The sequence below is a fragment of the Caballeronia sp. KNU42 genome (assembly GCF_053760385.1).
In genome coordinates, this window is sequence record NZ_CM132388.1 from 1,951,912 (window position 1) to 2,182,597 (window position 230,686).

Genomic DNA, 230,686 nt, shown 5'->3' on the forward strand with positions numbered 1-230,686 from the left:
ATCGACCTCGCACCGTATGTAGGCGCAAATCTCGACATCATGGCCTCCGATGCCAGGAAGATGCGCGGAGATCGGCCATTTGTCATGTGCAACCTGAAGGCCCTGGAAGGGCTCGACGTGGTGGTTCGGTTCATCGAAAAGAAGGGTCTGCTGGCGGTCTGAAACAAGGTTTCGGCGCGGGGAAGAAACTGTTCCCGGCCGATCGAGTGCGTTAACATATCGCCTTGCCCTTTTTTACCGCCATAGGGCCCGTTTTCGGAGACCTCTGATCGACAGTCCTGACACGCTCCTGACTCGTGACGCCGCCGTGCGGCTGAAATTGTCGCCCGCAGCGTCCTCGACATCCATGGCACAACCCTCGAAGCGCATTGCCGTGCTGTTTCACATCGCGGACTTCAACGACGGCGGCATCGAGTCGTCGCTGATGCAATGGCTGCGGATCTACGACCGCGCGCGCTTCACGGTGACGCTGTCCGTGATGTTTTCGTCGCCCGCGTTCGAAGAGCGCTTCCGCGCGCTGGTTCCGGCGGACGTCGGCGTGGAAATCCTCACCGATAAACCCTGGCTCAACCTGTTCCAGGCACGTCGCTACGAGCATCGGCTGAGCAAGCTCGGCCGTGTCGGCCGTGACGTCTTCAACACGCTCGCCGTGCGCCCCTATGTGAAAACGCGGGTGGCCGCGCTCGCGCAGCGTCATGACCTCATCATCGACTTCGACATGTCGCTGCGACGTCTGGCCGGCCGCTTCGGCGTGGCGTGGCTCGGCGTGAACCACTTCAGCTTCGACGCACGGCTTGGCGGCCGGCGCCGGAAGATGAGACGGCTACTCGCGCAATACGGCCGCTACGACGGCATTGCCGCGCTGAACCGCCAGATGGCCGACGAAGCGAGCGAGCTGTTCAATGGCCATCTGCGCAATGTGTTCGTGCTGCCGAATGCGATCGATATCGACCGGATTCGTGAGAACGGCGCGACTGTGGAAGCGCCGCCGTGCACCGGGCCGTATATCGTTTCCGTGGCGCGGCTCGACGAAATCCAGAAGGATCACCGGACCTTGCTGCGGGCTTACGCGCAGCTTGTCGGGACGCATGGCGAAGGTGAATTGCAGGAAGACCTGGTGATTGTCGGCGACGGCGGTTTTCGCGGTGAACTGGAAGCGTTGGCGGTGGAACTGGGGATCGGGAAACGCGTGCATTTCACGGGGTATCGGAACAATCCGCACGCGGTTGTGGCGCATGCAAGTGCACTGGTGCTCAGCTCGCGATACGAAGGCATGCCGATGGTCCTGCTCGAGGCGCTGGCGCTTGGCAAGCCGGTGATTTCAACCGATTGCCCGACCGGGCCACGGGAGATTCTCGACGATGGCCGGTTCGGGCTGCTGGTTCCTATCGGCGATGTGGACGCCATGGCAGGGGCAATGTCGCGGCTGTTATCGGACCATGCGTTGCGCGATGGCTTTACGCGCGAAGCGCTGGAACGGGCGCGGGCGTATGGCGTGGAAGCAAGCAACGAGCGGTTCGTGGCTTGCGTGACGCGGATTTTGGAAGAACGGGGTTAATCCAGCAGGCCCGTACCGCCGGGATTAATGCTCTTCTGGCTGCGTGCGAAGCAACGCCCCCAGCACCGCCACCGTCCTCGCCGTCGCCCCGCGATGCTTCGCCGCAAACGCCGATGCCGCCGTGCTCATGGCGAGCCGGCGGGGTTTATCGGTGAAAAGTTCTCTCAAGCCGCGCGCCAACGCCGCCGGATCGCTCACGCGCAGCGCCCCACCTTCCGCGATCGCATCATTCGTCGCCTGCGTGAAGTTGAAGGTGTGCGGGCCGATCAGCACCGGCACACCCGCCGCACATGCCTCAATCAGGTTCTGCCCGCCCAGCGGCAACAAACTCCCGCCGATAAACGCCAGGTCCGACGCCGCGTAATACGCGCTCAGCTCGCCCATCGAATCGCCGAGCAGCACGTTGACGCTGGACGGCAAGACCGGCGCGGCATCGACTCCCGATCCCGCTGCCGCCGCCCGTCCGGCCCAGGCGGAACGCCGCACATAGGATTGCGCGGCGGCATCGATCAGATTGGCTACCTCGTCGAAACGCTGCGGATGGCGCGGCACGAGGATCAGCAACGCATCGGGTATGCGCGTGCGCAAGGTCGTGAACGCCTGCAGCACCAGCGCTTCCTCACCCTCGCGCGTACTCGCCGCCACCCAGACCGGGCGCTCGCCGATCGCCGCGCGCCACGCGTGACCGCGCGCGTAGAGTTCGGGCGGCGCGGCCATATCGAACTTCAGGTTGCCGAGCACCGCGATGTTGCGTGCGCCGAGCGCGCTCAGGCGGTCCGCGTCGGACTGCGTCTGCGCGAGCACGCGCGTGAAACCGCCGAACACTTCGCGCGTTGCATTGCCGAACTTCGCCGCGCGCTTGAACGAGCGCGCCGACATCCGCGCGTTGGTCAGCACCAGCGGGATACCGGCCCGTTTGCATTCATCGATGAGCGTCGGCCACACTTCCGTTTCCATCACGATGCCCAGTGATGGCCGCCAAGCGCGCAAGAACCGCCGCACGAGCGACGGTGAATCGTAGGGAAGAAAGCTGCGCGAAACACGGTCGCCGTATAGCTCCACGCCGGTCGCGCGGCCGCTCGGTGTCATGTGCGTCAACAGGATGCGGGCATCGGGATGGGCTTGGCTCAGCGCTTCGATCAGCGGCTGCGCCGCACGCGTCTCCCCGACGGACACCGCATGCACCCAGATCAACGGCGCGAGGTCGTCGGCACGGCGCACGGGACCAAACCCAAACCGCTCACCGATATGTTCCCGATACCCCCGCTCGCGCCGCGACCGGATCAAGAGCCGCAGCACCGCGAGCGGCGCCACGAGCCACCATAACGCGCGATAAACGAGCCTCAGCATCGGCCGCCCTCGCGGCAGGTCCGCGGCAATTGCTCACCGACGCTACGCAAACCCGCGCACTCTCCCCACCACTCGGCGGCGCTCAAACCAGCGCCCTGCCTTTCAGGCGTTGCAGGATGCCGAGCGGCGCGCAGTCGGGCTGGTCCATGGCGCTGACGGGGAGGAAGAACGTTTGTTCGAGCATGTACTGGCCGGACATGACGGCGTGCGAGGTTTGATCGGAGAAACACACCCACACGCAACCGGGCGGAAACGGCATCTCTTGCTGCGGCGATTTCGCTTGATAGTCGATATCGGCCTTCATTGCATCGTGCAAATGGAGCATCAGGTGGTCGTATTCGCTGCGCGGCGTCTTGGTGATATGCAGGAGGTTCAAGAGCCACGCGGAGCCGGGAACCGGGGCCTTGATAGCAGGCAGGAAGCGTTTTGCCATGTCTTCGAATGGTTCGCCGACACGCCAGACACGCGGCGCGCCATCCGGATTGACGTTGGTGAACACGCGCAGGATGCGCTCGCCATAATTCGGCCGTGACGGGAAAGCATCGACGTGCAGGCGGCTGTCGTCCTTGCGCCACGACGTCTCGCGCGTTTCCACGCGATGCAGCCGCAGGCTGGTAGGCGCAACCCGCAACTTGCCGCGATATTCGGGGAACAGCCCGTCGACCAGCGAGCGCGCGTTCGCCTGATAGCGCGCGATCAACGCGCGGACGGCGGATTGCGTGACGGCGTCGCCGAGTACGCCCACGAGCGCGCCGCCATTGGGCGCGAGACTGATGTTCTTGCGCTCCGGATCGGCCACCTTGGGGTCGAGCAGCGCCCGTTCGCCGCCTTCTATGGCAAACGCCAGGCGCGGAAAATACAGCACCTTGCCGCGCTCTACGCCGGACAGCAATGCTTCGCGCGGCACGGAAAGCTGCTGGCCGTGCCAGTCGGCGGTGGCAACTTCAATAATTTGAGATTCGGTCATGTGCCTTCGATTTGTTTGGATGAGCGAGTGAGCGGCCCGATTATCGTCAACTGGCTTCAATCGGCTTCAATCAACCTCGATTGGCTTCGATTTGCTGCAATTGACGCCTCGGGGAAGCGTCGCGCCCGGTGAGCGCGGTGCATTTTCGCTCAAACCGGCTGCAAAATTCGCCGCGTGAAACGCTGGCAGTTGATGGACCTCAAACCACCGGGTTTCGCTTGAATTCGCCCAGATTCGTCAAACGCGCCGCCGGTTTATCGCGGCGATTGTGCCAGTCCTTCGAACCGAAGCCGCTTCCTCACCACACCCACTGCCCCGCTACCCTATCCGATACCGCTGCCCTTCTTCATGCATCAAAGCAGCCCGAAGCCGGCGAGGATCGCTTTGACCTGCTGCAACGTCGGATGCTGGTTTGCGCTGCCCAGGTTCACTACGCGCGGCGACCAGTAACCGCCGGTGCGCCAGGCGGTCGAGAAATTGTACAACTCGACGGTCGGCCGCTTCAGGGCTGCCGCGATGTGTACGAGTCCCGTATCCACGCCTACCGTTGCTGCTGCGCCGTCGATCAGGCCAACCACGGCCGGCAGCGAGAGTTTCGGCGGCACGACCGCTGCTGCGCCGAACTCTTTGGCGAGCTTCTCGCTGGTTTCGCGTTCGGTCTCGCTGCCCCACGGGAGCACGATTGACACCCCGCGCCGGATCAGCGTCTGGCCGAGTTCGATCCAAGCGGTGTCGGGCCATTGTTTATCGGCGCGGGACGTGGCGTGGACGAACACCACGTACGGCACGGGCAGGTTAAGCCCTGCCTCCGATAACGCCAGCGCGGCGCGGCGGGTATCGATGCCGAATTCGATCGCATCCGTTGCTTCCGGGCGCGGATCGCCGAGCGCGGCGGCGACCAGTTGCCGGGTGCGCTCGACCACGTGCGTGCGTGCTTCGATGGGCACGCGTTTATCGTAGAAGAAGCGCACGGGCCATTCGTAGCCGGCGCCGTCGGTGCGGTTGCCCAGGCCGACCAGGGTACCGTGCGCCCAGCTTGCGACCCATGCGGTTTTGATGAGCCCTTGGCAGTCGATGACGAGATCGTATTTTTCTGCGGCCAGTGCGCGGCGGAAGCGTTGGATTTCGCGCCAGTTATCGAGTGAGAAAAGGCGTTTGCGCCAGCGCCGCAGGGAGAATGGGATGGCGCGGCGTACGCCGTCGACGAGTTCGACGAGATCCGTGAAGCTCTCTTCGACTAGCCAGTCGATCTGGGCATCGGGGTGGAGACGACGGATATCGGCGATGGCCGGCATGTTATGGACGACGTCGCCTAGGGACGACACCCGGACAATCAGGATTTTTTGCACGCTGGACACGGTGGGCGCCGTCGGATTGGACGGCGCGTGGACAATTTTTTGAGATGGGGCGGAGTTTACCGCTGGCGCTCGAGGTTCGGTTTAGTTTTTCGCTCGCGCTTGGGGGGTGGGTTTAGTTTTTCGCTCGCGCTCGGGGGTTGGGTTTTGCTCGTGGTTGGGGTTTGGTTTTGGGTTTTGCTCACGCTTGGGGTTTTTGGCGGTTCTGGGGTTCACGGTTGGGGTTGATGCCGGGTTGCCAGGTTCCTGCGTTAGCGGTCGGAGTCATTGCCGGGTTGCCAGGTTCTTGCGTTAGCGGTCGGAGTCAGTGCCGGGTTGCCAGGTTCTTGCGTTAGCGGTCGGAGTCAGTGCCGGGTTGCTGCTTTCGGGGTTAGTGGTCTGCTTGAGTGAGCTATTTTCTTTATCACTATTAGCCACTGCGCGTGGCGGCGCGTCATTTCTTTGTCCAAAGCGACAAAGAAACGAAGCAAAGAAAGCGCTTTCAAAACGAGGGCCCATAAGTTGACCTAGCGTGCAGTTTCCACGTTTTTGGCACCCCAAAAGCACGGTGCTCGCAAGAGCGACGGATGTGTGAAACCCTCCTTCTCCGAACACCGATACCCACACGCTTCGCCACCAGTGACTGAACCTGCCCAAGGGGCACCCCGCGCTATCCGCGAAAAACCATCCTTCGAATTTGTACGCATCCCGAACCACGTCGCCAACCCGCCTCGAAACAAGGCGCTCGGATAGATGAGGCCCGAACGTCAAAAAATAATCGCACCGATCATGCCGATCATGCTGGCCAAGCAGCTAACCCGCGAAGACCTGAAGCGGTAAATACGCGTGGGGCCGTGCGGGTTTCTTGGCACGCGTGCTTGCCCGAGAGCGTACGGGGCGAAGCGTGTGCGTGTAAGAATTCGCGAGAAGGAGGGGTTCAAACATCCGTCGTTCTGGCGAGCACCGTGCTTTTGGGGTGCCAAAAACGCAGGAACTGCACGCTAGGTCAACTTATGAGCCCGCGTTTTGAAAGCGCTTTCTTTGCTTCGTTTCTTTGTCGCTTTGGACAAAGAAATGACGCGCCGCCACGCGCAGTGGCTAATAGTGATAAAGAAAATAGCTCACTCACGCAGACCGCCAAGCCAAGCAGCAGCAACCCGGCATAGACCCCGACCGCTAACGCAGGAACCTGGCAACCCGGCATAGACCCCGACCGCTAACCTCGAAATCCCCACAACAACCCAACACCACCCCCGACCGCTAACCCCGAAAACCGACCAACCCCACCCGGTCCCCGGCCACTCCGCACCGGCAAACCCCTTCGGTCCACCGGCGCGAGCAAAAATCAGAACGGTAATTTGGCGTCAGCCTTCTCCGCCAAAATCACCCGCCGAAAATCTTCCTGAATACGTTTCAGCGCGTCCTCGCTGTCAGCCTCAAACCGCATAACCACCACCGGCGTAGTATTCGATGACCGCGCGAGTCCAAACCCATCCGGATACTCCACCCGCAGCCCATCGATAGTCAGCACATCGTCCGCACCAGTGAACTTCGCATTCTTCTGCATCTTCGCGATCAACTCAAAATTCTCACCCTCATTCAGCTTCAGCTGCAACTCAGGCGTCGACAACGAATTCGGCAAATCATTAAGCAACTTGCTCGGATCAGCCACCCGCGACAGGATCTCAAGCAACCGCGCGCCGGTATAAAGGCCATCATCAAAGCCATACCAGCGATCCTTGAAAAACACGTGACCGCTCATCTCACCCGCCAACGGCGCACCGGTTTCCCGCAGCTTAGCCTTCACCAGCGAGTGACCCGTCTTCCACATCACCGGCTCACCGCCCTGGTCACGAACCCACTTGGCCAAGTTACGCGTGCACTTGACGTCGTAAATAATCTGCCCACCCTTGTTGCGCGACAACACTTCCTGCGCAAACAACATCAACTGACGATCCGGATAAATGATCTGGCCATCCTTCGTCACAACGCCCAGACGGTCGCCATCGCCATCGAAGGCAAAACCGATTTCCGCATCCGTCTCCTTCAACGCCTTGATCACATCCTGCAGGTTTTCCGCATGCGCCGGATCGGGATGGTGATTCGGGAACGTCCCGTCAATGTCGGTGAACAACTCGACAATCTCGCAACCCAATGCCTTGAACAAGCGCGGCGCAAGTTCGCCAGCCACGCCGTTACCCGCATCGACCACGATCTTGATCGGACGCGCAGGCTTGATGTCACTGACAATCCGGTCAAGATAAACCTGCTGGATATCGTATTCGGTGTACGTGCCCGCGCCGCTCGTGAAGTCGTCATTCACAATGCGCTGATACAACGCCTGGATCTGGTCACCATAGATCGCGGCGCCGCGCAGCACCATCTTGAAGCCGTTGTAATCGGGCGGGTTGTGGCTCCCCGTCACCACAATGCACGAATCCACCCGGCGCTCGCCCTCAGGCAACGCGAGCGGCACACTGGCGCCGAAATAACCCACGGGCGTCGGCACCATGCCAAGGTCGACAACGTCCACGCCGGCTTCACGCAAGCCGTCAGCAAGCGCGCCAACAAGCTCCGGACCCGACAAACGGCCGTCACGGGCCACGACGACCGAATCGCCGCCCTGATTGCGGATCTCGCTGCCGAATGCACGGCCGATGGCGCGCGCGACGCCGGCATCGACGGTCTTACCCACGATGCCGCGAATGTCGTAAGCCTTGAAAATGGACTGGGTAACTGGTACTTGCGGTGACTGGCTCATGGAATGGCTACCTGACTAATAATTTAAATGGTTCCGGGGCATCCCGAAGCGTCCCGGGTCACGAAGACCCCTTGATACAGACCTGCGGCCAACGATAAAAAGACCCGACTCGGCCAACGCACGAACGGCCAGAAACAATACCGGACGACACGTGAAAAAATAACGAAAGAAATTCGACCCGCGTGGCCTCAAACCCGCCGGCCCCTCCTCAAAGTGCGCTCGGCGAGTGTCAACCACGCGTCAACCACGCGGTTGCGCACACTGTTCGCACCTATAATCGCAGTCTTTCCGCGCGGACCAGCGCAAATATTCTAATCCAATGCCCGGACGCTTTTTCACCGCGAAGCACAAACGTCACACCGAATGGCGGGAAACCGCGCCCAGGTTGACGGCTCCCGACAGGATCGCCGAACGGATCACCGTCAGGATGGCTGCCGGCCGGGTCGGCTGTTTTATTACCGCAAGCGCCATGCCCATCGTGGCCACGACAGCCGCCGCAACGTCAGGCGCCGCCCGCGGATGCTGAACCGGATCAAGAACCCCGACGTGACCAAGGCGCTGGCGAACATCGTCTGGCTCGGTCTCGAACGCCTCACGCAGATCGCAGTCGCCATCGCCATCAGCGGACTGCTCGCGCGCTACTTCGGCCCCGATGTCTTCGGCAAATGGCAATACGCCAACACGCTGCTGCTCGTGCTCTCGCCCATCACCTGGGTGTGCGGCGCCGAAATCCTCGTGCCGACCATCGTGAATCGCCCGCCAGGCCAGCTCGGCACGGTGCTCGGCAGCGCGTTCGTGTTGCGCATGGGCGTTTCCGCGGCGGCGCTCGTCCTCACCTGGATCGGCATTGCAGCGGGTTTCACCGATCCGCTCGTCGGCGCCATGCTCGCCGGCCTCGCCGTGACCATGCTGTTCCGCGAGCCGTTCGTCGGCGTGATCAACGCGTGGCTGCAAAGCATGACGTACAGCAAGCCGCAATTGCTGACCAGCATGCTGACAGCCGTGGCCAAGGCCGCGCTCGTATTCGTGCTCGTGCGCGCAGCGGCAAGCCCGGCGCGCTTCGGCTGGCTGTGGGCGCTGGAAGCCGGTGTGATCGGCGGGGTGTTGATGCTGTATTACATGCATCGACACGGCGGCAAGCTCGGCTGGCACATCGACCGCTCGCTGTTCCGCCACTTCGCCAGCGCGGGCACGGTGTTCTGGCTCGGCCTCATTTGTATGTACCTGTTCCTGAAGCTCGACCGGCTCATGCTCGAGCGCCATATTTCGTTCGCCGATCTCGGTCGATATTCCGCCGCACAGCAACTCAACGAAAACTGGATCACGCTCGCGCTGATGCTCGCGCAGACGATCGCCCCGGCGTTCGTGTACCGCGTGCACGATGCAGCGCAACTGAAGCGCAACGTCGGCCGCCTGATCGCGATGACCGGCGTGCTGATGATCGGCGGGGCAATCGTGCTCGATCTGCTCGCCGGTTTCATCATCTCGCGCGTGTTCGGGCCGGCTTACACCGAATCCATCAGCATTTTCCGCTGGGCGGTGTGGCTTTCGGTGCCGGCTGGCATCGAAGCGATCGGGAATCTCGTCGTGCTTAAATACCAGGCGAAATTCGTGTTGCTCGCGAAGTGGCTGCTCGCGCTGGGGGTGGCTTTCGTGGTGAACCTGATCGCGATTCCGCGCATGGGCAGTTACGGCGCACTGATCGGGCTGGCGGCGGGCTACCTCGCCGCGGCATCGGTCAATTTCTACTATATCCGCTTCAGGCTGCGGGTATGACGGCCACCTCATCCACCACGTCACTCGACGACGTCGCCGTGCTGATCCCGGTGTTCAACGCCCAGCACGACCTGGATCGCACGCTCGCATCGTTCTCCGAGCGTGCACCGGTGCGCGTGCTGATCGTCGATGACGGCAGCCTGCCGCCCATCGTCGCGCCATCCTCCGGGGCGAACCCCGCGAACCTCACGATCGAGGTGCTGCGCATGCCGCGCAATGGCGGTATCGAGCAAGCGTTGCAAACGGGCGTGGCCGCGCTGGCGGAGCGCGGCGTCAAATACGCGGCGCGCATCGATGCCGGCGATCTGGCGACGCCATATCGGCTGGAAAAGCAGCGCGCCTATATGGAAGCGCATCCGGAAACGGCGGCGCTCGGCATGTGGACGCACGTGGTGAGCACGGCGGGCGCGCCGCTGTTCGACCTTCGCCCGCCCACGGAACCGGCTGCAATCCGCCGCGTCATGCTGCTGCGCTCCTGCTTCTCCCATCCGACGATCATGCTGCGCGTCACCGCCGTGATCGAAGCCGGCAACTATCGCGCGGAATATCGCGCGGCCGAGGACCTCGACCTGTTCCTGCGTCTGATGCAGCGCCACGATTGCGCGAACCTGCCAGAGTTCGGCGTGTATTACGAACTCAACGAGCACGGCATCAGCGCGACGAAACGTCGGACACAAATCCTGTCTACACTGCGGCTGCAATTGAAATACATGCGTTTGACGAACCCGCCCGACTGGCTCGGCGTGGCGAAAAATATCGCGCATCTGATGCTGCCTTACGGCCTCCTGCGCGCGCTGAAAACGCGCTTGTTCCGCGCATGACTCGTTCAGCGCCCCCTTCAATAACCATCGAATGAACGCAGAGAAAACCCGCCTTCGCATAACTCTCGTCTGCAACACCGCCTGGGCGATCTACACCTACCGGCGCGGCTTGCTGCGGATGCTGATCGAACGCGGCGTCGAAGTCGCTGTGATCGCGCCGCGCGACCGGACTTTCGAGCCGCTGGAAGAAATGGGCTGCCGCTGCGTGGAGCTGCCGGTAGCGTCGAAAGGCACCAATCCCCGCGATGACCTGAAGACCCTGGCCGCGCTATATCGCGAGTACCGCGCCACCCGGCCGCACATGGTGTTTCACTACACGATCAAGCCGAACATCTTCGGTTCGATAGCGGCAAAACTCGCGGGCGTGCCGTCCATTGCGGTCACCACCGGCCTGGGTTATGTGTTCATCCAGAAGAGCCGGACGGCGAGCGTCGCAAAGCGGCTTTATCGTTTTGCGTTCCGCTTTCCGCGCGAAGTGTGGTTCCTGAACCAGGACGACCGGCAAGCGTTCATCGACCAGAAGCTGCTGGTTCATCCGGAGCGCGCGCGTTTGCTGCACGGCGAAGGCGTCGATCTCGGAGATTACGCATTCCAGCCGCTACCGCGCGCCAACCCGCAGACGGAAGGCTTTTTTTTCGTTTTAATTGGCCGTCTGCTGTGGGATAAAGGCGTCGCGGAATACGTCGATGCAGCCCGCCGGCTGCGCGAAAAATATCCGTATGCGCACTTTCAGTTGCTCGGACCCGTGGGCGTCGACAACCCCAGCGCCATCACGCTCGATGAAGTGCAGGCCTGGCAGCGCGAAGGGGTCATCGATTATCTCGGCGAGGCGCAAGATGTTCGCGCGTATATAGGCAATGCGGATTGCGTGGTGCTGCCGTCGTATCGTGAAGGCGTGCCGCGGACCTTGATGGAGGCGTCGGCAATGGGACGCCCGATTGTCGCCACCGATGTCCCCGGCTGCCGCGAAGTCGTCGAAAACGGCGTCACCGGCCTGCTGTGCGAAGTAAAAAGCGCCGGTAGCCTCGCGCAGCAACTCGAACGCTTGCTGCTTTCGAGCTACGCGGCGCGCGCTGAAATGGGCGTGGCGGGCCGCGTCAAGGTCACGCGCGAATTCGACGAAAAAACGGTCGTCGAGCGTTATAAAGGCACAATACGCGCGGTTACCGGCGTTTCACTCTAAATCACCCTCCGGGAGCGTTATTCATGGCTGGTCAAACAAACGCAAAGGGCACGATCCTTGTGACAGGCGGCGCCGGTTTTATCGGCTCGCATACCTGCGTCGAATTGCTCAATGCCGGTTACGGCGTCGTCGTGATCGACAACCTCGTGAACAGCAACGCTCAGGCGCTCAAACGCGTGGAGCAGATCACGGGCAAGACGCTGGCATTCTACGAAGCCGATGTCCGCGATGAAACCGCCCTCGCCCGCATTTTCGATGAACACGCAATCACCGGCGCGATCCATTTCGCCGCGTTGAAATCAGTGGGCGAATCGGTGGCGAAGCCGATCGAGTATTACCGCAACAACATGGACAGCCTGCTCGTCCTGCTCGACACCATGCGCGCGCGCAACGTGAAGAAGATCGTCTTCAGCTCGTCGGCCACGGTGTATGGCGTGCCGAAGAGCGTGCCGATCGACGAATCCTTTCCGCTGTCGGCAACGAACCCCTACGGGCAATCGAAGCTGATCGCGGAGCAGGTATTGCGCGACCTGGAAATCTCCGATGCCGCATGGCGCATCGCCACGCTGCGTTACTTCAATCCGGTCGGCGCGCATGAAAGTGGCTTGATCGGCGAAGATCCGGCGGGCGTGCCGAACAACCTGATGCCGTATGTCGCGCAAGTGGCCGTGGGCAAGCTGGAACGCCTGCGTATTTTCGGCAGCGATTACGCGACTCACGACGGCACCGGCGTGCGCGATTACATTCATGTGGTCGATCTCGCGCGCGGTCACATCAAAGCGCTCGATGCGCTGGAATCGCTCGACAGCAGCTTTGTCGTGAACCTGGGCACTGGAACGGGTTATAGCGTGCTGGATGTGGTGAAGGCGTTCGAAGCGGCGTCGGGCAAGCCCGTGCCGTATGAACTCGTCGGCCGCCGTCCGGGCGATATCGCCGAATGTTTTGCCGATCCGGCCGCCGCTGCGAAGCTGCTCGGCTGGCAAGCGGAACACGGCATCGAGCGGATGTGCGCCGATCACTGGCGCTGGCAGTCGCAGAACCCGAAGGGTTTTGCCTGAGGTTTTGGTTCAGGTTGGGCCTGGTTTCGGTTAAGGCCCGGCCTGACGCGTTCTTTCTAGTGGTTATTTTTCATGCTCAGTTTTGCGCTCGGTTTTCTCGTTTCGCTATTCATCACGCTGTTGATCGTGCGGTTTGCCCATTTGCACGAAGGCCTCTCCGGCGATAGCGATTTTGCCGGCGTACAGAAGTTTCACGCGCGGTCCGTGCCGCGCATCGGCGGGGTCGGAATCCTGATTGGACTCGCCGTCTCGGCGGTGCAGCTTCGATGGACCTATCCCGTCGTCTCAAGCGGAATCCTCGCCATTGTTGCGTGCGGAATGCCGGCTTTTTTCTCCGGCCTCGTCGAGGACCTGACCAAGCGCGTCACGCCGGTTGTACGCCTCGTTTGCACGATGGCCGCAGCCGCGCTTGCTTACTTCCTGCTCGGGATTGCGGTCACGCGTATCAGCGTTCCGCCGCTGGACTTCCTGCTGACTTACGGCGTTATCTCGTGTCTCGTGACCGTGGTGGCGGTGGCGGCATTGGCCAACGCGATCAATATCATCGATGGCTTCAATGGGCTCGCGTCCATGGTCGCGTTCATGATGTTTGCGTCGCTCGCGTACGTGGCGTTCCAGGTTCACGACCCGGTGGTGTTGTCCGCCTCGCTGATCATGATGGGCGCGGTGATGGGCTTTTTCATCTGGAACTTCCCCGCCGGGCTGATCTTTCTCGGCGATGGCGGCGCGTACTTCATCGGCTTCATGCTGGCCGAGCTGTCCATCATGCTCGTGATGCGCAATCGCGATGTGTCAGCGTGGTTTCCGGTGTTGCTGTTCATGTACCCGATCTTCGAGACGTGTTTCTCGATCTATCGGAAGAAGTTTGTTCGCGGGATCTCGCCCGGGATTCCCGATGGCGTTCATCTGCATATGCTGGTGTACAAGCGCCTCATGCGCTGGGCGGTCGGTGCGCAGAATGCACGCGAAATCACGCGGCGCAATTCGCTCACGTCGCCGTACCTGTGGCTGCTGTGCCTGGTTGCCGTGATTCCCGCCACGCTGTTCTGGCGGCACACATTGCATCTGTTCTGCTTCGTCGTGGTGTTTGCGATGACCTACGTATGGCTTTACGTGAGCATCGTCCGGTTCAAATCGCCCCGATGGATGGTGTTCCGGCGGGCTCATCCGGTGAAGAAGTAGCCGTTGCCGCGCCGGCGGTTTCATAGGCCGGCGCGTCCCTTCTTTTAGCTCGACAAGAACTCGAGCAAGTCCGCGTTCACCTTGTCAGCCTCGACCACGCACATGCCGTGCGCGCCGCCCGGGTACACCTTGAGCGTCGCGTTCTTGACGATCTTCGCCGACAGTTTTCCGGCTGCATCGATGGGCACGATCTGGTCGTCATCGCCGTGCAGGATGAGGGTCGGCACATCGAATTTCTTCAGGTCTTCCGTGTAATCGACCTCTGAAAATTCCTTGATGCACAAGTAGTGCCCCAGTATCCCGCCCAGCATTCCCTGCGCCCAGAATGTATCGATGACGCCCTGGGATTTCTTGGCGTTATCGCGGTTGTAGCCGAAGAACGGCAGCGCCAGATCCTTGTAGAACTGCGAGCGATCGCCTACAACGCCTGCGCGGATTCCGTCGAATACGTCCTTCGGCAGGCCGCCCGGGTTGGCTTCCGTCTTCAACATTATCGGCGGTACGGCCCCGATCAACACGGCCTTCGATACCCGCTGCGTCCCATGCCGCCCGATATAACGCGCGACCTCGCCGCCGCCCGTGGAATGGCCCACCAGCATGGCGTCTTTCACGTCCAGTGCGTCGAGCACCGCGGCCAGGTCGTCGGCGTAGGTGTCCATGTCGTTGCCCTGGCCAGGCTGGCCTGAACGCCCATGTCCCCGCCGGTCGTGCGCGATGACCCGGTAACCCTTCTGGACCAGGAACAACATCTGCGCGTCCCACGCGTCCGCATCCAGCGGCCATCCATGCGAAAACACTACCGTTTTGCCGGTACCCCAGTCCTTGTAGAAAATTTCCGTGCCGTCCTTCGTCTTGATCGTACTCATCGAACGTGCTCCTTAAGGTGAGATAACGCGCCACGTCCACGGTCCATTGCCCTCGGCGTGGGTGCAACGCGTGGGGGTTGGCGAAGGTTTGCCGTACCTCCGCCATGCAAATCCTGCGCCTTTCATGCGACGTCCCGATGTTTTCTTCAAGCTTCGATTGATCGTATGAAACGGCGAGAAAATTGATCCGAATCCGGTCCAGAACGCGGATGCTCGTACAGGTTAGGCGACGAAAGCCGCACCGCAAAGGCTTGCTGAAATCATCCGATCGTCGGTGATCGGCATGCCGCCCCCCACATCTTGGTCCTCGACGCTTTACTGATTTTTCCCAATGGTTTTGGGAATGTTTTATGCGCGCAGCAGTGGGTGAAATTCCCGGGGGAAACGCGAATTAATCGGTCGGATAGACGGGTTCGGTTTATTCCGGCGGAAAGCCAATGCTATAGAGCTTATTACCCGTGTAGGCCTGAAGACTATTGAAAATTCCTGTTTTTACTCATTCAGAACGACCGGGAGAAGCAGAAGAAAGGATTTCCTTACGTGAAAACAAGGATTGCCCTATCAGTACAATTACTTATGTCTGATGATATCCTATTGCAACTATGCAACGCCTTAACTATGGTGGTGGACATGCGTCGTCAGGTTAACATTATGAAAAAGAACTGCATATATTCTCCTCCGTTTTATCCCTTACTCGTACAAACCACGCCATGACGATTGAGCGGCTTCTCGGCAGCGCTGCCAAGAGCCTATTGAAGTTCGTCTATAAAAAAAGCAAACGATAAACAGCGCAAATAAACCAGCCTGGAGACCCAGAATGAGCTCGCAAACCGGCAGCCCAATTACCGGTACACCCGGATTTTTTTCTAAAGAAGCAACCATCGCAAAGCCTGGATTTTCGCGTTGGATGGTGCCACCCGCCGCGTTGGCGGTGCATCTGTGCATAGGCCAGGCTTACGCGTTTTCCGTTTTCAACGCGCCGCTCACGCGGGTAATCGGCATCACGGAATCGGCCCCGGACGACTGGTCGCTGACCACGCTCGGCTGGATCTTTTCTCTCGCCATCGTGTTTCTCGGGTTGTCGGCGGCATTCGCCGGCAAATGGCTGGAGAAGGTCGGGCCGCGGCGCACCATGTTCACGGCAGCGTGCTGCTTCGGCGGCGGTTTCCTGGTGGCGGCGCTCGGTGTGCATCTGCATCAGATCGTGCTCGTCTACCTCGGCTACGGTGTGATTGGCGGGATTGGGCTCGGGCTAGGTTATGTCTCGCCAGTGTCCACGCTGATCCGCTGGTTTCCTGACCGGCGCGGCATGGCGACCGGCATGGCGATCATGGGCTTTGGCGGCGGTGCAATGATCGCGGCGCCTGCCTCGGTGGCGCTGATGAACCACTTCAAGAGCGCGACCGGCAACGGCGTGACCGAGACCTTCGTGGTGCTCGGCGTTGTCTATTTCATCTCGATGACAATCGGTGCGCTCGCTATCCGTGTCCCGCGTCCGAACTGGACGCCGGCAGGCTGGACGCCGCCGGTAGCCAACGGCAACAAGATGATCACGCGCAATCACGTGCATATCGACCAAGCGTTGAAGACACCGCAGTTCTACCTCATCTGGCTGGTGCTGTTCCTCAACGTGACGGCCGGGATCGGCGTGCTCAGCCAGGCGTCGGTGATGATCCAGGAAAGCTTCAAGGCATCGATCACGGCAGGCGCCGCGGCCGGTTTCGTCGGACTGCTTTCGCTCTTCAATATGGGCGGCCGTTTCGTGTGGGCATCAGCGTCGGACTGGCTCGGGCGCAAGAGCACCTACTTCGTGTTCTTCGTGCTCGGCGCGGCGTTGTATCTGCTGGTGCCGCAATTTGCGCAGAGCGGCAACGTCGCGCTCTTCGTGCTCTCGTATTGCGTGATCCTGTCCATGTACGGCGGTGGCTTTGCGACCGTTCCGGCGTATCTCGCCGATATGTTCGGCACGAAATTCGTGGGCGGCATTCATGGACGGTTGCTGACCGCGTGGGCTGCGGCCGGTGTCGCAGGTCCGGTGCTGGTGAACTACATTCGCGCGTATGAAGTGGCGCACGGCGTGGTCAAGGCGGAGGCTTACACCACGACGCTGCACATCATGGCAGGACTGCTGGTGATCGGTTTCATCTGCAATTTGCTGGTGAAGCGCGTGCACGAGAAACATCACATGAGCGCGTCCGCACTCGCGGCAGACTGAATCCACTGAACCTACTCTAACGCGGAGAATGCGATGAACACCCATACCAACCTGAACCGCGAGCCGGATGCGCATCCGACCAACAAGCTGCTGCTCGGCGTGTTCTGGATCTATGCAATCGTGCCGCTTGGATGGGGCGTGATCAACACCCTGGTCCAGGCGACCAAGCTGTTTCATTGAAGCTGAAGGCATCGGCGCGATTGCATTGCGTCGATTAAACAAAAAAACGCCGGCTCTGCTAAAGCCGGCGTTTTTCATTCAGTCTTATGTTCCTGGATGCGCTTACAAACTCTTGGAAACCGAAGCCGCATTGCGACCTCTGCGGTGTCTCGCGTGTTGGAGAGTGCACGGCGTGTGCACCGTGTTGGGCGCCGACGTCACCCCGGAATGCTTTCGTAGTTGTAGTAGCTGGTATATGCGCTGCCCGACATCAGTTTCGATTGCGGTACGTCAGTCAGCAAGATGCCCTTCATGTTCACGCCGCCGAGATTCAGGCGCTTCACCGTTTCGTTTATCTCTTCCACCTGGTTGAATCCGTGCCGCACCACCAGCAAGCTCGTGCCGGCGTGCCTGCCGATCAGCGTGGAATCCGTGACAGCGAGAACTGGCGGGGTGTCGATGATGACGAGGTCATACCGGCACTTGAGGAAATCCAGCACCTCCTGCATACGGTCGCTCATCAGGAGCTCCGACGGATGGACCGGCAACGAACCCTTTGTCAGCAGGTCCACGCCGGGCGACACGTCGTGCAGCACCGCCGCTTCAATATCCGAGCCCATCAGAACGTCAGACAGACCAGGTGCGTGACGCACGCCGAAATGCGAGTGCACATCGCCGCGACGCATATCGCCGTCGATTAGCAGGACGCGTTTTCTCGTCGATGCAACGAGTGTCGCCAGGTTCACCGAGACGAACGACTTGCCGGCATTCGGACGCGAGCCCGTCAGCATCAGCACGTTGTTGCGAGAATCGGCCATCTGCAGTTGCAGCGAGGTCCGCAAGCCGCGCATCCCTTCGACTGCAACGTCTTCGGGCGACGTCGAGGCAAGCACGTGAAGCCCCAGAGTGCGCGTACTGACCTTTTGTTGCAGGCGAAGCTGCTGAGTGCTGCGCGGCACGATGGCGAACACCCGCACACCGACTGCGTCCTCGATTTCTTCCGGACGTTCGACACCGCGATACACCGACTTGCGGGCAAAGGCCACGAGCAGGCCAAGCAGCAATCCGCCGGCGGTGCTCATGAGTATTGCTGTCAGGCGCTTCGGGCGGACCGGGCTGTCAGGCGCTTCGGCGTAATCGACCACGCGCACGTTGCCCACCTGGCCGGCCTTCGCCATACGCAGTTCCTGAGTCTTGTTCTGCAGATTGGCGACGAGCTCCGTGTTGGCACGGACATCACGCAACAGGCGCGCCGCGTCTTGCTCCGTGTCCGGCAATACCGCAAAACTTTTTGTCAGTGCTGCTTGCGCTTTCGTCACCTCGGCGATCTGCGCGTCGAGTGCGGCCACCGCCGGATAGCTCGACGTGAAGCGCGCCGAGAGTTCCGCGCGTTGCTGCTGCAGCCCAAGCAGTTTCGACTTGTTGTCGACCGCCTGCTGCAGCAATAGCTTGCTGCCTTCGTTCACATCGACGGCGCCTGACGTGCTGCGGAACGCCTTGTAGCTTGCCTCGGCCGCATGCAGTTGTGCACGCGCCTGCGGCAGTTGCTGCTCAAGGAACGCAAGTGTCTTACCGACTTCGACGGACCGCGTATCGAGATCCTGCTGCACGAAACGGCTGACGATATCGTTCACCGTCTTCGCGGTCAGCTCGCTATCCTGACCCTCCAGGCTCATCGCGACAACCCCGGAGTGCAACGCAGTTTCAACGACTGACAAGCGGCGTTGAAGTGCGGCCACCGTATCCAGCGTGGAAGCCCGCGACAGATCGAACTTCGAACCGGCCTTGCCCGTCATCCTGTCGACCAGCAGCGTCACCTCACCGGCCGTGCTCGCACCGCTTGCTTCGTGGCCTACCCTGCCGCGAAGGACCTCGACGCCGTCCGGGTCAACCAGCACATAGTTGCCATCGCCGGTGGCGGTAAGCGTCAAATTCTTGTTGTAGAGCCCTTTTGGCGTGTCGAACTTCGACACGGAGATGTCTTCGGCGCCCGAGGCGAAGCCCGACAACCAGGTAGCGAGCGGCTGGCCGTTGCGTGCGTGGATAAAGCCGCTGATTGCTGCACCGACGAGCGGGAAGTCATGCGGGCGCGCCGCGATATCAAGATGCAGCTTCTTTACCGTGTCCTCGATGCTGGCCCGGGAGCGCAGCAACTCGATCTCGGCCGCCGTCGTCGAGCGCGAATTGGACATCTGCGACCCCGCCGGCGCCGCATTGGCGTTGCCACCGTCATTGTTTTGCGAATTCGGTTCCGTGACCTGGATGATCGCGTCGGCTTTGTAGACGGGCGACGAGAAAAAGGCATAGCCCGCGCCCGCCAACCCGCCAATGAGCGCGGCCATGACAATGATCCGCCAGCTTCTCACGATGGCCGCGAGATAGTCGGATAACCGGAATCTCTTTCTCGTCGACACTACGTCCGTGTAGCGGCTTTCAAAGTTCATGGCCATTTTTTTATCGCTCACTCAAACGAACAATCGCGAACAATTGCAGGTCCGGCGCGGGTCGCGCGCCGGACCTGACTCACAGGATTACTTCGTGATGACTGCCGTGGTCAAGCCAGCGTTGATGGCCGGCAACAACAGGTCCAGAACGCGGCTGGCACGCACGAGCCCGCTGTTGTCGACATAGACAACGTCCTTCGCCTCGAGCGGAAACTGGTTCGCAAGAATCATCGACACGGGTGATTTTGCGTCGAGGTGGTAAATCACCGGCTCGTTGCCGGGCACCTGGCGGATCACGAAGAGCTGCCTGGCGTTGGAGCTGGTCGGACTCAGGTTTCCCGCCTGCGAGATCGCTTCGGCAAGCGTGAGCGTGCCGTCGCGCAGCGGCGTCACGGCCGTGGGCTTGACCACTTCGCCCATCACGTAGACCGTGTTTTCGTCGCGCGAGCTCACGTGCAGCATGTCGCCCGGTTGCAGCACGATTTCGGAGGGGTTCTTGCCGGCCTTGAGCATCTGCGCGACATTCACCGGGTAGCTCGTGCCGTTACGGGTGATTACCACGCGGCTCTGGTCGGCAGTCGGCATGAAGCCGCCTGACCGGCCGACGGCCTCGGTCAGCGTCATCGGAATGTCGTTGATCGACTGCGCTCCCGGGGTTTTCACATCGCCGTCTACGTACACTTGCGACGCCCGATACGACTCCACGCGAACGGTAACCTGCGGCTTCACGAACACCTTGCTGAGTTCCGTGTAGATCTCGCGCTGGAGCTGATCGGGCGTCTTGCCGGTTGCATGGATCGGCTTGGAAATATAGGGAAACTGAATGTTGCCGCCGCCATCGACGACAAAGCCCGGCGCCGCATCCGCGACCCGCGTGTTCACCGCCGTCTGGCCGACTGCTGCGGCGAGCTCCGGGTGATCCCAGACCGTGATTTGCAGCACGTCGCCCGGCCCGACCTTGTAGGCGGTCGGCTTGGCGAACAGGTTGAGATCGGCCGTCGCCTGCGTGCCGCTCTTCTCGGCAGCATGGATCTGGCGGATCAGCGTCAGGTCGATCTGCTTGACCGGAACCTGCACGTCGCTCGTCACATCGCCGTTATCCGCGGTGGTGACCGGCAGCGAAGGCGGCATCGCCATATGCTGGCCGGGTACCCACGCGCAGGCTGAAACCATGGCGGCGAGCAGCAGGGAAAGGCCCACACGCGTTACAGGCACGCCATGGCTGTTCTTGTTCGACGTGAAAACGCCGGATTGTTTTTCGCTGTTCATGATGGTCGTCCTCCTACTTTCAATAAGCATTGGTGTGGCATAAGCCTTTAAGGATCGTTGCGAAGATGATTTTCATATCAAGTCCGAAAGACCAGTTCCTGACTACTACAAATCGTGCGCAACGCGTCCCCTCCATTTTTCGATCGGATCAGTCTTGCCCGGTGAGCCGTCGGCCTGGGCCTGGCCGCCATGCCTGCTTCAATGCAACAGCGGCTGATGACCTTGGCCAGGACCTTCTGGCCGCGCTCAACCGCAACGGCCGTACTTGTCGTCGAAGCGAACGATGTCGTCCTCGCCAAGGTAACTGCCGGACTGCACTTCAATGATCTCGAGCGGTACGCAGCCCGGATTCTCCAAACGATGCAACATGCCAAGCGGGATATAAGTCGATTCGTTTTCGCTCAGCAGGAATTCTTCTTCACCGCGCGTCACTCGCGCCGTACCGCACACGACGGTCCAGTGTTCGGCCCGGTGGTGATGCATTTGCAACGAGAGCCGGCCGCCCGGATTCACCACGATGCGCTTCACCTGGAAACGCTCGCCACGATCGATCGAGTCGTAAAAACCCCACGGACGCCTAACCTTTCTGTGGTTATCGGCTTCCGGCGACTTCTGTTGCTTGATGCGCGCAACCAGCCCCTTGATGTCCTGGACCCGCGAGCGGTCGCAAATCAGCACGGCGTCGTCGGTCTCCACCACGATCAGGTTCTGCGTGCCAACGCAGGCCACCAGCCGTCCGCCTTCCGAGCGCGCATAGGTCGCTGTTGCGCCTTCGAACACCACTCGCCCGTTCGCCACGTTGCCCGATTCATCCTTGTCCGATGCGTCCCACACAGCGTCCCACGAGCCGAGATCCGACCAGCCGGCTTCCAGCGGAACAACTACACCCTTGAAGGGCGAATCGGGGGCCCCGAGATGCTCCATCACGGCGTAGTCGATGGAGTCCGATGGAGACTGGCCGAATTGGACTGCATCTGGCCGCAAGTATCCACCAGACAAATCAGCTTGTTCGTGCGACGCGACACATGCCGCGTACATATTTGGCTGCAGTTGCTCGAGCACGGCAAGCCACACTGATGCACGCACGACGAAAATGCCGCTGTTCCACCAGTAGGTGCCGGCTGCGACGTATTGCGCCGCAAGCTCGGCTACCGGCTTTTCGACGAACCGGTCAATCCCATAGGCTCCGTCGGCAAGCGGCTCGCCGAGAGCGATATAGCCGAAGCCGGTATCGGGACGCGTGGGGGGCACGCCAAGCGTGGCGATATGGCCCGCTTGCGCATGACGCGCCGCAATCGCAATTGAGCGGTGCAACGCCGGGACATCCGCTATGGCGTGATCCGCCGGCATGGCGATCAGGATGGCGTCCTGGCCGTCCGCGCAGGCGGTCAACGCTGCAAGCGTCAGCGCGGGCGCCGTGTCGCGGCGTGCCGGTTCCACCACGATGCGCGCTTTCACGCCGCTTTCGCGAACCTGATCGTCCGTCGCAACGCGATGCTCCTCGCCACACACGATCACCGACTCCGCCACCACGTCCCACTCTTGCGGAAAGCCTTTCATGCGCTGCACGGTGGACTGCAGCAACGACTCTGCGCCCATCACGCCGATAAGCTGTTTCGGGAACTGCTCGCGCGACATGGGCCAGAGCCGAGTGCCCGAGCCGCCCGCGAGGATCACCTGGACGAGGCGCCGGCAAGTCGTTGCGATCCCGGAGGGGTTCGTCACGCCGGTTACGTCGCCGAGGCTTTGCGTTACATGGGTATCCATATTAGTTATCCTATGTTCTGGTTGGCCCGGATGCCGGGCGCTACTGTTGGCGTTGGTTGTCGAGCGCGGGCCTTTCAATCCGCATGGTTCGCTCGTCGCACGTGATCAAGACAATCAATATTTGCAGTGGCCTCAGCCACCGTTGCCGCGGCTTTGCATCCGGTATTCGGTCGGCGAAATCAGGAGGCGCCTGCGGAAGATCTTGGCAAGCCGGTCGCCGTTGCCCATGCCGCTGCGGCGAGCGATCTTGTCCACGGGCAATTCGGAATCGGTGAGCAGGGTGCAGGCGACGGCCAGGCGCGCCTGCAACAGGTAATCTGAAGGCGTAGTGCCCGTCTCGATCTTGAAACAGCGCAGGAAGTTGCGCTCGCTCATGGCGGCCGCTTGTGCCGCATTCACTACCGAGATGGGCCGTTCGCAGTTGTCCTGCAGCCAGCGCGCCGCCGTGCGGATCTTGTCACCTGCAGAAGCCGTGCCGTTGTCGCATAACAGCGGCGCCAGTTTGGTGGTCCAACCCGGCATCAGGCGTTCCGCGACACCGCGAGCGATCTCGACGCCAAGATCACGCTTGATCAGCAGAAGCGCGCCCTTCATCGATTCATAGCGATCGCTGGATTCGCTCCAGAGCTCGTCGCGCATCGGGCTCGTCATCGAATGGCCGAATTTCATCTGCGACACCCGGGCGTGGCCAATACCGGCTGCGTCCAGCACCTTGCGGCCCTCGGCAATCGACATGACCGAGGTCGTGTTGGAACGCACGCGCTTTAGCCACTCCACGATGCGCTCGTCGCCTGCGGCGCTATCGGCGCCCTTGCCACCGGCCACGAAGAGCGCGTCAAAGCCGCCGTAGTGGCGCGCGTCGAGTCCATCGGTCCAGACGCTTACCGAGGAGGAGCAGGCTACGTTGCCCCCGTCCGCGGAAAGAAACCGCACGTCGTAGGTCCAGTCGTGTCGAGCCTTGGATCCCGCCAGTTCATTGGCTATATGAAAGACCTCTGCCACGAAGCCTGCGCTGAGCAACGAAAAGCCGTCGAACAGGACAATTGCTATCCGGTGCACCTGAGCGTTGAAGATGGTAGTCACAGGTTGCAGCCTCCCCACGACAGCGGGTTCTGCATTGGCGTATGGCATGGCGTTTCCCTGCAAGTTTAACGAACCCATTGAGGCCGGACACGAATTTTCATTGCGGTGCATCATGGACGTCCTCATAAGCGTTTAGGCTGTCGTGACGGAATGTAGCGAGAATGTTGCCGGAAAAATCTCGACGCCGCCATTTCAAATCTACTCAATGCGTGTCCTTCCCATCATTCAAACGAAGATTGCTGCCGAGCATTGCGCTTGCATCGATGGGATTTACGATCTTTTAGATTAAATGGTTCACTGGCAGAGTATGTCGAGGCGAACCGGCAGTGCTTATCGAGCGTACTTGACGGAGGTGTCGAGCGTCACGCGAAACCCTGCCCGAACGGCTTAAAGTCCCGCCCGACAAGGCTTTGGCGATGTACCCGAATCATGGGAGGAGCAGAGAAGGCTCGTTGGATGCGCAATATCACATTTCCGAAACATCAACGACCTGTCAGAAACGCGTGGTCGATAAACTATCGGGGCACTATCTGTTATGGGTGCAGCAGCGAGGTTAAAATGGCAAACGCAGGCAATTGATGCTTCGGTTTGGCGTGCAGATTAACAAAAGTATTCAGGTAATGTTGGCGAGCGCACATACACGCCTCTGATTATGCTGTTTAATAATGCGTTCGATTATTCGATTTAATCAGTTGAAGCGAATGTATTTAGATTGGACAGGGGCCTTCCCCAAGCTGTCGCGCATGCTCGGCGCATCCAAAATAGCCCCGCCCAAGGCGGGCAAAAAATCATAGCGCCACCGGGGCGTGAGATCCGTTTTGCCTGACCTGGGAAGCACAGGTTGCGCGCCCTGGTTTGGACTGACGCCTCGCGATTTCCTCCAGCTTATTACTCGAATACCGAAGACATCTGCCAACATCTCGCGCTTTTCAGCCGGGTGCACTCTCTCTTTACCCCCGCCGCGTATAGTGCGACGCATGCGACACAGATTCCCGCCGCGCGGAATCGACAACGGAGAAGAGTCGATGGAACACGCAAACCAGCCGGGCCGACTCCACATCGCGGGTTCGGCCGACGTCAGCATGGCCCCGCCGGTCGCCTCGACCCAGGCAGGCGAATTCAATAGAGCGTCGGATACGAGATCGACGCCCAGGCGCATCGGTGTCCTGATCTTTGAAGATTTTTCCCTCATCGAAGTGAGTTCGATCTCCGAGGTGTTTGCGCTCGCGAATGAACTTCAGCCGCCGACGGAGAAAGATCCTGGCAATCTCAACTACTCGCTGCTGTTCTTATCGAGCGATGGCGGCAGCGTCGCAAGCAGTTGCTCCATGCGCATCTGGACCGAAAGTCTCGATACGAAATGGATGAGCGATTGCGACGCACTGTTCATCGCGGGTGGTGAAGGCGCGCAGCACGCCAAGCTCGATCAGCAGTTGCTGAAACGCCTGTCCCGTGTCGCGTCGAACATCTCGTTCGTGAAGGCCATCGGCGAAGGATCGCAGATTCTGTCCGCAGCTAATCTTTCACCACACAATCGCGCGACTGACTTCGAGGGTCCGACCGTTGCGTCCGCGCTGGCGAGTTCGTTCTTTTTCGCGGGACAAACGCTCGCGCTCAACGATCCCAAGGGTCCGATCGCGGCTGCGCTATCGATCATCCAGAGCGATCACGGGCCGGCGATTGCACGAGAAGTATCGGACCGGTTCGTTCCGGGTGCATGGCCGAAGCTCTCGTCGATGCTCGACGACACCGAAGCCGGCGGGGTTCGTCAAAAGATCGACGCGGCCGCGCGCTGGATGCGCGAAAATTACGTCCACCGGATTTCGATCGCCGATGCGGCAAATGTCGCCACCATGAGCGAACGAAATTTCCTGCGCTGCTTCAAAGCCCAGATCGGACTGACACCGTCGGAATATTTGTTGCGCGCGCGGCTGGATGCGAGCTGTATGCTGCTCGCGGCGACCGACCTTCCGGTCGACAAGATCGCGCGCCGGTGCGGTGCCGGTAGCGGCGATGGATTGGCTAAAATATTCCGCAAGCGGCTCGCCATTTCGCCGTCCGAATATCGGTTGGCCGGGCGCAGGAAAGCCGCCGAGCAGTAACGTAACAGGCCAATAATTTCAGCAGTATTCACAGCGCGACAAGCACAGCCGCGGCGCTTTGCGCCGCGGCTGTGCTTGTCGCGCTTTTCGGGGGATGGATGACGGGCATTACAGATTTAAGCTGGATCACCAATTTTGGCGACGCGGGCTTGACGCTGCCTATCGCGGCTGGTTGCGCGGTATGGCTGGGCACAAGCGACAAGCGCGAAGCGCTGATCTGGGTGGCATCACTTGCAGCCGCCCTCGCCCTGGTGGGCGCGACCAAGATCCTTTACGCCGGCTGTGGTATCGAAGTGCGTTCAATCGATTTCCGGATGATCAGCGGGCACACCATGCTGACGTCGTCCGTATGGGGCGTCGCGTTCGGTTTGCTCGCCGGCAGCAGGAACGTGAAGTGGTATCGGCTGGGTGCGGTGTCGGGGCTGGCGCTGGGCGCGCTGATCGGGGTGTGCCGCGTGGCCGATGGAGCGCACACGCCGAGCGAAGTGGTAGCGGGATGGATTCTCGGCAGCGGCATCGCCCTGTTCTTTCTGCGACGCTTTTTCAAGCAGCCACGCAGGATGCCGGGCTCGATCTTTGCCGGACTCGGCCTGCTCGCGATGTCGACCATTGCATACGGCCATCACGCGCCGATCCAGCAGATGCTCGTGATGTACTCGCCGTGGCTGTGCAGCTGGTTTGAATTCTAGTCTGGCCGGATGTCGCCGAGCTTGAAACCTGCAGAACTCAAGCTCGGCGTTGTTGGACGCTGGCTTTACAAGAGCCCTTTCGCGCTAGAGGGGCTCGATCAGTTCGGGCTGTTCTGCGATAGGCTCGGCAAGCAATGCCGGAAGCAGCGCAGGCATGCACTCACGCAGATACGCTTCGAACCCTTCGCCCACCTCCGGGTGCTGCAAGGCGAGTTGCACCGTCGCCTTCAAATAGCCGAGCTTGCTGCCGCAATCGAAACGCGTGCCGTAGTACCGGTACGCCAGCACCTGCTCCACCGCCAACAGCGACGCAATAGCATCGGTTAGCTGAATCTCGCCACCACTGCCCGGCCGCATATTTCGAAGATGAGAGAAAATGCCGGGCATGAAGACGTAGCGCCCCACAACACCCAGATTCGATGGCGCCAAAGCCGGCTGCGGCTTCTCCACGATCCCCGAGAGCTTGATGATGTCCTCTTCCCACTCGCGCCCTTCAATCACGCCATACGAGGCGCTATCGACACGGTTGATGCGCTCCACGCCAATCACCGAGCTGTGGTAATGATTGAAGACATCGACTAATTGCTTCATGACCGGCTCTTTGCTATGGAGCAAATCGTCGGCAAGGATCACGGCAAACGGGTTGTCGCCGATCAACTTCTCCGCGCACAGTACCGCGTGACCCAGCCCGAGCGCAGTCGGCTGGCGCACGTAAAAGCAGTCCACGTTCGCCGGCTTGATGTTGCGCACGACTTCAAGCAACGCCTCCTTACCGCGCGCTTCGAGTTCCGCCTCGATCTCGTACGATTTGTCGAAGTGATCTTCAATGGCCCGCTTACTTCGGCCCGTCACGAAAATCATTTCCGTGATTCCGGCGGCTATGGCTTCTTCGACCGCATACTGAATCAGCGGCTTATCGACGACAGGCAGCATCTCCTTCGGACTCGCCTTGGTGGCGGGCAGAAAACGAGTGCCAAGTCCGGCGACGGGAAATACGGCTTTGGTGACTTTCAGCATCGCGCGCGCTATCCAAAAATGCTTTCAAATTAATACACGAACGCCCGTTCGTGCAGTGTCCAATACGGCTACTTCGCGGCTACTTCGCGTCTGCCCGAATTTTTTCGATGAACGCATCCATCGCGGCGTGATAGCTTGTTTTGAGCCCGCATTGAAAGCTCACCGCGTGCGCTGCGACGCGAAACGCTGACCTGCTGCGCCGCTGCGCGGGAACCTTCCGTGGTCGTGGCTGAACAATCCGTGGCCCGAAAAAATATTCAATGCGTCTGCCGCACGTTCGCTTGCTTGAACGTTTATTCCAGGTCGTCCGAATGAGGAAACCGAACGCCCGATGCGCTCAGTCTCGACATTGGATCGTTACGTAGCGCGTCCCGATAAGCGGAAACCGCGGCGAGTACCAGCAATACAGCAATACCGGCGAGTGCGTGCATGTCCATGGCGTGTCCTCGTTTTCGAATGGTTTGAACTGAAGTTAGCAGAAAAAAAACGACAAATAATTGCTGATTAAATTCGTTACCTTTTCGAACAGAGAGTGGACGTTTTTTTCCCGTCATCCGCATGACGCGTTATTCGCCAAGCATATTTTTCCATTATTTGCGGGACTAATATGACACTTGCCTAATGCCACTTGGTTAGCTGGAAGTACGCCCGGGAAGTACGCCCGCGAAGTACGCCCGATAAGGCGCTACGAGGCCGGGTGTCTGTCTCCGGCCTTAATTCAACCTGGACACGAGGTCTTCAATGAGCGATTCGTCCCTACTCGATCCGGGCGGCTCTTCCCTGCAGTTACCACTCGAACGCGCAGCCGCTGTCAGCATTGACGACCGCGACGTCGCCATCAACGCATGGCGCGGTTTCGCGGCGTTATTGGTCGCTTATTTTCACTGCCGCCAAATCACGTGGATTGGCATACAGCAATTCCACAAAAGCGGGGCCGGATTCGACCTCAACACTATTTTCAGCTATCTCACCTTTCCGATTGCGTGGGGCTCGGCCGGTGTACCGATCTTTTTCGTGATCAGTGGCTACTGCATTCATCGCGCGACGGCACGCAAGCTGCTAGCCAATCCCGCCGCGCCCTTCGATACCGGCAACTTCCTGATGCGCCGCTTTGCACGGATCTATCCGGTGTTGCTGGCGGCCCTGGTGCTGACGTATGTGCTGGACACGTTCAGCCTCGGCTTCACGCCGGTCAGCCCCAAGATTGGCACAGCGAATCTGCATTTGTTCATCGTCAACCTGCTCTCGCTGCAAGGCGTGGCCGGCGGCACGTTCGGATCGAACGGAGCGTTGTGGACGCTGTCGCTCGAAGTTCAGTTCTATCTTGTGTATCCGTTGCTGATTGCATTGCGCCGGCGGATCGGCATGAAGGCGGTGCTGGCTTGCGTGGGTATCGTCAACGTGATTTCGGCGTTCGTATTCGAGCGCCACGAGATCGTGTTGTTCACCTCGTACTGGTTCTCATGGACGCTCGGCGCGTGGATCGCCGAAGCGAAAGCCGCGCCCGATGCACGGAAGATGCCGAACGGGTCGATGACGTTGAAGATCGCGGCCGTAGTGATTGCATTGACCGGCTGCGGCGCATTCAAGTTCGGGCAATACCTGGCGTTCCAGTTCTGGGCGCTCGCGTTCGCGGTGTATCTGTTCCAGGCACTCGATAAACCCATGCGCAACTCGTTGCCGGTAAGAGGTTTTTCGTGGCTCGGCGAGTTCAGCTTCTCACTGTATATCGTGCATATTCCGATCCTTATCCTGCTCGGATCGGTGCTGTTCCACTCGGCGTTGCAAACCACCATCTGGGCGTCGTTCGCGTTCATGCTTGTGCCGGTCACCGTGGCTTACGTGTTCTATATGCTGGTTGAGCGTCCGGCGATGAACTGGTCGGCAAGCCTCAGGCGGCGTCAGTCGGCGAACGCTTAGGGTCATTGCCGGCTTACAACGGAACGAACAAGCCCCGCGTCGCAGCAAGATCGTTCGGTCAGGCTTCCTGTGAAAAACCGCGCTCAGTCATGAGGGCGGTTTTTTTCTGCCTGAGTGCCTGCCTGAGTGCCTGCCGCATGCGGCACGAGTTTGAGCAGGTTTCCAGAGCAGCTCTTAACCACGATAAACTGAGCGACGGCAAATCCGCTTGGAGGATAATTGCCGTCCACCAGGAAATCGATCATGTTGCAGCTCAGTGAGCGAGACGCGGCAATGCTGAACGCAGACATGGGCAGCGGCGTTGCGCTTGCCATGAGGATCGTTACGCGCACGGCGAACGTCATGGGCGCTGACAGGTTGATCGATATCACATCGGCGCATATAGACGGTTGTCTTTATCACGGAGCGGCAAGCCTCGATTTCGTCGAACGATTCGTCCTGAGTGAAACGCGGGTAGCCGTGCCCACGACGCTGAATGTCGGCTCTCTCGACTTGATCCATCCCGAGCTGTATCACGGAGAGCAAAGCACCCGGCGCGCCGCCGAACGGCTCATGAAAGCCCACATCGAACTGGGATGCGAGTCGAGTTTCACCTGCGCGCCTTATCAGCTCAAACATCGTCCCAAGCTTGGAGACCAGATAGCCTGGGCGGAATCCAACGCCATCGTATTCGCGAATTCGGTCCTGGGCGCCCGCACCAGCCGATACGGCGACTTCCTCGATCTCGCCGCCGCGATCACGGGCCGAGCGCCCTACGCCGGCTTGCATGTCACTGAAAATCGGGCGGCCCGGATCCTGATCCGGGTTGCCGATTTCAGCGCCCTTCCCGGCCGCGATGTGTTCTTCGCTGCGCTTGGCTTCGTGCTTGGCAAAGTCGCGGGCGCGAGCGTTGCGGCCATCGATGGTCTGCCGCCCGATACTACCGAGGACGAGCTGAAGGCGCTCGGAGCAGCGGCGGCTTCGAGCGGCGCGGTGGCGCTTTTTCATGGCATCGGCATCACACCGGAAGCGCCGACGCTCGACGCAGCGTTTCAGGGCAAGCCGCCCGCTCAGGTGATCGATGTTTCGCTGAATGAGCTTCGCGACGTTCGCCGGCATCTTAATCATGCGAAGCCCGGTGATGCACTGGTCGCCGTCAGCCTTGGAACGCCGCATTTTTCCGTCGCAGAATTCGAGCAGCTCTCTGCGCTGTTCGCAGCGTGCTCCGCTCCGCTCGCATGCGACTTCTATGTGAACACCAGCCGGTTCGTGTTGTGGCAACTCGAGTCGTCGGGCATAGCGGATGCCCTTGCGTCACGAGGCGTACAAATCGTCCTCGATACCTGCACCTACATCACGCCCGTCATGAAAAAGATGAGCGGTCTGGTCATGACGAACTCGGGCAAGTGGGCCCATTACGCGCCCGCGAATATCGGCGTCCAGGTGGCGTTTGGAAGCATGAACGAATGTGTGCGCTCCGCTTTCGCGGGAAAGGTTTGCTTCGATGAATCCACAAGCCAGCTTTAAAGCCGAGGCCCTTACGAGCGGATTCGCGCGGGGGCCTGGCGTCTTGATTGAACCGCTGAGTTTCTGGGGCGGGTACGACGCCGAAGCCGGAACCATTGTCGAACAATCGCATCCGGCCTTCGGTCAGAGCCTTGCCGGCGTGATCCTGCTGATGGCGCGAGCAAAGGGGTCGAGTTCGAGCAGCAGTGTGCTTGCCGAAGCCATACGCAACAAAACCGGACCTGCGGGCATTGTGTTATGCGAGCGCGACCTGATCATTGCCATTGGCGTGATCGTCGCGAACGAACTCTATGCGTCACAGGTCCCGCTCGTTCTCGCCAGCAGCGAAGATTTCGAACGGCTGTCCAAGACCGGCGGCGTCATCCAGATAGACGCGCGGGCCGGCGAAGAGACAGCGCGGGTTGAGATCGAACGTTTTCGCGCGCTTTAGCTACGCCCGTTTCAACCGCGACTTCCCGGCGACATCGGAAAGAATCTTCTGGACACTTTCCACGTACCGTTTGGTCCCGAAGCGGCTGACCGCATTCGCGTAACCCCGCTCGACCAGCCGGTCGCGCAAACCCGCATCGGCTGACAACTCGCCAAGCGCCCCCGCGAGCGCACGGACATCGCCGGGCGTGCACATGATGCCGTTCTCGCGGTCCTCGATAATGTCCGTCACACCGCCCGCACGCGCCGCCACGACCGGCCGCTTCGCCAGCATGCCTTCAATGATCACGCGCCCGAACGGCTCCGGGCTGATGGAGGTGTGCGTGACCACGTCAACGGCTTTCATGCACGCCGCGATGTCATGCTGGAAGCCGAGGAAATGCACGCGATCGGTGAGACCATGTTCCTGCACGTAGGCACGCAATTCCGCCTCGTAGGCGTCCTCGCCGAAGAGCGCTGCCCCTACCAGCACGGCGTGCATCTCCGGGGCCTCCAGGAGCGCCTCAAGCAGGATATGCTGCCCTTTCCAGCGTGCGAGCCGGCTGAACGAGCCGACGAGAAACGCGTCCCGGGGCAGACCGAAGCGCGCTCGCAACTCGTGCTGCGCAACGGACTCCAGTTCAGTGAACGGCTCGGCGGAAATGCCGTTGAACACCACGTCCAGCCGTTCCTCTTTCAACCGCGTCAACGCGGTGAGCGCGGCGGCGGACGCCGTCGAATTCGCGATCACGCGTTCCAGCATCAGCTTCGTGCACCACTTGATGATGGTGAGCTGCGTCTTGCCGAAATGCTCCGGGCTGACGATATCGCGCAGATGCCACACGACCGGCCGCCGCGAGATCAGTCCGGCGATTGCGCCGACCACCATCGCGCGCTGCGTGTTCACGTAGATCACATCCGCGTTGCGCGATCTTTCCAGCGTGCCGCGCACGAGGCCCATCACGCCGCCAATCATGCCCTTGCCCGGCCCCTTCAGCCCGCCGTCCTTGCTCAAGCCACCGAGCGCGGCGCCGTCGAGCACATCGACTTTGATGCCGACTGCTTCGAGTGCGATGCGAAACGGGCCGTCGTCGAACAGCACGGTCTCGTTGGTGCCGCGCATGTTCTTCATCACCTCGAGCAACGATAATTCCGCGCCGCCCAGCACACCGCTTTGATCGACAGCGAGCACGCGCATTGCATCGGCCTCTTCGTGATCGCGGTCCAGTTGCGAAGCCGCGGCCGCGATTGCGGGGTCGGCCACGGGCACGGGCGGCATGGCAGGCGGTGCAAGCGTGAATTGAGGCGCGACGCTTTGCACATAAGCGCGCAGGCCATCGCGGAAATGCTTGATCGAAAAACGCTCGGCATTCGCACGGCAATCCGCAGGATTGATCTTCACCGCACCGCGTTCGAAACCTTCCACGGCATCGATGATCGAGGCGGTCGTCTGTGCGTCAAAGAACAGGCCCGTCGGGCGCGCGTGCGAACCATCCAGCACGGTCTCCAGCGCGCCGCCCTTGCTGTACGCGATCACCGGCGTACCGCACGCTTGCGCCTCGACCACCGAGATGCCGAAGTCCTCTTCCGCCGCGAAGACGAACGCCTTCGCGCGCCGCATCTTGTCCTGCAACACCGAGAACGGCTGATAGCCCATGATCTCGATGTTCGGCGTCGCCTTGTCGCGGATCTTGCGCATGTCAGGGCCGTCGCCGATCACGATCAGCTTGCGCTCAGGCATCTTCGCGAACGCTTCCACGATCAAATCGATCTTCTTGTACGGCACCATCCGCGACGCCGTCAGATAGAAGTCCTCTTTCACTTCGCAAAGCTGGAACGCTTCGACATCGACGGGCGGAAAGATCACATGCGAATCGCGGTGATAGACCTTCTTGACCCGTCGCGCGATGAACGCCGAGTTCGCGATGAAATGGTCCACTGAATTCGACGTACGGTTGTCCCAGTTGCGCATGTAGTGCAGCACCAGACGCGCGAGCAGCGACTTCACGCCAGCGGTGAGATTCGATTGCTGCAAGTACTGATGCTGCAGATCCCATGCATAGCGAATGGGTGAATGCACGTAGCTGATATGAATCTGATCAGGACCTGTCAGCACGCCCTTCGCTACCGCGTGACTGCTTGAAATCACGAGGTCATAGCCGGACACGTCGAGCTGTTCGATCGCGAGCGGCATCAGCGGCAGATACGAGCGATAGCGTTTTTTTGCTTGCGGCAGTTTCTGGATGAACGAAGTGGTGACCTTCTTGCCACGCATCCACGACCGCTCTTCCATGAAGTCGACGACGCTGAAAAGATCGGCATCGGGAAAGCACATGATGATCTGTTCAAGCACCTTCTCCGCGCCGGCGAAAGCGACGAGCCAGTCATGCACGATCGCGACCCGCGGCACGCGTTTCGCGACTCTTGCACGATGTCGCAGTGGCGTGTCCTGCACGGCAGGCGGCAGCAGGCCGACTGGGTTGAGCGGCACTCGCACCGTGTCGATTACCGCTTCATCGAGATCATGTCTCATGTGTCTCTCCTCACCTTAAACCGTGGATTTCACGCGCCGTTTCAGGCGCACATTCAACTCGTGGACGAAGCTGCGCGCCATGGAGCGCAACGCGGGCCGCGTGAGAAGGGAGCAGCAGCAATTGAGGCCTGCGATGACGAACGCCGCTGCGATTGATTGCAGCGGGTACTGGATTGGATCGATGACAAACGCCACGCCGAGGCCCGCGACAAGAAACGCGAGGTGCATGAGCATGTCGACGGCGATGGGCCGGGCGTTGATACGTGAGATCCACAGCAGCAACCCATAGTCGGCGAGCGAGCGCAGCACGACCACGCTGGCCGCGCCGATAGGCCCGAAGTGCGCGATGCCGAACCACAGTGCGGTGACGAAGAACGGCAGTTGCACCACGCCGATACGCGCTGCCGTGGCGGGATTGATTTGCGACTGGATCATGATGCGCGTGACGCTGGCCTGTCCGACGAGCCACACGCCGATGATCAGGATCCGGCCTACAGGTGCACTCGCAATGGCGATTTCCTGTCCGACCCAGAGATGCAGGAAGGGCGCGAGCACGAGCATGACGAAGAGCGCGATGGGGGTGAAGACACCGTTGAGGAATTCGAGCGACTGCTGGACCATGGCGTCGGCGTGTTCGCGTTTGACGGCGGACAAGCGCGGGAACAGGGTGCGAACGAGTGAGTTCGGCAGCATGTTCAGGCGGGTGACGAGATTCTGCGGAACGGTGTAGTACGTGACGAAACGCGCGCCGAGATTTGCCCCCAGGAGGATGCGGTCGAGCGAGTCCGTGATCATGCTGGAGATGGTCGCGACCAGCATCCAGCCGCCGAATTTGAACAGGCCACCGGCCACGCCTAGTTGCGGCCATTCGATGCGTTTGAGGTCGAGCACCTTGATGCTCGCTCGCGCTAGCAGGATGACGGCGAGCACGCGTGCGACGACGGCGGCGGCGAGTACGGTTTGGAGGTTCGGTGCGATTTTCCAGGCCGCGGCGAGCGGCAGCAACTGGAACAGGAACGTGCCGATGGTTTGATTGGTGTTGTAGATGCCGAAGCGTTCGACGCCGTTGATGGCGCCGGCGCAGACCCATGACACGTTGGCGATGGGGATGGCTAGCGCTAGCCATGGGAGGGCGTGATAGACCTCGCGTTGCATGGCGGGGGATGAGTGTGCGACGTAGGCGGTGTAGGCGAATGCGCCGAAGTAGATGAGGATGCCGCCGATGATGCCGGTGCCGAGGTTGAGCCAGATGGCGCTCCAGAACACGCGCGAACGGGCTTCGGGGTCGTTGGCGGCGTGGGCCTTTGAGATGGCGTGTTGAGCAGCCATGCCCATGCCGAGATCGAGAATGCCGAAGTAGCCGATGAGGGTCCAGACGAGGCTGATCACGCCGTAGCGCTCGACGCCGACGAGATGGATGTATGCGGGCACAGTGATCAACGAGACGAAGGTAGGAAGTACCAGTCCCGAGAAGTTGATCGCCATGTTCTTCACCATCGATTTTTCCATCGTTCGCACTCGTTCTTCAGGGGTTTGGGTGGGAGGGGGTTTGGGGGCGGTGGGTGGGGTGGCGGGTTCTGGGGTTAGTGGTCGGGGTTAGTGGTCGGGGTCAGTGCCGGGTTGCCAGGTTCATGCGTTAGCGGTCGGAGTCAGTGCCGGGTTGCTGCTTTCCAGGTTAGTGGTCTGCATGAGTTGGCTAATTTCTTCATCACTTTTAGCCACTGCGCGTGGCGGCGCGTCATTTCTTTGTCCAAAGCGACAAAGAAACGAAGCAAAGAAAACGCTTTCAAAACGCGGGCTCATAAGTTGACCCAGCGTGCAGTTTTCGCGTTTTTGGCACCCCAAAAGCACGGCGCTCGCAAGAGCGACGGATGTTTGAAACCCTCCTTCTCCGAACACCGATACCCACACGCTTCACCACCAGTGACTGAACCTGCCACAGGTGCACCCCGCGCTATCCGCGGACAACCATCCAAAAAATTTGTACGGACCACGAACCACACAGCCAACCCACCAAGAAACAAAGCCTCGAAAATATGCGAGGCTTAACCAACGAAATGACCACCCTGCCCGCGCAATCAATCCATAAAAATGAAGCAGCAATACACGTGATGCCGTGAGCGTGACCAACGTAAGTAACCATCCGGATCACGCAACCGACACATCACGACATGAGGCAAAAAATGCGTGTGAGGCGGTGCGAGTTCTTTGGCAAGCGTGCTTGCCCGAGAGCGTACGGGGCGAAGCGTGTGCGTGTAAGAATTCGCGAGAAGGAGGGGTTCAAACATCCGTGGTTCTGGCGAGCACCGTGCTTTTGGGGTGCCAAAAACGTGGAAACTGCACGCTAGGTCAACTTACGAGCCCTCGTTTTGAAAGCGCTTTCTTTGCTTCGTTTCTTTGTCGCTTTGGACAAAGAAATGACGCGCCGCCACGCGCAGTGGCTAATAGTGATAAAGAAATGAGCTCACTCACGCAGACCACTAACCCCGAAAGCAGCAACCCGGCAATGACTCAGACCGCTAACGCACGAACCTGGCATCAACCCTCAACCGACCACTCCCCGTCCAGTCACCCAAAACCCAAAAAGTGCGAACGAACAGGCTTATGGCCGCCACCTGTACATCATCACTTTCCCCCGCGCATCTTCCTCAACAAACACCAAATACTCACCATTCGCCTGCCGGCTCGCACTAATGCCATTCGGCACATCCACCCACCCCGACGCACCACCCACCTCCGGACCCGGCTTGATCACCCCAACCTCACGGCCCGACTCCTTCTCATACACATGCACCATCCCAACCGGTTCCACCGTGAACACATACTTGCCCTCAACCGTCACACCAATCGTCGTAGCCAAAGGCTTGCTCTTCGTGTCCCAAGGCAACTCAATCGAATATCGCTGCACCGGCTCCTTCGACCAATGGTCATATCGCACCAACCGTCGCCCCACTTCCTTCCAATACCCACGATCAAACGGGTCATCTGCCGTGTACCCAGTCAAATACATCGTGTCCGTATCCGCCTCATACACCGCACGCTTCACCATGTTGAACGGCGCAGGCATCGCATAGTTCTGCGCATTGGCATACGCATAAACCGGATTGCCCACACGGTCCACACCACCGTATCGAAAGCGATTGATCCCCTTCGTGTCACTCGTGTGCCAGATGTCACCCTTCGTATCAACCCACCATCCCCATCCACCAGGATTAGGTAGTACTCCATTGTTCACATCGAATTCGTTCGTCTCAAAGCGGCCATTGCCGTTGGCGTCACGCCAGATCCAATCACCACGCGGCGGATGATTCGGAATGTTCTGCACACCACGCTCACGCCCCGCAAAGTAACCCGAAGGAATCGCCAGCTCTCCATCACGCTTCGCATCAAAGCGATAAATCTTCAGGTGATCCGAATACATGTCCGTCAAATACAAGAAAGTGCGGCCATCCACCTTGCGAGCAATCGGCTCCCCCGGCCAGTCATCGACACTAAAGGTGGGATCCTCGGGATACTTGAACCGCCCCGACAAAAAACCCACGTACTTCCACTCCTGCCCCACAGGTTTCGACAAGTCCAGTTCAAAGCGCTTGTTGCCGGTGTACACACTGTTCGGACGCGCCGGATCCATCCACGCACCATCCACGAACAACAATCCTTGCACCTGCCACAACTGCCGGCCGTCCGGCGCGTAACTCTCAAGCGTCGCGCCGAGTCCGGCGCCGGTCGCGCCCTGCCGCACGCCAATCCCGTTCGTCGATACATACACGTTCCCGGCCGCGTCCACTCCCACGCCGGTCAGCCCGTTGAAACGCTGCGGACCAGGCTGCCCCGCGACACCCGCAAAAATGCCGCCGCGCTCGCCGAGCGTACCGGTCTCGCGGTACTTGCCGGCGCCGCCATCGCGCGTGAAGATCAACACTTGCTGACGCGGTCCGTTGTCAGCAATCAGCAAACGTCCCTGTGCATCAATCGTCAAATCCACGGCGTCGGTGCCCGCCGCGAGCGCGGGGGCATCGTCGATCACCGTGCCTGCCGGCGTGTAATGCGCGAGCCGTGCCTGGCCGCCTCGCGTATTGACCAGCGCCCACAACGTGCCGTCCTTCGCGAGCGCCAGGCGCCCCGGCTGCGTCGCGTTCCATTTGCTCTTTTGCTGCATCGACTCGGCGTCGTACACCTCGATGCGGTCCATCGCGGTATTCGCCACGTACAACACCGCATCCGATGCCGCCAGGCCACCCACGTCCTGCTTCACATCGTCCGTCTTCGGTGCGCCGCGCTTGTCTTCCGGCGCCTCGTTGATCATCAGGAAAGCAGCGGCGAGCTGCGCGTGGCCGTCTTTATCGGCGGCCAGGTTCGCCTGGAACGCCACGCTGCGCTTCATGTCGCCGATGTCGCGGCGCGACACGCCAAACCACTGCGTGCCCTTGGGCGGCCACACACCCGCCTTCGACAACTTGCCGCGCTCGTTGCCCACCCCGACCGCGACAAACGCATAGCGCCCGTTAAGCGCGATCGCGTTGCCGCCGTAGTTGCCCCAGCCATGCGTGCCACCGGCCGTGCCAAGCACCTTGCCGTCCTTGTAGACGCTCACTTCCGCGCCGCTTTCGTCCCAAGGCGCATTGGTGTACACGCGGCCGTCGGGCCTGACGGCAATCGCAGTAATGTTGATCTGCGTCCACGTGCCATCGCCGAAACCAAAGGTGTTGCCAATCCACGATGTGCGCGCCTGCAGCACCGTGGGCGACGCCGGATACGCGGAACCCACCGCAGCCAGACCGAGCGCTCCAACGGCTCCAACAACCAGAAAACGTGATGCCAGAAACGAAAAGCACGAAAAACACGAAATGCGCGAAAAACGATGCAAGAGGTTTTCTCCGTCTGAGAGCGGCCCGCTCTGCTCTCCATCGGTCGACGGCGCAGTAGAGGCGTCATGGCCGTTACTCGGTTGAGCCAAGAGTACCGTTCAAATATTGCAAAAAAATCTGAAATAAATGCGGTGCGACGCCGGACTGCCAGTGGTGAACAAGCCACAAAATACGATCAGTTACCGTTAGAAACGACTTTTAAATGCCTTGCCCGCGCTGCATGACCAGCCGATAAGAAGCCGGAGCCTTTGTCAGCGCGCGGCCAGAGCGACGATTGACTTTCACACTGACTTATTTCATTCAAAAAAATGTTTCGAAAAGTAATAAATCCAACGCCTTGCCGGCCTCTCCGTGGGCATTTCCGGAAATACTTTTTAACGTGTGACCTTCGACAATCGAATATTTTCCGGTTTGTTCTTTCTTAGAATAAGGAAAGCGTAATGTTCGGCTGTCGGACCAAATCCACGCGCAGTCCGCGCAATACGCTTCGCCACGCCACGCTCGGGGTCGAGACCTGAATTCCCAATGTCCGACAATCGCGCATGGACATTCATCGATTAATTGACGATACGTCACGTCCAGCGCCGGTCACGCCGGGTGTTCCGCACCCTTGGAGGAAGGGCTACGTGATAAAATTGTCGAACAAATCAACGCGCAAAAGGCTGGCGCAAAACGCTCAAAAGCGCCGTAGTACGGGCACAGGGCGGAACTGCACGTTCTCATGCTGAATGCCGTTTGGTGATGGATTCCATCAATTGGCGGCTATGCTGTTGGAAATCGGCAAGTAACTGGCGTCACCGGACAAGGCATGCAGAATCATTCCCTTAATGCGGCAACCCTTTGTGCGGCAACCCTTTGCGAAACGGCCGCCGCAGACATCAAGCGCAATGAACGACAAAAAACATCCTGACGGCGGCGTACGCCGTCGCGCTCTCATCACGGGTCTTTCGGGCTTTACCGGACGCCACTTGGCCGCACGTCTGCTGGACGAAGGGTACGACGTGTGGGGCACGACTTCGCCCGCGTTCGAGCCCGCCGTGCCCGGCACGACTGGCGTGCCGGTCAACCTGCTTGATCTCGACGCGGTGCGTGCGTGCGTGAGCGACGCCCAGCCCGATGTCGTCGTTCATCTTGCCGGTCTCGCGCACGTCACGGGCAACCCGCCCACGCAAAGTTATCTGGTCAACATCATGGGCTCGCGCAATCTGCTCGAGGCGTTGTCGCAGCTCGACAAGAAACCGCGCGCCGTGCTGATGGCGAGTACATCGAATGTGTATGGCAATGCGGACGTGGAAGTCATCGACGAAAACGTGCCGCTGAATCCCGGCAACGACTATGCGGTGAGCAAGCTCGCCATGGAGAACATGGCGCGCTTGTGGCTCGACCGCCTGCCCGTCTTTTTTACGCGCCCGTTCAATTACACCGGCGTTGGCCAGAGCGAAGACTTCCTGTTGCCGAAGATCGTCAATCATCACGCGCGTCATGAAGCACGCATGTCGCTTGGCAACATGGCCGTGAGCCGCGATTTCTCCGATGTCCGCGATATCGTCGAAATCTATACACGGCTGCTGGAAATCGCGCCCGCGGGCGAGGCCTTCAATACGTGTTCGGGCACCGGCCATTCGCTTGGCGAAATCCTGACCATGATGGAGCGTATCGCGGAGTACAAGATCGATATCTTCGTCGACCCACGCTTCATGCGGCGCAATGAAATTGCGAAGCTGGTCGGGTCAAACGCCAAGCTGCGGCGCGCGATTGGCAGCGTGCCCACGACCCCTATCTACGACACGCTCGAGTGGATGTTCAAACATGCACGCGCGCAGGTCGAGAGTAAAGCCGTGCAGGGCGCCGCAGTTGTCAGGACGTGACGTGGTTCGCGTGATCGGCGTGTACGGTATGGCCGGAGACCAGATCATCTGCGGCTACTTGCAGTGACGACTGCCGTTTATAGATCTCCGCGATCCATTCTATGAACACCTTCACTCGCCGTGGCTGATGCCGGTTCGCTGCATACAGGATCGACACCACGCGCGGATACGACGGATACGCCCGCAGCACTTCCCTCAGTGCGCCGCTTTCCAGATATGACGACAGCGTATAGCTCGACGCCTGAATCAGCCCGAGGCCGGCGAGGCCGCATTCCACATACGAATCCGCGTCATTGACCGCCAGTAGCGCCTTGAGCGGAATGGTCCTGGTTTCGCCGCCCACGACGAACTCCCAGCTTCTGACGCGGCCGGTCTTGCTCACCAGATAATCGACGCACATGTGGTGCTCGAGATCCTCGAGCGTTTTGGGTTCGCCATATTTCTCGATATACGACGGTGCTGCCGCAGTGACTTGGGAATAGCGGCCGATCTGCTTTGCCACCAGGCCGATATCGCCGACTGCGCCTACGCGGATTACGCAATCCACGCCGGCTTCGATGATGTCGACTTGCTTGTCGGTCAAGCTCATTTCCACGCGGATATCCGGGTAGGCTGCGAAGAACTCGGGGAGTGCGGAAATGATCGTGCTCTTTGCCATGAGCGCGGGCAGGCTGACGCGCACGGTGCCTTTGGGGCTCAGCTTGGAGCGTGACAGGGCGGACTCCATGTCGTCGACTTCGCCGAGTACTCGCACGCATCGCTCGAAGTAGATCTCGCCGTCTTCGGTGATGCTGATGCTGCGTGTGGTGCGGTTCAGGAGGCGTGCGCCGAGGTGCGCTTCGAGTGCCTGGACGGTGCGGGAGACGCTTGCGGCGGGCAGGCGTAATGCATCGGCGGCCTTGGAAAAGCTGCCGCTCTCGACCACGCGAACGAAGACTTTCATTGCTAGAAAACGGTCCATGCCAGGAGTCCTTCTGGCCCGCAGATGTCAGGTATCTGGCTTTTTTGCTGCTGCGCGGGCCTAAAGGGGGATAGTACGACGGTTTGGGGAGGTTCTGCTTGGACGGGGCATGGGGGGGTTTGGGGGGCGGGGTTGATGCCGCGGTGGTGGGTTTCAGGGTTAGCGGTCGGGGTCAGTGCCGGGGGGGTGGGTTCCGGGGTTAGCGGTCGGAGTCAATGCCGGGTTGCTGCTTCCCAGGTTAGTGGTCTGCATGAGTTGGCTAATTTCTTCATCACTTTTAGCCACTGCGCGTGGCGGCGCGTCATTTCTTTGTCCAAAGCGACAAAGAAACGAAGCAAAGAAAGCGCTTTCAAAACGCGGGCCCATAAGTTGACCCAGCGTGCAGTTTCCACGTTTTTGGCACCCCAAAAGCACGGTGCTCGCCAGAGCCACGGATGTGTGAAACCCTCCTTCTCCGAACACCGATACCCACACGCTTCGCCACCAGTGACTGAACCTGCAAAAGGGGCACCCCGCGCTATCCGCGAAAAACCATCCACCGAATTTGTACGCACGCCGAACCACGTCGCCAACCCGCCTCGAAACAAGGTGCTCGGATAGATGAGGCCCTAACGTCAAAAAATAACCGGGCCGATCATGCCAACCAAGCAGCTAACCCATGAAGAGTCGTAGCGCCAAATACGCGTGATGCCGTGCGAGTTTCTTGGCAAGCGTGCTTGCCCGAGAGCGTACGGGGCGAAGCGTGTGCGTGTAAGAATTCGCGAGAAGGAGGGTTTCACACATCGGTGGTTCTGGCGAGCACCGTGCTTTTGGGGTGCCAAAAACGCACAAAGTGCACGCTAGGTCAACTTATGAGCCCGCGTTTTGAAAGCGCTTTCTTTGCTTCGTTTCTTTGTCGCTTTGGACAAAGAAATGACGCGCCGCCACGCGCAGTGGCTAATAGTGATAAATAAATTAGGTAACCTAAGCAGACCACTAACCTTGGAAGCAGCAACCCGGCAATGACTCCGACCGCTAACGCAAGAACCTGGCAACCTGAGCACTAACCCCGACCGCCAACGCAAGAACCTGGCAACCTGAGCACCAACCCCACCCCCGAGTGCAAACGAAAATCAACGCCCTAAATCAATCGCTTCGCTATAAACCGCCGCCACGCGCTTGGCGATCACCGGCGTATCGAAATTCTCCCGCGCATAGATCCGGCACTCCTGCTCCGTCGGCAATTTCAACGAACCATCCAGCGCACCGATCAAGCCATCGGCAATAGCATCCACCCCCGTCGACGGCAAAACCAAATTCGCCGATAACGGCGCAACCGCCTCCGGCAACCCCCCCACCGGCGTCACCAGCACCGGCGTCCCCGAAGCCAGCGACTCCACCGTAATCAACCCAAATCCCTCCAGCGCAACCGTCGGCACAATACTCACATCCGCCGCACGATACAGCGCCGCCAAATGCCGGTCAGGCACAAAACCAAGCAGCCGGACATTGTCATCAAGACCCGCATCCGTAATGCGCCCCTGCAACTCTTCCGCAAGACGCCCCTTCCCCGCGATCAACAGCAACACATCCGGTTGCTTAGCCTTCACACGCTTCATCGCTTCAATCAGATCTTCAAGCCCCATCCGCCTGACCAGCCGACGCACCGCAAGCACCACCGGCCGGTCCAGCGGCAACTGAAGCCGGCGACGCGCATCGGAACGGCTCAGCGGCACATTGAACTGCGAGACATCGACACACCCCGGCACCACCCGAATCCGCTCCGCAGGAATCGCATAACGCGTCCGCAATATCTCCCCAAACGCCTCCGACAATACGATCAACCGCGACGAACGCGCATACACCCGCTGCTCAAGCATCCGCTTGGTCCGCTGACCGAGCGAATCGGCGCCCTCAACATGGCTCTCGTCCGCCCACGGCCCCTGGAAATGCGAGACCTGCGGAATGCCGCGCGTGACATCGAGACCCGGGAAGGTATAAAGCGCAAAGTGCGACGACACCACATCGGGCCGCTCACGGCTCAACGACGCCCGCAACGCCCGGCGCGCCGCCATCAAGCGGCGCGGCAACGACTGCGCCGCCGGACCGAAGCCGTGAATCGCGCCCTCCGTGTCGGCCGCCACCCGCGCCGATCCCGCGACCACGCCACGCACCGTGACGCCCGCACCCGGCAACGCGCCGACCAACGTGTGATACATGCGGTCCAAACCGCCCGCGCGCTCCGGAAACCAGTGCATTCCAATTTGCAGCGACTTGATGGCTTGCGTGCTCATATCCACGACCCCGATCGAAATTGTTGATGAATAACGACAACCGCCATCTTGCTCATACTGGCGATGCGTTTGATTCGTTTGAAATGTCAGTCAGCACCGCATGGCGGGCACTGATCGTCGCGCTGTTCGTCAGCGCCGCCGCTTTAGCGGCTCCGCCCTCCGCCTGCGCTTCACCGGAAGCCGCTGCGCCGGCCTGATTCGCAAAACCGCGATACAGATCCAGATACCGCCGCGCCATGCGCGCCCAGCCAAAATGATCCGCTAACAGCCTCGACGCTTCACCCATTTCGCGACGCCGCTCAGGTGCATCAGCAAGCCGGGTAATCGCACCCGCGAGCGCGGCAGCATCGTCAGGATCCTCAAGCACAATGCCGCAGTCAGTACCGATAATCTCCGCCCCGCCCGCCGTCTTCGCGGTAATGATCGGCAGACCCGCCGCGAGCGCTTCCAGCAGCGAGAGGCTCATCGCTTCGTAACGCGATGGGAACACGAAGGCGTCGACGGAATGCATCAGCGTGGGCATGTTCTTCACCAGCCCCAGGAAATGCACGCGATCCGCAATGCCCAGCGCCTTCGCTTCCTCGGGGTAAGGACTGCCCGGGAGATAACCCGCCACCACCAGCTGGACATGGGCAGGAAGTTGAACCAGCGCCTTAAGCACTGTGTCCAGATTCTTGCGCGGCGTGCGCAGGTCGCCAACGAACAGCAGCAGGCAGGCATCGTCTTGCAGTCCGAACGATTTTCTATCGGCACCCGTCACCCGGGCCGCGCTGAACGCGCTCGTATCCACGCCGTTATAGACGACCTCGATACGCTCTCCCGCCACACCATTCGCGCGAATCTCGATAGCCACTTTCTCGGACACCGCGGCAATGATCTTCGAGCGCTGATACGCCCAGTGTTCGAGCTTCGCATTCACGTGGCTATACACCACCTGATACGCGGACCACAAGCCGCCGGTCAACTTAAACGGATAGTACGGACTGCGCAGCCACCCGCCATGCACGAAGTGCGCGGTATTCACATCGGCTTTGGCCCACGATATAAACCCGTTCACATGCAGGACGTCGTATTCGTTCTTGTGAGCCTTTAGCCACAAGCCCGTCTTCAACGCGAAGATCTGCTGCTTGAAAAGCTTGGTCGGCCAGAATCGTCCGACCTTGATCGCGACCCATCGCAAGCGCGCTTCGGAAGCAAGTTCAGGCGCGACGTGCGATGCCAGCAGCGTGACCTGATGGCCTTCCGCCAATGCAGCGCGCGCGATCTCGTAGTTCACGCGGCCTTGCCCATCGTTGTGACGCACGACATGAGTGACGATGGCGATTCTCATCGGAGTGCCTTTTCAGGGAGGGAGTGTGCAAAGAGCGCTTGCTCCCGCCGGCGCGCGAGCCGCTGATGATGGCGCGCCGCGAGGACCGAGCAAAGGCCCATGTAAAGGATCATTCCGCCGATAGACGTGAACGTGTTCGTGAAAACCAGCATGCCGACGATCGCAAACGCAACGCTCAAGGAAGCCTGTGCATATTTGTCGTCGCGCAGCGAAAAAGAAGCCCGGAACGCACGTGCGAGCAATAAGCCCAGGCCGGCCATATACATCAGCGAACCGGGCCATCCGAGCACGAACGGCACGTTCATCACGCCGCTGTCGAAGCTGCCGTATTTACCGAGATCGCCATTGGACGTGGAGAGTTTCGTCGATGAACCGGTGGCGCCGAAACCTTCGCCGGAGACATCGGTGAAGGCCGTCTTCGCGAACGACGCGTAGAACTCGTTGCGCGCGGCATAGCTGTTGTCATCGCTGAGATTGGTGATGGACTGCAAGCGCGTGGCCATCTTGTCAGCTATCGGCCCGAAGGTGAGCAGCGGTACGGAAAGTCCCGCCAGCACCACCGCGCCGACCAGGATCCGCACCCGCACCTTGTTACTTGCCTTGAGTAGTTGCAAGACCATCGCGATGACCCAGCCGCCCCATGTCGAGCGGACCATGCACAGGCCGAACGAGATGAATCCAAGACCGCCCGCGACCCAGCGCACGCTCTGCGTGCCGGCCATGGTGAAGGTGAGCGCGGCCATCATCGCAAGCGCAAACGGGCCCGATGAATTCATGGTGCTGAACACGCGTACGCCGAGCCGGACCGGGTCGCCTTGCGAGGCCATCTGCGAACCGATCATCCACATGGCGTCCCAGGCGGGCATCAGGAAGAACTGCACGAGACCGTAGCCGCCCATGAACAGCATGCCCCAGATGAACGTGTCGAGGATCGCCTGGCGGTACTTCGGATACTCGCGGGCATGGACCATGATGTGAAAGCCGATCAGCACGGGATACAGCCACGCAGCGAGGTCATAGGTGGCCGCCATCGGGCCGTTGGCCATCACGCCGATCAGGTACGCGTAGGCCAGCCCCATGAAGATCAGGAGGAACGGCAGGCCACGCCGCTCAGCCAGCACCTTGTAGTGCCGAACCACCGTCAACGCGCAGATCATGGTCACGACCACGGGCGCGACCTGGATCAGGCTCGTGGCCGTGAAACCGCCCTTCGCGAAATCCGCCAGCCTGCGCACTTCGGGACTGAGAAACCACTGCCACCAGACGAAGCCGATGTAACGCGCGGGACTCTTGAAGTACAGCCATAAGCCGACAGCCGTCGCCATGGCCGGGAACCCGTACGTCAGCGCCGTTCCCTGATGCGCGAGGATGAGCAACAGCGTGAACATCCAGAAGCCGGTCTGCGGCACCCAATGTTTCGGGTCGTCGCGGAACAGGCCAAGGAAACCGGCGCGCAGGGGCTTGCCACCGTTCTCGATCAGATCGGCCAGATACTTCGGCGTGCGGGGAACGGCTGGGGTGCTCATGGATCAGTTCACCCGGCGTTGAGGCGCGACATGCAGCGCGGTTTCTGAAGCGCGTGCCGGTACGTCCATGTGCCGCGTCTTCAAGAACTCCTGCGTGAGGCGCACATGCTGCATCGCGAACTGGCGCGTCGTGTAATCGCGTGCAGCGAAGTGACGGCTCGCCGCCTGTGCACGTTCGAGTGCGAGTGCGGGATTGGCGACTATGCTGGCGAGCGCGCGCTGCAACGCGGGCACGTCGTGCGGCGGTACATAGGACACATGCTCCGGTCCAAAGTAATCGCGCAAGGACCCGACATCGGAGACGATCACGGGCTTGCCCAGCGCCACCGCTTCGAGCACGACCGTTATCCCGGACACATGCGAGTTTGGGTGCAGCGGCACCACGATCACATCGGCCCAGTCATAGAGTTCACGCGCCGCTTTCAAGCCGACTGCCGGCGCGATCTTCACATTGCTTGCATGCAGCGCTTTCGATACCCGTCGACGCGTCGCAATCCGCACTTCATGCACCGGATTCTGCCGGAACGCCTGGACAAGCGACTCCCAGTCGCGATCGCGATCGTTGCCGATTGCCGCGATCCGCACCGGCGCATGCGGTTGCCAGGCCGTCGGCTCCTGCAATGGAAAGTCGATCGGATTGATGCCGTAGAACACCTGCTCCACGTCGCGCTTGAAATATTCACGCGCCATTTGCGCATTCTCGCTCGCGTGCGTAGTCAGGACATCGGCACGTGCGAGCAGCTTCTTGTAGACCCACTTCCGGAGCGCACCGTAACCCGCCCACTTGTCGACGAGCCACACGCTTTGCGCGAGCAACATCGGATTGCCGCGAGCGCGGCCCTTCAAGAGCAGCAGCAGCGCCGCCGATAAATGCTCGGCCTCGGTATGCGTCCAGACGACATCGGCGTTGAGAATTTCCTCACGATTGCGCCACGTATGAATGAAGTCGAAGCCGAGCGCCTCCTTCAATCCACGCCGTGCGAGCCGCACGAATTTATTCTCAGGCTTGTCGCGCGAATACGTCAGCGTGAGTTCAGGAGACTCTGCGTGGTGGTAACCGTACAGGCAGCCGATGTTCTCCCCTTTGCGATAAAACCGCGGGTCCGCGCCATAGAACAAATGCACATTGACCTTGGTCGCTTGCATACGGGAAACCTCCGCGTCGCCGTGATGTTGCGGGTTCCTGACCCGCGCTACGCGGCTCATGCGGCTTTCGCGCCATCGGTGCGCTCGCGCATGGCGAGCGCATAGGCTGCGGGCTCGTGCTGCGCGTCGCGGCGAGCGTCGCGAGCGCCCCGGCGCATCGCACGGTAACGCGTCCAGCAGGCTGCATCGCGAGTGCGTGCAAGCGCGAGCAGGACATGCGCGAAGCCGGGCATCGCGCGAGTACCGATGGCGGCGTACCAGTACCACGCCACATGCCGCGCTACCGGACCCAGATGCTCGCGCAGCACCAGATGCACGTTGTACGCGGTGTCCGAAAGCGCGCCCAGCGTTTGGACATCGCGGCCGTTGTCGTCGAAACGTTCAGCGGGGAAATGATCGACCGCGACGCGCGGATCGTAGACCATCTTCCAGCCGGTGCGCTGCACGCTCAGGCTGAACGAAAGGTCGTTGCCGTGTTGGGCGCCCTTGCCGCGCAGACGGGTATCGAAGCGCAATCCGCCTACTGCCGAGCGTCGATAAATCATGTTCGCGCCCTTGAGCATCAAGACCGTTCGCGGCGCGCCCACACCCAGATGATGGTTGCCGCAGATCTTGCCGGTGCGGCGGATCACGCCGACTTCCGAGCGCTCGCCATCGAGCAGCGCGCCGCGTTCGAACACCCAGTCACGGCCGCCGAGCGCACCCAGCGTTTGATCATTGCTGAAGGCTTGATCAATTCGCGCCAGCCAGTCGACGCGCGGCGCGGCGTCGTCGTCAGTGATCGCGATGATGTCGCAGCGCGCCGCATCGAGCCCGCGGTTCAGCGCCGCGACCTGTCCGCCCAGCCCCGTCTCGATCACGCGCAGCAGGAACGGATTGTTCGCGGCCAGCTCTGTTTCGAGCGCGCGATGCGTCGCGTCGTCTTCGGGACGCGCGACGACCAGCACTTCATCCGCCGGACGCGCCTGAGCGCGCAACGCGTCGAGGCAACGCTTCAGGTCGGCGGGACGACGATATGTCGGCACCATCACGGAAATGGTAAGGGTCGATGTCATGCAGCGCTCCGCTCGGGTTCAAACATTCAAGTAGTCTTCAACCGCTGCATAGTGTCCGCGGCTATAGCCACGCGAACGTGCCGGCATGCCGTTCATGATTGCGCCATGCAGCGGAATACCCGCTGAACGCAAGCGCCGGATGGCATCGGAGATCTCCATTTCGTTGTGCGCACCCGAGCGCATCACGAGGAAGTTCGTCCCCGAAAGCTTGCCGATAATCGATGCATCCGTGACAGCAAGCACCGGCGGGGTATCGATGAAAACCACGTCATACACGCGGCCCAGGCCATCAAGATATTGCTGCAGGCGCGGCGACATCAGCAGCTCCGACGGATTCTCCGGACGCTTGCCCGCAGGCATGAAACTCAGGAACGGCGTGCGCGTGGTGCGGATGGCCTGCTCGAGTCCGATCGTGCCGGCCAGCAATTCAGCCAGGCCGTTCGCACGCTCCAGACCAAACGAACGTTCCAGCTTGCCGCGCCGCATATCGCCGTCGATCAGCAGCACCTTCTTGCCCGACGCCGCAAGCAACACAGCGAGGTTCACCGCGAGAAAGCTCTTGCCGACACCCGACGCCGGGCCCGTCAGCATCACCGTATGATTGCGCGCTTCCATCAGCGTGAACTGCAGCGACGTACGCAGGCTGCGCATGATTTCCACGCAGACATCGTTCGGACGCATGGTCGCGAGAATGGGTGAGACACGGTCTCGATCACGCTCTGTGCGCTTCGCTTCCGCATCGAGCTTCACCTGCTCCGTGCTCATGGGAATGAGGCCGACCAGCGGCAACCCTGCCAGGCGCTCGACCTTGTCCGGATCCACGATGCCGTTGAACATGGCGCGGCGCAGGAACACGAGGCCAGTCCCGAGGATCAGCCCGAGAATCACGGCCGCCGACATGATGAGGAATTTCTTCGGCTTGACCGGCGCACCCGGGCGCAGCGCGGCATCGACGATATGCACGTTGCCGCCCGTCCCCGCCTTCTGCACCGACAGTTCCTGTACGCGATTGAGCAGCAGCACGTAGATGTCTTCGGCCACCTTCGCATCGCGTTGCAGCGATACGGCTTTTACTTCGGATGCCGGAAGATTCTTGAAGCGCTCGCTGAAGCGCGCACGTTCGGCTTCGAGTTGGCTGAGCTGCTGCTGCGCGACGATAAGCGCAGGATGGCTGCTTTCGAAGCGCTGGTCCAATGTCGCGATCTGAAGCTTCAATGCGGAAATCTGTGCCTCGTAGGTGATACTGCCTTCGAGGTAGACCTTCGCTTCGTCGCTTGCGTTGATCGAACCGGACTTGCTTTGATATTCCGTCAGCGCGGCTTCCGCATGCTCGAGGTCACCCTTGAGCCGCGGTTGTTCGCTCTTCAGGAACGCGAGCATTTTTTCCGCATCGGCCTGCTTGCTTTCAATGTGCTGAAGCAAATACGAATTGGCTAGCGCATTGGCAATTTCAGCAGCACGCGCCGGGTCGCCGTTCTCGAGCGAGATCTGGATCACGCCTGTCGACTTGCCTTGCTCGACGACCGTAATGCCCGACTGAAATGCGGCGATGGCATCGAGGTCATTGGCCCGTAGCACCTCGAAGCGCGTACCGGGACGCGCCACCAGTTTCGTGACATTGATGGATACGCCATTGCCCTTCGCCATCTCACCCACACGGCCTTCGAGCAACGGCACACCTTCAGGCGTCGCCAGCGAGTAGCGGTTGTTGCCAAGCGCCGTCATGGTCATCTTCACGCCTTCCAGCGCCTGGACCACTTCAATTGAATCGACCGTGGCCTCTTCACCGCCCCACGCATACGACGTCATGCCGAGCCAGGGCTTACCCGGTACTCCCGGCGTGGCGAGCCGTGCCGCAATGCTGCCGAGCACCGGTATGGTCACCGGGCTCACCGAGAAGTTGAGCTTGCACTGCTCGATGACCGGCGCGACCACACCCCGGCTCTTGATCATCTCGATCTCGGCGTCGGTCGGCAGCGCGCCCGACGAATTGCCGATGGTTGCGCCCGTCTGCGTCTGCGTGAGCGCTTGCGACGTGTTGTCGGACTGCTCCACGCGAACGTGCGCATCGGCGGAATAGACTGGCTTTGCGACGTAGCAGTACGCGGCCGCGGCGAGAATGATGAACACCGCGGTACCGATCATCCACCAGATGTCGTCGAGGACCACCTGCAGCAACTGGCCGAGGACGACGTCCTCTTCTTCGGTCTTGCCCTGATAGGAATGTGCTGGCGTGCTCACGATTCAACCCCGGTTGGTTTGAGGCATTCGACGATCTGAAAAGCGTTCATCGCGTCAGTTCCTTCAGGTAGAAGAGTGTCTGCAAGGTCGGCAGAACCTGGTTGACCATACGGTTGAACTGGACGGCGCCGGCCGTGCCCACATACACCACGTCGAGCGGGTGAAGCTGGAATTGCGCGGACAGCAGCAGTGAATCCGGTTGCGTCAGATCGAGCCGGTAGATCTCGGGCGTTGCCGGCTTGTCACGCGCGCCGCGCACCACGTAGATTGCCCGTGCGTTCGCGTCGGTATCCAGGATGCCGCCGGCTTGCGTCAGCGCATCGGCAATCGTCAGGCGGCCCTTCAACATGGAAACCGGCAGCGGCGTCTTGACTTCGCCCATCACGAACACGCGGCTGTCGGTACGATCCGGCACGTTCACGATGTCACCCGACTGCAGCATCACGTTCTGCGAAATCTCGCCACGATCAAGCACGCCGTCGGCGTCGAGCACGTAGAGCTTGCCGTTGCGCGTGAGACGCACGCGCTGCAGATCAGCGTCGGCGTTCGTGCCACCCGAGCGTGCGATTGCATCGACCAGCGTGAGCGGCACATCGCTCATCGCGAGCGGTCCGGGGGTCTTCACCTCGCCGGTCACTGAAACCTTCTGGCTGCGATACGCAAGCACGCGAACATCGACTTGCGGCTTCTTCAGGTACGGCGACAAACCCGCTGCGAGCTGATCGCGCATCTCGCCGGCCGTCTTGCCCGCAACGTGGATCTTGCCGACGAACGGGAAGTAGATCGTGCCGTCAGGCGCGACCGTCTGCCCGAACGGATCGGCCTGTCCGGGCAACGCCGTGGTGTACGGCTGCGCGAGCGCACCGGCGATCGTTTGCGTGGTGTTGCCGCCCGCCGACATGGTCTGCCCCTGCTGCGTGGTCAGCTCCGGGTGATCCCAGATCGTGATGCCGACCACGTCCTGCGGCGCCAGGCGATACACGTATTGCGCCGGATCCGCAAAACGCGTGGGCGGCAGCGCCGCTGCCGGACCCGGGCGGTTCTGCTGCATGATCACGTCCGCCGTGATCAGGTGCACGGGGTAGGTCGCGGTCGGCGCGGGGTCGGAATCCTTAAGGCGCGACGTGTCCAGGTTGTAACCTGGCAAGGCGCCACAAGCCGACAAAAAAGTCGTCAGCGAAAAGACCACGGAAACAGATAAAGCTAGAGACCGGTTCACCATATTTTATTCAGCCATCCCTGGACCAGACGTTCAATTAGCCCGAAGCTCTCGCGATAGGCAACTTCGTGGCCGCCGTACGGATCGGCCACTTCAGAGTCTTCCCACTTGCCGAGCAGATGGACCTTGCCGCGTGTGTGCGGCGCCATCTGTTCAATCGCGGCAATTTGCTGCCTTTCGGGCACGAGAATCAACTCGGCTGCGCGCGCCATGGACTCGTCGAGCCGGCGCGCGGAGTGTCCCGATGGATCGACATCGCGCTCCGCCAGCAAGCGGTACATCGTTGGATCGATGTCGCGGCCTTCTTTCGCAAAAAGGCCGGCAGAGCGGAATTCGATCGGGCATCTCGTATCCTGCCCCGCCAGCTTGCCGGCATGCGCGCGGAACAGCATTTCCGCGGCAGGGCTTCGGCAGACGTTCGCATGGCAGACAATCAAGACGCGTCGAAACATAGGTTGTATCCGTTAAAACGACGCGGTCGCGGCATCGGGTCCCTCAACCGAAGCCGCGCTTGCCGCGCCTGGTGTGTCGATATCGTTTTAATGACCAGCTAATCGTGCTGGCCTTTTACTCTCTGAAGCCTGCTTATTGGAGCCTGCTTATTGAAGCCGGTCAGGCCGTGACAGGCGCCTTGACCGGTTGCCGTACACCGCGTCCGATCGCGTGATACTCCACGCCGATCTCGTTCATGGTTTCGGGCTCATAGAGATTGCGGCCATCGAATATGAGCGGAGTCTTCAGGCGGCGTTTCATGCCGTCGAAGTCCGGGCTCTTGAACACCTTCCACTCGGTCACGATGATCAATGCGTCGGCGTCATCGAGCGCTTCGGTGTGATCGTTTGCGTAGCTCAGGCGACCAAGCAGCGCAGGCGTCTCGCGCAGATCGAGCGCAATCACGCGGCGCGCTTCGTCTGTGGCAACCGGATCGTAGGCGCTGATCGACGCGCCGCGTTCCAGCAGCGCCGCGATCAGCACTCGGCTCGGGGCATCGCGCATGTCGTCGGTATTCGGCTTGAACGCAAGGCCCCACAGCGCGAACTTCTTGCCGCGCAGATCATTACCCAAGCGGGCCACGATCTTGTTGGCGAGGGTTTGTTTTTGCGCCTCGTTCACCGACGTCACCGCCTTCAGGATTTCCATCTGCTCGTCATACTCGCCCGCTGTCTGGATCAGCGAACGCACGTCCTTCGGAAAACACGATCCGCCATAACCGCAACCCGCATACAGGAAGTCGTAGCCAATGCGCGGATCGGAGCCAATGCCGCGACGCACCGCCTCGATATCCGCACCCACGCGATCCGCGAAGTTCGCGAGCTCGTTCATGAACGAGATACGCGTGGCGAGCATGGCGTTGGCCGCGTACTTGGTGAATTCCGCCGAGCGTACGTCCATGTAAAGCGTGCGTTCGTGATTGCGGTTGAACGGCGAATACAGTCTCTTCATGCGTTCGCGGGCACGTTCGCCGGGGACGTCGTCATCGCAGCCCAGCACAATCCGGTCGGGCCGCGTGAAGTCGTCAATCGCCGCGCCTTCCTTCAGGAACTCCGGGTTCGATACAACCGAGAACATATGCTGCACGCCACGCGTGGTGAGTTCCTGATCGATCGCCGCCTTCACGCGACGCGCGGTGCCGACGGGCACCGTCGACTTGTCGACGATCACCTTGAAGTTGTTCATGTAACGGCCAATGTCGCGCGCCGCTGCAAGCACGTACTGCAGGTCGGCCGAACCGTCTTCGTCCGACGGTGTGCCCACCGCAATGAACAGCACTTCGCCGTGTTCAACGGCAGCCTGGACATCGGTGGAAAAGCTTAGGCGTCCGGCAGCGCGATTACGCGCGATGACTTCCTGCAGACCCGGCTCGTGGATCGGCACGCCACCGCCGTTCAGGATCGCGATCTTGCGTTCGTCGAGATCGAGGCACAGCACGTCGTTACCGATGTCGGCCAGACACGCGCCCGTCACGAGGCCTACGTAGCCGCTTCCGATGATGGTGAGTTTCATAGCACGCGCTCCAGGGTTGGCAAATTATTCAAGGCATTCTTAGTAAGCATTGGCACCGGCGAAGCCCTTCCACAAAGTCATTGCAACAATCTTCATGTCGAGGCCGAAGGTCCAGTGCTGCATGTAGTACAGATCGAGCTTCACGCGCCCCATCATTTTTTCGATACGATCCGTCTCGCCGCGAAAACCATTCACTTGCGCCCAGCCGGTGATGCCGGGTTTGATGCGATACCGGTACATGTACCCCTTCACGAGGTCCTTGTAGATGTCGTCGTGTTCGAGCGCATGGGGACGCGGACCGACCACCGACATCTCCCCTCGCAGCACATTGATGAACTGCGGCAACTCGTCCAGGCTGGTCCTGCGCAGGAACGCACCCACGCGTGTCACGCGCTTGTCGCCCTTCTTCGCCTGCGTGACATGACCGCTCGTTTCCTTGTGCACCTTCATCGAACGAAACTTGTAGATCTCGAACTCGTAACCGTCGATGCCCTTCCTCTTCTGCTTGAAGAACACCGGTCCCGGCGAGGACATCTTCACGGCCACCGCCAGCACGATCAGCAACGGCGCGAGGCACAGCAGCACGCCTGCGGCGAACAGCCGGTCGAACACGCGCTTGGGCAGCACCTTGAGGTCCGTGATCGGCGACGCCGCCAGGTTGATGGCCGGCACACCGAGCAGGTCGACGACCGCATGGTTGAAGAACGACAGGCTGCGCACATCCGGTATGAAGCGGATATTCACGAAGTCGTCGCGGAACTCCGTGACGAGCTTGTGGATGGTCCGCTCCTGCGAGATCGGCAGGGCAAGCCACAACTCGCGAATCGCACGTCTGCGCACCAGCTGCGTGAGGTCCCCCAGATCGCGGCTTACCGGCACACCGGCAAGGGTGATTTCCGGGAAGCTTTCATCGAACACATAGACCGGGCTGAAACCCGCCTCGGGACGGCTGCGCATCTGTTCGATCAGGAACTCCCCATAAGGCGCCGCGCCCACGATGGCGACCGCCTTCTGGTTAAAACCCTCGCGACGGATCAACTTGAGCGTCGCGTGCACAACGGCCTTCGAGAGCATCAGCAAGGCCGCCGCGGCGACGCCCCAATACAGCAGCCACAAACGCGACAACAAATCTGCACGATGCACGCTGAAGGTGAGCAGCACGCCGGCGCCTTCCACCATCAGCCATGCCAGCGTCACGCGCCACAGCAGGTCATACACGGGCTTGCCGCGCCACGACTTGTATATGCCGAACGACGGGAACGTCATGATCACCAGCACGCAATTAAACGCGAGCAGCGTGCTTTGCATGTCGTCGAGCCAGACGGCATTTCCCGCGTGCAACGACGCGGCCAGCAGCGCACCCAGCGCTACCATCGCAATGTCGATCATTCTCGAAAGCACGCTCAACATGTAAGACACCTCGGGTGGGAAGACACGGTCTGCTCGGGTCTCGCTTCAACTTCACGCATTCGCCTGGAGCAAACAGAAAGCAAAGGCGGAGAAACGAGAGCTCCCGGAGCCTTGGTACATACCCGTATGAGGCTGGAATTAAATTCATGCTGCAACCGCAAAATAATGTGCGGTTTAATTCGCGTTTTTGCGTGTATTTATTTTTGTCACGAAGCGGTTTGAAAGCCACTGCATGCCCACGATCAGGCCACGACACCAGTCTACAGGCGATGCTTTGTTGAATTTTTTTCAGATTGTTACTGATCGCTAAACACCATGCTGGCAAAGGCATTCCGCCGAATTTTAGGCAATTAATTTTCGAGAAAAAATTCCAGAAAAGTAAGAAAAAAATTCAGTCGCCTATTCTCGTTACTTTTTAAGCACCAAATTACCGACTTGAGTATATCGAGTGATTATTTTTCTGTTTTTTGATTTATCAGCCATTTAGTACGTGATAAAAATTGTAATACCCGATCAAGCTCAAGGAGCTCCCCTCGTCATGACCGCTCTCGACACGACATTCAACACCACCCCACTCACGCCTGCCTCAACTGAAATCAAGCTCAGGATCCAGCCGGTCATCCTGGCCGGCGGCGCGGGCACACGCCTGTGGCCCATGTCGCGGGAGCACTTCCCCAAGCAGTTGATCGGTTTGATCGGTGACCAGTCGCTGCTGCAATCCACCGCACAGCGGCTGGACGGCCTCACCTATGGCACGGCCCGTATTGACGACGCAATCATCGTGTGCGGCGAAGATCATCGCTTTACGACCGCCGACCAATTGCGGGCCGGCGGCAAGCGCGCGCGTCTCGTCCTCGAGCCGCTTGCGCGCAATACGGCGCCCGCGCTGACCGTTGCCGCCATGCACGCGATGGCGGATGGCGAGGACGCCATCCTCGTCGTCATGCCCGCAGATCATGTTGTTACGGATACCGAATCGTTTCACAAGGCGATCGGTGCAGGCGCCAAATGCGCGCAGGACGGTGCGATCGTCACCATGTGTATCGTGCCGACGCATGCGGAAACCGGCTACGGGTACATCAAGGTTGGCCAGCAGATGCTTAGCTCAGGCGCATGGCAACTCGAAAAATTCGTGGAGAAACCGCATCTCGAACTCGCGCGCCAGTACGTCAGCTCCGGCGAATACTGGTGGAACGCGGGTATTTTCATTGTGCGCGCTTCGGTGTGGCTCAAGGCCATCGAGCACTTCCAGCCTGCCATCCACGCTGCCTGCCGCGCCGCCTGCGATGCCGGCACGCACGACGGCGAGTTTTTCCGCCTGGACAAGCAGGCGTTCGCGGCCTCGCCGTCAGACTCCATCGACTACGCCGTGATGGAGCAGCTGGCCAACGACCAGAGCGTCTGCTCGGGCGCCGTCGTACCGTTGAACGCGGGCTGGTCGGATGTGGGCTCGTGGGACGCGATCTGGAAGATCCTGCCTAAGGATAGCGAAGAAAACGTCGCGCGTGGCCGCGTGATGTTTCAGGGAGCGTCATCGACGTACGCGCATTCCGAGGGCCGACTGATCGCGTGCGTGGGCACGCATAACCTCGTGATCGTGGAAACGGCGGATGCCATTCTCGTGGCGGCCAAGGAGTGCGTGCAGGACGTCAAGGCGATCGTCGGGCGCATCAAGGCAGAGCAAGGCAAGGAGGCCGCCGATCATCGCAAGGTGCATCGGCCGTGGGGTCACTACGATTCCATCGATAACGGCGAGCGTTTCCAGGTCAAGCGGATCGTGGTGAAACCGGGTGCGCGGCTGTCATTGCAAATGCATCATCACCGCGCCGAGCACTGGGTCGTGGTGCGGGGTACGGCGCTTGTCACGCGTGGCACCGAGACGTTTATTCTTGCGGAGAACGAGTCCACCTACATCCCGATCGGCGTGCAGCACCGGCTCGAGAACCCGGGCAAGATGCCGCTTGAAATGATCGAGGTGCAATCGGGCACCTATCTGGGCGAAGACGATATTGTCCGTTTCGACGACAAGTACGGCCGGCAATAAAAAACGCTGTGCGGGGCGTGATTCACATGCCCCGCACAGCGTTTCGAGTCAACACCATTCAAACCGGAAGAGACGTAGTCCTGTGCACTATCCAGCGTCAGCCTTGCACGTCCGCATAGCGCCGAACTTCAGCGCGTTCCGGCGCTGCGGCACGTTCATGCTTCGGATCTTTCTGCGCGTGGCTGGCGGCATTCTCGACGGAAGCCGCACGATGCGGCGCGTCCGTGGCGTTTTGCACGGGATGGGTGATGCGGGTGGATTGCGCCGCGATCCATCTGCGGGACCATTCGAGCGCGTACTCTGCCGCATCCGCCGGGTCCTCGTAGCGCGGACCGATCAGGCCGGAACGCTCCACCCGACGGCCGTCCTTCACGATTTCGGCCCAGCCGCGGAACATGCTGCCCGCTACCGGCCGCGCGATGGCGTAGATGGCGTAACCGTGGCCGTCATGCACGGGGGCGCAGTCGGGTTCGAAGGCCATTGGCATGGGATCGACGGAATGCGGTCGTGCGCCCGAAGTTTCGCGCTGCAGCGAACGCATGGCCGAGGAGGCCATGGCCGCCCGGGCCGGCGACAACGGCGTTGGCGCATTGGCGCGCGCAACGTCGTGCGCTTCAGCGATCCGGCGCGGGACAGTAGCAAACAGCGCGTCCACCGCGTTTGCGCCATTTCCTTCAGAACCACCCCACGACTCCGGGTTCTGCCAGAACACGCCGCGCAGCCGATCGCATTCGTAGGCGGCCTGCGTCTGGCGCGGCGGCGCTTCAACTGGCGCGGACGGCACGATGGCGAAGGAGCGGCCACGCGATGCGAGCCGCGTCACCATTTCGATCAGCGTGCCGTTCATTTGCCAGTCGTTGAAACGGCGGCGGCAGGTGGGCACGGTCGGATAGTGACTGGGCAGCTTCGACCAGGTTTCGCCGGTGGTGAGAATCCACAGCACGGCATTCACGATCGTGCGCGGATGCGCACGCGGACGGCCACGGCGGTGTTCACGGACTTCACCTTCCGTCACGAGCGGCGCAACTTGTGCCCACTCTTCATTACTGAGTTCATCAAAAAACATTGCGTTGCTCCGTGCAGCCGGACTGTGCTGCGAATGTTGAACCAAGCGTAGCAGGCGTTTTTTCTGCCCGCAAAACGGATGAATCAAGAAATTCCTGGTGTTCGCAAACGTTTGCCAAAAACAACAAGATGGTGCATGTAATCTGCATCAAATCCGCTAGCTGGTGCACAACAGGTTCCAAAGCGGCGCACAATCTACTCTGATACTTGCGTATGAAGATTGTTGCAGGAAGCATACCACCCTAATGGTTTGCCCGAATATGACAAAGCAGTAGATTTTCGGGGAATCTTATTAGAAATAATTCTTACATATACAAGTAATTTGTTCCGATCAATCGGTGAAGAATTAAGTAAAGCTGTTAAGTAAATCCATAAAAGCCAGCATCCAGCTTTAGCGCCCGATAAGCGCGTTCGACCCGCTCCACATCTGATGCCTGGTTACTGGCTTGTATGCCTTCCAATTCAGGAACAGGCAAGGAGACAGGCTTGCAGCGCAAATAGTCCCGCACCCGCAAATCTGGTGCGATGGTAGTGAAGAACGCCGTCGTCGGGATATCAAAGCCGGCAGCTATATGAACGGCGGCTGTGTCTGGCGTCACCAGATAAGCGGCATGCTTGATCCATGCGAGAAAATCCGCCGTGTCGGGCGCTCGCGAGGCGACGTCATTGTAAAGCATATGGCCGATGTCCCCAAAACCCACTATGGGGAGGCCGAAACGCTGCCATAGGGCTTCGACGAGATCGCTACGCACGGACTCCGGAATGCTGCGCACGGGGGTACTTGCAGCCGGGCACAGCAATACGTAATCGCCGTTTAGTCCCTTAGGCCGCGGCAGCTCCAGTTTCTGCAGCCAGTGATTGCGCTTGTCCGTGGACGGGACGTCGTCAGCCTTTATCCCCATTGCATCGATAAAAAAATCGATCATGGGCAGCGTCGCAAACTTGGGCCAGAATAAATGATTACCTAAGTCGATGCGTAACTCTGTGTAAGGGAGTGTGTCGAGATTCACGGGTAAATCGATCACGGAACCCAATAGCGGTGCGGCCAGCTCGTAAAGACGCTTTACATAGCCGGGCGTGTGAGCCGGTCGATAAATCGTGAAGGAAATGTGCGGAAATCGCGCCTTGATGGCAGTAAGCGCGGTAATTCCAATGACTGAATCGCCGAGTGTCACACCCATGCCATTAATCACGTGTATGCGTGATACCGAGGCATAGTCAGGACTGAATGGGTTCAATGCGGCATTGTTGATGCCATTGGACAGCCCGAGAGCGCGATATCCGAGCGCGGGTGTATTGGTCACTTCCAGATCGTACGACGCTACGATCTCGCCGCCCGGCGAGAGCAGCGAACCCGCATTCGTCAGCGCTGATACTTCGTCTAGCACCATCCGCGGCGCTCCTGGCGCGTCGCCTGCGTCAACACACCAATTTTTCATTGACGCAAGCATACATGCCGAACATTAACCGGCGCAAACGCTTTGCCACGCCGGCATGACCATCATTCAATCACCGCCGGTCGAAACACCTCATCGTGCTTGGGGTCGGGACGGACCTACCTTAAGCCGTCCCGATACCCCCGAGCACACACATCCGCCCTCCTCCCTCTATTTCGACTAATGCTTGCTGGCGGCAAGATACAGGCCGTACTCGTCGCGCTCTCCGTAGCGCCCCGGCAAGAAGCCGTTGAAGATATGCCCGCCCACCCGCGCCCCGACGTTCTCCAGCCGCCGAATCGTTTCTTCTAGCTGGCGTGCACCCGTGTGATCGGCTCGCGATACCAGCAGCACCAGATCACAGTCTTGCGCGGCGATCGACAACGCATCGCTCACCGGAAGAACGGGCGGCGAATCGATCACCACGTAATCGTACGTTTCACGCAGCGTCGAGAGCATCTGCTGGAACGCAGGCCGTCCCAGAAGCTCCGACGGGTTCGAGGGCACAGCCAGCCCCGCATTCAACACCGAGAGGTTGCCCTCATCAAGCTTCACGATCGCTTCTTCCACCCGCGCCGTGCCCTCCAGCACTTCTGCCAGCCCTGCCCCGCTGCGCTCCTTCAGCAAATGCCTCAGCCGGCCCTGGCGCATGTCCGCATCGATAAGCACCACCGATGCGTTCGTTTCCGCCAGCAGGTACGCAAAATTGGATGACACAAAACTCTTGCCCACTCCCTGGGTCGGACCGGTGAACAGAATCACCTTGCCCGCGCTCAGGTCGCCCGTTTCCAGCAACGCCCTCATACTGCTGCGCAACGAGCGCAATGCTTCGATGCCCGGGTCCGTCGGGCTATTCGCCGCCAGCAGCTTCGCTGGCGTACCCAGGCGGCGGCGCGCGTCGCTGCTGTGCTGCAGTTGCGCCGACGATTGCGCGACCACGGCCAGGCGCGGCACATGCGAAATGTAGTCAATTTCTTCCGGTGTCCGAAGTTCCTTACGATTGAGCGAGATAAGATGCACCGTCACCGTGCTCACGAACAACCCGCCAAGAATCGAGCCCAGCAGCACAATCGCATTGCGCGGCCACGACTGCTTCTCCGGCGTAATCGCCCAGTCAACCACGCTGACTCCGGGCGCCGTGCTCGCGGCCGCCACTTCCAGTTGCTGTGCATTGGTCAGCACGCTGGTATATAACTGCGTGCTCACGGCCACATCGCGCGCAAGCCTGACATATTCGCGCTGAATGCTCGGCAACTTTGTCGCCGTGTCGCTCAGCTGCTGGATCTGCCGATTCACCTGATCAAGCTGCGATGCCGCCGCCTGATATGTCGGGCTATCGGGGCGGAACTTTTGCTTCTGCTCGTCCAACTGCAGTTGCAAGCGAGTCTGCGTATCGGCGAGGGTGCTCAAGCGCGTGATCAGCGCCGTACCTTGCTGACCCATGTCGACCATGCTCGTCTTCGTGCGGTAATCATTGAGGCGGTTCTCCGCGCTCTCCAGATCCGATTTCAGTCCCGGCAGACGCCCGCGCAGGAAGTTCAGGCTCAGTTGCGCCTGCTCGGCACGGTATTCCTCGTCACGCTTCAAATACGTCCTCACGATGGTGTTGACCATCATTTGTGCGCTCAGGGGCGAATCGGACTGATAGCTCAGGCTCATGATCGACGGGTCACGGATTGTCGAACCCTGGCTCGCAACCGTTGCTTTCAGCGCCTTGCTCACGTTCTCGTAGACCGCCTGCTCGGACTCGCTACGCAGCGTGAACTCCACACCAGGGCGTGCGCGCAACGTATCGATGCGCAACTCGCCGGGTGCATCGCCCTCGGGCGTTGTCACAGTAAAGGGGACCAGCTGCCCAACGTGGCCCTGTGCAATCTGCGTGCCCTTCTTGTCAAACAGGGTCCATTGCCCAGCCTCGCCTGTCACCACGCGGAACTTCTGTCCCAAGGCTTCCACCGGCACGGTAAAGATGCCAGCCTTGAGCAGTTCGCCCCCCCACGCGTAGCCGCTCAACCCCAGAAACGGCGGCACCAGTTGCGTGGCGTTGACATGGCGCGAAGCTATGAAGCTGCCAATCAAGGGGAAACGACTGTCCGTTTGCACGCTCGTTTCAGCACCGGTTTGAACGATCGCGTCGCTCACAATGCTGCGCGATGTCAGAACAGCGCTTTCGTCGCTTGCCGACACCGTCGCGCTCATCGTGCCCGACACATCCGAGAGCGCGCTGATCGACGACCCGGGTTTTGTTTCGACACGCAGCACGGCCTCGGCGCGATATCGCGGCGTCGCCGTCAAAATGTACAGAGCGCCCAGGACACAAAACGTGCACATGATCGCCACAAATAACCGCTTGTGACGAACCACGCTGCGCCACAAGTCAATCAGCCCGTCGCTCTTCTTCGGCGCCGCACTAAACGACGAATGCCCGATGTATGAACTCATGTCAAACCCCTGCAATAAAAGATAAAGGCCGAGCCCGTAGGTAACAAAAGCTTCCGGCTATCGCGATAACGCCGCGAGCCTGCGATGCTTACAGCTCGAACACCATGTGTGGCATCTATGAAGAAACACTGACGAGCCGGCCGGCACTGCACACGTATGACGGTCAGCAACGCAGCTGACCCTGGCGCCCATGCGCGACTACCCGACTCTATTTTTCCACCCGTGATGTCACGCGAGCCGCGCCGCCGAGACGGTCCGAGGTAGAGCTCTTACGATCAGCAAACCGCGTTCGGCAACGGGCAATGCTTGACGCTGCCAGCGTGCCGTCCATCAACTTCATTCATTTGCAGGAGGGATCGTATATGTGCGGGTAAGCCCGGAATGTACGCCGACGCACGCTGTGCAGTAGGCTTGGGCTGCGCGCCGTTGCTGCGCGCCGCGAGGCTCCCGGCCGCGCCCGGCGGACCGCTACCGGCGCCGAGGTGACGTACTTTTCAGCCTTATATTTTCGACTGCAGTAATACGGCGGTCATAGAGACGAGCGGTTCTTTCCAGCGACGGCCGCCGCTGTGGCACTGGACGAACCAAAGGTGACTGGGTGCTCGAAAGCCCCGCTTCCGAGCGGAAGCTCGCCAACCGAACTTCCACGAACGTGCTGAGCGCCGCCTTGAAATTCCCGGCGGAGAAGCGCTCGGCGTTTTCGCGACAATTTGTCGAATTGAAGCGTCCCGAATGCTGCTCGAACGTGTCGACGGCGCTGATCAGGGACTCGATTGTTTGTTCCCCGAAAAATACACCTGTGGGCCGCTCTTCCGGCAAGCCGATGACCGACTCCAGCGCGCCGCCCTTGCCGAGTGCGATGACCGGTGTGCCGCACGCCTGCGCTTCGACGATTGAAATGTCGAAATCCTCCTCGGCCGCAAAAATAAACGCACGAGCGCGCTGCAAATGATCGTGCAGCACATCGAATGGTTGGTACCCCAGGATCTCTACGTTAGGCCCCGCGCCAGCCTTGATCCTGGCCATATCAGGGCCGTCGCCAATCACGACAAGGCGTCGCTCCGGCGTCCGTGAGAACGCCTTGACGATCAGATCTATACGCTTGTGCGGGACCATGCTCGACGCCGTTACGTAGAAGTCCTCCTTATCCATGCCGACCGATAACCCGCTGACATCGACCGGGGGATGGATCACCGTCGCGTCTCGTTGGTAAGCCTGCTGAATCCGGCGCGAACTGTAACGCGAATTGGCAATCAGATGATCGACGCCATTGGCCGAACGCGCGTCCCACGCACGAATATAGTGCAGCAGCATGCGCGCAAGGACCGATTTCGGGCGTGACGCGAACCCGGATTTCTTCAGGTTTGGGTGCTGAAACGCCCGGGCTTGGCGCAGGGACGAATGCACGTAGCTGACATGCAACTGGTCCGGGCCGACCAGTACCCCCTTCGCGAATGCATGCGAATTAGAGAGGACGAGATCGTAGTCCAATAGATCGAATTGTTCTATTGCAAGAGGCATCAACGCCAGATAGTTCATGTATCGCGTGCGCGCGAACGGGAGCTTCTGGATGAACGAGGTGTACACCTGCCGGTTTTTGAGGAACGAGCGATCTTCCAGAAAATCAACGATGGCAAAGAGGTCTGCTTGTGGAAAACATTCCAGCATGGACTGCAGAACCCTTTCGGCGCTTCCTGCGCTTCCGGCGGTCACCAGCCAGTCATGGACAATTGCTACTTTCACGATTTCTCACTTTCGCGCGCGGTGAATCCATCGTGCGCGTTCGCCCCATCGCAAATAGCACTTGAAGCGGATGCAAAGCGCGAGCACAAACATTGCTTACCGTATCGATTAAACCGCGGCGCCCCGGGCGGCACTGTTCGATGGCACACATGCGAACCCTGCCGCAAGCGGGACAATGCTCGGACCTTGCAAATTTCGTTTCGTCCACACAATGTTGTGCACCGCACCGAGCCCGTCGACAACGGGCGCCTACAATCAGGCTCACAATTCGAGGGTAGATCCAGGCATTTGTACGAAGAAAACGGACGTGCGGCGGTGCTAAGCCAAGACGAGCGCGGATTCGACACTTGTGCCGGTTCCGCACCATTGCCACGAGCTCCCCGCTTGCATCTCATAGACGACGCGACAGTTGACAGGTCGATGCTAGCTTTGTGATGGCAGTCGCAACCGCGGCTCCCCGACGCAACCGTGGCACGTCACTTCGCGCCGTTTCCATTTTTCTTTTCGCTCGGCTAGGCGTCGCAACGCGGCGCCATGCTTAGGCACTATTCAAGTCAGGATGCGCAGTCGATGGCTTCTTTTCGAAAGAATTTTGCGGTATTGATGATGCTGCAAGTTTCGACTTACGCGGCGCCGCTGCTTACCTTGCCGCTGCTTACGCGGGTGCTCATGCCAAGCGGTTATGGCCGCCTCGCGTTTGCCATGGCCTTCATTAATTACTTCATCGTACTGACCAATTACGGCTTTAGCCTGACCGCCACGCCGCAGATTTCCATCAACCGTGACAACCGGGCAGCGCGTTCACGCATTTTTTGGGAAACCATCCTGTCGCAAGCCATGATTACGGCGGTTGGATTTGTCGTGCTGGTGGCGCTGTCGTTCACTTTCGAGCGGCTCGAACAGGATCGCGCATTGCTGATCCTCGGCTTTGGCTCGGCGATTGGCGCCATGTTGATTCCTACCTGGTATTTCCAGGGGATCGAAGACCTCCGCGTATTCAGCATCATCATCTTCACCGGGCGCGCGCTGAGCGTGCCGGCCATGTTCCTGCTGGTGCACACTCGCGAGGACATCTACTGGGCGATGGGCGTCAACATGCTCGTGCCGCTGCTGTCAGGGATCGCGAGCGTCAGCTACCTGTATCTGCGCCGCGAGCTGGATTTCGTTGCCGTGCCTATGCGCGACCTTGTGAAGGCGCTGAAGAATGGCTGGGGCATCTTCATGGCCACGGCCGTCTTCGATATTTATACGTCCAGCAACGTCGTGTTGCTTGCGCTGATATCGGGCGACGTCACAGCGGGGTATTTCGCGGCCGGTGACAAACTGATACGCGCCGCGCTCGCCATGATGAGTCCGCTAAGAAGCGCTGCGTATCCGCGTATCAGCTACTTGATGCATCACGCCCGCGAGGACGCATTCGATTTCCTACGCAAGATGCTGGCGTTTCAGGGAGTCCTTCTTGCGATTGTGTCGCTGACGATTTTCCTGGGCGCGCCGATCGCGGTCAAGATACTTTATGGCGCGCAGTTTGCGCCGACGGTGAACGTCCTCCGATGGATGGCGTTCATACCGTTCATGTCGGGGTTTTCCGACATATTCGGGGTTCAGACCATGCTCCCGCTTGGGATGAGGTCGCAGTTCAGCCGCGTGTTGATTGTCTCCGCTTTCCTGAATTTCGGATTGCTGGCTTTGCTTGCGAGGCTCTATGGCGAGCAAGGCGCAGCGGCAACCGTGCTCACGGTCGAGACGTACATCGCAGTGGCCATGGGCGCGACGTTGTATTTTCAGAAAGTGCCCTTTCTTAGACGACGTCCCCTTGCGTCGTGATAGAAATTCGCTTCCTCCATCGTCCGATATTTGCCTGACGGGGTCATCCCGTTTGGTCGTTTGAACGGCTGCGCATCGCAGATGTGCAGCTGGTGTCTCGTTACGTCTCAGATGTCGGATGCAGCCTGGGCAGCTTGATGCGGGCATCGTCGGTGGTGAAATGCCGGCCTCTTGCCCAAAGCGGCGGCAACACCTCTTAAGGCACACAATAGCCGGAGACGTTTTACAAGTCCGCGTTGGTTGTGCTGCGATCCGCCCAGGGAACACCGAAGAGCCAGGCCTCTGTCTGGCGATGAATGGCCGCGAGACTACGACTGCCAGTGGTCACAGCGGCGAACTCGCCGCTTGTTTCCCCTAACGTAAAAACTGGCACTTGCATCCAGACGTGTCTGGATGCAAGTGCCAGTCGGTAGAGGTGCCGCCTCATGCGCGGTAGCGCCGCCGTTACATTAACCTGGCAACGCACGGTCGAGGGACTCAAGACTTGCGCCGATGCCGGGTCGCAAAGGATCGCGTTTTCTTCATGCCAGGGAGAAGGGATCCATTCGCCGCTCTTGCTGCCTTCGGCGACAGCACGGGACGGATCTTTGAGCACAGATGCATGACTTCAAAAACAACCTGAAGCATGATGACGTCGGTTCGACGGCGCCGTCTCGGCGCCGTCGAACCGCGCGGATTTATCCGACCGTCGGACGCTCCGTAAGCTGAGGCGCTGTTGCATAGGCCTCGCCGTATAACACTTGCAGCAGCTTGCTCGCGGCGCGATCCCATCTGAATTGCTGGGCGTGGCGCAAGCCCAACTCCCGATACCGCTGCTGTAGTTCCTTGTCGGCCAGCATCAGCGAAATCTTGGCGGCGATGTCGTCGATCGATTTCGCATCGCAGTACATGGCCGCATCGCCGCACACCTCGGGAAGCGAGGCCTCAGTCGATACGATCACCGGGCAACCGCAATACATTGCCTCCAACGGCGGCAACCCGAACCCTTCATAGAGCGAGGGAAACACCAGGCATGCCGCATCGCCGTAGAGCGCCTTCAGCTCGCCATCGCTGACGAAACCCGCATATACAACCTGATCCGATTGCTGCTGCTCCATGGCGTGCCCTGAACCAAAGACACGCGGGTTGGCAGCACCCACGACAACAAACTTTATGTCGCGCAGATGACCGAGCTGCGGCAACGCATCGAGTACTCGCTGCAAGTTCTTGCGGGAATCGAGACTGCCCACGATCACGCAATACGAGCCTTTCGTCAGGTCCAGCCGCGACAAAACGGCGGGATCGCTGACTACGCGGTCGAGATGGTCGGCGCCGTTGGGGATCACCGCCACGCGCGCCTCGTCAATGCCGAGGTGATGACAGATGCGCTCCTTCGAGAAGGCCGACACCGTGAGGATGACCTTCGCCTGCCGATGCAGGATCGAAAACTTCAGCTTGTACCAGAGCCTGAATTTTTTCGAGAATGCATAGGGCACGTCGTATACAGCCATGTCGTGGAGCATCACGATCTGGTTGCTCTTGAATAGCGGGCCGGTGTTGCACAGGCTGATGAGCGTCTGGTGAGTGGTTGCCAAGGGCAACGCAATTTGCTCCCAGAGGTTGCCTTTGAACCATGAGCACATCCGCTTGCGTTTAAGCGACAGACTGGCGCCGGCTGCATCTGGTGGAACCACCACTTCGAGTTCGTCGGCAGGAAGCTCACGCGCTTGCAGGGCTCGCGTCAGTTCGTAGGCGGTGCGTTGGACGCCGGTGATACGTTGCGCGGTAAACTTGCCATTGATTGCGAATTTCACGAGACCTCCGCCGCGATGGCACTTGCTGATTGTTTGATAGAGGCCGCAGTCAAGCCACGCCCCGCCAACGCGTTTTGCATCATGGATTTCCGTGCTGAACGCCCGTTCAGTGAGCTGGGATTGGTCTGTGTTGCGCCTTTGGTGACCACCGGCAAAACCTCTGCCCGAGCGCTCAACGCGGCGCATGAATTCATTCCGATTACCTGGACTGTGCTGATGGATTTCCGGGCGCGCTCATGAGCGACTAGCCGTGCTTTCATGCGACCCTCTCCGAAATAAAGCTATCGACAACTTGAATGGCGGGCATCGCCGTTTTTCGTCGAGACTCCAAAGCCATGGACCGCGCAGAGCACGACATTTCAGTCGTTGTGCTCGCGATGGTGCTGCTGGACTCGCACGTATCCCGGCGTTACACGCGTACAGATGCAACGATAGTTGGCGAGGGCCGCCGCCACCGTGCGGACGGGCACATAGGTCAACGCAATTCGAACCGCAGGCTCAAGGGGTCACAAATCGGTGGCGCGCCAAACGCTCACGGCTGCGATCAGGCAGCCGCGAGCGTTTGCGCTTTAGTCTTTAGTCAAATCGATGTATGGCGCCGCGACGATGGCGGCAAGGTACGAGTCAAGGCGGTAGCGGCGGGCCACTACGCTTGCGGTGCGGAGGATTTCGGTAAGAGCGACGCACATCCAGCGGAGACACGACAGCGCGTGTCAGGATGGATCGCCCGAGTCGGGCTTGCAAATACAGCGATGCAAGCCAGGCATGGCCGCGCACCAAGAACTGCTTTGCGCATTACGTCAGTTGTTTCGCCGCTCGCGTCGACATGTGCGCCGAGGCTGTAGCAGACGTGGAAGGTATTGCTCAACGAAGGTTGAATTGATGCGCGGCGTTCGGTGCCGCTTCGGGGCGTCCGGCTCGTTGCATTCGCCCGCAGTAAAGCTCTGATGAATCGATGCGTCGCGTCGGTCGACGGTGTCTTCACCGGGATTTACCGGCCCCAGCAGACGCAACGAAACGGATGGTTCTGTGATGAGGTGAGATCAGACCTGCTAGCGCAACACCTGCCTTGTATAAGGCGTTGCAGTGCCCGAAAGGACTCGGGTACCGGCAGTTCAGCCCGATGAAACGCCTGGGCCTCGAGCGGCGCTGGCGATGCCCGCCCGAGAGCCTTGGAAACGAACGTAGCCGCAGCGGTCTGCTGCGGCTAGCGTTAGCGGCTCAAAGATGCGCTCAGTGCGCCGTCGCAGCGACCGGGCTAGCCGCGATCATCGACTTCAAGGTCGCATAAGTCGCTTTCTGGGCGGTGGCGCTGGTCAGCACGCCAAAGTCATCATTGGGGTAGTCGTACAGCTCATACCAGGTGGCGCCGATCACGTTGTATGTGGCCTTGGCCGCGGCGAGTTCCGCGATGGTTTGCGTGATGTACGTCTGCTGCGCCGACGTGCTCTGGTCCGGACTGGAGCCGATTTCGGTGAAAATAATCGGCAAGTTGTACGTGGACTTCAGCTTCGCGAGCACGTTGTAGGTGCCAGACTGGCCGATGGCGTTCTCGAAGTCACCGCCGTCCTGATACCAATGCCACTGGATGATATCGGGCGAGATCGTCGGGTGCCCGGTGGTGCCGTCCGGCTGCGTGCCGGTCATCAGGCCCGCGAGGAAACCAAAATGCAGCCAGCCCGAGGTTGCGTTCGCAATAACCTTGGTGACGTGACCGGTATCGACCGAGCGCCAGCCGTCTTCGGCTCCGCGCAGCGAGCCGCGCCAAATGGGGAAAGTCGAATTATCGTAGTCCGAAATATCCTCACCATCGCTCGCGATCCCTGCGTTATGGCTATCCAGGTCGTACTCGTTGCCGAACTCCACCACCGGGATGCCCGCGAACTTGGTCGCTGCATAGGCCGACATGGTGTACGCATAGGCATACGCACTCGCTTCAGTCGGCGTAGCGCCATTCAGAGACGGGTCGTTCCACGGGTTGGCGATGATAACCGGCTGGACCTGCACGTTAGAGCCCAGTCCAGGAATCACTGTGTTCGCAATGGTGTCAATGTCCTGTGTCGAGTACATGTCCTGCCGGAAGTTGGTCACCCCCAGGTCCCCGAGCGACGCGGCTTGCGTGCTAAACGGGACCGACGCGGACAAGCCGCCTTGCACATAGTGGCCGTTGATGCCGTAGAAAGGGATTGCCGGGCCTGTCGACACGGCCGTCGTCGCCGTCGCGGCGGAAGTTGCCGGAGTTGCTGTGGCTGCAGTTGTTGTAGCCGGTGTTGCAGCAGGTGTCGCGGTTGCGGCAGGTATCGCGGTTGCAGCAGGTGTCGCAGTTGCGGTTGCCGCCGGACGCGGATCGCTTGATGCTGCCCAACTGTTGTTCGTCCAGACCGACCAAACATTCGCCGAATTGTTCACATACATCTTCCCTGCGTACCAAAGCAGCAGTGTGGCTTGACCCGGCGAGTTAGTCGTCTGGGTTGCCCTGAAGACCACACCATTCGTGAGGGTCCAGACCGCACCCGACGAATCGTTGATCGAGGTGGCGGGCGGAATTGCAGTTCCGCTGACCGACGCGGGATGCTGTGCTACGTCGACGTTGGTTGCCGAACCCGCCACGTTGGCATCACTCGCTGAGCCGCCACCACCGCCGCCGCAAGCAGCCAGTGAAAGGCAAAGTGCGGACGCGCCGATTACATTTAGTCGTACTAACATAATGAATTCTCCATCGCCGAATGATCCGACGAAAATGATTGGAAAAAAGAGCATCTGGATCGACCACTTGACGGCCTGACCAACACGAGCCCTTCGATCTCTCAGTTAAAAATCTCGGTCGCAGCCGCTGAGACGCGGCCCCCCGAATCAATTATTTTGGGGTCCTAACAGATAACGCAGCAGTAACAAAATCATTACATTTGCCTGTCACTGGATGGTGCTAGACGCTCAGAACGGCGCGCAAAAATCGGGTTGCGGAACAGTCCGTGGATGCCGCAAACGGGCTGACGGACGGCGATTTTTGATCCGAACTGGTTTACGGGTGAGCCGTGGGCGCCGAAGCATAGAACGCGACCACTGCGAGGTACTACTGATCACGCGGCGTTACCGACCTGCCGGTGATGATCTGAATGCCCGGGTCGACCGCCACGGGACGCTGAATTCGCGAGCCCGAAAGTACAGAAGACGGCAAACCGGAACGAATATTCGACGCACCGCGCTCCACCGGCGATCAGGCCGCTGGCGAACGCCGCTGGCAGTTCCTCCGCCACGGCGTACCTCGCGACGCTGACTCGGCGTACGCCGGAAGCAATGGAGGGTGGGTAAGATCTGACCCAGGCCATTGCGCGATTGGCGGCCACGGCGTTATCACTGAGAACCCGCAAGATCGAGTCGGCGTGATGTAAAAGCGTTCTCATTAAGAAGTCCACGTTGAAGCGACAGAGGCGGAAACAGGCAAAGGAAAACCACGAACGCTAACGAAAGCGTTCGTCCTTTGGCTTGCTAGGCGAATCAGCTTAAACGGCAAAAACTACGCGCTGCTTTCAGCGTCGGAAAGACGTGTCCCGCATCGCACAATTCCAGAATGTTACACGAACGAAACGTTTCTACGCAGTAGTAAATACGTAACGCAGTGTAACTGACTGTATTTTTCCCGGAATTACCTACCACTTTTATGCTCGAACAACGGCCAATGCCCCGCGGGTAAAGGCTCCAGGCGGCGCTATCGATGAATTAGCTATATCGCTAAATTCCTCTAAAATTTCCACAACTTTCATTTCTGAATCAAATTCAAATAATCTGATTAATACGAAAGGTTTTATGTGACTATATAATCATATTACATTGATATGTCGATATAAAGACGTCAAAAATACCTTCATTGATACGTTCTGCGTAAGAATTATTGACAAGCTTTCGGAGTTGTCAGGCGAGCGGCGAGGACTCGTGAGCGCACGCGTCGGCGGTACTTCGTGGCTTCGAAGCCTCGAAATTGCGCTGCGCGGCAGAAAAGGAAGGGAAAAATCGTCCGAAGCACGCGCGGCGCAAAGAGTGAACCCGGGTCGCATCGACGCACACTTCCGAAGGACGAGGCAGATCGATCGACGAAGTACGCGCTGTTATTAAGGCATGCTTATCAAGCTGCGCTGCATACGCTCACCAATGACCGTCAATCAGATCAAGGACCAGGGAGCTTCGGCGTGTCCGCATGGTCCGTAAGAGGTCCAGCTATGTACGGCCCATGAAATAAAAAAGGCTCTGCGTCAGCAGAGCCTTTTTTCGTCGTAGCAGTTCCAGCGCAACAAGACGTCTCAGCTTGTCGCCAGCACCCTTTGCTCGCCAATGCACATGATCTGCACGAGCCGCTCTCCGTAACGAGCCGGTGAAAATTCACGCACGTCGTACTCCCGCGAGGGTGTTGACAGATGCGCGGCAAGCTCGTCCAGCGCCTTGCGAAGCGACTGCGGGTCGCTGCGGAACTTGATCTTGTTGCCAACCTGGTCGCCGAAGGTCGACAGGCTGCCGATATCGTTGACCAGCACCGGCAGGCCCAGCAACGCCGCCTCGATAATCGCGAGCGGCGCGTTTTCCGGCCAAACCGACGGCAGTACGACCGCGTCGGCTGTGCGCTGCAGCTCTTCGAAAAGTTTCGCCTGCTGCATCCGTCCGAAGAACACGACCTTCCCGCTTTCGATCAGCGGCGCAAAGCGCTTCTCGATCAGTACCCGCTCCGGTCCGTCGCCGTAAATCGCGAGGCGATTGATCCGGGCGAAGTCGATCGATTGTGCGAGCTCGATAAACTGCGCCAGCCCTTTCTCCGCCGCCACGCGCCCGATAAACGCCAGGTTGATGCTCCCGCTCGTGCACATCTTCGGGCGCAAAGGCCGCACGTTGACTGATGCAGGGTTGAACACGAGGTCAGCGTTATTGATCAGGCCGCTCTTCACCAGTGCCTGCTGCATAAAGAGGCTAGGGCAAAGGAAGACGTCGAAGATGCGCTCCGGCTTTGCCAACACGCGCATTGCGTGCCAGTGCAGCTTCTTGAGCACATCGTGCGCGAGGCCTTTGGGGCTGGATCTCAACCAGAGCGCGCGCGACGTCCGTAAGGCATCGAGCGGCAAGGTTCCAACACCCAGCTTCGTGTAGCTGAGCAGATTGGGGTTGTAATAGACGAGGTGGAAGTCGTGGCAGGTCATGTACGCGGTGTAGCGGAGTTCGCGCTTATATCGTGCGATGACGCCAAGCACCGATGCCGATAGCACGCTGTGATAGTTGTGGACCAGTACGCGATGCGGCTTGAAATCCGCCATCACCTTTGCGAGCGCGCGCGCGGCCGCGAAGTTCCACAAGCTCACGCGGCCCGCCACGGGCTCGCAGAATGTCGTCTGGTCGAAGCATTCGACCTCAACGCCTTCCACTGCGCGCAAAAGCTCCACCGACTGCCGGTACACTTCCTCGGCCCCGCCTTTCTCGGCAAAGTCGTTGATCACCAATATCCGGCATCGTTGCATGCTTGAATCTCCAATATTTCCAGTTCGATGCGGTTGCGTGCGTTGCTAGTCGAGACGTCGCCCATCAGGTCTCGTGGGCATCGGATTCGGAACGAATGAGACGCAGGCAGCCGCTGAGCGCGGCGACCCATGCAGACCGGTCATATGGGATTTCTCGCTCAGATCGATCGCCATCGCCAATGTCCCGGGTTAAGCGCCGAAAGCATGTTAAGCATACGACGAGATCCTCGTTTCGAAGGTGCGCTTCGACACGGTTCAAAGCGATCGTCTGATGTTTCCCACGCTATTTCAGCAGATAAGAGACACTCGACGCAGTCTACCGGCGTACCCATGAAAATGGGCTCGTCTTTAACGAACCCACTTCCTTTTGACCGTGCTTCTCCACGACGCTTGCTATCAATCCGGAATCAGGTGCCCTGGTATTCGAACCCACTCACTTGAACCCACTCAAAATTCAGGTCGGGACGGATTTTCCTCAAGCCTTCCCGATACCCCCGAGCATACACATCCGCCCTCCTCCCTCTATTTCGACTAATGCTTGCTGGCGGCAAGATACAGGCCGTACTCGTCGCGCTCTCCGTACCGCCCCGGCAAGAAGCCGTTGAAAATATGCCCGCCCACCCGTGCCCCGACGTTCTCCAGCCGTCGAATCGTTTCTTCCAACTGGCGTGCTCCCGTGTGATCGGCTCGCGATACCAGCAGCACCAGGTCACAGTCTTGCGCGGCGATCGACAACGCATCGCTCACCGGAAGAACGGGCGGCGAATCGATCACCACGTAATCGTACGTTTCACGCAGCGTCGAGAGCATCTGCTGGAACGCAGGCCGTCCCAGAAGCTCCGACGGGTTCGAGGGCACAGCCAGCCCCGCATTCAACACCGAGAGGTTGCCCTCATCAAGCTTCACGATCGCTTCTTCCACCCGCGCCGTGCCCTCCAGCACTTCTGCCAGCCCTGCCCCGCTGCGCTCCTTCAGCAAATGCCTCAGCCGGCCCTGGCGCATGTCCGCATCGATAAGCACCACCGATGCGTTCGTTTCCGCCAGCAGGTACGCAAAATTGGATGACACAAAACTCTTGCCCACTCCCTGGGTCGGACCGGTGAACAGAATCACCTTGCCCGCGCTCAGGTCGCCCGTTTCCAGCAACGCCCTCATACTGCTGCGCAACGAGCGCAATGCTTCGATGCCCGGGTCCGTCGGGCTATTCGCCGCCAGCAGCTTCGCTGGCGTACCCAGGCGGCGGCGCGCGTCGCTGCTGTGCTGCAGTTGCGCCGACGATTGCGCGACCACGGCCAGGCGCGGCACATGCGAAATGTAGTCAATTTCTTCCGGTGTCCGAAGTTCCTTACGATTGAGCGAGATAAGATGCACCGTCACCGTGCTCACGAACAACCCGCCAAGAATCGAGCCCAGCAGCACAATCGCATTGCGCGGCCACGACTGCTTCTCCGGCGTAATCGCCCAGTCAACCACGCTGACTCCGGGCGCCGTGCTCGCGGCCGCCACTTCCAGTTGCTGTGCATTGGTCAGCACGCTGGTATATAACTGCGTGCTCACGGCCACATCGCGCGCAAGCCTGACATATTCGCGCTGAATGCTCGGCAACTTTGTCGCCGTGTCGCTCAGCTGCTGTATCTGCCGATTCACCTGGTCAAGCTGCGATGCCGCCGCCTGATACGTCGGGCTATCGGGGCGGAACTTTTGCTTCTGCTCGTCCAGCTGGAGTTGCAAGCGAGTCTGGGTATCGGCGAGGGTGCTCAAGCGCGTGATCAGCGCCGTACCTTGCTGACCCATGTCGACCATGCTCGTCTTCGTGCGGTAATCATTGAGGCGGTTCTCCGCGCTCTCCAGATCCGACTTCAGTCCCGGCAGACGCCCGCGCAGGAAGTTCAGGCTCAGTTGCGCCTGCTCGGCACGGTACTCCTCGTCACGCTTCAAATACGTCCTCACGATGGTGTTGACCATCATTTGTGCGCTCAGGGGCGAATCGGACTGATAGCTCAGGCTCATGATCGACGGGTCACGGATCGTCGAACCCTGGCTCGCAACCGTCGCTTTCAGCGCCTTGCTCACGTTCTCGTAGACCGCCTGCTCGGACTGGCTACGCAGCGTGAACTCCACGCCGGGGCGCGCCCGCAACGTATCGATGCGCAACTCGCCGGGTGCATCGCCCTCGGGCGTTGTCACAGTAAATGGCACCAGCTGCCCGACGTGGCCCTTTGCAATCTCCGTACCCTTCTTGTCAAACAGGGTCCATTGCCCCGCCTCGCCCGTCACCACGCGGAACTTGTCTCCCAAGGCCTCCACCGGCACCTTGAACACGCCGGGCTTGAGCAGTTCGCCTCCCCATGCGTAGCCGCTCAATCCAAGAAACGGCGGCACCAGTTGCGTGGCGTTGACATGGCGCGAGGCCATGAAGTGGCCAATAAACGGAAAATGACTGTCCGTCTGCACGCTCGTTTCAGCACCGGTTTGAACGATCGCGTCACTCACAATGCTGCGCGATGTCAGAACAGCGCTTTCGTCGCTTGCCGACACTGTCGCGCTCATCGTGCCCGACACATCCGAGAGGGCGCTGATCGACGACCCGGGTTTTGTTTCGACACGCAGCATGGCCTCGGCGCGGTATCGCGGCGTCGCCAGCAAAATGTACAGCGTGCCCAGGACACAAAACGTGCACGTGATCGTCATAAATAACCGCCTGTGACGAACCACGCTGCGCCACAAGTCAACCAGCCCGTCGCTCTTCTTCGGCGCCGTACTAAACGACGAATGCCCGATGTATGAACTCATGTCAAACCCCTGCAATAAAAGATAAAGGCCGAGCCCGTAGGTAACCAAGGCTTCCGGCTATCGCGACAACCCTGCGCGCCTGCAATGCTTACAGCTCGAACTACAATCGTATGCTTTATGAAGGAACACTAATAAATACCGGTCCCAACGTCTCCGGGACTGCCTGGATACCGGTGGTCGCCCGGTGGGTGCCGTACATATCGGTCACGCTCGCATTTACAGGCAGACGAGACGTATCCAGGTCGATCGTGTTTCCGTCGCCATAGCACCAGATGACGTACTTGGTTGCGGTCGCCGTGTTCATCTTCAGAATGATGTATTTGTCGTAATCGTTGATGAAATACCTGGCGTCGCTCACGTTTTGCGTGAACGAAAATAAATACTTTGTTGCCTTGTAGGCCGGCAACTTGGTGTTGTCCACGTCCAGCAAGCCAAAGTTGTGTTCGCGATCGTGGGGATTGGGACCGTCGTTGCGCATGTCGTAATACGCCGTGAGCCCGATCTGCGAGATCCAGTTGGCCAGTAACAGACGTACCAGGTATTTGGCCTGGCGTGCGCGCGCTTTCGGCGAGTGCCCGTCATCAAGATCCGATACATAGGCGTAGCCGTAGGTGGGGTACCCCAATTCAGTCGCCCAAAGCTCCGGAACCTTGTGATAAGTCGACAAATCCTCATTCAACGCGCGGTAATCTGCAAAGACCGTCTCAGGGTATTGCTGCCGGTAAGGATGCACGCCCACCGCGTCCGGTCCCACCTGGGTCGCGCTGATGTCGCCAACGGCACGAATAAAACTTCGGTTGGCCTCCGTCACGCCGCCCGTGGCAATGATCGCTTTCGGATTGGCGGCCTTGGCCGCGTTCACGGCGGTCTTCAGCATGGTCCGATAGGCCTTGGGGGACGGATCGGCCATCCAGAATTGCTTGGAATCCTGCTCGTTCCACACCTCGAAGCGAACTTCCGCATTTTTGTAGCGAAGCGCCGATTGATAGACATAGGCATAAAACGCTGCAAGCTGGCCGGGAGTCGTCGGTGCTTGCCTCGGACTATACAAATCATTGTCATAGCCGAGGATAAAGAGCGCACCTAATCCCCTCTGCGCCAGATTGGAAACCGCCGTGTCATACGACGAGAAATTCCAGCCGTTGGCGGTCTGTACCGCCCCCCAGAAAAGGTCCGAGCGCACGAATGAGAATCCGACATCCTTGACCGCATCCAGCAACTTGGTATCACCAAGATCATGGACCGCCACACCGGTGTCGGCGCGAGACTCCGGAAACAAGGGCAATGCTGTATACGTTCTTTCGGAAGAGTTTCGCGCGCCGTCGGGGGCGATCGTCGGCGTCGCCAATGCCGGAATAGCCTGAAGAGCGAAGTAGCTCATGAGGGTCATGATCGCTCGACGAAATACAACGTCTTTTCGGCTCTTCATTTCGAGGCTTCCGTCTTAGTATTTGCGGCGCTCGGACTCCACGCGCCGCGTGCTGCCCGATCTACGGGAGACGTGGCGCGGTTGCGCCTGATTGCCGAATGCCGAACAGGGGTAAACGAGCGGGCAGGCATACGCTGTGGTGCTTGCGTGCCCCACAAGGAACGGAGCGTGACGCCCAGAAATAAAAGACAGCCAAGCGATTCGACAACATCAGTCGTGACGCCGCTGATCAATAGGAAGAACAGCATTATCCAAAGGGCCTTGTCTTCCGAGTCACGCAAAAGCACGTACCTCGTCAGCAAGAACGCGATAAGAGTCCCTCCGAGCACCCCGAAATTGGCGACTGTATAGAGAGCCAGGTTGTCCGCGTAGGCGAAAGTGAGACCGGGAAAGCTTTTGTAATAACCGGCAGCAGATCCGAATCCGCCAGGACCGATCCCCAGCCACATGAGCTTTTGCTGAAGCATGCTTTGCAGGATGAGCGGCCAGGTGTCAACGATCCGGTCCTGGAACGAAGAGAGCGAGCCGGATCCGATAACGACATCGTTCACCGCGGCGGTCGCAACATAGGATCCAAATGGGAGGACGACCATCAGTGCCGTTGCCCAGATGCAGGCTTTTCTCAGTGTCGGCGCCCGTGCAAGGAAATACAGCCCGACCACGAGTACCAGTGCGACGAGCGTCGTCTTGTTTGTCGTTGCCCAAATGGCGACTGCCGACGCAACAAGCAGCAGTAGCAAGAGGACTCTCGAGCGGAACCTGGGCAGGAGCCACGTCATCATCAGTCCAATCAGCAGTCCTGTTGAAGCACTGCTGCGCCCGAGCCCCGCCAGTCGCTTGACAAAGCCGGTGTAAGACTGTTGCGGGTTGCCTACAGCAACCCCTCCCACGTCCACACTCGTCCCCACCCACGGCATGGGCATGAAATAGTTCACGAATACGCCCACCATGCACACTATCGCGAGAATCAAAAATGCGATCCGCGCGGTGCGCCCATTCAGCATGTCAAGGGCTCCCGGGGGCGCCAGCACTGCGAACAGCATGGGAGACACCAGCCACATCCAGAAAAATACAGCCGCCAGCTGGACTCCGTTGGCAAGCGACACGCACGCCTGTACAGCGATGTATAAGCCGGTCAGGACGTGGCTGATCCTGGGCGGCCGGTGCACGAGGAGCACCACAATGCAAACCAGCATCAGGGCCTTAGGCGCGTAGAACAGCGGATTCGCTCCGACGGTCGACGCGTAGAAACGGAACGCTCCTGCCGTGACGTCGCTGGCAACCGCGATAAAGAAGGTGAAAACCCAAAGTCTGTTTATCACAAGAGATCCATTCATTTTTTCACCATCGCACGAACGCCCGAGGATGCTTAACCGTCTTAGATGCTTTCGAAAATGACGGACTTTAATGATTCCTTACACGCCCGGTATTGCGCGGGCCGAACTAAAAGCGATTCGAGTTCACTGGCGCCGATCAACAGCACTGTGCTGAATCCGTTGCGTTCGGTATGCGTGGGCCAATTCGCGCTATCGAGCGCGCCCACGACGACCTTCGACTCATGGTGAATCGTATAGGTGTGAGAAATCGACGAATGTACGGCGACGCACGCTAGGATAATTACGCCTAATTTGCACCCACTATTCCGCCACGCCAGCGGCGAACGAGAGGCAAATTGGTCCCGGCCGGTCAGGCGCGACGGCGGTAAAGGGAGATTTCAGGGGGCTGTCAGCAACGTGACAATACTGTTGCGCGCGGGTATCAGATTGCGGCAGTATCGTCGACCGCAGGGGTTTCGGTCGCCTCGCGCGGGGCGCTTGTGTTGTCCTGATGCGACGCACCATCGAACGAGAGGCCGATGAACCGGCGCACCACATTGCGCGTAATCCGCTGCACGACAAGATTGCTTTTGGCCTGGGTGTCGAGCAACACCCTCGCCCAGTCCGTCGTTGCGCTGTTGAATACCTGGCCTTCGCTCGGCGTGCCCGCCGGGTTCTTTGGGCGGAACATGCCGAAAGAGCCGGTTCCGCCCATCTCCCAACCGGTGAGTTGCCGGGTGGTGGCGAGTGTCTCGAAGCCATTGTGCGGCGCGTCTGTCGGCAGGCCGTCGACTTCGTAACCGACCAGGCGTTCGTCGGCGCCAAAGGTCTCGCCTTTTTTCAGTCCGGTGCCCGCGAATACCCAATGTTCAGGTTGCGTGACCGTAAAGCCGATTGCGTCGCGCTTGCGGTTTATCCAGCCGCCGCGCCAGCGTTTCCACCTGCCGTAGTGACCGCCTCCGTAGGTGTAGCTCAGGCCGATCAGGTGGCGTTCGTTTCCGCATGCCCGTGGGTCGTCGTTCGGCTTTTCCGTCAGCAAGTCCCAGTCGCCGGCGAGCTTGCGCATGCTGATAGGGTTGCCTTCGGCGTCGCAGGTGAAGCTCACGGGCCGGTAGCAGGTGTTGCCGCTGAACACGGCGAGATTGCCGCCCTGTTCGACGAAGTGCGCCACGTGCTCGCGCATTTCGTGGCTCCAGTACTCGTGGTGGCCGACGCTCAGCATGCAGCGATATTTCGTGAGATCGAGCGCGCTTCTCTCATGCAGATCGAGATCGGTATAGAAATCGCATGCGATGCCTTCCGCCCGCAGCCAGCGAATGAACTTGGCGTCCCAATGCAAGAACTGCTGGCGCGGCGAGGCGGGATCGTAGGGATCGACAGGCTCGCCGAGCTGCGCGCCGAAGCCCCCGCCCGGACGGCGCAAGCTTACTTGCATGGCGGCCGGACGGCGATGGATCGGGTCGTTGTAGTAGCAGCCGCCGCCAATGGAGTTGTACGCGTGATAGGTTGCGACCGGCACGATGTACGCGATTGGCGCAGAGGGAGTTCGCGGGCGCGCAACGACAAGCGCCATGCTGTCGCTCGCGGGCGGCGCGCCGGACACCGGCTTGCGGGCAAGGCAACGGCGCCCGGTTTCGTCACGCGGCTTGCCCGCCGCCGTGACTTCATAGGCGACGGCCACGTAGGCGCCGCTTGAAAGCGCTTGGTGAGCGGGCACATCCGGCCGGATGCGGATGGTCGGCCAGTTCCAGTCATGGTCGAACGGCGCAGCGTCGTTGCCGTCTGCCGATTCGAACACGTAATGGCCGTCCACCAGCGTCGCTTTCACATTCTGCTGACCCTCAACCACCACGCCGCTGCAGAACAACAGCAGTTCGCCACCCGCCTGCTGATAAACCGCCACCCCGAAGCGGCGCTTCGGTTGCACCGCAAGTTCAAAGGATTCACCGGCAGTGAAACTCGTGTGGATCGGGTAAATCTGCATGATCAGTTTCCGAAGGACAAAGCCGCTCAGCGGCTGCTGGCTGTCGCACGCGGCGATAGACCCGCCTGCGGCTCGGGCTGGATGATCCGCGGCGCCTGGCGCGATGGCCTGAGCTGAAGGCCGAATGTGTGCTTGACGAGTTGCTTGGCCTGAAAGACCCGCCGATCGATAAAGATCCGGGACCGATAATGCAGCGCCGGAAGCGTCCCGGCGCCCCGCGTGGCCGCGAAGCGGCGGTAGCGCTCGGCTATATCGTCGATCATCTTCATCGATTCGCGCAACGCGTTCCCTGGTACGCGTGACGCCTCGATGCACGTATAGCGAAACGACTTCTGGAAGATCGCCAGCCAGTAGGTGTCTAGTGTCCCGATGGCGCCGGCTTCGCAGCGTGCAAGCGCTTCATCTGCACAGAGCGCAATGCCCGTCAGCGAATGCAGCGTGGCGCGCTGCGTGATGCTGCCGGCGCGGCGCCGGTAATAATAGAGCTCGTCGGCGAGACGATACAGCGTGCGGGCGCGCGTATAGATGAACGGAATCGTAGCGACGTCCTCGTATACCCGGCCGACTGGAAAGTCGACACCGTCCCATAGTTCGCGCCGGTAAACGCGCGCGACGGGAAATGCCTGGAAGACCTTGGCAAACTCCATGAGTGCAGGAGCATCGCACGGGCGCTTGCCGAGCGTTGCTGGGTCCACGAGTTGCATGCGGTCGATCTGCATGCCGTCCGTATTGACGATCCCAAGATTGAATTCGATGATATCGGCGGAGTCGGCGGTAAGCAGCGGCAGGATTTTTTCAGAGAAACGCACGTCCCAGACATCGTCCGCGTCGAGAAAGCCGATATACGGACATGTTGCGCACGCGATGCCTGCATTGCGCGCCGCGCTCACGCCGAGGTTTTCCTGATGGATCACCTTGATATGACGGCCGGCCTCGGTTTCTTGCACTGCCCGGATTCGTTCGAGCGTGTGATCCGTTGAGCCGTCGTCCACCACAATGAGCTCGATTTCGTCTGCTCGCGATTGATGCAATACGGATGTGATTGATGCGCCGATGAAATGCTCGACGTTGTATGCGGGAATTACGATCGACAACAACGCTTTTTGCATGGTTTTCTCTTCCTCGCAGTCTGTCAAACAGCCTGTTTGCTCGTTTTGGCGCGACGTCCGGATTGCTTCCGATGCCCCTTGCGAAAATGCGCGATGTCAATGGCAATCGCCCAGATTCTTACACACAGTAAGAAGTCTAGCCAGCATTTGTAATAGGAGATGTGCGGCACCCAACGTTAAATCGATTCGTACGAAATTTCGTACGCTATCCATATGGATGCCGAATTAAAGTCTGGAGGCTGAGCACAGGTTGCAAGCCCCTGACGTATCTCGCACATCCACCTTATTCACGGAATGCATAAATATAACGATCTATTTGGGGATTTCCCTAAGGCGACGCGTGGCAATTAGCTGTCAGGTCGCAGCCGGATGACGGGGCGCTCGGAATGGCGGGGATTGTCACATCGAAAATGAAGCCTTATGCGATGAATCGCACGGAGTGGTGCTTTTTATCATGGTCTAGTGATAACAAATCTAACTAGAACCAGGGGCATATTTTGAAGCACGATACGACCACCGCCGCTGCCTTGTCACCGAGCCAAAAAGAACGCTTCTGGAAAGACGGCTTTATGAAGCTGGAGCAGGTAGCCGACCTTAAGGAGCTTGCCGCGGTGCGCCGGGTGGGGCAACGCTTGCTGTCGGACAAATCAGGCTTCCGGGAAGGGTTGCTTTTCGACTTTTATCCCGAGCATACCGAGTTCGACGAGCCGAAGCTCGCGCAGTTGCACCATCCATCGATGTTTGAACGCGGCCTCGCTGAGACGGAAATACGCCGCGCAGCGCACCGGATCGCGCAGCAATTGCTCGGCGACAAGGCGCGCTTCGTCAGCGACAGCTTCTTCTTCAAACCGGCCCATACCGACGCGGTGACGCCGTGGCATCAAGACGAAGCGTTCACCGATCCGAGCATTGAATACCGCGAGATCAACCTCTGGTTTCCGCTGCAGGATGTGTCGCTGGTGAACGGCTGCCTTCAGTTTATTCAGGGCTCGCATCTCGGCCCCGTGCTGCCGCACCAGCCGATTGGCGGCGACCCGACCACGCACGGCCTTGAATGTATCGAAGGCTTCGATCCCGCCAGCGCGGTAGTCTGTCCGCTCGCGGTCGGCGGCTGCACGATTCATGCGGGGCGCACTTTGCATCACGCGGGCCCTAACGAATCTGACGCGCCACGTTACGCGTACGCAATGGTGTTTGGCCTGCCACGACGCGCGGCGACCACCGTGCGCTCGTTCCCATGGCACACCAACCGCATGCTGTCGCGCGGCAAGCGCGTAAGCGAGTCTCGCTCCCGCGGCGGCTTCCTGCCCTACCTGTATCGGAAATTGCGAGAGTTCGATCCCACGAGTCCATATGAGTGGCGTCTCGCAGCGCGTCGTCTTGCCAAGCTCGCGCGGCGCCAGCGTGGAGCTGAATAAGCGGCGGCTAGAGTTAAGCGCGGGCTCGCGCTACCGGTAGCCTGCCGGTAGCTTGCGAATGCCCGCCGCTGCTGGACGGAACACGTTTCGCTTATCGTCATCAGTAAGGTCTGCTATCCATACGCGCAAAGCTGACATGTGTACGCAAGCTCGTCAGGGCCCGCAATCCGGTGTTGCAATAGTGCAGCGCTGGATGGCGCTGCTCTGGTTCGCCCGTGCTTGAACCTCTATTCGGTACGGTACTGAATTCCAGGATCCGCGGAGCTACGATGCGCCCGCATGCCGGTCGTGCGGGTAGCGTACGCATTTCGGCAGACCACCTGCCCGTAGCACGTTTTCAACCGCGACCAGGGTACTAAGCCGTGAGAATTGGTCCGATCGGGATGAACGTTCTTTAATAAGGAGAACTTCGTTGAAGACGACAGCCGGAGTAATGCCGCATCGGATGTCTCACATCGATGCGATTCGCGCCGTGGCAGTCCTGCTTGTAATGTGGACCCATTTAGCTGTTAACTTCGCTCCGATTGCCGGTTCCGAGCAATGGTTAAATGCGGCACAGTACTATGGCAACTTCGGACGTATCGGCGTCGTGATATTTTTCGCGCTGAGCGGATTTCTCATACCAAACAGCTTGAACGGCCCCGTCGGCCCGGGCACGCGCCAATTCCTCATTCGCCGGTTCCTCCGCCTCTATCCGACGTACTGGTTATCCATACCGATTGGCTTCTTTGCATACTGGATGCTTCTCGGTATGCATATGGACATTGCAGGGTGGCTAGCGAACGCGACCATGCTTCCGGACGCGCTCGGCCAAACCCCAATGATGCCCCACTACTGGACGCTGGAAACCGAGCTGGCATTTTATGTCCTGTGCCTCGGATTATTCTGGCTAGGCGGAATCCAGCGGATGCGCGTCCTGTGCATCGTTTGCGCCGCATTGAGTGCGGCGTTCGTCGTTACGTCCGCCCTTCATGTCATTCCTGCACATGCCTTGGGTCAGTACAAAGGCATGCTCTACCATCTGTCAATCATGTTCTGGGGCGCCTGCTTCCGCAAAGCATACGACCACCCTGAGGAACGCGTGGTGCTCGGATTGCCTCGCGTGCGGGCGCTGCGCGCAGACTGCTCCTACAAGCGAGCGTTCCTGGGCGTCACTGCGGTCGTAGTCTTCGTTTCACTGTTGATCGGCGCGGTCACGTTCAAACAGCATGATGTTTCGCACATGATCGAGTCGTTCAGCTACCTGGCCGCATTGGCGATCTTCAGCGTACTGGCGACCGCCTGCAAAATCCATCTGCGGTTTTTTGCGTGGCTCGGCAAAATCAGCTATTCGATGTACCTGCTACACGGCATACCGATCTACGTGATCGTCTGGTTGTGCGGCCGCGAAGGCTGGAAAGGCGCCCCGCTCGCTCTCTATATGATTCCCGCAGCAGTGTTGGCGGTTGGTCTGTCGTGGCTGAGCTTCAGCGCAGTTGAAGCTCCGTGCATCTGGCTCGCGCATGCGCTGACGTCCACTCGGCGGGCGAAAGCGTCCGACGCCCTCCATGCCGGCGAAACAGCACAAGAAAATTGGCCGAGGGTGGCCGCGACTCGCCTGGAAAATTTATTGCCCGAGTCTGAGCAGGGTTCAGGCGACGCACCGCCTATGTCCGGTATTGAGGGCAACGCGCTCTGATCCGGATAACGTCAGGGACGAACGGGCGAAGCCGCGGGAAGATACAAGAGGAGGACACTGGCGAGCAGAAGCGTCGCTCCCGCTACGGTACGCAGCGATATCGCCTCGCCGGAAACGAAGCCGAACAGCAAGATCTCCAGAATCGTTACTGCGACCATCAACGGATACGCGACGCTGAGTTCGACGCGTTTGAGCGCCAGCGCATAAAACGCGAAACCTGCGCCATATGCGCCAATTGCGGCTAGCCGCAAAATCAGCGGTCGACCGGCAAGACCCAATATCAGCACGTCACTCTGAACGGCGGTTACTTGCCCGGCCACACGCAACAAGATACTGGCCAGCGCGCTACAGGTACCACTTAGCAAGAGAAAGAAAAAGGGCATGGGAAGCAATAGGGATCCGATCAAATAGCGGCGATGACGGTCGCGACGCAAAGGCCAATGACAAGCAGACTGAGCCGGTCCTTGATGGCGAACACGATCGGATCGTCGTGCATTTGGCCACGGAACGCAAGCATCCAGACACGGCTGATCCAGTACAGCAACAGGCCGAACAGGAACCAGAGGGCTTGTTGATGACGATAGAGCGTGCTGACTTCGGAGGAGTTCATGTAGAGCGCAAGCACGAGCACCGCGTTATATCCCGAAGCGGTACCAAAAGAACGCAAGATTCCCAAGTCCTGGGTGATATAGCCGCGCCCTGCTGCCGCGCCTTCACCGTCTCGTGCCAGTAACGCATTCAGTTCCGTGTACCGCTTGACCATTGCAAGGCTCAGGAAGATCAGCACCGAGAACATGATCAGCCAGTACGAAAGTGGAATCCCATCGGCCGCTCCACCCGCGACAATGCGCGCGGTGTAAAGCGCTGCGAGCGTAAAGACGTCGACCAGCATCATGCGCTTGAGGCTGAACGAGTAGGCGAGCGTCGTGATGAAATAGGCGCCCAGCACCAGCCCGAATTCCAGCGGCAGAAACACCGCAAGGCTGGCTCCTGCGACCAGAAGCCCAAGGGTAAGGAAAATGCCGAACTTCAGTGACAACTGACCCGACGCGAACGGCCGGTTGCGCTTGCGGGCGTGACGCCGGTCGGCATCGAGATCGAGCATATCGTTTAGCAAATACACGGACGACGCGCAGAAGCAAAAGGCCATGAAGGCGATGCCCTCGGCCTTCAGCGAATTGATGTCCGTGAAACGATGCGACGCCAGCAACGGCACGAAGATGAGCAGGTTCTTGACCCACTGATGAACCCGCATCTCCTTGAGGAGGAGACGCGCAAACGAGCGCTTCTGCTCAAAGAAAAGAATTGTAGTGTTGACCTTCTGCGCCGCGGCAGCAATATGCCGGCTTCCGACTACGATCGCCCGGCGTGCCTGTTTCCAAACCGCCACGTCGCACAGCGCGTTGCCGCAGTAATCGAAGCCTTGCACCCCGAACTCCGCCGACAGCGCGCCGGCTTTGTTGGCGCCGGACAGATTACGCCGCTCGTTACTCGCCATGACACCTTTGAAGAAACCGAAGTGCTTGGCGACCTGTTCCGCGAATTGTTGATTCGATGCAGTGCAAAGGTACAGGTCGCGCCCGCTCGACTGCTCCTCGCGCAAGAACTCGACCAGACGCGCATCGTAGGGTAGCAACGAGACGTCGATTGCCACGCGTGAAGCAATCTGTGCTTTCAGGTTAGCCTTGCCTCGCAGAAGCCACACGATGCAGTAAAACACATACAGTGGATTCTTTTTAAACAGCACAAGAAAAGACTCGACCAGGAGATCGGTGCAAGTCAGCGTGCCATCGAGATCAACACAAAGTGGAACGCCTGCATTCGCCATGCTTCACCTCTTAACCATCGTCGGTGGTTTTTGTATGCCGACGCAGTAAGTGCTCGGGCTATCGCTCCGGCTATGAAAATCTGCTTTGCCTGAATGACCATCAAATCTTACGCGGCGTATTTTTTCTAACGGTGCGGTAGACCACCTTCATGGTCCTAAAAATCGGACAATATGCGTTGGACGTTCTTTCTTCTGCCCGATTATTCCGGTGTGGAGCCCTTTGGAGCGCGCGGCTAAAAACAGTCGCGCAAGATCCCGGCGCTTTGCCAGCAATCCCAACCTGTTAGAGGAAGCCTTGCTCAACGAACCACTTTCCCGTCCAGGCGTCCGCTGGATAGTGCTTGTTTTCGTCTATTTCGTAGTGGCTTCAGCCTCGTATTGCGGCTACTTCACCAAGTGGCAGTTTCGTGACGAGCTGCCTGAATATGCGCTTCCAGGAATGCTTGACGGAACCACCGAGCGCCCGTTTGTGTATCGGCAATTGCTACCCGTGATTGCCAACGGGATTGAGCGTGCGCTGCCGGACGGAATCAAGAATCGCGTCAATACACTCTTGTTCGACGATAACCGCTTCCACCATCCGATTGCGTGGTTTTACCCAAATGCCACCGATGCACGCAATCCCCAATACGCGCTGCGCTATTACCTGATTTACGGATTGTCGTTCACCGCTCTGCTGCTGGCGATGTTCGCCCTGCGCGCAGTTTGCATTGATATGCAGTCCAATCGGATCGCGGCCACATTGGCGCCCATGGCTTTCGCGCTGATCCTGCCGCTTATCCTGACGAATGGCGCTTATTTTTACGATCTGCCGGAGCTCCTTTTCATGGCGCTCGCGGTCTGGTTTTCGCTAAGAGGGAAGGTGTGGTGGCTGGTCTTGATAACTTTACCGGCAACCCTGAACAAGGAGACTTTTCTCGTTTTCGTCCTGACCTTGTACCCGTTTTTGCGCGCCAGGCTTTCGACTAAAACCACGCTAAAGGTCCAGTTTGTATTAGTCGCCATTGCTGCAGCCGTCAACGCGGCGATTAAACTGAAATACGCACACAACGGCGGCGGCGTAGTTCAAATTCACCTGATGGACAATCTCCATTACATGGTTCTTCCGTCGAGTTACCTGCGCTTCGAATACAACTACGGCTTATTGATGACCAAGGGCTTTAACCTGATCAACGTATTCATTGTGGCAGTGCTGGTGCGCACCGCATGGAGCAAACTCTCGCCGGCGCTGCGACAGCATTTGCTGATCGCCGTCCTGATCAACGTACCGCTGCTATTGGCGTTTGGCTACCATGAGGAGTTGCGCAACCTGAGCATGCTGAATGTCGGGTTCGTGATCATTCTGTGCGTCAACATTGCGGCATATCTGGACCGCGGTTATCGCGCGGTACCTGCAGTCACGGATTCCGTAGGTGCACGCCCGACGGCGCCATCATGAATCGGCGAACGAAGTTGGGTGATGCATTTATCAGATTGATCAGATCGCCCAGACAGAGTCAACCGGTCTGAACCGACTGCACGCTCTGCAACTTCGGCGGCATGGTCGTCTGATACTCCGGCACCCAGCGACGCAGGTCAGGCCGCACTTCTTCGCCAACGAGCACCCGATGCTGCATTAGCCACGGCAGCAGTTCATCGAGGAAGTGATCCGGCACTTCGCGCGCCTGCGTGATCCGGAGTTTTGGATGCGGCGTGCGGGTGGTCGTTTCATCGTCGGCGAGCAACTCTCCATACAGCTTCTCGCCTGGCCGCAAGCCCGTGAACACGATCCGGATCTGCTCCTCCGAGAATCCATACAAGCGGATCAAATCGCGCGCCAGATCCACGATCCGCACCGGCTCGCCCATATCCAGGATAAAGATCTCGCCGCCACGGCCCATGCTCGACGCCTGCAACACCAGTTGTGCAGCTTCGGGAATCGTCATGAAGAAGCGCGTGATCTCCGGATGCGTGATCGTCACCGGGCCGCCTTTGGCAATCTGCTGCTGGAACTTCGGGATCACGCTGCCCGCGCTGCCCAGCACGTTGCCAAATCGCACCGTCTCGAACTGCGTGCGTGGTGAAGTCTGCTGCAACGCCTGACAAGATGATTGCCGCTGCCCAGACAAGCCATCTCAGCCAAACGCTTGCTTGCACCCATCACGGTGGTCGGGTTGACGGCTTTATCGGTGGAGATCAGCACAAAATGGCTGACCTGATGACGGATTGCTACGTGCGCCACTGTGGGCGAAGGCTGCAACATCGCCGAACCGATCATCACAATCAGCGCGCCGCTAGCAACCCCGTTGGAAATCCGCGGCAGAGCAGGCGAGTTCACCAACACTTACATGGCGCGATATAGCCCGATCACGCGGACCACTACTGCGTAAGCGGGCAACACCCACATCAGCGCTAAAAGTGCGCTAAGCGCGAAGTCAGCGGCATGGCTCCATCACACCCGACTGCATAAGCTGGCGACCACGTACCGGCGACCACTCATACATCGAACTCAATGCACTGACTGACAACTACGAAGCTTCATACCAAATAATTTTTGTGAACCCCTTGATGTGTCCCAAAAAACGAACGGCATTTCGCAAGGGTAAAACATTCGCCGACGCAATGCTTAAGCGTCTCCGGGCTTCCGTCTGGCGGAAGCGAACTCCTCATGAAGGATTACTGAAAGCTAAGGAACGGCACATTATGCTCGCACCATCGATTTCCAATTACATATGGCGAAAGCAAGCGATAAAGGAGCGCGGCTTGATCGTTAGTGATCGTGTATGCACCATCGCCGCATGCTAGATTTTGTCCAAATGAATAGGCACAAAAAACCCGCTCGGGCGCTCGACTACGGAACTATATGATGTCATTTACTTATAAAACGTGTCGCTTAGAATAAGGAATGATCCGACCGTGGCGATGGAGTAGGGATAACTCGAAACTCCATTTACAAAAAACGATATTCTCTAATACAATGAAGTAGCTAAAATTACACGTAGCCAATATAAAAAAGCGACCGGAATTCTACCCTTCTACCAAAAATATCCTCAGCAATCGATTTTCTTCGCACTCGTCCACCCTCCCTTCCTTGGTTAGCATGGTCAATCGCGATAAAGTGTTGACGCTTGCTTCCACACACGAAATTACAATCTCTTTACCGAAGAGCATCCACGCCTTAATAATCTGAATTCCAATCGATGCGACGCTTAACCAATCTGCGCAACATCGATTAACGTCTCGCAGCATGCTAGTGTCGATGAGAATCAACTATTCTTACAGATAATCTAATTTCCCCTACGCTGCAGGCACACCATAAAACAAGAATTGCAATTGATAATGATCATAAGGCAAATCTTCTAATCTCGATGCCGAATATAAGACGCGCCGAGTTCTAGATAGATGACTCATCATGTGACTATAGGATAAACAAATCATAATCTTGCGGAAACTGAGTGGCGTTGCACACTACGTTCGAACTTCTTTCCACGATCTTGCCACGGCTCTACCGCAATGAGAACAGTTAGATCGAACTCGGTTCCATTTTATTGACCGATGTTTGATCGTTTTGGTTCTCTTCAAACTTAGCAATTCAAACCACTGTCCATCCATGTTTTAAGAATTAAAAATACATTCAAAGTGGGGTATTTACATTTCTTGACGTAAAATTCAACAAAAATTCGATGATTTCTGCATTTTTTCTCTGCGTCATATTTTACACATCCTCTACTGCCTGATAAGCATTCCAAGTCGGATCGAATCCAACCGCATTCAAAATTGTCGTAAATTTTGATTTAAAGAATTCTGATGAAACAGTCTACTGCAGCCCGCAGGTCCAAAACCACTACGATCTAGCACTCTCACTTTTTGATGAGTCGATTGATTCTTCTTATCCTATTGGAGAAGATCCGTAGAGTGCGAAGCCAACGGAATGCCCTTGCTCCAGCGATTTCTTATAAGCAATATTATGCAAAAACCTGCGAAGATAGAGCGATCGATCTTGATTACTCTGGTCGTTTCAAATTCGCGTTTTCTTCGCGTCTTAGCGGTCACTCATAGCTACCGATGCCAATAAACATGCTGCCGGCTTCATAAAGAAAAGTCGACCTCGATCTGGTTCTAATCCCATAGATAACATTTTATACTCCACGCAACGCGCAGCATTTGTGCGGCGCACGAATTTAATAAAAACTTTAGACTTTCACGAATTCCTATTGTTTTTGAGGGTGTTGTTTTCCTCTCTTGAACGAAGAGAGGACCGATTTGGGCCGCCGACGCAACTGCCTTAGCCGCGCACCCGCTTTGCAGAGAAAAGAATAGCGCTTTAGCGAAGCATGTCCAAAGGGTCACTAGTTGCAGTGTGATAATCAATTAAGCGAGAAAATCGATCAATTCTATATCTGAAGATAGGCAGCCGATCGCCGGTGGACAGGTTACTCGCTCGGTACATTCTCGGGTCGGTCGCTCACGCCCCCCACCACTGTCACCATCGATACCGGTATGATGAAAAGGTGGTCTCTCGCAGATGGAACAAACCAGGCGCGCTGCTCAGTCCCATGCATTTTCAGTTCGGGCAACTCAGTGACATGCATGAAGCAGTGCACGTCGTGCTTTGCTACAACCGCATTTTCCAAGACCTCGCCCAGCAATCGGTCCTCCGCCTCTAACGCGCGTTTGAGAAATTTTATCTTCGCAACCGTACTACGCTTCGTCCGATCACCTGAAAGAGCGAATCGCCTTTTGAACGTCAGTACAAAAACGTTTGTTAGTTTCGCGATGGTCGCTTCACCGAAGTAGACCCGCTCCGCCCGAAAAGCCGGAAGGTAAGCAAACACTGGCAAACAGACGGTCCAGAAGGTTCCCTTTGTTCCTTTTCGGCTGATCCGCAACGGAACACGCTGGCGCAGCACGTCCGTCATTGTCAAATAACTCATTCCGACCGTGGTGAGAAAGCGCGTGGAGTCAGGTCGTGTCGAGTCCCGATCGGTCGGTTGCTCGTCGTCTCCATTATCGAAGAGTGCGTCTCGTTCGGTAGAACATTTCGCTAACTTCCGCTTCGTTCCTGGCGCTTCGGGTAACCAGATAAGCCCCTTTTCGCCAATGTTTACCGTGTGATCCCGATCAGCCAGTTCGTCAGACTCTGTTTCTTCGTCGTCCGGTTCATCCCAAGTGCATCCATCAATATGCGGGAACCTGATGTGTCGACGATAGTAAGGTGCTCGATGCCGGTCGCTCTGGAACGCATCGGGATCGAACGCATTGGGCCGGTCACACCCATGAACGAAAAAGACTTCTTGGACTGGGATCACAATCAGGAAGCATCCTTCCGAGCTGAATCATTTCATGCCAATGCCATACCATGCGCCACGCCCGCTGCCCTGCGGTTCCGGATGTTGTCTTTCGACCAGGTCGCGGAAGTGTTGCTTCAAGGTGTTGCGACTGCTACCGGTCAGCTTGATGGCCTCGGCCATGGTGATGCGTCCATGCTCGCGAGCGAACTCGACGATCTGTAAGGACAGTTCGGGTAGCGGTGCCAGCACGATTTTCTCGCGTTCGACTTTCTTCTCGAGCCGTCGCACCTGTTCGGCAAGTGTGCGAAGGAAAAACATCAGCCACGGTTGCCAGTTGGGAGCATCGCTGCGGATGGTTCCCTGCGTCTGGCGTAAGGCCAGATAGTAGACTTCCTTGTTCGCCTCGATGACGCTTTCCAGCGAGCTATACGGCACATAGGCGTATCCAGCCTGAAGCAGCAGCAACGTCGTCAGCACGCGACTGAGCCGCCCATTCCCATCCTGGAGCGGATGGATTTCCAGAAACACGACCACAAAAATGGAAACGATCAGCAGCGGGTGCAGGCGCGCTTTCGCGCGCTCATCGCTGACCCACGACACCAGTTCGGTCATCAGGCGCGGCGTGTCGAAAGGGGAAGCCGTTTCAAAGACGATGCCGATCTGTCCGCCATTTTCGTCAAAGGCGGCCACACTGTTGGTATTGGTCTTGTAGAGGCCCCTGTGCCATTCGTCCTTCAGACTGTACTGGAGCAGGATCTGATGCAGTTGCTTGATGTGGTTCTCGTTGAAGGGGATGTCCTGCCACGAACTAAGCATCAGGTCCATGACCTGGGCATACCCCGCCACTTCTTGCTCGTCTCTCGTTTCGAACTTCTGGATGGCCAGGTTCGACAGCACTTGTTCGACCTCCCGGTCGGTGAGCTTGCTGCCCTCGATGCGGGTCGACGAGCCGATGCTCTCGATGGTCGCCACCCGGCGCAGGGACGACAACCGGTCTGGTGCAAGCGTGCCCAAGGCACGCCACGCGCCTTTGAATTCGTCGATCAGGGCTATTAGGCCCAAAATCTCTGGTGTGATCTGAAGGGTGTCGGCTTTAAACATCAACCAATCTCACACCCATTTACACCCATTTCTGTAGCGCGGAATGGGCGTAAATGGGTGTGAGAATGAAACCGGTTTTGCTGATCCCGACAGAATGCGTCGAGCGTTTTTGCGAGCTTTCGGTCAACCACCCCAAGCTATTCGCCGCCACGCGCGTGGCCATGCAAGCGTTGACCCGGTCGTTAAATGTCGGCCGCTCATTGCCCGAAGCCTCGTCTGGGCATCACGTTCGCGAGAGCCGGTCTTGATAGCGCGTGCAAGCGCCGCTCTGAAACGCGCGGATCTTTCAGAAGGGGCTGAGTTGCCAGCTTTTTTTCGTCGAGTGGGAAACAGCTACCTTCCATTGCCACAGTTTTTAAAAATCCGCTGAAAGTGAGTGGCGGCTTTGCACGAATGACGTCACCCAGCAGCGCGAATGTCCCGCTCCGCGGCGATCTGCAGCGAACGTTGCTACGGCGAACTGAGGTCCGTTAGATGTCAGGGCCGCGTGGATCTTCAACGCTACTCGTGTCGGGTTCCACACGATATTGAAACTGTGCCAGGTTGGCTTTCGGTAGCGACAACGTTTGGAAGGTTCCGTCCGAGATGAGCGTCGCCGACATCGCGCGCGTGCAAGGCGACTTCGCTGCCGCCGCGCGACGTGCCACGTTCTGCGAGTTCTGCCTTGAGCAACCCGGCGGGCAACCTATTGCCGCTCCCTTCGCGTGTACGAGTACTGATGCGCGAGCCATGCCATCCCGGTTCCGTCCGCCGTGATGAAATGCTGGTCTTTCCTGTCCCGGTCAAGTCCCTGATGGCTGATGACCTCGTCCATTCGCAACATCTGGCCAGAGACTGCAACGCCCTCGCCAGGCAAGGCGAATGGCTCGAACGTGAGGGTGATATTGTCCGCATCGCCTCGCGCGAAGCTCCACGCCGGCATGATGCCGACTGCGGCGCGAGTATCCATCGATACATAATCCCACCGGCCTTCAACCCGATTGAAACTCAGATAGTCAATCCTCAGGATCGCCGCGCGGTCGTTGGTGGGATATAGGAATTCCTGCAGCATCGAGCCAATCAAGCGACGCTCGGCGACTAGTCCGGTCGTTGTCTCAGGCGGCGCTGACGGCGAACTCCACACCGTCTCGATCACGTCCCACAGACCCGTGCGCTCGACGAGCGTCTGATTCTCCGGACCGAGCTCGCTTAACCGTGTTGAAGCAGGGAGCGGCTTGGACTCAGCCATCCTGGCGACGAGCAAGGAGCTGAGCGTGACTCCCAGAAAATGCCGGCGATCGATCATGTCAATTCTCCAAAGTGACGTTTGAACTCGCTGATCTGAGTCGATCAACTATCGTATCGTCGATTTTTGAACTACAGTGCGGATATATTGTCCCGATATTGTCTCTCTGAAGGCTACAACAAGGATAATCGTGACCGAAGAATTCAATGACATTCCCGCTTTTGTCGCCGTGGTGGAAGCCGGCAGTTTTTCCGATGCCGCGCGTCGGCTGAATCTGTCACGCTCCGCTGTGGGGAAGGCGGTCTCGCGCCTTGAAGGGCGCGTCGGCGGGCGGCTTTTTCATCGGACCACCCGCACGCAAAGCCTCACTGAAGACGGTCAATCGTTCTACGAGTATTGTCAGCGCGCGCTCGTCGAGTTACGTGCCGGCCAGGATCTCATGGACTCCGGTCGCACCGAGATTCGCGGCAGATTGCGTGTATCGATGCCCGTGCTGTTCGGGCGCCGATGTGTCGCGCCGATCCTCTTGCGACTGTCCGCGGCGCATCCAAAACTCGAACTGGATATGCATTTCAGCGACCGGCTGGTCGATCTTGTCGACGACGGATTCGATCTCTGCGTGCGCAATGGACCTCCGGGACAAAGCGCCGGCCTGATGACCCGCGAGATTGCTACCGAACGCATGCTGGTGTGCGCGTCACCTCGCTATCTCGAGGAAAATGGCACACCGGAAACACTTGCCGATCTTGCAGCTCATCAAGCGATCGCCTATGGTCGGCGTGGGCGGGTTCAGTCGTGGTCGTTTCTACGGACGGGCAGTTCGCCCTGTTACGTCACGCCCCCGGCAAAGCTTAACCTCAACGATATCGAAGCAATCTCTGATGCTGTCGCAGCGGGTTTTGGCTTGGCCTGGCTGGCGCACTGGCTAGTACGTGACCGGCTTCGGGCCGGTGAACTCGTGGAAGTGCTCCCAGCCGCAGGCGCCGTCGTGTCGAACATCTCTTTGATCTGGCCGGCAACGCCCCATCTGCCGCAACGCGTACGCAGCGCGATCGACGCCTTGACAAGCGAAGTCGCGGCATTCACCGCAGCTTGACTTGGTTTTCGGGAACCTGAAGAGCCTTTTCAAATAACGGAAAATGGGCGACGTCGGAAAATGCGGAGCCCTCGACGCGACCTTGCTTTCATCAATCGGCGTGAGGTGTCTTCCCGGCCCCTCAACCGGCCGTAGCGGCACACGTTGGCCGGGGTTCAACCTTCAGTGTGCAAGGCCTGCGGCGTCTGCAGCGGCGGCACAGGCGGGCTGTCGATCAGCCGGCTCAGGTTGTTCAGCACCGTTTGTTTGGGGCGCCGGCTCCGGACACCGGCTCGACGGCTGCGAGCACCATCTGTTCGTCGTGCAGCAGGACAAGCGCCAAAACCTCGACCATCTCTCGGTCCCCGCCAGGACGCTTCAAAAACACCTTTTCGCCGGGGCCATGACTGCGGTTAATGCGTCGCTCGTGCTCGGCAACGACCTGACCTTCGGTGGCGAAGACAAGCTTTGTCGACGATCTACATCGTTATGTCGAATGGCTCGAAGTGGCCGAACCCAGTCCGATGGCGCCGTACCCTGCCTCAAGTGGCTTCCTCGGGCGCCACCGCTATGACGCCCGGCGTAGGGAATACATCTGAGCATCTCTGGTGTCTCAGCGCACCGGTTCGATCTTGAAAGCATCGACAGCTACACCAAGGTCCACGCCTTCACCGCTGCCGCTTAACGCCATCGAGGTCGTTCCCTTGGTCAGCACCTGGGCAGTACCGCTACTCCCCGCGCCGGCCGAAACACCGGCCTGCGCATAACTGCCGTACACATCCCTGATGCTGTAGACATTGCTGATATCGCCGTGGCCGTTGACGTGGAACTTGCCAGCCGTCAGGCCGCCGCCGTGCACGCTGATCGTGACAGCGGCTCTTTGCCCATTATCGCAAGTTACTCTGCCGCGTCCTTCGGCATGCTGATAAATCGCCGACCATCCGGACATGCTGAAGGTCAGATGGCATTTCACCCGCGCGCCGCCTGCTTGAGCCGGGGTGGCGGTCAAGCCCGTCAGGGCACCCATGCACAGCAACGTGGCGACAGTCCGTACGAGGGTATGCTTGCTCATAGAAGTCTCCTGGCACATGAAGATGGGGTATCCAGTGTAACTATCATTCGTAGTTGGTCCGCTGACCGACGTCCAAATATCCATGCGGCAGTGCGGGCGAAAGGAGGTTCATGGCCAATCCGGTCCCGCGTCGAAATTCCGTGAGCGACCCTGAAGGGACCGTCTATTTTCTCGATAGCGGACGGTCGCGGACAACCGCCCGGATCGTTGATCAAGCGCCAGAATCTACGCTGTGGGATAGATGGGTCGTTCAGCCTTGATCAAGGAAAAAAGACGAACGTCGTAAAATGCGTCTCTCCAGTACCCCCACTGTCGGATGATGCCTTCCTCCATAAGTCCCAAGCTGCGCAGAAGCCCTATAGACGCGTGGTTGTCGAGGTCGGTCGTTGCCTGATTCGATTGGTGTCCCAGCGATCGTCGGCATGGTCGACAATTGAGCTAAGAGCTTCGCGCAAGAGACCTTGTCCCCAAAAGCGTCTCTCCAACTCGAAACCGATGCTCGCCGACCGGAACGCCCCATTGATGGCGAGTCCGCAGGTACCAATAAGGCACATCTTGCCGGCAAACGGCAGGCTTGCTCAATCATGAGTAACTCATCCTCCATCCTATCCAGAACGAAGAACGTATGGCGTCTGGCTGTGCGACGAAACCTTCGGCAAGGATGGAATGTCAGGTGTTCGAGCAAGCAATACCAACGATGTTTCAGGGGACTGGACCGTGTTCGTGCTCTGCTTCTTGAGCTTTCATGGCTTGCGCGATCAATAGGAAGTCCGCTTGACTGATCCCGAAGGCCCCCCTCCGCCATCGCTGACCATTTTTCCTAAGTTCGGGCGACTAAATACGCCGCGGTATAGCCTCTGCGAAAAAATCGGTGACTTGTCGCACACGCGCCGGTACAAACCGGCGTCTTGGCCAGATGAGGCTTATGTCTCTGGCGTCGCCTATAAATTCGTCGAGAACGGTGATGACGTCCGGATGTCGGAGATCATCGGCAAGAGAGACCTTGGCAACCAGGCCGATTCCCACACCGGCTAGAACACCAGCCCGGATCGTCTCGATACTGTTGGACGTGAGATTCCCGTGCACGGACACGCTAAATCGACCTTCTGGCCCGACAAAAGGCCAATGCGTTGACTCCGTTAAGCCGCGATATAAAAGGCAATTGTGATCAACGAGTTCGACAGGAGTCTTTGGCATTCCGCGTTGCTCGAAGTAGCGACGGGACCCGACGCAGACGAGAGGAGTGCTGGCCACGCGCCTGACGATCGCGTCAGGATCGTTCACCGGCCCCACTCGGATCGCCAGATCAATCCCATCTTCCACCATATCTCGCACGAAGTCCGAGAGAATGAGATCCACCTGAAGGCCAGGATTGAGTGATAGCAGGTCGGGAATAAGCGGCAAAATATGAAGACGGCCAAAAGTACCTGATGCAGCGATCCTGATCAGACCCGAGACATTATGCGTGCTGCTGGTCAGCTCGCTGTTGGCGTCCTCCAGCTCGTCAAGTAGCGGCTTTGCCCGATCGTAGTATCGCTGCCCCTGATCCGTCAGGGTCACGCGGCGCGTACTTCGGTTAAATAACACCACGCCGAGGCGCCTCTCGAGCGCGCCGATAGCCTTACTGATTGCCGACTGTGAATCGCCGGTTCGATGCGCGGCAGCTGTAAAACCGCCTGCTTCAACCACGGCTATGAAGGCGTTTAGTTCGTGGAATCGATCCACTTCCATTCCTCTTGGGAATTAATATTATGGCAAATTAAGCTATTATCATTGATTCCGACATCACTCACAATCCAGCTCTCTCCACAGCTGAAGGAATGGTGTCATGAATATTGATCTCACTGGCCGCAAGGCCGTCGTTACTGGGTCCACAGCAGGAATCGGCCGAGCCATTGCAGAAGGGCTGGGGCGCGCAGGCGCCGCGGTCGTGATCAACGGCCGCACAGAGAAGCGCGTCTCCACGGCGCTTCGGGAGCTTCGCGAACTCTTGCCAAAGGCGGAGTTTACCGGCGTCATCGCAGATCTTGCGACCCCGAAAGGCGCGGCGGACTTGTTCGCGCAGGCGCCGGATGCGGACATTCTCGTCAACAATGTGGGTACTGGGCGTCCGAAGTCCTTCTTCGAAATTGAGGACAGCGAGTGGATCGATCTGTTCGAACTTAACGTCATGAGCGGTATTCGCGCCTCCCGCCACTATGTGCCAAACATGACGAAGCGCGGCTGGGGGCGCGTCGTCTTCATCAGTAGCGAGTCCGCGCTTGCCATCCCCAAGGACATGATCGACTACGCCACGACCAAGACCGCTCAGCTCGCCATTGCGAGGGGCTTGGCCGAGGTGGTCGGCGGAACGGGCGTCACCGTTAATTCGGTTCTCCCTGGTCCGACGAATTCGGAGATCATGGGTGGCTGGGCGCAGGCGAACGCAGATGCGCAAGGCATTACGCGTGAGGAAGCCGAGCAGCAGTTCCTGAAAACGAATCGCCCGACCACGCTCCTCAATCGCTTCGCGACAACCGAGGAAGTCGCAAACCTGGTCGTCTATGTCTGCTCGGAGCAGGCGTCGGCGACAACAGGCACTTCCTTGCGTGTCGACGGCGGTGTCGTTCGGACAATTGCATAGGGCGCCCGCTTTTTCACTCGCTCAACGCGGCCTCGGGAAGGACCAAACCATCGGTTCCTTCCCGGAGCAGACGACAGCCCCAAGTTGAATGTGCCTGCATTCGCACGAGTATTTCCACTCAAAAATAGCCGCCCAGAGTTGCCTTAATCGCGCCGACCGGTTGGTCCATGGTGACACGATTGGCGACGCCCATTAGCGGGCCGGTGTCAAGTGAGCAATCCACATCCCCGGCTGCGCCAGCAGCCGTTTCCCAGTTCTCCGAATGCAGCAGCCACCGCGCCCGTTTCTTCACTTGCTGGCTGCGACGGAACGCGCCAGACACCCATCTGGATCAGGCGAAGAGAAATAGTGCTGGTGCCTTTCGCCCTGGCGGCTATGGAACATTCGCTCTGCTCGCGCATGTGTGGGCCATTTAATGACGGGCTGGGCCGGTTACTGGATCTGTATGCTCGGGGCCTGTACTGGCGTCGTCGTTGCGGCGATCAGGGCAATGATTCGCACTGCACCGCGCGCCGAAATCGCCGCAATAGATGGCTTCTGCTGCGTCGGCGCGGGGGTTGCGATCAATGTGCTGATCTTGCGGATTTTGTTTCACTGATCGTACGCGTCGCAGAGCCCGAGAGTCTCCACATTTTCGCGTCAGCCATCTAATGTTGACGATTCAAACTAGTACGTCGACCGGCCGATTGTGGCCGGCTGCTGCCGATTACTCACGCCTCATTTTTAACAATAAGTAAGTTGCACTTATTATCCGAAAGCCAAGTCGCTGATACAAATCTATCGCCCTTTTCCCTTTAAAAACACTGAGCGTGACCGGGACATGGGTGTTGTCTGCCTGCTGAAGAAAATCACTGATCAGTCGGGCCGAGATACCGCGACCCTGGTGCGACGGCAAGATTTGAATCTGCACAATGCACCATTCATCCGGGTCTCGAAAGAATTTGAAGAGCCCAAGTTTTTCCGAGCCGCAACAAACTATGTATGCATCGTTGAGGCGGTAGCGAAGACGCTCCCAGTGAGCGTTCTCATCGGTTGACTCACCAGCTCGTTCAAGGTGCTCGTCCATCGTCGATTTTCGTAAATCGAGCAGGAAGGGCTCATCTGCGGGGGTTGCCGGACGTAACGCAACCTCAGGATTGTTCATTCGTAATTGTCGACCGCGCTATTGGCAATTTGAACGATTATTGTCGATCTTCAGCGCGTTGTCGACCCTCCCCTTTTGGCCGCGTACTGCCGGATGCGGCAGACCCATGTCGACCCGGTCCACCAACTTTCCCGATATGCGACGTCGCAGTGGCTTGGCCATGTGACCTTACCCCGCCAAGTACCCCATCCCTAATTTAGTTGGCTGGCCGGTTTGTGGTTGATTCGGTTGCCGGGTCGTTCTCAGCCTGAGGTGCAACGGGTCAATGACCGGATGCAGCTGATTGAGTGGATGCTTGGAGCAGGCTAGCAAAGACTTCCAGAGGGCAATGACTCATCTAGAAACGCGGCTGATCACCGATCTACCGAAGGCGCACCTTGAAGCGCTTCATTCAGCATGCGGTGAGTAATTTGCGATCGAAGCGCCTGCAACTCCCCGCTTGCCCGCATATCCCGGATGACGGCCTCCACCCGGGGCACGAGTTCGCGGTTGCGCTCATTAAGGAAGTGGTACATGTCGATATGCTGCAGGGGCGGCAACGCCGCTCGCACCTGCCCATCCAGACCCAGTCTGCGTATGACGAGCATACCGCTGAAGAGATCGTTGACGGCAACATCGATGCGATCGCGGGCAAGCATCAACATCATTTGATCCATCGTCGCAGTGGCTTCAACCTGCGGCATTCCGGCCGTCCCGCGCTCAGACGAACCTACACCGCTTACGATGCCGACGCGGTAAGGACGCAGCGATTCCCAACCGTTGACGTTGAAATTCACCTCCTTCACGAAGGCCGTTGGCTCGATATAGTTGAATGGCTCCCTGACAGCGACGAGCGTCGGATATTCTCGCTGTACGTCGAGCACGCGCTGAACCTCCCCGTCCAGGTGGCCCGAACTCGACTCGATCAACGACCGCTTGGCCGGCACGTCGACAAATTCAATGTGGATGCCGAGCTTGGCATAGACAACCGTGAGAATGGCTGCACCAACCTCTTGATCCGGGACATTCTCTATACGCGCGATCTGCAACGCGGGCTGAGCCGGGACATTTATGCTGGCGAAACCGATCAAGCTGCATATCAGCAGCCCTAATACCCTCCCCGGGAGCATTGCAGCGCGGCGAAGCTCTGGACGCCTGGTCGTAAGCATGTCAGATTCCCGGAAAATGCCCAAAAGTCTACCCTGCCCGCATAATCTCGTGCGAAGCGAGCGCTTCACTATTGACTAAAATTTCGATCGAATGCTTCCAGCGTCTGTTTCGACGCTTCGAGTCGATCTGCGTGTCGCGCCCTGTCCTTCGGACTTCGTCTCATCACGTGCGATGCCGGACGAAAGGCGACCATGCTTCTGTGAGTCGCACGATTTTTAACGATCGAGGCAACGCCCTCGGCCCTGGCCTATGGCCGGTCGGTAGCGTTAGCGCCGCTCTCTGTTGGCGGACGTAAGGCGAAAGATGACGCACTAAAAAACGACGTCTCATTGAGAAGTCAGCCCGGCTTATGGGGCCGGGAATGTTGCCTGTTACGCGATACCGAAATGTCTTCCGAAGGACTAGTTCCTTAGCGATAGGCCGAGGGACCGCAAAGGTCGTTTGTTGACGATCCGCGCCAATGGGGGTGACTGCCCGCTTCTGGCCGAACCCGAAAGCACACGGCCAGTCCGAACATCGCGGGTCTCGGCGGAATACCGAACTTCCGTACTCGACCCTGAACGGTCGATCATGTTCGCCGAAAGCGGTCATTCGTCTTCGTGCTAGCCTACGTGCTTTTCGTTTGCCTCTTCATGAAAGCGATCATTGCTCCCGCAGCCATTCTGTGGCTCTGTTTCTTCGCATCTGCGCCACTTTATGCGGGCGAACTCACTTGCGTCTATAGCGGATCGGAAAAGTACTGGATCAATCAAATCAGGATCGATACCGACGCTGAAACTGCGGAAATAAATACAGGCCCCTACCAGTCCAAAGTAGAAGCCGTTCAAGCCCACCTCGTTTATGCGGATAAGTTAAGATTAAACGGCTATCCTGCTTTGGCGTTTGACGCACCTGCAGGACAGCCAGATCAACGGAACATTTTCAAGCTCTTCCGCGTCATGGATAAATGGCGGCTTGTCAGCGCAGGCATCAAGTATGTGAGCGGCACGCCAACTCTATTGGCTTTGGGCGAGAGCGTGCCATTTGATTGCAGAGGGAACTGGCCGTGATCGTGTCGGCCCCGTCGCCGGGCAATTGTTGACGATCTATTCCGTGCAATCGACCGTCCAAAACTGGCCGGTTCGCGGCGGTGGCCTAGCCGGCGCAACAACGCCGGCGATACGCGGTCACCTACTCGATGCTCTCGACAAGATGCGCACGATTGGAGGGGGCAGCATATGACTCCGGCCAATATTCAACGATGCGAGTGATTTTGCCGGCTTCGACTGAGAAAAACGATACGGCTCGCGCGGTCATAGATCCATCGGTAACCGTCACATCGGATACTGCTTCACTAGCCGTGTTAGCCACGACTCTGTTCACTGCGAAGCGCCACGAACCCTGCGCCGGGTACTCCGAGTTCATCTGTGCGAACCGCGCGGCACCACGGATGCGTTCGTTCGACTGGGGCCATTCCAGGATGAATTGCTCACCTAACACCGCCTGCACGGATGCAAAGTCGTTTGAACCCATGAGCGTCCAAAACTCACGGACGAGCACCGAGATATCGGTAGTGTCTTCTGTCATCGTTGCTGAGTTCGGCTAATTGAAGGAGTTGTGATTCGAGATTGTCAGCGATTCAGCCCCCCGTGTCGAATGTCTCCTGTTGGCCGCTATGTGCCGGCCCGGGAAGCGCAGGCCTCCAGCTCATCGCTGCACCTTTGCCAGATGTGCCAGACCAGGGGGTTCTCATAGTTCAGCATCAGCTCATTCGTGAATAGCGCAAGCACATCCGATTGACGTACTGTGTGCACACCAGTCAAGTGCTCGCGCGACAACCTCAACGCCATTTGTCCAAGCATTAGACGGTCAAGCCAACCCGCCGACATCATGTTCCTCGCCAACCAGATGCGTGCCGATTCGACGATGTGGTCGACGCGCCATGTTTTCGTCAAAGCGTGCGATGCGAGCGCACTCGTGACTAAATAGCAAAGTAGGTGAGTTCGCGCCGCTGGGCTAATCGACTGTTGTGGGCGTGGCATGTTTGTTGATTCAGACTCCGGCTAATGTGACGCGATAAGATAGACGCATGTTATCCGCACTCGCATTCACGATCCACGACGACGTGCGCAACAATGACGGCCAAGAACTGAATTTATCAGTCGCATCCCCTGACAGTTGCCGTTCAACCAGCTCTTACAAGACTGCGGCGGCTGTCGCCCCCCGGCAGATGAAGAGGACGGGCAAGGCCACGAGCGTCCTCTCATGGCCGTACCAGATCCAACAATGAGCTGCTGAAGTCGACTCCGAATCGTCATTCGAAAACGAGCCGCGTTGACGACTGCTATAGGGCTTTCAACATTCTCGTTAGCCGACGGTCATGACTGATTGGTGCTGGGAAGGCTCAATACGAGATTTGGAAATGTGATTCGCGTTGAGACTTCGAAAGGCGAGTCGCTACCGGATGCCGTCTCGGTGTATGACGAACGTTTCCGCGCGGGAACCATAGTGTTTCGTCACTTCGGCGTCGGTCATCAGTTTGGACGATTTCAGGATTGGACCCGTCACCACATACAGTCGATCGGGATTGGGACCGTACATATACAAATAGCCATCATTGCCGTCAATGTGATACTCGGTCTCGCCGAGTTCGCCAACGCCCGCACGCTCTATCGCACTTTCTAGTCGGCGTTCCAGAACGCGAATTCGCGCGCGGTCCTTGGGGTAGTAATCGAAATGGACCATCATTACCGGTCCTGGTGGCCTCTGTGGTTGTTCTGAAGCTGCGCTGCCTGAGAACAAAGCCACGTATAGACACGTGACGAATACGTCTCTTCTCAACATGGGTGCGATATCGTCTGCGAAATGAATATCAATTCTCGACGACGTAGACAGTCCTGTCGAGCATCCCATTGTGGTCGGACACGGATCCACGATGCGGTTGGGTCTGCTACGGCAGCTATCCGCTCGCGCGACGCATTTCTGCAGGCGCTACCCATGTCCGCAGAGGCGATGCCGGGACAGGCACCGTGAGCGCGCGCACGCGCAATCTGCGGATCGATACGCTGCGCGGCGTCTCGATCCTGCTCGTCTTGCTGCATCACTTCAACATAGCTTACGCACTGCGCGATACGGCCGCCGCGCGCGCATTCGGCTGGGACGCCGTGCATGCCGTGGTCCGGAACAGCAACTATGGCGTCACGATGTTCTTCGTCATCTCGGGCTACCTGATCACGTCAAACGCACGGCGCCGATGGGGCTGTCTCGGTGCAATCGACAAGCGCACTTTCTATGTGTCGCGCATCGCGCGCATTATGCCGTGCCTGCTCCTGCTCCTGCTCCTGCTGCTCGTCCTCGTCAACGTGCTTGCGGCGGCCAGCGTGCCTATATTCAGCAATCATTCGCCGCTTGGCGAGCCTGTGTCGTTCTGGCTCGTCAATTTCGCGTCGTTGACTTTCTGGATGAACGTGCTGATCGGCTCATACGGCTGGGTCAATTACGCGCTCGGCGTACTGTGGTCGCTATCGGTCGAAGAGGTGTTCTACCTGTCGTTTCCAATGCTTTGCATCGCGCTGCGCCGCGATGGGCGACTGTTCGCGTTCTGGGCGTTCGTCGTCGCGATCGGCCCTTTTATATCGTGCGACGTATTCGGGCGACGAAGGTGACTTTCTTTACGCGTACTTCGCGTGCTTCGACGGAATCGCGATCGGCTGCTGTATAGCGCTTCTGGCCGAACGGCCTCTGTGGCGCCCACTCGCGATGCGCGCCACGCAATGGGCGACGGTCGCCGGAATGACGGTTCTCTATCTTGCGTGGCCCATCGCGCAAAGCCACGTCCTCGGGGTGACGGCATCGCACTCGTCACAGCCGTGCTGCTGATCGGCGCGCAGGCCAAAGGTACTCGCCGAAGCGCCCGCCTGATGGCACCGCTACGCTGGAGCGGTAAACTCAGCTACGAGCTTTATCTGTTCCATCTAGTTGTGCTCGGCGGGCTCCGCACGCTGTATCCGCCGTCGGCGATGCACTGTAATGAGAAACTGCTGTTACTCGGCGTTTTTCTGGTGCTGTCGGCTGCCCTTAGCATACTGATCGCGTGGGGCTATGCGACGCCGCTCGATCTCTTCGTTAAACGGCAGTGGCTTCGAGCCTCGGCGCGAGTTCCGGACTGCGCTCGCCTTTGACACAGCGACGCGGATTCCCGTCAGTTGCATCGATGGCATACAATTTATATTCGATCGCCGAAAGTCCGAAACTGGCCGACTTCGCCTGACGCGGTCGGCTCAGTTCGACCCCGAGCAGCCCTTTGTCTTTCTCCGAAGCCGACGTTCCGGACGCGCCAACTAGGGGCGTTTTCGCCGTCAAACTGAAGATGGGGTAGCGCCCGACCGTGCGCGACTAACCAACTGCAATATCAAACGGGCTTATCGCTGCAGTGGCTGGTATAGAAACTGATGCCATTGCCATCGGGATCCTGCATCGAGAAATAGTGGTGGCCGTATAGCTCGCCATCCGCGATAGCTGACGGTGAATATCCTTTACCGATCAGGCCGACCCTGTAGGATTCCAGATCCGCTTTTGTACGCCCCGCGATCATCAGGTCTATTTTTTCGCTGCTGAAATCAGGCCTCTGGCCATTCTGACTGTTCAGCAAAGCGCCAACCTGATCATCACCCTTTTGGAACAGCAGCAAATGCGTGCCACCACGCATTTCAACGACCCCCATTCCGGGAAAGGTGCCGAATGCGCGCAGACCTAAACCGATATAAAAGCGATAGCTCGCCTCGACATCTTGCACTTTCATAACAAAGTGACCAAGGGTCACAGCAGGCAATAGATCTTCCTGTTCATGCTCGTTCATAACGTACCCCAGAGAGTTAGCTGAGAAACAATCTTGCGCCGCGAGCGTCGCTGCGCTAATCTGACTGGCCAGTCGGAAATAGTATCCGACTGGCCAGTCGGAAAAGCAAGGGGTTGTTGTGACGCGAAAAAAGGAAATCGACAAAGACAGGGTTTTAGATGCAGCCGAGGCCGTAATCCTCGAATCTGGCGGCCGAAATTTCACGCTCGATGCCGTCGCCGAGCGCGCGGGAATCAGCAAGGGCGGTCTCGTCTATAGCTTTGCAACTAAGGATGGATTGATACACGCTGCGCTAGAACGAGAAATTGCTCGGTTTCAGGAGGCAGTGTTTCGGCGACTTGGCAGCGGGCCAACTGGACCGGTCGAATTGGTCCTCGCGCATATCGAGGAAGCACTGGACGAGGACGACGCCTCGACGCAAATGGCGGCTTTTCTCGTAACCGCCCTGGTGCACGCCCCTGACATGCTGGGGCCGGTGCGAAACCTTTACCGTGCACTGCTCGATCCGCTTCGATCAGAGGGTGGGGTTGCTGAAGTACGTCACGCACTGCTGGCTGTTGAAGGTATTTTTCTGCTCCGAGGACTCGGGTTTGCAGAAGTTTCCTCTGACGAGCTCAAATCTGTTCTGCTCCACGCGCGCAATGTCGTCCTTGCAGCATTGGATAGAACCGCATAGCGCCCGCTCCGAGAATCAGAAGGTCAACGATGAGCGCGGCGATCGCCCAATTCCGGCGGGCAGTTCTGATAGGACGGGCGGGTCTTAATTTCGAGCGCCAAGAGTCCTTCGCAAACCGGGACGCGAGCGCAGTACAGCCAGCGAAATGAAGGTCGATTGTGGACAATGTAGGCCGCGTAATCGAGTGTCTCTTCATGGCCGCCCGAAGTCCGATGCAAAGGCGAAGAAACCAGTGTAATAGTGTGGAGCCCTTGGTAGCCTCGCCCTCTGGCCCATTAAGAGCGGGTGCGGTGATGCACCTCCAATTTCGTCACGCAGAAGGACTCAACTGAATTGGACCGCGAACGGATTTACGCGCGTCCTTTTTCGTACAATCCCATCCGCGACGGTACGGTTTGAGTGCTTGCCGGCTTTCGGGCGATCACACGCTATCAAGCTCGGGGGCATCCCGCGTCTGACCTAACGTCTCCGTAACCACCCGGTTCCTTCCCGCGTGCTTCGCCGCATAGAGCAGGTGATCGGCGCGCGCCAGCAGCGCCCCGACCGCCTCGCCAGGCCGATACCGGGCAATGCCGGCACTCGTTGTCACGCACAGCGTGGCCTCAATTTCATTGAAGCGTGAGGACTCCAGCGAGGTGCGCAAGCGCTCGGCGATGTGACCCGCGAATTTGTCGTCAGCGCCCGGCAGCAGAAGCACGAACTCCTCGCCGCCGATGCGCGCCACCACGTCTTTCTCGCGCACCGCGGCGCGTAGGATCGCGGCGAACTGGCGCAGCACGGCGTCGCCCGCCGCATGCCCGTAACGGTCGTTGATGGATTTGAAGTTGTCGATGTCAAAAGCGATCAGCGCGAGCGGATAGCTTCGCTTGTCCGCGACGTGGCGGCCCGCCAGACGTTCAAACGCGCGTCGGTTCAACGTTTCGGTGAGCGAGTCGAGATCGCGTTCGAGAGTCAGCCTGTCGATCACGTCCGACATCGCGGCGGCCAGCAGCACGAGCCCCAACACAGCGCCCATCAGGGCGAGCGACAGCTGCAGCGAGACCCAGAAAATGGTTTGCGCGAACGGCGCAGCGCTATGCGGCAAGGGTTGGATCGTAGTGAGCGGTGTCCTGATGAAAAAACTGGCGCCGAAGATCAGCAGCACCCAGAGAAGAACGTGATTGACGGTGCGCCCATTGCAGCGTTTCCTGAAACGGACCGCGGTGAACACCATCAATAACCCGGCGCTAAGATTCAGAATGTAGACGCGCACGAGTAGGTTCGACGTCACGAAGGAGAAGTAATACGTGCCACCCAACACCAGCGCGAACATCGACGCATGCGTCGCTCGCCGCAAGTAAAGTCCTGCCCTTCGCAAAACACCTTCCGCCAACAGTTGAATGCTTAACATATAAAACGTTGCCGATATAAGCGCGTTCGATCGCCATTCATCCGGCAGGTGACAGATTTGCACGGCCGAGCCGAGCGCGAAAGCAACAAATGAAGCGGCGAGAAAGCGCAGATAGCGCAGCCGTCTATCGTAGAGCCATGCACAGGCAAAACCGAGCGAAAAGACGGCCGTGATACCTGGGATGATCAATTGAACGAGTTGATTGGGCGTTATCTGAGCGGGCATGTGGCTCGTTCTTCGCTGCCGGCCACGAAATCGCCGGGTCTAAAGGTTGGCAGTTCTCAGGGCGTGTATCGTCAGCCGCCATTGACGGCTCTACAAAATGGACATGGCACCCGATATGGTCAGAGGATTGTACGCCTGGTGACTGGGATGCCCTCGGGCAAGGCCCCGTTACGGAAGACTGTCAACGGCCTACGCGCGAACGTCCCTTTGGACGCACCCGGCCCTGGTAGGGAAGGACCGGCGTCGACCCGGAAGCGACCTACGAAATTGCCGTAAGCGGCCATTCAAAATGCTGTCGTATGGTCGCTTATACTCTGTTGTCCACTACAAGCGAAAGCCGCCCGCATGAGCCCGGTTTCACAAGATCCGCAAGCAGACTTTATAAGGCACTTGCAGTCTCGCTACGACCAGACAGGTCCAAGGTGTTTGCTTCCAGCAAACGACTTCGAACGCTGGACCGAGATTGTCGGATCGACGAGGCGCGAGGCATACAACGCGATAGCTCGCCAGCTCGCAGTTGGGTTTCACGAGTGCCGACTCCCCTTCTGGTTTTGTGACGCGGTAGCGATCGCTGTAGTCGGTTTCGTGTATGACGATTTTGCATCGCACGGAGAAGACGCTTGGCCCACATTCTTTAACGAAGTCTATTTAGCCTTCGACGCGGGCGAAGTTGGCCGAACCGGAGAGGACCCCGTCGAGAAATACACACGGCCGATGATAGCGAAAATTGTCCACGAATTAGAAGACGGCACTGGATGACTGTTCCTGGCCCAGACCGTGTCAAAACGCGTAACGGCACAAACTCCGACGACACCTGCTCTCGCAACGAAGTGCGCATTATTGAATGCGGCATGTGGAACATCAATTTCATCAAAGAGGATGTGGTCAAGTCCCCGGTTCGTTGCACGCAGGCCTATGCCTGCATCGCTTTCATGACTGTTTCCGAACCGAGTAACTTAATGACTCGCTTCATGTTGTACGCAAGCACGTGTAGGCTCATCTCGGTGCTGACTCGCTCGATCGTTCGTGTTAAGAAATGCGTGGCGCCCATCCAAGCCTTGATTGTGCCAAACGGATGCTCGACGGTTTGCCGTCGGATACGCATCATGTCGGGGCTGTGATCAAGACGGATTTGCATCTCATCGAGAACTCCTTCGTGTTCCCAGCGCGTCACCCGGCGTTGTACGCTTGGCGTGCACTTGTCCTTTAACGAACACTGCTGGCAGTTCGAGCTCCAGTAACGGTGCAACTTTAGCTCTCGCTCGATCGTCACGTAACGCCATATAAGCCGCTCTCCCGCTGGGCAGCGATACTCGTTCGCCTCGGCATCGTAAATGAAATCGTCTTTGCTGAAGCGACCGTGAGCCGTCGCACCCGACGTCACCGGCTTCGGTACGAACACGGTAATGCCAGCTTGGTGACACGCGAGTATCTCCTCGCTTTTGTAATAGCCTCTGTCCGCAACTGCCGTGAGTTTCTCGACGCCCATTTCCTTACGCGCGAGCTTGGCCATCGACGTGAGTTGGTCTCGATCAATACCGTTGTTGGTGACCTCGTGCGCGACAATCAGATGGTGCTTTGCATCGACCGCTACCTGGACGTTGTAGCCGACGACGCCTGTCCCCCGCGTCTTCATCGAACGCGCGTCCGGGTCCGTGAGCGACACTTGCTTGTCGGGAGCCGCGTTGAGTTGAACTTCGACTTGCTTGAGGATTTGCATTTGCTCTTTGAGAGCCGCGATCTTGTCTTGCAGCCGCTCCGTCTTCGCCTTCGCGATAGTGGGTTCTTGGCGATCGGCGGTGTCCATTTGCGCAAGATAACGGCTGATGCTTGCCTCGATATCCCGCATTCGCCGCTCCAGTTTTGCGCTCGTGAAGTTGCGATCGCGATGGTTCACTGCCTTAAACTTGCTCCCGTCTATCGCAACGAGCGCTTCGGCGAACAGGTCCAGGCGTTGGCACAGCATGACGAACTGACGGCAGACGCTGCGGATCGCTTTGCCGTTGTCTTTGCGAAACCGCGCAATGGTCTTAAAGTCCGGTGCCAAGCGGCCCGTGAGCCACATCAATTCAATGTTGCGCTGGGCCTCGCGCTCAAGGCGACGACTAGACTGAATACGGTTCAGGTAACCGTAGATGTAGATCTTAAGCATCACCTCAGGATGATACGAAGGCCGGCCGGTAAGTGCTGGTTCGACGCCTTCAAACCCAAGCTTCTGAAGATCAAGCTCATCTACAAAGACATCGACTACGCGCACGGGGTTGGTGTCCGTCACGTAGTCGTCGAGCGCTTCGGGAAGAAGAAAGCTTTGCGTACGATTGTCGCCCTGAACGAACCGCTTCATCTCGCTCACCTCCGCTACCGGATGAGAGATTTTAGCTCTTCAAAAAAGCGTTTTGACACGGTCTGGGCCGCGTGCTGCCCGACGCGTCGGGCGCATGTCGACCCGCTAGAGACGGTCGGTCTTCTCGATAACGGCCATCCATGAAATGGACGTCGCAGGTCGGCGCATGCGCGCGCTTCCAGGAAAGAACAACCTCGCAGCATATTCGGGCGCGCCCATTGGCCCGATCGTCGCTGGAAGCAGGGAGAGCGTCAATGGGTACGAGGCGCATTTGCCTTGCTAACCCTTCCGAATTATGAGGTCTGCTTCTTTGCTCGTTCACGCTCAGATAGGCGTGTAGATCGAAAGCTTGAGCGCGGGATCGTCGTTCGCTTGAAACGTGGTGTATTCATAGCGTTGCGTGCCTCGCTCGGGATGCACGAGCACCTTCTGCCCGGATGTACCGCCGCGAATGTCGTGAGCATTCCACCATTTCACGAACTCCGCGCTACAGGCGCACACGCGCTCCACCAGTTCGATAAAAGCAGGATCGCCGGCATGGAGATCGTGGGTCGCGCGAAAGAGCGCGACCATGCGGCGCGCTTCATCGGCCCAGGTGCGGCCGAACAGCCGCCGCGAATCCGTTTCTATGAACATGAACGCAAGGATATTGCGATCCGATGCGGCGAGGCGGTCAAAGCCCAGGATATCCGCGGCGGCCGCGTTCCAGGCCAGAATGTCCCAGCGCCGGCCAGTGACGTAAGCAGGCAGATTGAGGCTCGCGACAAGACGCTCGATGGCTGGCGGCAGGCTCTCGGGCGCAAAGTCCCGGCGATCGCCATTGCGCGCCAGCGCCCGCAAGTGCGCCGCTTCGACCTTGCCGAGACGCAGGGCGCCAGCGAGGGCATCGAGGGTGGCATCGGAAGGACTGACGGTTCGCCCTTGTTCCAGCCGCACGTACCAGTCCACGCCAATGCCCGCCAACTCCGCCACTTCCTCTCGCCGCAGGCCCGGCGTACGGCGGCGCCGCCCGCTCTTGAGTCCGAGTTCGCCAGGACTTAATTTCTCGCGTCGTGAGCGCAGAAAATCGCCAAATTCACTTCGGCTCGACGTCGCCATGTTGTGTCTTCCGTCGGTAATGGAGGGTCGCACGAGTCCTAGGATAGTCCCAGGCCTTGTTGCCCATTCTAAGCCTGCCAAAATCGTCTTGTCCCAAACACACAGAGCAAGATCGCCATGAAAGCTGCAATCCTGAAGACGCTTGGCCAGCCGCTCGACATCGAGGAAATGCCGGCACCGGAAATTGGTACCGGCGAAGTTGTCGTGGATGTCGCCGCCGCGCCGGTGCTGTCCTACGCAAATGAAGTATTCAACGGCGAACGACGCTACAACATCGGTTTGCCGATGGTGCCCGGTTGCGGTGCGATCGGACGCGTGCGCACAAGCGGCCCGGACGCGACGCACCTGAAGCCGGGCGACTGGGTATTTTGCGACCCGACCGTGCGTTCACGCGATGACGCCCTGATGCCCGACATCGCACTGCAGGGCTGGAGCGCAAGGGGCGACGGCGGCATGCGCCTGCAACGGCATTATCACGATGGCCCCTTCGCCGAACAGGTGCGCGTGCCGACTGAAAACGCGATCCGTATCGGCGAGATTGATCCAGGCGATGCCGCACGCTGGTGCGCACTCAACGTCGTGCTAGTGCCTTATGGCGGGTTGCTCGCCGCCAACCTGCTCGCCGGCGAAATACTGCTTGTGAGCGGCGCAACCGGCAATTTCGGCAGTGCGTGCGTCGCAACAGCACTTGCGATGGGCGCGCGCTGCGTCGTCGCTCCCGGGCGCAATGAACGCGCGCTCGCGGATCTGGAGCGCCGCTTCGGCGAACGTGTGCGGACTGTGAAACTCTCGGGCAACGAGGACGAAGACACCAAGCGGACGCGCGAGGCGGCGCCGGGTCCGGTTGATTGCGTGATCGATCTGTTGCCGCCTTCTGCCACGACCACAACGGTGCGCGCGGCAGTCATGGCCGTGCGCCCTTATGGCCGCATCGTGCTGATGGGCGGTGTCGGCATGCTTGGGGGCGCAGGGCTCGACCTGCCTTATCCGTGGATCATGCACAACGACATCGTGGTGCGTGGCAAATGGATGTATCCGCCGGAAGCCGTGACGCGCATGACCGGTTTGATTCGCGCGGGCCTGCTGGATCTTGGCCACTTTGACGTCACCACGTTTGCGCTGGACGATGCGAACGCGGCGGTATCCCATGCAGCCGCCAACGGCGGACCATTCAGAATGACTGTCATCAGGCCTTAGGCATCGGAAGTTCGTGACTTACGCTTACGACGCGATATGAAGGCACGATTGTGGACGCAGTGATCCCCCGGCGATCCGGTGGGTGCGGGGTGGTAACTCAATCCAAGAGAAGTGAAATGTCGGTACAACGCTGATAGATGGAAGCTGCTTATCCGCAAAACCACTTTACACGGCGGGTCTGAATTTGAAACAATGAGCTCGGGCGACGGCGTATCCAGCGCTAAGTCGACACAGTTGTTATCAATTTCGCTCGCTACGGCGAGCGTCGCTTACTGGCCGCTCGCTGCCCTTCAGCATCGGGTGAACGCCGGCCCTGCTGCGCTAAAATGCGGCTCGCAATAGGGCCTCTAGTGTTCCGATCTGTTGTTAACTAATCTATGTTCGCGTAGCATGCTGGTATGAACGGAACGGGAGATATCAGCATGCCCATGGGACGACCGAAGGCCGAACTGGTGTTGGAGTGAAGATGAGCGCTCGCAACTGACTTCAATAGCGCGTTCGCGCTCGATCTCCGCGGCACTGGTAACGCGTGCGCGCATTGTGCTGGCTGCTGCTGCCGGGGAACCCAACAGCGCAATTGCCCAGCGTCTTCAGCTCACGCGTGTCACGGTGGGCAAGTGGCGTATCCGGTTCCTGGAGCATCGCATCAACGGGCTGTATGACGAAGTGCGTCCCGGCAAGCCGCGCACGATTGACGATGAGCGGCTGGCGCAGCTGATTCACAAGACCCTGCACACAAAGCCGGCGGATGGCTCCACGCACTGGAGCGTGCGCGCGATCGCCGCCGAATCGGCTATCTCGCCGACGAGTGTGCACCGTTACTTCAAGCTGCTGGGCCTGCAACCGCATCGCAGCGAAAGCTTCAAGCTCTCGACCGATCGATTCTTCATCGAGAAACTGCGCGACGTGGTCGGCCTGTACCTGAGCCCACCCGAGAATGCATTGGTTCTGTGCGTGGACGAGAAGAGCCGCGTTATGCAAAGCGCTTTATACGGCCAACGAGGATCGGCACGTCAATCCTTCTTCCGTCTTTCGATTTCTTGTCTCACACGTTCGATTTCAAGCCGTTTGGCTTCCTTTGTTCCCCATGGTGGCGCTCTGTTCTGGGTGGCTTCGGCGGCGGCATGAATACGTGCTTTGGCCGCAAGTTGGTTGGCTCTGCGTTCGTACAACTCCCTCATTTTGGCCGCTTGCCGCTCGGCGGAGCGCTCAGCCGCAATGGGTGTAGTTCGTTCAGGTAGTCCGGCAAGGATCACAAGCTTGTCAATATTGTCCCAGGTGCTGATCCAGCCGTCGTTGTAGGCAAACTCGCTAATCAACGGGAGGTTAAGTGCCGTGTAGATCGGGATCCAGTTTTCTTCTTCGCCCTGGCGGCGACGCACAGCAAGTTTGGGATTGAACTGGTACCGCCCGGTGGATACGCGCAGAAACAGGGATCGGTTGTAGGCATAGTCTCTGTCGATTTCGTTCCTCGCCAGCACGCCAGAAAGATGCTGGCGCTTGTTGCGCTCTGGCCGCACTAGGTTAGCGGGTAAGTGTTGCCAGGCATCGAGGATGATTTGGGTCTGGAACGCGCTGTCTGCATTGCGTCGTATCTTGCTGAATCGGGCTTTGAACAATACCCACAGGGTCTGGAACAGAAAGTATTCAGACAGATGCCGGTCGATGCGGACCAAGCGATCACCCGCTCTGACATCAATGCAGGGCGGAGCCAAGCATTCATAGATTGCCGCCAGCGGGCCAGCAGCGAACTTTGCATCGCCAAATGCCTGACGCAAAGCCCAGTGCAGTGCATTGTGACCATAGTGATCGACGGCATCGCGGTCGGCACCGCGCTCCAGCAGGGCTTCCACCAGTGCCACATTTCCTGCAGCAGCTGCGGCCATCAGTGGCGTCTGGTTCATTGGCAGGCGATGATCGACGCCATGCTGGTCACACTGCCTGAGGATGTCCTTGAAGTGATTGGCGAAGAAAGGGACGTAGCTCTTGCGGGCGAACACCGCGCGCTGCTGGTCAAAGGTTCGTGCCTGCTCGAACTTCGCCTCAACGGCCAGCCACTCGGCGAGCTGCGGTTCATCGAAGCAGGTGGCATAGTCAAAGAGTTGCTGCTTGCCCTTGTTACCCGGAGACTGCTCGCGGAAGACCTTGATCAACAGTTCCCTGACCTTGGCTTCATCGAACACCGGCCATGGCACCGGGACCTGCTTCAATATGGTGCGGCGGATGGCCTCCGCCTGCTCCTGCTTGCCCTGCAGTTCGAGTTTGCGTGCTTCCTTCTGCCAGTCTTCGAGCGTGGATTGTTTGGCCTCGATCTTGGTCTGGCCCACGATCAGATCCAGCAGCCCGAACAGATCATGCCCTGTGTCCGACTCGATCATGTAGATGTTCTTGATGGCGCGCGTCAGCGCTACATACAGCGCATTGACGAAGAACTTATAGACTTCGAGCGACTTGTCACTCTTGTCTTTGGCGCGTTTGTAATCCAGTGTCTCGACCGCCAGATCGGTCTTGACGATGCCCTCGGCGATGTCGTTGAACTCGCCGCGGTGATCCGAGATGAAACGGTAGAGCACAATGTTCTCGTATTCGAGACCCTTGGCTTCGTGGATCGAGAACAATAGTGGCGTGGCAAAGTGCTTGCGGGCGTCGGCCTTGTCCTCATCGCGCATCACCAGGACGGCGAACTGGGTGGATTGGCGAATCTTCTGGTCCAGTTCGCGCTTGGTGGCGTCCTTGTCGGGCATCAGCGTAACCTGGCCGGTCTCGCCGCCGACGGCCTGGACCAAGAAGTTGCTCTCGCGGTCGATGGAGCCGAAACGCCGCTGCTTGACCTTGAGCAACTGATTGGCGACGCGTGTGGCCTCCAGGCCGTTGCGAAAGTTGGCCGTTAGCACGCGCAATTCCTGCCGCTCGGCCACTTTCGGGTCCTTCCAGAACAGGCTCTTGACTTGGCTCCAGGAAAAGAAATTGGGATGGACTATCTGGTTGGAATCCCCGCAGAGCATGAAATGGCCAGGCTTCTTCAGGGTTTTCAGCACGAGCGCGAGTTGCACGGTAGTGATGTCTTGCACCTCGTCAATAACCACAAAGTCGTAGCGCGGCGCGGCCAGCGCTTGCCAGTCCTGGGCGACAAGATTCAGGTCGTAGAGCTTTGCCTCGGCGAGCCAGGCACGGTACTTCTCAAACAGATTGTAGAGTTGGTCGCGCCGTTCTTCGGAAAAGATCGATTGACGCACCCCCAGTGCTTGATACTCGCCGCGCGACAGGACGCCGCTCGCCCCGGCAGCAATCACGCCGCGAATCTCCTCGAAAGCCTGATGGGCTTCTACATCCTTGAAGTTCTGCCGTATGCGGGAGTACCAGCCCGAAAAGTCACGCCAGGTAGCTTCGCGTCCTGCCGGAACGCGGATCGACTCGACAAACTCGCGGTAGGACAGAAATACGGCATCCTGGCCGCCATGCTCGAAACCGTTGGCGTAATAAAGGTCGCGGGCGCTCTGCGCCAGGAACGTGGAGTGAGTGACGTAGAGGACCTCACCTTCGGCATGCTTGAGCTTTTCAAGCGTCAGTGCGGTCTTGCCGCTGCCAGCGCTGCCGACGACAATTAAGGGAGGTGGCTGTCGGTAAATAGTCTCTTGCGTGTCATCAAACGAGATCGGTTTGTCGAGCAGGTGAATGCCGGTACGCTCGGGATGAAGGTAGCGTAGAGCTTGCGCCTCCCTAATGGCGTCATCGGCGCTGATGTCTGGAATTTTGCTCTCGTCAATCGCCGCGCCGCGCAAGAAACGTGACTTGTCGTAAGCGTGATTGGCGATCACTTCCAGCATCAGTGCGCAGACTTCATCCCCGTGGCGGACCAGCGAGAACAACAGCCGGTCGGCGTCACCCAGCTTCGCCCGGTAGAACTTGCCGTGGCTCAGATTGGCGAGCTTCTTGACTTGGGCAGCACGGAAGTCGTGGCGAGCGATGGCCGCGGACACCTTGTCGTAGCTGGCCTTGACGCGTGAGGTGTCGAGGCCGGTGTATTCGAGGATCTTCATGAGGCGACGAGGATGCGAACATGTGCAAGAGCAAGAATTCTCTCACGCTCGTGTGGCCTGCCAACTTCTATAGCAAGCTTTCCGGTCTTGAACGGCAGTTATCCGGCATGAGCCGGACGCCCTATGACTGACGATTTCCTCATACTGAATGACGGGTTTTGGCCGCGTGCCGCCTCACGCAATGCGCATCCTTACCCCAGCCTTGCACGACTGCGATCGGCGGCACGCGACCCACTGCGTACGCCGGATCAATTCGAGAGCAGGCGTTCGACACCGCGTCGCATCTTCGAACGTGTTTTGCCAACGTTTGCCTTATTCATGGAACGGCCCGGCCTCGAACGTCGTGACTCCGTCGGCGTACTCTCGCACCCATATGTCACGAGGTTCTTCCCCAACGCCCTTTACCGCAAACGAAGCGTGCGGTAGACATCGAGCAACTTTGCCGAACAGATCGGCAACCGACCAGCTATCAAGAAAGAATAAAGTGGGAGACGACGCTGGCAGCGCTGAACCACACGCTTCGAACAAGTTCTTCAAGACATCGTGGCTCAAAGCACGTTCGTCAAGAAACTTCATAAGCACATCCCGGGCGCTCGATATAGCCAGAGGTTCGCCGTCGAAAGGATGAACCCAAACCAGCGTGTGAAAGCTCATACGAGATACTCCTGTATTTGTCGTTTTTCGAGAATCGCGGCCTCTTTGCTCGCGAGAGTTAGCGCGTAATTGTCGATGATCCTCCTCGCTGCGCCAACTGACCGTCGGTGGCCGGCTTTTGCCTGTCACCTTTCGGCCGAAGTCGACCCTGAGGAGACATTCAGCTTTCTTGACAAGAGACGTTCGGGCGGCGACCAGAGCCAACTTCCGCGTTGGTGCATAGCAAGCGACGGTCACACCTCGTCGCAATCTTGCATCGGGGGCAGCGCTCGGGTTGGCGACCACTCGACGGCACGTTGCGTGGTAAAGGGCAACCTCCGCGGGAGCTAGCCCTGTTCAAACAATTCCAACGACGATGCAGTCTTCGAAGCAGGAACGCTTGTTACGATCAAGTCGGGCAGGCCGTGTGGATCAGCCCAACGCGTGCCCGATCAGACGAAGTCGCGACACCCCGCCGTCAGGCAGAATCTTGAAGCGCACGTGCGTCACCGGCAAGATCCGCTCGGGTGTGAACGAATGCAACCGGTCCATTTCCAGCTTCTGCTCGTCGAGTAACACGGGCCAGAACATCGATTGCGTAATCAGCGATTCGCCGGTCCCTGCCGTGACGAACGCGCCTTGCAGCGAGCAACGGTCAGCGAAATTGCCTTTGAAATACGCGGTGTCGACATCGACTTTGCTGATTTCGCCAGGCACCGCGAGTTCGATGATGCACCAGTCACAGCCCGGTTCGCGACGTCGGCGGGTTTCCCAGCCTTCGCCCATGTTGGCCGCACGCGTGGGCAGAAGCAGATTCGACGCTAAGCCGTAATGCTGGTTGTTCGCCGTGACGATCCGCGCGCCATTCATCGCTGACGCGAGATTGAGTTCGGCATCCGACGCGAGTTCGCGGCGCGGCCGGCCGAACACGCGCAATCGCGCGACGCCGCCATCCGGATAAATATTCAGTCGTACATGCGTGTAGACCGCGCCCGCGGTCGCTTCGATCGCGCGAAAGTGATGCGCGTTGCCGTTCAGTGTCATCGCGGGTAGCACCGCGGTCCATTGGGTGCCAACGGGCGGAATGTCGTCATCTGAGCGGCACGCGTCGATCGATGCCGCCGGAGGAAAGTTGCCAGTGAAATGGCTCGTGTCGATATCGACGCCCATCAGTTGGCCCGCCACGCCCAGCTTGACGATGCAGAAATCGTGGCCGGTCACGCGCTTGCGACGCGATTCCCAGCCATCCATCCATTTGCCGTTGTCATCGTATTTGCCAGGGACGAACACGGCTGGTTCCGGGTCCAGCATGCGGGCCATCGGCGCAAAAAAATCGTCGCTGGTGAGCACCGCTTGCGCGCCGAGACGTGGGTCCGCGAGGTTGATGCCCGCGCGCGTAAACGCCGGAGCGTTAGGGTCAAAAGTGGGAATTGCCATGTGCGTGAGGGCCTGTCCGGGAGTGTTGAAATGATGAACGCTCAAGCGTCCGGAACCCACGATTGTGTGCCTTGCAGATCGGATGCGAAGTCGTCGAACACGGCGATGTCAACCGGTTGCGGCGTGTTGTCGCCTTGCCCCTGAATCTTGACGATGTCCTGCGGACACGCGGAAAACGCAACGAAGCAATCCATTTCGGCGCGTAGCGTGATGTACTCGCCAGGCTTTGTAACGGTGGGCAAGGTATGCAGCGTGATGCCGTCCGGCTGCACGCGGATATTCATGAAGATATTGAACGACGCAAGGTTCTGGCGCGGCGGCGTGACGCCGAGTTCGAACATGCCTTCGAACATGTTGTCGCAACAGTTGCGGTGATAGCCGCGCACGCCGAGTAGTTCATAGCGCTTGCGATCGCAGGCAGCCATGAAGGTGTCGTGGACGCCGGGCGTCGTGTCTTCCACGACGGTCAGCACCGGATGACGCTGGTTGGTCACGAAGCTGTCGCCAATCACCGGATTGAGCCGCTGGTTCCACACGCGCGTGGTCTCCATGCACATGTATTCGTTCAGGTCGTACGCATTCCAGGCCCAGCAGTCCACGACCTGCGTGCCATGGGTATTGATGACGCGCACGGCCTGGCCCGCTTTCAGTCGAACCGCCTTGCCGTGCCCGGCGGGGACGGTCAGCGTAGGTTGATTCGTATAGCTCATGAGCGTGAATTTTCCGGAGTAAAGCGATAGAGAAATTGCTGGAGTCGCGGCGACGACGGTGTATCCAGCACTTGTGCTGGCGGCCCCTGTTCGACAACGTGTCCGCCATCCATGAAGATCACGCGATCCGCGACATCGCGCGCAAAGCCGATTTCATGCGTGACGACGATCATCGTCGTGTCGTTCGCGGCGAGCCCGCGCATCACGGCCAGCACTTCGCCAACCAGCTCGGGATCGAGCGCGCTGGTCGGTTCGTCGAACAGAATGACTTCGGGCGCCATCGCGAGCGTGCGGGCAATGCCGACGCGCTGCTGCTGACCGCCCGACAGGTTCGCAGGCATCGACGTTTGCTTGCCACTCAGCCCAACCTGGCGCAGCGCTTCGATCGCCAGGTCAGTGGCCGCGAGACGGTTCATCCGTTTAACCGACAGCAATCCTTCCATCACGTTTTCGAGCGCCGTCATATGCGGCCACAGATTGAAACTCTGAAACACCATGCCGATCCGGCTGCGCTGCGCGCGTATCTCGCGGTCGGGACGCGGGCTTGTCTCGCCGTTCGGGTTCTCGCGCAAACCGATCCGCTGGCCGCCGATCCAGATCGCGCCTTCGTCGGGCGGCGAAAGCCAGTTCAGACAGCGCAGCAGCGTTGATTTTCCAGAGCCCGACGGACCGAGCACGCAGACCGTTTCACCGCGCGCGACCGTCAGATCGACGCCGTCGAGAATGCGGTTCGCGCCGAACGACTTGACGATGCCGCTCGCCTTCAACGCCACGGGCGGCGTGCTGTCGGATGGGTTCATGCTGATCACCGGGGCAGGGCGACCCGATGGGCGCGGCCGATACGGCGCTCCCAATGACGGGTCGAAAGGTGGATGACGGACGTCACGGCCCAGTAGACCATCGCGACGACGAAATAGACTTCGAGCGGCGCGTACGTGTCGGACACGACGGCCTTCGCGGCGAACATGAACTCGTGCACCGAGATCACCGACAGCAACGCGGAATCTTTAACGAGGCCGATCAGCAGACCCGTCAGCGTGGGCAGCAGCAGCGGCAACGCTTGGGGGGCGATGACGCGGCGCGCGATCGCAACTGGCGACATACCGATCGCGACACCCGCTTCGATGGTTCCCGCGGGCACAGCAGCGACAGCAGCCTGAATTACTTCTGCGACATACGGGCCGTAATAGACCGCGAGCGTGACCGTGCCGACCAGCGGCGCGGGCAACAGCACGCCGAAATCCGGTAATACGAAAAACGTTACGTACAGCAGCACGAGCAGCGGCAAGCCGAGCGTCAACGCGGTGTAACCGCGAATCATCGCCGCCAGCCATGCACCGCCGCGGCGCTGGCCGACCGTCAGCAGAACTCCAAGCACACCCGACATCGTGGCGCCGGCCACACACAACCAGACCGTGCTGCCGAGTCCTGTGGCAAGCTCCGCCCAATAGCCGGACAGAACGCTGAGATCGAAAGTCATCGCGCAACTCCCGTCGCGACCCGTTCGACCCCGGGCGCGCGCGGCGAACGTTGTGCGTGTCGCGCGGCGTAGATGACTGGCAACGCGACCGCCAGATAGCCGACGCTGACCAGCAGCATCACTTGTGCCGACGTGTAGGTTCGCGCGATCACCATCTGTCCCGCGTACGTCAGTTCGGTGACGGCTACGACCGACGCGAGCGGCGTGGTTTTCAGCAGGATCGTGAATTCGTTGATGAGTGCGGGCAGGCTGGCCTTCAGCATCTGCGGCAGCGCGATCCTGAGCGCGATGCGCCACGGCGCCATACCGAGCGCAATCGCGGCTTCGTACTGGCCGGCCGTGATCACCCGCAGATTGCCCCGCAGGATTTCCGCCGTGTAGGCGCCGCTATTCAGGCCGAGCGTGAGCGCGGCGGCCAGCATCGGACGGCCGCCCAGCCCGATCAGCGGCAAAGCGAAGAACAGCACGAACAGTTGCACGAGGGCGGGCGTGCCGCGCATGAAGCTGATATAGAGCCGCGCGACCCAGCGCAACGGCGCAACCCGCGTCAGTTGCATCGCGAGCGCGAGATGGCCGAACACGAGACTGCCGGTTGCGCCGAGCAGCGTCAGTTCCACGGTCAGCAGCCAGCCGTCGATAAGTGTCGGCAGGCTGTGGATCACTTGTGGGTCAAACCCCATCACGGCTGGTTCCCGGAATCAGAGTTCATCGAGTTCTTCGGCCACGGACAGTTCGAGCGCGCCCGGCGCGTCGTTGCCGGGAATGCCGGTGCAGCAAGCCGACACGATGAACACCATGTCCGTCACCACCCGGCACGCGACGAAATCGCCGGCGCGCGTGATGTTGGGCAGCGGTTCGATGCGGCCATCCTGATGCAACGCGACGTGCATGAACAGGTTGATCGGGTCGGGCATTTTTGGCGGCTTCAGGCCGAGCGATACGATCAACGCGCCGACCGATTCGACGCAGCCGGTCTGTGCCGCGTAGCCCTGTTCAGCGAGATACGCGGTCGTCGATGCGGGGAGCAGCAGATCGTGTTTGCCGCTGGAATCCTTACCGAGCACCATCAGCGCGCGGCGGCGGTTGCTGACGATCCGCATGCCCGTCTGCAACACGTACGAATTGCTGAACACGCGGGTGTGATGGACCGACATGTATACGTCGTCGTTGATCCGGCTGAAGCCGAACATCGACGCGACCGTGCCTGGTTCTTTCGCCTCGATACGCAGGATCTGGCCAGCCTTGACATCGATCGCACGCGATTCGCCCGCAGGCACGGCGACGGTTTGCGGGGGCAGCGGAGCGCGCGAAGGCGGTTCTTTGAGAAGCAGCATGTTAAGTCCGTTCAGGCGGCGGCAGGCGTCGCGGGCAGGATGGAAATGGCGATGTCGGTGACCTTCAGGCCGTTGCCGGGAATGATGTCCTGCGGACACGACGACACCGCGCACAGCAGGTCTTCGAAGACGTCGAACGTGATGTGGTCGCCGGGCTTGCTGGTCGGATCGGTGACCTGCATCCGGCAATCGCGCGTGACGGGGCCGTTCTGGAACAGGTTGAACGGCTCGGGCACATCGAACGGCGATAGTCCGTACAGCGCGAGACCCGCGTGCATGTTGTCGAGGCAATTGCGATGCCCGGTCACGTTGAAATCGACTGTGAAACGCGTGTCGTCGCAGGCGGGCACGTTGGCATCGTGAATGCCAACGGTGTCTTCCACCACTCGCAACAACGGACGCCCCAGCGACGAGTACAGCGCGTCGCCGATGTTGAAAAACAGCGTACGGAGCTGACGGCGCGTATGCGTCGGCGACAATTTTTCGCCGTGGTTCGACGCCACCACTGCGACGAAGTCGGCGGCCTGCTGGCCTTCGACGTCGATGATCGTCAGCCGCTGGCCCGCCTTCACTTCGAAGGTGCGTCCGTGCCCTGCCTTGACGGTGAGGGTCTGTACTGGATCTGTCATGTAGTTCGGTCTGCTCGATTTACTGCGCGGGGATGAAGTCGGACGTCGGTGTATCAAAGCTCACGCCGAGGTTGGCCTTTTGCAGGCGCGCGAGTTCGCCGGACTTTTTCATCGCGACGATCTGGTCGCTGATCGCCTTGTTCAGACGCGTATCGTCAGGGCGGGTCGCCCATGCAATCCATTGCGACGGTCCGAGTTCACCGGTCGGCTTCAGCTTGCCCGGATTCTGTTTGATGACGCCTGCGAGCACCGTCATATCGTCGAACACGAAATCGGCACGACCCGTCATCAATGCAGCCACCGTTTGATCGACGCTATCCACGCTGATCAGTTGGATCGGTGCAAGACCCTTGGCCTTCAGCGTTTCGTTGAACTGCTTGAGGATCTGCTCGGGCGCGCTTGCGCTCTTGACCGCGGCGGTCAAACCCGCGAGCGATTCGATGGTTGCTTGCTGCGGAATCTTCTTGAAGTCGGAGCGCACCAGTGCTCCGTTCACCGTCTTGCTGGTCGGCACTACATACGCGAGACGCTTCGCGCGTTCGGCGGTTACGTTCAGCGCGGAACCTTCAATATCGAACGAATGCGCGAGCAGGCCTGGAATGATCCCGCTGAACGACATGCGCTGATATTCGATCTTTACGCCGAGATGTTTCGCGACGGCAGCCATGATGGCCGGATCGAAACCGACGATGTTGTTGTTGGCGTCGGTGTATTCGTAGGGTGCGAAGGTCGGATCGATCGCGACGGTCATCGTGCCGCGACTCTTGATGTCGTCGAGCGTATCGGCGCTCGCGGCTACCGAATGGATCAACGCGGCAAACGGCAACAACGCGGCAAGGGCAATGCTGGAGAGGCGGCGCTTCGGCATCAGGGGAACTCCCGTAGACAGGTGGACGATGCCACTCCAATGCATGATCCGTACCAACTCGATGCAAGAAACATGGGTTTCACAAATGAAATTATAAAAACGACTGTTTCTATAATGGTCGGCGAGAAACACGCATTTCACGTCCAACGGTCCGACCTATAATGACGTCATCGGGAGATACCGACCATCTGCACCCAGTGCGTGCAAGAGAACAGCGATGCACATTCGCGGTGCCGGCGTCGCACCACGACGGGCTCTCCACTTACTCACAAGGCGAAATGTCAAACGCTCAAACGAAACAAGAGAAGCGCGCACCGCAGTCGATCGAGAGTCGCATCGCCGAGCGTTATGACGAACTGTCCGAGATCGATCAACGGCTGGCCGATGTCATTCTGAGTGCGCCGGGACAACTGGCGATGCAAACCGCCACCGAATTGGCGACGACCGCGCAGGTGTCGAAAGCGACCACGACGCGTTTTTTTCAGAAGCTCGGGTATGCGTCTTATGACGCCGCGCGAGCGGTCGCGCGCGCGGCGCAGGTTGGCGGTTCGCCGTTGTATCTACAGGATCGGGGCCGCAAGAATGCGAGTACGAAACTCGACGATGTGATTCAGGCGCACTTGCGGCACGAGGTCGAGAATCTAGCGAACACGTACCGGTCGCTCGATACGCGCATGCTGAGCGAGGTGGTCGATGCGATTGCGCACGCGCGGCGCGTAGTGATTATTGGGTATCGTCATAGTCATACGGTGGCCACGATGATCAGGCGCGAACTGATTCAGGTGCGCTCCGACGTGGTGTTATTGCCTGCCCCGGGCGACACAATTGGCGAATACCTCGGCGACCTGACCGCGAAGGATGTCGTGATCATCGTCGGCTTGCGGCGCCGTGTGCCGGCGGTCGGTTTTGCCGCAATCGCGCTCGCCGAGGCGGGCGTACCGATACTGTATATGTCGGACGTCATTGCGGGGAAACCGGCACGACTTGCGCGCTGGGTGATCCGGTGTCACACGGATGGCCTGATGCTGTTCGACAGCAAAGTCGGCATGACGGCAGTGGTCAATCTGATCTGTTCACTGGTTGCCGAACGCCTGCTCGAGCGGGACAACAACCATTTACAGCGGGTCGAAATCATGCACGAGCGCTTGCGTGAGCTCGATTGAAAAACGTGGGTGCTTTTCGATAGCGCCTGCCGCACTTTTTAGGCAGAAATGCGGCTTCCACGAGTAGTGTCGGGGGCTGAACGGTGATTGTTGACGATTTTCGTAGCTTGTCGAACGTCTCTAACTGGCCGACGTCTGCCCGATGCGGTCGGCCGTACCCGCCCCAACTTAGCCGTTGACCGATTGCGGTCGAGGGACGCGTCTAGTCTCGGAAAGAGACATGGGTTTGAGAGATGGACCAACCTATTTTGAATCTGACGGCCAGTTCGCCAAGTCCCCGCCCGACCGCGCCATATTGCCCGGCGTTACCTTTGGTCGCCCCATCCACCCTTTGCTTTCAGGCGTGGAGCGATTCCCTACGTCGTATCCGTCGGCAACCCGATTCAATAGTTTTTCCAACCCGAGCGACTATGTTTCGTAGCTCAGGTCGCATGTGCCACGGCAGCCATACAAGATCGAATTATTCTCGGGATCGTCGCTCCCCAGCTTCCCAATTCTCCGTCACGGCTCGGCGAACGGCTTCCAAAAGGTCGGGGCGCGCCTCGGGGTCGGGGACTTCGATCAGCTTGCGCGGAGCCTTGGCTTGGGGCTTCAGCGTCACACCGTAAAGCTTTTGCGGCGCAGTCATAGTTCGTCTCCGGCTTCGATCACAGCTAATTCGGACGGCAGGCTCGGTCTTGCTTCTGGTTTCCGAAAATCAGGCTTTCGGAACTTTACTGAGTTGGGAACTGTGGACGCCGTGCGTCGTGCGTCTCCAGGCTTCGTCGGCACGTTGCTGGGCCGATTTCACGGTATATGCGACCCCTTGCCCGCCTTTCGGAGCTCGCGAAAACGTCAAAGTCAGACCGGAAAGTGTCCGGCGGACGGTCTTGGTGACCATGGCGCGCTCCGCGTTTGTGTCGGAGTGGTAAGTCTAGGTCTTTACGTGCAACCCGCGATACTGTACGTTTGCACAGTACTTTGGCGAGTCCACCATGGACGTGAGAGGACGCCTCAAGCGAAACCGTGCCCGTACGATCACGCCGTGCCGGGGGAGACCGCGTCAATCCACTACGCCCTTAGAGATTGCTGATGGGAATTGGGGAAGCTCGCCGGATTAACGGCAGCCTTTGGCATCAGCAACGAGAGCCAGGGCGCACTGGAGTCGCTGGAGCGGGTCCATTAGGAACAGGATGCGTTCGTCCGTCGGGAGGATTGAAATGACAGATGACCTGCGACGACAACTCTGCGAAGTTGAGCAGGCCTTGGTGGCGCTTGAGGGCTTGATTGCAGTGCGACGGGAGTACATCTCGCTGCTTCAGCGTTTGGGAACTCGTGACAAGGAGCTAGCGTCTCTCGACGCACTTATAATTGCCTGGTCACGTCTGCAGTCGCAGCGAGACTGCCTTGCCGCGGCTATCGCCAGCGGGGCCCGGTGACTAGCGTCGAGGAATGTCCGGGTGCATGTCGATTAATATCGATTGCGGTTGGGCGCAAGTTGACGGCATACGGGCCCTAGGGCGCTCGACCGTCGACACACGCAGATCGGTGGCCCTCCACGGCGTTGAAGGAGCAACCGGACCTCACGACTGTTAGCGTGACGCGCGCGGCGGCAAAATCAACGCGTTCGGACATACCAAGTAGCGCCACTCAATCGACCAACTCAAAGTCCTGACAGGCGATCTACCGACGTTTGTGGAAGAGTTCGCGCCCCGCGTAGACGGTAGAAAACAGGCCGACGATGACGACCGCTACGGCCAACGATTCATCTTGTCGTCCAGAGGGGGCCGACGACGTCGCATAAAACCAGAGGCCCATGCCGATTATCGTCATGAACATGCCAAAGACAAGCCCCCACACCGGCCCCGCCGTATCGGGGCTTCCAAATCTGTGAGACATTTTCATCGCTATACTCCCCGTCTCGCACCGACATTTCCTGATTGCCTCAGCCCGCGAGTTCCGCATTGGCACGATTTTCACTGCAGCGTACGCGGCCAAAAAGACGTCATCAACAAGCTAAATTATGATTGAGGTCTTTTTAGAATGTTGCGATCAAACGGACAGACATGCATGAAAGAGAGGGCAACCGTTTTGTGTGTCCGAAACAACCGTATCTTGCTGGTTGCCAGGCTGAGATCGCGATGGGCACTTCCGGGCGGCCGAATCCGTCGGGGAGAAGCGCCTCACGAAGCCGCACTGCGCGAACTGGAGGAGGAAACGACACTCACCGCGACCGAACTGACTTACCTTTTTCAGTTCAGCGGATTCAACACGCAGCACTATGCATTCTTCGCCGAGGTGGCGTATCAATCGATTGCGCAGCCGAGCAACGAAATCGCTAGATGCAAATGGTTCGCGCCAGTCAAGATCGGGACGCTTTCCACGAGTTTACCGACCCGGGAAATCGTTGAGCTTTTCTTCCGGCACATGGCCATTGTCGAACACGACGGTTCGCGGCCGATGCCGAAGCAAGTCGTAGATGTTGCGCCATGAATTGCACATACCAATAGCAAGGATTCGACATCGAAGTGGCCGTTGAGGCAGACTTCAATCGGACTGGCGGGCGCACCGCAACGGGGGAAGTTGGATATGTCGCGGTGGTGAGGATCTGCAAGGCTGGTGCCGCAGTAGCCGTTTTCTCTCCCCTACGTTTTGGCGAATCCCAAGGCAGGCCATTTCTCAGTGAGGCGGATGCGCTCATGGGCGGGTATAGCGCGGGGCGGCGGATCGTCGATGATCTGTTTCATTCATAGTCACCGATCCGCCGACAAAACGAATCAGAGCCTCGGGTGTCTGAATCAAATGTTTGGTTTGTTCAACGTCGAATGACTGAAGTGAGCCTATGACCTGCCGTTTTGCTACGCCTCGCGACTGTCGGTTCATGGCCGCGCACTGCCTCATGCAAACCGCATCCGCGACTCGACCTCCCCCGGTCTCGATCGACAACACGCGACCCGAAGCGACCAATGGCCCAATGCAGGATTCCCCGCATGTTCAACCTCTAAATATGCGGTCCGTTTGTCCCACGAGGCAGCGAGTGCTTCACGAAGGCGGAGCATGAAATCCGGGTTGCGCGTCATCATTTGGTAGTTGCTGGTTGTCGATCGTCTGCACGCAACCGAAGGCTGAGGTTCGCTTGAGCGGCTTACCGGTGCATGTCATCGAGCCTTTTATGGAGGTAAGGTCACAAGCGAATCGAGTAACGTGTCTTTTGGTACTTTTTCAGATTGAGTGGCCGGGACCGGCGGCGATTGCTCCGGAGAAACCGGTCGGGCCTCAACGTCTGCGTCGTGGCTTCGCGTTTTGAAGATCCTGAACATGATGGATTGCGTGATCAGAAAGTTTCCCAGCCCGCATTCGCTATATTGGCTGCTGCGGTGGCGGGTTTGGCAGCAATCGTGGCCGGGGCAAGTCTCGGCTTTGCGGATTCCACGCGACGCGCGGGGGAAATCCTGGAAGCCGGCAGCCGGGACTTGCTTTGCGGACTCACCGTGTGCGGCGTTGATTGCCCAGACTCGGCAACCCTGAACACGGAAACGGCTTCCTTCAGCCTGGTTGCCTGTTCTTCAAGCGACTGCGCTGCAGCAGCTGCCTGCTCAACGAGCGCAGCGTTCTGTTGCGTGACTTCGTCCATCTGGCCCACGGCCTGATTCACCTGTTCAATGCCACGGCTTTGCTCTTCGGACGCCGCCGCGATCTCACCGACAATATCGGAGACCTGCTTGATTGCGTGCTTGACCTGTCCCATGGTCGCACTGACTTCTGTTGCCTGCTTCGCGCCGTCCTGAATCATTGTCACGGACGAGCCGATCAGATCTTTAATCTCCTTGGCAGCGGCGGCGGAACGTTGTGCCAGACTGCGAACCTCACTAGCGACCACAGCAAAGCCTCGCCCCTGTTCGCCGGCGCGTGCGGCTTCGACGGCTGCATTCAGCGCAAGAATGTTCGTCTGGAAAGCAATGCCTTCAATGACGCCGGTGATTTCGGAAATCTTGCTTGAACTACTGCTGATCTGGCCGATCGTCCCGACCATGGCTTGAACAGAGTCGTTACCTGTATCAGCCATGTCCGTGGCATTGGTGGCTAGGGCGTTCGCCTGCCGCGCGTTGTCAGCGTTCTGCTTTACCGTCTCGGTCAGCTGCGTCATGCTGGCAGCGGTTTCTTCGAGCGACGCGGCCTGCTCCTCGGTGCGGGCAGAAAGGTCAGTATTGCCGCTTGCAATTTCGCGCGACGCCACAGCGACTGACTCGGTGGACGCCTTGATTCCGCGAACCGTATCGCTGAGCTGCTGGTCCATTTTCTTCAGCGCTTCTAGAAGCTGACCGAACTCACCTCCTGAATCGACTACGACTTGATTTTCCAGCTTGCCGTTTGCGATATGGTTCGCTACGTCAACGGCCCTGTTGAGCGGCTTCGAGATTGCACGCAGCAGGTATGCAGAAGCGCCAATGGCAACAATAACCCCAACACTGAGAAGAACAATGGCAACCCAGAGGATGGTCCTGAAAGTCGATTCACTGTCGCCTGTGAATTGCTTCGCCTGACTCAGATTGAGAACCGCGTCCTGATTCAGTGTGTCTTTCATGACATCGCCGGGTGCGACCACCTTTTCGATCAACGGTGCGGCTGCATCGTAGTTGCCGGCGCTAAACGCGGCTACAGTCTCGTCGGTCGCTGTTTTGAACTGAGGCAAAGCGCTCTTGATTTTCTCTGCAAGCTCACGTTCCTTGTCACTGGATATACCATCGGGATAGTAGTGATTCCACGCTTTATCGATACGCGCCTGGTTACTACGGATCGCCTCAATCGAGGAGGCCGTTTTTCCTTGATCTCGAAACACCTGAATTTGCCTCAACTGAAGACGAATATCCAGGCTTGCCTCACGAAGGTCCGATAGATCGGCAATCGGAACAGTATTGCCGGTGTACCCGTCGGCGATGTTCGAATTGAGTCTGGACAACCCGGATATGCCAAACACACCGATTGCAGCCATGAGTATCACGCACGCGCCGAACGCGAGAATGATCTTAAATTTGATCGTTTGTACTAAGTTGCCCATGTTGCATCCGTCGAAGAGTTGGTATCTGGGTTTTGACTCTGAAGAGCTAAAAGCAGAGGGCCCATAACCCCACCGCTCAAGAGGGTATACGGCGATGCGCGTCGATCTCCGTAGTGAAACTCTGGTAGGTATTTGCTGAATCTTTTGTAGGTATATTCTTCACAAGTAAATGTAAGGAAACCTGAGCCAAGGTGGATAAGGCCATGACGGGAAAATCGGATTATTCGTCCGAGCTCGATAAATTTTATTGGAAGGTAAAATGATACAAAATGAAATAATTTCGTCATTCAATAGACATCTCCGAACGTCCCTGAGCTATGGATAGCCTGGACCAGCGCCTTGCCTATCAAGCACTCGGGTATTCCACCGCCAAGCCCAGTAGGGGTAGCGGCGGTCTTCGTGCCCCCCACATACCGCCGTGTGTACGACTCGGTACGCGGTGGTTTGCTATGGACTACTGATACATTGAAGTGCAAGCCAGCAGAGGTTGCCATTGGACAGGGCCACGTTCAGCGCCGGAATGCCACTCAGCCGCCACGCTCCGTCAGATGAGCCGGCAGTCTGAGCGGCAATGTACGGCCCGGCACCGTACGCATCATCCGATTGTCAAGAATTTGAGAGGCGGATCCCAATGGACGAATGTGGCCGCGTGCTGCCCGACGCGTCGGGCGCATGTCGACCCAATGCCGCCGTTTCCTTGTTCGCTGCGTCAACGTCTCTTACCGAGGGACAGCGGTCATTCAGCATCAGGCGATCTGACAAAAGCACCGCGAACAAAACCTCTCGACATAACAGCACGGAAAAGACGTTCGGTCGTTATCCCGCCTGCCCCCTGAATCCCCGACCCTCCCGTAACGAACGCTCCTAGCATGTGCGCGATAAGCGTCGTTGCATCTCTCGCATGCTCTATAGTATTATGAGCGTAATATAAAGATGACCGACGACATTACGGCCCGCGGGACATCGATCCAAGTACAGCCGGGACAATCCAATGAGGGAGAGCCAAAATTGACGACTCAGAATGAGCGCGAGGCCGCGAAGCTCCGAACGCGTGAAGCGATGCTGCACGGACCGATCTTCGCAACAATGATGCGCATGGCACTTCCAACGATCGGTGTCCTCGTCGCGCAAACACTTGTTAACGTTGCCGAGACGTATTACGTGTCGTTTCTAGGCAAGCCGGCATTGGTCGGCGTCGCGTTGGTGTTTCCCATCTGGATGCTCATGACAATGATGGCTGCAGGAGGGATTGGTGGCGGAGTCGCTTCGGCAGTCGCTCGGGCCGCTGGTGCGGGAAGGCATGGCGACGCCAACTCTCTCGTCGTGCATGCGGTCGTTATTGCGATTGCCTTCGGCCTAGCATTTTCGATCCTCACGATCGGAATGGGCTCCCGCCTCTACAGCGCGTTAGGAGGGACTGGCGAGGCGCTCCAATCTGCGAAGACTTATTCGACTTTCGTCTTCCTCGCAGCCATCCCAATATGGATTGTCAACCTCCTGTCGGCCGCGCTTCGGGGAATCGGCAATGTCCGGGTGCCGGCGATGGTGACGTTCATCGGTGCAGCCATTCTGGTACCGCTGTCACCTCTGCTCATTTTCGGGATTGGCCCGTTTCACGGCCTTGGCCTCGCAGGGGCTGGCATAGCCGTCAGCCTCTACTACTGGGTGGCTGCAGCCGCTCTGTTGCGATACATGGCTAGCGGACGGTCTAGTTTGCGTCTTTCACTTGAATCCCTTAGATGGCCGTTGTTCCGCGGCATCCTTAAGGTCGGGGTGTTGGCTGCGCTTGGCACCATTCAGTTGAATGTCATGGTGCTACTTGTCACCGGAGCAGTAGGCAAGTTCGGTATCGACGCGATCGGAGGGTATGGGACCGCATCCAGGCTTGACTACGTCCTCATTCCTGTCCTATTCGGAATCGGAACCGCAATCCTGACAATGGTCGGCACTAATGTAGGTGCTGGACAAGTTGCGAGAGCGAGGAAGATTGCTTGGATTGGAGTCGCTGCCAGCGTCGCAATCACAGAGGCGGTGGGCCTTTTCGTCGCGATCTTTCCCGGCCAGTGGATCGGCCTGTTTTCGCATGATGCGGCAATCATGGAGACCGGTTCGCTCTATCTGCATGTCGTTGCGCCCTTCTATGCCGCGAACGGAATCGTCTTCGCCCTTGGCTTCGCTGCGCAGGGCAGCGGTCATATGTGGCGAATTTTTTTTGCGGGCACGGCGCGCCTATTGATCGCGGCCGGTGGCGGATGGATGGCCGTCGTCGTCTTCGGCCTACCTCAAGCAGGCCTGTTCGCCGTCGTCGCGGCCGCAATGATTATTGCCGCGGCCATATGCGTGGCCACAGAACTATCGGGTGCCATGTGGCCCCGTCCTGCCAGCCACACTGGATCCGCAGTTAGCGCGTCGTAACGGTCGCTACTTATCCGGGTTGCGAGCAACTTTGCACTCCAAACAGAAGGGAAAGCCAACAATGAAAACGACTGGCGGGACAAGCTGGCAGATCGGACAAGTAACCGTAACGCACATCGAGGAACTGCATGGGCCGAGCTTTCGGCCGGAAGATTTGTTTGCCACCTGGGACCCTGCGGTACTCGAAGAGCACGGCCATTGGATGTCTCCCAATTTCTATCAGCAATCGACCAATCAGGTCATCATGTCGGTGCACTCTTGGCTGATACGGACGCCCCAGCATACGATTTTGGTCGACACGTGTTGTGGCAACGGCAAGAACCGACCCGGGTCACCACACTTCCATCAGCTGAACGAGCCTTACCTCGATCGACTGCGGAGTGTGGGCGTCGAACCAGAAGAGGTCGACTATGTCCTTTGTACTCATCTCCATGTCGACCACGTCGGCTGGAATACCCGTCTGCTTGACGGGCGGTGGGTACCGACATTTCCTAACGCGAAGTATGTATTTTCGCGTGAAGAATTAGACTTCTGGGATCCCTCAAAAAATGCCCACCTCCCGGAAGAGCCTCGCAATGTCTTCACCGACTCCGTTCTTCCAGTCATCGCGGCTCAGCAGGATCATGTGGTGAGCATGACAGATCAGCTGAGCGACACTCTCTTGATTGAACCGACCCCTGGTCATTCTCCCGGCCACATCATGCTGCGCCTGATCAGCGGGCAAGACGAGGGAGTCTTCATCGGCGACGTGATGCACCATCCGATACAAATCTATCGACCGGATTGGAACAGCCAGTTCTGCATGAACCCCGAACAGGCGGTGACTTCGCGCATGCGCGTCCTCAAGCATTGCGCTGAGCGAAACTCCTTGATGTTTCCGGCGCATTTCGGTGCGCCGCACGCTGGACGGATCCGCAACAATGGTAAAGGGTTTTCATTTGACTTTTGACGGCGGCTTCGCCAGGTAAGGATCAAGGACCATTCATGCGCTACGCAAAAGGGCATAAAGACGATACGCATAATCACATCGTCAAGATCGCTGCTCAGATCTTCCGCGAAGAAGGAATTGAGAAAGTCGGTGTTGCTGCCGTGATGCAGCGCGCCGGCCTGACCGTGGGTGGCTTCTACAGCCACTTCACGTCGAAGGAAGAGTTAGTCGGAGAGGCTATAGGAAGTGCTGCTGACGAGACCTTGCGCCGCATCTTCAACAATTCGGACGACGGCAGTAAAACCAGCCTGAAATTGATTGTGGAACGCTATTTAAGCGTTGCACATCGAGACAATCCGGGAACCGGTTGTGTTGTGGCGGCGCTCGCATCGGAACTAAAGAATCGCCCGGAAGAAACGCGCGCGACCGTTACCGAGAAGACTACTGAAGCTATCGAGTGTATTGCGAATCGTCTTTCTTCCGAGGCCAGCGCGAAGGCACGAATGAGGGCCGCGGGCGCCATCTGGGCTGTGATGGTCGGAACGCTGCAACTTTCTCGCATCGTTCCAGATAAGGAATTGTCAACACAGATCCTGAAGGATGGCATTGCGAACGCGCTGAAGCTTGCCTCTGAGATGGAAAAGTCGAACGCCACGTAACGCCCTGAACGGGCAATCCTGACAACCACCAACCTCAAAAGTGATCGACATGGATATTCAAGGCAAGACTGTCCTCGTGACTGGGGCCAACCGCGGCATAGGTGCGGCGCTCGTGCGCGCATTCCTCAAACATGGAGCGGGCAAGGTATACGCAGGTGTGCGCGATCTCTCGGCCATGCCTGACTTCAATGACGGCAGGGTTTCAGCTGTTCAACTCGATATCACGAGGCCCGACGATGTTTCCGCCGCTGCCCAAAAGCTCGCCGAAATTGATGTTCTGGTCAACAATGCCGGCGTCATGACCGGCAGCGATATCTTGTCGGCAACTTTGGCTCAACTGGCAGCAGATATGGATGTCAATTACTACGGCACGGTTCGCGTGGTGCAGGCTTTCGCGCCCTTGATTGAGAAAAGCGGTGGTGGAGTCATCGCCAATGTCATTAGCGTTCTTGGGTTGGCTCCCATGAGTTACGCCGCCGGATATTCAATCTCAAAAGCGGCGCTGCTGTCGGCGACTCAGGCGGCACGGGCAAGCTTGAAGTCGAAGAAAATTAAAGTCGTCGGTATTTTTCCAGGCCCCATTGACACGCAGATGGCATCTCGCTTGCCAATCGAAAAAACTTCGCCGGATGTCGCTGCCGAAGAGATTCTGAAAGGCCTTATCGAGGATCAAGAAGATATTTATCCCGATCCCGTTTCAAAGCAGGTGTCCGGGATTTGGAGCCGTAATCCAAAAGGGCTGGAGCATCATTTTGCAACGATGTAAGGCCTGAATGGCTTCGGCGGGCGCGCGACTGCGATGGCGCTGCAGCCGTGTAGGGAAACAGCACAAATCAAATTGCGGGCAGAAATATGCATACTCAGCTTCACGATCTTGGCCTCGTTGCGGCAGCCGAAGCCATCAGAAACGGCGAAATCTCGTCAGAGTCTTATGTTACGCACCTGGTTGAGCGCTCAAAGGAGTTTTCCAGTCTAAATGCGTTCATTACGATTGATGAACCCCGGCTGCTAGAGAGTGCTCGGGCTGCGGATTTGACGCGACCAAAAGAGCCGGCAGCCCTTTGGGGCGTTCCGATTGCTGTCAAGGATAGCTATCTGACGCGGGGCATTAAGTCCTCGCTTGGCACCGGTATATTGAGCGACTACGTGCCAAGTCGGGAAGCCGACGTGGTGAGAACATTCAAAAAAGCCGGAGCACTGGTTTTTGGCAAGAACAATCTCGAGGAGATGTCCTTCGGCCTGACCGGCAAGAATTTTCACTACGGTCAGGTGAGGAATCCTTATGATGGTTTTCGTGTAACGGGCGGCTCTTCTTCGGGAGGCGCTGCTTCGGTAAGTGCGCGGATCGTCCCCGCCGCATTGGGGGGAGACACGATTGGTTCGATTCGCGTTCCAGCTGCACTATGTGGGGTCGTGGGCTTCAAGCCAACTCTCGACAGATGGCCGGGTTCTGGCGCGGCACCGATTGCGGAGCATCTTGATGTGGTGGGGGTGCTTGCACGAAATGTCGAGGATTGTGCCATCCTCGACGCCATTGTCACCGGTAGTCCGAGAACGTCAGAGCAGGCGCGGTCGGATCTTAAGAATGTGAGGCTTGCCTACGCGCCTAAACAATATCTGGAAGATGCGGACCCTGAAGTGGTCAACGCCTTCAATGAGACTCTGCGTAAGTTAAAAGATGCTGGTGCGGAAATCGTCGAAATCGATCTAGGCGCAGAGTTTATCCCTCTCGCGCAGCAGACGACGTTTGGGATTTTCTTTCACGAGACCAAGCCAAGTATCTCCAGGTTCCTCACCGATTACCAGATTCCGGCTTCCTTCGAAGAAATCTATGAAGGCTTGCACCCCGGCATCAAGGCGGGATGGGAACATTTTGCTTTGCCGGCCGGCGGCGGTTATTTACCCGAAGGCGACTACCAAAAAGTCCTCGCGCAAGCTCGCCCAGAGCTGCAACGTCGCTTTCGGCAGGGTTTTGCCCACGCTCCATTTCTGCTATTTCCTACAACACCCTGCGCCGCGCCTTTGATCGATTCGCAATTTAAATTCACGGTTGCGGGAAAAGAAGTGACCGACCTCTTCCTGGCTAACAACACCGTCCCATCGAGTGGCGCGGGTTTGCCCGGGATCAGCATTCCGATGAGTTTGACGGGCAATCAACTTCCGCTTGGGCTTGAAGTCGCTGCGGATGCAGGGCAGGACATGAAGCTCCTGGATGTTGCACAGCGCATCCAGGCCGTCCTGGGCCATATTCCTGGGCCAAAAGGATTTGCCTGAGCGACCGGCTGGGGTTGCGGGCCGCGTTAGTGCGGCCTGCCAGGTTCGTCGGTTCGTCGCGTAGACAAGTAAACTGCTGCCGACCACGAGAAGACCGTCCATGCCGTATCTCGATGGCTCGACGCCTCGAGCATGCGGGTAGGTCCGCCTGGTTGCAAGAAATCGGATGGGCCGCTTTTTTAAGCATAGTGGTCGTTTGGATGATGCTTCGTTCGTACGAACGAATGTCGCTTGATGGCCGACCCCGGTCCGACGTTGAACGGGAGGAGAGCTCCATTATTTACTGTCCCGCGTCGTGCGGAAGTCGACTCAACTTTGCCGTTAATCTTTGCGCCTTCACAACGGCCAATTCCGCGGGAAGCAGCGACCATCCATCCCTGCGATTCGGTTAGCAAGTCATCGTCCTTTCTACGGAAAGACGCATCTCCCTTTCCGTCACCGAGTGCCCTTCGTGACCAGCGGTTTCGCCATCGCGACAGACGGCGCAATCGATCGCTTCGCCCCGAAACGGGATATTCCGGCTACGATATATAGAGCCAACTGACGGTTGTGCATCGGCTCCGCCGTAAAAAAGTCTGGAATACGGTGCCTCGCTAGACAAAGTTTGTGCTATCGACTCGAGCTTCGAATGATGGTGAGGCGTTCGCCGCGGCGAAACGTTCAGCAAATAGAACTTGGATCTGCGCGGAGGTGCTTGAACATGAATAAGCGCATAGGACGAAGTGACCACACCGGTACTGGCCTACCGTCGACTGATGAAACACCGACAGGCAGCTGGGAGGATCTGCGAACCGTGGCGGTCGTTTTGGCGGGCGGTGTAGCAGTCGCTGTGGTGATCCTCTTCATACCATCCGGTCGAAGACTGATCCCGCAGTAAAGCTCATTACCGGGCTGATATGGCCATATGTGCTGATGTCATTGGTAATTGTCTTTCGACCACAGGTCAAGGCGCTACTGCTTGAGCTTGTTATGCGCGTGAAGGGCGGATCCCCCGTCGAATTCGGCACCTTCAAGTTGGGCAGCCTACCGGAACAAGCCCAAAGAATTCCCGCCCCGAGCCCCGTACAGCCGGTTACGCTGAGAAACATCGCATTGCTTCATACGAGCTTCTTATCTGAAGAGGCAACGCGCACGTTGGGCCACGGGCGACGCAAGTACTACCAATTCGAAGTCGTTGTGATGGCTCCAGACGCAGTGATGAAACGCATTGAATCAGTAACCTATCACCTTGAAGATACTTGGCCAAAAGAGCTTAGAACGCGAACTATCGAAGATCGCGACTCGCGATTCAAGATGAAGGATCTCGCAAACGGTACGTCGATCGTGTATGCGGAAGTCAGATTCCTGGATGACAAAGATCCGCTTCGCCTCAATCGGTTCATCGATCTACGCACCGACGGCCCGCGGATCTGACTACGCGACGCGTGAGTGGTGCGAGCGACCGTCGTCTGAGGCGCTCTGGCTGAATGTCGCTGATTAACCCCGAACCGGGTCCGTCGTTAAACCGGCGAAGTCGGCCGCCGTTGATCCATCTACGTCTGACAGAAGTCGACCCTGATCGGCCCTTCCCGAAATGACGCTGAACGTCTCAAGTCGGGACCTCACCTGCCGTTTGCGTACAACTCACAGCTCAGTCCATCGGCAATCGTGAGTTAAGTGCTCAACTCACTGTGCCTGCGGATCTTTTAATTCGCTCCAGACGGCCAAGTCTGAAATTCGCGCGGCAGCGCGAGCGTATAGTCAGTCATCTGTCACGGTGGAGATTTGCAAACATGAACGATCTCGCTACCAAAGAAGCGGATGCACTGGCGATTGTCAAAACGTTTTATCGCGGCGCCGCCGAGGGCAGGATAGTGGACTTCGAAAAGTATCTGGCCGACGACTTCGTATTGCTCGTTCCCGATTATCTTCCTTGGGGCGGTAAATACGACAAAGCCGGCTACGTGTCGATCCTTCCCAAGGTGGCAGCAACACTGGATTTCGCGAGGCTTTCGTACGAGAGCCTGACCGTACAGGGCGAACACGTCGTGGCTCTGATTCGGATTGGTGTTCAGGGTACTGACGAATCAATTCTGATTTCTGAGCATTGGGATATCTCAGATGGTCAGGCAAATCGGCTACTTGTAGCTTACTTCGATCCGAAGGTGCTTCTGGACAAGGTCGCGTAACGCCTCGCAAGGCGCCTACATCGCTAAGGAGTTTTGATGAATCAGCTAGATCTCTCTGCTCGTGACAAGGTCGTCAAACACAACGTTTACGCTTCCGTGAGACGGCGGGACGGCCTCCCACACGAATTATTTGCAAATTACTGGCGCGACGTGCACTCGACTCTTTGTTCGCGCTTGCCGGGACTCAACTTCTACGTTCAACAGCACTTCGACAGAGACTATTATGCGAATTTCTGGCCTGTCGCTGATGGCGTTCGCCGGATTGAAGCGAAGCTCGATGGGTCGGCAGAGTTGGGCTTTGCGAATCTTGAGGAGCAGGCCGTATTCGCCGAGGCAGGGAAGATTCTTTACGACGATGAATCCAACTTCATTAGTGAAGCCGTTGCTTACAACCTGCCCAACGGCTCGCTCACGCTTGTCGACAAGGATGAAAATGGCACTCGCAACGGGGCCGACCCATTTCATCGTATTCATTTGTACATGAGCCGCAAGCCAGGACGGGACACGACAACGTGGCTGACGGAAACGAACACCGCGCTCGCAAAACACGACGCTGTGGTCAAGTGGAAGTTGCATCTTCCTGAGCCGTACGACAATGATAAGCCCGCCCCTCCGTCGCCTAACGTCGAACACTGTGTCGCGGCGGACAGACTGAATCTCGCGGTTGCGGAAATCGCATTCGCCAGCCCCTTAGCGGCAAAGTCGCTGTTCTCATCGCCGATGTTCAAAGAAGTGCTGGGCGAACAGGCGCGACATGTCGACGCCATCGGCGTATATCTCGTGACCGGGTTTTACACGTTCGTTCGTGACGGCCGTCCGACGTTAGCAGGCTTGCGAGGAAGCCGGCCCGCGGAACTCATCACAACCTTGGGCGCAGTGAATCAGCTCGACGAGAGGGTTACTGCAAGATTTGCTCCGCGTTAGGCAGGCAATACTTCCTTTCAAAATATTCGAAGCATTCTGGCGTGCCGGCGACGTGAGATGCGGCCGTTCGAGCATGTCGGGGCCGCATGCCTGCGATTACGCGGCCTGTTCTTTCCGTGCGGTCGAAGATCTCCTTCTTACAAATCGCGCGTTTGGGTTTTCGGCTCGGCCGCAATCTTGTGGCCACGAACGGCCTAAATAGACCAAGCACCAGCCGCTCGACGCGAGGCGGTGAACGTCTCCAGTCGGCCGATTTGCGCCGGACGAGACGCGGAGCCGAGAGATGATGCAGCGGTGATGGGCCGCCGTTCAGGCTAGGGGGTACTCGTGCGATTGCGCTAATTTGGACTGCTACAGAATTACCATAGCAGGGCGGGGGACATAGACGTGGCGGGGCTGGAGGATCTCATTCCATCCCCTGAACTATCGCCGCCTTGAAACAACCGGCCAAAGTGATTTTGGTCGTCCCAGGTCGACCCAGAGCGTCCGATCGGGATTCCCTCAACCGGACATTCAAGAATGTAAAACCGGTCATTTGCTAAGCAATGACGGTGGCTATGCTGCGTGGGCGATATGATATTGCCGGTTAGCAAGCTTTTGATGGCGCACCTGTGAGATGCCAGCGACTATGAGCCAAGTGCCAAAAGGAAACAGCGGTATGACTGCTCCGTTTACCGGCGCGTGTGCATGCGGATCGATCCGCTATGTATGCTCGCGCGCGCCAGTTGCGACGCTAAACTGCCACTGCCTGGACTGCCAGCGCTCAAGTGGCGCTCCCTTTGCTTCCGGCTTTATCGTCAGGGTGTCGGACCTGACGATCACCGGCACGCCGAAGACGTACTCGGTTCGTGCTGGCAGCGGCAGGCTCGCGACTCGCAGCTTTTGTTCGGATTGCGGCTCCCCTTTATTTACATTCGGCGAAGCCGCTCCAGAGGTGATGTCTATCCGTTTCGCAACGCTAGACAACCCGTCGGAGTTTCAGCCAATGCTGGACATCTGGGCGTCCAGTGCGCAACCCTGGGTTTGCCTTAATGAGGCCATTCCTCACTTTCCTCAGTCGCCGTAGCACGTTCGTCGCCGTTCGCGCGACTGTCCGTTTCCGAGAAATCTATACCTGCGTGGTTTAGGGCCGCACTTGGCCCAGACCGTGTCAAAACGCGTAACGGCACAAACTCCGACGACACCTGCTCTCGCAACGGAGTGCGGATTATTGAATGCGGCATGTGGAACATCAATTTCATCAAAGAGGATGTGGTCAAGTCCCCGGTTGGTTGCACGCAGGCCTATGCCTGCAACGCTTTCATGACCGTTTCTGACCCGAGTAACTTAATGACTCGCTTCATGTTGTACGCAAGCACGTGCAGGCTCATCTCGGTGCTTACCCGCTCGATCGTTCGTGTTAAGAAATGCGTGGCTCCCATCCAAGCCTTGATTGTGCCAAACGGATGCTCGACGGTTTGCCGTCGGATACGCATCATGTCAGGGCTGTGATCAAGACGGATTTGCATCTCATCGAGAACTCCTTCGTGTTCCCAGCGCGTCACCCGGCGTTGTACGCTCGGCGTGCACTTGTCCTTTAACGAACACTGCTGGCAGTTCGAGCTCCAGTAACGGTGCAACTTTAGCTCTCGCTCGATCGTCACGTAACGCCATATGAGCCGCTCTCCCGCTGGGCAGCGATACTCGTTCGCCTCGGCGTCGTAAATGAAATCGTCTTTGCTGAAGCGACCGTGAGCCGTCGCACCCGACGTCACCGTCTTCGGTACGAACACGGTAATGCCAGCTTGGTGACACGCGAGTATCTCCTCGCTTTTGTAATAGCCTCTGTCCGCAACTGCCGTGAGTTTCTCGACGCCCATTTCCTTACGCGCGAGCTTGGCCATCGGCGTGAGCTGGTCTCGGTCAATACCGTTGTTGGTGACCTCGTGCGCGACAATCAGATGGTGCTTTGCATCGACCGCTACCTGGACGTTGTAGCCGACGACGCCTGTCCCCCGCGTCTTCATCGAACGCGCGTCCGGGTCCGTGAGCGACACTTGCTTGTCGGGAGCCTCGTTGAGTTGAACTTCGACTTGCTTGAGGATTTGCATTTGCTCTTTGAGAGCCGCGATCTTGTCTTGCAGCCGCTCCGTCTTCGCCTTCGCGATAGTGGGTTCTTGGCGATCGGCGGTGTCCATTTGCGCAAGATAACGGCTGATGCTTGCCTCGATATCTCGCATTCGCCGCTCCAGTTTTGCGCTCGTGAAGTTGCGGTCGCGATGGTTCACTGCCTTAAACTTGCTCCCGTCTATCGCAACGAGCGCTTCGGCGAACAGGTCCAGGCGTTGGCACAGCATGACGAACTGACGGCAGACGCTGCGGATCGCTTTGCCGTTGTCTTTGCGGAACCGCGCAATAGTCTTGAAGTCCGGTGCCAAGCGGCCCGTGAGCCACATCAATTCAATGTTGCGCTGGGCCTCGCGCTCAAGGCGACGACTGGACTGAATACGGTTCAGGTAACCGTAGATGTAGATCTTGAGCATCACCTCAGGATGATACGAAGGCCGGCCGGTAAGTGCTGGTTCGACGCCTTCAAACCCAAGCTTCTGAAGATCAAGCTCGTCTACAAAGACATCGACTACGCGCACGGGGTTGGTGTCCGTCACGTAGTCGTCGAGCGCTTCGGGAAGAAGAAAGCTTTGCGTACGATTGTCACCCTGAACGAACCGCTTCATCTCGCTCACCCCGGTATCGGATAAGAGATTTTAGCTCTTCAAAAAAGCGTTTTGACACACTCTGGGCCGATCACGGCCAGACCGTGCACGACCGTCACACCACTGCCCCATCTGCTCCAGCGGTTATTCATCCCGACCGGGTTGGGCCCTTTTGCCTTTGCTTCGCGTCGGCGACCACCTCCCTCAGAGCTTCGATGCCGGCGTCCGTGAAAGCGGTCACAGTGACCAGTTCATCCGGGCCACAGTCCAGGTTGTCGACGACGCTGAGGCACCCGTCTTCCGGCTCCAGATTCATCAGAACGAGTTCTTCCAACCAGTCCTCAGGTTCCCCCAGCATCCTGGCAACACACGAGATGGTATAGACGTAAGACGGTGCGGCCATCAGGCATCCTCCCGGATCGAATGTGGGAACATCACTGCGGGGCTTCTAATGCAAGGCACGCCGGGCGGATGGATAGCCGGCCGGACTCATTCATCTCGGCACCGCGCTGCGCCCTTACGACGCCGGGCCGGGGTACACCGCGTGAGAATCCGCTGCTAGCCATTCCGCGCCTGGGCAGCCTCGGCGAGGATATCGAGGTATTCGTCATGATCGACCCTGTCGTCGCTGGGAAGTCCATGCTCGGCATGCTGTTCGAGTAGGACTTCCCGCTCGCTGGAGTTGCTTGCCACCGAACTGATGCGGCTCGGCTCTTGTCGATTAACGCGGCCGAAAGGCGACCATTCGCGCACAATGTTCATCGAACGCTTCGGGGCGAGAGTCTATGCGGCTTTCAATGGCATCGACCACACGCGCCACGCTGACATGTCGCTGCCGACTCGAAAAGAAGCGGATCGTGCGCAGCCGTAGGTAATGATAGAGCTCATCGGCCTCAAGTATCGATTCAGGCAAGAGCGGATGCAGCGCGCAAGGGGGAGTGGCCGCAACAGCGAGACTTTCAACCAGGCATGCGTGCTGTAAGTGCAACGGGCGCAGGCATCGAACGGCGGCAGCTTGCCTTCTGAGCGGCGAGGTGTGAAGCATCGCTTCGCGTTCTTCGTTGACGACGCTTATGGTTTCTGCGTCAGGGCCCGGCGCAACACGTCCCCGAAGCTGCATTGCCATCACGACGAACGCGCCGAACGGGCTCACAACGAGGATGTCGAGCTTTGTCGTTGAAAAGCGTGTACCGGGTGCGTGTATCAAGATCACGCGCTCGCGTAAGACGTAGTCGTCAATGCCCAGACGATCCAGCGTTTGTCGAAATGTATCCGACACCGAGGCTCTGGCTGAGCTCAAGCCCGTCGGAATGCAGGGCGCATTTTGATTTGCGGTGTCGCATGCGCTCTCAGTGCAATCAGGGCCACCGGTTTTGCCTACAGCTGTTTGAATCAAGATGCTCACCTCGATGAACTCTCCCACCGCTAAGCGTCTTGTGACGCTGTAGCGAGGGTTTCGCGGGTCTCAGACTTTGACTTGGCGCGTTGCCGCGCCAGCGGTTTCGGTCTCGCCGCCACGCCCGTTCCAGGCGTGTGCGCATCGATCAGGACAACCGACGCTGCGTTTTGGTCGCGTTGTGCCGTGTGTCCGCAGTGCGTGCACACGTGCATGCGTTGCGCAAGCGTCTTGGGCACGATCTCCCAACACATGGCGCAGCGCTGCGACGGTTTTAATTGACGCGTGTTTGAAACGTGCAGTCGCGTACCAGCTTCTACCGCTTTGTACGCGAGCATGTTATGCGCCATGCTCAATCCGGCCGACAGAATCTCGCGATTTAAGCCGGCCTTTTGCTTGACCATCCGCCCGGGATTGTCCTGCGTGCCGGCGCCCGAACGGCTCATGTTGTTCACGCGCAGTTCTTCCGTCGCGATGACGGCGTACGACTTCACCATGCGCGTCGTCGTCTTGTGGAGGAACTCGCGGCGCACGTTTCCGATGCGCTCGTGCACCTTCGCGACTTGCTTGCCAAGCCGCTTATATCGAATGGATCCGCGTTTCTTGCGCGCCTGCTGCCGCTGAAGGTCGGCCATGCGTGGCATCTCGTTGCGCACGAATCGCGGATTGGCGATCGTCTCGCCGTTATCGAACGTGGCCCAATCGTTGATGCCGAAGTCCACGCCGCGGTGAGCGTCGCCAGTGCGGACACGGGCGCACGCGTCTTCCGATACGCGCAGCGTGAGGGACGCAAACCACTCGCCATTCTTGCGCGTGATCGTCAGGTCGTTGGGCTTGGCGCCGGCTCCGAAACGATGCTGGCCACGCGCGCGGATCGACATGGCGTGCTTGCCGGTACCGATGCGCAGCGTGGCACCACGGCCGCCGTGCTGCATGAGCTTCCAGCCAGCCGGATCGGGATAGCAGAATCCAGAGAAGCGCTTGCTGGCCTTGAACCTCGGGAAGCCGGGCGTCTGACCAGCCTTGACGCGCCGGAAGAACGCCTGAAACGCGAGGTCCAGCTTGCGCAGGGTTTGCTGTAGCGCATGCGAACCGAGCTCGACGAACTCATGACGAGCCGCCTTGATCTCGGGCAGCACGTTTTGCTGGTCTTAGTATCTGATCGATTTGCCGTGCTTGCGGTAGGCGTCGATGCGCTCCTCGAGCGCCGCGTTGTAAAGCTCGCAGTGCAAGCGGATCCAGCCCGTCAGGCGTTCGGCCTGAGTGGCGTTCGGATACAGCTTGAATGTGACTTTGCGGCGTTCCATAGCTGCTATACTAGCACGAATTAATCGTTAAGGCGCAAGCGTGGAAAATGCCAATAGATCTAGTTCTCACGCCGTTTATAAGCTTAAGCTACACGTCGTTTTTGTGACGAAGTACCGGCTCAAGACGTTGTCGCCGGATCTGCTCGGATACCTAGAAACGGCGTTCGGCGAGATCCTATCGGCGTGGCGTTGCAAGTTGCTGGAATTTGGCGGCGAAGCGGATCACGTGCACCTGCTGATCGACATCCATCCGGCGCTAGACATATCGGTGCTGATTAACAACTTGAAGACGGCGAGCGCGCGGCGCACGCGAAACCGGTTTGCCGATCACCTGGCGCCGTTCTACCGAAAGCCGTTGTTTTGGAGCCGAGCGTACTTTGTCGGGAGTGTCGGCGGCGCCACACTGGAAACGGTGCGTGCTTACGTAGATGCGCAAGGCACTGAGGAGCACGCCCGGAAGTCGGCCGCGAAGAATCCAAAAACAAAACCGTTCGCTTGACCCCCTCCTGATCCGGTCGGCTTCGCCTATGGGTTCGCAAGCGAAGCGGCCGGACTAGGAAGGGGAATGGGCTCATATATGTTCAACGCTGACGCGGGTTGCGCTGTCGCTGGACGCCGCCGCACTTCGAGGCAATACCGCGATTGGACGACATCTGCCTGGGTGACGCTTCAAAAACGGAAAGCAAAGCGCGGTAGCTGTATCGACAGAACGAGCGTCGCGAATCGGACCCGAAGCCGCCTCTCGAAAACAGCCACCAACGATGTCACTCCCTACGGCCTCGCAGTGAAGGCGCTCGGCCGCACACAATGTTTTTCGAACCCTTCAGGACGCGAGTCTGATAACAAGTGACTATCGATTACATCGACCACGCGCGCCACGCTCACGTGTGGCTGCGCGCTTGAAAAAAATCGAATCGTTCGCAGCCTCAAGTAGTGGTAAAGCTCAGCCGCCTCAAGTATCGACTCAGGCAAAAGAGGATGCAGCGAGCAAGGGGATGCGGCGGCGACGGCAACACTTTCAACGGGGCATGCGTGCCGGACGAGTAATGAGCGCAGGCATCGAACAACTGCGGCCTGTCGCCTGACCGGCGACGTGCGAAGCATCGCTTCGCCCTCTTGGTCGATGACGCTCACGGTCTCTGCATCAGGGCCGGGTGCAACGAGTCCCTTAAAACCCATTTCCATCACGACGAATACGCCCAAAGGCGTCACCACTATAACGTCGAGTTGTGTCGTGGGAAGCCGTGTTCCGGGCGCGTGAATCAAGATCGCGCGCTCGCGTAGGACGTAGTCAGCGATGCCGAGACGATCAAGTGTTTGCCGAAACGCATCGGATACGGAACACATCGCTGTGCCCTCGCCCTTCGGGACGCTGTGCATCTTTTCGTTTACCGTGTTGCGCGCGCTCTCACCGCGACCTGTGCAGTCGGCTTTGTCCACAGTTGTGTGGGTCAAAATATTTACCTCGCTCAGTTAGGTTGATACCAGCCTAATGAAGAGGTTGGAAAGTCAAGCAACGACGACGTCGCGACAGCCTGGGCCGCCTCAAGCAATCCGGGCCACCACTGGCAACGATAGAAAGTAGCGACGTCTGCGACACATTGCGCCTTGCGTCAGATATTTAATTGTCGCTGCCGTCAGCGGTCGATACGGGGCCTTCGGCGTTGGCCAGTTTCCCGAGCACGCGGTACAGCGCTTGGCGGGAGATGCCGAGGGCTTTCGCAGCGTGCGATTTGTTGCCTTTCGCTTCTTCGAGCGCTGCACAGACTTGCGCGTAACTCACCACAGGGGTGTCCGCTTTGCGGATCGCCGCGAATGACGAGATGTATGCACTCGCCTTCGTGGCTAGCCCGTGGCCCGCGGCCGCCACGATTCGCTCCATTGCCAATTGGTGCAACTCAGGATCTGGGCGGAGGTCGGAACGCTTGATCGGCGCAGGCACTCCGGTCACACTTTCGTACATTCGTTGGAGGTATGCGTGGCGCAAGCCATGTACCGTCACGCCCAACGCCTTTCGTGCGACGCCCTGGCCCTGCAACACGACGTAGAAATGGCGATACCATTTTTTGAGCGTCCATGGCTCAGGAATCATTGAGCCAGTACGCGGGTTAGACAAGTGAGCCGCACGGATCAATAACTCGTATTGCCACTCTTCCTCAATCGGTACCACGCGCGGGCGACCGCCTTTCGTGCCATCAATAATTTGCAGATGCCCCGAAAGACGCAGACACTGGAGTGGGCGCAACAGCATGCTCTCCTGTGCGCGCAAGCCGAACGCCGACTGCAATTCAACTTGAATCGCCACCCAGCGGTCTCGCTCGGTCAGACGCGCGATCACATCGTCGACGTTCACGTTCGCCGCTTCCCACGACTTATCCTGTTGCGCCACGTAATAGCGCCTATAGCCTTCGGGACGCTCAATGTAGTCGTCTACCGTCCCGACGAGCTGATGCTTGCCCATCCACGCAGCAAGTGTGCGCCAATAGGTTAGCTTGTTTTCGACCGTCCCTGGACTTTGCTTCTTTTGGTTCACCCAGAGGTTCACCAGGTGCCGAATGTGTTTCTCCGAAAGATTCCAGGGCGTTTCAAGCGCAAATCCATCGGCCCGAAGTTCCTTGAAGCCAGCGATTAAGCTCGCGACGCGACGCTCCTGTGTTTTCATTGAAATGGCATTTGCAGTCACACGCGTTTTGCTATGCGCACGAAAAATGTGTTTCTCGAAAAGCTTCTGGAGTTCCTCTCTTAAACGCTTTGGAAGGTTTGAGCCATCTAGCGCACGCAAGAAATTCAAAATGACTTTCATATTGGCCAAATTTAAAAAGCGGCACCGTCCCTATTGAAACGACACCTCGGGTTAATGACACAGTGCTTGCGTTCCTGGACTTTGCCGATAGCTTTGTTGATCCACCCGGGCGAGGGAAGGACTGCCCTGATGGTCCTCGCCCCTATCGCACGGACGCGGCTAGCCAGTCATTGCGTTCAAGCAGCGACCAGACGATTCTTCTTGCGCGATTTTGTTCGGCAGCGCGAGCCGGTCGGTATGGTTTAGAAACCCGCACACTCACGTGCAGACAGTCGCTCGCACGTGTTCAAGCGGCTGCAACAAGATCGTTTCGGATGGCGACCCTTCAGAGCGCGCCTCTTTGTGCTCGGACCGGCGGCGTCGTGATCGGACGCAGGAAGAAAGACGAGACCCAAACGCTAATGTCCGGTCCGACTTGCTCTCAGTAGAAGTTCGTTTCCGAAATCAACTGCGAGCCAAATCACCACCAGTCGTTCGGGGCACTCAGTTTCCGCATTCTGATACTTGGACAGCCTGATCCTCATAGCGGTTTGCAGCACTATGGCACGACGAAAAATGCGTGGTACGAGATGTTGATAGCACTGCTCAGCTCAATGCAGTGTTCACCGCAATAGGTGAATGTGCCGTGCCGATAGTCCCAGACCGCCCGTGCGTCAACTCGAAGCGTCATGCAGTACTCGCTAAAATCACTCGACCCTCGGCTCCGATACAGGCAAGCCGGTACAGGCACCCATTCGAGACAAAGGTGCGAAAGAATGTTGCTGCAAATAGACTGCGCATAAAAAGATAGCGCAATACAGCCCGGAAATACGATGGTTCAAAGAAGAAACACTTCAACTGCGCCATTGTCGCAGCGCGACACGAATTATGACCAACTTCTACAATTTTAACCACGATAGTCCTCTGCGAAAATGATAGAAACTCAATGCGCTTAAAGCGCACACTAACCTATCAAGGTTTAGGGGATTCTGAAAAATTAATCGACCGTTTGACTTAAAATTTCAACGGGACCGCATCCCTTGTTTGCTCCTCATTCGCATTGCTGATCACACGTTGCGCCGCTTCGCGCTAAGACTTGAGTATCTTTGATTCTTTCACTGACGCAATCGTCGACAAGTATTTTGTTGACTCAGCGGTAAGCCCAACGCCAACGAATTCGATAAGGCGCAGCATTGCTGCGCGACGCGCGTCTCCGTTGAGCGTCAACTCGACGTGGTCTACAAACAGATCACCGGTACGCTCCTGTGACCGAGACGGATTCGCCATGCGGTCAGCGTAGGCCGCGCGCAGACCACTAATCGTGACGCCCCAAATCGTGCGCGATAGACCTTGAGAGCGCAATACGTCGTAGTAGTGGCGATACCACGTCTTCAATGTCCAGGGCGCGGGATACATGACGCCATTCGTCGGGCTGGACAAGCGCGCCGCGCGCAGCAACAGGTCATATTGCCAGCGCTCACCAAGCGTTATTACTCGCCCCCCCCCGTTTCTCGCTCCATCAGGAATATGCAATTGTCCTGACAACCGCAGAAACTCCAACGGCCGAAATAGCATGCTGCTTGTGGGTCGCAAATTGAACGCGCATTGCAGTTCGACCTGAACACTCACCCAACGGTCCTGCGCGGCCAAGCGCGCCACGACATCATCCACGTGAATGTACGGTTTGTCTTGAGCGTTATCGGTTCGCCGCGCATAGGGGCGGCCGTACCCACTTGGTTTTTTGATGCAATCGTCGACGATCGCGAGAAGCGGGGCTTTGCGCATCTTCTTGGCGAGCTCGCGCCAGTGCGTGAGCTTGCTCAGAACAACAGGTGGGCATTGCCCGCTCTTATCGATCCACAGATGCATCAGATAACGGATATGCTTTTCGCGCACATACCAGGGCGAGCTCAATGCATACCCCCCGGCACGAAGCTCTTTGAATCCGGTGATCAGAACCTGAATCGCTAATTCGGATGCCTTGTCCGAATCGTTGCCGAGCACAATTGCGGTTTTTCCTCTTGCAAGCCCGCTTGACGACATAAGCGCTAGCAGATCCTCTACCAGACGCTCGGGTAAGCGCACTTGTCTTCCCACATTCGGATTTCGAGACATAGGTTTTCAACGAAGAAAGATTTTCGATTACGGTCGGCCTACCGAGGCGCCGTGTTCGTCGTTTGCTGGTCAGCCGGCGACGGGCAAGGCTGCACGCCTGCAGCGAAGCCGAGAGCACGAGTGACCAGTATCATGAGTGTGTACTGAAGTTTCCGCGCCGCCCGTCGCTGAAGCGGGTCGCGCGCGGGCCTTCACATGAAACAATCTTGTGACCCTTCCAGTTCGCGCAAACATGGTGGTCTTGGTCGTATGCATTTTTACGTTCATGGTCCTTGGGTAAGGTAAGCCGTCGTGCCGATCGAAACGACGGAGTGGTTGGATGGAACTGCTCGCTTGCATTCCGGAACTTTAGAGATAACTGTTTGATCTACCAGATGCAGGGAAGCGGCTGCACTCCGATAGTCCCAGGTCACATCGTGACTTGGGCTACTCAACCGAAGCACAATGTGCGACAACTGAGCAATTCTTTTTGCGCATTTTTGGTTCGGCTGCGCGTGCCGATCGATAGAGTTTCAGAAACCCGTACGTTTGACGTACATGTGGTTTCCCGCCCCTGACAGGCCGCTGCATCGTTGCCGCAGTGTGTCGGGCAGCTTGCAGTGCGCCCAGCAACTAAGCTGAGGGGGCGTGGTGAATGGTCGGGGACGCAGTGGGTCCGGTCACGTGGTCCTGAATCAACGCTGGGTGTCGTCGGTTCGACGATCCAGCGAGGTTGATGGGCGCGAGATGTGCGGTACTGGAACACTCGCGAGTCAAGCATTGAGTGAGCGTCGGCGACGCCTGAAAATAAGATGGCTTTCTTTGAAAACGCTTGAGGCAAGTTGGGGAGAGTTGGGGCCATAAGGCTCAGGTCGATGCGTCGATGGCGCGGGGAATGAGAAGATCGTAACGCTGAGCACAGCCCGAATAAGTTGGAATGCTTAAGAATTTGCTATGTCTCTCGCCATCAGCCGGCCATGGAAACTCGGAGAGTACTCAACGCGAACATGCCCCTGTGACGACAGCTGCGCCGAGAACAGGATCAGGTCTTTATACCGGCAAGCGACAATGACTAGGTCCGGTTGGACATGCTGCTTGACCTTATGTATTCCTCATTCGTCCTATAGCAGGCTTAAGCGCCCGAGCAATGCGTCGAGCATCGAGTAAGCGTGCGCCCGACGAATGAATGCCCTATTCTGGGACGGCGGATCGGCGCCATTGTCGTTTTCTTACGGACGTCGTCAAATAGCAAGCTAAGTGACTCACGCCTTTGGCATACGGGAGTTGTCCGACACTGCACAAAATCGGCTGCTGCGAGCGTGCGCCGCAAAACCGCCGCAACGCCCAGCCGGTTTCACCGGTCACAGCTTCATGCAGTTAAATAGAGGGCTGCGATAGCAGACGTGGATGTCTCGGCGTGAGTCGATTTGAAAGCGGGCCTTGACGGACTTTCGCAAGAGCAGATATCACCACAATCTCGCAGCCGTCTCTATCCATACTTCGTTCTTTGGTCGCCGTCACTGCAAAACACTCGCCAGCCGACTGCGTACCATGAAAAAATAAGATCTAACCCTTGTCGAATGGGCACCATTGAAATTGCCCACTTCAGTATATCTTGCTCGAAAGACGGTGAGATTTAGGTGTCTTTGTCCGGCTCCGTCCCAATACCGTTTGCAACATCAGTTTGTCAGCTGATGGGCTTTATCGTGATATCGCTCACTCCTGAGGATGACCCCTATTAATGCGATCTTTCCGCCCCAATGAATCTCACTGATCTGGTAGAGCTGGATTCCACCTTCGGGCAGGCTCATCTTGAGTGATGAGTGGATTAGGTGCGATTGTGTCCATCACTCATCACTTTTTGAAATGAACTAGAGTCCTTTGTAATCAGACGGTTACGGGATTTCAGCTGAAAAAATGGGCTTTATCATGATATGTTCCAATTTGGTGCATAAAACGAAGTATCGCCGCCTCCGTCCCCACAAGGATCGAGGTCGCGGTAACTTGCAAAGTTACCTCTGCGAGCCGCCACCATTGCTCTAACGCGGATTGTTGAAGTAAGGGATCTTCCGCCTGCATCGCGAATTCACCGAAGCCTCGCAGGGAAGGATATCGGCGCGGCCATGCAACAAGCGATGGCAAAGCTCAACACGCGATTGAGCAAATCTTTTTCGCAAGGCGTTGGGTCTTCCTCATATCTATCACTTGCGACTTGAGCTTCTTGAGCCCGCGGAACGAACGCTCGAAACAATTCGCCCCTGGCACGAGCGATTAAATGGCCCGTTTGAGTGGCGAATGTTAAGCCATGTGCCCGTTATTCAGCCCTGCCGCGCTAGCCTATACAGAGTGCACACCCGGATTCCACTTGCTATGCAGATCGGCAAGTGACAGCAAAAGTCATCTGTTGATCTTTGCCGGTGGGTCGATCTCTTCGATCCCTCACCGGCAAATGGCGTCGCTCTCACAGGACGCTGCTTCACCTACGGAATGGTTTCCTGCAAAGGATCACCTCGTTTTCTTCGAGGTTAAATCGTGGAAATCGTCACTTCGGTATTTCTTGCTCGAAAGACGGTGAGATTTAAGTGTCTTTGTCCCGTCCCGCACAGATGCCGTTCGAAGATAGGCTGATCGGCAAAGGGGCTTTATCGTGATATTGCTCACTCCGGAGAAAGGCGACGATTAATGCGATCTTTCCCCGCATGGATGCTTTGTTATGGGATCGCATCCTGTTCAGATAACTAGCCTGCGGTCCCTCTTGCGTGATGAGGTTACCGACACGGCGGTGTCCAGACCTCACCAGCTTGAAAATTGGCATATTCCTTTTAGTTTTCAAACACCTATCATTTTTCGCCTTCGAAAATGGGCTTTATCATGATATGTTCCAATTTGGTGCATAAAACGAAGTGTCGCCGCCGTTCCAACAACGATCGAGGTCGTAATAATTTGCAAAGTTTCCGCCGCGAACCTGCCAACGCTGCTCTTACGCAGATTTTTGAAGCAAGGGTTCGCCCGCCTGCATCGCGTAATCAGCGAACCCGCACCGGTGGAAAGGTCAGCGGTTGGCCAAGCTGCACTGGCGAGAGTACGGACGAAAGGCGCTGCGGATTCCGATGCTTTTGTAGAGATGCCAATTAAAATCGACAACCGCACGGCGCGAATCCAGGGCAGTGAACTACTGCGTTGAGGCGGTTCATGTGTCTTGCTTTTGAGGGTATGCTTTGCCGCTCCGTCACCGGTCAGCCATGCCAAAATCGACCATCGCAGATCAATAACGAAGTCAAGCATGCCTAATGTTCGACCTGCAAAAGCCTGCTAGAGCTTCGTAGGTACGGCGACCATGAAAAATCGCTCACTCGCCGACCCGTTCGACAATTGGCCAATGTCGTGCGGTGACTAACAATCGGCGGCATACATAGCATCATTCTTGCAAGTGCGGTTGATTCCGCTTTGGTCGACCCGTGCGTAACGCGTACCGCAAACGCACCATCATGCCTGGCCTTTGCAGCGCGCGCCTTTCGCGCTGTGCTACAGCAAAAAGTTTTGTGGGTGAGCTCGGGCGAGGTCATCCAAGCGAAGCGAGTAGTGCCTTCATTCGAGACCTTTGAATCGGAAGCAACTCGAAGGAACTCTCAACAAGAGCAACCCTAGAGCGCCAATACGCCATATCCAGCCCGTGTATTGGCGTATATGTATCATCTCGCGCCATAAGCCGGACGATTGTTTCAAGATGATCCAGTTCTGTGTCTGCATGCCGGGACGGACCCGCTTTCGCCCTGCCCACCGCCGCTGCTAGCCGCTTCGGATTTTTCATTCGCAATACCCGGCAGGATCAGGACTCGGGTATGCGAGACTGGTCAGGCTTGTCGGCTCGATGCAGGCCGAGGCAAACGCAATGGTGAGCTCGATGCTGAGCTCGATTTTCGCGGGACGGGCGGATATCCCACGCGCGACGCTAAGCTCGCCCGCAACAGAGGAGACAATCAGGCGCGAAACCCGGTAAAGGTAAAAAGATTGGAACATGTCGAAGGAGGATCAAATGTGATAGCCCAGCTTCTCAGTTCCACATCAAAGTCAAGCAGAGCGAAATATCGATCTTCGTTTTTCGCGATCTTTTTCTTAAGTCAATGTCTCGCAGCAATGGACATCGCCGCGGCGATGCAACAAGCGATCGCAAAGCTAAACATGCGATCAAGCAAATCTTTGTCTCAAGGGGTTGGGTCTTCGCTCACATCTATCACTTGCGACGTGAGTCAACGGAACGAATGCTCGGAACGTTCGCCCCCGGCACCAGCGATTCGCTGGTCCGTTCGAGCGGCGGATGTTAAATGATGTGCCGTTATTCGGCCTTGTAGCGCTGACCTATACAGAGTACACACCCGAATTCCACTTACCACGCAGATCGACAAGTGACAGCAAAGGTCATCTTTTGATTTTTGCCGGTGAGTCGATCTCTCCGATCCCTCACCGGAAAATGGCGCCGCTCCCACAAAACGCTGCTTCACTTGCGGGGTGGTTTCCTGCAAGGGACCACCTCGTTTCCTTCGAGGTTAAATCGTCAAAATCTTCAAGATATTGAGTGAGGATTGTGCCGGCGCTCGCGCATGTCACACGGTCATGTTGCATCGGCCGTCCTGTCACTTACGCAATAGCGTCGGATGCGGCCCGCGCACGCCTTCGCGGAGGATGGACAGAAGTAGTAATCGCGCGGCCTTTGAAGGCTACCCAATGACACCGATTTCTAGGCGTCTTACCAAATTGCCGTCTGAACCGACTTATCAACATCAGCTGGCAACAACTATGTGGATGAGTAGAGGCAGCGCGCGCCCTGACCTGGACGTACGGTTTTATGCCTGATATTGAGCACAGTCGGTCATGGGCTTTATCACGATAAAGCTCAATCCCCACAAAGACCCCTAAAAACATAAAGCTTTTCACGCCAAGACGGCGAATCTGTCGGTTCGTCTTGATGTCGCTGCGCTGGAGCGCATTGTCGAAAGCCAATAAATTTTCCCTATCTTTTGAAATCGCAAAAGCGCGGGTGCGCGCCGAGAATTGGCGCTAACGCACTCGCGCGCGAGTGATCGCTAATTTACTGGGACCAATCATGGAATCCACGAATGCCGCCGATTACGCTAACTAAGAGTCGCGCTTGCTTAAGCAGTCGGGTGCGACGGCGATCGTCGCGCCAGTTTGCTTCCCGTTCGATCGATAGTGGCAAGCGTTCCTCGAAGCTGAGTGCCGTCGTGCCGGGCTGCGGCAATTGCTCTTCCAATCGATCAGCGAAGCCATCCAGCTTCAGACTGCGCAGTTGCGTCAAGGTATGTTGCATCATCATCCTGGGTTATCTTCACTGGTAGTAGCTGAGGCCGCGCACGCGGCGGTAACGGTGTACGCCCAGGTCGAGCGCCAATGCGCACGTTGCTTCAAGACGCTCGAGTCCGTAGCGACGCGAGAGCGAGAGCAGTCCAAGGCACGCGCGGCAGCCGTGCTCGGGATGGTGTTGCTCTCGGAGAAGCCGGGTGACGAGCGCCCCAGTTGCTCCGCCAATCTGCTGCCCCCATGAATGAGCCGCTGCGGCGTCCATTCCAGATGGGCGCGGTGTGTCGCCGCCATGTGCTCTACGACAGTGGTGAGGCCCCCAAGCGATCGTTGCGTGCGTGACTGGCTTCGCGGCGGCGTGGTGCAGCAGCTCGACGGCGTCAGCCGTGATGCGCACATCGAGTTTGAGTCCGGCTAGAGCGTGGGGAACGCTGTCATGGTGTTTGTCGATCTCGGCGTGATAGTGAATGTGGACCGTGACTCACTCGAACCGCGCGAGCTCATACGGCTGCACCGGCATCGGGTACTGGGCAGGCGCGTCCAGTTCTGCAAATGCACTGGTGCGGCATGGCGGCAGCTTCTGAAACGGGCGACCGTTTAGATTCTTCAGTAGCGAGCGGATCGCGTAGTTCGCCGACTCAATCGATTCGAATCGGTGATGACGCAGGCGCGCCATGATCCATCGTTCGACGACCTGAACCGCCCAACTACGGCTTATCCCGGGAGAGACAGACGCGCGCAGGTAAGAGTTAGGCGCCGTAGGTGAGCGCGAAATCCAGCACGATTTCGCCAGCGCGCGGCCCGTCACGGTCAGAGTCGGCGATCATCGCGCGCGGGTTGTCGGGCACGATCAGCTGTGGAACGCCGCCGGAGAAGGTCGGTGCGCGGCCGATACCGACCAGCCAGTCCTCCATCGTCTCGGCCAGTGTGGCGCATGCGCATTCGTAGCTCGATGCGCCCACGGCGGCCACAAAGACGTGCGCGCGGCGCCCCATCGTCAGCGCATGCGTGGGGCCAGCAAAGTCGACCAACAGTTTCTAGCCAGCTCGGTGAATCTCTCGCATCGAGCGCTTCAGGCGTTTGGCGAACGCCTTATGAAGTTCACGGAATTGCGCGAATCGGTAAGTCTGCCGGTCCGCAAACCCGGCCTGGTACTGCTCCTACAAAATCGTCAGCGTCACACCCTTGCGACGAACCTTTTGATGGATGCGCCTGAAGTCGGTTGAGCGCAAACAGCGGGTCCGGTGTGCTTGCCGGGAAACCGCCGCGCGAGTTCGCCTTCGTTCATGTCGTAAGCGTTCGCCCAGTCAAGCCCGGTGGCACCAGCCAGTCTGACTTACTTCATGATCACACCCCTGGAGTGCCCAGCGAGGCAGCGATTCGATCGTGGGAGAAGCCAGCGTCGAATTTAAGTCGTAAAACGTCCTTGATCATGCGCATGTTCATCCGGCGTGCGGGCATCGTCCCTCCCGCAAAATCCGGCGAGATGATGCCCGCGTTCTTGATGTCATGCGCAACGCCAATCCTGCCGTCCGGTCCGCTCGGTCACGTTTCCGAAACGACCGGTCACGTGGCCGAAATCGCCGGTCACAATCCCGAAATGGCCGCCCACCTTCGTCCGGAATTCGCATTAAGGCGAGGTCTCCTAGGGATGGATATCGGCGCGACCGTGCAACAAGCGATCACAAAACTCACCACACGATCAAGCAAATTTTTATCGCAAGGCGGTGTGTATTCACTCTTGGCTGTCACTTGCCACGTGAGTCCAGATAACGAAAGCTCGGGACGATTCGCCCCCGGCACGGGGTTTCGCCAGCCCGTTCGAGCGGCTGATGTCATGAGAGCCAGGTAAGGCCGAGGCTGCCTGAACATGAACACTCAAGCGCATGGTATGCGCCAGGAAGGTTGTATTTAAACCCAACAGGCCGCTATCCTTCGAACGCGGCGCGCTAAAAGCGCTATAGAAATTGCAAGCTTTTCGCTTCTCACGCGACGCCGCCACGACATAGACTCTCTTCATCCCCGCGCTAGTGCGCATCGATCCAAGCAGACCAGTTCGCTGGCGGCTTCCCCGTCTTGTTCGCTTTTTTGCGAAAAACGCTTTTCGGTACGTTTCTTACCCTTCGGCTTCTTAAGCAGTCGACATCTATGTTCACGCGCGCTCGCGTGCCGGCGTATGTGAACGCGTGATTGCGCTCAATGATGTTCGCTATACGGCCTTGCGACGCTGGCCTATAGCGAGCGCACACCCGAACTTCACTTGTCATGCAGATCGGCAAGTGACAACGAATCATCAATTGGTTTTTGCCGGTGGGTCGATCTGTCCGATCGCTCACCGATACATGGCGTCGCTCCCACAAGACGATGCTTCCCTTGCGGAGTGGTTTCCCGCAAGGGGACCACCTCGTATCCTTTGAGGTCAAATCGTGAAAATCTTCAAGTTCTTAAATGCGCATCCTTCCGGCGCTCGCGCGAGTCACGCGGCCATTTTTAATCGACCAGCCTCCGACATGCAGCGTAGCGTCGGATGCGGCCCACGCACGCCCGAGCGCATCGCTCGCGATCACTATGAAAATCAGGCAGGCAATCGATGAAACTGGCCAACGCGAAAATTCAATACCCCAGCGGCATGATCATCGTCGACCGCGTGTCGCTAGACGTACGAACGGCCGAAATTTTGGTGCCGCCTCGGCTCAGGGACATAATGGACGAAATGGATAAGAGCGAAACCTCGTCGACTTTCACTGTCGAATATCGAGGCCGCGTGCTAGCTGTAGCAGTCGACGCAACCGGAAAGTTCCGTGTCAAGTTTCCGGATGTGAATACAGCAACGCGACGAAGCGGCTTGCGGTCACTGGCCTTCCCGTCAAAAGATCAGCGGCAGCAGAACGGTCGTTTTGTCCATATGCTAAGCGCTGCATCTTTCGTCGGTGCCGCGCTCAGCGCGCTTTTCACATCAAACTGGAATGCGCATGCGATCGTGCAGACAGGCAGTCTACTCATATCTGCACTGCTTTTAGGTGCGGTCGGCTTTTATTGCATCAAGGGAGACTGATCATGGGAGCCTCAATTTTTACGATCGTGTTTGCTGTCATTCTTGCGCTCTTCTTCGGATGGACATCTCACAACGGCCGAAGATCGGAGCGAGAACGACATCGGAGGTGATGCTCGACTTATAGTGCGCTGCAGTCGTAGCGTTTGACGACATTAAGCGCCAAAGCCGCACCCCTTCATTCGGGTGCGGCTTTTTCGTTATGCGCTAACCGCATGCGCTTTCGGAGAGGTGTTTTTTGAATAACCGATAGAGGTAACACGAAAAATTGCGACGACAGCTAAATAAAGTTCCTGCTTTCATACGCGAAGACCCCCTACCCTGGATATTGTCAACTAGCAAGTCCGCACGAGCGGACTTGCTAGTTGACACGTACCGATCCGGTAGGATGTTTCGCACATAGACGAGTCGCGGGATCGCAATAAATCTGACTGCTGTGGTCAAGATTGATGAGCTCTCCCGGACAGAGGCGTGACGGCAAGTTGGCGTATAGCGCCACGGTCCCAAGATCAAAACGGGGGTCTTGCAGAAACAACGCAAATGCCATTGCTTCGGCCTGACGCGCATTCAGCGCATTTGCGCTTACCGTATGACTGTAGGTATTAATTATCTTGCCGTAACCATCTGCGAGCACGCACGCGCTAAGGCATCGCGCACAGTGGATCATGAAGCCCGTCGGTCACACCAGTAGTTGATGGCGATTTATGCATCTGTGATCGCAAAGATTTTCCACGTCTTATAACGTTATAAAAAAAACGAATATTTACGTCTTTTAAGGCGTAAACCTAAATTTGCGATCATTCCGCAAAATGTTTAAAATCAATCGCTTAGGTTAAAATATTGGGCAAAAGAAGCCGTGGCATGCCATCGTCGCCCGCAGGGCGAATCGGCGAAGCAAGCACGGCGAAAATCGCGAAGGGACAGAGGAACGGACCGAAGGTCAGTGGGCAGATATGAACGGGGTCATCCGGTTACGAATGAGAGCGGCGATGATTACCATCACGGCTGGGAGAAGTAAAAAGCCCTGCCCACCACGGTCCGCTTCTCAGCGGGGCGCCACTAGGCGCCCTCGCTTCGCTTGAACGGACGGCGCGATGTGAAGGTCAGCTGCATGCTCGCCCGATACTTCGCGACTATGGAAATGGTGAAAGCAAGTTTCGCCGACGCACTGGACCAGCTAAATGTAGAGCCAAGGTTCGTGGTGTGGCGCCACCAGTATTTCGCAGTAATCGCGCGGCGGTGGTTTCTTATGGAGACGAATGTTGAGCGCGCTTTGACGGAGCGCGTCAAGTGAGCCGCCGGTTAGCCCCGCACACCTTACTCGCTTCAACGCTTTTTGTTGGCACATGGATGGGTCGCGAGATGGGGTGCGCGAAGGTCCTGCTCCGTCGAGCCATACCACTCGATTAATCGCACACGCTTCGCTCACCGATCTGGCATGTTAGACTCGGTTGCCACGCTGTTGACTAGCAGGAGCAGCGCATCAGCGGCTAACTAAATTCAACCGCTTTGAACCGACTGAACGCTCTGCAACTTCGGCGGCATGGTTGTCTGATATTCCGGCCCCCAGCGACACAGGTCACGCGCCAGATCCACGATCCTTACCGGCGCACCCATATCCAGAATAAAGATCTCGACACCCGCAACACCAGTTGCGCAGCTTCGGGAATCGTCATGATGAAACACGTGATCTCCGGATGCGTGACCGTCACCGGCCCGCCCTTCGCAGCATGGGCTGCGACATGCCCGCGCCAACCACTACGACCAGCGCACCACCTGTGACCGCCCTGGAAATTCGCATGAGGTCTGGCAGGCTAGCGAACACCCACATGCCGCGATACAGCCCGAACACACGAAACATCACGGCATAGACAGGCAACACCCACACGAGCGTTGCGAACACGCCGTGCAGGAAGTCGCCCGGAACCGAACCATTGCAACGGATCTCGTAGGCCATCAGCCACGTGCCGGCGACGGCGCACATATCGAACGCGAATGCGCCGACCGACAGTAACGAAGCTTTATACTTTATATCGAGTCATCCGCCAATACCTTCAGGTATTTCGAAACGTGCGACAGATAGCGACGTCATCGAGCATCTATCGGCGCGCCGATCTCATTTCGCACACCCAAATCGGCCTCTCCATACCGAACTATGCGGTGAACATATAGTTAAAAACGAAAAAGCAAACATTATGCCAAACAGAATCTCAAAAATACCAGTTGAAGGTGATACGCCGGCTCTCAATGCCAATGCGATACCGCGAGCGTACTGTCGATATTGGTGTTTCCGCTTTCTTCACATTTGTCACGATTATTGGTTACGGATTATTACTGGGCAAGCCGGTCTAAATTGGCGATGAATTTTGTTCCTGTTATCCTTACAATTGGCTAAGATCGATACTTTAGATAATCCCGCACTCATCATCCCTTCGTACAAATATGCTAATTTTGAGACAGAATCAAATGTCAAGCAGTGCTAATGCTTAGACTCCAATCTTTAAATACCATCAATACTGACGCCGTCAGCGCGGCCTCGGGAAAGGTTTGGAAACGTTTGGAAAGGTTTTCGACGCAGCAGTAATTGCAAGTTACCGCCACAGAATGAGGTAAAAAATGCTTCTTTGTTACACATTCAGTACGAGCACGGTCGACTTGAGAGGCGCTATTTCTAGCCTGTCACGCTATACCACAAAGCCTGAGTAAATTCAATTAGTGGGACGCTGGAGCAATAGTTATTACATGACGACCGAATCGCTGCATGCAGATGACTAGGCGTCGAATTCAGTTTGCTTTAAAGTGCGCCCGTAAATTTTTAGGGTCTGGCGTGAGAAACCGTCCTGAGGCTGAACAGCCGGTTCACCGCAGCACCTTTAAATTGCCGCAACAACGAAATCACGAGCCATAACGGTTCGCGTCCTTCCGCAGGTTTGACGATGAAGTTGATTATCCAAATACCGTGCTTCAATGAAGCAGAAAGCATTGCGATTACGCTCGCCGCTCTACCACGCCAGGTCAAAGGCTTCAACAAGGTGGAGTGGCTGGTCATTGACGACGGAAGTGCCGACGATACGGCTGCCGTCGCGCGCCGCAATGGCGCGCATCACGTCGTACGCCATACCAGCAACCAAGGACTTGCCCGCGCCTTCATGACGGGCATTGAGGCATCGGTACGGTTGGGTGCGGACGTCATCGTTAATACCGACGCAGATAACCAATACGACGCCCGCGATATTCCCGCGCTGGTTGAACCGATCTGCGACGGCGTTGCAGAAATAGTGATCGGCGCGCGGCCCATTGCCGAGATAGCGCACTTCTCCGCCGCGAAAAAATTCCTTCAAAAGCTAGGTAGCTGGGTTGTTCGAACAGCAAGCCGCACGACGGTGGAAGATGCGGCGAGCGGATTCCGGGCGTTCAGTCGAGATGCTGCCCAGCGTCTCACCGTGTTCAGCGACTATACGTACACCCTCGAGACAATCATCCAGGCTGGCCAGAAGAACATGGCGGTCGTCTCCGTACCAATTCGAGTGAATCCGGACATGCGGCCGTCGCGGCTTGTTAAAAGCGTCCCGTCGTACGTATTCAGGTCGATGCTTACCATTTGCCGGATCTTCGTTATTTATCGGCCCGGCCGTTTCTTCGGCACACTTGGCGCTGCCCTGCTCGCCGCGTCGTTCGTGCCTGGACTGCGATTCCTCGTACTATATATAAACGGCGACGGGCAAGGCCATGTCCAGTCGCTTATTCTCGCGTCTATTCTTGCCGGCATGGGTATTCAGACCCTCTTGGCAGCGGTGCTCGCTGAACTGCTCGCGACCAACCGGAAGCTTCTGGAAGATATCCGCTACACCGCGAAGTGCGCGGAGCCCGTCGTATCCAGTCGCGGTGAGAACACGTTTGCTCTGGCCGTGCCGCATCGCCGGGAAAACCGCGCGCGGCCACACGTTCTTGATCTGAACCGGAATAAAGCAGGCACTCGTTGATGAAAATCTCGCAGGGAATGGTCGAGAACGGTACGGTCGTGGGAAATACCTACGACAAATACGGATCGAGAAATATCATCGTCCGGCGGCTCATGCAGGGCTTCGAAAATTCACTGACCGAGCTCGTTGGTAAGGTTTCCCCTCTATCCATCCATGAAGTCGGATGTGGCGAAGGATATTGGGTCATGCGATGGGCGGACCAGGGCATTGCATCCACAGGCAGCGATTTCTCTGGAAAGGTAATCGAACTGGCGCGCGCCAATGCTTTGGAACGGGGCATGGCGTCTGATCTGTTTTCCGTGGAAAGCATCTATGAACTACCCCTTCGGACAACGAAACCTGAGCTGATCATTTGCTGCGAAGTGCTGGAGCATCTCGAGCATCCCGAAGACGCGCTACGTGCGCTGCAGGCTGCAGCAAAGGAATACGTCATTGTCAGTGTGCCGCGCGAGCCGATCTGGAGCGTATTGAACCTGGCGCGGGGCAAGTACCTGATGAGCGGCGGAAATACACCCGGACATATCCAGCGATGGTCGGCGTCGGCGTTCAAAACCCTCGTGGCCGAGTACTTCGATATCCTCGAAATCCGCGCACCGTTACCCTGGACCATGCTCTTGTGCCGCGTGCCCGGCGCACCCCGTCCGAGATGAATCCAACGTTGAAGCGCGCTCTGTCCTGGGGCGGCAGTGCGCTAGGCATTCTAGGCGTTGCATTTGTTGCGGTGAAGCTGATTGACTATGGCCATCGAGTGCCGATGAACCGTATCGGCATGGGGCAGTGGTTCGGCATTGCAGCCTTGGCGCTTCTGTACGGCGCATCCGGCTTTCTTCTGGCGGTAGCGTGGCGGGACATCCTGAGGCATCTCGGCGTGACGGTCCGCCGTGACTGGGCCATCTGGGCATATGGCGTATCCCAGCTCGCCAAATATGTTCCAGGCAATGTGTTTCACCTCGCTGGACGGCAAGCACTCGGCGCCTCGGCCGGCTTGCCGCAATGGCCGCTCGGGAAGTCGCTCGTATGGGAACTCGGCACGATAGCCGTCATGGCCGCACTGTTCGTTCTGTGGACGATTCCATTGTTCCTTCCCCTGCCCGTATGGGCGGCCCTGCTTGTGTTTGCGTGTGCGGCAGGCGGCGCCATCGCGATCATCCGCCGCGGATTCAGTGCCGACCTGGCAAGGGCCGCTGCGCTACAGCTCGCGTTTCTCGGCCTCTCCGGCATCATCTTCGCCACGTTGTTCAAGCTTTTGGGCGGTGAATGGAATTGGCTTCCCATCGCCGGAGCGTACGTGGTCGCGTGGCTCATCGGACTAGTTACGCCCGGGGCGCCGGCGGGAGTCGGCGTTCGCGAGGCGGTCCTGTTTTTTTTGTTGCGCGACGTTCTCGGGCAAGCGGATCTGCTCGAGATCATTCTCATCGGACGACTCGTCACCGCGGCGGGCGATCTGATTTTCTTTCTCGCGGCGTCGGTGTGCTTTTCAGGGCGGCCCACGGGGTTGCTTGGGAAAACGGCGTGACGCAGGCTCATAACCCTTACCGGTAAAGCAACTATGACAACACCCGGATCTGGCGTCCGCACCCGACGCGATTTTGGAATGAAGGCGCTGGGCCTGATCGTGCTCGTTGCACTTGTCGCAGGAGTCTACGGATCGATTCCGTTCTATTCAGCGCCAATGATTGGCCAGCTTATCTGGGTATCGTCATTTGCTCAGTCTTTCGCGAACGATGGCTGGTTCAGCATCTTTGCGCATAACTTCGGTTATCCGCGTCCTGCGTCCATCGCCTTTGGCTTGCCGGGGGCATTGGTGGAAGCGGTGTTGTTGCGTGTCACGACACTTCGCGCGACCGACGCCTACTCAATCATGACTATCGGCTTCCTGGCCGTAGCAGCCTGGGGTGCGATTCAATGCGCGCAGCAGATCGGGCTGCGCTACCGCGCTGCATTCCTTGCCGCCGCTGTATGGCTCACCATGCCGATGATTTGGGCGCATGCCGGCTACTCGATGCTGTCGATAGGCATCGCATTGCTTCCCTTCTACTTGAACCAATCGTTGCGGGTCTGCCGGATCGACAGCACTCGAATGGGTACGCTCGTTGCCACGGCTGCCGGCTTCACAGTCACCGCGATTTTGTCCGTGTTCATGGACGGCTATACGTTCGTGATGTTTGCGCTGGCAACCGCAATCTTTCTCGCCTACGAGGGCCTGTCCGACCGCAGTAAACTGAGACGGGTCGTGCAAGTGAGTTTGCCGATTTGTGCCCTCGGGTTTGCAGTAGCGTATTTCCTGTATGCACTGTTCCTTGGCTTTACGAACACGCCTCCCGAACCGCTCGACTTTTTCCGTGGTTGGGGCGTCGACGTAACCATGCTCATCTTTCCGACCAGAGGACTGTTCTGGCTTTGGGATCACCTGGGTATTGGCCTGGACCGAAACGACGCGTTTTACTACGGCGATCCCTCGGTGTGGACAACGACGTTCTCTTTGTTCGTCGGCTTGTTCGGCTGCGTTGGGCTATACGTCGCCAGGCGGCAAAAATATGCGCTTGCCTTCCTCCTCATCACAATCGTCGGAGTCTACTTTTCCCTGGGGCCGTCCCTGAAGATTCACTCGTTGCGGCCCCATGCCGATATCGTCGCGGCACATTTTTCTCCGCTTATGCCGGCCAGCAGCGCGATCATGCCGACCGGCAGCGGGTTTATCTCCGAGCACGTTCCGGGGTTCAGGAATATGCGTGCGAGCTATCGATGGATGGCCATGGGTCTCGTTGGACTATGGGCGCTGTTTGCGATGCTGATCGGAGAACTTGATCGGCGCGGCCGAACGGGCATCGCGCTTGCCCTCGTCTTGCTGACGGTGATATGCAATCTTCCCAAACATGGCGTGAGCGCACCAGCTTCGGTCGTCAATCCAATAGTCGAGCGCTTGAAACTAAGGGCTCCGCATCATTGGCGGGAATCGTTGCTGAATATCGATGCGACCTTGGTGGCATCGTTCAAACGCCAGATACCACCGGGCAGCCTGGTTGCCTTCGTGCCTCAGGGCAACGACTTTCTTGCCGGGTATCTCGCTGCTAAAGCCAATGCGAAGACGTATAACGCGGGTGGAGACAAGAACGTCGAGATCGCAAAATCAGGATGGCCTGCAGACATTCAGGCGCTATTCGCCAGCGACCCGGCGCATCTTGGCGCGGCGATCGAGCAAACGCTCAAGGCGCATGATGCGGATTACGTCGTGCTGCCCTTCGTCGATCTGCTTTGGGACGCGCACGAATGGCCTCCGACAGGGGCAAGCGTGGAGGCGGCGAAGGCACGTTTTGCAAGCGTCCTCGACCAGCTTCAGGCCGATCCAAAGTTCGTGGTCGTGCGCGACCAGTACTTCGCTACAGTGGCGCTTCGGTAGATTTATTCAGGCAGGAGAATCGTCAAGCTCGCGGCAACAGAGCGCGTTGTAGCTAGCATCGCCGATTTGTCCTGCCCGCCTTCCGCGCTTTAGGGATTCGTGCGCAAGCAATCCGTTGGCACTCGCATGCGAGAGGGAGCGTGCGAAATACCTTCGCCGCGAAACTGCGTGGTGAGATGCATGCGCGTTGAAGCAGGCTGCGGAATCGGGGTCATTCGATTCGGCATTTGCGCTCCCTTGACCAGCAGCCGCAACACATCTGCTTTGAGTATCCTCAACCGTTTCGAACCGATTGCACGCTAGTCAACTTCGGCGGCATGGTCGTCTGATACTCCGGCACCCAGCGACGCAGGTCACGCCGCACTTCTTCGTCAGCCAGCACGCGATGCTGCATCAGCCACGGCAGCAGTTCATCAAGGAAGTGATTCGGCACTTCGCGCGCCTGCGCGATCCGCAGTTTCGGATGCGGCGTGCGGGTGGTCGTTTCGTCGTCGGCAAGCAATTCTTCGTACAGCTTCTCGCCCGGACGCAAGCCCGTGAACACGATCCGGATCTGCTCCTCCGAAAATCCGTACAAGCGAATCAGATCGCGCGCCAGATCCACGATCCTTACCGGCTCACCCATATCGAGGATAAAGATCTCGCCACCCCGACCCATGCTCGACGCCTGCAACACGAGCTGCGCAGCTTCGGGAATCGTCATGAAGAAACGCGTGATCTCCGGATGCGTGACCGTCACCGGCCCGCCCTTCGCAATCTGCTGCTGGAACTTCGGGATCACGCTGCCCGCGCTGCCCAGCACATTGCCAAATCTCACCGTCTCGAACTGCGTTCGTGGCGAAGTCTGCTGCAACGCCTGACACGCCATCTCGGCCAGGCGCTTGCTTGCGCCCATCACGTTGGTCGGGTTGACGGCTTTATCGGTGGAGATCAGCACGAAATGGCTGACCTGATGACGGATCGCCGCGCGCGCCACGCGCAACGTGCCCAGCACGTTGTTGCGCACCGCCGCCCACGCGTTCTGCTCTTCCATCAATGGCACATGCTTGTACGCGGCCGCGTGAAACACGATATGCGGAGCAAAGCGCGACATGGTCTGATCGAGCAATAGCGAATCCTTGGCATCGCCAATCACCGGGATCACCGACAGATCCGGAAACCGCTCATGCAATTCTTCTATGAGCAAATACATCGCGTATTCGCTCAGGTCGTAGGCCACCAGTTGCGCCGGCGAGAAGCGCAGGATCTGCCTGCACAACTCCGAACCAATCGAGCCGCCTGCCCCGGTCACCATCACCACGCGCCCATGCAGCAATGCTTCGACATGCGGCATGTCGATCTTCACCGGATCGCGGCCGAGCAAGTCTTCCAGATCAATCTGGCGAACGCGTGAGAGGAATGCCTGGCCTTGCGTGAGCACGGTGAGCGCAGGCAGGACCATCGCCTTGACGCCGGCGCGAACGCACATGGTGGCGACACGCCGTTGCGCATCCACCGATGCCGACGGAATCGCGATGATCGCCGTATCGGCCTTGAGCTGGTCTGCCCAAAGCGGCAGTTCGCTCATCGTCCCCAGGACCTTGTGGCCCAAGATTTCACGACCGCGTTTAGCGGGGTCGTCGTCGAGCAGACCGACAAGACGCCATTCGCTCGAACGTGCCAACTCGCGCACGAGATTTGCTCCCGCCGTACCCGCTCCCAGCACGATCACCGGCTTGCCTTGGCCGATCAAGCCGCCGTACCGATAAAACTCCTTGATCGCACGATAAAGCGCGCGCGACCCGCCCGTTCCCATGAACAGCAGCAGCGGCGACACAATCAGCACAGAGCGGGGAATGATGGGCGAAGGTTGCAGCATGGCCGCGCCGATCATCACGATCAGCGCGCCGGTGGCGACCGCCTTGGAAATGCGCATGAGGTCAGGCAGGCTTGCAAACACCCACATGCCGCGATACAGCCCGAAGATCCGGAACATCAGCCCGTAGATCACCACGACCCACACCAGCGCATTGATGCCGCCGTGCCAGAAATCGTCAGGGACCGCGCCATTGAAGCGCAGCGCATACGCGGCGAGCCACGCCACGGCGACAGCCACGAGGTCGAAGCCGAATGCCGCAATCGAGAGCAACGAAGGCTTAATTCGCATCGTTATCGTTACCTTGAGTGAGGATAAATTGCCGCCAACGGCGGTCGATCTGCCAGCCAACCAAGGCCAGAACAACGTACCACGCCCCGAACAAGGTCCATTGGACCGCGGGCGGCACGCGAAGTGCTAAGAGCGCTACGCAACCGCTGCCTAACATGAGCAAGTAATACGCCATAGCCACGCGGATGTGGCTTTCAGTCAGTCTCACCAAACGCTGATAATAATGCTCGCGATGCGCGAGCCAGACTTTCTCGCCCCGCGCGAGACGGCGCGCAAGGGTCACGGTGGCATCGGCGACGAAAGGCGCAAACACCAGCGCGGGGAAGCAAATCGGCCAGACGCCGTGCTGCCAGCCCCAGAAGCCCAGCGCCCCTGCCAGGAAACCAAGCGGGATAGAACCGGCATCGCCAAGGAATATCTTGGCCGGATGATGGTTAAAAATCAAGAAGCCAAATGCTGCGCCGGCTATCGCCGCCGCAGCCACGGCAAGCGTTGGCTGCAAAACCAGCGCTGCGACTGTGTAAAAACCGAAACCAAACACCGCCATGCCGCCCGCGAGACCGTCCGAACCGTCCATGAAATTGTAAAGATTGACGACCCAGACAAGCGCCACGACGGCAAGCAGCGCGAGCCACCAGGCAATGCTCACTGAACTCCATGCAATGGCCGCAGCGACCACAATCAGGTGCGCAGCGAAGCGCACACGGGCCGGCAAGCCGCGCCGGTCGTCGACCTGGGACACGATGGCCAGCAGCAATGCGCCGAGCGCGATCCAGCCGAAGGATGGCGCGCACAATGCAACGGCGAGCAGCATGGCCGGCATCACTCCCCAGCCGCCCACACGCGGCACCGGGCGCACGTGCAACGACCGGTGGTTCGGGATATCGACGGCTATGTCCCAGGCCCAGCCCGTACGCAACAGCAGCAGCAAAATCCCCGCACACACCACGCACGCGATTCCAACAGCGACGAACAAGAGCATGGGCATGGGCGTCAGCGGCGTCATTGGCGCGCCTCCTGGAATGCACGTACCGTCCGCGCGATGCCTTCTGTCACCGTGGTGGGCGGCGTCCAGCCGAGGCCGGTCCGCAGACGCGTGCTATCCATGCGCAGCGGGCTTGTCAGTCGCTCGACCTGAGGCGTGCGCCCCGTCAGTGCTCCCGCTGCGCGCAACCATGACGCGGGTACAGACAGCAATCGCGCGGGCTTATTGAAAGCCTTGGCGAGTGACCGGATCATCTGCGCGACGCTGAGATCGTCGCCGTCGGTGACATGGAACACGCCGTTCGTCGGCTCGGGACGCGTCGCCACGAAACAGATCGCATCGGCGAGATTGCCCACGTAGACCATGCTGCGGCGAGCATCGATAGCACCAAGCGGCAACGGAATGCCGCGTTCCACCGCTCGCATCAGTTGTTCGAAATTGGCTCGCACTCCCGGACCATAGACCAGCGGCGGACGCAGCACGACCACTTCCATCCCCTGCTCACGGCCAAACCCTGCAAGCGTCCGTTCAGCTTCGAGCTTCGTGATGCCGTAAGGATCTGCGGGCGCCGGCGGATCGTCCTCACGCCACGGCCGGCCCGGTTCGCCTTCACCCAACGCCTTGATGCTGCTTATATAAACCAGCCGCGTCACGCCCGCGCGCGACGCCGCTCGCGCCACGTTCAGCGAGCCCTCCACATTGACCGCGCGATACTCGCCGAGCGGATCGACGGCGCTGTCCTTCATGACATGAACACGTGCGGCAAGATGAATGAGCACATCGGCAGGAGGCAACGCTGTAAGACTGGCGAAGTTATCGTCGGCGATGACTTGTTCGTGTACGCCCGGCTTGCAGCCTCCCGGCCGGCGCACGAGCGCGGTCACGTCGTGACCCGCATCGCAGAGCGCCGCGCAGGTCGCGCGCCCCACAAACCCGTTGGCCCCTGTGACGATTACTCGCATGAAAGCGATCTCCGCAGCTTCATGCCGACAATCCGCGATACACCGCGCACGTCTGGGCCACAGTCGCTTCCCAGGTGAGATCCGCGGCGCGCCGCAAACCCTTCGCGATGAGTTCATCGCGCAGAGCCGGATCGCCGAGCAGGCGCTCCATGCCGGCCGCGATGTCATCAATGGAATACGGGTCCACTTCCCACGCGGCCCCCGCCGAGACTTCCGGCAACGAGGTCAGGTTCGATGTCAGCACGGCCACGCCGCTCGCCATGGCTTCGGCGACGGGCAAGCCGAAGCCCTCGAACAGCGATGGATAAGCAAACAATGCCGCCGATGCATACAGCTTCAGTAGATTTTCCCGCGGCACGTAGCCGGGAACGACGACTTGGCCGTCACGCGCGAGCGGTTCGATCACGCGCATGAGCGCGGAATTCTTCCATCCATCCGCGCCGATCAGCACGAGCGGAAAGGCGCTGCGCATCTCTGCGGGCAGCTGTGCAAACGCTTCGACCAGCCGCAGCAGATTCTTGCGCGGCTGCAGCGTGCAGACCGACAAGACGAATCCCCGATGCTTCAAGCCGAGAGCGGCGAGCGTCTCAGCACACGATTCTGCTGAATACGGCTGAAACGCCGCTTCAACGCCCAGATGAATGGTGACGACCTTCGATTCGGGCACGCCGTAGATATCGACGATATCGTTCTTCGTGTGGTGACTGTCCGCAATCACGATCTGCGCCTGCCGCAGCGTCTTCGGAATCTCACGGTCGAGATATTCCACTGCCACCCGCGGATGAAATTCCGGATGCCGCCTGTGCGACAGATCGTGAATGGTCACGACCATCGGGCCTTTATAACGCGACGCCACGAAGTTCGTCTCATGGTAGATATAGCCTTTCCGGGCGAACTCGGCGCGCACTTCGCGCGACTTGATCGCGCGCACGATCGTCCTGCCGCGATACAGCCCCGGCACGCTGCGGGCCTTCTGCAGCACGTTCGCCGCGATGCCGTCGGTGAACTGCACGCCCTTGCGCAACGCGACATGCTGGTTCATGAGCGCATGCAAACGCTCGCCTTCGAAACGCTCCGCGCCCACCCAGCCCGCCAGTCCCTGCACATCCGGCTCATCGCGCAACCCCTCCAGCAGATGCTGCGTGTAATAGCCGACGCCGCTCCTTGGTGGACGAAGTGAGTTGAGATCGAAGAGCAGTTTCATGCGTTAGTGTTTAGTTGGCTTGGTGAACAAACAAATGAACAAACAAAAAAGCAAAAGAAGGTCTGCGATGGCGGTTTAGCCCGTCATCGACCGTTGCGTGCGAATATGTTTCAAAGTCTTACCATCAGGATGAAAGCCGCTTGAGGCACGGTCGTTATTACCGCACTCATGGCCCGCTCATGTCTACCAAACGCATGAAACGCCTATCCTGATGACATGGATGCCTCACTGCATCTGTCCTATTTTCCTGATCGATTGGACAGATTTTCCTACTGGAGACCTTGTCTTGGCAGCAGCTCAGCGCGCTTTTCCTACCCCGGACGCAGCCGCGAAATTTAACACATCGGCTCTTCGCAAAGCTTATGCAGCAAGCGATAGAACTCACCCATACACGATATCAAAAGCCTCGCCCAGAGGCGAGCCGTGGCCGGTTCGATTGCTGCAACATCAGTAACGAGATGTTCCGAAACAGGGTACCAGCCGCGCGAAATCCGCTAAAATCGCCCCTTCGCTGCCCAAATTCAGCCATTTTCGAGCCGTTCAATGAACATCATTCCCGTCATTATTTGTGGTGGCGCGGGTACGCGCCTGTGGCCGGTGTCCCGCGAAGCCTTCCCTAAGCCGCTGTTGAAACTGGCCGATGGGCAGAGCCTGCTGCAAAAGACGTTTCTGCGCGCATCGCATGTGGCGAGCGCAAATGAAGTGGTCATCGTTACGAATCGCGAAACGTATTTCCTGACGAAAGACGAGTGCGTTGAAGCCGACTCGGACGTCAGCCAGCTTGGCTTCATCCTGGAACCGGCTGCGCGTAACACTGCGGCAGCTATCGGCGTGGCGGCGGAAGTCGTGCGCCAGCAGCATGGCGCGGACGCGATCATGCTCGTAATGCCCGCGGACCATCTCGTTGAAGACGAAGTCGCGTTCGGCGCGGCCGTCCAGCACGCCGCGCGTGCGGCGCAGGAAGGCCGGATTGTCACGTTCGGCATCCGCCCGACGAAGCCGGAGACAGGCTACGGCTACATCGAATTCGAAAGCAAACCGCTGCCCGGCGCGGACGCCGTGCACAAGGTCGTGCGGTTCGTGGAAAAGCCGCAGTTGTCCGTGGCCGAAGAACTCGTGGCCGACGGCCGGCATCTGTGGAATGGAGGCATCTTCTGCTTCACCGCCGAGACCATGCTCGCTGAGCTCGGGAAGTACGCGCCGGCCGTGCTGGAACCGGCTGTTGCTGCTGTTGCCGATGCAAAGCGCAGTACATCGAAGGATGGTTACACCGTCGAACTCGATGGCGCGCAATTCGCCCGTGCGGAAGACATTTCCATCGACTATGCCGTGATGGAACGCTCGGACAACGTCAATGTGGTGCCGTGCGAGATGGGCTGGAGCGACATTGGCTCGTGGATCTCCATCAGCGAACTCACCGCACCCGACGCACGCGGCAACCGCATTCATGGCGAAGCCGAGCTGTACGAGGTCGACAACTGCTTTATCCGGAGTGAAGACGGCCGCATGATTGGTGCTGTGGGCGTGCAGGATTTGATCGTGGTGGATACCGCCGATGCGCTGCTGATCGCAACGCGTGAGCGGGCGCAGGATGTGAAGCAGATCGTCGCGAAGCTCAAGAAGGTCAATCACGATGCGTACCGGTTGCATCGGACGGTACATCGTCCGTGGGGCACCTACACCGTGCTCGAGGAAGGCGATCGGTTCAAGATGAAGCGCATTGTCGTGAAGCCAAACGCACAGCTTTCGCTGCAGATGCACCATCACCGCAGCGAGCACTGGATCGTGGTGAGCGGCTGCGCTGACATTGTCAACGGTGAGCAGATCATCTCGCTGCAGCCGAACGAGTCGACCTACATTCCCGCTGGTCACAAGCATCGGCTGATCAACCCGGGCGTGATGGATCTCGTGCTGATCGAGGTGCAATGCGGCGAGTACCTGGGTGAAGACGATATTGTCCGCTTCGAGGACGTTTATGGGCGCGTGCCGGCCTGATCGTCTGTAGCGTCTTTTAGCACCGCCGCCGCAGAAAATTGTTTGCGCGGCGGGCGCTTTGCTCGCTTTATCGCCGGCTGGACACACCGCCGGCACCCCTCAGCGGGATCTATGCGCGTTTTACACTTCTATAAGACGTACAAGCCTGATTCCATGGGCGGCGTCGAAGAACTCATTGGCCAGATTTGCTCGGGCGCCGCGAAACGCGGCGTGACCAGCGACGTATTGACCGTGTCCAAAGACACGAGCACGGTCGACTTCGGCGATCACCTGCATCATCGCGCGAAGCTGGATGTCGAGATTGCGTCGTCGGCATTTTCGCTCGCCGCGTTCAGGCGTTTTCGTGAGCTTGCCGAACACGCCGACCTGATCCACTACCACTTCCCCTGGCCGTTCGCCGATGTCGTGCACTTCGCTTCGCGCGTGCACAAGCCGTCGATCGTGACGTATCACTCGGATATCGTGCGGCAGAAGGTGTTGCTGCAGTTTTACAAGCCACTGCGGGACCGGTTTCTCGCGAGCGTGGACAAGATCGTGGCGACGTCGCCGAACTATCTGGCGACGAGCGACGTGTTGCAGCAGTATCGCGACAAGGTCGAGGTGATTCCGATCGGGCTGGACGAGACGTCGTATGCGGCGCCGACGGCCGAGAAATTGCGGTACTGGCGTGAGCGCGCCGGACCGAAGTTTTTTTTGTTCGTCGGCAATCTCCGGTATTACAAGGGTCTGCACGTGCTGCTCGATGCGCTGCCGGGGACGGATTTCCGGGTGGTGATCATCGGGTCGGGACCCGTCGAGCGGGAACTGCGGGCGCAGGCGGAGCGGCTGAAGCTGAACAATGTAGATTTTGTCGGGCCGGTCGGCGACGACGACAAAATCGCCCTGCTGACGCTCTGTCAGGCACTGACGTTTCCGTCGCATTTACGCTCGGAGGCGTTCGGGATCTCGCTGCTCGAAGCGGCGATGTTCGGGAAGGCGATGATATCGACGGAGATCGGTACCGGGACGTCGTTTGTGAACGTGGATGGAGAGACGGGGCTGGTGGTGCCGGCTAGTGATGCGGGGGCTCTGCGCAGCGCGATGGAGAGGTTGTGGAGAGATGAGACGTTGGCGGCACGGTTTGGTGTTAATTCTAGAGCGCGGTTCGAGACAATATTCACTGCCGACAAGATGGTAAATGCTTACGTCACCTTGTATCAACGGCTTCTGACAGCTTCGCGCCGGTGAATGGAGCGTCCAAGTGCGGCAACAAATACCGCTGCATCCCAATTACTGATGCCAACACCGCGCCCGGTACCAGCGGTGACGCCAACGCAACGAATAGATATGCATTCAAATACACGACACAAATTGTTTGATGGCCTGAGACGAAAAGACATACCCACATGGGTTTTCTTGTGGTCAGCAGCGATCGTCTATACCTATGCTTACCTGGTGAACCCTGATCTACCGGGAAACAACGCTAAATACCCGGAAGGGTGGTGGGGATGGTTCGATCAATCGCAGTATCTGCTCTCTGCGAGGTCGTGGTTGGCACACGATTTCGCGCCTGGCCACCACTACTATCCTCCGCTTTATCCGTTGATAGGTGCTTCGTTTTATCGCTGGATGCCGGTTCATCCATTCTTTTTTTTCAACGGCGCAGCGTTTGTCGGATTCATCTATGTCTTCCTGCGGTTTGCTTCCCGGTATATTTCGCGTGTCGAGACGCTTGCGATCATCTCTGTTGCAATTTATTTCAACCGGACGATCATGGAGAACTTTGCAATTCCGTGGTCCACAGCGGGAACAATCGCGATTTATTCAATAACGATTTTGACGCTGGTGCGACTCGACCACCAAATCGACGACGCGCTGACGCAAGACTCGTTTAAAGTTTTTCTAAGCGCTTTTCGCTTCTCGGCGATCTTTGGGCTTCTGGTGGTTCTCAGGCCTGTGGACGCAGGCCTTGCCGCGATCTTCTTTCCGGCATACCTGTATTTGCAATTCAGGTGTGATCGATCACTGTCGAACGCCAGCCGTTGGCAGCGCACGTTGCTCACTTGCGGTGCGCTAGGCCTCGGACTTCTAGTTGGACTTAGTCTTTTCGCTTTCTATAACAGCCACGTCTTCGGAAGCGCACTTGGCGGCTATGTGAAGTCAACTGCGACCAGCAGCGGATACTTCATCTCTGAACTACCACGCAAGGCTTTTTCGCTTCTCTTTGATTCGAATACATTCTTCCTGGAACCAGGTGCATCGATAGTCTCAAAGTTTCCGTGGATACTGCTTTCCATCCTCGGATTGCTTGTGTTTCTGGTGCGCGGTGACGCGCTGCTGCGCGTTCTCGCCCTGGCGATCGTGCTCCACTTTTGCCTTTACGCTCCCTACGGGGACCTCCTTCCCAATGGTGTCTGGCGTTATAAAAACATCCATTACTTCAAGTGGATGTTTCCTTACTTGATGTTGTTTGCGTGGCTTTTGGTTCGATGGCCGTTTGTCTCGTCGCGTCGGTTAGGTATAACGGAATTTTCGGCGCGCACGGTCGCGATTCGACTCGGTACGATATGCGTGTTCGGCTTGGCGATCTGCTCACTGCGCTTTTCGACTAACGAATCGCCGGCAGCCAGCGTGGTCAGTTCCGAAGGTTCCTCGCCGGAGGTAAAGATCCATATGTCAGGTGCTTTGAACAGTATTGATTTCATCGACCTGAAGGGCCTGGAAGGCGACTTTCCGGATATCTACTTCGGGGCGCATCGACTGACAATTGACGGGCGAATGCTCTTTCCCATCAGGGATTTTCGATTGGTGCCCGCGCCTTGGGGCGTACGCCTTTTGATGATCCATCCGGTAAGAGGTAGTGAGATTACATTTTATCCGGCGACGGCAGTGAAAGTTTCGGCGGCAGGAGTCAAAGCTTTTACTGGGAGGTACAACCTATCGTTAGGCAGACCGCAAGTGAAGCATGACCTTGGATGTCCCACAACGGCCTTAGTGTGTTCACCTTCGTGAAACCGGTTACCGCACGCCTTACCTTCGTATGCGGGTGTCCGAAGTTTTGCCGCAACCGGCCTCCGATTTTTAACCGATAGATATATGAAATCCTTCAACGACTCCAGCAAACAACAGATAGCCGTTGTGCTTCCCGCCTACAACGAAGAGGCGACTCTCGCCCAGACAATGCGGGCGTTCAATGCACAACTGCCTGACGCAGCTATTTATGTAATCGACAACAACTCGAGGGATGCGACGAATTCAATTGCCGTGTCTACGCTGCGCGAACTGAAATGCGGGGGAGCAGTACTCACGGAGAGGCGACAGGGAAAAGGAAACGCGCTACGGCGCGCCTTCATCGAGATCGATGCGGATATCTACGTCCTTGCTGACGCGGACATGACCTATCCTGCTGAGCGGGTGCACGACCTTATGCAACCGATCCTGGCAGGTGAAGCAGATATGACGGTGGGAGACAGACACTCTGGCGGCCATTACGCTCAAGAAAACGACCGGCCGTTGCACGGGTTTGGGAATGCTTTGGTGCAAGGAATTGTTAATCGATTTTTCAGGGCGAAGCTAGCGGACATCATGAGTGGCTACCGCGTGTTCAATCGCCGTTTCGTGAAATCTTATCCAATCCTGGTTGAGGGATTTCAGATAGAAACCGACATGACACTTCACGCATTACATCAGCGTTTCCGCATTGTCGAGGTACCGGTTGAATATAAGGACCGGCCAGTGGGAAGCGTTTCAAAGCTGCAGACGCTGCCGGACGGAGCACGTGTTCTTTTCGCCATAGCGCAAATCCTGCGCTACTATCGCCCGCTATTCTTCTTTGGCACACTCACGATCTTATTCATAATAACAAGTGTGTTGACCGCGATACCGGTGTTCGACGACTGGATAACATATCGCTACATTTATCATGTGCCGCTCGCTATCCTCTCTTCCGCGCTCGGCGTAGCTGCGATGATGATCTTTGGCGTGGGTCTCATCCTCGACACAGTCGTTCATCAGGAGCGCATGGCGGCGGAAAGGTTTCTTTTGCGATCGGTAACCGATGAAAGTCGGCGTGAACGGTCATGAACCGAACGTTTCTAAAGAAAATTTTCAGCTTCGGCATTGTGGGGGGCGTTGGTTTCGTTGTTGACGCCGGTGTTTTGACTTTGTTGTCGTCAAACATGGGCATGAACGTTTACCTCTCCCGCCTCTTTTCGTTCACTGTAGCCGTATTTGTTACGTGGATGCTTAATAGACGATGGGTGTTCAAGTCGGACGCTCCAACGACGAATAAAGCGAACGAATATATTAGCTACCTCACAGTTCAGGTTATTGGTGCGCTAATTAACTTGGGGATTTTCGCGCTCTCGATTTTTTATTTTCCGGGGCTGAAAGTGTACCCAATCGTACCACTCGCGTTCGGGTCTGTTTGCGCCATGTTTTTTAACTTCGTCGGTGCTCAAGTGTGGGTTTTTAAAGCCAAACAATCGTAGCTTCTTTGCTATCACTCGTGTGGCTTAAAATATCCATCCGGTCCACGCGAGGGCAAGTTCAAACGTATTCAATGAGCTGATCCTGATTGAATGCATCATTTTATTTAATTGTTATGCGAACGACTCTCCGATTCAACTTGATACACGCATCGAATTCCCGTATCTCGCTCATATAATCGTACCGCTGAATGGTTGCGGTTGTGAAAGATGCAGTGCGCCTAGTGCGGCTTGTTGAAATATTCATTGAACCTAGATGAGCCTTAAGATCAAACGACAATATCGAATATGTATCGCGCTTGAGCGAAGTAGCGTTTCAACTTGCGCTCGCAAGATGAACAACTTTTCAAATGGCGCGGCCAGCGATGAGTTCTGGTCAATAAGCCGATCGGGAAAGACTGCCATGTGATAATCGGGTTGCAACGTGGACAAAGCGGCCGATACCGCTCGGATTGCGAATTCAAGGCATGCAGTCAAGTAAGCCTATACTTCACGACCAGAGGGCAGTGAGAACGCAACCGATTGATCTCCGGGTGACGCCAAACGCACCCGCAACTGCAGCTTGTGCGGTGTCCGTCGTTACACCCGCATTATCGAAAACTCAAATTGAAGTCGACACAGCATGCACTAATTACGCGCACCTTGCTCCAGCTTTGGGCCCACACCGAACGAGTGCAGTTGCTCAACAGATCATCACCAAGAGGCAATCTCAGTTCATTTGCTGCCTAAACCTTGATGTTCCACGCTATCGCACGTAGAAATCGCACGTGTTGCTTGGCCCGCAACCAGCGGACACAAGCGCATCCGCAAGCCAGTTGCAATGACGATCCATTCTCGCAAACCCACGTTCGGTCGACTACAAACCTACCCTATAATGAAAGCTGTTTTGCTCGGCAGCGCAATGGCTGGGCGAAGCGCAGAGGAGGCTAGATCTAGTGGCCTAACGGCACAGTAGCGGCGCGATTTTTCTGCCGGGGCAAATATAACCATTGCTTCACGAATTTCAGCGCTTTTAAAATATCAGAGAAAGCACAGGATTTCAATGAAAGCAGTCATTCTCGCCGGTGGACTTGGCACACGCATTTCTGAGGATACCTTAAATCGCCCAAAGCCGATGATCGAGATAGGAGGTAAGCCGATCCTTTGGCACATCATGAAAATCTATTCCGCGTATGGTGTGAACGACTTTGTGATCTGTTGTGGTTATAAAGGCTACGTAATCAAGGAATATTTTGCTAACTATTTCCTTCACATGTCTGACGTAACATTCGACATGCGCACGAACGAGATGCAAGTGCATCAGCAATACGCCGAACCGTGGAAGGTAACGCTCGTGGATACGGGCGAATCCACAATGACAGGCGGACGGCTGCGCCGCGTCAAGCACTTCGTGAAAGACGAGGAAGCGTTCTGTTTCACGTACGGAGACGGGGTGAGTAACATCAACATCGCTGCGCTGCTCAAGTTTCACAAGGAGCAAGGCACGCTCGGCACGCTCTCTGCCACTTTCCCGCCCGGCCGTTTCGGCGCTCTGGATCTACACGACAACAAAGTGAGTTCGTTCAAGGAAAAGCCGAAAGGGGACGGCGGCATGATCAACGGAGGGTTCTTCGTGCTGTCCCCGAAGGTCATCGACTTGATTCCGGATGATGACTGCGTCTGGGAACGCGAACCACTCGAAAAGCTCGCCGATAGCGGCCAGCTTTCAGCCTTCGAGCACGAGGGCTTTTGGCAACCCATGGACACGCTGCGCGACAAGAACCACCTCGAAGAGCTTTGGCGAACCGGCCGTGCGCCGTGGAAGGTGTGGTAATGGTCGACCAGGCGTTCTGGCGCGGCAAGAAGGTCTTTCTCACCGGCCATACGGGATTCAAGGGCAGTTGGCTAACGCTATGGTTACAGGCGCTCGGCGCCCGCGTCACGGGCTTTGCCCTCTCCCCGGACACCTCGCCCAACTTGTTCACGCTCGGGCGCGTGGAAGACGGCATTGAATCGATCATCGGCGATATCCGGGATCGCGCCTTGCTGGCCAAAGCCATGAAGGACGCCAGCCCCGACATCGTGATCCACATGGCGGCGCAACCGCTCGTGCGCGAGTCGTATGTGACCCCCGTGGAAACCTACGAAACAAACGTCATGGGCACGGTTCACGTGCTCGATGCGATCCGGCAGGCGCCGGGCGTGCGATCTGTCGTGATCGTTACGACGGACAAGTGCTACGAAAATCGCGAGTGGGAGTGGGGATACCGCGAGAACGAGGCAATGGGCGGCTATGACCCGTATAGCAGCAGCAAGGGCTGCGCTGAGTTGGTGACCTCCGCTTACCGGAACTCGTTCTTCAATCCTGCGACTTACGCGAAACACGGCGTTGCCGTGGCAAGCGGGCGGGCGGGCAACGTGATCGGCGGTGGCGACTGGGCGGCTGACCGGTTGATTCCCGATATCATGCGTGCGATCTCGCGCGGTGAGACGGTGAACATCCGCAATCCACACGCTATCCGTCCGTGGCAGCACGTGCTTGAACCGCTCAGCGGTTACCTGATCCTGGCTGAAAGGCTCTACACCGATGGTCCGCATTTCGCCGACGCGTGGAACTTCGGCCCCAATGACTCGGACGCGCAACCCGTGCAGGCGATCGTTGAACGGCTGACGTCCCAATGGGGCGACGGTGCGCGCTGGAGTCTCGACGGCGGCGAGCATCCGCACGAAGCGACGTTCCTGAAGCTGGACTGCTCGAAGGCGCGCGCGCGGCTCGGCTGGCGGCCGCGCTGGGACCTGAACCATACCCTCGACTCGATCGTGGCCTGGTATAAGGCAGCGACTCGCAACGAAGACGTGAAGGCCCTTACGCTCGCCCAGATAGATAACTACACCCAATTTGACCGCACCCACCGTGACAACTAAAGATCAGATTCGCGAACAAATCATCCAGCTCGTCCGGCAGTACGGCGAGATCGCTTCGCAACCCGTTGCCTTCGAACCGGGCACGTCCGTCGTGCCGCCTGCGGGCAAGGTAGTCGGTGCGCCCGAGATGGAAGCGATGGTCCACGCGTCCCTCGATGCATGGCTCACGACCGGTCGCTTCAACGACGAATTCGAGAAGAAGCTGGCCAAGTTCATTGGCGTGAACTACCTGATTACCGTGAACTCGGGTTCGTCGGCAAACCTGGTCGCTTTCTCCACGCTGACCTCGCCGCGACTCGGCGACCGCGCCATCCGTCCGGGCGATGAAGTGATTGGCGTGGCTGCGGGCTTCCCGACCACCGTCAACCCGATCCTGCAATTTGGTGCGGTCCCGGTTTTTGTCGATGTGGAGCTTGGCACGTACAACATCGACGCGACCCAGATTGAAGCGGCCATCTCGCCGAAGACGAAAGCGATCATGCTCGCGCATACGCTTGGCAATCCGTACAACCTCGAGACAATCGTCGCGTTGTGCAAGAAGTACAACCTGTGGCTGATCGAAGATTGCTGCGACGCATTGGGCGCAACGTACGACGGCAAGCTGGTGGGCACCTTTGGCGATATCGGTACGATCAGTTTCTATCCGGCGCACCACATCACCATGGGCGAAGGCGGCGCGGTCTTTACGAACAATCCGGAGCTGAAGCTGATTGCAGAATCGTTCCGCGACTGGGGCCGCGATTGCTATTGCGCGCCGGGCAAGGACAACACGTGCGGCAAGCGTTTCTGCTGGAAGCTCGGCAACCTGCCAGAAGGCTACGATCACAAGTACACGTATTCGCACCTCGGCTATAACCTGAAGATCACCGACATGCAGGCAGCCTGCGGACTCGCGCAGATGGAACGGGTGGAAGGCTTCGTACAAGCGCGCCGCGACAACTTCGCCTACCTGCATGACAAGCTTCAAAGCTGCAAGGAATTCTTGATCCTGCCGCATGCAACGCCGAATTCGGACCCGTCGTGGTTTGGTTTCCCGATCACGCTCAAGCCCGAGGCTGATTTCCGTCGCGTGGACCTGCTTGCGTACCTGGATCAGAACAAGATCGGTACGCGCCTGCTGTTCGCCGGCAACCTGACCCGTCAGCCGTACATGATCGGACGTAACTATCGCGTGAGTGGCGAACTGACGAACACCGACATCATCATGAACCAGACGTTCTGGGTCGGTGTTTATCCGGGGCTGTCCCGTGAAATGCTCGACTTCGTCGTCGAGAAGCTCGAGACCTTCCTCGGCGTGAACTTCTAAAGCGGGATTTATGCGCAAGCCGCTGCCTCAGGACGACCTGGATTTTGTCGTCGAGCGTACCGCCGATGTCTGGTCCGCCCTTCACGGGGCGCGGCTGTTCATCTCCGGCGGTACGGGCTTTATTGGCTCGTGGCTGCTCGAAGTCGTGCAACATGCCAATCGAGTAGCCGGCAGCAAGATTGAAACCGTTGCGCTGAGCCGCGATCCGAAGAAAGCCATCGACTACGCGCCGCATCTGTTTGCAGTGCCCGGCATCAAGCTCATTCAGGGCGATGTCGCGAGCTTCGAAGCGGGCCGTCAGGCTATCGACGCCTGCATTCATGCAGCAACCGACGTTGCCGATCTTGCCCGTGCGGGCGATGCGTTCCGCGTTTTCGATACCGGCGTGACCGGCACGCGTCGTGTGCTGGATTTTGCACAGGCGAATGGCGCGTCGAGGTTCCTGCTGACATCGAGTGGTGCTGTGTACGGCGTGCAACCAGCCACGCTCGCGCGTACGCCTGAGACCTTCACGGGTGCACCCGACCCGCTGAAGATGGCAAGCGCTTATGGTGAGAGCAAGCGCGCCGCCGAATGGCTGGCATCGGCTTACGCGCAGCAGCACAGCGGCATGCATGTGGGCATCGCGCGGATCTATGCGGTGCTCGGACCGGCTATTCCGCTGGACGGTCCATTCGCCGCAGGCAATTTCATCCGCGATGCGCTGGCGGGAAAACAGATTGGCATCAACGGCGACGGGCGCCCTTTGCGCAGCTACCTGTACATGGCGGACGCGTGCATCTGGCTCCTGCGCATGCTGGTTCGCGGTGAAAGCGGCGCCGCGTATAACGTCGGGTCTGAGCGCGAAATTTCGATCATCGATCTCGCGCGCATGGTGGAAGGCCAATGCGGCTCGACACTGCCCGCGGCACCGGCAATGCAGGCTGGCAATGGCCCTGCCCCGCGTTACGTACCGGATACGTCGAAGGCGCGGCATGCGCTTGATGTCGACGAATTCACTCCTTTGGAACTGGCTCTGTCCAAGACGATCAACTGGAACCGCTCAGCGGTCACGGCATGAAAAAATTCGACGCGGTCCGCATTCGCAAGACCATTCTCGACATGGCGTTCGCCGGTTCGACAGTTCACATCGGATGTGCGTTTTCGATCGTGGAACTGCTCGCGGTGCTTTATCGCAATCACCTCAACTTCGACGCCACTGACCCGCATGCGGCGCACCGCGACTACATGGTGCTGAGCAAGGGGCACGGCGTGATGGCGCAATACGCCTGCCTGCATGAGATCGGCTGGCTGAGCGATGAAGAGATGAACACGTACTTCGGCAACGGCACGCGCTTGAAGGGTCTGGCCGATGCTCACGTCCCAGGCGTGGAAGTCACGGCCGGCTCACTTGGTCATGGGCTGTCGGTTGGTGTTGGTCTTGCGCTCGGCGCCAAGATGAACAAGACAGAGCAGATGTGCTACGCGCTGGTGGGCGATGGTGAACTGAACGAAGGCACGATCTGGGAAGCCTCGCTGTTCGCTGCGCAATTCAAGCTCGATAACCTGGTTGTCATCGTGGACGTGAACGGCTTCCAGGCGATGGGCACAACCGATGAAGTGATCAGCCTCGGTGACATTGAAGCCAAGTTCAGGGCGTTCGATTTCGAGGCGGTGAGTGTCGATGGTCATGATGAGGCGGCGATCGATCGCGCATATCGGGATTTGAAGGCCAGCAAGAATGGCAAGCCGAAGGCGTTGATCGCGAAGACGATCAAGGGCAAAGGCGTGTCGTTCATGGAACACGACAACATCTGGCACTACACGCGGCTTAATCCGCAAACCTACGAAGCCGCTATTACGGAACTGGGAGAGCGCGCATGAGAGACGCATTTTCTAACGCGCTGGTTGCGGCTGCGAAGAAAGACCCGAAGGTGTTGTTGCTCACGGGCGACCACGGCTATGCCCTCTTCGATGCATTCCGGAAGTCCTGCCCGGAGCAATACATCAATTGCGGCATTGCCGAGCAGAACATGGTGGGTGTCGCGGCCGGGCTGGCTAAGGCCGGCTTCAAGCCGGTCGTGTACGGACTCGCTGCCTTCGTGCCCATTCGCGTGCTTGAGCAGATCAAGATAGACGTGTGTTACGAGAACCTGCCGGTCACCTTCATTGGTGATGGCGCCGGCGTGGTGTATGCCCAACTGGGCACGAGCCACCAAAGTACCGAAGACATCGCCGCGCTGCGTGGTGTGCCGCAAATCTCCATCTACTCTCCTGGCGACCGTTTCGAACTGACGGCGTGCGCCGAGCATATCGTGCGGAATCCGGGGCCGGCGTATATGCGCATGGGCAAGGCCGATCTGGGCGATGTGCATCGTGGTCCTATTGAAGGCTGGAGTCACGGCGACCTGATCCCGGTGACGAACACCGGTGCCCCGTATCTTTTCATAGGAACGGGCTCGGGTCTGAAGATGGCTCAAAAAGCTGCTGACGCGCTAGGCAATGCCGACGTTGTTTCAGCGCCCTGCCTCAAGCCGTTCCCGGAAAAATCGTTGCGTGAACTGGCGAAAGGCCGCGAAGCGATCGTCACGTTCGAGGAGCATTCGATTTATGGCGGACTGGGCGGCGTGGTTGCCGAGACGCTGATGGGTCAGTACCTCGGCACCTTTGTGCGCGTGGGTATCCAGGATCAGTTCAGCTCGCTCTGCGGCAATTATTCTTTCCTGATGGAAAGTCACGGCTTGTCGTCCGAGGCCGTGGCACGCCAGATCAGGGAGGCATTGAATGCGAGTGTCCAACTCCAGGACTGAAGAGGCGGTCAACGGACAGCCGATTGCCGACGATCCGATCGCGCTTGCCGCGGCTCCCGAGTCGCGCGTCGACACGTGGTATCAGTTGCTGCGCTTTCTCGTGGTCGGTGGCATCAACACTGTCTTTGGTTATGCATTGTTCGCCGTCTTCACGTGGTTTGGAATGGGGTACCCGCTCTCGATTGCGCTGGCGACCATTGGCGGCGTGCTGTTCAATTTCCAGAGCGTCGGGCGTCTTGTGTTTGGCGGCGCGCCGCGCTCGCGCTTCTGGCGCTTCGTTGGTGTGTATTGCCTGATCTACCTGATCAACCTTGGCGGTGTGAAACTGCTATTGAGCTTTGGCCTCAACGTGTACGTGGCGAACGGCATCATGCTGCTTCCCCTTGCCGGCCTCGCTTTTATCCTTAATCGTCGGTTTGTTTTCAATCTGCCATGAAGCATATAACGGTCGTTACTCCCTGTTTCAATGAAGAAGAAAACGTCGAGGCGGTGTACACCGAGACGAAGCGGATTTTCGCGACCATTCCGGAAGTCACGTACGACCACTTGTTCATCGACAACGCTTCCTACGATAAAACCGTCAGCATTCTTCGCGGTATTGCCGCAACTGATCCGAACGTCAGCGTGATCGTGAATGCCCGCAACTTCGGGCATATCAAGTCGCCGGTGTATGGCTTGTTGCAGGCTAAGGGTGATGCGGTGATTCTGCTTGTGGCGGATCTTCAGGACCCGCCAGAGTTGATGCGCGACTTTGTTCGCAACTGGCTGGAAGGTGCGCCGATCGTTGTGGGTGTGAAACCTGAGGCGAAGGAGTCTGCGCTGTTCTTTGCCATTCGCCGCGCGTATTACCGGACGGTCACGCGAATCGCCAACGTCAAGCTGATTCAGAACTTCACGGGCTTCGGGCTGTACGACCGCAAGGTGATCGAGATCATTCGGCAGATCGACGATCCGTATCCCTACTTCCGCGGCCTGATCTGCGAGATCGGGTTTGACGCGATTCAGATCCCTTACGTGCAGCCTCGGCGTAAGCGCGGGATATCGAAGAACAATTTTTATACGCTGTACGACATCGCGATGCTGGGCATTACATCGCATTCGAAAGTACCGCTGCGGTTGGCGACTATTGCGGGGTTTTTCTTGTCGGGCGTGAGTTTGTGCGTTTCCGTGGTCTATACGATTTTGAAGCTGCTGTACTGGAATAGTTTCGTCATAGGTAGCGCACCGCTGCTGGTTGGGCTGTTCTTCTTTTCGTCAGTCCAGTTGTTTTTCATCGGATTGCTTGGAGAGTACGTGGGCGCGATCCTGACTTATGCGCAAAAGCGTCCGTTGGTGGTGGAGAGAGAAAGGATTGCTGGCGGTGGAATTGCACCTGTTGAGCATTCTGCTGCGACTGACGCAGGTTCAATTTCGCCTACAGCGTAACTATAGAAAGAGCGCCAACTCGTGACGGACATTTTCGCCAAGCCTTATCAAGAAGCCAAGCTACAAACCACCCACCCCATTTTGAAGTGGGGTGTGCCAATAGCCATGGTCGTACTGGTGATGGTCACCGTTTGGTTGCTCACGGGGGGTACCCATTTCGACCTGCGCGTTCCGTTGATCTATAGTGGCGACGGCCTCCTGATCCTGGTTATGATCAAGCGCGTCATGGAGGGGTCGTGGCTGTTCCATTCGACCTTGATGGGCGCGCCGTTTGGTTCCTATCTCTACGACTACCCCATTCCCGATTCGGGCAGTCTTTTCGCGCTGAAGTTGCTCGGACGCATGTCTGGCAGCGCTGCGGCTGCACTCAATCTTTACTATTTACTTGGCTTTCCTGCCAACGCACTGAGCGCGTATATCGTGTTGCGGAAACTTCGGGTTTCCCTGGCGCTGAGTTTCGCTGGTGGCTTTATTTTCACGATCCTGCCTTTTCATTTTGAACGACTGGAACACCTCTTCTACACTTGGTACTTTGTCGCGCCGATTTTTATCTGGTACGCGTTTAAAATTTATCGTGGGGATTTTGCGAGAACATCCAAAGCATCCCGTAGTGTAGGCATCAACATTAGAGATGCGCTTATACTTCTCGCATTGTCATGCTTTGGCGTTTACTATTCATTTTTTGGTGTATTGACTTTCATCACCGCTGGGATAATGCGGTATTTTCAGATGCGTTCGATCAAAAGCCTTTGCGGAATGCTATTGGCGGTGACAATCGTGACGGCAGGTATCATTGCAAATGTCACGCCGAACCTGATTGACAGATTCGAGCACGGCGCCAATCGTGAGGTGGCAGAGAGAACTCCAATTGAAGCTGAGGTTTATGGCCTGAAGATAGTGCAACTCCTGCTGCCTCGCTTAAACCACCGGTTTGCGCCGGTAGCGAAAGTGACAGCTAAATACGAGTCGACCTTTCCTTTGGTCAACGAGAACACGAGTTCGTCACTGGGACTGATCGGAAGCATCGGTTTTATTGCGCTTTTGCTAAGTCTTCTAGCACCGCAGTTTCGTCAGGACGAGAGATTTTTCTTCTTGGCGTCGATTACACTCATCCTGCTGTTATTTTGTTCGGTCGGTGGATTCTCGGCCCTGTTCGCTATTCTCATTACGCCACTGATCCGCGCTTGGAATCGAGTGAGCGTTTTTATCGCATTCACCTCGATTGCCGCAACGTTGTTGATGATCGAACAACTCCTCGCGCAAGGGTGGGCGAGAGGTCATCTTAAAAGTTCGACAGCATTCGCAGCCGTCGCGTTATGCGGCTTCGGAATCTGGGATCAGACAACCCCTGCCTGCGTCTCGTGCCTGCGCACCGCAAGCGACGATTTTTATGCCGATGCACATTTTGTCGCGGATATCGAAAAACGGGTTCCGAAGCACGGTGCGATCTACCAGCTCCCATATATTGGATTTCCAGAAGGCGGAGCTATCAATCAACTCGGGGGCTATGACCCAGCTCGCGCGTATCTCGGTTCGTCGACGCTTGAATGGAGTTATGGCGCGATGAGAGGTCGACCGGCTGATTTGTTTTTTCGTGCACTGGCCGGAGAATCAATGGAGCGGCAAGTTGAAATCGTAAGGCAACTTTGCTTTAGCGGCATTTATATCGACCGACGTGGTTATACGGACGGCGGTGCCGCAATCGAGGCGCAACTGCAGAGGATTCTCGGAAAACCGTCCGTTCTCAACAGCGGCAGTAAGCAACAGATTTTCTTCGATCTGGCAGATGGAAATCACCGAACCTGTACCTTGCCGCAAGGCATGGCGCCGCAACAGGTTATGGAGAGGACTCATCTGGTCATCGATAAATCGGGCCTGAAATATCACTCCACGCTGACTGATGGGGTGGATTTTTCGCGCGCCGGTACACCGGACTTCTTAACGAGCCTTGACGGCTTATCTTCAGTCGAAAGCTGGGGGCGCTGGTCCGACATGTCAATCGGTCCCGCCATCAGCCTGCGTTTTGCCCACCCGCTTCCCATGCGCTTTACGCTGCATCTGCGCGCGCAAGGGTTTGGCCCGAATGTCGGCCGTCCAGCGCAAGTGATAATTGGAGATCAGGTTGAAACGTTTTCCCCAACCGGGCAGGCAGTTGACTATGCGCTGCCATTCAGCATCACGAAAGGTACCGATCTGATCACTATAAAACCAGCGCAACCGATATCACCGCATGACCTTAATAATGGCGATGACCGCCGCAAGCTAGGTCTTGGCATGGAGCGACTGTGGATCGAACCCTCGCAATAGCATATTCAACGCTACACTCAATGCCGGCAGATCTCGCCGTTGCAACACATCCTGTGCCGCGGGCGCCGGCAGGGACAAAAGGTTAATCCACGACCAGCACCGGTGCCAGGAACGTCGCCCTTAACGCTTGAAGCAGACCAGTACTCGCAATGATTGAAAGCGTGCGTAAGGTTTTATCAACTGGCATGTCTGTGTATCTCATCAACTCACGAATGCGATGCCGCTCAGACAAGTCTAGAAGTCAATCTCACGCGATGCGCGCCACATACCAAGTTCAGTGCACGCGCTTCCTCACAACGATCCCCGCAGACGTCGTGACATATTTGTCGAAGCGCATTTTCAAGTGCGGCGAACTCGCATATGGCGGGAGGTCGACGTAAAAGTCCAGGACATGGGAATCCGGCGCAATGATGAACGGCTTGACGTCATGCCCTAAAGTGCGTAGACGTGAAACTAGTTCGGTCAAATCGCGATGCCGATACAGCACGGTATGACCGCTCTCGATAGTGTCGTCGTTGGACGAAAGATTCAATTCAGTGGTGTGAACTGCAACACCTCCCACGCTCAGTGTCTTTTCAACGCTGTTCACAATGAATTGAAGTCCTGCCTCGAGCGATCCGAGATGTTCCAGACAGCAGCACGACCATGTAAAGTCGAATCCGATAATGTCATCGTCGATATCATTCATGTCACAGAAACGATGTGAGACTTGCGCGTCGAATTTTTCGCCCGAAACGATGCGTGGATATTTCAGCTCCGCAAGATTGTCACTGTGTTGTCCTGTCGCAGTCCATCCACTCGAAATCCCGATCTCAGGTGGTGCATCGGTCGCTAGCACGCTCGCGCCACGACTGGCGAAAGCAGCAGGCAACCGCTCCTGGCCTACTCCAAATCCGACGCCACGTTTGCCGGCCGCCAACACGCCGGCCTGCTCAAGATGATAAAAAACAAATATCCATTCCCACAGCTTTCGATGAAAAATAAGCGGATGATCAAGCACATTGCAAATATCGGTGTATCGCGGATGGAGAAAATCCGCAGCACTGCAACTTGAAAACGACATAAACGGTTTGTCCCGCGACCAATGCGACGTCGTCGGAAGATACATATGGTCTCGAATCGCTGTCGCCACTCGTCCATCAAAAGAATTTTCTAAAACAGTAATTTTCTCTCTCAAGGATGCCACCTCCGATCTAATATCGGAGGATGACAAGGCATCCTTTATTCCGACTAAGGCTTGCTCGGAACCTCGCATTGCTTCATGTAGCGCGTCCCGGCGTAGATCAGAGGATTTTATAATTGCCTGATTAATAGATAAAATAGCTGAATAGACAGATGCCAACTGCCGAAACGGAGTGTATTTGTTGATTAACATAGCCCTCAAACTCAGAGTTTTCTAGCTATAAATTTGTCAACTCACCCAGAGTCGACCGCGCGACAATACGTTATTCGAGTTCTGCCGGCTCATAAGACCGATACAACCAGGCAGGTTTCTTGCCCTTATCCTCACCGGTCTTCCGTGCTCGAATAAATATATACTGACCAAGATCGTGTTTTCGATACTCAATCAAATGCCCGAATTTGTCGGGATCGAGATAGACATTCGTCATATTGTCGTGGACGTCGGCGCTGAATATTTCGTCTACGGTGAAGCCGAGATAGTTGAGCAGCAGGTAAAGCTCGTGTTTGTTGTACTCCCGATTGTGCCGACCATATGGCCCAAATCCACTATACGGGTCGTACATGTTCGTGCCTACAATCATTCGGGCAACGTTTTCAATCCGGTTTACATTAGGCGTGGTGAGAACGAGCGTTCCATCCTCGCGAAGAACCCGCTTGATTTCCCGAAGCACTTTACAAGGATCGTTCAATAAATGCTCAATAATTTCGCAGAACAACACAACGTCAAGCGACTCAGATTCAAACGGGAACGTATCCTCCTCAATATTGAAATGCGAATACTTCAGATCAACGTGCGTCTTGCTGCCCGGCTTGCGAAACTCGTCCATATAAACGCGCTGCTCTGCCTCGCCTTTCGGGATCTGGTCGCCGAAATAATTACCGAGGCGCCAGTCAATAGAGGTAAAGTTTCTGAGCAGCATTGTGCTGAAGTAAGGATTGCCACCCAACTCCAAACCCGTCAGTGCACCCTTTGACTTTGAAGTTGCTCGCTGGACAAGGCCAAACGTCTGGACAAACCGCTCGAAGTCCTGGACACAGTAACCCGCTATCGATTCCGGAGCATCGGAAACACGGACAGATTTGAGCCAATCGAATAATTCTGCCCTCGACACCCCTTCTGGGAGAGGGAGCGGAGGACGAAGTGGAAATGAGTCGAGTGAATATTTGGGCTTGGCTTCCGGCTGCGTTTTGGGGGCTTCGGCAACAACTTGCACCTGGTCCTCGGTCTCAACAACAGCGGTATTTCGCTTCCGTAGAAACATTGTCATCTCTCGTAGTTTCGTTTTGTGTGACCAATGCTTGACTCAGCACCGGCGCGAACGCTCCTTACCGAAAATAACAGTTAAATGTTTCAGGCGATACCGGAGAAATAAGGGATTGCTATCTCCCGTTCACATCCGGCGTCGCAGCACGAAATGAGCCACATCCGTCCCCATCGCATTGCCCGCTTATGTTCAAGCCTTCGAACTACTCGCTGCAACCGTAATCCACTCTTCATACCAAGCATTGTCCAGCATCACCCTTCCAACCTCTTCGGCGCTCTGCTTCCAGGTCAGCCACGGCATCCCCGTCGATTGCGGCGCCTTCCCGTCCTTCTCCAGCAAGATCCAAGCTTCTACGGCCGCAGCGAGCTCCTCGGGGGTATCGCCCGTGAAATAGAACGCATGGTCGCCCGCCACCTCCCGGAAGACCGGCAGTTCACGCGCCAAAATCGGCAAGCCTTTTTGTGCCCCCTCAATCAGCGGCAGTCCAAATCCCTCGCCTAACGAAGGTGCAAGCAAGCAAGTCGACGATTCGTAAACTTTCTCGAGAAATTGGTCGCTGATTCCTTGCATCCAGAAGAAGTGGTTACCGTTTTCTGGATGCTGAGCAAGCATTTCCGGCAGCCCATCTACTCCCCAGCCGGCTTTGCCGACCACGACGAGATTGACGTCGACATGCCTCGCCCACAGTCGCTCGAACGCAGCAAACGCCTGCACATGCCCCTTGCGTGGCTCTACGGTACCAACCATTAGGAACGTCGGACGTTCGCGCATGGCGGACAGAATGCTTGCGGCGTCGTCTGGCATGCCGGTCGACGGTTGGCTGCTCTCGATATCCGCGCCCAGATGAAAATATCCTAGCTTCAACTTGCGCACGCGCTCCACGGTCGAAGCATCCAGCCACATCTTCAAATCGTCGGCGACCGCGCGCGAAATACAAATCAAGCCGTCAGCAACCGTCCCGATTGTCTTCAGCCACGGCGGAAACACGGTAGCAATCACTTCCGGAAACCATTCCGGGCGGAACACCGGCAACAAGTCATACACGACGAAGTAGATCTTCACTCCGCGACGCCGTTGCGCCGCGAACCAGCCTTCTGCCGGCGGCACACAATCTGCGACCAGATCGAGGCCCAAAAAGATGTCGCCTTGCTGGCTATCGACCCATTCGTCTTCGTCGTCGACACCTCGAGAGCCTACGTCCAGCGAATGCATGAAGCGGTTCGCGTAGCGATAGATCATCACGCTCCGGTCGAGCCGCACAAGCCGCACTTGCCATCCGTCCGGCGGCGCGGCAAGCAATTGCCGGGCAATTGCGCGCGTAACACGTTGAATTCCGGACTTCGCGTCATGCTCGCAAAGGACAGATACGTCAACAAACAGCTGTCGCGTGCGTCCCGCGCGCTGATTGACAGCGATCGCATTGGCACTAGCGGCAAAGTCTGCATCGGTGACAGGGAGATCGAGCTTGATCAACGCGTCGATCAATTTCCGATACCGGACGTCGGCCAACTCAACGGCCACAGCACTCTCCTGCGCGCGCGCTTCATACGCAGCCTCAAAAGCCTTTAACGCACGTTTGCCCGTCGCGTCCCACGAGAACTTCGGCACCTGAACAGCCGCGTGGTCCCGCAGCGACTGCCAGTATTCGCCATCGCTTAACGCGCGCTCCATCATGTCCGCCATTTGCTGGACATCGAGCGGGTTGAACAAGGCATCGTCCCGGCCAATCACTTCGGGAATGCTGGTCGCGGCGGACGCAATCACCGCCGCTCCACATGCCATTGCTTCGAGTGCAGGCAAGCCGAAACCTTCGTGAAGCGACGGGAACACGAACAAATGGCACGCCGTGTACAACTCGATCAGATCCTTGTCGGACACGTAGCCGGCCAGCACCAGTTCGTCACGGGCGAGACCATTTGCCTCGGCCAGATCAAACAGCTTGATGCGATTCGACTCGGTCGCCTGACACACCATGAAAAGCTGAAACTGCTTGCGAAGTTCAGCCGGCAGTTTGGAATAGGCAACGATCAATCCTTCAAGGTTCTTCCGCGGCTCGACAATCCCTGTCGTCATGACGAATGGCCGCGAAATGCCAAAGCGGCCACGAAGTGCACGCACGTCGTCGTCAGACAGTGTCGAACAAACAAACGATTCCGAGACGGCCGATGAAATGTTGGTGATCCGATCGCGAGGAATATCGAGTTCGCGAACCGCTTCCTCTCCGCAATACTCGGAAATGGCGAGCAGCACGTCGGTGCGTTTGAGAGCGTCAATCTTGCCGTAGTAGTGCTTCTTGAATCCGGCGTCGGTCAGGTACTTGTCCGGATTCAAGAACGGAATCAAGTCGTACAACGTCACGGCTGTAATGGCGTTGGTGCCAAGCGCCTTGACACTCGACACCGACACATCGACATACCCTTCGAACAAGCTGCTGATGTGCACCACATCTGGCTCAAGCTCAGCCACCGCATACTCACGAACGAGTTCCGCTGCCCGAGTGCGCCAGTCAGTTGCACCCTGATACAACGAGAAACTCGGCACCGCAAAGACGGCAATCCGCTCAACCGGCAGCAAGCCCTCGAACGACGCCCGGATGCCGTCAACGGTGTCGGGAAACAGATCGTTCAGTACGATCCAGACCTCGTGGTCCCCCGCGTTTCGTATGATGGCTTTCGCTAACGCGAGGCTATATCGGCCAATGCCGCGCAGGCGGCTGACCGACTGACATCCTTGAAGATCCAAAACAATGCGCATGGTGGTACCGGAAGAATTTTATTTTGCGTTGATGCTTTTGGCATTCGCCAGATCGTTGTATATCGCACGGCCACGCGCGGTGAGCTGTTCGACGGACTCAACCGAAGGAAGCGGCGCGCCGGCAACGACACTTTGCGCAGCATCGAAGCCAACATAACGCGCAAGACGCGCACGCACGCGCGGAAACCGCGACAGGACATTTGCGACACGCTGCTTGAGTACAGGCCGGCAACGCACGTAAGCGACACCGTGGAGCAGCCCCAACCTCGCCGTCCGTTTCACGGCTCCCGGCGCGCCTCCCACTTTGCGCAATGTGTTTCCGACCATTCGAATTGGCGACGACAAACGCCAACTGCTGCTGCTCAACAACGCGATCACATGCGCCTGCGACCGGTTTGCCAGGTCTTCCGCCGCAGCTGCGCGTGCATGGGTGGCCTGAAGCTGCGCCTCGAGTTCCTGCGCCCGCAGGACAAGCTTCGAACTGTTCGCTGCCTCCTCTGCGGCCGTTGCACGCGCTTGGGCGTCGAGCAAACGGTCTTGCAAGACCTCCAGTCGTCCCTGCGTTTCGCCCAACCGTACCTGTGTCTCGTCCATTCGCCCGAGGGTGTCGTGCAGTTGCTCGCGCACGCTGGTCGCATCTGCCCGTAGCGCTGCCCGTTCCGCCTCCGCGTTAATCACCCGCTCTAACAATGCATTCACGTCTTCAGTCTCCTTCGCCGAGATAGGCAATGGCGAGTCGCTCACAAGCGAGTTAGCAACCTCAACCAATTCATTGCCTGCCTTCTTGAACGCGATAATTGCGTAATCCGGCGCCTGCATGAAGTTCTGATCAAGCGACGACACCACCTTGTTGATCACGCTCGCGCCCGACAACTCCGTTGGCATCAACTCAAGGTTGTTCTGCAGAAAGCCGCGGTTGACCGGCACGATGACGACCTGCTCGAAACCCGAAAACTCCGCTGCGAAGCTAAGAAGAATCGACGGAATCGGCCGCTCATGAGTCGGGTCGAGATAGAAGTTGCACGCACCGACCAGCAGGTTCGCCGGATTCGGTGTCTCAAGCAAAATCGCACCGCCGTCGTCGACAACTCGATAAGCTTCGCGCAAGAACAGCAGCAGGTTCTCAAAGCCAAGATGCTCGACTACATGGAACGCGCTAATCAACCCGTACGACTGGTCCGGCTGCTCGCCAAGGTATTGCATCGCATCGGCGCTGAATACAGCGAGTCCGGCTTGCTGTCCAGCCGCTACGAAGTCCTCGTTGAGATCCAGGCCCTCCGCGGGAACACCATGCTCGCCGAGCAACTCGAGCCATTCCGCGCGCCCGCACCCGACGTCCAGAACCTTCTTCTGTACCCGGTTAGCAAGCTCTTCGACAAGCGGCAAATACACGCTCTGCCGAAACTTGATCAACTCACGACTGCCTCGAAAGCGATCCTCAAGGGCTCGATAAAAATCGTCCGATACCATATACAGCGCTGCGCCTCGTTATACGTTAGTGATTCTGGACGCTCAGTTCAGGCTCGATCCACGCGCACCCCACAAACTTCTTCTTCGACATGTTCAGCACCTGAAACACCACAGCGAAATCGCGCCACTCATAATTCTTCACCACATGCGTGTCGCCGGCATGCAGCGCCAGCGCGATCGAATAGCTGCCTTCGCCAAGGTTCGCCGGGAACTTGAAGCGGTAGGTCATCCGGTCGCCCGCCTTCAGCGCCTTGGTCGATCGTTCCAGGTGATAGGTGTTCGTACCGAATATAGGCTGCCCCACACGGTCCTTGATCATGTAACCCAGAACCAGCTCGGCAATGTCCTCTTTCACCGCGACGTCCACCTCCAACGTCAGCTCGCTCCCTACGTCGATGAGTTCGCTCGCCTTGCCGTCAGCGTTGAGCAGCCGGATAGTCTCGATGACCGCCTCGCCCGAACCCGATTTGGTCTGCGTCGTGCCATCTTCGCTTGTCGTCTGAACAACATTGGCCGCTTCCTTGTCGGCAAGCAGCGCGTTGTAGTAATCGAAAATGGCTTCCGGCGAGCCTTCCAGCTCAAGCCGCCCGGCATTCAGCAGGATCGCGCGATCGCAAATTGCCTGAATGGCGGTCTTGTCGTGCGACACGATCAGCAGCGTGGTCCCTTGCTCACGGAAAGTCCGGATCCGGTCGAAGCTCTTGTGCTGAAAGTACGCGTCCCCGACCGAAAGCGCTTCGTCGATGATCAGGATATCCGGCCGGTGGAAAGTGGCGACGCTGAAGGCGAGGCGCATTTGCATGCCGCTCGAATAGACACGCACGGGTTGATCGATTGCATCGCCAATTTCCGCGAACTCCTCGATCCTGCCCATGTTCTGCGCGATTTCGTCGACTGAATAGCCGAGCAGTTGCCCCGCCATGAACACGTTCTGACGGCCGGTGAAGTCAGGATGAAAACCCATGCCGAGCTCAAGCATGGCGGCAACACGCCCGGTCATTGTGATGCGGCCTTTGGTGGGCTGTGTCGTGCCGGTAATCATCTTCAGCAGCGTGCTTTTGCCCGCACCGTTGATACCGACAATACCCAGCGATTCGCCCTGCTTGATGACGAAATCGATATCCTGAAGCACCCACTTGAGGTCGTGCCGGACGATCCGTACCGGCGACAGCCATTCGAGTAGTCGTCCGAAGCGAGACGGATATTGCTTGTATGCCTTACCGACATTCTGTACCGAGATACTGCCCATGTTCCGATCCACTTTTACGGTTTGAACCGTGAGGGTACGCCGACCGACGGCACCACAACCGAAAGCGCGCAAGGCTGATAAGCCTTGCGCGCTTTCAGGAAGACCACGCAAAGCCGGCAATGTACCGGCTTCCTGCCTGCGTTCAGAACGAAAAACCGGTCTTGTTACGCCGAAGATCTTCCTCGACCATCATCTTGCAAAGTTGTTCGAGCGTCGTCTTGGGCTCCCAGCCCAGCACCGACTTGGCCTTCGCCGGATCGCCGATCAGCAACTCAACTTCCGCCGGGCGGTAGAACTTGGGGTTCACCTTGACCAGCAGCTTGCCGTTCGAGGCGTCCACGCCCTCTTCCTTCTCGCCTTCGCCACGCCACGCCACTTCAACACCGGTGGCCTTGAACGCCATTGCCACGAAGTCGCGCACGGTTTCGGTACGGTTTGTAGCAAGCACGAAGGTGTCAGGCTCGTCCGCTTGAAGCATGCGGAACATCCCGTCCACATATTCTTTCGCAAAGCCCCAGTCGCGCTTCGCGTCCATGTTGCCGAGTTCGAGGACGTCGAGCTCGCCGAGCGAAATTTTCGCGACCGAATCCGTGATCTTGCGTGTCACGAATTCCCGGCCACGCAGCGGCGATTCGTGGTTGAACAGAATCCCGCTGGAACCAAAAATATCGTAAGACTCACGATAGTTGATCGTAATCCAGTGCGCGTAAAGCTTCGCCACGCCATACGGGCTGCGCGGGTAGAAAGGCGTGTCTTCCTTCTGCGGAATCGCCTGGACCTTACCGAACATTTCGGAAGTCGACGCCTGGTAGAACCGGATCGAACGATCCACGATGCGGATGGCTTCAAGAACGTTCAATGCGCCCACGCCGGTGATTTCGGCCGTGGTTGCCGGCTGATTGAACGACACGCCGACAAAACTTTGCGCCGCGAGGTTGTAGACCTCACGCGGCTGCGCCGTTTCCAGCAGGCGGATGGTCGCGCCAAGATCGGTCAGATCATGTTCGTGCAGGTGCAACTTTGGGTGGTTGAGAACACCCAGTTCGTTCATGCGCCAGAAGTTAACAGAACTCGTACGACGATAGGTGCCATGGACTTCGTAGCCACGGTCCAGTAGCAATTGCGTCAGATATGCCCCGTCCTGCCCTGTGATGCCAGTAACTACTGCGCTCGTCAATTCCATCTCCTTTGGGAAGACCCATCCATCGCGAAAAGTGCCGCGAAAGATGGAAAAAATCTACAGAATGGCCCCAATTATATCCGAGGGACTAAATCGGCCATCCACCAAAAAGTCTGCTCCGAAGCTATTGCCAGCCCGGTATTCGGGCCTGGGGATTTCCGCCCAGGCCTGAGGCATGAATGTGTTCAGGAACCGGGCGTCACAGCTCGTCGACCATGTCCGCCGCGTGGCGGCGAAATAAATAAAGCCCCAGTACACATAGCAGCAAGCCCACGATGAACACTGGCCAAACCAGGGTCCAGTCAGGCCACTGACCGTTCACGAGAACCGCCTGATAGCCGAGTATCAGGTCGGCCATCGGGTTGAGTTTGATATACGGCTTGATGCCGTCCGGTAATACGTGCCATGGATAGACGATTGGCGTGAACCAGAACCAGAACTGCAAAAGAATCGTCATGAACTGCCCGACATCGCGAAAAAAGACGTTGAGAACGCCTACCGTTATCCCGAGGCCGACACTAAAGACGATTTGCACAAGCAGCAGCGGAATCAGACCGAGAAAAGTCACGCCCGGAAAATTGCCGCTAACTACGAGGAAGATTGTAAACAGAGAAAATATGATCAAAAAATTCATCATTGCCGATAAGGCGACGATGACGGGCAGCGCAATGCGCGGAAAGCTGAGCTTTTTAAGCACGTTGGCGTTTTCGATGAAAACGTTTTGTGCCCGCGACACGATTTCCGCGAAGAGACCCCACGTCAGCACCCCTGCGCACAGGTAGATGCTGAAGCCGAACGTACTGCTGACGCCCGGCATCCTCGATTTCATGACCTCGGCGAAAATAACGGTGTAGACCAAAATCATCGCGAGCGGCTGCAGAACCAGCCACAGCGCACCAAGCATGCTGGTACGGTAGCGGACTTGGAATTCGCGCTTGACACTGCTAAAAATAAATCCGCGGTACCGGATCAGGGCACCCAACAATGCGCTCAAATCATGTCCTCAGCGTTGAATGTTTGACGAGCCGCAACAAGGCCGCTCGCCCCCATCGCGGGGATTCTGCGAATCGCCCACAACCCGGCATTGTCAGTCATATTTCTTACAAAAGGCAATCGCAGCCTGGGTTTCGTGGCAAATGACGCAACAGCGGCGCTCGCGGCTTGAGCGCGTCCTCGCAGCCCGAGGCCGGACCCGAACGATACGCCTCGCCCTTGACGGGACGCCCCGGACGAACCGACACTCACCGGCCCTGACGAAGCATCAAATTCTGCCGGCAGGCGCGGAAAGTTTCGACACCGGGCGTCGGTAAGGACGTGGTTGGCGCGTGATTATAAATGCGCGCAACGCGTGTCCAAAGCGCAATGACATCCTGATACAAAAGGTGAGAAAGTAAAATATCCGGTGTGCTGCTGCGAGAAACGGTAATTTGGAGTCGTCGCTATCTCAAGCTCAGCCAATACCGTGCCCGGCCGACGTTGCGACCACCAAACGTGACGCTATTGCGCCACATTGTTCCGCAATGCCAAATAGCGTGACGGTAGCGGCTTAAACCCCAAGCAAGCCTCAACCAGCCTCGGTTATGATGCTGTGTTGATTTAGTCGGCTTGCGCAGCCAGAGCACAAGCCTACGCAAGCCCGCCGCACCACCTCGGCATCTCCAGAACGGCTTCAGCCAAGCAAGACTCTCCATAGAGCTGCCCCGCGATCAAGTCCGTTCACGCGCCGCGCCCGTGCCGGCAATAGATTCATTCTTCGCATTGTTCCTACATGGCATCTTTATTCCCGCAACGCCCCGTTCCCCTCGCTTTCGGCGATATCCAGGGTTGCCGCGAAGCATTCCAGCGCCTCCTGACGAAAGCTGCGCCGAGCGACGCCACGCCGCTGTGGTTCGCGGGCGACATCATCAATCGCGGCCCCGAATCGCTCGCCACGCTGCGTGACCTGATCGCCCTCGGCGACCGTGCCGTGGCCGTCCTGGGCAATCATGACCTGCACCTGCTGTCCGTATCGGCGGGTATTCGGAAGTCGAAAAAGGGCGACACCATCGACGAAATCCTGGCTGCCCCCGACGCAGCCGATCTCCTCGACTGGGTCCGGCATCGCCCGATCGCGCATTTCGATCACGGCATGCTGATGGTTCATGCGGGCGTCCTGCCGCAATGGGACGTGGCGCTGACCCTCGAACTCGCCGATGAATTCCAGCGCGCGCTGCGCGCGCCCAACTGGAAGGAAACGCTCGCAAGCCTCTACGGCAACGAACCGGCCCGCTGGAAACCCAAGCTCAAGGGCAGCGACCGGCTGCGCGTGGTCTGCAACGCGCTGACGCGCCTGCGCTTTTGCTCCGCTGAAGGCGACATGGATTTCTCGTCCAGTGGCAGCGTGGACTCCGCCCCCCCGGGCTTCATGCCCTGGTTCGACGTGCCTTCGCGCGGAACAGCGGACGTGACCGTGGTGTTCGGCCATTGGGCAGCGCTCGGTCTCATCATCCGCGATAACGTCATCGGCCTCGATTCAGGCTGCGTATGGGGACAAAAGCTGACAGCAATGCAGTTGGTCAGCGACCCGGCCGAACGCACGGTGACGCAGGTGGAATGCTCGGACTGCCGGGCGGTCATCAACTAAATGCCCGGTCATCGACTAGATGCCCCGCAGCGCGGATTTACGACAATTCCGCCATGCAGAGTTCGAGCGCCTCACGCCAGTCAGGCGCCGTCAGCCCGAAAGTCGCGAACAGCTTGTGGTTCGATAGCAGGGAATTCTTCGGTCGGACCGCGGCAGTTGAAAGACCCGCGTACGCCGCCGTGGGGATCGCCTTGACCACCGGCTTGTTCGCAAGCGTCGATCTGTCGAAGATAGCCTGAGCGAAGCCGCACCACGAGGTCGCGCCGCACGCCGTCAGGTGGTAAATGCCCGAGCGTCGTAGCCACTCGTCCCGATCCTGGACAAGAAGCTGCGACAACACATCGGACGTCATGGCGGCGATGGTCCTGGACCATGTCGGCGCGCCTATCTGGTCGGCCACCACGCTCAACTCCTCCCGTTGCGCGCCAAGCTGCAACATCGTCCGCAGGAAGTTCCTGCCCCGCGCGCCGTACACCCAGCTCGTCCGCAAGATCAAATGTGCGCAACCCGACGCCGCTATCGCCTGCTCGCCGGCCAACTTGCTCTTGCCATAGACGTTCAACGGATTCGCCGCATCGTCTTCCTCGTACGGACCGTCCTTCGTGCCATCGAAGACGTAGTCCGTCGAGTAGTGAACGAGCAGCGCGCCGAGACGCTTCGCCTCCTGCGCCAGAATGTCCGGTGCTTGGGCATTGAGACGCATCGCCGCCGCCACATCGCTTTCGGCTGCATCCACAGCCGTATAAGCAGCCGCGTTGAGGATCAACGCAGGCGATAGTTCGCGCACGATGTGTCGGATCTGTTCGGAGTCCGTGAGATCAAGGCCGCTTCGATCCAGCGCCACCACATGTCCCAAACCCCGCAGAGTGCGCGCTAGTTCGAAGCCGACCTGACCGTTGGCTCCCGTCAGCAAAATCAGCTTTGGCTCATGTTCGGTGGTCATCTACAGGCTCTCACGCAAAGTGCTGCGCATCGGCGAGCCGCACGCCCGCCGCATCCTTCGCGGAAAGCATCGGCTCAAAGTCGATCTGCCACTCAATCCCGATTGCAGGATCGTTCCAGATGATGCTTCGCTCATGCTCCGGATACCAGTAATCAGTGGTTTTATACAGGCACTGCGCCGACTCCGACAACACCACATAACCATGCGCGAACCCCGGCGGCACCCACACCTGCCGGCGGTTTTCGGCTGACAGCTTCACGCCGCTCCACTTGCCGAACCGCGGGGAGCTTTTGCGGATATCGACGACGACGTCGAACACCTCGCCTTCCATCGCGCGCACGAGCTTGCCCTGCGCATGCTCGACCTGATAATGCAGCCCGCGCAACACACCCCGAACCGAGCGCGAATGATTGTCCTGCACGAATTCAACGCCCGCCTGCACGTGCGCGCTGAAGTCGCGGCTATTGAAGCTTTCGTAGAAAAAGCCGCGGGCATCGCCGAACACTTCCGGCTCGATGACCATGACTTCCGGCAACACCGTGGCGGTTACGTGGAGGGCCATGCGACGTGGTTCGTCAGTAGGTTGAGCAGATATTTCCCGTAGGCATTTTTTGCGAGCGGGTGTGCAAGCTTCAGCAATTGTTCGCCGTCGATCCAGCCGCGGCGGTACGCAATTTCTTCAGGACACGCGACCATCAGGCCCTGGCGTTTCTGCAATGTCGCGATGAACAACGCGGCATCGATCAGCGAATCGGGCGTGCCGGTATCGAGCCACGCGAAACCCCGCCCCATGATCTCGACTTCAAGTTTGCGCTGCGCGAGATAAAACGAATTCACATCGGTGATTTCGAGCTCTCCGCGCGGCGATGGTTCGATGTCGGCCGCGATCTCGCAGACGTTGTTATCGTAGAAATAAAGGCCGGTCACCGCGTAATTCGAGCGCGGCGCAGCCGGCTTTTCTTCAATCGATAATGCGCGAAAATTCGTATCGAATTCAACCACGCCGTAACGCTCGGGATCGTTCACATGGTACGCAAAAACCGTCGCGCCGTCGGTCTTTGCACTGGCATGCTCGAGTTGCTTGCCGAGATCGTGGCCGTAGAAAATGTTGTCGCCGAGAATCAGCGCGCAGGGATCGCGGTCAATGAACGGCTCGCCAATGATGAACGCCTGCGCCAGTCCGTCCGGCGATGGCTGCACGGCGTACTGGATGTTCATGCCCCACTGGCTGCCGTCGCCGAACATCGATTCGAAACGCGGCGCATCCTCCGGTGTCGATATGATCAGCACGTCGCGAATCCCCGCAATCATCAGCGTGGAGAGCGGGTAGTAGATCATCGGTTTGTCGTACACGGGGAGCAACTGCTTCGATACAACATGAGTGATCGGGTAAAGCCGCGTACCCGAGCCACCGGCGAGAATGATGCCTTTGCGCGCCATCGTCAGTCCTTGTCCGGCTGATGGAACTCAGCACGCTGCGCATAGTTGGCCTCGACCCACTTGCGATATTCACCGGACGCCACTTCGTCGACCCACGCGTGATTGTCGAGATACCACCGCACCGTTTTCTCGATGCCCGTCTCAAACGTTTCCGCCGGCTTCCAGCCAAGCTCACGCGCGAGCTTGCGCGCGTCGATGGCATAGCGTCGGTCATGGCCCGGCCGATCTGCCACAAACGTGATCTGATCGCGGTATGAACCGGAGGGCTTCGCTTTCAGCCGGTCGAGCAAATCGCACACGGCATGCACCACATCCAGGTTCGTCTTCTCGTTCCAGCCGCCAACGTTATAGGTTTCACCTGCCCGGCCACGCGCCAGCACTTCGCGAATCGCCGTGCAGTGGTCGCCAACGTAAAGCCAGTCGCGGATATTTTGACCATCGCCATACACGGGCAAGGGTTTGCCGCTCAGCGCATTCCCGATCACCAGCGGAATCAGCTTCTCGGGAAACTGGTACGGTCCGTAATTGTTCGAACAATTCGTCGTCACAACCGGCAAGCCATAGGTATGCCGATAAGCACGCACCAGATGATCGGATGCAGCTTTACTCGCGGAATACGGACTGTTCGGTGCGTATGGCGCGGTCTCGGAGAATGGCGTGTCGCCGGCGGACAACGAGCCGAATACTTCATCCGTCGATACATGCAAAAACCGAAACGCCGCTTGATCCACGTCGGGCAAGCTTTTCCAATAGGCAAGCGCCGCTTCGAGCAGCGTGAAGGTGCCAACAACATTGGTCTGCACAAACTCGGCGGGTCCGTGAATGGACCGGTCCACGTGACTTTCAGCGGCGAAATGCAGGATAGCGCGGGGTTGGTGCCGGCTGAGCAAAGCGTCCATCGAAGCGCGGTCGCAGATATCGACCCGCGCGAAAATATGCTTAGGGTTGCTACGCACCGACTTGAGCGTTCCCAGATTCCCGGCGTAGGTCAGCTTGTCTACGTTGAGCACGGCTTCGCTGGAGGCATTCAGCCAGTCGAGCACGAAATTAGCGCCAATGAATCCAGCGCCGCCCGTTACCAGAATCATAAAAGCCCTCTAAGCCGATAAGTGCACGCATGACGCAGCCGGATGCGGTGGTTTCGGGCTTCGGTGGTAGCCCGATCAATCAAGTATAAATCTGCATCGTGCGCGGACGGCGAGATGAAGTTTTACTTCCGGCGGCTTCGGAGTCGATCCGGGTTTTTAATCATCCGTCGGGATGGTTCAATGCCGCGGCGTCACCGCCTCGAACCCTGCAACCGCGCCCGCGTCGTCGCTAACGACAGTCGCAGGCACTCTCAACCCCGCTTGCATCCGCCGCAACGCCCCTTCCACCGACGCTTGCGCTTGCTTCGCCAGCACGCGCCTGTCCGCGCCCGGCTCGATCGCATCGCAGACGTAAAGATGCGCCGTCAGCGGCGTATCGCGCAGCATGGCGTTCAGCGTGAACGCCAACGTCAGGTCATCGATATACGCCGGCGCCTCCGCCTGCCGTCCGTTCGCATCTTCGTACATCAGGCAGATCGGCTGCACCGGACGAGCCGCTGACACAGCCGCCTGAAACAAGTTGGAGTGAAACGGCAGCAAGTCGTGCCCGAGCGACGTCGTCCCTTCCGGAAACACGCACATCAGTTCGCCGCGCACGAGCCGGTCCGACAGCTCATGCATGATGCGTTTTGCATCGCTGCGTTTTTCGCGTTGAAGGAAGATCGTGTCGAGCTGCTGCGCGAGCCAGCCGACCAGCGGCCAGCCGCGAACCTCGGCCTTCGAGACGAACGGCGTCGGCCGCCATGCGTTGACGACGTAGATATCGATCCAGGACACGTGGTTGCCGACCACCAGTGCGCCGCTATCAAGCCGCGCCTGATCGTTGTGCACGACGAGTTTCATCCCGCATCGACGCAACATTTCAATCGACCAGCGGCGATTCAGCTCCATGCGCACCTGCGGCGTCGCGTTGGGAAAACGCGTGGCCACGGTCCACATCCCGTGAAGCAGATGCCCGAAAATCCGTGCTTTGCAGAGAGCGAACATAGTCAGGACCGGTCAGCGCGATTCATAGGCGATATGCCCGGACACAAGCGTCATGAGTACCCGTGCAGGCAGCTCATAACCGAGGAACGGTGAGTTGTGCCCCTGGCTCTTGAGCCTGGCGGGCTCGACAAGCCATTCGGCGGCGGGATCGAAGAGGCAGAGATCAGCTGTCTCGCCCACGGCAATACGCCCGGCATTGAGCTTGAGCACGCCGGCCGGCGCCGTCGTAATGCGCGTAAGCGCCTTCGCCAGCGGCACGCCCGCCTCCCGCGCCCATTTCACCGTCAGCGACAGCAGCAGTTCCAGCCCGGTCGCGCCCGGCGTCGCTTCGGCGAAAGGCAGCAGCTTTTCGTCATCGTCAAGCGGGGTGTGATCGGAGCAAATTGCATCGATGGTGCCATCGGCCAGCCCCGCGCGAATCGCATCGCGGTCACGCTGCGAGCGCAACGGCGGATCGAGGCGAAACTGCGAGTTGAAATAACCGATGTCCATATCGGTCAGATGCACGTGGTTGATGGTCACGTCGCAGGTCACGGCCAAGCCCTCGGCCTTCGCCTCGCGCACAAGCGCCACGCCCGCCGCCGACGACAAATGCGACAAGTGCACCCGCGCGCCCGACACCCGCACCAGCTCGAAAATAGTATGCAGAGCGATGGTTTCCGCCGACACCGGCACGCCCGACAAGCCGAGCCGCGACGCGACCGCGCCACTCGCCGCCACGCCGCCGCTCGCCATATACGAGTCCTGCGGACGCAGCCACACGGCATAACCGTAGGTCGTCGCATATTGCAGCGCGCGCAACAGCGTGCGTGTATTGACAATCGGTGTATCGGCTTGCGAGAAACCGATGCACCCCGACTCGGTCAACTCGACCATTTCGGTGATCGCTTCACCCTTGAGCCCCACCGTCAACGCGCCGAGCGGATACACGTGCGCCTGATGCAGCTTCTGCGCGCGGAACTTGAGCATTTCGACGAGACCCGGTTCATCGAGAACGGGATCGGTATCGGGCGGACAGACGAGACTCGTCACGCCGCCTGCGGCAGCAGCCGCCATTTCCGACTCGAGCGTCGCCTTGTGCTCAAAACCCGGCTCACGCAAGCGCGCGCTTAAATCGACGAAACCGGGCGCGAGGGCCAGGCCTTTCGCATCGATCACCCGCGCCGCGTGGAAATCAGCGGGCGCATCGCCAATAGCGACGATCTTCCCCGCCGCGATAAACACATCGGCCTGGGTTTGCGTGCCCGCAGCCGGGTCAATGAGCGTGCCGCCCTGAATATGGATCTTCATTGTCTTAGTCGTTATTTCCGGCAACGATGCCCATTACCGCCATCCGCACGGCAATACCGAATGTGACCTGGTTGAGGATCACCGATTGCGGGCCGTCGGCCACTTGCGAATCGATTTCCACACCGCGATTCATCGGTCCCGGATGCATCACGATAGCGTCGGGCGCAGCCAGCGCGAGACGCTCCGGCGTGAGTCCCCAGGACTTGAAATACTCTTGCGCCGAGGGCAGCAAGGCTCCGCTCATGCGTTCGTTCTGCAAGCGCAGCATGATGATCACATCGACGCCCTTCAGCCCTTCGTCGAGGTTGTGATACACGTGCACGCCCATCTCGTTGAGATTGCTGGGCAGCAAGGTACGTGGGCCAATCGCGCGCACTTCCGGCACGCCGAGCGTGGTCAGCGCATGAATGTCCGAACGCGCCACGCGCGAATGCAGGATGTCACCCACGATCGCCACGCGCAGATTCGTGAAATCGCGCTTGTAATGGCGGATGGTGTACATGTCGAGCAAACCCTGTGTGGGGTGTGCATGACGTCCATCGCCGGCATTGATCACGTGCACGTGCGGCGCGCAATGCTCGGCAATCAGGTACGGCGCACCGCTCGACGCATGGCGCACGACGAACATATCCGCATGCATGGCCGAGAGGTTGTTGATGGTGTCGAGCAGCGACTCGCCCTTGCTCGTGGACGATGCATTGATATTCAGGTTGATGACATCCGCCGAGAGCCGCTTCGCGGCGATCTCGAACGTGGTCCGGGTGCGCGTGGAGTTTTCGAAGAACAGGTTGAAGACTGACTTGCCGCGCAGCAGCGGCACTTTCTTGATCTCGCGATCCGTCACGCTGACGAACTGTTCGGCGGTATCGAGAATATGCGTGACGATCGCGCGCGGCAGTCCTTCGATGGTGAGCAGATGCTTGAGTTCGCCGTTCTTCGTGAGCTGCGGATTACCTTTGAGAAAACCGTAGCGCGAAGCCGCCGGTTTTCGGTCCGGCATGCTGCTTTCGGCAGAACCCTGGGTGTCCGTGTTCATGTCCATCCTGATGGTGCGTTGTTTTTTGTCGGGGAAGGTGGCGCTGCTGCGCCTTTTAATCCGTGCGAGCTTCAGTCGTGAACGCCAGCGTGCCGTCATCGCGCTGCGTGAGCACGAGATTGGCATTCGCGGGCACATCGACCAGGCCGCCGGTAAAACGCGCTGCCACGGGTAACTCGCGGCCGCCGCGATCGGCGAGCACCGCCAGTTCCACGGAGGCCGGCCGGCCGAAATCATAGAGCTCGTTGACGGCTGCGCGTACGGTCCGGCCCGTTGAGAGCACGTCGTCGATCAGCAGGATCTTTCGGTTGTCGACTTCGAACGGCAGCGACGTCGGGCTGGCCTGGCTGTGCAGGCCCTTCTTTGCGTAATCGTCGCGATGCAACGAGACGTTCACCACGCCGAATTCGGCCACGTTCAGGTCTTTGGCCAGCCGTTCTGCGAGCCACACGCCACCGCTATAAATACCGGCCAGCACCGGCGCGCCCTCTTGCGTCAGCGACTCGCCATAAGCGGCGCGAATCTGACCCAGCAACTCGCGATACAGCGCCTCGGCGTCAATAGAACTCATGGTTGTCATCAAGTCCGTCTAGATACTGTTGGAGGATGACGCGCGCAGCTTCGGCGTCGATATCGTCGTAACGGCCCTTCGCATTCATCTTCACGCCGTTGCGCTTCATTTCGGCCTTCGCTTCCACCGATGAATACCGCTCGTCCACCCACGTCACCGGCACGCTGAAGCGGCCATTCAGCTGATTGCCGAAGCGCGTGGCCAGCTGGGTCATTTCGTGCGGCGTGCCGTCGGGGTGCATCGGCAGGCCGACAATCACCGTCATGGGTTTCCATTCGGCAATTAATTGACCCGCCATTTCGAAACGATATTCACGGCTGCGGTTTTCAAACACCGTCAGCGCCCGGGCGTGTCCGGTCAACGTGTTGCCGACCGCGACGCCAATGCGTTTCTCGCCGTAATCGAAGGCGAGCAGCGTGGCTTCGGTGCGGGAGTCAGGGCGGTCGTCACCCGTCATGCGTGGCCCGCTTCGCCCGACAGCATGGAAAGCGACACGCCAAGCAACGACAGCGCCGCTTGCAGCTTGTCTTCAGCGGGCACGTCGAAAACGATGCGCGGATCGGCTTCCACCGTCAGCCAGCCGTTCTTGGCGATTTCTTCTTCAAGTTGCCCCGCGCCCCAGCCGGCATGGCCGAGCGTGAGCAGGAACCGTGCGGGCCCCTTGCCGCTCGCAACCGCTTCGAGCACGTCTTTCGACGTGGTCATCGCAAGGCCGCCGGGAACACTCATGGACGATGTGTAGACATCGCCGTCGGCCGGATCGTGCAGCACGAAGCCGCGTTCGGTCTGCACCGGGCCGCCAAAATAAACAGGCAAATGCACGAGCGGCTCGATCTCGAGTTTCAGGTCGATGCGATTGAAAAGCGATTGGAGGTCGATGTCGGTCGGCCGGTTGATCACCAGGCCAAGCGCACCGCGCTCGCTGTGATCGCAAAGGTAGACTACAGTCCCCGAGAACGTGGGATCGGCCATGTTGGGCATGGCGATCAGGAACTGATTGGTCAAATTGATGCGATCGGAAGTCTTGGACATAATTCAAATTTTTTCAAAGGCACTGCTTGATGGCCGACTTTGATCTGGGACTAGTCTGGTTTCGACGAGACCTGCGCGTAGCAGACCATGCTGCACTTTATCACGCACTAACACGCTGTCGCCGGGTGCTGTGCGCGTTCGTTTTCGACAGCGAAATTCTCTCGCCCCTTCCTCAAAACGATCGGCGCGTGCCGTTTATTCATGCCAGCCTGATTGAACTCGATAAAACCCTGCGCGACGCGGGCGGTGGGCTGATCGTTCGGCACGGCGTGCCGTCGCACGAGATTCCGGCGCTGGCCCGCGAATGCGGCGTCGGCGCCGTCTTCACCAATCGCGACTATGAACCGTCTGCGAAGGCGCGAGACGAGGATATCGGCAAAAAACTGGCCAGTGCAGATGTAGCGTTTTTCACGTTCAAGGACCAGGTTATTTTTCATCAGGACGACGTGCTGACGGGCGCGGGAAAACCGTACACCGTGTTCACGCCCTATAAGCGTAACTGGCTGGCATCGCTCACGCCGGACGCCTTGAAGCCGTATGCGTCGGAGGATAATCTCGCTGCTTTGGCGCGGCCGCCAAGTGGTGTGAAGCATGCCATTCCCTCGCTGGAATCGCTTGGATTCAGTGCCGCACACGCGCCCGCGTTGCCGGCTGGATCGAGCGGCGCGTACCAGCTCTTCGATGATTTCATCGACCGCATGGCCAATTACGACCGGACCCGGGACTTCCCGTCCGTCAAGGGACCGAGCTATCTCAGCGTGCATCTGCGGCATGGCACCATCTCGATTCGCGCGTTGGCCCGCACCGCCCACGACGCTCAGCGCCACGGCAATCGGGGCGCGGAAACATGGCTGTCTGAACTGATCTGGCGCGACTTTTATTTTTCGGTGCTGCACCATTTCCCGTATGTTGGCGTACCGGGCGACCACAAGGCGTTCAAACCGGAATATGACCGTATCAAGTGGGAAACGGGCGATGCCGCCGATGCCAATTTCGCCGCGTGGTGCGAAGGCCAGACCGGGTATCCGCTAGTCGATGCCGCCATGCGCCAGATCAATCAGTCGGGTTATATGCATAACCGCTTGCGGATGGTCGTGGCGAGCTTTCTCACCAAAGATCTCGGACTTGACTGGCGGCGGGGGGAACAGTATTTCGAGTCGCTGCTGAACGACTTCGAGCTGGCATCGAATAATGGCGGGTGGCAGTGGGCGTCATCCAGCGGCTGCGACGCGCAACCGTATTTCCGCATTTTCAATCCGATCACGCAGTCGGAGAAATTCGATACCCACGGCAAGTTCATCCGTCATTACGTGCCGGAACTCGCCGCTTTGTCGGATAAGGACATCCACGCGCCGTGGAAAGCGAAACCGGATGCGTTGAAGGCCGCGAAGATTTCGCTGGGCGCTGAATACCCCATGCCCATCGTCGATCACGATGCGGCGCGCAAAGTCACACTCGCGCGGTATGCCGCAATCAAGTAGCTCAATTCACGCGCGGGGCCTGACTGTGAACGTGAGCGCTTTATCGCGCGACCGTCATGCCCCTCTCGATCATCGCGGTCAGCGCCGCAACAGACGCCCCGCCCTCCGACGGCGCAATCCCCGCCGCTGCCTGATGCAACATCGCGCCGAGCGCCTGAGCGGCCTTCTCGGGAATCGCGGCATCGAGCGGCGAGCCCTCCGGCGTTGTCTGTGCGTCATACGCAATCCGCCGCCACGCGAGCCCGAGCGTGTCGGCAAGCAACGCGACATGACCCAGACCCAGCGCACACGCCGCCGCGCCCAGCCGATACGCCGCGTCGGCAGCCTTGAGCGCGGCCGGTACATCAATAAGGCTTGCTTCCCGCGCCGACATCCCATGCTCGATCAACGCGCCAATAGCCGGCTCGGCGCTCGTCAGGAAGTCCTCGTACGCAACCGCGTTCACGCGCAATACGCCCAGATCGCGAGTGGAGGCATCACGCGCCTGCTCCGCATTGCGCTCCCACGCGTCCTCGGACGCCTGCGACGCGGCGACATGCCAGTCCACCGTCAGACCATAGTCGCGCAACACATCGACCTGGACGGAATCCTCCGCTGACGCGCCGTATAACGCGTAATCGCGCCACAGCAGCGCAAGCGCGGCGCGCACCAGCGACTTGGGCGCATGCGACAAGCCGTGCGCCTGGTCGGCGAGAACCAGATTGAAGCGAGCGTACAGGCGATGCGCGTCAGCGGCGGTGTCGGGATCGGGTTGCAAACGCAATGCCTGGACCACCGCCCCCGCCAGACGCCAGAAATCGTAGGGATCGGGACCGGCGAGATCGGCGAGACACGCGTCCAGGATAGAGACGATTTCCGCCTCTCCCCTCAACTCGCCGGCCTTCAGACGCAGCAGCATCAGCAACGCGCGTTCATAGTGCGCCCGCACGCGAGCAAGGCGCTCAGGGGAAATGGAACGCAGCGTAGCCGGCGCAATGGCGCGGCCGGCGAGCGCGAGGTCATCGAAGGAAACGGGCGCGGCACGGGTATGTGCAGCCATCAGCGCATGCAGCCCGCGATAATGCTCGAACAGCAGCGTGGAACAGGCAAGCTCGCGCAGATTGCGGCGCTCCACGGCCGCGCTGAAATCACGCAGCGCCTCGGCGAACTGGTTGCGATTTTTGTCGGTGAGGCTGGCAAGCGGCGACACCAGCACCAGGGTCTCGCCGAAACGCTGCGCCGGCAGCCAGCCCGCCGAGTGCAATGCACCAATCCCGCGGCGCAGAACCCCGAGCGTGTCGCCGTCGCGCATGAATGCGTGCAGCGCGTCGGTCAGCGCCATTTCCGCAATCCGCACGGCGCCCCCGCGCGGGTTGGGCAATGCCTGGAACGTGTTGCTCAAGCCGGATTGTGTTGTCATGGAACGCTCACGAGCCGACGCTGGCGCTAAGCCGTGCATCGGATGGATCTTGATCGAACCCGGGCACGTTTTCGCCAGGATATGCCGATGCATGCCGCCGCATCCCCTCTGGCGATACAACCCGGACACACGCCCGAAGAGTCGAGTCGAGCCAACTCGCTGGCCGAACGTTCCTGCTCACTGATCTGATTGTGGCCTAACTGACCATCATGCGCGCCGCGAACCACGAAGCGACCACGAAGCGACCACGACGCATCACGCGAAGCGCGTGCCTGTTGCCCACTCGTAAACAAAGGCGCGCCGCATGAAGGCATCCCATCCATGCGGCGCGGTTTTTCCTGCACGACATCCGAGCCTTTGCTCAGATCTGGACCATTTCGAAGTCTTCCTTGCGTGCGCCGCATTCGGGACACGTCCAGTTGATTGGAACGTCTTCCCAGCGAGTGCCCGGCGCAATCCCTTCCTCGGGCAGTCCCGCTTCTTCGTCATAGATCCAGCCACAAATCAGGCACATCCAGCTTCTGTATTCCATACTTATGTCGCGTCGGGCAATCGGTTAAATGAGTGCATGATGGTACCGGTTTGGCGGCGCGATGCCTAGCAATGCAGCAGCGTCGGCCGATCGGCCGGGATTCGGCCAAAATTCCGAAGGCTTTCGGGTTTCATCAGCGTCTTGATGGCACCGTCACTGGCCCCGTCACATCAGCGTTACACGGCGCGCAACGCCCTTCCGGCCAGTATCGGTCCCTCGTTGCATCGCTTCCCGCGCACTGTTTCACCCGCTTTTGGTGCGAAAAAAAGCCCATCTCATGTGTCCGCGTGACTTTAGGCCGCATAATCGTGCCGTTTGCGCCGACTCCTTGTCCGGCCGCTTGAATAGCCAATAGATTGAATACACGAATAATCCGATGCCCAGCGACACCCCTCCTATTGTTCTGACCTTTGGCCTGTCCGATCCCACGGGCGGCTCCGGCCTGCAGGCAGACCTGCTGACACTTGCCAGCATGGGCTGTCACGGGCTCACTGTCCTGACCGGCTACACCGTGCGCGACTCGGCGACGTGCGATGAAGTCACCGGCCTCGACCCCGATACAGTCAGCACTCAGGCCCGCATGTTGCTGGAAGATATGCCTGTAGCCGCCTTCAAGATCGGCGCGGCGACGCGCGCGGAAGTCGTGAGCGCAATTGCAGAAGTGGTCGCCGACTACGACGACGTGCCGCTGATCCTCGCGCCCGACTTCACGCTCGACGACGAGCACGTGCTGGCGGCGGACGAATTGCGCGAATCGATCGCGGATTTGCTGGTGCCGCAAACCACCATGCTTGTCGCCGATCACGCCACGCTCCTGCAACTCGCACAGCCCGATGGCGACGCCGAAGCGCCCTCGCTCGACGCCGCGATCTCGCATTTGCTGTCGCAGGGCTGCGAATACATCCTGGCGACGGAAACGGGCACGCATCGACATGTGAACACGCTTTACAGCGAGGAAGGCCAGATCCGGCAGGACACGTGGGACCGGACCGAGCACCGCATGATGGGCATTACCGACACGCTCGGGTCCGCCATCGCCGCATTGCTGGCGAACGGTCAGGAACCCGCGGAAGCCGCGCGCGAAGCCCAGGAATATGTGTTCCAGGCGACCCGCGCAGCGTTCAGGCCCGGCATGGGCGCGTATTTGCCGGATCGATTCTTCTGGGCGCGTTCGAACGATGACGACGACGAAACGCCGCCTGTGGTCATAGATACACAAGCGGATGCGCCACCCGTTACACCGGGCGAAGCCCGCCACTGATATTTTCCTGGAGCGAGACTCACCCATGCCGCTGCGCAAACCATCGCTCCCCCCACTCAAGCACAGTTCCGGCCCTGTACGGATCGGCTGCGCTGGCTGGGGTCTTACGGACGCGGTCGCGGAACACTTCCCCGGCGAGGGTACCCACCTCGCCCGTTATTCGCAGGTGTTGACCTGCGTCGAGATCAACTCCAGCTTTTACCGGCCGCATCGCGCGGAAACGTATGCACGCTGGCGCGACAGCGTGCCCAGCTCGTTTCGCTTTTCCGTGAAGATCCCGAAGGCCATTACGCACGACGCACGCCTCGTGAATTGCGAGCCGCTGCTCGACGCCTTCCTCGAATCGGCGACGCAACTCGGCGACACGCTCGGTTGCTGGCTGGTGCAATTGCCGCCGAGCCTCGCATTCGATCCCGAGGTGGCCAAGTCGTTTTTTACATCGATGCGCGAACGCACGGACATTCCGGTTGCGCTGGAAGCACGGCACGAGAGCTGGTTCACGAAAAGCGCCGCGACCTTGCTCAAGTCGAAAAAGATCGCGTACGTCGATGCTGATCCACAACCCGATGACTGTTTCATCGCGCATCGGGCAGATACGTCGCTGGTGTATTTCCGGCTGCATGGCTCGCCGGAGATGTACCAGTCGTCCTATGAATTTCCCTACCTCGATGCCCTCGCGCTCACGCTGCACGACCGGGCGAAAAAAGCGCACGAAGTCTGGTGCATCTTCGATAACACCGCCGCCGGCCATGCCCAGTTCAACGCGTTGCGCGTGAAGAGCCGGCGCGCGTTGAACCCGCGTCCGAAGCGCCTCTCCGAGAAAGAGAAAGCGGATGCTGGCGTGTAGGGCGTGTCTCTCGATGATCGTTCAACCAAGGCCTTCTATTAACGAAAGAACGAGAGAACGAGAGGCCTTGATACGCACTATGGCGTGACTTTCTGATGCGCTGCAGCAACGCTATACGGCCTCGCTTTCAGCGCATTTTTATACACCTCCAGATAAGCCTCGACCATGGCCTTCGGGCTAAACGATTCCGCGTAATTGCGCAAACGCGCTGGTGTCTGAGGATCTTTCAACAGCCGGACAGCCTCGTGGATCTTGTCGATCACCGTATGCGGCTGATCAATGTCGAAGACCAGGTGTGAGTTCGGCTCGATCACCTCGGGGATGCCGCCGGTGTTTGCGCCAACAACGGGAACACCGTGCGAATAAGCCTCGACCGTGACACGGCCGAATGGCTCATTCCACTTCGACGGCACAACGAGAATGTCGATGCTCTGAAGGAATTGCGCGGGCACCACGTGGCCGACGAAGTTGATGCGCCGATCGTTATACGTGCTCTTCAGCGTAGCCAGGTAGGCTGCGTCACCGCTGCCGGCAATCGACAAGGTCCAGTTCAGCGACGAATCGCGGCACAACTGGTCGAGAAGCACTTCTATGCCTTTCTCGGGGGATACCCGCCCAAGCACGCCGAGCCGAACTACGCCTTCGGGCGATACGTTCGACACCACAGGCGGCGCTTCGCTCTTCATTGGAAGATAGCAGTCGTTGATAACCCCCGTTGTGGAGGCGTTCGCGAAATATCCGCTGTCGAGATGCTTCTGCAACACGAACCGGCTCACGCCGATAACAGCATCGACACGTTGTGACGCGGTTCTCTTCGGTCCGGTATAGCGCGCGCAGACTCCGCACTGTCGTTCGCATGATTTGTTATGCGACAGCATCTTCGATGACGGGCACATCAGGTAGTAGTCGCGCGCGGTGTGAACGATCGGCACACCCGCTTGCTTCGATATACGCCAGATGCCGATGGAAAGGCATGCCAGATTGCTCGTGCTGACGATATCCGGCTTTTCCCGCTGAATGATCTTTTTTAATTTAAGTGCCATAAGGACGTTATGGACATCGACTGCGTGCCAGATCATCTTCATGATCCGCGAGTGCTTGTTTGAATTATGGGGCCAATAAAAGTTATTAAGACGCAGACGATAAATCTTCACGCCGTTCAGTTCGCTCACCCGATCAACGCCCGTACCTGTCGCACAGACGACGCACACTTCGGCGCCTGCCGCAACCAAGCCCTCCGCAAGTATTTGCGTAGATATCTCCGCCCCTCCCACCATGTCGGGGCTGTATAAGGTATTGGCTATTAATATTTTCATTCGCTTTTACGCTCGTTTGTGGATCGAATTCGGACAACGTGCGCCTCTCAGCCATTCGTCACCGTATTATTAGACCGCTGCGCGCAGGACGGCACTGTTCGATGGCCCACATGCAAACAGCCGCAGCCGTGATCGCTGATCGGCCTTAACGATATATATAAACGTTCAGGACCGCCAGAAATTCCCCTCGGGTCACGAATTGCCTGGCTGATAGGTCCACTCTCGATAACCATCCTAAGCCGATCGCGCAGTGACGCCTATACGTTTATATACGCAGGAATGACAGTCCGCAGCAACGGTTGCGGCGCAGCTGCGCTCTCCCAGCTTTTGATGACCCGTATCGATCCTGTAGAATCACGAAGCCCCGCCACCAGCCGCACTCCAGGCATTCAATGTCCTTTTCTCTCCTCGCACCGCCATCGGCGCACGAAGTGCATGTCTGGCAGTGGGATCTCGATGACTGCGGTGGTGAATTTGATCGGTACTGGCAAATACTATCTGCTCAAGAGCGAGAGCGCGCCGATAAATTCCGCTTCGAACTGCATCGCCGTCGTTTCGTAGCGGGACGAGGTGAACTCAGGCGGCTACTCAGCCGCTATCTCGGGTTAACACCGAAGGAAGTCGCCCTTGACTATGGTTCGGATGGCAAACCTTTCTGCACGACTCAACCTCCTGAACGCAATATCTACTTCAACCTCAGCCACAGCGAAAATGTGGCGGCTCTCGCAATCTCGAATGGTTTCGAGGTCGGCATCGACGTAGAGAATGTTCGCCCGATCGAGGAGTGTGTGCCGCTCGAAGTATTCTCCAACCGGGAGCTCGCGCAATTCACCGCATTGCCGGATGGAGAACGACAGGAAGTCTTCTTTGAAAGCTGGGCGCGCAAAGAAGCCTGCTTGAAAGCGCTCGGCACCGGCTTTATCTTGCCACCCACTCATTTCGAGTTCGATCTTTCCATCCGCGGTGACACAATGCCTCGCTTTGTTGGCGGCGAAGCGGAAGAGGCAAGGCATTGGCGCATTTGCGCCCTCTCATCCAGTCCGACCTGTGCGGGAGCGGTAGCGGCCCGACGCACGGACTGGTCGATCGTCGAAATGAACTGAGCGGCGGCGTCTTCACCAGAGACAGAGAATCAGAGAAACGGCCCGCCGTCGAGAAACCGGGACGGGCGCATTCTCACGCTGTGCCGGAACAAACCTGATCGGCCTGACGCGATTGCGCCGCGTGCGGCACCGAACACCAATCGTTTACCCATCCCCTCGAAGCAAGCCGCGTTAAGCGGACGTTGCGTTTGCTTGCAGACCGGCTCCCACAGCGAGAGCAGGTCGGGGATACGCCACGACGCGCCACGACGCGCCACGATGCATCTGCTTGCGCCCTATGGAGCGACCTGGCTCCCTTCCTCGTCCGAAACGTCGATCGTGTATGGCGTGCCCCTGTCCTCCCGCCACGTCCCGGATTTGAGCAAAAGTGCCCGACACGCTCCAGGCGCGCGAGCTTCTCGGCGCGATGTGTTGTTGCATCGTTGGTGTGTGCGACGACGAACGGATAGTTATGTCAAGGGCGATTAACTTTCTCTTACAGTAAATTTCACGTTCGAGGAACGGGTTAGGCGTGCGCAGCTTCGTGCTATTTACGCCTCCCGTGAACGGCCGCCGTCATATGTGCTAGCTGCGCGCTTATCGCCCAGGCGTAACTCAGTACAAGGCCTACATTCTAAAATATTGGAGAGCAGCAAATGTCACACAGAGATGGATATCTAGACGATTTGCCGAGCGGTCCAGGTGATGTACCCGGTGTGGCAGTGCGCTTCGATGCCGTATGTGCGGCATTTCGCAATCATCTTGCTGTGATCGATACAACGGGCGAAGAAAGTTATGCCGCCCTCAACGAACGTTCGGCCCGTCTTGCAACCGTCCTCGCCCGCATGGGACTGGAGCGAGGCGAGCGCTGCGCCATCATGGTTCCGCGCAGCCGCGACACGCTGGCGTTGATCCTGGCCATCCTGCGCGTGGGCGCCGTCTATGTACCGCTGGATCCGGCCTATCCTCGCGCGCAGCTCGATTTCATCGTTGCCGATTGCTCGCCCAAGCTCATCATCGCAGAAGCGGCGGCTCTCGCGAGCGTGGGCGACCTGAACGGCGTAGTGGTCGATCTGGCGGAGATCGTGGCATTGTCGGTGGCCGCCGATCCCGCTGCGCTCCAGGCATCCGGTGGCGACGACGCCGCCTACATCATGTACACCTCCGGCTCGACCGGCAAACCCAAGGGCGTGGTCGTGCCGCACCGCGCCATTTTGCGCCTGGTGCGTGGCCAGAGCTTCACTGACCTGACGCCGAAGACGCGGTTCCTCAACCTGGCTCCCCTCGCCTTCGATGCAAGCACGCTCGAAATCTGGGGTCCGCTCCTGAATGGCGGCTGCGCTGCCGTCATCAACGAGGTTCAGCCTTCGCTTGACGTAGTTGCGTCCGAAATTGCGCGGCTTGGCGTCACGAGCGCCTGGTTCACGGCCGGCCTCTTCAATGCGCTCGCCGACTATCGGCTGGAAGCGTTTGTACCGCTCAAGGAAGTCCTGACGGGCGGAGACGTGCTGTCGCCCGTTCACGTTCGCAAGGTCATGGAAGCCCATGCAGGCCTGCAGATCATCAACGGCTACGGCCCGACCGAGAACACGACTTTCTCCTGCTGCTACCGCATTCCGCGCGGCGGCGAGGCCCTGGCGAATGGCGACGCCATTCCCATCGGCGACGCTATCGCGGGCACGGCCGTTTATATCGTGGACGACAAGCTTGTTCCGGTTGGCGAGGGAGAAGTCGGTGAGCTCGTCGTGGGCGGTGACGGCGTTGCGCTCGGCTACCTGAATCGTCCCGAACTGACGGCGGAGAAGTTCGTCGACGACGTGTTTACCCCCGGTTCCAAGCTCTACCGTACCGGTGACCTGGTTCGCCGGCGCCCGGACGGGGCCATCGATTTCCTGGGTCGCAACGATCGCCAGATCAAGATTGCCGGCAAACGCATCGAGCTCGATGAAATCGAACATGCGTTGCGTGCGGCTCCCGGCGTCGCCGATGCAGCCGTGGCCGCGTTCGAAGGCCGCAGGGGCAAGGCCATCGCCGGCTTCGTGAAGGCTGATGCGGCAGCTCCCGCCGTCTTGCATGACGCCATCCGCGCTTATCTCAAGGCTACCTTGCCCGACTACATGATGCCGACGGAATTGCGTATCCTGCCGGCCTTTCCCCTGACGCCGAATGGCAAGGTCGATCGCAAAGCCCTGCTGGCGGGGCTCGATACGCCTGCCGCAGCAACGCCCGCACCGGAACCGATGGACGACGATATCGCCGGGAAGCTGGCTGCTGTGTTCGAAGAACTCCTCGGCAACCCGGTCGATCGCCGCGCGAACTTCTTTGACCTTGGACTGCGTTCGCTGGACCTGATGCGCGCGCACGCCATCATCGTGCGCGACGTGGCGGCCAAGGTCGCGCTGGTGGATCTGTTTCGCCATCCTAATGTCGAGGCGCTGGCCACGCATCTGCGTGCCACCCTCGGAGTGACGAAGGATGAGGCAATCAAGCCGCGCCGGGACACGCAAGGCGGTGCTATCGCCGTCATCGGCATGTCGGGACGGTTCCCGGGCGCACGCAATGTCTCCGAGCTCTGGGCCAACATCCTCGCGGGTCGCGACTGCATCACGCATTTCGATGTGGCGGAACTGGAAGACAGTTTCGACGACAGCGCTCGCCGCGAAGAGCGTTACGTCAAGGCGCGGCCGATACTCGCGGACGTCGACCGTTTCGATGCCGGCTTCTTCGGCATGCTGGCGCGCGAAGCAGCGCTGACCGATCCGCAACAACGCCTGTTCCTCGAGATCGCGTGGGAAGCGTTTGAAGATGCCGGCTACGATCCGGCCAAGATCGCAGGCGCTGTCGGCGTGTTCGCCGGCACCTCGATGAACACCTACTTCCTCAAGCACGTGCTGTCGGATCGCGGAGTCATCGACGAGTTCACGAGCCAGTTCCAGATCGGCGAGTATCAAAAGCTGGTTGGCGCCGGTGATTTCGTCGCCACCCGCACCGCGTACAAGCTCGGCCTCACGGGCCCGGCCATGTCGGTGCAGACGGCATGCTCGACCTCGATGACCGCAATTGGCATGGCGGTGGAGAACCTTCGCTCGGGACGCTGCGACATGGCGCTGGCCGGCGGCGTGTCGGTCACCTTCCCGCAAAAGCGCGGCTACTTCTACGAAGAAGGCGGCATGGGTGCGCCCGACGGCATTTGCCGCCCGTTCGACGCCAGCGCCAGCGGCACGGTGTTCGGCAGCGGCGCCGGCGTTGTCTTGCTGAAACGGCTTGAAGACGCCATCGCTGACAAGGACCCGATCTATGCCGTGGTCCGTGGTGTCGGCATCAACAACGACGGTTCCGACAAGGTCGGTTTCACTGCTCCCAGCGTCGATGCGCAGGCCCGCGCCATCGCCATCGCGCACGCCGAGGCCGGCATCGATCCGTCCTCCATCGGCTATATCGAAGCGCATGGTACGGCGACGCCGCTTGGTGACCCCATCGAATTCGCCGGCCTCGTGCAGGCATTCCGCCTGGGCGGCGTCGAGGGCGGCCAGTTCTGTGCCCTCGGCTCGGCGAAGGCCAATGTGGGACACCTTGACGCGGCCGCCGGCGTGACGGGTTTCATCGCCGCGTCGCTTGCGCTGCGCGACCGTGTCCTGCCGCCGCTCCTGCATTTCAATTCGCCCAACCCGGCCATCGACTCCGCGAGCAGCCCGTTCTTCTTCAACAGCGCGGCAAGTCCCTGGGCTGATGGCCCGGCACCGCGTCGCGCTGGCGTGAGCTCCTTCGGCGTGGGCGGTACGAACGTCCATGTGGTGCTGGAAGAAGCGCCCTATCGCGTCGATGCCGCATGTGATTCGCAAGATGCGCCGTCAGAGCAGTTGCAGATCTTGCCGCTGTCGGCAAGAAGCCCGGCAGCGCTCGAACGCGCCAAGGCCAATCTCGCCGGTCATCTGGTAGCCAATCCCGGCGTCTCGCTCGCCAACGTCGCCGCGACGCTGCAAACGGGCCGCCGCTCCTTCACCCACCGCGCCGTAGTCATCGCCGATAGCCTCGATCAGGCCCAGGCGAAGCTTCAAAAGGGAGCCATTGAAGCCCAGGCTCCTCAGGCCGCGCCCGCGGTGGTCTTCATGTTTCCCGGCCAGGGCGCTCAGTACCCGGGCATGGGAGCAGCGCTGTATCGGACCGAACCGGTCTATCGCGAATGGATCGACAAGGGCGCCGAAGCGCTGGCGCCGCTCGTCGGGCTGGATATGCGCACGCTGCTGTTGAGCGAAGCGCCGGAAGGCGACGACACGCCGCATCCGATCCGTTCGACGATCTACGCGCAACCGGCCTTGTTCCTGGTCGAATATGCGCTGGCGCAACTGTGGATCTCGCGCGGCATCAAGCCGACGGCCATGATCGGCCATAGCGTTGGCGAGCTGGTCGCAGCATGCGTAGCCGAGGCGATCAGCTTCGAAGATGCACTGACCCTGATCGCTCAGCGTGGCGCGCTCATGCAGTCGGCCGAACCGGGCGCGATGCTGGTCGTGCGCCTGTCAGAGGCCGATCTCCTGCGCATCCTGCCGGACGATGTCGACCTGGCAGCGGTCAATGCGCCAACGCTCAGCGTAGTGGCAGGCCCCTTCGCGGCTATCGAAGCTTTCGAGGCGACGCTGAAGGCAAGCGATATCGAGCATCGCCGTCTGCATACCTCGCATGCCTTCCACTCGCGCATGATGTCCGGCGTCGTGGAAGATCTTGCCAAGCTTGCCGATACCCTTTCTTTCGCACGGCCGAAGATCCCGTACGTGTCCTCCGTGACCGGCCAGTGGGCGGCGATGGATCAACCGGTGCCGGGACTTTACTGGGCCAGTCACTGCCGCAACGTGGTGCGTTTCAACGACGCGCTGACCACGGTGACGGCAGACGGCAAGCCGCTGTTCCTGGAAATTGGTCCCGGCCGGACGCTGTCGACCTTCGTCATGCAGGGTCTGCCCAAGGACCGCCATTCGGGCGCGATTGCGTCTTTGCCTGATTTCGCGCTGCGCGACCGCGAGCTTTCCGTCCTCGCCGAAGCGACCGGGCGGCTGTGGCTCAACGGAGTCACGCCGGACTGGAAATCCGTTCAGGCCGAAGCCGCCCGCCGCATTTCGCTGCCGGCCTATTCGTTCGAACCCGAACGGCACTGGATTGACGCTCCTGCAACCACTTCTTCCAACAACACGACCACGGCCGCCGCGACCATTGCCGCTCCCGCTTCGTCCGACGTTATAACCGACACTCCCAAGACCGCCATGACCCAAGCCGTCCAAATCGATCGCACCCCGCGTCTCATCGCTGAACTCGCGTCACTGCTCACCGAGATGTCCGGTGAAGCACCGGATACGTCCAACCCGGACGTGACCTTCTGGGATCTCGGTTACGACTCGCTGTTCATGGGACAAGTCTCCCGTCAGCTGCGCCGCCGCTACGACGTCACGATCAGCTTCCGGCAGATCATGAGCGACTACCCGACGCTGCCCGCGCTCGCGCAGTTCCTCGATGGCGCCTTGCCGGCTGACCCGGTGCCTGAAGCCGCGCCGGCCGCAGCCCCGGTCGCAGCCGTATCGGAAGTCGCAGCCGTACCGGCCGCTGTTGCGGGCATGGCCGCTCCGGTCACGACCTTCGCGGCGGCCACAGGCGACATGCAATCCGTGATCCGCGACCAGCTCGCCGCCATGCAGTCCCTGATGGAGCGTCAACTGCAGATGTTCCAGGGCGTGCCCGCGGCCGCTCAGCAGCCCGCAGCGGCAATCCAGGCTCCGGCCCTGACCGTTGCGCTCAAGTCGGTCACGGCTGCCGTGGCGTCCACCGCTCCGCAGATCAACTTCGACGAGAACCGCCCTTCGCGCTTCACCGCGTACAAGCCAGGCGCTTCGACCTCGGCGGCGATCACCGATGTCCAGAAGGCTTTCATCGGCGATCTGTCGGCTCGCTACTCGGCGAAGACCGCGTCGTCCAAGTCGCGCACGCAGTCTTATCGTGCCGTGCTTGCCGATCCGCGCACCGCCAGCGGCTTCACCGAGGACTGGAAAGAGCTTGTCTATCCGATCGTCGCCCAGCGTTCCAAGGGTTCGAAGATCTGGGATATCGACGGCAATGAATATGTCGATGTGGTCAATGGCTACGGCCAGACGGCGTTTGGCCATACGCCGGATTTCGTGGTTGAAGCAGTCAACAAGCAGATGGCGGAAGGTTTTGCCATCGGACCGCAGTCCCCGCTCGCGGGTGAAGTCGCCCAGATGTTCGCCGATATGACCGGCCATCAGCGCGTGACGTTCTGCAATACCGGTTCGGAAGCGGTGATGGCAGCCATGCGTCTCGCGCGCACCGTGACGGGCAAGGACAAGGTCGTCTGCTTCGACGGCGACTATCACGGCCAGTTCGACGAAGTCCTCGTCAAGCCGGGCAGCGAAGCGGGCGTCCCGCGTGCTTTCCCGCTCGCCCCCGGCATCCCGAAGAACTCGGTGGGCAACATGGTCGTGCTGCCGTACGCCCGGTCGGAAAGCCTGGAGTGGATCAAGGCCAATATCGACGATATCGCCGCTGTCCTGATCGAGCCGGTGCAGTCACGCCATCCGAACCTGCGCCCGAAGGAATTCGTGCAGCAATTGCGCGATGTCACCGCAGCCAATGAGTCCGCACTGATCGTCGATGAAGTCGTCACGGGCTTCCGCGTCCATCAGGCCGGCATGCAAGGCTACTGGGGCATCAAGGGCGACATGGCGACGTACGGCAAGGTAGTTGGCGGCGGCCTGCCCGTCGGCGTCCTCGCCGGCAGCTCACAGTACATGGATGCGCTCGACGGCGGCCAATGGCAATTCGGCGACGCGTCGGTTCCCGAAGTCCCGCCGACCTTCTTCGCGGGTACGTTCGTGCGCCATCCGGTGGTGTTGGCCGCGATGAAAGCCGTCCTCCTGCACCTCAAGGAAGCCGGCCCGGCACTGCAGGAAAACCTCGGCGTGCGCATGAGCGGCCTCGTTCAGCGCATCAATGCTCACCTGGAAAAAGTCGGCATTGCTGCACGCGCCGAATCGTTCTCGAGCTGGTTCTATGTCAGCCTCTCGGGCGAAGACCGCTTGGGCAGCCTGTTCTACCCGTACATGCGCTACCTCGGCGTCCACATCATGGAAGGCTTCCCCTGCTTCCTGACGACCAGCCACTCGGATGAAGACATCCAGCGGATTGGCGATGCGTTCATCGAAAGTATCGACGCGCTGCAGGCCGTCGGCATTCTTCGCGGCAACAAGGACGCTCTGCCGACGGCAGCTGAACCGAAGCCGCTCACCGAGTCTCCGCTGACCGAGCCGCAGAAAGAAATCTGGATGTCGGCGCAGTTGGGTAACGAAGCATCGCTCGTGTTCAACGAATCGTTCACCCTCGAACTGACGGGCCACTTCAACGAGGCCGCTTTCGAACGCGCCTTCGCTGCGACGATTGCCCGCCACGATGCGTTGCGCGCTCGCTTCTCGCGCTCCGGCGACAAGATGTTTGCAGACGCGGCAACCACGGTTCCGCTGGAAAAGTTCGACCTTTCCGGCCACGCCGATGCGGCTGGTGAACTGCAGACTTTCATCGATGCAGAAGCGCGCGAAGTCTTCGATCTGACGCGTGCTCCGCTGGTCAGCGCCGCGCTGGTGCGTCTGGAAGCTCAGAAGTGGGCCTTCGTGTTCACCGCCCATCACATTGTCTGCGACGGATGGTCGATCAACATCGTCCTGCGCGACCTGGGCGCCCTCTACGCGGCCGAGATTTCGGGCAGCAAGGCCGAACTCGACGAAGTGCAAAGCTTCCTCGCTTTCGCCAAGGCGCAGGATGAGGCCGGTATCGAAGCAGAGACGCGTGACTTCTGGCTGAACCTGCATCGCGATCCCGCTCCGCAAATCGATCTGCCGGGCGACCGTCCGCGCCCCGAGCTGAAGAGCTTCCGCGGCGCCTCGACGACGCGTCATGTAGGAGCACCGCTGCTCAAGCAAGTGAAAACCGCTTCGTCGAAGCAAGGCTGCTCGCTGTTCGCCACCCTGTTCGGTGCCGCGCAAGTACTGTTTGGCCGTCTCTCCGGGAATGACGATGTCGTGATCGCCGCCCCGATGGCTGGTCAGTCCCAAGCGGGTGAAGCGCTGCTGGTCGGTCACTGCGTCAACTTCCTGCCGCTGCGCGTCAAGTTCGACCGCGAGAAGCCTTTCGCTGCTCACATGAAAGCTGTGCGTGATCACGTGTTCGATGCGGGCGACCGTCAAAACTACACCTACGGCGCACTTGTCCGCGACCTTGGTATCAAGCGCGACTTCAACCGGCTGCCGCTGACCGAACTGCAATTCAACCTGGAGAAGGTTGACGAACAGCTCGACATGGCCGGCGTCGCCACGCACTTCACACCGAACGCGAAGGCATACAGCAACTTCGATCTGTTCCTGAACGTGATCGAATCGGTGGAAGGTCTTCGCATGGATTGCGACTACAACACCGACGTCTATGACGAAGCGACCGTGCAGCGTTGGCTCGGTTACTACGAAACCTTGCTTGGCGGCATCGCCCAGAATCCGGAAACGGCGATCGCAGCACTGCCTTTGATGAACGAAAGCGAGATTCGCCATCTTCGCGACGAGCTGAACGCCACGCAGCGTGACTTCGATCTGTCGCAGACGACCCCGGCGTTGATCGCAGCGCAGGCCCACCAAACTCCCGATACGACGGCCGTGTCGGACGAGAAGGAAAGCCTGGCTTATGTCGAGCTCGATGCACGCGCCAGCCAGATCGCCCGCAGGCTCGTAGCAGCGGGTATCGCACCGCGCGGACGCGTCGCCATCGCGATGGACCGCACGGCCATGACCGTGGCTGCCATGATTGGCGTGTGGCGCGCCGGTTGCGCCTACGTGCCGCTCGACATGACCATGCCGGCTGCGCGCCTGAGCCAGATCCTCGATGGTGCCGGCATCGCCGCCATCCTCAGCGATGCTGCCATCCGCACCGTGCTGGAAGCGGGTGAACATCGCGTGCTGGAACTGGAAGCGCTGCTTGCCGAAAGCGACGACGAAGACGTGACGCTGCCCACCGTGTCGGATGCGGATTCAGCGTACGTGATCTTCACGTCGGGCTCGACGGGCAAGCCGAAGGGCGTGGAGATTGGCCATCGCGCACTGAGCAACTTCCTGTTGTCGATGGCGCAAGCGCCGGGCTTTGATGCAAGGGACCGCATCGTGGCAGTCACCACGTTCTCCTTCGATATCTCCGGCCTCGAGCTGTTCCTGCCGCTGATCGTGGGCGGACAGACGTTCATCGCGGGCCATACGGAAGTGCGTACCGGCTACGAGCTGGTGACGCGGCTGAAGGATGAAGGCGCCACGGTTCTGCAGGCGACGCCATCGCTCTGGAGCATGTTGCTCGAAGCCGGCTTCAAGGTGCCGAAGGGCTTCAAGATCCTCTGCGGCGGTGAACCGTTGCCGCGTGACCTCGCCGACAAGCTGCTGGCGACCGGCGCTGAAGTGTGGAACCTGTATGGCCCGACTGAAACAACGATCTGGTCGTCTGCGTCGCGTGTGGTTGCGAACGGGTCTGTGGTTCTCGGTTCGCCCCTCGCCAATACCGACCTGCACGTGCTGACCGACGACCTGCATCTGGCGCCGGAAGGTGTCACGGGCGAACTGTGGATTGGTGGCGAAGGCCTGGCAAAGGGCTATTTCAACCGCGCCGATCTCACCGATGCCGCTTTCACGCAGGTTGCTATCGAAGGTGCTGCACCGCGTAGGCTCTACCGCACGGGCGACCTTGCCAAGCGGCTCGCCGATGGCTCGCTCCTGCATCTCGGCCGTCGCGACCAGCAGATCAAGCTGCGCGGCTTCCGTATCGAGATCGAGGATATCGAGGCTGCCCTGCGTAAGGCGCCTGGCGTTGCAGCGGCTGCGGTTGCCCTGCGTACCGTCAACGACAGTCCTCGCCTCGTGGGCTACATCGTAGAAGCTGCCGCCGACAAGACCGACCTGGGAACAGTCGCGGCGCATGTTGCCGAACAACTGCCGGCCTACATGGTGCCGAGCCTGTGGATGACGCTGGCCACGCTGCCCCAGACCGGCAATGGCAAGCTCGACCGCAAGGCCCTGCCCGTGCCGACAGCGGACATGGTGGCCACACCTGCTCGCCAGCAGCACGCGGCGCTCAAGGTGGTTCCGGCGGCCCCCGTGCCGGCCGAATCCGGCGCCACGCTGATCGAAGTGCCGGCTGCCCCGGCTGCTGCGGCACAACCGGCAGCCATGACGCCGACGCAGGCCAGCATTGCTGCAATCTGGGGTGAAGTGCTCGGTCTCCAGCATATTGGAGTCGACCAGCCGTTCTTCAGCCTCGGTGCCGACAGTCTCCAGCTGTTCCGCATCGTTGCACGGATGAACGAGCGCGGACTGGGTGTGGATGCCCGTCAACTGATGAAGAACGTCTCGATCGCCCAAGTGGCGGCGGGCATTGACAGCACGCAGACGACCGAGTTGATGGAGGCTAATGCCGTGGCCAGGCCATCGATTCTCAACTTCAAGCGCAGACACGCAGAGGGAGTCTAAGTCATGAACGCGATAGCTTTGAGTATCGCCCCTGCTGTCGAGATCGAAGCCGGCTACGCGCTGTTCCCGGCAAGCGCCTGCCAGGTCCGGTTCTGGCAAGAGCAGAAGGCGTCGCCGCAGGCCTCCGCGCTCAACATCGCCTTCCGGCTGCAATTGTCGGGTCCGCTGAAAGCCGCGAGCATCGAAAAGGTGCTCGGCGAACTGGTGGCGCGGCACGAAATATTGCGTACCGGCTTCGTGGTGACGGGTGCGGGGCTGCGCCAGCAGGTCTGGAGCCATGTGCCCTTCCGGCTTGACGTGGTCGATCTCACCGGTCTGGAGGAAAAGGCCGGCATTGCGGAGGCCGAGCGTGTGGGCGGCCAGCAGGCCCGCACGCCCTTCGAATTGTCGTCGCCCTCGTTCTTCCGGGCGGTGTGGTTGCCCAAGTCGGTCACGCAAGGCGAATTGCAACTGACCTTCCATTCGCTGGTTATGGATGGCTGGTCTTTTGCAATCCTCGTGCGCGAACTGGTGGAAGGACTGGCCGCGGTGCATGCCGGGGTTGATCCGGACTACGCCGAGGTCGATCTTCACCATGGCGACTACGCGCTGTGGAAGGAAGAGTTCCATGCAAGCGGTGCGCTCGATCGCGCTCGCGCCCATTGGCGCCAGGAGCTTCAGGATTTCAACCGCTTCGACGTTCCCGGCGATCGTCCCCGGCCGCAGGAGCGGCGCTTCCAGGGCGTCATCCGCTCCATCCTGTTACCCGCCGCGCTGAGCGACCGCCTGATCGCGGCTGCCAAGGCCCAGGGCGTAACGCCGTTCAGCGTGGCCGTTGCCGGCCTCGCGATGGCGCTGCAACCGGCCGCCGGCCAAACCCGGGTGGCCATTGGCACCCAGATGTCGGTGCGGGACCAGCAGGAGCTCGAGGGGGTGGTCGGACCGCTCATCAACACGGTGATCCTTCGCCTCGACGTTCCTGAAAACAGCAGCATTGCCGCCGTCACGGCGCAGTGTGGCGCGAAGCTCAGCGACGCTATCGAACATCTGCACTTGCCGTTCGAAGAGATGATCGAGATGTCCGGCCAAGCTTCCGCCATGGATCGCCCGCCGCTGTGCTCGGTCAACTTCGCCCTGCAGCAAAGCTTCGTCGGCCTCGGCGATGAAGTTCGCCGGCAGGATTTCGCCGCGACGACCTCGCCCTCCTTCAACGCGGGCGCGCTCTACGACCTCAGCTTCTTCATGGTGCGGCGCCCGGAAGGCTGGCGCATCTCCTGTGAAGGCGACACGGACCTCTATGATGTCGAGACGATCGACGGGTATCTGGCCAAGTGGCGCGGGATGCTGGAAACCGTTGAAATCGAAGCGAAACTGCCGCTGGCGCCCGCTCCCGGAAACGAGACCTTGACAGTCGCGGGAGGCGTCGGTCTCAGCGGGTTCATGAGTCAAGCCGAGCTGGAAGCGAAAGCGCGCAATATCGTGCGATTCAACGAGGATGCGCCGGGAACGCCGATCATCGTGCTCAACAACACGGCGGTGCTCTACGAACTGGCTCAGCAAGTCGGCAATCGGCCGATCATCGACATCCCCATGATTCCGGACGGGGAGCCGCGCGAGTTCCCGCAGCGTGCTTTCCAGGATGTCGCCGCGGATGCCGTGCGGCTGATCAGGCTGGCCCGGCCAAAGGGCCCGTATATCCTCATGGGGCTCTGCGTGCTGGGTGCGATGTGCCTGGAGGCAGCCCATCAGCTGCGGCGCGAGGGCGAAACGGTGGAACTGGTGATCTTCAACGATTCCTGGTGCCCCGGTTATCGCGAGGTGATGCCTTGGTACGACAAGCAGTTGCGCAAGCTGCAGGTGCGCGCGGACAACATTCCGCGTGACTTCCGCAAGGCCATGCGCGGCGAGACCTCCATGGTCGCTTTCCTGAATCAGTATCGGATCGTTCGTACGCTTGGCATCGCAAAACTTGCTCTCAAGCTCGGCTTGATCAAGGGAAGTGCTTCAGAGCATTTGATTGCCGAGAATCGCTGGTACATCGAATATCTGCTGGATCAGCAGACGCGTTACCGTCCGGCTCCCTATGACGGCGAGGTCCAGATCTTCCGCAGTGCCCAGGTGCTTAACGGGCGCCTGTTCGCCCGCGACCTGGGATGGGGTTCGGTGGTAACGGGCAAGCTGGTGGTCACCGATGTTCCGGGCCTGCACGACCAGATCTTCCGGCCGGCAGGCACAGCAGTTATCGGCAAGCAACTGCGTGAGCGCCTGGAGGGTGGAGTCGGGGCTGAGACGGTTGAAGCCGGTCCTGGCGAGCAGGACGCTGCGGCAGCAGTTCTGAACCATGCCGAAGCTTAAGGCCGCTGATGGGCTTAAGGCCGCTGAGGGACTTAAGGCCGCTTAGGTGGACGCCTCCCGGGGTGCAAGCTGGTTTTGCACCTCGGGTTTCAGCTCAAGGCAGCACGCTTATGCATGGCATCGTCCCGTTTGTTTGCCAAAGATAGGGTCTACAGCGAGCGGCGGGGCGTGATTGATGAATGGGTGCATGCGTGCGTGCCCGCTCGAATGGCGCAGCGGCGTCGCTTAACAAGCGTGATGTATCGGGTTCCTAGCTGCATGCGGTTCTGGCAGCCCAGCGGCGGTATTCGCACGTAACGTCGCGGCGACATGGCCATGCTCGAGGCCGACCCCAATGTGGGAATACACGCTGCCGGCGAGCGATGTTGCTTATCCATTGAAATCGATCGCACGGCTGTATCGGGATCGCTGCGACTCGCGCCAACGATCCTCCTCCAGGCAATACCGTGATGCGGCGCCGTACGCGCCACATCACTGACATTCAATCCGGCTATGAGCCTCAGCGAACCCGTTCAAGATTGCGAACGATACGCCTGCGCACGGGAACAACGACCTTCATCACCGATGCCTTCGCATTATCGGTACCGGGGTTCGCACCGGGCGGATGAGGAACTACACCGAGTTTGCGCAGATAGTGATTGGCTGCAAAGATACGGCCACGGGCCCGGCTCGCGTCGGTCTCATACACGAACGCATAGGAGACGCTGCGCTCCGCGCCGGTTTGAACCCAATGGGGCGAGTCCTGCGGTTGATGAAAACCAATGCCGGGCGCAAGGTCGAAGACATGTTCGAGGCTCTTGTCGCGCGTGGCCAGATCCAGCTGGCCGATCTCGACTTTGCCCTCCACGTAAAAATCCT

General features: G+C 58.6%; 169 protein-coding genes and 8 pseudogenes (2 of these 177 running past the window's edge). 67 read left to right on the top strand and 110 right to left on the bottom strand.

Annotated elements, in window-relative coordinates:
- Nucleotides 1-162, top strand: partial view of an urease accessory protein UreG gene (gene ureG / locus ACSOSP_RS08795; protein ID WP_455310645.1) — the 3' end only. 489 nt of this gene lie to the left of the window's left edge; only the last 162 of its 651 coding nucleotides appear in the window; the start codon falls outside the window, past its left edge; the stop codon is at nt 160-162.
- A 184-nt stretch (nt 163-346) separates the two neighbouring features.
- A complete protein-coding gene (locus tag ACSOSP_RS08800) occupies nt 347-1,558 on the top strand; it encodes a glycosyltransferase (RefSeq protein ID WP_455310646.1) in 1,212 nt (403 codons plus the stop codon).
- Between the two features lie 24 nt (nt 1,559-1,582).
- Here the strand turns inward: ACSOSP_RS08800 and waaA are convergent, their stop codons facing one another.
- The 5 genes from waaA to ACSOSP_RS08825 form a co-directional block, all read right to left on the bottom strand.
- On the bottom strand, nt 1,583-2,908 hold the full coding sequence (gene waaA, locus ACSOSP_RS08805) for a lipid IV(A) 3-deoxy-D-manno-octulosonic acid transferase (RefSeq protein ID WP_455310647.1): 1,326 nt from the start codon (nt 2,906-2,908) through the stop codon (nt 1,583-1,585).
- A gap of 82 nt (nt 2,909-2,990) precedes the next feature.
- Complete coding sequence (locus ACSOSP_RS08810) at nt 2,991-3,875, bottom strand: Kdo hydroxylase family protein (protein ID WP_455310648.1); 885 nt, start codon at nt 3,873-3,875, stop codon at nt 2,991-2,993.
- 353 nt (nt 3,876-4,228) lie between these two features.
- Nucleotides 4,229-5,233 carry a lipopolysaccharide heptosyltransferase I gene (gene waaC, locus ACSOSP_RS08815; RefSeq protein WP_455310650.1) on the bottom strand — a complete coding sequence of 335 codons (1,005 nt, stop codon included), beginning with the start codon at nt 5,231-5,233 and terminating at the stop codon, nt 4,229-4,231.
- A gap of 1,321 nt (nt 5,234-6,554) precedes the next feature.
- Nucleotides 6,555-7,970 (bottom strand): phosphomannomutase/phosphoglucomutase, encoded by a 1,416-nt coding sequence (locus ACSOSP_RS08820; protein WP_455310651.1) that lies wholly within the window; start codon nt 7,968-7,970, stop codon nt 6,555-6,557.
- 354 nt (nt 7,971-8,324) lie between these two features.
- Nucleotides 8,325-8,456: a hypothetical protein gene (locus tag ACSOSP_RS08825; protein WP_455310653.1), complete on the bottom strand. Its 132-nt coding sequence runs from the start codon at nt 8,454-8,456 to the stop codon at nt 8,325-8,327.
- A 33-nt stretch (nt 8,457-8,489) separates the two neighbouring features.
- Between ACSOSP_RS08825 and ACSOSP_RS08830 the strand changes: the two genes are divergently transcribed.
- From ACSOSP_RS08830 to ACSOSP_RS08850, 5 genes are all read left to right on the top strand, one after another.
- Nucleotides 8,490-9,746: an oligosaccharide flippase family protein gene (locus tag ACSOSP_RS08830; RefSeq protein ID WP_455310654.1), complete on the top strand. Its 1,257-nt coding sequence runs from the start codon at nt 8,490-8,492 to the stop codon at nt 9,744-9,746.
- Entirely contained in the window at nt 9,743-10,567 is an 825-nt protein-coding gene (locus tag ACSOSP_RS08835) for a glycosyltransferase (RefSeq protein WP_455310655.1), read from the top strand. The genes ACSOSP_RS08830 and ACSOSP_RS08835 overlap by 4 nt, the downstream gene beginning before the upstream one ends.
- Nucleotides 10,568-10,598: 31 nt before the next feature.
- Entirely contained in the window at nt 10,599-11,750 is a 1,152-nt protein-coding gene (locus tag ACSOSP_RS08840; RefSeq protein WP_455310657.1) for a glycosyltransferase family 4 protein, read from the top strand.
- Nucleotides 11,751-11,773: 23 nt separating this feature from the next.
- Nucleotides 11,774-12,808 carry a UDP-glucose 4-epimerase GalE gene (gene galE, locus ACSOSP_RS08845; protein ID WP_455310658.1) on the top strand — a complete coding sequence of 345 codons (1,035 nt, stop codon included), beginning with the start codon at nt 11,774-11,776 and terminating at the stop codon, nt 12,806-12,808.
- A 72-nt stretch (nt 12,809-12,880) separates the two neighbouring features.
- Nucleotides 12,881-13,990 (top strand): MraY family glycosyltransferase, encoded by a 1,110-nt coding sequence (locus tag ACSOSP_RS08850; protein WP_455310660.1) that lies wholly within the window; start codon nt 12,881-12,883, stop codon nt 13,988-13,990.
- A 44-nt stretch (nt 13,991-14,034) separates the two neighbouring features.
- On the opposite strand, the gene ACSOSP_RS08855 is transcribed toward ACSOSP_RS08850, so the two are convergent.
- The gene (locus ACSOSP_RS08855) at nt 14,035-14,856 is read right to left on the bottom strand and encodes an alpha/beta fold hydrolase (RefSeq protein WP_455310662.1); all 822 of its coding nucleotides are present in this window, start codon (nt 14,854-14,856) and stop codon (nt 14,035-14,037) included.
- 817 nt (nt 14,857-15,673) lie between these two features.
- On the opposite strand from ACSOSP_RS08855, the gene ACSOSP_RS08860 reads away from it, so the two are divergent.
- A complete protein-coding gene (locus tag ACSOSP_RS08860; RefSeq protein ID WP_455310663.1) occupies nt 15,674-17,071 on the top strand; it encodes an L-lactate MFS transporter in 1,398 nt (465 codons plus the stop codon).
- 33 nt (nt 17,072-17,104) lie between these two features.
- On the top strand, nt 17,105-17,251 hold the full coding sequence (locus tag ACSOSP_RS08865) for an MFS transporter small subunit (RefSeq protein WP_455310664.1): 147 nt from the start codon (nt 17,105-17,107) through the stop codon (nt 17,249-17,251).
- Nucleotides 17,252-17,448: 197 nt separating this feature from the next.
- On the opposite strand, the gene ACSOSP_RS08870 is transcribed toward ACSOSP_RS08865, so the two are convergent.
- The 5 genes and pseudogenes from ACSOSP_RS08870 to ACSOSP_RS08890 all read right to left on the bottom strand — a co-directional run bounded on the left by ACSOSP_RS08870 (nt 17,449) and on the right by ACSOSP_RS08890 (nt 23,841).
- Complete coding sequence (locus ACSOSP_RS08870) at nt 17,449-19,680, bottom strand: polysaccharide biosynthesis tyrosine autokinase (protein WP_455310666.1); 2,232 nt, start codon at nt 19,678-19,680, stop codon at nt 17,449-17,451.
- An 81-nt stretch (nt 19,681-19,761) separates the two neighbouring features.
- Nucleotides 19,762-20,943, bottom strand: coding sequence for a polysaccharide biosynthesis/export family protein (locus ACSOSP_RS08875; protein ID WP_455310667.1), 1,182 nt, complete (start codon nt 20,941-20,943; stop codon nt 19,762-19,764).
- A 19-nt stretch (nt 20,944-20,962) separates the two neighbouring features.
- Nucleotides 20,963-21,129 (bottom strand): annotated as a pseudogene (locus tag ACSOSP_RS08880) (sugar transferase); the annotation flags it as partial.
- A gap of 60 nt (nt 21,130-21,189) precedes the next feature.
- The gene (locus ACSOSP_RS08885; protein ID WP_455310669.1) at nt 21,190-22,710 is read right to left on the bottom strand and encodes a mannose-1-phosphate guanylyltransferase/mannose-6-phosphate isomerase; all 1,521 of its coding nucleotides are present in this window, start codon (nt 22,708-22,710) and stop codon (nt 21,190-21,192) included.
- 132 nt (nt 22,711-22,842) lie between these two features.
- On the bottom strand, nt 22,843-23,841 hold the full coding sequence (locus ACSOSP_RS08890; RefSeq protein ID WP_455310670.1) for a GlxA family transcriptional regulator: 999 nt from the start codon (nt 23,839-23,841) through the stop codon (nt 22,843-22,845).
- A 977-nt stretch (nt 23,842-24,818) separates the two neighbouring features.
- Here ACSOSP_RS08890 and ACSOSP_RS08895 point away from each other — a divergent pair.
- Together ACSOSP_RS08895 and ACSOSP_RS08900 are read left to right on the top strand one after the other, a co-directional pair.
- A complete protein-coding gene (locus tag ACSOSP_RS08895) occupies nt 24,819-25,895 on the top strand; it encodes a GlxA family transcriptional regulator (protein ID WP_455310672.1) in 1,077 nt (358 codons plus the stop codon).
- A gap of 98 nt (nt 25,896-25,993) precedes the next feature.
- The gene (locus ACSOSP_RS08900; RefSeq protein ID WP_455310673.1) at nt 25,994-26,584 is read left to right on the top strand and encodes a phosphatase PAP2 family protein; all 591 of its coding nucleotides are present in this window, start codon (nt 25,994-25,996) and stop codon (nt 26,582-26,584) included.
- 84 nt (nt 26,585-26,668) lie between these two features.
- On the opposite strand, the gene galU is transcribed toward ACSOSP_RS08900, so the two are convergent.
- Complete coding sequence (gene galU, locus ACSOSP_RS08905; protein WP_455310674.1) at nt 26,669-27,601, bottom strand: UTP--glucose-1-phosphate uridylyltransferase GalU; 933 nt, start codon at nt 27,599-27,601, stop codon at nt 26,669-26,671.
- A 293-nt stretch (nt 27,602-27,894) separates the two neighbouring features.
- A complete protein-coding gene (locus tag ACSOSP_RS08910) occupies nt 27,895-28,038 on the bottom strand; it encodes a hypothetical protein (protein ID WP_455310676.1) in 144 nt (47 codons plus the stop codon).
- 304 nt (nt 28,039-28,342) lie between these two features.
- Between ACSOSP_RS08910 and ACSOSP_RS08915 the strand changes: the two genes are divergently transcribed.
- Nucleotides 28,343-29,521, top strand: coding sequence for an acyltransferase family protein (locus tag ACSOSP_RS08915; protein WP_455310677.1), 1,179 nt, complete (start codon nt 28,343-28,345; stop codon nt 29,519-29,521).
- 83 nt (nt 29,522-29,604) lie between these two features.
- On the opposite strand, the gene ACSOSP_RS08920 is transcribed toward ACSOSP_RS08915, so the two are convergent.
- Complete coding sequence (locus tag ACSOSP_RS08920) at nt 29,605-29,766, bottom strand: hypothetical protein (protein WP_455310678.1); 162 nt, start codon at nt 29,764-29,766, stop codon at nt 29,605-29,607.
- Between ACSOSP_RS08920 and ACSOSP_RS08925 the strand changes: the two genes are divergently transcribed.
- Both ACSOSP_RS08925 and ACSOSP_RS08930 read left to right on the top strand, forming a co-directional pair.
- Complete coding sequence (locus ACSOSP_RS08925) at nt 29,765-31,027, top strand: aconitase X (RefSeq protein ID WP_455310680.1); 1,263 nt, start codon at nt 29,765-29,767, stop codon at nt 31,025-31,027. The genes ACSOSP_RS08920 and ACSOSP_RS08925 overlap by 2 nt on opposite strands.
- Nucleotides 31,005-31,457 (top strand): aconitase X swivel domain-containing protein, encoded by a 453-nt coding sequence (locus ACSOSP_RS08930; RefSeq protein WP_455310681.1) that lies wholly within the window; start codon nt 31,005-31,007, stop codon nt 31,455-31,457. Before ACSOSP_RS08925 ends, ACSOSP_RS08930 begins: the two co-directional genes overlap by 23 nt.
- On the opposite strand, the gene ACSOSP_RS08935 is transcribed toward ACSOSP_RS08930, so the two are convergent.
- The 3 genes from ACSOSP_RS08935 to ACSOSP_RS08945 all read right to left on the bottom strand — a co-directional run bounded on the left by ACSOSP_RS08935 (nt 31,458) and on the right by ACSOSP_RS08945 (nt 38,790).
- On the bottom strand, nt 31,458-33,968 hold the full coding sequence (locus ACSOSP_RS08935; RefSeq protein WP_455310683.1) for a glycosyltransferase family 4 protein: 2,511 nt from the start codon (nt 33,966-33,968) through the stop codon (nt 31,458-31,460).
- 15 nt (nt 33,969-33,983) lie between these two features.
- The gene (locus ACSOSP_RS08940) at nt 33,984-35,477 is read right to left on the bottom strand and encodes an oligosaccharide flippase family protein (RefSeq protein ID WP_455310684.1); all 1,494 of its coding nucleotides are present in this window, start codon (nt 35,475-35,477) and stop codon (nt 33,984-33,986) included.
- Between the two features lie 1,093 nt (nt 35,478-36,570).
- The gene (locus ACSOSP_RS08945) at nt 36,571-38,790 is read right to left on the bottom strand and encodes a hypothetical protein (RefSeq protein ID WP_455310901.1); all 2,220 of its coding nucleotides are present in this window, start codon (nt 38,788-38,790) and stop codon (nt 36,571-36,573) included.
- A gap of 933 nt (nt 38,791-39,723) precedes the next feature.
- Here ACSOSP_RS08945 and ACSOSP_RS08950 point away from each other — a divergent pair.
- The gene (locus tag ACSOSP_RS08950) at nt 39,724-40,704 is read left to right on the top strand and encodes a GDP-mannose 4,6-dehydratase (protein ID WP_455310685.1); all 981 of its coding nucleotides are present in this window, start codon (nt 39,724-39,726) and stop codon (nt 40,702-40,704) included.
- Here the strand turns inward: ACSOSP_RS08950 and ACSOSP_RS08955 are convergent.
- From ACSOSP_RS08955 to ACSOSP_RS09005, 11 genes are all read right to left on the bottom strand, one after another.
- Entirely contained in the window at nt 40,694-41,665 is a 972-nt protein-coding gene (locus ACSOSP_RS08955; protein WP_455310686.1) for a LysR family transcriptional regulator, read from the bottom strand. The genes ACSOSP_RS08950 and ACSOSP_RS08955 overlap by 11 nt on opposite strands.
- A gap of 1,112 nt (nt 41,666-42,777) precedes the next feature.
- The gene (locus ACSOSP_RS08960) at nt 42,778-43,938 is read right to left on the bottom strand and encodes a glycosyltransferase family 4 protein (RefSeq protein WP_455310687.1); all 1,161 of its coding nucleotides are present in this window, start codon (nt 43,936-43,938) and stop codon (nt 42,778-42,780) included.
- A gap of 52 nt (nt 43,939-43,990) precedes the next feature.
- Nucleotides 43,991-45,268 (bottom strand): glycosyltransferase family 4 protein, encoded by a 1,278-nt coding sequence (locus ACSOSP_RS08965; protein ID WP_455310688.1) that lies wholly within the window; start codon nt 45,266-45,268, stop codon nt 43,991-43,993.
- Nucleotides 45,265-46,794: a glucose-6-phosphate isomerase gene (locus ACSOSP_RS08970; protein WP_455310689.1), complete on the bottom strand. Its 1,530-nt coding sequence runs from the start codon at nt 46,792-46,794 to the stop codon at nt 45,265-45,267. Before ACSOSP_RS08970 ends, ACSOSP_RS08965 begins: the two co-directional genes overlap by 4 nt.
- Before the next feature lie 3 nt (nt 46,795-46,797).
- The gene (locus ACSOSP_RS08975; RefSeq protein ID WP_455310690.1) at nt 46,798-47,940 is read right to left on the bottom strand and encodes a glycosyltransferase family 4 protein; all 1,143 of its coding nucleotides are present in this window, start codon (nt 47,938-47,940) and stop codon (nt 46,798-46,800) included.
- Between the two features lie 56 nt (nt 47,941-47,996).
- Nucleotides 47,997-48,995 carry a glycosyltransferase family 2 protein gene (locus ACSOSP_RS08980; RefSeq protein WP_455310691.1) on the bottom strand — a complete coding sequence of 333 codons (999 nt, stop codon included), beginning with the start codon at nt 48,993-48,995 and terminating at the stop codon, nt 47,997-47,999.
- An 18-nt stretch (nt 48,996-49,013) separates the two neighbouring features.
- Nucleotides 49,014-51,239, bottom strand: coding sequence for a polysaccharide biosynthesis tyrosine autokinase (locus tag ACSOSP_RS08985; RefSeq protein ID WP_455310903.1), 2,226 nt, complete (start codon nt 51,237-51,239; stop codon nt 49,014-49,016).
- 43 nt (nt 51,240-51,282) lie between these two features.
- On the bottom strand, nt 51,283-52,458 hold the full coding sequence (locus tag ACSOSP_RS08990; RefSeq protein ID WP_455310692.1) for a polysaccharide biosynthesis/export family protein: 1,176 nt from the start codon (nt 52,456-52,458) through the stop codon (nt 51,283-51,285).
- Complete coding sequence (locus ACSOSP_RS08995; protein ID WP_455310693.1) at nt 52,452-52,907, bottom strand: low molecular weight protein-tyrosine-phosphatase; 456 nt, start codon at nt 52,905-52,907, stop codon at nt 52,452-52,454. The genes ACSOSP_RS08990 and ACSOSP_RS08995 overlap by 7 nt, the downstream gene beginning before the upstream one ends.
- Nucleotides 52,908-53,067: 160 nt before the next feature.
- Nucleotides 53,068-54,459 (bottom strand): UDP-glucose dehydrogenase family protein, encoded by a 1,392-nt coding sequence (locus ACSOSP_RS09000; RefSeq protein WP_455310694.1) that lies wholly within the window; start codon nt 54,457-54,459, stop codon nt 53,068-53,070.
- A gap of 39 nt (nt 54,460-54,498) precedes the next feature.
- On the bottom strand, nt 54,499-55,869 hold the full coding sequence (locus tag ACSOSP_RS09005; protein WP_455310695.1) for an undecaprenyl-phosphate glucose phosphotransferase: 1,371 nt from the start codon (nt 55,867-55,869) through the stop codon (nt 54,499-54,501).
- Between the two features lie 538 nt (nt 55,870-56,407).
- Between ACSOSP_RS09005 and ACSOSP_RS09010 the strand changes: the two genes are divergently transcribed.
- Nucleotides 56,408-57,913, top strand: a complete 1,506-nt coding sequence (locus ACSOSP_RS09010; RefSeq protein ID WP_455310697.1) for a mannose-1-phosphate guanylyltransferase/mannose-6-phosphate isomerase — start codon at nt 56,408-56,410, stop codon at nt 57,911-57,913.
- Between the two features lie 97 nt (nt 57,914-58,010).
- Here the strand turns inward: ACSOSP_RS09010 and ACSOSP_RS09015 are convergent, their stop codons facing one another.
- The 4 genes from ACSOSP_RS09015 to ACSOSP_RS09030 form a co-directional block, all read right to left on the bottom strand.
- A complete protein-coding gene (locus ACSOSP_RS09015) occupies nt 58,011-58,979 on the bottom strand; it encodes a transposase (protein WP_455310699.1) in 969 nt (322 codons plus the stop codon).
- A gap of 358 nt (nt 58,980-59,337) precedes the next feature.
- Nucleotides 59,338-60,369 (bottom strand): glycosyltransferase family 9 protein, encoded by a 1,032-nt coding sequence (locus ACSOSP_RS09020; protein ID WP_455310700.1) that lies wholly within the window; start codon nt 60,367-60,369, stop codon nt 59,338-59,340.
- A 225-nt stretch (nt 60,370-60,594) separates the two neighbouring features.
- Nucleotides 60,595-62,856 (bottom strand): polysaccharide biosynthesis tyrosine autokinase, encoded by a 2,262-nt coding sequence (locus ACSOSP_RS09025; RefSeq protein WP_455310701.1) that lies wholly within the window; start codon nt 62,854-62,856, stop codon nt 60,595-60,597.
- A gap of 468 nt (nt 62,857-63,324) precedes the next feature.
- Nucleotides 63,325-64,599 carry a glycosyltransferase gene (locus tag ACSOSP_RS09030; protein ID WP_455310702.1) on the bottom strand — a complete coding sequence of 425 codons (1,275 nt, stop codon included), beginning with the start codon at nt 64,597-64,599 and terminating at the stop codon, nt 63,325-63,327.
- A gap of 570 nt (nt 64,600-65,169) precedes the next feature.
- Between ACSOSP_RS09030 and ACSOSP_RS09035 the strand changes: the two genes are divergently transcribed.
- Nucleotides 65,170-66,426: an oligosaccharide flippase family protein gene (locus ACSOSP_RS09035; RefSeq protein ID WP_455310703.1), complete on the top strand. Its 1,257-nt coding sequence runs from the start codon at nt 65,170-65,172 to the stop codon at nt 66,424-66,426.
- 677 nt (nt 66,427-67,103) lie between these two features.
- Here ACSOSP_RS09035 and ACSOSP_RS09040 read toward each other — a convergent pair.
- Entirely contained in the window at nt 67,104-68,219 is a 1,116-nt protein-coding gene (locus tag ACSOSP_RS09040) for a glycosyltransferase family 4 protein (protein WP_455310704.1), read from the bottom strand.
- Between the two features lie 15 nt (nt 68,220-68,234).
- Between ACSOSP_RS09040 and ACSOSP_RS09045 the strand changes: the two genes are divergently transcribed.
- Nucleotides 68,235-68,459 (top strand): hypothetical protein, encoded by a 225-nt coding sequence (locus ACSOSP_RS09045; protein WP_455310705.1) that lies wholly within the window; start codon nt 68,235-68,237, stop codon nt 68,457-68,459.
- A 993-nt stretch (nt 68,460-69,452) separates the two neighbouring features.
- Here ACSOSP_RS09045 and ACSOSP_RS09050 read toward each other — a convergent pair.
- The 7 genes from ACSOSP_RS09050 to ACSOSP_RS09080 form a co-directional block, all read right to left on the bottom strand.
- On the bottom strand, nt 69,453-70,520 hold the full coding sequence (locus ACSOSP_RS09050) for a beta-glucosidase (RefSeq protein WP_455310904.1): 1,068 nt from the start codon (nt 70,518-70,520) through the stop codon (nt 69,453-69,455).
- Nucleotides 70,521-72,517: 1,997 nt separating this feature from the next.
- Nucleotides 72,518-73,717, bottom strand: a complete 1,200-nt coding sequence (locus tag ACSOSP_RS09055) for a glycosyltransferase (protein ID WP_455310707.1) — start codon at nt 73,715-73,717, stop codon at nt 72,518-72,520.
- A gap of 531 nt (nt 73,718-74,248) precedes the next feature.
- The gene (locus ACSOSP_RS09060; RefSeq protein ID WP_455310708.1) at nt 74,249-76,510 is read right to left on the bottom strand and encodes a polysaccharide biosynthesis tyrosine autokinase; all 2,262 of its coding nucleotides are present in this window, start codon (nt 76,508-76,510) and stop codon (nt 74,249-74,251) included.
- 115 nt (nt 76,511-76,625) lie between these two features.
- The gene (locus ACSOSP_RS09065) at nt 76,626-77,939 is read right to left on the bottom strand and encodes a cellulase family glycosylhydrolase (RefSeq protein ID WP_455310709.1); all 1,314 of its coding nucleotides are present in this window, start codon (nt 77,937-77,939) and stop codon (nt 76,626-76,628) included.
- The gene (locus ACSOSP_RS09070) at nt 77,936-79,276 is read right to left on the bottom strand and encodes an O-antigen ligase family protein (RefSeq protein WP_455310710.1); all 1,341 of its coding nucleotides are present in this window, start codon (nt 79,274-79,276) and stop codon (nt 77,936-77,938) included. The genes ACSOSP_RS09065 and ACSOSP_RS09070 overlap by 4 nt, the downstream gene beginning before the upstream one ends.
- A gap of 421 nt (nt 79,277-79,697) precedes the next feature.
- On the bottom strand, nt 79,698-81,239 hold the full coding sequence (locus ACSOSP_RS09075; protein ID WP_455310711.1) for a N,N-dimethylformamidase beta subunit family domain-containing protein: 1,542 nt from the start codon (nt 81,237-81,239) through the stop codon (nt 79,698-79,700).
- A 26-nt stretch (nt 81,240-81,265) separates the two neighbouring features.
- On the bottom strand, nt 81,266-82,348 hold the full coding sequence (locus tag ACSOSP_RS09080; protein WP_455310712.1) for a glycosyltransferase family 2 protein: 1,083 nt from the start codon (nt 82,346-82,348) through the stop codon (nt 81,266-81,268).
- Between the two features lie 569 nt (nt 82,349-82,917).
- Between ACSOSP_RS09080 and ACSOSP_RS09085 the strand changes: the two genes are divergently transcribed.
- Nucleotides 82,918-83,766 (top strand): phytanoyl-CoA dioxygenase family protein, encoded by an 849-nt coding sequence (locus tag ACSOSP_RS09085; RefSeq protein ID WP_455310713.1) that lies wholly within the window; start codon nt 82,918-82,920, stop codon nt 83,764-83,766.
- A gap of 433 nt (nt 83,767-84,199) precedes the next feature.
- Nucleotides 84,200-85,444: an acyltransferase family protein gene (locus tag ACSOSP_RS09090; RefSeq protein ID WP_455310906.1), complete on the top strand. Its 1,245-nt coding sequence runs from the start codon at nt 84,200-84,202 to the stop codon at nt 85,442-85,444.
- 11 nt (nt 85,445-85,455) lie between these two features.
- Here the strand turns inward: ACSOSP_RS09090 and ACSOSP_RS09095 are convergent, their stop codons facing one another.
- The gene (locus ACSOSP_RS09095) at nt 85,456-85,827 is read right to left on the bottom strand and encodes a ligand-binding protein SH3 (protein WP_455310714.1); all 372 of its coding nucleotides are present in this window, start codon (nt 85,825-85,827) and stop codon (nt 85,456-85,458) included.
- Between the two features lie 20 nt (nt 85,828-85,847).
- Nucleotides 85,848-87,272 carry a UbiA family prenyltransferase gene (locus ACSOSP_RS09100; RefSeq protein ID WP_455310715.1) on the bottom strand — a complete coding sequence of 475 codons (1,425 nt, stop codon included), beginning with the start codon at nt 87,270-87,272 and terminating at the stop codon, nt 85,848-85,850.
- A 220-nt stretch (nt 87,273-87,492) separates the two neighbouring features.
- Here ACSOSP_RS09100 and ACSOSP_RS09105 point away from each other — a divergent pair, with 220 nt between their 5' ends.
- Nucleotides 87,493-88,710, top strand: coding sequence for a hypothetical protein (locus ACSOSP_RS09105; RefSeq protein ID WP_455310716.1), 1,218 nt, complete (start codon nt 87,493-87,495; stop codon nt 88,708-88,710).
- Nucleotides 88,711-88,768: 58 nt separating this feature from the next.
- On the opposite strand, the pseudogene ACSOSP_RS09110 reads toward ACSOSP_RS09105, so the two are convergent.
- The 4 genes and pseudogenes from ACSOSP_RS09110 to ACSOSP_RS09125 all read right to left on the bottom strand — a co-directional run.
- A pseudogene (locus ACSOSP_RS09110) lies at nt 88,769-89,493 on the bottom strand (polysaccharide biosynthesis protein); the annotation flags it as partial.
- 2,191 nt (nt 89,494-91,684) lie between these two features.
- Nucleotides 91,685-92,560 (bottom strand): hypothetical protein, encoded by an 876-nt coding sequence (locus tag ACSOSP_RS09115; RefSeq protein ID WP_455310717.1) that lies wholly within the window; start codon nt 92,558-92,560, stop codon nt 91,685-91,687.
- A 27-nt stretch (nt 92,561-92,587) separates the two neighbouring features.
- On the bottom strand, nt 92,588-93,643 hold the full coding sequence (locus tag ACSOSP_RS09120; protein ID WP_455310718.1) for a Fic family protein: 1,056 nt from the start codon (nt 93,641-93,643) through the stop codon (nt 92,588-92,590).
- Nucleotides 93,644-94,328: 685 nt separating this feature from the next.
- A complete protein-coding gene (locus ACSOSP_RS09125; protein ID WP_455310719.1) occupies nt 94,329-94,928 on the bottom strand; it encodes a hypothetical protein in 600 nt (199 codons plus the stop codon).
- A gap of 130 nt (nt 94,929-95,058) precedes the next feature.
- Between ACSOSP_RS09125 and ACSOSP_RS09130 the strand changes: the two genes are divergently transcribed.
- On the top strand, nt 95,059-95,964 hold the full coding sequence (locus ACSOSP_RS09130) for a LysR substrate-binding domain-containing protein (RefSeq protein ID WP_455310721.1): 906 nt from the start codon (nt 95,059-95,061) through the stop codon (nt 95,962-95,964).
- A gap of 170 nt (nt 95,965-96,134) precedes the next feature.
- On the opposite strand, the pseudogene ACSOSP_RS09135 reads toward ACSOSP_RS09130, so the two are convergent.
- The 4 genes and pseudogenes from ACSOSP_RS09135 to ACSOSP_RS09150 form a co-directional block, all read right to left on the bottom strand.
- A pseudogene (locus tag ACSOSP_RS09135) lies at nt 96,135-96,412 on the bottom strand (IS21 family transposase); the annotation flags it as partial.
- A 144-nt stretch (nt 96,413-96,556) separates the two neighbouring features.
- Nucleotides 96,557-97,015, bottom strand: a complete 459-nt coding sequence (locus ACSOSP_RS09140) for a hypothetical protein (protein ID WP_455310722.1) — start codon at nt 97,013-97,015, stop codon at nt 96,557-96,559.
- A gap of 356 nt (nt 97,016-97,371) precedes the next feature.
- Nucleotides 97,372-97,569 carry a GNAT family N-acetyltransferase gene (locus tag ACSOSP_RS09145; protein WP_455310723.1) on the bottom strand — a complete coding sequence of 66 codons (198 nt, stop codon included), beginning with the start codon at nt 97,567-97,569 and terminating at the stop codon, nt 97,372-97,374.
- A 280-nt stretch (nt 97,570-97,849) separates the two neighbouring features.
- Nucleotides 97,850-98,740: a LysR family transcriptional regulator gene (locus ACSOSP_RS09150; RefSeq protein ID WP_455310908.1), complete on the bottom strand. Its 891-nt coding sequence runs from the start codon at nt 98,738-98,740 to the stop codon at nt 97,850-97,852.
- Nucleotides 98,741-98,843: 103 nt separating this feature from the next.
- Here ACSOSP_RS09150 and ACSOSP_RS09155 point away from each other — a divergent pair, with 103 nt between their 5' ends.
- Nucleotides 98,844-99,638 (top strand): SDR family NAD(P)-dependent oxidoreductase, encoded by a 795-nt coding sequence (locus tag ACSOSP_RS09155; RefSeq protein WP_031356643.1) that lies wholly within the window; start codon nt 98,844-98,846, stop codon nt 99,636-99,638.
- Between the two features lie 706 nt (nt 99,639-100,344).
- On the opposite strand, the gene ACSOSP_RS09160 is transcribed toward ACSOSP_RS09155, so the two are convergent.
- A complete protein-coding gene (locus tag ACSOSP_RS09160) occupies nt 100,345-100,782 on the bottom strand; it encodes a GNAT family N-acetyltransferase (RefSeq protein ID WP_455310725.1) in 438 nt (145 codons plus the stop codon).
- 353 nt (nt 100,783-101,135) lie between these two features.
- A complete protein-coding gene (locus ACSOSP_RS09165) occupies nt 101,136-101,852 on the bottom strand; it encodes a substrate-binding periplasmic protein (protein WP_455310726.1) in 717 nt (238 codons plus the stop codon).
- A gap of 711 nt (nt 101,853-102,563) precedes the next feature.
- Between ACSOSP_RS09165 and ACSOSP_RS09170 the strand changes: the two genes are divergently transcribed.
- Entirely contained in the window at nt 102,564-102,980 is a 417-nt protein-coding gene (locus tag ACSOSP_RS09170) for a hypothetical protein (protein WP_455310728.1), read from the top strand.
- A 121-nt stretch (nt 102,981-103,101) separates the two neighbouring features.
- On the opposite strand, the gene ACSOSP_RS09175 is transcribed toward ACSOSP_RS09170, so the two are convergent.
- Entirely contained in the window at nt 103,102-103,497 is a 396-nt protein-coding gene (locus ACSOSP_RS09175) for a nuclear transport factor 2 family protein (protein ID WP_455310729.1), read from the bottom strand.
- An 870-nt stretch (nt 103,498-104,367) separates the two neighbouring features.
- Nucleotides 104,368-104,658: a hypothetical protein gene (locus ACSOSP_RS09180; protein ID WP_455310730.1), complete on the bottom strand. Its 291-nt coding sequence runs from the start codon at nt 104,656-104,658 to the stop codon at nt 104,368-104,370.
- Between the two features lie 281 nt (nt 104,659-104,939).
- Between ACSOSP_RS09180 and ACSOSP_RS09185 the strand changes: the two are divergent.
- Nucleotides 104,940-106,091: pseudogene (locus tag ACSOSP_RS09185) on the top strand (acyltransferase family protein).
- 230 nt (nt 106,092-106,321) lie between these two features.
- Here the strand turns inward: ACSOSP_RS09185 and ACSOSP_RS09190 are convergent.
- Nucleotides 106,322-106,768 (bottom strand): VOC family protein, encoded by a 447-nt coding sequence (locus ACSOSP_RS09190; protein WP_455310731.1) that lies wholly within the window; start codon nt 106,766-106,768, stop codon nt 106,322-106,324.
- A gap of 118 nt (nt 106,769-106,886) precedes the next feature.
- Here ACSOSP_RS09190 and ACSOSP_RS09195 point away from each other — a divergent pair, with 118 nt between their 5' ends.
- Nucleotides 106,887-107,444, top strand: a complete 558-nt coding sequence (locus tag ACSOSP_RS09195; RefSeq protein WP_455310733.1) for a TetR/AcrR family transcriptional regulator — start codon at nt 106,887-106,889, stop codon at nt 107,442-107,444.
- Nucleotides 107,445-107,865: 421 nt separating this feature from the next.
- Here the strand turns inward: ACSOSP_RS09195 and ACSOSP_RS09200 are convergent, their stop codons facing one another.
- The 3 genes from ACSOSP_RS09200 to ACSOSP_RS09210 form a co-directional block, all read right to left on the bottom strand.
- Nucleotides 107,866-109,059, bottom strand: coding sequence for a GGDEF domain-containing protein (locus ACSOSP_RS09200; RefSeq protein ID WP_455310734.1), 1,194 nt, complete (start codon nt 109,057-109,059; stop codon nt 107,866-107,868).
- A gap of 913 nt (nt 109,060-109,972) precedes the next feature.
- On the bottom strand, nt 109,973-111,403 hold the full coding sequence (locus tag ACSOSP_RS09205; RefSeq protein WP_455310735.1) for an IS1182 family transposase: 1,431 nt from the start codon (nt 111,401-111,403) through the stop codon (nt 109,973-109,975).
- A 324-nt stretch (nt 111,404-111,727) separates the two neighbouring features.
- A complete protein-coding gene (locus ACSOSP_RS09210) occupies nt 111,728-112,501 on the bottom strand; it encodes a helix-turn-helix transcriptional regulator (protein ID WP_455310736.1) in 774 nt (257 codons plus the stop codon).
- A 117-nt stretch (nt 112,502-112,618) separates the two neighbouring features.
- Between ACSOSP_RS09210 and ACSOSP_RS09215 the strand changes: the two genes are divergently transcribed.
- A complete protein-coding gene (locus tag ACSOSP_RS09215) occupies nt 112,619-113,698 on the top strand; it encodes an MDR/zinc-dependent alcohol dehydrogenase-like family protein (RefSeq protein ID WP_455310738.1) in 1,080 nt (359 codons plus the stop codon).
- A 422-nt stretch (nt 113,699-114,120) separates the two neighbouring features.
- Nucleotides 114,121-114,670 (top strand): annotated as a pseudogene (locus ACSOSP_RS09220) (IS630 family transposase); the annotation flags it as partial.
- 41 nt (nt 114,671-114,711) lie between these two features.
- On the opposite strand, the gene ACSOSP_RS09225 reads toward ACSOSP_RS09220, so the two are convergent.
- The 10 genes from ACSOSP_RS09225 to ACSOSP_RS09270 all read right to left on the bottom strand — a co-directional run bounded on the left by ACSOSP_RS09225 (nt 114,712) and on the right by ACSOSP_RS09270 (nt 124,829).
- Nucleotides 114,712-117,738, bottom strand: a complete 3,027-nt coding sequence (locus tag ACSOSP_RS09225) for an ankyrin repeat domain-containing protein (RefSeq protein WP_455310740.1) — start codon at nt 117,736-117,738, stop codon at nt 114,712-114,714.
- 312 nt (nt 117,739-118,050) lie between these two features.
- Nucleotides 118,051-118,392, bottom strand: coding sequence for a hypothetical protein (locus ACSOSP_RS09230; RefSeq protein WP_455310741.1), 342 nt, complete (start codon nt 118,390-118,392; stop codon nt 118,051-118,053).
- 411 nt (nt 118,393-118,803) lie between these two features.
- Nucleotides 118,804-119,808, bottom strand: coding sequence for an allantoicase (alc, locus tag ACSOSP_RS09235; RefSeq protein WP_455310742.1), 1,005 nt, complete (start codon nt 119,806-119,808; stop codon nt 118,804-118,806).
- Nucleotides 119,809-119,849: 41 nt separating this feature from the next.
- The gene (locus ACSOSP_RS09240) at nt 119,850-120,518 is read right to left on the bottom strand and encodes a DUF1989 domain-containing protein (RefSeq protein ID WP_455310743.1); all 669 of its coding nucleotides are present in this window, start codon (nt 120,516-120,518) and stop codon (nt 119,850-119,852) included.
- Complete coding sequence (locus tag ACSOSP_RS09245) at nt 120,515-121,318, bottom strand: amino acid ABC transporter ATP-binding protein (RefSeq protein WP_455310744.1); 804 nt, start codon at nt 121,316-121,318, stop codon at nt 120,515-120,517. Before ACSOSP_RS09245 ends, ACSOSP_RS09240 begins: the two co-directional genes overlap by 4 nt.
- 5 nt (nt 121,319-121,323) lie before the next feature.
- The gene (locus ACSOSP_RS09250) at nt 121,324-121,998 is read right to left on the bottom strand and encodes an amino acid ABC transporter permease (protein WP_455310746.1); all 675 of its coding nucleotides are present in this window, start codon (nt 121,996-121,998) and stop codon (nt 121,324-121,326) included.
- A complete protein-coding gene (locus ACSOSP_RS09255; protein WP_455310909.1) occupies nt 121,995-122,678 on the bottom strand; it encodes an amino acid ABC transporter permease in 684 nt (227 codons plus the stop codon). Before ACSOSP_RS09255 ends, ACSOSP_RS09250 begins: the two co-directional genes overlap by 4 nt.
- An 18-nt stretch (nt 122,679-122,696) precedes the next feature.
- On the bottom strand, nt 122,697-123,332 hold the full coding sequence (locus tag ACSOSP_RS09260; protein ID WP_455310747.1) for an urea carboxylase-associated family protein: 636 nt from the start codon (nt 123,330-123,332) through the stop codon (nt 122,697-122,699).
- Nucleotides 123,333-123,343: 11 nt separating this feature from the next.
- Nucleotides 123,344-123,961: a DUF1989 domain-containing protein gene (locus ACSOSP_RS09265; protein WP_455310748.1), complete on the bottom strand. Its 618-nt coding sequence runs from the start codon at nt 123,959-123,961 to the stop codon at nt 123,344-123,346.
- A 19-nt stretch (nt 123,962-123,980) separates the two neighbouring features.
- Nucleotides 123,981-124,829, bottom strand: a complete 849-nt coding sequence (locus ACSOSP_RS09270; RefSeq protein WP_455310749.1) for a transporter substrate-binding domain-containing protein — start codon at nt 124,827-124,829, stop codon at nt 123,981-123,983.
- Nucleotides 124,830-125,107: 278 nt separating this feature from the next.
- Here ACSOSP_RS09270 and ACSOSP_RS09275 point away from each other — a divergent pair, with 278 nt between their 5' ends.
- Complete coding sequence (locus tag ACSOSP_RS09275) at nt 125,108-125,992, top strand: MurR/RpiR family transcriptional regulator (protein WP_455310750.1); 885 nt, start codon at nt 125,108-125,110, stop codon at nt 125,990-125,992.
- Nucleotides 125,993-126,452: 460 nt separating this feature from the next.
- Here the strand turns inward: ACSOSP_RS09275 and ACSOSP_RS09280 are convergent, their stop codons facing one another.
- Both ACSOSP_RS09280 and ACSOSP_RS09285 read right to left on the bottom strand, forming a co-directional pair.
- Nucleotides 126,453-126,620 (bottom strand): hypothetical protein, encoded by a 168-nt coding sequence (locus ACSOSP_RS09280; RefSeq protein WP_455310751.1) that lies wholly within the window; start codon nt 126,618-126,620, stop codon nt 126,453-126,455.
- Between the two features lie 1,034 nt (nt 126,621-127,654).
- Nucleotides 127,655-127,876 (bottom strand): hypothetical protein, encoded by a 222-nt coding sequence (locus ACSOSP_RS09285; protein ID WP_455310752.1) that lies wholly within the window; start codon nt 127,874-127,876, stop codon nt 127,655-127,657.
- Between the two features lie 165 nt (nt 127,877-128,041).
- Here ACSOSP_RS09285 and ACSOSP_RS09290 point away from each other — a divergent pair, with 165 nt between their 5' ends.
- Nucleotides 128,042-128,464 carry an NUDIX domain-containing protein gene (locus tag ACSOSP_RS09290; protein ID WP_455310753.1) on the top strand — a complete coding sequence of 141 codons (423 nt, stop codon included), beginning with the start codon at nt 128,042-128,044 and terminating at the stop codon, nt 128,462-128,464.
- Nucleotides 128,465-129,305: 841 nt separating this feature from the next.
- Here ACSOSP_RS09290 and ACSOSP_RS09295 read toward each other — a convergent pair.
- Nucleotides 129,306-131,030, bottom strand: coding sequence for a methyl-accepting chemotaxis protein (locus ACSOSP_RS09295; protein WP_455310754.1), 1,725 nt, complete (start codon nt 131,028-131,030; stop codon nt 129,306-129,308).
- A 933-nt stretch (nt 131,031-131,963) separates the two neighbouring features.
- Between ACSOSP_RS09295 and ACSOSP_RS09300 the strand changes: the two genes are divergently transcribed.
- The 9 genes from ACSOSP_RS09300 (at nt 131,964) to ACSOSP_RS09340 (ending at nt 141,464) form a co-directional block, all read left to right on the top strand.
- The gene (locus tag ACSOSP_RS09300) at nt 131,964-133,445 is read left to right on the top strand and encodes an MATE family efflux transporter (RefSeq protein ID WP_455310755.1); all 1,482 of its coding nucleotides are present in this window, start codon (nt 131,964-131,966) and stop codon (nt 133,443-133,445) included.
- A 61-nt stretch (nt 133,446-133,506) separates the two neighbouring features.
- Nucleotides 133,507-134,394, top strand: a complete 888-nt coding sequence (locus tag ACSOSP_RS09305) for an MBL fold metallo-hydrolase (protein WP_455310756.1) — start codon at nt 133,507-133,509, stop codon at nt 134,392-134,394.
- A gap of 35 nt (nt 134,395-134,429) precedes the next feature.
- Nucleotides 134,430-135,032: a TetR/AcrR family transcriptional regulator gene (locus ACSOSP_RS09310; protein ID WP_455310757.1), complete on the top strand. Its 603-nt coding sequence runs from the start codon at nt 134,430-134,432 to the stop codon at nt 135,030-135,032.
- Between the two features lie 49 nt (nt 135,033-135,081).
- Nucleotides 135,082-135,798, top strand: a complete 717-nt coding sequence (locus ACSOSP_RS09315; RefSeq protein ID WP_455310758.1) for an SDR family oxidoreductase — start codon at nt 135,082-135,084, stop codon at nt 135,796-135,798.
- Between the two features lie 86 nt (nt 135,799-135,884).
- Entirely contained in the window at nt 135,885-137,306 is a 1,422-nt protein-coding gene (locus tag ACSOSP_RS09320; protein ID WP_455310759.1) for an amidase family protein, read from the top strand.
- Between the two features lie 912 nt (nt 137,307-138,218).
- Nucleotides 138,219-138,719 (top strand): pYEATS domain-containing protein, encoded by a 501-nt coding sequence (locus ACSOSP_RS09325; RefSeq protein WP_455310760.1) that lies wholly within the window; start codon nt 138,219-138,221, stop codon nt 138,717-138,719.
- 359 nt (nt 138,720-139,078) lie between these two features.
- A complete protein-coding gene (locus tag ACSOSP_RS09330; protein ID WP_455310761.1) occupies nt 139,079-139,474 on the top strand; it encodes a nuclear transport factor 2 family protein in 396 nt (131 codons plus the stop codon).
- A 36-nt stretch (nt 139,475-139,510) separates the two neighbouring features.
- Nucleotides 139,511-140,398 (top strand): EthD domain-containing protein, encoded by an 888-nt coding sequence (locus ACSOSP_RS09335; RefSeq protein ID WP_455310762.1) that lies wholly within the window; start codon nt 139,511-139,513, stop codon nt 140,396-140,398.
- A 658-nt stretch (nt 140,399-141,056) separates the two neighbouring features.
- Entirely contained in the window at nt 141,057-141,464 is a 408-nt protein-coding gene (locus ACSOSP_RS09340) for a GFA family protein (protein WP_455310763.1), read from the top strand.
- Between the two features lie 217 nt (nt 141,465-141,681).
- Here ACSOSP_RS09340 and ACSOSP_RS09345 read toward each other — a convergent pair whose 3' ends face one another.
- On the bottom strand, nt 141,682-143,112 hold the full coding sequence (locus ACSOSP_RS09345) for an IS1182 family transposase (protein WP_455310764.1): 1,431 nt from the start codon (nt 143,110-143,112) through the stop codon (nt 141,682-141,684).
- Between the two features lie 127 nt (nt 143,113-143,239).
- On the bottom strand, nt 143,240-143,494 hold the full coding sequence (locus ACSOSP_RS09350; protein WP_455310765.1) for a hypothetical protein: 255 nt from the start codon (nt 143,492-143,494) through the stop codon (nt 143,240-143,242).
- Nucleotides 143,495-143,562: 68 nt separating this feature from the next.
- Between ACSOSP_RS09350 and ACSOSP_RS09355 the strand changes: the two genes are divergently transcribed.
- Entirely contained in the window at nt 143,563-143,754 is a 192-nt protein-coding gene (locus ACSOSP_RS09355) for a hypothetical protein (RefSeq protein WP_455310766.1), read from the top strand.
- Between the two features lie 58 nt (nt 143,755-143,812).
- Here ACSOSP_RS09355 and ACSOSP_RS09360 read toward each other — a convergent pair whose 3' ends face one another.
- The 3 genes from ACSOSP_RS09360 to ACSOSP_RS09370 are packed head-to-tail and all read right to left on the bottom strand — an operon-like array spanning nt 143,813 to nt 145,794.
- A complete protein-coding gene (locus tag ACSOSP_RS09360) occupies nt 143,813-144,514 on the bottom strand; it encodes a hypothetical protein (RefSeq protein WP_455310767.1) in 702 nt (233 codons plus the stop codon).
- Nucleotides 144,515-144,516: 2 nt separating this feature from the next.
- The gene (locus tag ACSOSP_RS09365) at nt 144,517-145,626 is read right to left on the bottom strand and encodes an RNA-guided endonuclease InsQ/TnpB family protein (RefSeq protein ID WP_455310768.1); all 1,110 of its coding nucleotides are present in this window, start codon (nt 145,624-145,626) and stop codon (nt 144,517-144,519) included.
- A 12-nt stretch (nt 145,627-145,638) separates the two neighbouring features.
- Nucleotides 145,639-145,794 (bottom strand): helix-turn-helix domain-containing protein, encoded by a 156-nt coding sequence (locus tag ACSOSP_RS09370; RefSeq protein ID WP_455310769.1) that lies wholly within the window; start codon nt 145,792-145,794, stop codon nt 145,639-145,641.
- 40 nt (nt 145,795-145,834) lie between these two features.
- Between ACSOSP_RS09370 and tnpA the strand changes: the two genes are divergently transcribed.
- Nucleotides 145,835-146,293, top strand: a complete 459-nt coding sequence (gene tnpA / locus ACSOSP_RS09375; protein ID WP_455310770.1) for an IS200/IS605 family transposase — start codon at nt 145,835-145,837, stop codon at nt 146,291-146,293.
- A gap of 1,122 nt (nt 146,294-147,415) precedes the next feature.
- On the opposite strand, the gene ACSOSP_RS09380 is transcribed toward tnpA, so the two are convergent.
- The 7 genes and pseudogenes from ACSOSP_RS09380 to ACSOSP_RS09410 all read right to left on the bottom strand — a co-directional run bounded on the left by ACSOSP_RS09380 (nt 147,416) and on the right by ACSOSP_RS09410 (nt 157,020).
- Complete coding sequence (locus ACSOSP_RS09380) at nt 147,416-148,597, bottom strand: integrase domain-containing protein (protein ID WP_455310772.1); 1,182 nt, start codon at nt 148,595-148,597, stop codon at nt 147,416-147,418.
- Between the two features lie 1,068 nt (nt 148,598-149,665).
- Complete coding sequence (locus tag ACSOSP_RS09385) at nt 149,666-150,691, bottom strand: integrase domain-containing protein (RefSeq protein ID WP_455310774.1); 1,026 nt, start codon at nt 150,689-150,691, stop codon at nt 149,666-149,668.
- Nucleotides 150,692-153,499: 2,808 nt separating this feature from the next.
- Nucleotides 153,500-153,955 carry a hypothetical protein gene (locus ACSOSP_RS09390; protein ID WP_455310775.1) on the bottom strand — a complete coding sequence of 152 codons (456 nt, stop codon included), beginning with the start codon at nt 153,953-153,955 and terminating at the stop codon, nt 153,500-153,502.
- Between the two features lie 1,855 nt (nt 153,956-155,810).
- Nucleotides 155,811-156,005, bottom strand: a pseudogene (locus ACSOSP_RS09395) (ATP-binding protein); the annotation flags it as partial.
- A 12-nt stretch (nt 156,006-156,017) separates the two neighbouring features.
- Nucleotides 156,018-156,254: a hypothetical protein gene (locus ACSOSP_RS09400; protein ID WP_455310776.1), complete on the bottom strand. Its 237-nt coding sequence runs from the start codon at nt 156,252-156,254 to the stop codon at nt 156,018-156,020.
- A gap of 216 nt (nt 156,255-156,470) precedes the next feature.
- Nucleotides 156,471-156,665 (bottom strand): hypothetical protein, encoded by a 195-nt coding sequence (locus ACSOSP_RS09405; protein WP_455310778.1) that lies wholly within the window; start codon nt 156,663-156,665, stop codon nt 156,471-156,473.
- Nucleotides 156,666-156,738: 73 nt separating this feature from the next.
- Nucleotides 156,739-157,020: a hypothetical protein gene (locus tag ACSOSP_RS09410; RefSeq protein WP_455310780.1), complete on the bottom strand. Its 282-nt coding sequence runs from the start codon at nt 157,018-157,020 to the stop codon at nt 156,739-156,741.
- Nucleotides 157,021-158,579: 1,559 nt separating this feature from the next.
- Here ACSOSP_RS09410 and ACSOSP_RS09415 point away from each other — a divergent pair.
- Nucleotides 158,580-159,044, top strand: coding sequence for a hypothetical protein (locus ACSOSP_RS09415; protein WP_455310781.1), 465 nt, complete (start codon nt 158,580-158,582; stop codon nt 159,042-159,044).
- Between the two features lie 1,566 nt (nt 159,045-160,610).
- Here the strand turns inward: ACSOSP_RS09415 and ACSOSP_RS09420 are convergent.
- Both ACSOSP_RS09420 and ACSOSP_RS09425 read right to left on the bottom strand, forming a co-directional pair.
- Nucleotides 160,611-160,768: pseudogene (locus tag ACSOSP_RS09420) on the bottom strand (polysaccharide biosynthesis protein); the annotation flags it as partial.
- A gap of 5 nt (nt 160,769-160,773) precedes the next feature.
- Nucleotides 160,774-161,025: pseudogene (locus ACSOSP_RS09425) on the bottom strand (polysaccharide biosynthesis protein); the annotation flags it as partial.
- 952 nt (nt 161,026-161,977) lie between these two features.
- Between ACSOSP_RS09425 and ACSOSP_RS09430 the strand changes: the two are divergent.
- The 4 genes from ACSOSP_RS09430 (at nt 161,978) to ACSOSP_RS09445 (ending at nt 166,424) form a co-directional block, all read left to right on the top strand.
- A complete protein-coding gene (locus tag ACSOSP_RS09430) occupies nt 161,978-163,024 on the top strand; it encodes a glycosyltransferase family 2 protein (RefSeq protein WP_455310910.1) in 1,047 nt (348 codons plus the stop codon).
- Nucleotides 163,024-163,674 (top strand): class I SAM-dependent methyltransferase, encoded by a 651-nt coding sequence (locus ACSOSP_RS09435; protein WP_455310782.1) that lies wholly within the window; start codon nt 163,024-163,026, stop codon nt 163,672-163,674. The genes ACSOSP_RS09430 and ACSOSP_RS09435 overlap by 1 nt, the downstream gene beginning before the upstream one ends.
- On the top strand, nt 163,671-164,540 hold the full coding sequence (locus ACSOSP_RS09440; RefSeq protein ID WP_455310784.1) for a hypothetical protein: 870 nt from the start codon (nt 163,671-163,673) through the stop codon (nt 164,538-164,540). The genes ACSOSP_RS09435 and ACSOSP_RS09440 overlap by 4 nt, the downstream gene beginning before the upstream one ends.
- 78 nt (nt 164,541-164,618) lie before the next feature.
- Entirely contained in the window at nt 164,619-166,424 is a 1,806-nt protein-coding gene (locus tag ACSOSP_RS09445; protein ID WP_455310785.1) for a hypothetical protein, read from the top strand.
- A 274-nt stretch (nt 166,425-166,698) separates the two neighbouring features.
- On the opposite strand, the gene ACSOSP_RS09450 is transcribed toward ACSOSP_RS09445, so the two are convergent.
- From ACSOSP_RS09450 to ACSOSP_RS09465, 4 genes are read right to left on the bottom strand one after another with little or no spacing between them, the layout of a single operon-like run.
- Nucleotides 166,699-168,570: a polysaccharide biosynthesis protein gene (locus tag ACSOSP_RS09450; RefSeq protein ID WP_455310786.1), complete on the bottom strand. Its 1,872-nt coding sequence runs from the start codon at nt 168,568-168,570 to the stop codon at nt 166,699-166,701.
- Complete coding sequence (locus ACSOSP_RS09455; RefSeq protein WP_455305973.1) at nt 168,560-169,576, bottom strand: MraY family glycosyltransferase; 1,017 nt, start codon at nt 169,574-169,576, stop codon at nt 168,560-168,562. The genes ACSOSP_RS09450 and ACSOSP_RS09455 overlap by 11 nt, the downstream gene beginning before the upstream one ends.
- Entirely contained in the window at nt 169,573-170,517 is a 945-nt protein-coding gene (locus ACSOSP_RS09460) for a UDP-glucose 4-epimerase family protein (RefSeq protein ID WP_455305974.1), read from the bottom strand. Before ACSOSP_RS09460 ends, ACSOSP_RS09455 begins: the two co-directional genes overlap by 4 nt.
- A gap of 19 nt (nt 170,518-170,536) precedes the next feature.
- The gene (locus tag ACSOSP_RS09465; protein ID WP_455305976.1) at nt 170,537-171,721 is read right to left on the bottom strand and encodes a glycosyltransferase family 4 protein; all 1,185 of its coding nucleotides are present in this window, start codon (nt 171,719-171,721) and stop codon (nt 170,537-170,539) included.
- A 543-nt stretch (nt 171,722-172,264) separates the two neighbouring features.
- Between ACSOSP_RS09465 and ACSOSP_RS09470 the strand changes: the two genes are divergently transcribed.
- From ACSOSP_RS09470 to ACSOSP_RS09535, 14 genes are all read left to right on the top strand, one after another.
- Complete coding sequence (locus ACSOSP_RS09470; protein ID WP_455305978.1) at nt 172,265-173,716, top strand: mannose-1-phosphate guanylyltransferase/mannose-6-phosphate isomerase; 1,452 nt, start codon at nt 172,265-172,267, stop codon at nt 173,714-173,716.
- Nucleotides 173,717-173,827: 111 nt separating this feature from the next.
- Complete coding sequence (locus ACSOSP_RS09475; protein WP_455305980.1) at nt 173,828-174,943, top strand: glycosyltransferase family 4 protein; 1,116 nt, start codon at nt 173,828-173,830, stop codon at nt 174,941-174,943.
- Entirely contained in the window at nt 174,944-176,707 is a 1,764-nt protein-coding gene (locus tag ACSOSP_RS09480; protein WP_455305982.1) for a hypothetical protein, read from the top strand.
- Between the two features lie 84 nt (nt 176,708-176,791).
- Complete coding sequence (locus ACSOSP_RS09485) at nt 176,792-177,778, top strand: glycosyltransferase family 2 protein (RefSeq protein ID WP_455305984.1); 987 nt, start codon at nt 176,792-176,794, stop codon at nt 177,776-177,778.
- Complete coding sequence (locus ACSOSP_RS09490; protein WP_455305986.1) at nt 177,775-178,185, top strand: GtrA family protein; 411 nt, start codon at nt 177,775-177,777, stop codon at nt 178,183-178,185. The genes ACSOSP_RS09485 and ACSOSP_RS09490 overlap by 4 nt, the downstream gene beginning before the upstream one ends.
- A gap of 1,039 nt (nt 178,186-179,224) precedes the next feature.
- Entirely contained in the window at nt 179,225-179,995 is a 771-nt protein-coding gene (gene rfbF / locus ACSOSP_RS09495) for a glucose-1-phosphate cytidylyltransferase (protein ID WP_455305988.1), read from the top strand.
- Nucleotides 179,995-181,086, top strand: coding sequence for a CDP-glucose 4,6-dehydratase (gene rfbG, locus ACSOSP_RS09500; RefSeq protein WP_455305990.1), 1,092 nt, complete (start codon nt 179,995-179,997; stop codon nt 181,084-181,086). Before rfbF ends, rfbG begins: the two co-directional genes overlap by 1 nt.
- Nucleotides 181,076-182,392, top strand: coding sequence for a lipopolysaccharide biosynthesis protein RfbH (gene rfbH, locus ACSOSP_RS09505; RefSeq protein ID WP_455305992.1), 1,317 nt, complete (start codon nt 181,076-181,078; stop codon nt 182,390-182,392). Before rfbG ends, rfbH begins: the two co-directional genes overlap by 11 nt.
- A 10-nt stretch (nt 182,393-182,402) precedes the next feature.
- Entirely contained in the window at nt 182,403-183,452 is a 1,050-nt protein-coding gene (locus tag ACSOSP_RS09510) for an NAD-dependent epimerase/dehydratase family protein (protein WP_455305994.1), read from the top strand.
- A complete protein-coding gene (locus ACSOSP_RS09515) occupies nt 183,449-184,255 on the top strand; it encodes a transketolase (protein ID WP_455305996.1) in 807 nt (268 codons plus the stop codon). Before ACSOSP_RS09510 ends, ACSOSP_RS09515 begins: the two co-directional genes overlap by 4 nt.
- On the top strand, nt 184,252-185,181 hold the full coding sequence (locus ACSOSP_RS09520) for a transketolase family protein (protein ID WP_455305998.1): 930 nt from the start codon (nt 184,252-184,254) through the stop codon (nt 185,179-185,181). Before ACSOSP_RS09515 ends, ACSOSP_RS09520 begins: the two co-directional genes overlap by 4 nt.
- Nucleotides 185,156-185,617 (top strand): GtrA family protein, encoded by a 462-nt coding sequence (locus ACSOSP_RS09525; protein ID WP_455306000.1) that lies wholly within the window; start codon nt 185,156-185,158, stop codon nt 185,615-185,617. The genes ACSOSP_RS09520 and ACSOSP_RS09525 overlap by 26 nt, the downstream gene beginning before the upstream one ends.
- Nucleotides 185,614-186,606: a glycosyltransferase family 2 protein gene (locus tag ACSOSP_RS09530; RefSeq protein WP_455306002.1), complete on the top strand. Its 993-nt coding sequence runs from the start codon at nt 185,614-185,616 to the stop codon at nt 186,604-186,606. Before ACSOSP_RS09525 ends, ACSOSP_RS09530 begins: the two co-directional genes overlap by 4 nt.
- 21 nt (nt 186,607-186,627) lie before the next feature.
- Nucleotides 186,628-188,913 carry a DUF7024 domain-containing protein gene (locus ACSOSP_RS09535; protein ID WP_455306004.1) on the top strand — a complete coding sequence of 762 codons (2,286 nt, stop codon included), beginning with the start codon at nt 186,628-186,630 and terminating at the stop codon, nt 188,911-188,913.
- A 274-nt stretch (nt 188,914-189,187) separates the two neighbouring features.
- Here ACSOSP_RS09535 and ACSOSP_RS09540 read toward each other — a convergent pair whose 3' ends face one another.
- From ACSOSP_RS09540 to ACSOSP_RS09570, 7 genes are all read right to left on the bottom strand, one after another.
- Nucleotides 189,188-190,288, bottom strand: a complete 1,101-nt coding sequence (locus tag ACSOSP_RS09540) for a hypothetical protein (protein WP_455306006.1) — start codon at nt 190,286-190,288, stop codon at nt 189,188-189,190.
- Nucleotides 190,289-190,358: 70 nt separating this feature from the next.
- Nucleotides 190,359-191,357, bottom strand: coding sequence for a class I SAM-dependent methyltransferase (locus tag ACSOSP_RS09545; RefSeq protein WP_455306008.1), 999 nt, complete (start codon nt 191,355-191,357; stop codon nt 190,359-190,361).
- A 192-nt stretch (nt 191,358-191,549) separates the two neighbouring features.
- Nucleotides 191,550-194,114: a glycosyltransferase family 4 protein gene (locus ACSOSP_RS09550; RefSeq protein WP_455306010.1), complete on the bottom strand. Its 2,565-nt coding sequence runs from the start codon at nt 194,112-194,114 to the stop codon at nt 191,550-191,552.
- Between the two features lie 18 nt (nt 194,115-194,132).
- A complete protein-coding gene (locus ACSOSP_RS09555; RefSeq protein ID WP_455306012.1) occupies nt 194,133-195,527 on the bottom strand; it encodes a class I SAM-dependent methyltransferase in 1,395 nt (464 codons plus the stop codon).
- A gap of 82 nt (nt 195,528-195,609) precedes the next feature.
- The gene (locus ACSOSP_RS09560; protein WP_455306013.1) at nt 195,610-196,833 is read right to left on the bottom strand and encodes an ABC transporter ATP-binding protein; all 1,224 of its coding nucleotides are present in this window, start codon (nt 196,831-196,833) and stop codon (nt 195,610-195,612) included.
- 142 nt (nt 196,834-196,975) lie between these two features.
- A complete protein-coding gene (gene gmd / locus ACSOSP_RS09565) occupies nt 196,976-198,016 on the bottom strand; it encodes a GDP-mannose 4,6-dehydratase (RefSeq protein WP_455306015.1) in 1,041 nt (346 codons plus the stop codon).
- A gap of 196 nt (nt 198,017-198,212) precedes the next feature.
- A complete protein-coding gene (locus ACSOSP_RS09570) occupies nt 198,213-199,007 on the bottom strand; it encodes an ABC transporter permease (RefSeq protein ID WP_455306017.1) in 795 nt (264 codons plus the stop codon).
- A 774-nt stretch (nt 199,008-199,781) separates the two neighbouring features.
- Between ACSOSP_RS09570 and ACSOSP_RS09575 the strand changes: the two genes are divergently transcribed.
- Entirely contained in the window at nt 199,782-200,636 is an 855-nt protein-coding gene (locus ACSOSP_RS09575) for a symmetrical bis(5'-nucleosyl)-tetraphosphatase (protein WP_455306019.1), read from the top strand.
- A 37-nt stretch (nt 200,637-200,673) separates the two neighbouring features.
- Here the strand turns inward: ACSOSP_RS09575 and rfbD are convergent, their stop codons facing one another.
- From rfbD to ACSOSP_RS09625, 10 genes are all read right to left on the bottom strand, one after another.
- A complete protein-coding gene (gene rfbD / locus ACSOSP_RS09580) occupies nt 200,674-201,579 on the bottom strand; it encodes a dTDP-4-dehydrorhamnose reductase (RefSeq protein ID WP_455306021.1) in 906 nt (301 codons plus the stop codon).
- 10 nt (nt 201,580-201,589) lie between these two features.
- Complete coding sequence (gene rfbC, locus ACSOSP_RS09585; protein ID WP_455306023.1) at nt 201,590-202,141, bottom strand: dTDP-4-dehydrorhamnose 3,5-epimerase; 552 nt, start codon at nt 202,139-202,141, stop codon at nt 201,590-201,592.
- Nucleotides 202,126-203,019: a glucose-1-phosphate thymidylyltransferase RfbA gene (gene rfbA / locus ACSOSP_RS09590; protein WP_455306025.1), complete on the bottom strand. Its 894-nt coding sequence runs from the start codon at nt 203,017-203,019 to the stop codon at nt 202,126-202,128. Before rfbA ends, rfbC begins: the two co-directional genes overlap by 16 nt.
- A 2-nt stretch (nt 203,020-203,021) precedes the next feature.
- Nucleotides 203,022-204,107, bottom strand: a complete 1,086-nt coding sequence (gene rfbB, locus ACSOSP_RS09595) for a dTDP-glucose 4,6-dehydratase (RefSeq protein WP_455306027.1) — start codon at nt 204,105-204,107, stop codon at nt 203,022-203,024.
- Between the two features lie 177 nt (nt 204,108-204,284).
- A complete protein-coding gene (locus ACSOSP_RS09600) occupies nt 204,285-205,094 on the bottom strand; it encodes a lysophospholipid acyltransferase family protein (RefSeq protein ID WP_455306029.1) in 810 nt (269 codons plus the stop codon).
- Between the two features lie 12 nt (nt 205,095-205,106).
- Nucleotides 205,107-206,384, bottom strand: coding sequence for a dihydroorotase (locus tag ACSOSP_RS09605; RefSeq protein ID WP_455306031.1), 1,278 nt, complete (start codon nt 206,382-206,384; stop codon nt 205,107-205,109).
- A 4-nt stretch (nt 206,385-206,388) separates the two neighbouring features.
- Entirely contained in the window at nt 206,389-207,420 is a 1,032-nt protein-coding gene (locus ACSOSP_RS09610) for an aspartate carbamoyltransferase catalytic subunit (RefSeq protein WP_455306033.1), read from the bottom strand.
- A gap of 55 nt (nt 207,421-207,475) precedes the next feature.
- Nucleotides 207,476-207,991, bottom strand: coding sequence for a bifunctional pyr operon transcriptional regulator/uracil phosphoribosyltransferase PyrR (gene pyrR / locus ACSOSP_RS09615; protein WP_455306035.1), 516 nt, complete (start codon nt 207,989-207,991; stop codon nt 207,476-207,478).
- The gene (gene ruvX / locus ACSOSP_RS09620) at nt 207,978-208,448 is read right to left on the bottom strand and encodes a Holliday junction resolvase RuvX (protein ID WP_455306037.1); all 471 of its coding nucleotides are present in this window, start codon (nt 208,446-208,448) and stop codon (nt 207,978-207,980) included. Before ruvX ends, pyrR begins: the two co-directional genes overlap by 14 nt.
- Nucleotides 208,445-209,023 (bottom strand): YqgE/AlgH family protein, encoded by a 579-nt coding sequence (locus tag ACSOSP_RS09625; protein WP_031362713.1) that lies wholly within the window; start codon nt 209,021-209,023, stop codon nt 208,445-208,447. Before ACSOSP_RS09625 ends, ruvX begins: the two co-directional genes overlap by 4 nt.
- A gap of 29 nt (nt 209,024-209,052) precedes the next feature.
- On the opposite strand from ACSOSP_RS09625, the gene ACSOSP_RS09630 reads away from it, so the two are divergent.
- A complete protein-coding gene (locus tag ACSOSP_RS09630) occupies nt 209,053-210,504 on the top strand; it encodes a cryptochrome/photolyase family protein (protein WP_455306040.1) in 1,452 nt (483 codons plus the stop codon).
- 40 nt (nt 210,505-210,544) lie between these two features.
- Here ACSOSP_RS09630 and ACSOSP_RS09635 read toward each other — a convergent pair whose 3' ends face one another.
- A complete protein-coding gene (locus ACSOSP_RS09635; RefSeq protein ID WP_455306042.1) occupies nt 210,545-211,903 on the bottom strand; it encodes a hypothetical protein in 1,359 nt (452 codons plus the stop codon).
- A gap of 361 nt (nt 211,904-212,264) precedes the next feature.
- A complete protein-coding gene (locus ACSOSP_RS09640; protein ID WP_025527884.1) occupies nt 212,265-212,435 on the bottom strand; it encodes a rubredoxin in 171 nt (56 codons plus the stop codon).
- A gap of 376 nt (nt 212,436-212,811) precedes the next feature.
- Between ACSOSP_RS09640 and thiD the strand changes: the two genes are divergently transcribed.
- Both thiD and ACSOSP_RS09650 read left to right on the top strand, forming a co-directional pair.
- Nucleotides 212,812-213,696 (top strand): bifunctional hydroxymethylpyrimidine kinase/phosphomethylpyrimidine kinase, encoded by an 885-nt coding sequence (gene thiD / locus ACSOSP_RS09645; RefSeq protein ID WP_455306046.1) that lies wholly within the window; start codon nt 212,812-212,814, stop codon nt 213,694-213,696.
- Nucleotides 213,697-213,721: 25 nt separating this feature from the next.
- The gene (locus tag ACSOSP_RS09650; RefSeq protein WP_455306048.1) at nt 213,722-214,543 is read left to right on the top strand and encodes a DUF72 domain-containing protein; all 822 of its coding nucleotides are present in this window, start codon (nt 213,722-213,724) and stop codon (nt 214,541-214,543) included.
- Nucleotides 214,544-214,620: 77 nt separating this feature from the next.
- Here ACSOSP_RS09650 and ACSOSP_RS09655 read toward each other — a convergent pair whose 3' ends face one another.
- Nucleotides 214,621-215,859, bottom strand: coding sequence for a glycosyltransferase family 4 protein (locus tag ACSOSP_RS09655; RefSeq protein ID WP_455306050.1), 1,239 nt, complete (start codon nt 215,857-215,859; stop codon nt 214,621-214,623).
- A 392-nt stretch (nt 215,860-216,251) separates the two neighbouring features.
- On the opposite strand from ACSOSP_RS09655, the gene ACSOSP_RS09660 reads away from it, so the two are divergent.
- The 3 genes from ACSOSP_RS09660 to ACSOSP_RS09670 all read left to right on the top strand — a co-directional run bounded on the left by ACSOSP_RS09660 (nt 216,252) and on the right by ACSOSP_RS09670 (nt 229,828).
- Nucleotides 216,252-216,962: a 4'-phosphopantetheinyl transferase family protein gene (locus ACSOSP_RS09660; protein ID WP_455306052.1), complete on the top strand. Its 711-nt coding sequence runs from the start codon at nt 216,252-216,254 to the stop codon at nt 216,960-216,962.
- Nucleotides 216,963-217,597: 635 nt separating this feature from the next.
- Nucleotides 217,598-227,494, top strand: a complete 9,897-nt coding sequence (locus ACSOSP_RS09665; RefSeq protein ID WP_455306054.1) for an amino acid adenylation domain-containing protein — start codon at nt 217,598-217,600, stop codon at nt 227,492-227,494.
- A 3-nt stretch (nt 227,495-227,497) separates the two neighbouring features.
- Nucleotides 227,498-229,828 (top strand): condensation domain-containing protein, encoded by a 2,331-nt coding sequence (locus ACSOSP_RS09670; RefSeq protein ID WP_455306056.1) that lies wholly within the window; start codon nt 227,498-227,500, stop codon nt 229,826-229,828.
- Nucleotides 229,829-230,327: 499 nt separating this feature from the next.
- On the opposite strand, the gene ACSOSP_RS09675 is transcribed toward ACSOSP_RS09670, so the two are convergent.
- Nucleotides 230,328-230,686, bottom strand: partial view of a hypothetical protein gene (locus tag ACSOSP_RS09675; protein ID WP_455306058.1) — the end only. The gene runs 532 nt beyond the window's last position; only the last 359 of its 891 coding nucleotides appear in the window; the start codon falls outside the window, past its right edge; its stop codon occupies nt 230,328-230,330.

What these genes read in the sequence shown, in the direction of transcription:
- ACSOSP_RS09090 (WP_455310906.1), top strand. Translation starts at nt 84,200, where the DNA reads ATGCCGCATCGGATGTCTCACATCGATGCGATTCGCGCCGTGGCAGTC.
- ACSOSP_RS09520 (WP_455305998.1), top strand. Translation starts at nt 184,252, where the DNA reads ATGAGAGACGCATTTTCTAACGCGCTGGTTGCGGCTGCGAAGAAAGAC.
- ACSOSP_RS09655 (WP_455306050.1), bottom strand. Translation starts at nt 215,859, where the DNA reads ATGAAAATATTAATAGCCAATACCTTATACAGCCCCGACATGGTGGGA.
- ruvX (WP_455306037.1), bottom strand. Translation starts at nt 208,448, where the DNA reads ATGACGGGTGACGACCGCCCTGACTCCCGCACCGAAGCCACGCTGCTC.
- ACSOSP_RS09400 (WP_455310776.1), bottom strand. Translation starts at nt 156,254, where the DNA reads ATGGACGCCGCAGCGGCTCATTCATGGGGGCAGCAGATTGGCGGAGCA.
- ACSOSP_RS09430 (WP_455310910.1), top strand. Translation starts at nt 161,978, where the DNA reads ATGAAGTTGATTATCCAAATACCGTGCTTCAATGAAGCAGAAAGCATT.
- ACSOSP_RS09160 (WP_455310725.1), bottom strand. Translation starts at nt 100,782, where the DNA reads ATGAACAATCCTGAGGTTGCGTTACGTCCGGCAACCCCCGCAGATGAG.
- ACSOSP_RS09140 (WP_455310722.1), bottom strand. Translation starts at nt 97,015, where the DNA reads ATGAGCAAGCATACCCTCGTACGGACTGTCGCCACGTTGCTGTGCATG.
- ACSOSP_RS09060 (WP_455310708.1), bottom strand. Translation starts at nt 76,510, where the DNA reads ATGAGTTCATACATCGGGCATTCGTCGTTTAGTACGGCGCCGAAGAAG.
- gmd (WP_455306015.1), bottom strand. Translation starts at nt 198,016, where the DNA reads ATGGAATTGACGAGCGCAGTAGTTACTGGCATCACAGGGCAGGACGGG.
- ACSOSP_RS08875 (WP_455310667.1), bottom strand. Translation starts at nt 20,943, where the DNA reads ATGAACAGCGAAAAACAATCCGGCGTTTTCACGTCGAACAAGAACAGC.
- ACSOSP_RS09075 (WP_455310711.1), bottom strand. Translation starts at nt 81,239, where the DNA reads ATGCAGATTTACCCGATCCACACGAGTTTCACTGCCGGTGAATCCTTT.
- ACSOSP_RS08925 (WP_455310680.1), top strand. Translation starts at nt 29,765, where the DNA reads ATGTTGCAGCTCAGTGAGCGAGACGCGGCAATGCTGAACGCAGACATG.
- ACSOSP_RS09485 (WP_455305984.1), top strand. Translation starts at nt 176,792, where the DNA reads ATGAAATCCTTCAACGACTCCAGCAAACAACAGATAGCCGTTGTGCTT.
- ACSOSP_RS08930 (WP_455310681.1), top strand. Translation starts at nt 31,005, where the DNA reads ATGAATCCACAAGCCAGCTTTAAAGCCGAGGCCCTTACGAGCGGATTC.
- ACSOSP_RS09530 (WP_455306002.1), top strand. Translation starts at nt 185,614, where the DNA reads ATGAAGCATATAACGGTCGTTACTCCCTGTTTCAATGAAGAAGAAAAC.
- ACSOSP_RS08955 (WP_455310686.1), bottom strand. Translation starts at nt 41,665, where the DNA reads ATGGACCGTTTTCTAGCAATGAAAGTCTTCGTTCGCGTGGTCGAGAGC.
- ACSOSP_RS09355 (WP_455310766.1), top strand. Translation starts at nt 143,563, where the DNA reads ATGGATAGCCGGCCGGACTCATTCATCTCGGCACCGCGCTGCGCCCTT.
- ACSOSP_RS08940 (WP_455310684.1), bottom strand. Translation starts at nt 35,477, where the DNA reads ATGGAAAAATCGATGGTGAAGAACATGGCGATCAACTTCTCGGGACTG.
- ACSOSP_RS09015 (WP_455310699.1), bottom strand. Translation starts at nt 58,979, where the DNA reads ATGTTTTTTGATGAACTCAGTAATGAAGAGTGGGCACAAGTTGCGCCG.
- ACSOSP_RS09010 (WP_455310697.1), top strand. Translation starts at nt 56,408, where the DNA reads ATGACCGCTCTCGACACGACATTCAACACCACCCCACTCACGCCTGCC.
- ACSOSP_RS09610 (WP_455306033.1), bottom strand. Translation starts at nt 207,420, where the DNA reads ATGAACACGGACACCCAGGGTTCTGCCGAAAGCAGCATGCCGGACCGA.
- ACSOSP_RS09145 (WP_455310723.1), bottom strand. Translation starts at nt 97,569, where the DNA reads ATGTGCCTTATTGGTACCTGCGGACTCGCCATCAATGGGGCGTTCCGG.
- ACSOSP_RS09560 (WP_455306013.1), bottom strand. Translation starts at nt 196,833, where the DNA reads ATGGGCAGTATCTCGGTACAGAATGTCGGTAAGGCATACAAGCAATAT.
- ACSOSP_RS08855 (WP_455310662.1), bottom strand. Translation starts at nt 14,856, where the DNA reads ATGAGTACGATCAAGACGAAGGACGGCACGGAAATTTTCTACAAGGAC.
- ACSOSP_RS09335 (WP_455310762.1), top strand. Translation starts at nt 139,511, where the DNA reads ATGAATCAGCTAGATCTCTCTGCTCGTGACAAGGTCGTCAAACACAAC.
- ACSOSP_RS08885 (WP_455310669.1), bottom strand. Translation starts at nt 22,710, where the DNA reads ATGGATACCCATGTAACGCAAAGCCTCGGCGACGTAACCGGCGTGACG.
- ACSOSP_RS09550 (WP_455306010.1), bottom strand. Translation starts at nt 194,114, where the DNA reads ATGCGCATTGTTTTGGATCTTCAAGGATGTCAGTCGGTCAGCCGCCTG.
- ACSOSP_RS09630 (WP_455306040.1), top strand. Translation starts at nt 209,053, where the DNA reads ATGGCCGACTTTGATCTGGGACTAGTCTGGTTTCGACGAGACCTGCGC.
- ACSOSP_RS09325 (WP_455310760.1), top strand. Translation starts at nt 138,219, where the DNA reads ATGTCATTGGTAATTGTCTTTCGACCACAGGTCAAGGCGCTACTGCTT.
- galE (WP_455310658.1), top strand. Translation starts at nt 11,774, where the DNA reads ATGGCTGGTCAAACAAACGCAAAGGGCACGATCCTTGTGACAGGCGGC.
- ACSOSP_RS08890 (WP_455310670.1), bottom strand. Translation starts at nt 23,841, where the DNA reads ATGCCATACGCCAATGCAGAACCCGCTGTCGTGGGGAGGCTGCAACCT.
- ACSOSP_RS09175 (WP_455310729.1), bottom strand. Translation starts at nt 103,497, where the DNA reads ATGACAGAAGACACTACCGATATCTCGGTGCTCGTCCGTGAGTTTTGG.
- ACSOSP_RS09190 (WP_455310731.1), bottom strand. Translation starts at nt 106,768, where the DNA reads ATGAACGAGCATGAACAGGAAGATCTATTGCCTGCTGTGACCCTTGGT.
- ACSOSP_RS09265 (WP_455310748.1), bottom strand. Translation starts at nt 123,961, where the DNA reads ATGACAGATCCAGTACAGACCCTCACCGTCAAGGCAGGGCACGGACGC.
- ACSOSP_RS08920 (WP_455310678.1), bottom strand. Translation starts at nt 29,766, where the DNA reads ATGATCGATTTCCTGGTGGACGGCAATTATCCTCCAAGCGGATTTGCC.
- ACSOSP_RS09660 (WP_455306052.1), top strand. Translation starts at nt 216,252, where the DNA reads ATGTCCTTTTCTCTCCTCGCACCGCCATCGGCGCACGAAGTGCATGTC.
- ACSOSP_RS09385 (WP_455310774.1), bottom strand. Translation starts at nt 150,691, where the DNA reads ATGTCTCGAAATCCGAATGTGGGAAGACAAGTGCGCTTACCCGAGCGT.
- pyrR (WP_455306035.1), bottom strand. Translation starts at nt 207,991, where the DNA reads ATGAGTTCTATTGACGCCGAGGCGCTGTATCGCGAGTTGCTGGGTCAG.
- ACSOSP_RS09625 (WP_031362713.1), bottom strand. Translation starts at nt 209,023, where the DNA reads ATGTCCAAGACTTCCGATCGCATCAATTTGACCAATCAGTTCCTGATC.
- ACSOSP_RS09300 (WP_455310755.1), top strand. Translation starts at nt 131,964, where the DNA reads ATGACCGACGACATTACGGCCCGCGGGACATCGATCCAAGTACAGCCG.
- ACSOSP_RS09600 (WP_455306029.1), bottom strand. Translation starts at nt 205,094, where the DNA reads ATGTTCGCTCTCTGCAAAGCACGGATTTTCGGGCATCTGCTTCACGGG.
- ACSOSP_RS09340 (WP_455310763.1), top strand. Translation starts at nt 141,057, where the DNA reads ATGACTGCTCCGTTTACCGGCGCGTGTGCATGCGGATCGATCCGCTAT.
- ACSOSP_RS08895 (WP_455310672.1), top strand. Translation starts at nt 24,819, where the DNA reads ATGGAACACGCAAACCAGCCGGGCCGACTCCACATCGCGGGTTCGGCC.
- ACSOSP_RS09250 (WP_455310746.1), bottom strand. Translation starts at nt 121,998, where the DNA reads ATGACTTTCGATCTCAGCGTTCTGTCCGGCTATTGGGCGGAGCTTGCC.
- ACSOSP_RS08975 (WP_455310690.1), bottom strand. Translation starts at nt 47,940, where the DNA reads ATGCAAGCGACCAAGGTCAATGTGCATTTGTTCTATGGCGCGGACCCG.
- ACSOSP_RS08865 (WP_455310664.1), top strand. Translation starts at nt 17,105, where the DNA reads ATGAACACCCATACCAACCTGAACCGCGAGCCGGATGCGCATCCGACC.
- alc (WP_455310742.1), bottom strand. Translation starts at nt 119,808, where the DNA reads ATGGCAATTCCCACTTTTGACCCTAACGCTCCGGCGTTTACGCGCGCG.
- ACSOSP_RS09025 (WP_455310701.1), bottom strand. Translation starts at nt 62,856, where the DNA reads ATGAGTTCATACATCGGGCATTCGTCGTTTAGTGCGGCGCCGAAGAAG.
- ACSOSP_RS08970 (WP_455310689.1), bottom strand. Translation starts at nt 46,794, where the DNA reads ATGAGCACCCCAGCCGTTCCCCGCACGCCGAAGTATCTGGCCGATCTG.
- thiD (WP_455306046.1), top strand. Translation starts at nt 212,812, where the DNA reads ATGCCCAGCGACACCCCTCCTATTGTTCTGACCTTTGGCCTGTCCGAT.
- ACSOSP_RS08800 (WP_455310646.1), top strand. Translation starts at nt 347, where the DNA reads ATGGCACAACCCTCGAAGCGCATTGCCGTGCTGTTTCACATCGCGGAC.
- ACSOSP_RS09095 (WP_455310714.1), bottom strand. Translation starts at nt 85,827, where the DNA reads ATGCCCTTTTTCTTTCTCTTGCTAAGTGGTACCTGTAGCGCGCTGGCC.
- ACSOSP_RS09260 (WP_455310747.1), bottom strand. Translation starts at nt 123,332, where the DNA reads ATGCTGCTTCTCAAAGAACCGCCTTCGCGCGCTCCGCTGCCCCCGCAA.
- ACSOSP_RS09065 (WP_455310709.1), bottom strand. Translation starts at nt 77,939, where the DNA reads ATGAAGAGCCGAAAAGACGTTGTATTTCGTCGAGCGATCATGACCCTC.
- ACSOSP_RS08900 (WP_455310673.1), top strand. Translation starts at nt 25,994, where the DNA reads ATGACGGGCATTACAGATTTAAGCTGGATCACCAATTTTGGCGACGCG.
- rfbF (WP_455305988.1), top strand. Translation starts at nt 179,225, where the DNA reads ATGAAAGCAGTCATTCTCGCCGGTGGACTTGGCACACGCATTTCTGAG.
- ACSOSP_RS09480 (WP_455305982.1), top strand. Translation starts at nt 174,944, where the DNA reads ATGGAGCGTCCAAGTGCGGCAACAAATACCGCTGCATCCCAATTACTG.
- ACSOSP_RS09440 (WP_455310784.1), top strand. Translation starts at nt 163,671, where the DNA reads ATGAATCCAACGTTGAAGCGCGCTCTGTCCTGGGGCGGCAGTGCGCTA.
- ACSOSP_RS09450 (WP_455310786.1), bottom strand. Translation starts at nt 168,570, where the DNA reads ATGCGAATTAAGCCTTCGTTGCTCTCGATTGCGGCATTCGGCTTCGAC.
- ACSOSP_RS09525 (WP_455306000.1), top strand. Translation starts at nt 185,156, where the DNA reads ATGCGAGTGTCCAACTCCAGGACTGAAGAGGCGGTCAACGGACAGCCG.
- ACSOSP_RS08870 (WP_455310666.1), bottom strand. Translation starts at nt 19,680, where the DNA reads ATGGCCATGAACTTTGAAAGCCGCTACACGGACGTAGTGTCGACGAGA.
- ACSOSP_RS09460 (WP_455305974.1), bottom strand. Translation starts at nt 170,517, where the DNA reads ATGCGAGTAATCGTCACAGGGGCCAACGGGTTTGTGGGGCGCGCGACC.
- ACSOSP_RS08965 (WP_455310688.1), bottom strand. Translation starts at nt 45,268, where the DNA reads ATGAGAATCGCCATCGTCACTCATGTCGTGCGTCACAACGATGGGCAA.
- ACSOSP_RS09315 (WP_455310758.1), top strand. Translation starts at nt 135,082, where the DNA reads ATGGATATTCAAGGCAAGACTGTCCTCGTGACTGGGGCCAACCGCGGC.
- rfbD (WP_455306021.1), bottom strand. Translation starts at nt 201,579, where the DNA reads ATGACCACCGAACATGAGCCAAAGCTGATTTTGCTGACGGGAGCCAAC.
- rfbB (WP_455306027.1), bottom strand. Translation starts at nt 204,107, where the DNA reads ATGATTCTGGTAACGGGCGGCGCTGGATTCATTGGCGCTAATTTCGTG.
- ACSOSP_RS09200 (WP_455310734.1), bottom strand. Translation starts at nt 109,059, where the DNA reads ATGCCCGCTCAGATAACGCCCAATCAACTCGTTCAATTGATCATCCCA.
- ACSOSP_RS09650 (WP_455306048.1), top strand. Translation starts at nt 213,722, where the DNA reads ATGCCGCTGCGCAAACCATCGCTCCCCCCACTCAAGCACAGTTCCGGC.
- ACSOSP_RS09330 (WP_455310761.1), top strand. Translation starts at nt 139,079, where the DNA reads ATGAACGATCTCGCTACCAAAGAAGCGGATGCACTGGCGATTGTCAAA.
- ACSOSP_RS09245 (WP_455310744.1), bottom strand. Translation starts at nt 121,318, where the DNA reads ATGAACCCATCCGACAGCACGCCGCCCGTGGCGTTGAAGGCGAGCGGC.
- ACSOSP_RS09240 (WP_455310743.1), bottom strand. Translation starts at nt 120,518, where the DNA reads ATGAGCTATACGAATCAACCTACGCTGACCGTCCCCGCCGGGCACGGC.
- ACSOSP_RS09390 (WP_455310775.1), bottom strand. Translation starts at nt 153,955, where the DNA reads ATGCTTGACTTCGTTATTGATCTGCGATGGTCGATTTTGGCATGGCTG.
- ACSOSP_RS09405 (WP_455310778.1), bottom strand. Translation starts at nt 156,665, where the DNA reads ATGGCGCGCCTGCGTCATCACCGATTCGAATCGATTGAGTCGGCGAAC.
- ACSOSP_RS08810 (WP_455310648.1), bottom strand. Translation starts at nt 3,875, where the DNA reads ATGACCGAATCTCAAATTATTGAAGTTGCCACCGCCGACTGGCACGGC.
- ACSOSP_RS08860 (WP_455310663.1), top strand. Translation starts at nt 15,674, where the DNA reads ATGAGCTCGCAAACCGGCAGCCCAATTACCGGTACACCCGGATTTTTT.
- ACSOSP_RS09545 (WP_455306008.1), bottom strand. Translation starts at nt 191,357, where the DNA reads ATGTTTCTACGGAAGCGAAATACCGCTGTTGTTGAGACCGAGGACCAG.
- ACSOSP_RS08830 (WP_455310654.1), top strand. Translation starts at nt 8,490, where the DNA reads ATGCTGAACCGGATCAAGAACCCCGACGTGACCAAGGCGCTGGCGAAC.
- ACSOSP_RS08960 (WP_455310687.1), bottom strand. Translation starts at nt 43,938, where the DNA reads ATGAGCACGCAAGCCATCAAGTCGCTGCAAATTGGAATGCACTGGTTT.
- ACSOSP_RS09415 (WP_455310781.1), top strand. Translation starts at nt 158,580, where the DNA reads ATGAAACTGGCCAACGCGAAAATTCAATACCCCAGCGGCATGATCATC.
- ACSOSP_RS09210 (WP_455310736.1), bottom strand. Translation starts at nt 112,501, where the DNA reads ATGGCGACGTCGAGCCGAAGTGAATTTGGCGATTTTCTGCGCTCACGA.
- ACSOSP_RS08835 (WP_455310655.1), top strand. Translation starts at nt 9,743, where the DNA reads ATGACGGCCACCTCATCCACCACGTCACTCGACGACGTCGCCGTGCTG.
- ACSOSP_RS08840 (WP_455310657.1), top strand. Translation starts at nt 10,599, where the DNA reads ATGAACGCAGAGAAAACCCGCCTTCGCATAACTCTCGTCTGCAACACC.
- ACSOSP_RS09515 (WP_455305996.1), top strand. Translation starts at nt 183,449, where the DNA reads ATGAAAAAATTCGACGCGGTCCGCATTCGCAAGACCATTCTCGACATG.
- ACSOSP_RS09455 (WP_455305973.1), bottom strand. Translation starts at nt 169,576, where the DNA reads ATGACGCCGCTGACGCCCATGCCCATGCTCTTGTTCGTCGCTGTTGGA.
- ACSOSP_RS09350 (WP_455310765.1), bottom strand. Translation starts at nt 143,494, where the DNA reads ATGGCCGCACCGTCTTACGTCTATACCATCTCGTGTGTTGCCAGGATG.
- ACSOSP_RS09465 (WP_455305976.1), bottom strand. Translation starts at nt 171,721, where the DNA reads ATGAAACTGCTCTTCGATCTCAACTCACTTCGTCCACCAAGGAGCGGC.
- ACSOSP_RS08995 (WP_455310693.1), bottom strand. Translation starts at nt 52,907, where the DNA reads ATGTTTCGACGCGTCTTGATTGTCTGCCATGCGAACGTCTGCCGAAGC.
- ACSOSP_RS09435 (WP_455310782.1), top strand. Translation starts at nt 163,024, where the DNA reads ATGAAAATCTCGCAGGGAATGGTCGAGAACGGTACGGTCGTGGGAAAT.
- ACSOSP_RS09445 (WP_455310785.1), top strand. Translation starts at nt 164,619, where the DNA reads ATGAAGGCGCTGGGCCTGATCGTGCTCGTTGCACTTGTCGCAGGAGTC.
- ACSOSP_RS08915 (WP_455310677.1), top strand. Translation starts at nt 28,343, where the DNA reads ATGAGCGATTCGTCCCTACTCGATCCGGGCGGCTCTTCCCTGCAGTTA.
- ACSOSP_RS09225 (WP_455310740.1), bottom strand. Translation starts at nt 117,738, where the DNA reads ATGAAGATCCTCGAATACACCGGCCTCGACACCTCACGCGTCAAGGCC.
- ACSOSP_RS09255 (WP_455310909.1), bottom strand. Translation starts at nt 122,678, where the DNA reads ATGGGGTTTGACCCACAAGTGATCCACAGCCTGCCGACACTTATCGAC.
- waaA (WP_455310647.1), bottom strand. Translation starts at nt 2,908, where the DNA reads ATGCTGAGGCTCGTTTATCGCGCGTTATGGTGGCTCGTGGCGCCGCTC.
- ACSOSP_RS09215 (WP_455310738.1), top strand. Translation starts at nt 112,619, where the DNA reads ATGAAAGCTGCAATCCTGAAGACGCTTGGCCAGCCGCTCGACATCGAG.
- ACSOSP_RS09605 (WP_455306031.1), bottom strand. Translation starts at nt 206,384, where the DNA reads ATGAAGATCCATATTCAGGGCGGCACGCTCATTGACCCGGCTGCGGGC.
- galU (WP_455310674.1), bottom strand. Translation starts at nt 27,601, where the DNA reads ATGCTGAAAGTCACCAAAGCCGTATTTCCCGTCGCCGGACTTGGCACT.
- ACSOSP_RS08980 (WP_455310691.1), bottom strand. Translation starts at nt 48,995, where the DNA reads ATGACATCGACCCTTACCATTTCCGTGATGGTGCCGACATATCGTCGT.
- ACSOSP_RS09055 (WP_455310707.1), bottom strand. Translation starts at nt 73,717, where the DNA reads ATGCAACGATGCCGGATATTGGTGATCAACGACTTTGCCGAGAAAGGC.
- ACSOSP_RS09370 (WP_455310769.1), bottom strand. Translation starts at nt 145,794, where the DNA reads ATGGAACGCCGCAAAGTCACATTCAAGCTGTATCCGAACGCCACTCAG.
- ACSOSP_RS09035 (WP_455310703.1), top strand. Translation starts at nt 65,170, where the DNA reads ATGGCTTCTTTTCGAAAGAATTTTGCGGTATTGATGATGCTGCAAGTT.
- ACSOSP_RS09020 (WP_455310700.1), bottom strand. Translation starts at nt 60,369, where the DNA reads ATGGTGCTAGACGAAGTATCAGCGCTGACGAATGCGGGTTCGCTGCTC.
- rfbG (WP_455305990.1), top strand. Translation starts at nt 179,995, where the DNA reads ATGGTCGACCAGGCGTTCTGGCGCGGCAAGAAGGTCTTTCTCACCGGC.
- rfbA (WP_455306025.1), bottom strand. Translation starts at nt 203,019, where the DNA reads ATGGCGCGCAAAGGCATCATTCTCGCCGGTGGCTCGGGTACGCGGCTT.
- ACSOSP_RS09100 (WP_455310715.1), bottom strand. Translation starts at nt 87,272, where the DNA reads ATGGCGAATGCAGGCGTTCCACTTTGTGTTGATCTCGATGGCACGCTG.
- ACSOSP_RS08950 (WP_455310685.1), top strand. Translation starts at nt 39,724, where the DNA reads ATGAACGACAAAAAACATCCTGACGGCGGCGTACGCCGTCGCGCTCTC.
- ACSOSP_RS09170 (WP_455310728.1), top strand. Translation starts at nt 102,564, where the DNA reads ATGAAAGCGATCATTGCTCCCGCAGCCATTCTGTGGCTCTGTTTCTTC.
- ACSOSP_RS09475 (WP_455305980.1), top strand. Translation starts at nt 173,828, where the DNA reads ATGCGCGTTTTACACTTCTATAAGACGTACAAGCCTGATTCCATGGGC.
- ACSOSP_RS09665 (WP_455306054.1), top strand. Translation starts at nt 217,598, where the DNA reads ATGTCACACAGAGATGGATATCTAGACGATTTGCCGAGCGGTCCAGGT.
- ACSOSP_RS09310 (WP_455310757.1), top strand. Translation starts at nt 134,430, where the DNA reads ATGCGCTACGCAAAAGGGCATAAAGACGATACGCATAATCACATCGTC.
- ACSOSP_RS09470 (WP_455305978.1), top strand. Translation starts at nt 172,265, where the DNA reads ATGAACATCATTCCCGTCATTATTTGTGGTGGCGCGGGTACGCGCCTG.
- ACSOSP_RS09290 (WP_455310753.1), top strand. Translation starts at nt 128,042, where the DNA reads ATGAAAGAGAGGGCAACCGTTTTGTGTGTCCGAAACAACCGTATCTTG.
- ACSOSP_RS09230 (WP_455310741.1), bottom strand. Translation starts at nt 118,392, where the DNA reads ATGAGCTTTCACACGCTGGTTTGGGTTCATCCTTTCGACGGCGAACCT.
- ACSOSP_RS09285 (WP_455310752.1), bottom strand. Translation starts at nt 127,876, where the DNA reads ATGAAAATGTCTCACAGATTTGGAAGCCCCGATACGGCGGGGCCGGTG.
- ACSOSP_RS09180 (WP_455310730.1), bottom strand. Translation starts at nt 104,658, where the DNA reads ATGATGGTCCATTTCGATTACTACCCCAAGGACCGCGCGCGAATTCGC.
- ACSOSP_RS09005 (WP_455310695.1), bottom strand. Translation starts at nt 55,869, where the DNA reads ATGTTGAGCGTGCTTTCGAGAATGATCGACATTGCGATGGTAGCGCTG.
- ACSOSP_RS09120 (WP_455310718.1), bottom strand. Translation starts at nt 93,643, where the DNA reads ATGTTTAAAGCCGACACCCTTCAGATCACACCAGAGATTTTGGGCCTA.
- ACSOSP_RS09670 (WP_455306056.1), top strand. Translation starts at nt 227,498, where the DNA reads ATGAACGCGATAGCTTTGAGTATCGCCCCTGCTGTCGAGATCGAAGCC.
- ACSOSP_RS08990 (WP_455310692.1), bottom strand. Translation starts at nt 52,458, where the DNA reads ATGGTGAACCGGTCTCTAGCTTTATCTGTTTCCGTGGTCTTTTCGCTG.
- ACSOSP_RS09640 (WP_025527884.1), bottom strand. Translation starts at nt 212,435, where the DNA reads ATGGAATACAGAAGCTGGATGTGCCTGATTTGTGGCTGGATCTATGAC.
- ACSOSP_RS08910 (WP_455310676.1), bottom strand. Translation starts at nt 28,038, where the DNA reads ATGGACATGCACGCACTCGCCGGTATTGCTGTATTGCTGGTACTCGCC.
- ACSOSP_RS09125 (WP_455310719.1), bottom strand. Translation starts at nt 94,928, where the DNA reads ATGATCGATCGCCGGCATTTTCTGGGAGTCACGCTCAGCTCCTTGCTC.
- ACSOSP_RS09080 (WP_455310712.1), bottom strand. Translation starts at nt 82,348, where the DNA reads ATGCAAAAAGCGTTGTTGTCGATCGTAATTCCCGCATACAACGTCGAG.
- ACSOSP_RS09000 (WP_455310694.1), bottom strand. Translation starts at nt 54,459, where the DNA reads ATGAAACTCACCATCATCGGAAGCGGCTACGTAGGCCTCGTGACGGGC.
- ACSOSP_RS09575 (WP_455306019.1), top strand. Translation starts at nt 199,782, where the DNA reads ATGGCATCTTTATTCCCGCAACGCCCCGTTCCCCTCGCTTTCGGCGAT.
- rfbC (WP_455306023.1), bottom strand. Translation starts at nt 202,141, where the DNA reads ATGGCCCTCCACGTAACCGCCACGGTGTTGCCGGAAGTCATGGTCATC.
- ACSOSP_RS09270 (WP_455310749.1), bottom strand. Translation starts at nt 124,829, where the DNA reads ATGCCGAAGCGCCGCCTCTCCAGCATTGCCCTTGCCGCGTTGTTGCCG.
- ACSOSP_RS09345 (WP_455310764.1), bottom strand. Translation starts at nt 143,112, where the DNA reads ATGAAGCGGTTCGTTCAGGGTGACAATCGTACGCAAAGCTTTCTTCTT.
- ACSOSP_RS09085 (WP_455310713.1), top strand. Translation starts at nt 82,918, where the DNA reads ATGAAGCTGGAGCAGGTAGCCGACCTTAAGGAGCTTGCCGCGGTGCGC.
- ACSOSP_RS08935 (WP_455310683.1), bottom strand. Translation starts at nt 33,968, where the DNA reads ATGAGACATGATCTCGATGAAGCGGTAATCGACACGGTGCGAGTGCCG.
- ACSOSP_RS08820 (WP_455310651.1), bottom strand. Translation starts at nt 7,970, where the DNA reads ATGAGCCAGTCACCGCAAGTACCAGTTACCCAGTCCATTTTCAAGGCT.
- ACSOSP_RS09540 (WP_455306006.1), bottom strand. Translation starts at nt 190,288, where the DNA reads ATGTTAATCAACAAATACACTCCGTTTCGGCAGTTGGCATCTGTCTAT.
- ACSOSP_RS08850 (WP_455310660.1), top strand. Translation starts at nt 12,881, where the DNA reads ATGCTCAGTTTTGCGCTCGGTTTTCTCGTTTCGCTATTCATCACGCTG.
- ACSOSP_RS09320 (WP_455310759.1), top strand. Translation starts at nt 135,885, where the DNA reads ATGCATACTCAGCTTCACGATCTTGGCCTCGTTGCGGCAGCCGAAGCC.
- ACSOSP_RS09155 (WP_031356643.1), top strand. Translation starts at nt 98,844, where the DNA reads ATGAATATTGATCTCACTGGCCGCAAGGCCGTCGTTACTGGGTCCACA.
- ACSOSP_RS09295 (WP_455310754.1), bottom strand. Translation starts at nt 131,030, where the DNA reads ATGGGCAACTTAGTACAAACGATCAAATTTAAGATCATTCTCGCGTTC.
- ACSOSP_RS09510 (WP_455305994.1), top strand. Translation starts at nt 182,403, where the DNA reads ATGCGCAAGCCGCTGCCTCAGGACGACCTGGATTTTGTCGTCGAGCGT.
- ACSOSP_RS09490 (WP_455305986.1), top strand. Translation starts at nt 177,775, where the DNA reads ATGAACCGAACGTTTCTAAAGAAAATTTTCAGCTTCGGCATTGTGGGG.
- ACSOSP_RS09635 (WP_455306042.1), bottom strand. Translation starts at nt 211,903, where the DNA reads ATGACAACACAATCCGGCTTGAGCAACACGTTCCAGGCATTGCCCAAC.
- ACSOSP_RS09045 (WP_455310705.1), top strand. Translation starts at nt 68,235, where the DNA reads ATGGCACTTGCTGATTGTTTGATAGAGGCCGCAGTCAAGCCACGCCCC.
- ACSOSP_RS09280 (WP_455310751.1), bottom strand. Translation starts at nt 126,620, where the DNA reads ATGACTGCGCCGCAAAAGCTTTACGGTGTGACGCTGAAGCCCCAAGCC.
- ACSOSP_RS09380 (WP_455310772.1), bottom strand. Translation starts at nt 148,597, where the DNA reads ATGAAAGTCATTTTGAATTTCTTGCGTGCGCTAGATGGCTCAAACCTT.
- ACSOSP_RS09070 (WP_455310710.1), bottom strand. Translation starts at nt 79,276, where the DNA reads ATGAATGGATCTCTTGTGATAAACAGACTTTGGGTTTTCACCTTCTTT.
- ACSOSP_RS09205 (WP_455310735.1), bottom strand. Translation starts at nt 111,403, where the DNA reads ATGAAGCGGTTCGTTCAGGGCGACAATCGTACGCAAAGCTTTCTTCTT.
- ACSOSP_RS09305 (WP_455310756.1), top strand. Translation starts at nt 133,507, where the DNA reads ATGAAAACGACTGGCGGGACAAGCTGGCAGATCGGACAAGTAACCGTA.
- ACSOSP_RS09275 (WP_455310750.1), top strand. Translation starts at nt 125,108, where the DNA reads ATGTCAAACGCTCAAACGAAACAAGAGAAGCGCGCACCGCAGTCGATC.